Here is a 179,797-nt window from a genome sequence, read left to right on the forward strand (position 1 = left end):
GATTGCAGTGGATGAATGGCCATTGACGGCAAATGGCAAGGTGGATAGACGGGCATTGCCAAGTGCAGATGTGGGTTGTTTGCAAGGGGAATATGTAAGCCCTGAAGGTGATATTGAGCAACAGTTAGCCGGTATTTGGGCACAGCTTCTGGGTATAAAAGCCGCTGAGATCAGTGCAACGGCGAACTTCTTTACTCTGGGTGGGCATTCGTTGTTATTGGTAAAACTTTACAATCAGATCCAAGCTCAGTTAGCTGTTTCTGTGTCTTTTCCAGATTTGTATACTGCACTCTCACTGAGAGAGCAAGCCAACGCAATTCAGAGTAAAAACATAGCAGATAGAAATCACAATTCGCCTTTAGTATTTTTAAACAAAAGTGCAAGTGAAGATAAGTCTGAGTTTTTGGTTGTTGCGATTCCTGGGGTGTTGTCAACACCGAATGATTTTAGGTCTTTCGCTCAGACTCTTGATACACACGGAGTACCATGTATCAGTATTCACCATCCCGGTGTATTCGATGATTGTGAGTCAGTTACTACGATCAAGTCACATGGACAGTATATCTTTGACAGCATTAGGCCACAGTTTAAGAATAAACAGATCGTTTTAGTTGGGCATTCTTATGGTGGAGCTCTGGCCCAAGAGGTTGCAGAGTGTATGAGCAGTATTGAGAATCAAATATCGCTTGTTTTGCTGGATAGTTATTTTGCGCAGAGTTCATACAGGATGGATATGGACTCTAGATTAGAAAATATAGCAACATGGACACAATCACTTAAAGACACAGAGCTTGTTAATAAGTTGAATAGGTTGGCTAAGTGGCAGTCGGAAGCGTTTTTCTCATATAGCCCTGATCAGATCTGGGACAAAGAGGTGCTAATGATGTTCGCGGAGGACTCATCGATCGAGTCATGCAATTATATTGAACTATCAAAGCAGTGGTTTAGTGGTCCTGTAACAGTTGAAATGGTACCGGGAGGTCATAAATCCATGCTGGAAAGTCCTAACGTTGAGCAAGTCAGTCATGGCTTGTTACGTTATCTCGGTATTCAATAACTACTAGACGTAGATGAATCAGTTGTAGAAATGAGCTGGGCTCCATACTGTTATGGGGCCCATTTTTATTTATCGGTCTAACATCAATCACGCTAATTCTCCAACTAATTGGAACGAAAATACGATATCTCCACGCTTAAAAAAGTTCATTTATTTAACCTCGGGGTAAGAAGTAAGTTAATCCACTAAAATCACTAAGTTCAAAAGCGTAATATCACTCTAGCCAGAAGTTATTTCTTAAATGCAAGGCAAATTTGTGCGTCAATAGCTGGCCTATTGCAAGAAAATTTAACGCAGTAGTAAGGGATAACAGCTGCTAGAGAACAAGTTGTTATCCCAAGCTCAGGTTATTTAATGTAATCAACACTTGTACAAGCTAAAACTGGCACAGCATAATTATTCGGTGTAGGCCTAACAGCAAGGTAAAGATACTAATCAATGGCATTGATGCGAGAGGCCATCACACTGCGCTTAATTCATCAATTTTCGTATAAGTTGCTTGACTGCAAATTCTGCGTTCTGGCTAAAATTCACTTAGGTGGATTACATCTCGTAGCGTGTTAATTAATAGCTTTTTAGAATGTTTATTGAGGGAAAGCAGAACTCGGAATAATAGTTTCTCAATCCGAGTTCTGGGTGCTTAGATGGGCAGTTATTGATCTCGTAGGGAATAAATTGCCGGTCTTCTGATAATCCCCCAAACAGCAAGTGTGGATGTAAACGCAGTTACTGCAATAATAGTAACTATTGGTAATATTAATCCTGTTGTTGAAAGAGCGAATGTGAAACGGGTTGAAGTTATCCACACTGCAACGCCTGAAACTATGATTGCAGCTCCAATTAGCGCGAGTATGATGACCTTAAAGTTCTCTAAGATCACACCTTTCACAATAGTAAGTGGTGACGCTCCAATAGCCATACGAACCCCGAGTTCAAATTTTCTCATGCTAATTCCATAACTTAATACGCCATATATACCAATCACGGCGATTGAAAGTGTCACTATTGCCAAAGCTAGAGATGCCCAACTAGCGATGTAATGAAGCGCAAGAGAATTTGCTAATTGTGATTCAAGTGGTTGAATATCCGAGACTCGCCACGTGGGTGTGGTCTTCGCGATAATACTATTTATAAATTGGGGAGTAAGCTGCTGGTTTGAATCTACTTCTATGATAAAAGAAGGAGCGTAACGCTCGATATTATCTACAGCCCACATTTTGGCTGAGTTATTTTGTTCCGGTAGGTTTAGATCTTCGGTGACGGCAATAATTTCATATTGAATTGTACGGCGTCCATTTAACCAGTAATAACGCTCACCAACTACATCGCCACCCGGCTTTAACTTATTGGCAAACTCTTTATTTACAATGAGGTAAGGAGAGCGATTATACACGTCTTCTCGAGTAAAATTGCGACCTTGGAGAATGTCTAACTGTAACGTTGGTATATACGCTTCATCAATTAAGTTGCCAGAGACAGAATACTGATTCTCAAACCCAGAGTCTGGGCTTAAGAAAGTACTAATACCAAACTCGACAGGCGTACCTGTAGTTAAGCTTGCAGATACAACTCTAGGGTTGGCTCTTATCTCGCTTACAATATCAAGTAGTTGTTGTCTTCTCGTACTATAATATGAATCTCTTTCAGCGCGACTTGGCCTTGGTTCGAAAAGCTGATTCAATTCCACTTGGTAACGATCTTTACTTACGAAATTGGGAGCCTGGCTTAGCAATGACCATGAGTTTATAAAGATTTGAAAGCAAGAAATCAGTAATAAACTAGCAAGAAAGATCTGACTGAAAATTAGTGCTGAACGGGTACTTGATTTCACTTGGATGCTGGTACCTTTACCACTACTTTGTATTTGAGCGTTTAGTTTACTGAAGTTAATTTTGGCACTGATAAGCCAAGCACCTAGCCAAGCTAATAATGCTGAAAGAGTTAAACAAAATATGACTGACGGCACATTAGTTGTTAAGCGTGCAACACTAGGTAAGCTGTCTGTTGCAATTAATTTTAATAGGTAATAGCACAGCTCCGATACACCCAATGCTAAAATTGCTGATAAGAGAGTTAATGTCGCAAGCTCAATGAAAATGCCTCGAACGATCTGTTTTCGTTGAGCGCCTAAAGCCGCTTTTATGGACATAGTCCGCTGCTGATTTACTGCTCTTGCGAGCACTAAATTGGCGATATTGGCACAAGCGATTAGCGTCAAACAAAATGCACCAACTAATAACCAAATTGTTCTTGATGCACTGTCGCCATGGATTTTTTCTTTTAATGGTTTTAGCTCAAAAGTGATAGTCATATCATTAAAAAATGAACGACCTGCAGTTTCTGCTTTAAAACGCCCGTTATATTTATTTGTCAGTTGGTGATTCAGCTTCGCGATATCTTCATCCGCTAAAATTTTAGTTAAAATGTGCCTGTTTGGGCCTGTCAATCCCCATTGCTGAGCATCTCGTCGATAGGATGGAAGGTAATCCCATGGAAGCCAAATACTTGTTAGTCTGCCTGGAGTATATAGCTCTGGCTCAGGTGTATTCTCTGAAAGTACGCCAATAATTCTGAAGTTAACTTGATCTATCTGGAACGTTTTTCCCAAAACCTGTGGATCTGCGCCAAAGTACGTTTGCCAAGAGTGGTAAGAAAGCACCGCTACAGGTGATATACTATCGATACCTTCTTCATCAGAAAAACCACGACCAAGCTCGAAATTGAAACCCAAAAGGGGCATAAACTCTGGAGTGGTGTAAGCAACATTCACCCGAGGGGTATCGGCACGGCTTCGTATTACTTCTTCACCATAGGCAAAAAGTGCAGTTTGAATGTGATCTGATTTTTCGTTTTTATACGCCTCGACCAAAATTGGCATTGGGGTGTAGTCTTCAAATTCAATTTTATCTTTTATGTAGTGGTTTGTCTTAGAGACATATAATTTCTCACTATCATGGTATGGCAGGGGGGCTGCGAGAATCTGGAAGTTTAAGTTGAACATGGCAATAAGCGTGCCCAAAGTAATTCCAAGAGTTATAATTATAGTAAGGGTAAATATTTTTGCTTTGCTAAGAGAGTATAAGCATGATTGGATCTCTTGTTTCAACATGTTGAGCTCCTCACCGGCTGTGTGACGAGCAAAATTGGCAATTCGAAGTGCGGTTCGTACATTTTAAGCTTCCTTGTGTATTCTTATGGTTATTTAGCTAGCCAACGGCTCCGAATGCTTTTCAGTGCTCTGTTCTTGAGGAGTTAAAATCTTGCCATCTAATAGGTGTAGCTTTCGTGTTGCCATATCTGCATACCTAGGATCATGTGTAACCATGCACAATGTGGTGCCTTCTAAATTTAGCGCTTTGAGCATATCCATCACGGCATCACCGTTCTTTGAGTCAAGGTTACCAGTCGGCTCATCTACAAGCAGTAACGCAGGGTTGCCAACCAAAGCGCGGGCTATAGCAATACGTTGTTGCTGTCCGCCTGAAAGTTGATTAGGGCGGTGGCTAGCTCTATGGCCCATGTCTACTTTTGTAAGGCAGCTGGTAACCGCTTGTGTGATCTCAACCTCGGTCATTGGCTCTTTGCGATAACGCAATGGAAGTGCAATATTTTCAAATACGGTCAGTTCATCTATCAGATTAAATGATTGAAATATAAAGCCAACCTTTTGGTTCCGTATATGTGCAGCTTCACTCAAGCTTAATTTACTTACTTCTATTCCCTCAACCTGATAACTTCCATCTGTAGGCGTATCTAGTAACCCCAATATGGAAAGGAGAGTTGATTTACCACAACCTGATGGACCGCATATTGAGACGAAATCACCCTTATATATTTCGAGGTCTATTCCTCTCAGCGCGTGCGTTTCCATTTCCTCTGTGCTAAACACCTTAGTGATGCCTGACATTTTCAATATTGCTTCTTTCATAGTTTGTTATCCTATTAAATTACTGAATTATTCTTATTTTCTGCGCTGTTTTGAAAGAGGTGGTATCGGAGAGAATAACTTGTTGGTCTAAGCCAATACCTTCCTCTATTTGAATATAGTTGCCAGCGTCAATACCGAATGAAACAGATGTTGAGTTGGCATACTCTCCTGCACTATCTAAAACGAAAATAGATTGTTGGGTGTGGGGATGAGTATTACTAGGGCGCTCGACGTATAACACGTCCTGTAATGAATGTGTCATGATTGTTGCGTCCACGTTGAGTTCTGGTCTTGCAGATTCTGGTACGGCATCGTTGAAGGTGAGCTCGACTTCGATTGTCCCTTCCTGTACTTGAGGGCTGATCCTAGTAACAGTTGCTTGCACTTTCTCACGTCTAGTGTTTACAACCGCAGGTTGACCCACTCGTATTTGCTCGGCTTTAGATTGTGAAACACGAACAAGTGCTTGAAGATCTGCGCTACTACCTACTTGCGCTAGCTCTTGGCCAGCCACAACACTTTGTCCTAGTTCTACAGCCAATCGTTGTAAAACACCTTCAGTTCCAGCGCGAACGGTGAGCTTAGCTTCTCTTTCTATAAGTCGTGCGAGAATGGAATTAGCTTGATTTATTAATTCCTGTGAAATAGTTAAGTCTTCTTTATGCAGTAACTTTAACTGCTCTATACGCTGATGTTGTAACTTTACACGTTCAGCAAGCTGTCTTTCTTCAAGTTCTGCGGTTTTTACCTCAATTGCAGGTACAACTCCCTGATCCCTGAGCTCCTGCTGTGCTTCGCGGCGCATAGCTAGAGACTGATGCTCACTTTTTAATTCCGCTAACGTCGCAGCTTCCATGAGAAGCTCTCGTTGGTTTGCGAGTTTTTGTCGGCGGAAGTTGGCTTTTTGTCTGTTTAATTCCATTTCTGCGCTGGCTAGCTGCTGCGTCAGGTCTGGATCCTGCATCTTTAAAATAATGGTGTCAGGTAGTACTTCACCGCCGGGGCGCACTAATATTTCATTTACTGTTGCGGGGTCTTGTGCGGTAATTAGTTTTTGCTTATTTGAGCGAAGTACACCATAGCCTGTCACTTCAACGTCAAGGTTACCGCGCTGTACATTGCCAATGATAATTGAATGCCTTTCAAGCTTAGTACTGGTCTGATCTGAAAGTTTCCCCATCATGAACCAAATAGATACAAGTACCACAGGAATGCTTATGAGTATAAACAGTTTACGTAATGGCTTAGCTTGTTTCTTTTTTATTACATCCACCTTTAGTTGCCTTTTTTATCGGATTGATAACTTGATGTAAGCAAACAGTGTGCCATTTGTATCTTGTTGTTTTGTTTGTTGTTTTATTTTTATTTGGATAAGTAAAGTCCGGTTCTGGACTATGCGGATGAGTAAATCGGACCAGCAATTTGTGGAACAAGAATGGCGCTATTTATTATGAAATGAGGCATGGCATAACTGTTTTTCTGCCTTGACCTCCATACTGCGTTATCGCTTATTTATGGGGAACAACCACACTACATAGGCTCAGTCTTGCCTAAATACCACACAGGCTGCTGCAAATTTAACCTTGAAAGGCCAACAGACCCTAATTTTCCGATGTTTAGATTAACTAAGGGGTACTGGAATGAGCACTTGGCAAAGAGCTCCAGGCCTATCAGAGCGGTTGGTTAAGCTTATGGATCCGGACATATGCTCAACGAAGTAACGACTGATATAGAGCCCGATACCTTCGCCCTTTTGTTTTGTAGAATAAAATGGAACAAAAAGGTTATCGCTATTAGCTACACCGCTTCCTTCATCTAAAACTTCAAAAACAGCGGTATTGTTGGTGGTATACAACCGAAGTGTTATTTTTGAGTCTCTCGGGCTAGCTTCTATGGCATTTTTAACAATATTAATAATCACTTGTTTAAACAGGGTTGGATCAACGTGAAAGTAAACGGGAGAAAGCTCTACTTGCCACTGTTGGTCCGGAAACATACCTTGTACCATTTTTATGAGATCAGTGCCCGATAGGCGCTGGATCGTCACTGTTATTGGTTGGTTTAATTGTGTGTACTTTTGAATAAAGTCCTGTAAGTGAAAACAGCGCTCTAAGACAATATCGAAAGCTTGGCTATCTCTAGGATCGTTGATGCGTGTTTGCAACCTTTCTAATAAGGCAGTTACTGGTGTAAGTGAGTTACGTATTTCATGGCTAATGACACGAATCAAGCGTTGCCAAGCCTGTAGCTCTTGATTTCGCAATGCATGTTGTATATCTATACAAATAACGAGATGATAAGTGTGTTCTTGGTTTGTAAATGTACTGTGTCTAACTTGCCAGCGCTTGTTGAGTCCAAGGTCAACAAAGTGCCACTGTGGCGTATTACTTAGCCCAAGCGATTCAGGGCGACTATAGCGTAAAGTTTGCCATGGTTTCTGGAATAATTGGTAGCACTCTTCATTGCCAAAACAAAGTTGCATGCGTTGATCAAAGATCAGTATGGGGGTATTCAACACACTGATAAGCTCAGCGACCAAAAACGATTGGACATCTTCATCCGTTTTTTCACTTTGCAACATGTCAGAGAGCGCATTCAGTTGGTTGTGCAATTGCGCGACAACACCCGAAGAAAATGTGGGTTTAGCTCTTAGGCTAAAATCACGTTTTAACCATGCTTCGACTTGATAACCGCAGCGTTCAAAAGACAATTTACAACGATTGTAGAGCTGTCTTACCAGCAAGCCTTGACACAGAATAAAAATGACAATTATTAGTAGTGAATATAAAGTTATGGATGCCGAAATGTGCACGTCTAAGTGCCAACTCAAAACGCAAATGCCTACAATTTCAAGTACTACCAGCAGTAAAAACTTTACTACAAAATACCGAGCTAACGGTTCTTTAGTTAAGCTCATATTTCTCAAGGCGTCGGTAGAGTGCTTGTTTAGTAATACCCAGTAATTCAGCCGCTTGTTGTTTATTTCCTGCCGTATTATTCAAAGCCTGTGTGATTAATTGTTGTTCCGCTTGTTCTAATGTGATCAGAGGTAATGCTTCTGAATGATTTTGTGTAAGCTGCGATGGTGTGCTCATATGTAATTGCTCCGGCCCTATTTCATCTGTTTGAGCTAATAGAACAGCTCGCTCTAGTAAGTGCCCCAGCTCTCTAGTATTTCCTGGCCAGTCATAAAGTTTTAATTGATTGAGTGCTGCGGGAGTGAGGCTACATTCATTTTTCCCGTATCGGTTACCGTGGGTTTTGATAAAATGCTCTGCCAATAATTCAATATCCTCAGGCCGCGTTCTCAATGGAGGAATTTCTATGGTAAAAGTATTGATTCTATAGAAGAGATCTTGGCGAAACTCAGCTTGTGATATTAGCTGTTCAAGCTTTGCATTGGTGGCACTAATTAGCCTTACATTAGCCACTTCAGTAGTGCTTGAGCCAACAGGTTCATATTCTCTGGATTCTAATACCCGAAGTAACTTGCTTTGTTGCGCTAGAGGCAGGGTACCAATCTCATCTAAAAACAAAGTACCAAGATTCGCGAGTTTAAATCGTCCTGCACGGTCTGATTTAGCATCCGTAAATGCACCTTTTGTATGTCCAAAAAGCTCGCTCTCAAAGAGTTGCTCTGGGATTGTCGCCATATTGACAGAAATAAACGGATGCGTTGAACGGTGTGAGTGCTGATGGATCCACTGGGCTATAAGGCTCTTACCTACACCATTTTCCCCAGTCAGTAGAATATTAGCATCAGTAGGGGCCATCACTTCAAGCTGCTCCATGAGCTGCTTCATTGTTTTACTACGCCAAAGTACGGGTTTAGCATCTCCAGCTAGCGCGTGCTGAAGCCCTTGATTTTTATTAGTTAAATCACTGAGCTGTAGCTGATACCGGATTACTTGTTCGAAACGTTGATTTTTCCATGGCTTTTCTAAGAAATCAGCAGCGCCTAATTGCATAGCTTGCACAACAAGCTCTGTATGTGACCAGGCTGTCATTGCTACAATAGGTGTCGTATTGCCAAGCTGCTGCTGCTGTCTTAAAAACTTTAAACCCTCCTGCCCCGATGTTGAATCTAGTTCAAAGTTCATATCGAGCAAGATTAACTTAGGCTTATTCTGTGCTAGAAAAGTCAGTGCTTGTACTGGATTTTCAACTTCCTCGACAGCTAAGCCTAAATCTTCTAATACAAATCGTGCGGCCAACCTAACTTCTCTATTATCTTCTACTAGCAATATTAGTGGTTTAACGCTCACAGCAAGCTTCCTTGATTTATTATTATCATACCATCAACAGCCGCATTACTCTCCGCGAAGCGAGTGTAATGCTGGGCGGGTAATAATACTTTTTAAGGATAGTAGCGCAACACCAACGACTAGAATAACGACTAAAGTGAAAGAAACTAACCAATGGATAGCGCTATTTATTGTAACAGGTACAAGCGTATCCTGAAGCATCGAAATACTCAATAATACCAAGATTGAGGTGCATACGGCAGCTAGAATAGGTCGTAAATTATCCTTTAACACGAGTGAAAATATGGCAATCGGTGTTGCGCCTAATGACATTCTGACACCTAGCTCAAAGCGTCGTAATGCCATATTGTATTTACATACACCATAGATACCAAGCGCAGCGAGTGCAAGTGCAATCACAGAAAGTGTTAAGGTGAAGATACTGATTACACGTTCTTGCTGTAAATGTGCCGCTAGAAGCTCAGTTGTAGATTGGAAGTTGTAAACGCGCATCTGAGGGTGAATACGCGTTAATACTTGATTGATTTCCGCTCTGCTAATTGTAGAGTGAGGCTTGGTTTGAATTAAAATGAAAGGGTAACCTGTCGGTATTGCTGGTGTAAAAACTCTCGCGATGTGCAGCTGTTTAGGAAGATAGATATCATCAACGACACCCACCACTTCTAAACTCTCATGACTATTACGTGGGTATAATTTTGCACCTAGTACTTGTCCCTGTTCTTTCAGTCGTTTAGCGAGTGTTTGATTTACAATAACGACAGGATCACTATTAATGGCTTCTTTCATGGTAAAGGATCTCCCACTGGTAAGTTTAGCACCAAAGGTGTCGAAGTAAGTTGACGTACCAGTCGTGCGTTGATACTCAAAAGCATTCTTTTCTATTCCCGGTTCAAGTTGCATCTGGCGGTCAGAAAAGCCAGGCAACCAGTAGGAAATTGGCGGGTAACCCCCAATACCAGCTGTTGCGACGTGGGGTAGCTTCGCCAATGAGTCAACGGCAGATAGGAGTAATTGTTGACGCTCTTCCCGACTCATTTGTTCTAATAGAGTGCCTAAGTTAAGCGCGACTTGATAGGTATTTTGTTCCCTAATCCCTGTATCACGTTGTAAGTTTTGCCAGCTTGTTTGGAATATCCCAATGCAAATAGTGAGGAGTGAAAGACAGATAAATAACTGAAACGAGATTAGTAAAGTGCGAGTCGTTGCGGAGATTTGAACGCTGGTTCCTTTACCACTACTTTGCAGTTGCTGAACAATATGGCGGTAGTTAAGTTGCCGGCTTACTATCCAAGAAAGGAGTAAGCACACCGTAATACTGACTAAGAAGGCAAATGCAATAGTATGCATCTCTAGATTGAGTTCTTGTAGGCGTGCTAATGGGCCAGCTACTCCTGACTTTAGCAGCTCGATGATCCCTTCGGCAATGAACAGCGACAATGCTGCGGCTGTTATAAACAGCAGTCCTAGCTCTATTGCAATATGCAAAAATAGGTGATTTGGTTTTGCACCCAAAGCGGCCTGAATAGCAAAGCTCTTTTGTTGCTCTGCTGCACGTGATAGCACTAAACTACAAATATTACTCAATGCTATTAACAGCAATACAAGGCTCCCTAACAACATCATAATACTCACTTGCGATGCTTCACCGATAATACGATGTTTAACGGGGATAAATTTGAGATGTACTTTACTGTTGGCAAATGCTTGTTCACCAGCAGTTTGTTGTTGTAGTTGTTCGTTGAGCCAGTTTTCAAGAGACAGCTTTGCGCGACGTGCATGTTGCACATCATGTAACTTTAGCAATTGATATGTCTGGATATTATTCCTTTGCCATGTCGGAGCTGGTGAATCATTGTAGTCATAGCTAATCCATACATCAGTATACCAGTTGGGTGTTGATAATACGGGTTCAATAAATTGCTTATCAGTAACACCTACTATTTTAAAACTAACGCCTTTGAATACGAGCGTTTTATCTAAAATATCAGGGTTACCACCGAAGTAACGCTTCCATACTTGGTATGAAACGATTGCAACGGGTTGCTGACTACCGACCCCTTCATCAGCACTAAAGTAGCGCCCCAATGCCAGTGGCGCATTGAGTAATGGCATAAACTCAGGGGTAATAGCACCGATGTTAAATGTAGGACTGCTCGGTAAACTTTGTTCAACATCAATACTAATATTCTGAATGGCCATGATTTCGATATCAGAGAATTGTGTTTGTTTGTTATATGCCTCTAAACTCCCCGCATGAGGAATAAAGTTGCTCTGTTTCACCTCATTATGGTCATCAACTAATTCACCACGCATTAGCATTAGGCGTTCAGAATCAGGATAGGGAAGTGGAGCTGCGAGAAGTTGATAATTTAGATTATACATTGATACCAATGCGCCTAGCGTCATTGCTAGAGTGAGCGTGATTGTTAACGCATAACTAATGTGGCATTGAAGTCTTTGCCAGGCCATTTTAATAGAATGTATTACCATTTTTACCCCAAATCCGCTCACGATATCCGTCTGTATTCTGTAACAGACATGTCACTCAAATAGAACAAGGTCAGCAACGCGTATGCCAGAATTTATCTTTTTGATAAATATAGAATTTACATTTTTATTGCAATCATTTAGTCCATTATCGGACGATAAAAGACCATAAATGGACTGTGACTGCGCTTAGACTGTGGTGATCCGATACTCTGCCATTGATTTATGAGTTTCTGATGAGGATTATTGAAAAAAATGTTGGATAAACTTTCATCTGTCACATTAATAGTAGATAATACGCGACCTTTAATTCTCAATCGGGCAATCTCAACGCGCATTTTTGCGTAGATCGACTAGGATCACTGAGGGCCAACTTCACTGAGTAATAATATGAGCATCGAAAAGTTAAGAAATATCGCGATTATCGCGCACGTAGACCACGGTAAAACAACGCTTGTAGACAAGCTACTTGAGCAATCAGGTACACTACAGCAGCGCGGTGGTAATGAAGAGCGAGTGATGGACTCAAACGATCTTGAAAGAGAGCGTGGTATCACCATCCTTGCAAAAAATACCGCAATCAAGTGGAACGACTACCGTATCAATATCGTAGATACTCCAGGACACGCCGACTTCGGTGGTGAAGTAGAACGTGTTCTTTCGATGGCTGACTCAGTATTACTACTAGTTGACGCGCAAGAAGGTCCGATGCCACAAACGCGTTTCGTAACGCAAAAGGCGTTTGCTCAGGGTCTTAAGCCAATTGTTGTAATCAACAAAATTGACAAGCCGGGCGCTCGTCCTGATTGGGTAATGGACCAAGTTTTCGACCTATTTGATAATTTAGGTGCAACTGACGAACAGCTAGACTTTAAAGTGATCTACGCATCAGCAATCAACGGTTGGGCAACACTTGATCTTGATGAACCGTCTGACAACATGGAACCAATGTTCCAAGCTATCGTAGACGAAGTTGAAGCGCCTAACGCGGATCCTGAAGGTCCGTTCCAGATGCAAATTTCTCAGCTTGATTACAACTCATATGTTGGTGTTATCGGTGTTGGTCGTATCAAACGTGGTTCAGTTAAACCTAACCAACAAGTGACTATTGTCGGTGCTGATGGTAAGACACGTAATGGTAAAGTTGGCCAGGTACTTGGTTATTTAGGTCTTGACCGTCACGAAGTTGAGCAAGCAACGGCTGGTGATATTATCGCAATTACAGGTCTTGGTGAGCTGAAAATCTCTGACACTATCTGTTGTCAGAATAATGTCGAAGCACTACCACCATTGTCTGTTGATGAACCGACAGTAACAATGACTTTCTCTGTGAACACGTCTCCATTCTCAGGCCAAGAAGGTAAATACGTAACCTCACGTAACATTCTTGAGCGTCTAGAAGCTGAGCTTGTGCACAACGTTGCACTACGTGTTGAAGAAACAGATAACCCAGATAGCTTCCGTGTATCTGGTCGTGGTGAACTTCACTTAGGTATTCTTATCGAGAACATGCGTCGTGAAGGCTACGAGATTGCAGTATCTCGTCCAGAAGTAATCTTGCGCCATGTTGATGGTCAGCTGGAAGAACCGTACGAAACAGTGACTATTGACTGTCAAGAAGAACACCAAGGCTCTATCATGGAACAGCTTGGTCTGCGTAAAGCGGAAATGACTGACATGTCTCCTGACGGCAAAGGTCGTGTACGCATGGACTTCATGATGCCTGCGCGTGGTCTAATCGGATTCCAAACTGAATTTATGACGTTAACATCTGGCTCTGGTTTGATGTACCACACGTTCTCACATTACGGCCCACACAAAGGCGGTAACATCGGTCAGCGTAAAAATGGTGTACTAATCGCTAACGCAGCAGGTAAAGCGCTAACAAACGCACTATTCAACCTACAAGAGCGTGGTCGCCTATTTATTGGTCACGGTGTTGAAGTGTACGAAGGTATGGTTATTGGTATTCACAGCCGTGATAACGACCTAACGGTAAACGCGCTTAAAGGTAAGCAGTTAACAAACGTACGTGCATCTGGTACTGATGAAGCACAAAACCTTGTGCCACCTGTTGTTATGTCTTTAGAGCAAGCGCTTGAGTTCATCGATGACGACGAGCTAGTAGAAGTAACGCCTGAAAGCATCCGTATTCGTAAGAAATTATTGACTGAAAGCGAGCGTAAACGCGCTAGCCGCCAAGCTAAGTAACCTGAGCTTGGGATAACAAGTTATCTCGAAGCAGGCTACTTAGAATACAAAAAACGCCGCAATTTTGCGGCGTTTTTTTGTGCTCCATTTGCTGAATCTAAAACAAGCCGTACTCTTCTGTTTCTTCTGGCTCATAATTTTGTAAATGTTCTGGGCGGAAAATGGCGCTAGGGTCAATCAATACGCTGTGACGTTTTCCCATCTTGACCAAACCCTTCATCAACTTTTTGGTTTGCGCATCGATTTCAAAACCAATACTGGTCATTTCCTGTAGTGATTTAATATCGCTTTCGTCACAGTGAACGTTATCTTCTACCTTATCGACAAGCAAACCGATATGCGGACTTTGGCCATCTTGAGTGGTAAAGACGATGATAGGTTTATGGTCAAGCATGATCTGATCACGGGCTGATTCAAACAATCTTATGAGTTTATTAAAAGTGGTGCTCTTTTCACGAGCGAGAGTATCTATGGCTTCTTGTTTATGTCCCTGTGCGCACATCACTAATAGTTTATCCGCTAATGAATGTAGTTTTGCATGTGGTTCTTCGAAGCGACTCAGTAGTGCTTTAAGATCGTCATTTTCAGTTTTGAAGCCGTAATACCACTGTCCAAAAGCACATTGCTTTGGATCTTTGGCTTTAGTGAAGGGGACATCGTTAAAAATGCTTGCTTCGAGTGCGACAAGCCATTCTTTATGATCTTGCTCTCGCTGCTGTAGCATGCTGACCAATTCTTGATTGGTCTCATAGGAAGAGCGTTTGTTCAATATGATCCCTAAATCAAAAATAGGGGTCGGTACGCCCATGTAATCTTTGACGCCCAAGAAGCTGGGGTTGTCATTGGGTAAATCCGTTAAATTTTCTTCGTAGCGTTCAGTTAATAGAATATCGAGGATTTGCAGTGATATTGTTTTTTTCCCGACGCGAAAGTTAATTAAATCCATGTCAGCCTCGCATATGGTCAGTATCAACTAAGCATAGAACATTATTGGAAAAAGGAACGGTAAACTGGCAATTTCTTTTGCGCTGGCTGGAGCATAAATACCTCTTTAATAACGGTGTTATGCTCCAACTCGTGTTGTAATGCGTTTAGTAGGCAATTGCTGTCAATAGGCAGATCACATTGCTGGATAGCAGTCGTCAACAAGTAGGCATTGAGATAGCCTTCGAATACCTGTTCGTTTTGGGAAAGCGTGCTATTGCGAACTGCTTCGCGAAAAGTGTCACAAAGCTTACCCTTACAAATCGCTGGGTCAGGCACAACTTCGGTGACTAATACTTTGGGCTTGCCTCTGAGTCTAGCGAATAGCTCATTGGAGGAGGCAAATGAAACCGTGGCGTATTGTGTTTCTAGGCCAACTTCCATGGCACGATTGATAAACTTAGACAGTGGCGTGTAGGTGCCGACCATAGCCAAGCCTTCAATTTTATGGCGCTGTGCTTGCTCAAGTGCTCGCTCAATATCATCAGTATTTCGTCTAAAACGGGTTATCACAACAGGTTTGAATCCACGTTCAGCTAACGCTTTGGTAAGGCTTTTTTCTACGGTGAGACCAAATTCATCGGCTTGTATGAGTAGAGCGACTCGCTTGAGTTTTTGTTCATCGACGAAGTAGCGGATGATATCTTGAGCCTCTTTATTATAGCTAGTGCGGAGGTTAAACACATTAAAAGTAATAGGATCTTGGAGAAACTCAGCGCCAGTATATGGCATAAGAAAGGGAACTTTAGAGTGTTCTAAAATTGGTTTTATAGCGTAAGAGGTTGGGGTGCCCATAACGCCAAATAATGCATCGACCTTATTTTCATAAACGAGCTTACGAGCATTGGTTACAGTTTTGTGTGGCTCATAGCCATCATCTAGCACCTGCAACTCAATCTTAGCTGCGCCATCCGTTTTATGCTGGTTATAAAAGTTAAAATGTAGCTCAGCACCAGCCCTTAGTTGTTGACCAATCTCTTTTGCAGGACCTGAGAGTGCGGTGGACATACCAATTTTCACCACAGGTTGAGCGGAAGCTGCAAAGCTCAGTACAGCAGAAGCAAAAGTGAATAGTAAAAATTTAACACCGAAAATACTCATATACTTGCCGTACTGTCTCTCTTAGCGTTGTGGTGAGGGCTTTTTTACCAGATAACCCAAGCAAATTAATTACGACGTGGGTCGAATGTTGCTGTAATATTAGACGAATCACTAATGCTTTGGAAACTTTAGTTAAGTTTTTAAGCAATCGAGGATCGGTTGTGATCAACTGCCATAAAAAAGGACATACTTGTTGCTCAACCGGGTTGCTTTTACGTAAATAGCGCAAATAATCTAGCTGCTCATTAGTTATATGTTCAAAGGGTAAGGTCGCCAATAGCGCGCTCACCACCTCAGTATCGAGTTGTTGATAGTGCGAGCGCAACTGATAGAAAAAAGCTTGTTTGAATACTCGAGTATAGGCGTTGTCTAAGTCGCCTCGGATTTTTTTGAACATCAAAACTGCATACTCGCCACTGGCCTTATCTTGCTTAAATCCCAGTTTCATCGGCTGATAGTGACGTTGTGACCAAAATGAAAGCAATGGCGCTGTAAGGCCAAAACTGGTTCCTATGTAACTGATATCTTCTGGTAATGTGGTTTCAAAACATTCAAGTAATTGACTGCCAATTCCTTGCTGTTGTACATCCGGGTGCACGGCTATTCTAACAACTCTTGCGCTTTTTTCGGTGACAAAACGGCTATCACCCAAGCTTGTCGTTAGCTGCTGCGCCAAGAGATGGCCTGTGGGTCTTCGTTTTCCTACTAGAATATCTTCTGCGAGATCTGAAGCGAGTTCGCCTTCGATGACAGCAAGGCAAATACCTACTAGTTCGTTATTGCAAAACGCACCTTGTAAGCGCAGATCGGGTGCATCTAATAATTGCCGTAAATCATCGACGCTGGTTTGATAATGCGCTAAAACGAGCAGTGAAAATACTTGCTCAAGTAACTGGCTATTTTCTACCAATTCACTCTGGGAAATAGCACGCATTGTGGTTGATGAAGTGAATATGGGTGATGTCGCTTTACACTCGAGTACAAATAAATCCCTGATCTGCTGCTCCAGTGGATCATCTGACGCATAACGAATAGGAGTCGACAAGGTGAAATCAAGATAACTTGGGTAATGTGATTCTAAGTAGCGTTTAAACCGTAACGTGTAGCCTCTACCATTACCCTCATAACCAACTAAGGTGCTGGAAAAAATGCAGCGAAAACCAAGTTGAGTGATTTGTATTAAAAATGGAACTGGCAGGGCAGCTGCCTCATCTACCAAAATAATCGTATTGCTATCAAGCGTAGAGGCTTGTTGTAGTAACGCATCTGGTGCCATATAGCTGAGATTAGCCAGCTTCTTCGTTTTTACATCAACCTCGGTATTGAGTGTTTGAGCAAACATGCTAAAGCAACTATGCAGCGCATGAAAATGGCGGCTACAAATAACAAATTGTTGTGTAGGATGCTTTGATGCCAAGAGACCTAATAACGCGCTCTTCCCTCGACCTCTATCTGCACTCAGTAATACAGGTGTTTGCTGGTTTTCCAATATTGCGGAGAGTTGCGCAAGTACAATTTGTTGCTCTGCAATACCACTAACCACTGAACTTGTAGCAAGATACGCTGAGGGTAATTGAGCTCCAAAGTGTTCACTGATATGCCAAACTGTTCGTTGCTGCCAGAGCTGCTGCCACCTTTTTAAAAAGTGGCTGTGTTTGGGCGTTTGCCCCTCTGAACACCAGCGGGTAATTGCAGGGTCTAGCCAGTGGTCGAGTTCATCTAACTCGGGAAGTAACAACAGCAGTAAGCCGCCTGCTTTTACCGTGCCCGCTGCCGCTGCGATTTTGTTAGGCACAATACCGCTAAAGCCGTCGTAGACTAGGTTGCTAAATTCTTGTCCGAGTATTTGGTGTAAATGCTCAGGCCAAACGGCATTTTCTAATGTCTTATTGCTACTTAGGATAAGATTATCGTTTGAGTTTGCTAGTAGCTGCTGACACTGCGCGTAACACCAAGCTTGGCTGCCGGTGATAAGCAAGAGTTGCCGATGGCGGGCATGGGCAAGCTGAGAACGTAATTGTGAAAGACTAGAGTGCTTGAAGTCTTGCATAGGCGGTTACTAACCACTTACTACCAACATCATCAAAGCTAACCTGGATGCGTGATTGAGCACCTGCACCTTCATAGTTAAGCACTGTACCTGCACCAAATTTGGCATGGAGGACGCGCTGGCCTAAATTAAAGCCGCTATCTTCAAAGGTCGCGTGACTGATTGATGGGCTGAATCGACCCGAGTTAGCCGGACGAGAAATTTGCGTTTTGATCCGGATTTCTTCCATGCAGTCTTCAGGAATTTCACGTAAGAACCTTGAAGGGCTGTGATGTTTTTCTTGACCATACAAGCGGCGACTTTCTGCGTGGCTAATGTAAAGCTTATCCATGGCACGTGTCATACCGACGTAGCACAAGCGGCGCTCTTCTTCCAAGCGGCCTGACTCTTCATTACTTTGTTGCGATGGGAACATGCCTTCTTCCACCCCAACCATAAAGACCAATGGGAACTCGAGACCTTTGGCCGAGTGCAGCGTCATCATTTGTACCGCATCTTCGTGCTCGTCTGCCTGGCCTTCGCCTGCCTCCAAAGAGGTATAGGCTAAAAAGCCTTGTAATGGTGAAGTAAAATCTTCATCGATAGGCAGCTCATACTGACCACAAGCACTGATCAATTCTTCCAAGTTTTCCACTCGAGCGCGGCCTTTTTCGCCTTTTTCGGCTTGATACATTGCCATGAGACCTGACTGCTCAATGGCTGTCTGTGCTTGTTGTGCCAGTTCAAGCTCGGCAATTTTATCGTCTAGCTGCTCGACTAATTCAATAAATTTTGTCACCGCCGTAGCTGCTCTTCCCGCTAAATGCTTTTGCGCAAGTACGGCTTTGGCTGCATCCCAAAGTGAGAGTGATTCGTGACGTGCACAATCGCGAATATGACTTAACGTTTTATCACCAATACCACGGGTTGGGGTGTTTATCACACGCTCAAATGCCGCGTCGTCATTACGATTACTGATTATACGAAGGTAAGACAGGGCATCTTTAATCTCTTGGCGTTCGAAGAAACGCATACCGCCATAAATACGGTATTTTAGCCCTTCTTGAAGTAAGGCTTCTTCTAACACTCGGGACTGTGCGTTGTTTCTGTAGAGTACCGCGCTGTCGCTGAGCGCATTGCCAGCCTGTAACCAAGATTTAATTTTGCCAACCACAAAGCGTGCTTCATCAAGTTCATTAAAAGCGGCGTAAATTGAAATTGGCTCGCCTTGGTTACCGTCAGTCCAGAGACTTTTACCCATTCGTTCGGCGTTGTTTTCAATGAGCGCATTGGATGCTTTTAGAATGGTTGCAGTAGAACGATAATTTTGTTCAAGTCGGATCGTTTCGGCGTTAAAGTCGTCCAGAAAACGTTTGATGTTTTCAATTTTTGCACCACGCCAGCCGTAAATACTCTGGTCGTCATCCCCTACGATCATGATATTGTTGTCACTACCTGCAAGCAGGCGTAGCCACAAATATTGAATGCTGTTGGTATCTTGGAACTCGTCCACTAGCATATGGCGGAAGCGTTGTTGATAGTGACGTAGCAAGGTAGGTTGTTGCTGTAATAGCTCGTAGCAGCGCAATAGGATCTCGGCAAAATCAACAAGGCCGGCTCTATCACAGGCATCTTGGTAAGCACTATATACATTTAACATCAGCTGTTCATTGACATCGTATGCTTGAATATCTTTGGGTCTTAATCCTTCGTCTTTACGCGCGCTGATGTACCAGCTTAACTGCTTAGGTGGCCACTTTTTCTCATCAATATTCATGGCTTTGAGCAAACGGCGGATCATTCGTTGCTGATCATCGCTATCTAGAATTTGAAATGACTCTGGTAATTTAGCTTCACGGTGATGGGCGCGTAACATGCGGTGGGCAAGGCCGTGGAAAGTGCCTATCCACATGCCACCAACAGGGCCGTTGAGCGTCGCTTCAACACGAGCACGCATTTCTTTGGCTGCCTTATTGGTAAAGGTTACCGCGAAAATACTAAATGCAGAGGCGTGCTCAACTTGCATAAGCCAAGCTATACGATGAACGAGTACTCGTGTTTTACCTGACCCCGCACCTGCGAGCACTAACATGTTTTGCAGAGGTGCGGCGACTGCATCGCGCTGTTTGTCGTTGAGGCCGTCGAGTAATTCTGATACGTCCATTGCTTTGCCTATTTGCTCAAATGATGGCAAGTATACCGAGTCGCTGCCGTAAATCCCAGCATATCGCAAAGCAAACCTAACCGAATAAAGGTAACGTTATGATTTATAAAGAAACATAAACTGGTTTTTTATACAGTATTTATATTTATTTTTGCAAAACGTCCTTCAACCGATTTTGTACCTCTGTAACCAATAAATCGGGCTGGAATTTTGATAGAAACGCATTACAACCCACTTTTTCGACCATGGCATGATTAAAGCTGCCACTGAGTGAGGTATTGAGAATGACATAAAGGTCTTTCAGGCGACTGTCATTGCGAATTTCATAGGTGAGTCGATAACCATCCATAACCGGCATTTCTGCATCGGTGATCACCGCAAGTAACTCTTTTTGTACGTCGATACCTTCGTCGGCCCAGTGTTTTAACACATTGAGCGCCTCTTGGCCGTCAGTCGCTGGGATGATTTCTATGCCCAATTGTGCCAAGGTATCGGCAACTTGACGACGAGCAGTCGGCGAGTCATCGGCATGTAGAATTTTACGGCCATGAAACTCGTTGATGATATCTTTATCTAGAATGTCTTGCGGGATCTCAACTTTGTATTCGACGATTTCGGCAAGTACTTTTTCTACATCGATAATTTCAACGATGTGTTCAACGCCGTCACGTTTGATTTTGGTCAGTGCGGTGAGGTAGTGATTGCGGCCAACAGACTTAGGGGTTGGCATAATATCGGACCACGTAGTATTGACGATTTGGTCAACTTTACCAACTAAGAAAGCCTGCACTGAGCGGTTGTACTCTGTGATCACTAAGTTGCAGTCTTTGCCTCGGTCGCATGGCGGCATGCATATCGCTTGTCGTAAATCGATAACCGGAATAGACTCGCCACGGATGTTGGTTACGCCACACACTTTAGGGTGTGCATTGGGCATTTTGTTAAGATGAGGGAGCTTAACAACTTCTTTTACCTTGAAGACGTTGAGCGCAAAAAAGTGGCGGCTATGAAGATGAAACAATAGCAACTCTAGGCGGTTTTCACCCACCAGTTGTGTGCGTTGATTTACTGAGGCCAATACGCCAGCCATGTTAACCCCTCATTACTTCTTGTAACCTTTTCTAAGACTATATCAAAGAAGTCGATATGTCGTGTTGTTTTTTGGCTAAAATCTGCAGTAAGGTAGCAGTATGTATTTGATAGGGAAGCAATATGCCTATAATTTTTAAGCGCTTAGTTGTTTTGATGCGGGCTCATGTGGATAAGGCCAGCTGGCAACTGTTATTTATGGCAACGCTCATTCATATGTCGGTGACCTGGGGGTTATTATGGCTCAGCAATGAATCGGCGTTATTACCACTGAGCACGTTCTTTTATTACTACGTGGTGACGACTTCAACAGTTGGCTACGGAGACTTTAGTGCAACAACGGATTTTGGCCGTTTAGTCGTTGCCATAATACAGATCCCATTTGGCCTTGCGCTATTTGGTGTGTTATTGGGAAAAGCTGGACAATTTGTGACGTATTGGGTGAGAAGAGGCATGACAGGGGAAAAAGACTTTGCACATTTGCAAAACCACATTGTAATTTTTGGTTGGCATGATGTCAGAACAAAAAAAATGGTGGATTACATTTTAGGTGACAATAAACGCGAAGATAGAAAAATCGTATTAGCCGTCACCGAGGCCATGGAGCATCCGCTGTTGAGTTATCCGGAAGTCGCATTTGCGCGTTTAACCAGCTTTACTGATGACGAACAGCTAAGTCGGATTAACATCGAGCGGGCTGACAAAATCATCATTGATGGCGATGATGATAACCAGACATTTACCACCGCGCTAAAGCTTAGCCGGGTAGTAAAACCCGAAGCACATATTAGCGCGCACTTCTTGGACGATAGCAAAGCACTGCTTTTAAGAGAGCATTGTAAAAATGTTGAATGCTCAGCATCTATGTCTGCGGAAATCTTAGTGCGAGCCATGCAAGACCCAGGCTCAAGCCGAGTACAAGAGGAATTGCTGTCGACGCTACACGGCGATACGCAATTTAGCTTAGCCTTACCTGCAGAGGTAAGCTGTTTAACCTTTGGTGATATTTTTGGTTATTTTAAACAGCATCATGATGCGACGCTGCTCGGTGTTGCGCACGATATAAATGCGCTAAATATGGATCTAAACCCACCTCTGGATTACAACATCACAGGGGGAGATATTTTGCACTATATTGCACCGCAACGGGTGCTTGCATCAGAGGTTGACTGGTCATCACTATGTTCGAAGAACTCTTTTTGATGATTGCTGTTGTGTGCGCTTACTTACTTCCTGTCGCTTTGGTTGCAGGAAGCAAGCGCAGCAAAGGGCATGAAAAAAACGGCTGGCTGATAGGAACGCTACTGTTTTCTTGGGTCGCTTTGCTGCTATATATTAGCATAGTGCCTAAGCACGGGCGACAAAAAGGCAAAGCAAAACGTTAGCTTTGCCCCGACATCTCTAAAATAACCTGCCACTCAGGTTCGATGATGGGCATGATGGATAACCGCCCCCCTTTTTTTAGAGCCAGCTCGGTGAGCGCAGTGTTGGCTTTTATCGCTTGCAGGGTCACCGGGCGTAGGTGCCGCTCATATGCTAGAGTGACACCTACCCAGCGAGGGTTATCAGTGCTTGATTTAGCATCATAATAATCACTGCTTAAGTCAAATTGATGTGGATCTGGCTCTGCAGCTTTCACCACTTTGGCAATACCGACAACCGCAGGGACTTTACAGCTTGAGTGGTAAATAAACACTGAGTCACCCACCTTAACCTCGTCACGCAGGAAGTTTCTTGCCTGATAATTACGAATTCCCTCCCAAAAAGTTTGCTGCTCAGGCGCGTTTTTTAAGTCATCAATGGAAAATGCATCGGGTTCTGTTTTAAACAGCCAATAAGCCATATGGGTTAGTCCAATAGTTTGAGTTATGATGTATTATACTCATTTGAGCAATGTACTTGGTTTGCTACCAGTCCGAGTCTTACTTGGATTTGGTAAAAGTATTATCTCATTATAACGACTATCGCCAGTTCTACTAGACGTTCGGAGTGCAACATGAGTCAAGTGTTACAAAATCTGTTGGATTTGCTCAGCCTTGAAGAAATTGAGCAAGGGATATATCGAGGTCAAAGCCAAGACCTTGGTTTTCCTCAAGTGTTTGGAGGTCAGGTGATGGGGCAGGCGTTGTCCGCAGCAAAATACACCTTACCAGAAGGGCGCTTTGTTAACTCGCTGCACTCTTACTTTTTGCGTCCTGGTGATGCAAGCAAGCCCATCGTCTACGATGTCGAAAACATTCGTGATGGTCGCAGTTTTAGCACTCGTAGGATCAGTGCCATTCAATATGGTAAGCCGATATTTTATATGACTGCCTCTTTCCAAGGGGATGAACCCGGCGTTTCTCATCAATCTTTGATGCCGGATGTGCCAGAGCCTGAAACATTGAAGTCATCACTTCACTTTTATCAAGAACATGCGGACCTCATTCCAGAATCACTTCGAGCGAAATTTACGCAAGAAATGCCGCTGGATATGCGCCCTGTAAACTTTCAAAATCCATTCAAACCTAAAAAACAGGACCCGGTGAGAAATGTTTGGTTTAAAGCCAATGGTGACATGCCGGACGACAGAAGGATCCACAACTATTTGCTGGCTTATGCCTCTGATTTTGAATTTCTACCAACTGCACTACAACCACATGGTTTGTCGTTTATGCAGCCAAATATGCAAGTCGCGACAATAGACCATGCGATGTGGTTCCATCGTCCGTTTAGAATGGATGAATGGATTTTATATAGCGTTGATAGTCCGAGCGCGTCTAATGGCCGAGGCCTAGTACGTGGTCAATTTTTCAACCGCCAAGGTGAGTTAGTTGCGTCGACTATTCAAGAAGGCGTGATGCGCCAACGCTAATTTGTTGGAAAGTGTATGGCGCTTTTTAACAGTAATCTTGCTTGGTGCTTTGTGCAGTACTAAGCAAATTACAAACTTACAAATCCATAACTATTTGTTATAAAAATGAATTTAGGTTTGTTGATGGCCGCTTCTTAAGTCGTCTGCACTACTTTTTCCGGTGCTGTACTCGGTTTTATTTTGCACTATCTTTAAAATTCCATCTAGATGTAGCGTTATTGCATTTTTCCCAAACAAAAATTAACACTAAAGTCAGCTAAATTTATCTACATTGTTATTAACAAAACGAATCGCTGCGTCGCAGACAGGCGCATATGACTTTAGGAGAATGATAATGAATAAACCGCTTGCCACAGTAATTGCATTGACGTTTGTCGGATTAACCGCGGGTTGCGCAACGGAAGCATCAAGAACGGTAGAAGCACCTAAAGTGGCCTCATATAATCAGACATACAATGGACCAAAAAGTCAGTTAGCGGTTGGTAAATTGCAAAACCGTTCAGCTTTTCACAATGGTGTGTTTAGTTCAGGACCGGATCGCTTGGGTTCTCAGGCTAAAACTATTCTGACCACCCATTTACAGCAGAGTAATCGCTTTATTGTTTTAGATAGAGAAAACATGACAGAGATTGCCCAAGAAGCTGGATTTGCGGGCGCAAAACAAAGTATAAAAGGCGCTAACTTTGTGATCACGGGAGACGTTTCCGAGTTTGGTCGAAAAGAAGTAGGTGATAAACAATTGTTCGGCATCCTAGGTAAAGGAAAATCGCAAATTGCTTACGCTAAGGTAAATCTGAATATCGTTGATGTGACTAGTTCAGAAGTCGTCTACTCAGTGCAAGGTGCTGGAGAATACAGCTTATCTAATCGCGAAGTGGTTGGTTTTGGTGGCACTGCAGGGTATGACTCAACGCTAAACGGCAAGGTACTTGATTTAGCCATTCGTGAGGCCGTTAATAACTTGGTGAGTGGCATCGAGAAAGGCGATTGGAAGCCTTTATAGACAATCCCCACAGCTAATCTAAACCTCAGGTAAATTATGAAGCAAATGATATTTGTGGCGACTTTACTATTGATATTGTCTGGTTGTCAGAGTACGACACCACAATATTATTACGGTTCTTACGAACGTAATCTCTATGAGTTCTTTCGAGGTGATGGGCAGTCGCTTGAGCAGCAGATCAGTCAGTTAGAGTCAAGCATAGCGCGCGCCGAAGTAAAGCAGATCAGTCCAGCACCAGGCATGTATGCGCATCTCGGTTACTTACATTTGATGCAAGGGGATAACGGCAAAGGGTTTGCGTATTTTGAACAGGAAAAACAGCTGTATCCTGAGTCCAGGCAATATATCGACTTTTTACTAAAAAATGCGCAGGGAGAATAAGATGAAATGGATTAAAGCGAGCTTGGTGCTTTTGACTTTTGCCTTATTGAATGGCTGTGCGACGGCACCTAAACAGGATTATAGTGCCTTTATCCAAAGCGATCCTAAGTCGATACTGGTGTTACCGCCTATCAATAATTCCAATGAAGTTGTTGCGCCTTACGGGGTCATGGCGACAGTAGTGAAGCCACTTGCCGACTCTGGCTATTATGTTTTTCCAGTATCTTTGGTTAATGAGACTTTTAAAAATAACGGCTTAACTGTGGCTCATGATGTTCACAATGTTGCGATAGACAAGCTCTATGAAATCTTTGCTGCGGACGCCGCCTTATACATAGAGATTCAAGATTATGGTACGTCATACGTTGTATTAGATAGTGACACTACCGTAGCGCTATCGGCAAGGTTGGTTGATTTAAAAACTGGCCAAGTAATTTGGCGTGGTAAATCAAAAGCGTCAAGTAGTGAAGACAGAGATGACCGTGATAGCAGTTTGGCTGGCGCATTGATTGGCGCGGTACTAAATCAGGTGATTGAAAGCACTTCAGATAAAGGATTTGAAGTTTCACAGAAAGCATCACAGAGATTATTATCAGCGGACTCAAGCAATGGTTTGCTTTATGGCGTGCGCTCACCTAAGTATGGGCAGCCGAAGTGAGCCACTAATCCCAATAATAATTGAACTGTAATGAAAGTCGGGATGTTTCTGCATAGTCCCAACCAATTCTTACATCGGATTGAGGCGAAAGCCGGTTTGCGAGCTCAAGTTTGACATGTGCTGCGTGATGAGTGTTTTTCGAGATAGAGGTTCTGAATGCAAAAGAATTATTTAGCCTTGAAAGTAAGCCAACTTCAATACCAGGGCTGAGATAGTAATTGTTATTTATAGAAAAAGTTTCTATTGTTGCGAGAGCAAATGTGATGCTGCTAGCATTTAGCAGATGGGCGTAGCCTGCAGCAGTATTTAATCCAACAAAAGCGCAATCATTACAATAAGCCTGCTGCTTTTCATAGCCTAAGCGTAGGCGCCAAGCCCAGTTTTGGTTATCAAACCCTTTTGCATAGCTTGGATTAAAGGACTCTAAATCCAGCACGTCAAACTTGTAAATATCTATGTCGTTATCAGCTAGCGCAAGTTCTACATCCAGCATTTCTAAGTTTGAAAATTTAACTCTAGCAGTGTCTGGAGAAAGCGAATCAAAATATGTCAATCTAAAGCCAAACCTCGCAGTATACTCTGAATCGGGCTGTGACTGAATGGCTAGGCTTACTTTCGACGGTTTTGTTGCCAAGTGTGGTGCTTTGTCACTTGGTGTTATAGCCGAGAGGGATTTCGCCTTACTGATGCCTGCTGGAAGCTTTATTCGTTCTTTTAGCAATACACGTTTAAACTCGCTGTTGCGTTTCTCGTCTCTTTCTAAGGTAAGTTGCAGCTGTACAAAGCTCATCAATACTTCAAGTAATATTACTTTTTGCTCAGTTGGAAGCTGTTGATACTTTTCATTATTGAAGTCTTTTTGATGGTGATAAAGATGGATTGCCAACGATCTGAGCTCAGGACTTAATTTTTCATATAAGTTGTAGAACTCACTGCTTGTTGAAGGAATATAATGAATCGCTGACACTAAAGAATTATCTTGGTGCTTAGCTTGATTCAATCTATCAAAAATAGTGACAGGGATCACCCAAGGCGGTAGGTCAGTCGTTAATGGCTTATCAAGCACAAGTTCAATAAGTTGTGCGATATGAAATGCGCAATTTTCGTCAGCAAAGTAATAATCAAATTGAGCGTTTAGTAATTCCCAAAGGTGTTTTGTAATAAATTCGACTTCATCTGGTGTTAAATTTAATTTGTACTCCCAAAGGTCACGCAGCTCGTCCGCACTGTAGTTATGGTGATGATGAAAAAATCGCTGATCTGAAAAGCCAGCCTGATAGCCGCCAAATAACCCTCTAGCTATATAAACTAACCCATTTTCGTCCTCTGGAACGATTGCGCCATAATTGACACTCCGGTCTAACAGGATATTGTGAGCTGATTGAGAGCCGATTTTAAGTAACATATGCCCATACAGCGAGGCCGGGTTGCTCATGTATCCGGAGGCAAACACTAAGCTGATAGAATTCCAGTCACCTTCATTTTTCCATTCATCAAAAGCCACGCAAGCTGGCGCTTTTGGCAACGGAACGCCTTGGGATCTTAGCCACTTGGCTCGAGCCGGAAATTGGCACTGTGAACTAGGCTCACGTTGAAAAGCTGCAATAGTTGCATTAAGTTCGTTCGCTGGTGAAAATTGGGTGTGATCAGATAGAAAAAAAGAAGCTGATTTTATTAAACTGTGGCCATCTTTCTTTAGATGGAGAAGTTTTTGCCACGTTGTGTTTTGGGCCAGCTCGTTGGTATCAAAGCTTAATGTGGCTGTACTATAAAACAGTAAGCTGTAAGCTGAATATTTGAGAACGGTCTTCATCAAAAAAGTGAGCACAGCGCTATTAGGTGTGCTCACCTATACTATTTAGCTTGCGTTACACTGAGCTGAATAGCTAGTCGAAACGCGAGTTTCTACGATGTTGTATAGTGCTTCAGCGTTATTTGCAGGCTGCGCTGCGTAGTCATTTCTGATAGCGGTTACAATGTCAGCTGTTGCTGCTGCGTCACAGCCACGTACTGCTAACATCGCAGACACGTATTCACCTTGACCTTCTGCAATTTCTTGCTCCAGTGTAGGGAATGTTTGCTGAATAAACATTGCAGTTTTTACTTCACGACCAGCACAAGATTCTACAGATGAAATCTTTGTAGAAACAGCAGTCGTACCAAGGTCCCAAATGATATTCGAAATTGCAGCAGCTGCACCATTATCTGGGAAGATGATTGCACCGATACCACATTCTTGCCAAGGGTTTACAGAATCAGAAGCGTGTGCAGCTAGAGGGGCAGTCATTGCGCCAACGACGATTGCTGCAGCTAGAGTAGTTTTAAACATTTTACATCCTATAGTTGTTTTTATTTCGCCTAGTCTTCAAAGGCGGAACGGGATTCTATAGGTTAATTTTTAATTCCACAACAATAAACCTCCCACACTTGTAAATTTGTGTAAATGCCTCAGGCGGCTTTAGGCTACTGCTGCTATATTCAATACACTTGAATGAGTTTGGTGCTTATCATGGCAATAATTAGTGAATTTAGACCCGGTTATTTTTGTTGGATTGAATTGTGTTCAAGCGACTGGCAGTCAGCAAAACCTTTCTATAGCCAACTATTTGATTGGCAAATTCTTGACCAGCCCATTGGTGAAGATTGTTATTACACCATGTTGCAAAAAGAAGTCGATGATGTCGCAGCGATGTATCAGATGACCGCTGAGCAACAACAAGGAGGCATGCCTAGTCACTGGCTTGCTTATGTGGCGGTAGACAATGTCGATGAATGTCTAAACAAAGCCAACGAGCTCGGTGCTGAAGTGCTTGCAGGCCCTCATGATGTCCCAGGGGCAGGGCGGATGGTGATGTTAAAGGAGCCAGGTGGCGCGGTGTTTGCGTTATGGCAAGAGGGTGGCCATATTGGGACGCAACGTCATCTTGAAGCGAATACCCCTTATTGGTTTGAGCTAGTGAGTAAAAACAGCGCCAAAAGTCGTGACTTTTATTCCGCATTATTTGGGTGGCAAATCGAAGTCAAAGACATGGGAAATATGGACTACACCTTGTTCAAAGTAAATGAGCAACCCGTCGCTGGCATGTTAGAAATGACGGCTGAATGGGGTGAAGACATTCCTCCGCACTGGATGGTTTACATTGCGGTATTGGACTGCGATAGTAAAGCTGAATATGCCCAAAAGCTTGGCGGAGAAATTTGTGTACCGCCGACAGATATACCAGATGTAGGTCGCTTCAGCGTGATAACCGATCCTCAAGGGGCGGTATTCTCTATCATAGAATCTGCCATGGATGATATTTCAACTTAATGCATTTCTAATTCAATCACTTTGCCATGGCAAGTGGCAAAGTTCTCAGAGAGCCGGTTTAGAATAGTATCGCGCTCTCCACTACTATTTAGCTGCTTGATAGACGCTGTTAATTTCGGCAGTAGGTCTTGGTGTTTACGATTGATATAGTGATAAATAGGATAACTCGCATCTCGTAGCCTACGCACATAAACTGCGGCGAGTCCTGACTGACATAGCGCACCAAGCGCAAATAAGTCATCAGCTAAAATTTGTTCTACATGACCTTTTTCAAGTGCTTGAAACGCAGAAACATCGTTAGAGACCGCGTTACAGGTCAACCTTTTACTCTGACAAACTTGCTCCGTTATTAAACTGCCTTGTATTACCACATAGTCTTGCCGGGTCGACAAAGTACAACGCTCCTTCTTGAGACAAAACACCGCCATTCGCACGGTTGCAAGTGGTTCGGGTATTTGCAGTAAGTTAGGATAGGCATTTGCAATAGCGCTAGTGCGTCCTGCCTCCGCATCATAAAACCCTTGATCTACATATTCTAATCCGCGCTCACTGGGTAACACGACAAGTGTGGGCGTGATGTCCAAAGGTGCGTATATTTTTTGCATGAGTTGTGCGATTTGCTGTTGGCCAAGCTGATAAGCGACCAGCTCACTGACATTGATTTGGTAGGCGAACGTCGCCTTGTGGATAAAGAAAAGCAAGAGGGTGCTAAGTGCGAGTTTCACAACATATCCTTACGGTTGTCAGAGTTATAACTGTAGCAAAGTTGTCAGAAAGTGAAAAAGTACATCATAAAAATGAATTCAGTCAGGATTGACCTTGAGTTTAGTAAACTCATACCAATTGTAATAGTTTGAGCATAAAAATCGTGAGGAGAAGGATATGACACTACATGTTTTGGTGACCGGTGCTAATCGTGGGATTGGATTAGAGTTTTGTAAACAATACTTATCTCTAGGCTGCAAAGTAACCGCGGTTGTTCGCAAAGCATCGGCAGAACTAGAATCTCTAGGTGTGGATATCATTGAAGATATAGATGTTGCGACGGAAAATGGCGCGAAAAAGCTATTGGCGGCATTGGGCTCGGAGAAAATAGACATTCTTATTAATAACGCTGGAGTATTTCACAATGAAACGCTAGCGGAAATGGATTTTGAAAATATCGACCACCAATTTAACGTTAATGCGCTAGGACCAATTCGAGTCACTCATGCACTGCTCGATAGCCTCAAAGCCGGTAGTAAAGTTGCCATGATCACAAGTCGTATGGGTTCGATTGCAGATAATGGTTCTGGTGGTTACATTGGTTATAGAATGTCGAAAGCAGCATTAAACGCGGCGAGTGTGAGTATGGCTCACGAGCTGAAAAACCAAGATATCGCTGTTGGACTATTCCATCCTGGCTTTGTACAAACGCAGATGGTGGGATTTGCAGGTGATATTGGTCCAGATGTTGCCGCGGAACGTTTAATTAAGAGAATTGAACACCTAACTATCGAAAACAGTGGTGGTTTTTGGCACTCTAATGGAGACACGCTCCCTTGGTAATCAAGCAGGGCGCATCGTCGCCCCCTTTTCAGCCATCAGCCATCTAACTGTGCTAATATAAAGCAAATACTCAGATGGTAACCTTTGATGGAATTACAACAAGATACCCCATTATCACTGCCGCTTTTTTTGTTAGACGATAACATCGAGAATCGTGATATCGACTCTCCAGATGCTGAAGTATCAGTGATGTTGAGTGAGAACCTCCTTGCTCATTTGTGCCAAAACCCAAAAGAAGATGAGAATATTAGCTTGCATATTGATGACTATGCGCTCAACAACATTAGTACGACAGTGACTGAGTTGATAGGTGCGGAACATCAGTTGCAATTGCTCATTAATCGCGGGCCTATTCTCAGTGCTGTGCTGAGCACCAGTAGCGATGCATTATTTGTCTCGCCTCCAGTAGAAATGATGCCGACTTTTGATCTTGGGCTGGATGACGACGAGGGCGAGTAAATGTCTAAACGTGCACTGTTTTGTGCGGTGGTTGTCGCCGTGCTTTCTGGCTGTGTGGCTTTGGGTGTGTCTAAATATGATGATATGTTTGGACCAGAGCAACCCCAAGCACGAATCGAACAATATCACCAAGGCGGTGCACGTTACTTACAAAGCGTGAAGCCCATTTTGGAGTCGCGTTGTGTGGTTTGCCATGGTTGTTATGACGCACCTTGTCAGCTTAAACTGTCATCTCCAGAAGGAATAGATAGGGGATTGTCAAAGGAATTAGTGTATGACGGCACGCGGTTGTTAGCACAAACACCAACCCGGCTGTTATTCGATGCCCAAACCACGACACAGTGGCGTGAGCGTGGTTTTACCCCAGTGCTGAATGAGCGCAATCAATCTGAATACAGCAACCTAGCTGGAAGTGTGCTTTACAATAGCTTGCTGTTAAAAATGTCTCATCGTTTTCCTGAGCAAGGTATTTTGGGTAAAGAGTTTGATTTCTCTTTAGATCGAACGCAGTCTTGCCCAACCATGGATGAATTTTCTACCCTTGCGAAACAACAGCCTCATGCGGGGATGCCCTACGGCTTACCAGCGCTCACGCATGATGAATTCAAAACCTTGGAAGCATGGCTGCAAAGTGGCAGTAAAATGAGCCAGATTGCAAAGCCAAGTGTTGCAGCACAAAAAGAAGTGAAAAAGTGGGAACAATTTTTTAATCAGGACTCCAATAAACACCGCCTTGCCGCGCGTTATATTTTTGAGCATTGGTATTTAGCCCATATCCACTTCCCTCATCTGGATGACCCCGCGTTTTTTCAATTGGTACGCTCAAGCACGCCGCCGGGCCAGCCAATCGCACTGGTGAGTTCGGTGCGTCCGTTTGACGATCCTAAGATCGATAGAGTGTATTATCGATTGATGCAAGTGCGCAGTACCATTTTGTCAAAAACTCACATGCCACTGGCATTGAACGACGCTAAGCTATCACGGTTACATCGGCAATTTTATGTAGCGGATTATCACGTGGATGAACTGCCAGGTTATGAGCCAGAGCTTGCTGCAAACCCATTTAAGGTATTCAAAGATATTCCGGTCAATTCTCGTTATCAATTTATGCTGGATGAGGCCGAGTTAATTGTAAAAGGCTTTATCAAAGGCCCTGTATGTCGAGGTCAAATAGCGCTTAACGTCATTAACGACCATTTCTGGGTGGCGTTTGTTGATCCTGAAAAAAATAGCAATGAAGCGGTGAACCAGCTGCTGCTTAAACATGATGAAGATTTGGTGCTACCTGCGGCTGAGCAAAGTAATGCGTTACCGCTTTCCAGTTGGGCGAAATACGCCACTAAGCAGCAGGATTACTTACGTGCCAAAACAGAGCTTGCAGATAAGATGTTTGCCGATGGGCAGCGTCTCAATATGGACTTGATTTGGCGTGGAGAGGGGGAAAACCCGAATGCAGCATTAACTATCTTCCGTCATTTTGATAGCGCAACGGTGGTTAAAGGTTTTATCGGCCAGCCTCCCAAAACAGCTTGGGTATTAGACTATGCCTTGTTCGAGCGCATTCACTACTTGCTGGTGGCAGGTTTTGACGTGTATGGCAACATTGGTCATCAGTTGATCACACGCTTATATATGGACTTTTTGAGGCTTGAAGGTGAGCAAAACTTTTTAAATTTACTGCCACTTAGTCATCGACAGGAAATTAAACGCTATTGGTATCGTAAGTCACACTTGAGCTTAAGTGAGTTTATCAATCGTAAATCACTAATCGGTGCGCCAACGGGGATAAAATACGAAACGGACGATCCAAAGCAAGAGTTGTATGACAAACTACATGCTGTGCTTAAGCCGATTCTAAATAGGGATTATGACTATCAAGCCGTCGGCAAGCCACTGCAGGCACTCAATAGCATGTCCGTTAGGGCGATTAATTTGCTTCCTCAGGTCTCGTTTATTATTACTAAGCAAAGTGACGGTTCACATCAAGCGTTCTCGCTATTACACCATAATGCCCACTACAACATCTCCAGTTTGTTAAATGAAGAAGGGCAAAGAGCGTATACAGAAGACACGGCGACGATTGTGCCAGGCTTTATCGGAGATTACCCAGAGGCAATTTGGTATTTAGAAAGCGAGGCAGCACAAGAGGACTTCGTCTCATCATTTAGTCAAATGAATAGTGAGTCTGATTACCGAGCGCTACGAGCGCAATATGGGATCCGCAGGACTCACCCAGAGTTTTGGCGTTACAGTGATTTAATTCACGATATTGCCAAACAAACACGTGGCGTTGAATATGGTTTATTTGACTATAACCGGCTAGAAAACCGCTAAAAAATGGAGTCTTCGGACTCCATTTTTTATGTGCTTTTCCTATAGTTGACTAGCTGCTTTGACCGCAGCTAGTAGCACGCTTTCATCCAATCTCACTTTGTAATTTGGGTTTGCGTATTGAAATTGGATCAAGCCCTTCTTATCGACTACAAATACCGCCGGCACCGGCAAGGCAACTTTATCGTTCCCCTCAAAATCAACAAAATTTACGCCCAACTTGTTGCGATAAGCAAGGGCTGTTTTATCATCTAGGAAATAGGCGAGACCTAACGCTTGGCTCATACGCATTTCGCTATCAGACAACAGTTGGTAGTGAGGGGATTCAATTGTACTTTTTGCCAGCGCCTCAGGTGAGTCTGGTGCGATAGCAATAATTTGTGCCCCCATTTTAACAAGCTGTGGTTCAATTTCTTGGATCCCCGCGAGCTGTCTTGAACAGTATGGACACCAGCCACCACGATAAACCACCAGTACGGTGATATTTTCTTTATAGCGTGTCGCGAGGTCGACAGTTTTACCTGACTTATCTTTGAGTTGTAATGCAGGGGCATCAATGCCTGGAAGGAGTGGACTTACTTGTTCAGGTGCTGCGGCGATATTAGTGATTTCAGCTGCGCTGACAAAGGCTGAACAAGCTAAAGCGAGCGATAAAATAAAATGACGCATAAAAAGTTCCTAGGGTTTCAAGTTGATATCGACTCAGAAGACCTAAGCGCTGGCGAAAATCTTTCACTTCGGTATGATATCGCTCGTAATTGATTTCCATGAAGAGAGAGCACAATGTCTGCAAACATCACTAAGCTTGTGGTTATGCTAGAAATGCAACATGCCATGAACACCAAAGTACACCAACAATGGTTTGAACAAGGGTTTGAATGGTACCGCGCAATTTGGGTTGAGTGTGCAGAAATGCTAGATCACTACGGCTGGAAATGGTGGAAAAAGCAAACGCCAGATACTGAGCAAGTGATTTTAGAGCTAGTGGATATTTTTCATTTTGGCTTGTCTTTACGTATCGATGGCGAAACGTCATTTGAGCAACTAGCGATTCAATTAGAGGCTGAATTGGCAAAGCCAACTACCGCAGAAGACTTCAAGGAAACCCTTGAATTACTTGCAAGCGCGGCTGTGACCAAACGTGAGTTTGATGCCCATGCGTTTGCGGGTTGTATGCAGCAAATCGGGATGTCTATTGATGACCTATACCGTGGATATGTCGGTAAAAACACGCTTAACTTCTTCCGCCAAGATCATGGCTATAAAGATGGCTCTTACATCAAGGTATGGAATGGCCAAGAAGATAACGAACACTTAGTCGAAGTGGTGAAAAGTCTAGATACAGCGCACCCAGACTTTAAAACACACGTGTACGACGGCTTAAAAGCTCGCTACCCAGCTTAATCTATAATAGGTAGCAAGGTATGGTAATCGGAGACTGAGAGGTATTCAGTGATCTCTCGCTCTGGTTGCCGACTATCAGGATTAGCAACGGCAAGCAAATGGCCAATACCAAATTCTTTCGCAGCATTTAACACGCTAATGCTATCGTCCACAAATAAAGTGCGGGACTTATCAAAGCCCAAATCACGCTCTACCTGTTGCCACAACATCTGACTTTCTTTACTTACGCCATATTCATGGGTTGAAACCAATTTGTCGAGATACTTATCGAATTGGGTACGCTCAATTTTCAAACTTAGACTGTTTGGGTGAGCGTTGGTCAACAAGATAAGCTGTTTTCCACTCACTCTTAAGGCCTCTAAAAACGCTGGTACATCCTCACGAATTGAGATCAAGTGTTGTACTTCACGTTTAAGCTCCATAATAGGGAGCTGTAGTTGCTCTTGCCAATAATCTAGGCAATACCATTCTATCTGGCCCATTACCGCGTCATAACGGGCGAGGATGTCGGCCCTTGCAGCCTCAAGGGTTAAGCCTTGACGTTTTGCGTGTGCCTTAGGCACGACGTCGAGAAAAAAGTGATTATCAAAATGGAGGTCGAGTAATGTGCCATCCATATCTAACAAAACGGTATCTATATTTGACCAATTTAGCATAGGCATTTAACTTCAAAGGCTTTATGATTAGGTTATTCGCCATGATAGCAAATAATGATCTATGTCACATAAAAAGCATCCCACACCACCAGAAATTTTAGCTTGCGACGTCGTGGCTAAAAGCAAATTATTCACGGTAGAAGCACTTTCGTTATCTTTTTCGAATGGCGAGCAACGAGAATACGAAAGAGTCCGTGGCGGTGGCCGTGGCGCAGTAATGATCGTGCCCATAACGGCTGATAATGAGCTATTATTAGTGAGAGAATACTGTGCAGGAACACATGACTATCAACTCGGCTTTCCCAAAGGGCTAATTGACCCAGGCGAAACCCCGGTGGAAGCGGGTAATCGAGAGCTAAAAGAAGAAGTAGGTTTTGGTGCAAATGCTTTCTCTGAACTCAAAGTAGTGTCACTGGCGCCGAGTTACTTTAATGCCAAAATGCATATTTTGGTCGCTAGTGAACTTTACCCTGAACAGCTTGAAGGTGATGAGCCAGAGCCATTGGTAGTAGTGAAGTGGCCGCTAGATAAATTATATGACCTGTTACAGCAAGAGGACTTTACCGAAGCAAGAAGTGTCGCGGCACTACTGTTATTAAAAGCACATTTGAATCTGGAGGCGTAAATTGCAGTCCTATTTAGAGCCTTGCATCGCACTGGCAAAACGTGCCGGTGAAGCCATTATGGCAATTTATCAAGCCGATGATATTGGTAAAAAAGAAAAGTCTGACCACACTCCTGTCACTGCAGCTGATTTGGCATCTAATGAGATCTTAATGGCGGGTCTTGCTGAAATAGCACCTGACATTCCGGTAATGTCTGAAGAAACACCAATTCCACCATTGAGTGAGCGACAAGATTGGCAGCGCTACTGGTTACTCGATCCTATGGATGGCACTGGGGAATTTATTCTTGAAAGCGGTGACTTTGCCGTCAATATTGCGTTAATCGAAAATAATCATCCTGTGTTAGGCGTCATTTACTGGCCATCTCAAGGGCTGACATATTACGCGAGCAAAGATGAAGGTGCGTTTAAACGCAGTGACTCAGGCGAAAGTAAACGTATTTTCGTCTCGCCACGAGAAACGCTGACATTGGCAGTAAGTCGCAGACAAAAGCTTGAAGCGGTTAGTCAGTACTTAAATAGTCAGTTCGACACTGTGGCACTTGGGTCATGTTCATTAAAAGCCTGCATTATCGCAGAAGGTAAGGCGGATTGTTTTTTACGAGTAGGGCCAACGGGAGAGTGGGATACTGGCGCGTCACAAATCATCGTCGAAGAAGCCGGAGGTTGTATTACCGATGCTGAGTTTAACCCGCTGACCTACAATCGACGAGAAACTACCGAAAACCCAGACTTTATTGTTATGGGGCATCCCGATTGGCAATGGCAAAAGTTGATCAGTCCACATCATCGAACGATAGAATAAATAACGGTTTAAGTTGAAGGTTGTGGGATTTTTGCGCACTTGAATTGTTTTAAGCGTTAAATCCCTTGCAATAAAATTTTAATCCATTATTATAGCGGCCTCTTGAAAGGGAAGTCCTTTTTAAGAGTTTACAGGCGCGGGATGGAGCAGAATGATAAATCATTCATCGGACTCGCTAAACCTGGAAAGAATCGAAGGTCGTCGGTCCCCGACGAAGCATAGATTCACAAAAATATACAGGCGCGGGATGGAGCAGCCTGGTAGCTCGTCGGGCTCATAACCCGAAGGTCGTCGGTTCAAATCCGGCTCCCGCAACCAACATCTGTTGGATGTATAGAGTCTCAAGTACAAGACTAAAAATTAAGTACAAATACAGGCGTGGGATGGAGCAGAATGATAAATCATTCGTCGGACTCGCTAAACCTGGAAAGAATCGAAGGTCGTCGGTCCCCGACGAAGAGTAGGTTCAAAAATATATACAGGCGCGGGATGGAGCAGCCTGGTAGCTCGTCGGGCTCATAACCCGAAGGTCGTCGGTTCAAATCCGGCTCCCGCAACCAACATCAGTTGGATGTATAGAGTCTCAAGTACAAGACTTAAAATTAAGTACAAATACAGGCGTGGGATGGAGCAGAATGATAAATCATTCGTCGGACTCGCTAAACCTGGAAAGAATCGAAGGTCGTCGGTCCCCGACGAAGAATAGATTCACAAAAACATACAGGCGCGGGATGGAGCAGCCTGGTAGCTCGTCGGGCTCATAACCCGAAGGTCGTCGGTTCAAATCCGGCTCCCGCAACCAATTTTTAATTGGACTGCACACTCTAAAGAACTAGTACAAAAGTCGTCGGTTCACTCTTCATAAATTAATGGCTCCCGCAACCAACTCTTAATTGGACTGCAAACTCTAAAGAACTAGTACAAAAGTCGTCGGTTCACTCTTCATAAATTAATGGCTCCCGCAACCAACTCTTAATTGGACTGCACACTCTAAAGAACTACTCCAAAACTCGTCGGTTCACTCTTCATAAATTAATGGCTCCCGCAACCAACTCTTAATTGGACTGCACACTCTAAAGAACTACTCCAAAAGTCGTCGGTTCACTCTTCATAAATTAATGGCTCTCGCAACCAATTCTTAATTGGGCTGTAAAATCTAAAGAACTAGTACAAAAGTCGTCGGTTCACTCTTCATAAATTAATGGCTCCCGCAACCAATTTTTAATTGGACTGCAAACTCTAAAGAACTAGTACAAAAGTCGTCGGTTCACTCTTCATAAATTAATGGCTCCCGTAACCAATTTTTAATTGGACTGTAAAATCTAAAGAACTCCTCCGAAATTCGTCGGTTCACTCTTCATAAATTAATGGCTCCCGCAACCAATTTTTAATTGGACTGCAAACTCTAAAGAACTAGTACAAAAGTCGTCGGTTCACTCTTCATAAATTAATGGCTCCCGCAACCAATTTTTAATTGGACTGTAAAATCTAAAGAACTCCTCCGAAATTCGTCGGTTCACTCTTCATAAATTAATGGCTCCCGCAACCAATTTTTAATTGGACTGTAAAATCTAAAGAACTAGTACAAAAGTCGTCGGTTCACTCTTCATAAATTAATGGCTCTCGCAACCAATTCTTAATTGGGCTGCAAACTCTAAAGAACTAGTACAAAAGTCGTCGGTTCACTCTTCATAAATTAATGGTTCCCGCAACCAACTCTTAATTGGACTGCACACTCTAAAGAACTAGTACAAAAGTCATCGGTTCACTCTTCATAAATTAATGGCTCCCGCAATCAGCCTTTTTAGTTCAGTTACCTAAAACCCTCTCAATGGACAGTCAGTTTTCTTCGCTATATACAGAGAAATAAATCATCCACTTTTTATTATTCAAAGCCTGAGTGTTGCTGTTGTTTGATGCATTTCTTAAATTGGAATTAATCTTAATACTTACACTGTGAGCAACAACCTATACGCGGGTTATGGAAACCCGCTGTTAAAAAGTGAATAGATTTAGCAAAGGCAGGTGAATCCGATTTGACAGCTAGCAAGATCGGAGTGATTGCAACAAGCTGAGATGTCTTGGCGAGATGCACATTTCATCGTGTCCTGACATCCGTAAACTCTCGTATAATCACCTCCGGCTACTTGAGGAGTTGCTTCCTGAGGTAGTTTTTTATCTTGAGTGAGTTTTTTTAGCTGCTTTTTTTGGAGCTTTATTTTCATTTTCAATATCCTTTTTATAGATTTATTAAGTTTGTTATCACGAAACCGATAGCGTGATCTGTTTAAAAATAATACAAAGAAGTGTTGTTGTAAAACAAATAATGAAATGTAATTATTTTGTTTTCTTTTGAATGGGTGAAGATTATTTGTCTATAAATCTTTATATGGTCTAGGCTTTTACTATCTCTTGTTTGAGGTGTATGAAGATGGATTTACATAGTATTCGAGTCAAAAGTTCGTTGCCTACGGCTATGTTGACGATCGTGTTGCTATTTGTGTTTTTTGGTTTTTCGGTGTTGCTCAATAAAGTGCAATCGGCACTTGAGATCCAAACTGAAAACTATTTAAAAGCCGTGTCAGTGGTACTCAATGCGGATAGAGACTTTTATCAAGCTCAAGAAGCCTACCTCAAATTATTAGCTGGTGAAGATAAGCGGGCGGATTTTGAAGAAAACGCCGAGCAGGTGAAACAGCGCTATCAAAAGTATCTTCAGTTTATGTCACTCCACCAGAGTGAGCTGGGTAGTTTTGCAACTTTTGACGCGGACTTTCAAAGTTGGTATCGCGTGACGGTGGCGAGTATTAAAACCCCGACAGATAAAGCGCTTCAAACTGAGTCGGCTAAGTTATTTGGTGCAGTTCGTGATGTGCTTGATAAAGCCGGTGAATTAGCCGATGGAAAATCTGCTGCAAGTCGCGCGTTAGTCGTTGCTGAGGTTACTCAGATAAAGTGGGGTCTTGGTGTTGGTGCCTTGCTCCTACTTGGTATTGCTTGTTGGATTGCTTATCGAATCCCTCGTCAGCTAGCAAAGCAGATAAACTTTGTGTCAGATAGGATCTCTGAAATCGCCTCTGGAGACGGAGACTTAACTGGTCGCATTGAAATCAAAGGAAATGATGAGTTTGCAAAGCTATCGCTAAACTTTAATCATTTTCTCGAGAGTTTACAGGCGATGGTTACAGCACTTGTGAAAGATGGTGGCGAGCTGTCGAGTTTGTCGTCAAAACTCAGTCATTATGCCACACAGTGCCATGACTTAATCGACTCGCTTGGTAAGTCATCACATACCATTGTTAGCGCGGTGAATCAGCTTAGTCACTCAAGTCAAGAAGTCTCGTCGGTGGCAGAAAACTCATTGAAAGAAGCTGAAGCTTCACATCGCTACGCAGCACAAGGTAAAACGGTGTTGGCTGATTCAAAACAAAAAATCACTCATCTTGCTGATAATATGGAAGCGGCACTCTCCAGTTCGTTAGCTTTACAAAAAAACTCTGAAAACATTACGCAAGTGCTTGATGTTATTCGCGGGATCGCTGAGCAAACCAATTTATTAGCGCTCAACGCGGCAATAGAAGCGGCAAGAGCAGGCGAACAAGGTCGTGGATTTGCAGTGGTAGCTGACGAGGTTAGGTCACTGGCCACTCGAACACAAGACAGCACTAATGATATTCAGAAGATGTTGGAAGCATTCTCCCATAGCGTAGAGGACTCACAAAAGACCATTGAAGATGGTAAGCAGTATGTTGATGTTGCAGTAGAAAGTTTTACGAAGGCAACGGAGCTATTGGAGTTAATTGCACAAAGTGCGGTGAAAGTGACTGAGCTTTCAGAGCAAACCGCTCATGCGACTCAGCAGCAAAATGCAGTGTCTACTGAGGTTAGCAGTAATTTAACTGATTTAAATGACAAAACATTGGACGGCGAGCGGTTGTCTGGAGAAACGCACCAAATTTCGGATGATGTGCTGCGAGTCACCAGTAAATTGGTGAATGAATTATCTCAGTTTAAAGTCTAAGGTCTTGTAAGGTATGCCGTGCGGCACACCTTATAAATCAGTGGTTTGAACAGTTATTTAACCTGAGGTTATTTAGCGAACTTCTTTGCGTAAGCCTCAGCTTGTTTCCACACGCGCAGGGTATTGCCACCTAAAATCTTTTTGATATCAGCGTCGCTGTAACCTCTATCCAAGAGACCTTGCACAAGATTTGGATACGTTGACACGTCTTTCAGGCCAACCGGTAGTGAGTCACCCACACCATCGTAATCTGAACCAATCCCTACGTGATCTATCCCTATCAACTTAACGACGTGGTCAATGTGATCTAGCACTTGATCAAGTGTGGCAAATGGAAACGGATTTTTTGCTCTAAACGCCGCTCTAAAATCGGTGCGATCTTTGTCTTTGGCTTCTTTTTGTGCTTCGTCACGCTTGTCATACCAAGCTCCAGCTTTTGCCGTCACAAAGCTCGAGCCAAAGTTAATTTGGATCACGCCGCCATTTTTTGCCAAGGCTTTGAGCATTTTGTCATCCATATTGCGCTCGAATCCTGGGGTGTATTTGCGCAGGGATGAATGTGAAGCAACGACCGGTACTTTTGAAATGTCCATAACCTGATAAAAGGCGTCATCGGAAATATGTGATACATCAATGAGCATACCAATTTTGTTCATTTCAACCACAAGCTCTTTACCAAATGGGCTTAAGCCTTTCCATTTGCGGCGTACATCATAAGAAGAGTCAGAAATATGGTTGCTTTGTGAGTGTGCTAAGGTGATATAGCGTACGCCACGGTCATAAAAATGCTTAAGGTTTTTCATCTCACCTTCAATGGGCGAGCCATTTTCCATGCCCATCGCGATAGACATAATACCACTGTCAAATTGCGCATAAATGTCGTCGGTATTGTAAGCCATTGCAAATTTATCTGGGGCGCGATGTGCTAAGGCTTCCATACCGTCAATCAGTTGATTGGCGAGTTGATAGCTTTTACCTTTACCTTCAAATTCTAAATTAGCAGGAATATAAATAGACATAAATGGCGCATTAAGACCGCCTTTTACCGCGCGAGGGTAATCAAAATCACCGCCTTCGGTTGCTTGGCTAACATCATCCCATTTACTTTGGATGCGATATGGAACGTCGATGTGTGTATCAATTAGGATGTTATCGTGAGCGAGTTTAACTGCGCGCTCAGAGGCTTTGTATTCAGTTGCATAAGCGCTAGAAACAGCCAGCGCTAGGGCGCAAAGAGCAGTGCCGAGCTTCATAAAATTGCCTTTCCTTTATAGTTATAGAAATTTGATTGTAACAACTCCTGTCACTTCGACAACTGTTTACGATTAGCGCTAAATACAAAGAAAGCTGAAGGTTTTTTAATACTCGTAATCTTCCTGTGCTTGCATTGCTTGAAATTGTTGTTTGCTAACAATATTCACAGATTCATGTAATTCTGAGAAAACGATCAGCGCTTCTCCGGATTTTAGCTGTGCTTTCACTTGCGCGACTTTGCTCTCGGTGCTGACCTCGGTATCGCCATAGTCTGTTCCTTCTCGCAGCACATAGTGCTCAATAAGATTGTCTAGCGTCTCTTGCGGAAGTTGTTGATAGGGAATGAGCATACTACTTAGCCTTACTATAAATTTGCTGTAAATATTGTGGAATAACGCTTTCTAGCCAAAACTTAGGTTTAAGGGGGTTACTTCCCGAAATAAACCCTACGTGACCACCGTGGGGACTCACTGCGAGCGTCACCGGTGAGTTAACCTGAGCGGCTGTAGGCACGGCTTGTGATGATAGCATGGGGTCATCTTCGGCGTGGATCAGGAGTGTTGGTGTCGTGATCTGGGTTAAGTAGGGCTGCGAACTTGCTTGTGCGTAATAGTCTTCCGCGCCGTTAAAACCATGCAGCGGTGCCGTTATCTTATCGTCAAATTGCCAAAGGTCATCAATGGCATAAAGGGCAGGCTTGTCTATCCTAATTTGCGACTGGATGGTGTCTAGCTTACGTGAAAAAGATTTCTTCATCCTGTCTAGCAAGTATTTTTGATAGAGCTTAAAACAGCTCTTTCTGATCACCTGACAAGAGGAAGAAAGGTGATAAGGCGCTGAGACGACAACACCAGCTTCAAGACCGCTTTGCGATTTGGTTTCTCCCAAGTATTTGGCAAGTACATTACCGCCGAGCGAGAAGCCAACCGCAAATAATGGCCGTTTAGGAAAACGGGCTTTTAGCGTGTCTATAAAAAAGCCAAGATCTGAGGTTTCGCCGCTATGATAAGCCCTAGCTTGGCGATTCACTTCACGTGAGCAGTTGCGAAAGTGCATCAGTACGGCATCAAAACCATGGTGTACCAACGCTTTTAATAGGCCTTTTGCATAAAAGCTGTTGATATTGCCTTCTAGCCCATGTAATACCACAACCAAAGGTGCCGATTTATCGCCGTGTTTTGCCCATGCAAGTTCTAAAAAGTCATCGTCTGGTGTGTCTAGTGTTTCATAGTCGACGGGCACCTGTAATCTAGGCCTAAAGAATCGCGGAAGTATGGTTTGGGCGTGGCGGTTGCGCATCCACCAAGCGGGCTTAAATTCGTAATTATCGGCTGTTATTGTTTTCATGGCTTGATTCATAATAGAAACTGCGTCTTTTTGACGGTTGCTCGCAAAGCAAAGAAAGGAAGCTATCCAGTTGCAAAACACGTTTTAGCCAGTTTAACGTATTATCAGTTGAGGGTTAAGCAAATAAAAAGCACCCGACCAGTAAACTGATAAGGTGCTTTGTGCGTCGTGCTTAATTCTGCAAGTTGGGGAACTACGTCGAGCCGATCTTCTACTACTTATTCTTCAATCGTCCCAAGGTAATACATTTAAATCTGTTCTATTGTTCGTTAGGTACTTCAGCGTCCATGACTTTTCTAATAAAAAAATAGACGTAATAACAGCACAGCAAAATTACAATCCCTAAAAAGCCAAAAGACAGAAACAACACAGGGTCGGAAAAAAAGTCTCTAAAGAATACGTTCATGGCTGTGCCTCCTAATTTGTCGATGAGTAAATAGTAGTGGAGGTCTGAGGGGCTTGATATGATCAAGATCAAGTTTCAATCCTGAGTGAAATTAAACCTAGGCAAAGGCTTGATCTCGATCAGGTTTTATATCTAAGTTGGGTAAATATCAGGGCTTATATTGATTTAATGGCTTAGAAGTCAGCCGTATTGAATAAAGCGTCGTACTCACTCTGGCTCAAATAGAGCAGCACATTGCTACTTGATTGCAATGGCGCAAACGAAAAGCGTTTTAATGTCTCCAGCAATAGCGCTTGTTGACGCTTTTCAAGTTCAAGCTCTGCAGTAAGCATTGCAGCTCGTAACTTTTGATAGTCTTGGTAGTCTTGATGATGTGTTTTTAGGGTATGGCGGATCGCGCGTTGGGGTTGTAGCACCGCTTGGTCAAATTGCTTAGCAGTCTTTACCAGTGCGGTTAGGGTGTCGGGGGTAATCGTCAGTGCTAAAGTGTCTAGGTAACAAAGTAACAGGCACAGGTTGATATTTTTGCCTGCAGCATCTTGCAAATTCAGCAGCCGCGATTGCATTTGCGGGCGGCTGTAGAACTCACAGGCAAACTGCCAAAAGTCTTCACGACTTAGCATATCTCTCCAGTCTCATCGAAATGATTTTGCTTTTCTTCTAACTCTTCCAATGCCATTAATAAGTTTTCTTCTGTGTCATTAAGCTCTGGGGTTATCTTGGCTTGTTTTGCCAGTAAGTCACTTAATTTTGCTTTGTTCTCGTCCGTGTATAGGCTGTTGTCAGCCAAAGCTTGCTCAATTTCCTCTGCTTGCTCAGTGAGCTTGTCGAGCTGTTTCTCGAGCTTTTCAATCGACTTTTTCAACGGCTGAATGGTTTTTCTGAATTCGGCTTCAAGACGCTTTTGCTCTTTACGATTGGCATTAGAGTTTTGCTTTGGTTCAGCCTCTGAGCCACTTGGTTTCGCTTGCTCTTTATTGGCATTCATAAGCCATTGGTAATAGGCATCTAAGTCATAGCCGAACTGAGAAACGGTTCCATTATCAACTAAATAGTACTCGTCAGCGGTATTTTTCAGCATGTGGCGATCGTGGGAAACCGTGACCATTGCACCCTCAAAACCTTGCAAGGCCATCACAAGTGCGTGTCGCATTTCTAAATCTAGGTGGTTGGTCGGCTCATCGAGTAACAGCAGGTTCGGCTTTTGATACACCAGCATCGCAAGTACGAGTCGTGCTTTTTCGCCACCAGAAAACGGCGCAACGGGTTCGAGGGCCTTATCACCATGAAAAGCAAAACCGCCCAAGAAATCACGAATAAGCTGCTCTGGGACTTTAGGGTCTAGACGTTGAATATGGGTAACCGCACTGGCCTCAAGATCGAGAGACTCAAGCTGATGCTGAGCAAAATAGCCTACATTTAATCCTTGGTGTTGAAACACTTCACCAGCTTGTGGGGTTAAATCGCCGGCAAGTAACTTGATTAGGGTCGATTTACCAGCACCGTTACGGCCAAGTAACGCAATACGGCTACCTGGGACCAGATTAAGCTTGATGTCATGCAAAATGGTAACGTCACCATAGCCCGCTTTGGCTTGCTCTAGTGTCATCAATGGATTAGGCAAGCTCGTTGGATCTGCAAATTCAAAATTAAATGGTGAATCTGCATGAGCGGGCGCGAGCATTTCCATGCGTTCAAGGGCCTTCACTCGACTTTGCGCTTGTTTTGCTTTACTCGCTTTCGCTTTAAAGCGGGTAATAAACTTCTCTAAATGTGCAATCGTTTCTTGTTGCTTCTCGTAAAGCGCTTGGTGCTGTGCCATGCGCTCTGCTTTTTGACGTTCAAACTGAGAATAGTGACCTTTATAGACGTTGATCTGCTGTTGGTCGATATGCCAAATCTCGCCAACAACTGCATCTAAAAATTCGCGGTCGTGAGAAATAAGCACTAATGTACCCTGATAGGCGCGCAAAAAGCGTTCTAGCCAATAAACAGCGTCCAAGTCCAAGTGGTTGGTTGGCTCATCCAGAAGCAATAAATCGGCATCGCGGATCAGCGCTTGCGCAAGGTTCAAGCGCATGCGCCAACCACCAGAAAAGTCGCTAACGGCAAACTCAATCTGTTCATTGCTAAAGCCAAGGCCATGGAGTAGTTCACCCGCTTTGGCTTCAATACTATACCCTTTGATATTCTCTAGCTGTTGGTGTGCTTGTGCTTGTAGTTCACCATCACCGTCCCGCTCCGCTTGTTGTAGTTGCGTTCTCAAAACATAGTATTCAGGGTGTCCCTGAAGTACATACTCGAGGGCGCTAATGGAGAGTGCAGGAGTTTCTTGTTTTACCGATGCAATAGACCAATCTTTTGGAATAGAAAAATCACCAGAATCGAGTTGCAGCTCACCTTTTAGCAGCGCAAAGAGAGATGATTTACCACAGCCATTGGCACCGACAAGGCCCGCCTTATGTTGCGGATAAAGCGTTGCATTAGCTTGTTTTAGCAGTGTTTTACTGCCACGAAGTAGCTCGATATCAGAAAGTTGGATCATAATTCTAAAAGTCTGTCTAAATTGCGCGCATCATAGCATGGATCCAATCCCTTACTCCAAGCGTATCATGACAAATAAAATTAGGATAAAATGACAAACCTTAAACTCGGTGTTCATTAGAGGTGTAGAGTTGAAAGTTAAGAAGCGTTTTATTGCAGGGGCAAGTTGTCCAGAATGCCAAAAAATCGACGTAATGATGCTCTACAAAGAGCATGATGTTGAAAAAGTTGAATGTGTTGAGTGTGGCCACGTAATGTCACAGCCGAAAGACGCGGTACAGGCTTCCACACGCCAGTTTGAGCAAGTCATTGGGGTGTTCAAACCGGAGTGAGTGTTCACCCCGGTTTTCAATTTATTTGTTAGTAGTGCGGTGGTGGTGGCTCTTGATGTTGAGGCATTAAACCCGGATCGCGGCCTTCCTTCATTTTCTCTGCCAATAGCTCAATTTGTCGTTGCATTTTAGCCAAGCGCTGCTGATGTGCCTTTAGCTCTTCATTTAAGGTTTCGATTGTATCTTCTTGAAAGGCAAGCTTAGCCTCAAGCTCAGTAATTCTGTTTTCGATTTCATTCATGGCTTTTTCACCTGCGCAAATTTTTCCAGTAGTCCGCTGGAACTTTCGGTTAGCAATGCAGTGTCTTGGTCTTGAAAAGCAACGTCAAATACAACCGCAGACTTAGGGCGGCTGCCTTCTCGAGGTTGTACACGCCAAGTTTGCAATCGTTCGCCATCACTCACTTGCCATAAAATAAGCTCGCGGTTAGGTGAGCCGGTAGCCAAGAGCGTTGCGTCTTGATTAAAGCGCACTGCAACGAAAATTTTCTGGCGAGCAATATACTGTAATTGCGCTTTGAGATCACCAGAAGTTAATTGCCAAATGCTCGCTTTTTTCATGCTATCTGCGGTAAAAGCAAATCTTCCTTGGTCATCTAATGCAACTTTGGTCACACGACTTGGGTGGTTAAAGCGGTGGATCACTTGCCCCGTTCTAGTATCCCAAAAGTAGGCGGTATAGTCGTTGCCTCCGGTTAAGGCAAAGTGACCATTGGGAGACATGGCAATAGAATTGATATTTTCTTGATGTCCAAGGAACTCTATCCGCCTTCCACTCTCTAAGTCGAGGTGAACGACAACGTTATCACTGCGGGCATAGAGTAAATATCGGCCCGCATTGCTAATTGCGATATCTCGAATAGTGCCAGACTCGATCTCAAAATATCCTAGGTTTTGACCGCTTTCGATGCTCCAGATGGCGAAAGTCTTATCAGTGGCAGTGACGGCCGTGGAGTTGTCATTAGCTAAAGCCAGTGAGTGAATGAGATCATCGGGGACATCGGAGTGACGCCATTGAAATTTGAGGCCTTGCTCTTGATTATCCCAAAGTACGGCCCCATGCTCTATGGAAGAAACAAGGCTGTAGTGACCGTCCGTAGAGATTGCTGCAGAAAATGCGCCTCTGCTGGCATGTTCCACGGTCATAACGGCTTTTGAAGTGTCAGGGCCACAGCCGGTTAAGGTGAAGCAACTTAGCATCGCGCATGCAAAGAGGAGGCTTGTCCACTTAATGTTGACGAGTTTGACCATAAGTTAGGTAAATCCTCCTTAACTCCGAAGTCTATCACAGGTAGACTAAAGGCACTAAAAACAAGATATTATTTTGATATTAGCGTATTAAAAGCGTAATGTCGTTACGCGATAATGGCAAGCAAATGCATATTGGCATTCTGATTAGAGAATGTTAATGTGGCTAGCACCTTTTCTTATTAATATAAAATTAACAATGGCACCGCATATCAAGCTCTCTTGCGCGAGCATTGGTGTTTTGATAGTAGGGACTGTCGGAGAGTTGAGAATGAAACAGACGATTAAACTGTCACTCGTTGCTGCTTCAGTGTTAGCACTAGTAGCGTGTAATAAAAAAGCAGAAGAGCAGAAGCCTGCTGAAGTTAAGCTAGATACAGAAGTGCAACAGCAAGCATACGGTATCGGTGCTTCAGTTGGTAACTTTTTGCAAAAAGACTTAGCGGATAAAAAAGAGCTAGGCATTGAACTTGATCAAGAGTTATTAATGCGTGGTTTTAAAGATGCACTGGCTGGTGAAGCTAAGCTGGATGAAGCAAAAATTCGTGAAGTACTCACTTCACTAGATTCTTCTGTTCGTGAAAAGCAAGCTGCTAAGGTTGAAGCTGACGCGAAGAAGAATAAAGAGGAAGGTGATAAGTACCTAGCTGAAAACGCGAAGAAAGAAGGCGTTCAGGTGACTGAGTCAGGTCTTCAATATGAAGTGCTAAGCGAAGGCGACGGTAAAAAGCCAGTCGCAACAGACAAGGTGACAGTACATTATAAAGGTACGTTGCTAGATGGTTCTGAGTTCGATAGTTCCTACGCACGTAATGAACCTGCTACTTTCAACCTAAATCAAGTAATTGCAGGTTGGACTGAAGGTCTACAGTTAATGAACACTGGCGCTAAGTATAAGTTTACTATTCCTGCGGAGCTTGCATACGGCACTCGTAACCTTGGTAAAATTCCAGCTAACTCAACACTGGTATTTGAAGTTGAACTGCTAGGTATCGAAGACGAAGCTGAAGAAGCTGCTGAATAATTTGGCAGTGTCCGTAAAGAAAAAGGTGAGATAGCTATCTCACCTTTTTTTATATTTTGGTGCCCGCAAATTTAGACTATTCAGTGTGATTAGAATAAAGGTTATCGATCAGTTCGTCTTCCAATTGGAAGCGTAACTCAAGCGTTTCACCTAATACAGACAAGTCGTTATCGAAGTCTGCTAATTCTTGCGTTTCTTGATTTACTTCAGCGTATTTGTCGTTGAAATCAAGTGCGGTATCAGTCGTATCTGTGATCCGAGGGTACAGTGACTGAGCTAATTTTGCGCTTTCAGGGCCTTTTTCTTGGCAGGCCTCAACAATGTTGTCATAAATTTCAAAATGACCAGCTGAAAGATAGTCCATCAAAATCTGGCAGAATGACTGAATGTCAACTTGCTCAGGAAGTGCTTTACCATTTCGAGTTGGTGAGCATCCTGCAACTTTATAATATAAAACCAATAGTTCCTGACGCTCTGCTAACCATGCATCAATAACACTATGGCTACCTCCCCATTTCTGTTGGGCTTGTTCTAACTGCGAAAGCATAGTGATTCTCCTTAAGCGGGTTACCTACCTCTATGGAAAGGGAAACGGGGCAAAAGGTCAACCAATTTTTTCTGTAAAAGCGTAAAAAGATCAAAAGATTATTGGTTTGATTATCGGGAATGTTAACAAATTCAGGAGGATAAAAATAAAAAAACCACCGAGAGAAACTCAAGGTGGTTCAAAATAGCAGTTTAGCTTGTTGCGTAATGTTGTTATTTTTTTAATTGAAGGTGTTTTGTTGTTATTTTTCTAACGCGGTAATTTTATACCAACCTTTTAATCGTGTTGCAAACAGTTTAATTGCTTGTTTCGGTAACTTTTACACAAGCTTATGAATTTGTTCCTAATAAAGTGAGGTTTAATCTAGATCATGACGAGGCGCTGGCAAGGATAGTTTAGATAGTGCCCATGTGCACTTAGTGATACAATCCGCACAATTGAATTTAAGTATTGGAATAGAGACGCTATGAGCGAATTAAAAAACGATCGTTATTTACGAGCGCTATTAAAACAACCAGTTGACGTCACACCAGTATGGATGATGCGCCAAGCTGGTCGTTATCTACCAGAGTATCGTGCCACCAGAGCACAAGCTGGTGACTTTATGAGCCTTTGTAAAAATGCAGAGCTGGCATGTGAAGTGACATTACAGCCGCTTCGTCGTTATCCACTAGATGCGGCGATTCTGTTTAGCGATATTTTGACTATTCCAGATGCAATGGGACTTGGACTTTACTTTGAAACCGGTGAAGGTCCAAAGTTTGAGCGTCCTATCCAATCGTTAGGCGATGTTAAAAAGCTACCTAAATTGGATCCAACCGATGAGCTTGGTTATGTAATGAATGCGGTGAGCACAATTCGTCGTGAGCTTAAAGGTGAAGTACCACTTATTGGTTTCTCAGGCTCACCATGGACACTAGCGACTTACATGATTGAAGGCGGTAGCAGCAAAACATTCGGTAAGATTAAAAAGATGGCGTTTGCGGAGCCGCAGACACTACACCTACTGCTAGATAAAGTGGCTGATTCGGTTATCGACTACCTAAATGCGCAAGTAAAAGCGGGTGCTCAGTCGCTAATGATCTTCGACTCTTGGGGTGGAGTATTAAGCCCGCGTGACTACAAAGAGTTTTCACTACAATATATGCATAAAATTGTAGACGGTCTTATTCGTGAAAATGACGGTCGTAAAGTACCTGTGACATTATTCACGAAGAACGGCGGTCAATGGATTGAAGCGATTGCAGCCACTGGATGTGATGCAGTTGGCCTTGACTGGACGATTGATATTGCCGATGCAAAACGTCGTGTAGGCGATAAAGTTGCACTACAAGGTAATATGGATCCTTCAATGCTACACGGTACCCATGAGCGTATTCGTGAAGAAGTTCAGCATATATTAGCTGGCTTTGGCGAAGGTAATGGTCATGTGTTTAACTTAGGCCATGGTATTACGCCTGATGTTGACCCTGAAAATGCAGGTGTTTTCATCAACGCGGTTCACGAATTTAGCCGTCAATATCACAAGTAATTTAAGTTTGAACTTAAACTTAAAATGGAGAAGAGCGCTCACAGAAGCGCTCTTTTTGTTTTTGAAATGTATTATTCAAACAAAGCGTCGATGGTGCCTTGAGCAAGTGGGTGGTATCCCGGACGTGCTTGTTGGTAAACACGGTAAGCCCAGTCACGTTTACCATGCTTAATGAGTGACTTGTATAAATTCACAATAAGCTTGCGACGACCAATACTTACCAGGTGCTTTTCAAGGTCTGGGTAAATAGCTTGATAGCCGTTACCTACTGCTAGCATATACCAAGCAAATGCGCGTTCAGCGTTGGTCGATTGCGTCAGCTTAAATGCCTTGTCCAAGGCTTCCATACGCTCGATAGCGAGATCTCTTGGTAAGTTATTAATAAAGTGCAGCCACTCATGTACTGTCCAAGCGTCGGTCGGTAAATCTGCAAGTGTTTTCTCGTCTTTTAACCAAGCTTGAGTTAGCGCATCCACTTTTTCAAAGGCATCAGAAGTTGGGTTCGGTGCGTCGCTTGGCAAGCCTGGCTCATAAATCCACTCTTTGGCTTTTTCTAAGCTCACGATACCAGGATATTGCTGTAGTAAGTGTTTGTCTAAGTACGCGACGAATTCATCAGTAGTCAGAGATTTAAAAGAGAAAGTGTTAAAGTAGGTTTTAACAAACTTGTCGAACTTGTCACGACCAAACTTTTCTTCTAGATAAATAAGGAATAATTGACCTTTAGTGTAAGGTACAGAGCTGAACGCATCGTCAGGATCGCGGCCATTAAGCTCTAAATTCATGCGTGTATCAGGAGCGGCGATAGTTTTAAGTTGTGCACGCAGCCCAGCAGCGTCAAGTGCTTGCTCCATCACCGCGCGGTCACGACCAAACACTTCTTCCATAATACGGTTTTCAACGTAAGAGGTGAAACCCTCATTTAGCCATAGGTCTTCCCACGTCGCGTTGGTCACTAAGTTGCCAGACCAAGAGTGCGCTAACTCATGGGCGATTAGGTTTACTAAACTTTTGTCACCGGCAACTACGGTTGGCGTGATAAATGACAGGCGTGGATTTTCCATACCTCCAAACGGGAAGCTAGGCGGCAACATGAGCAGGTCGTATCTACCCCAAGCGTATTCACCATACATGGCATTGGTTTTGTCGATCATCGCTTGTGTATCGTTAAACTCTGCAACAGAGGCATCGAGGATTTGCGGTTCTGCAAAAATCGCAGTTTGGTGCGACATCTCTTTATATTCAAGGTTACCTGCACCAATTGCAATTAGGTACGGTGGGATAGCTTGCGGCATATCAAACCAATAATCGCCATCTTTGATCAATGCGCCGGTATTGTCCGCACTCATTACCGCACGCACATCTTTAGGCGTATGTACGCGAGCAGAGTAAGTCACACGCATTGCTGGCGTATCCTGCACAGGGATCCAACTACGAGCATGAATAGCTTGAGACTGGCTATACATAAATGGGTGAGATTTACTTGCGGTTTGCTGCGGTGTTAACCACTGTAGACCTGATGCTACTGGCAAGCTGTTGTAATAAATACGTGCTTTTTTTGCTTGCTCTTTAAAGTGAATAGTTAACTTAGCACCTTTCACATCATCGCGCTTGGCAAGATCAAACTTGGCGGTATGCCATTTATCATCTCTACCTTGATACATCACTTTGTCGATTTCGAGGTCACGCGTATCTAGTACCAGTGTTCTTGCTTGGCGGTTCTGCCAATCTAGCGTGTGTTCAACAAAACCTTCTAGCTGCTTATCTTCAAAGTCAACGTCTAGGTCTAAATGCAAGTGTGTGGTAATAACATCGTTAAGATTGGCGTAAGTGTGTTGGTCAACGGCTGCGTTTACATCAGCAGTGTGGACAAGGCCAGCCATGGCAAGGCTGAGCGTAAGTGCCGAAAGTTTCATCATAATGCTGCTCTTATAAAAAGAATATTCCCAATTAGAACGGCTAACATAACTAATTTCTAACCATTTAAACAGTATTAGCCGATGGGTTACATAAAATGATGGGTAAGATGACGTTAATGCGTAAGTCAGGGCAATGCGCTACACTAGCGCCAGTTTAGTTAATATTGGCAAGGTGCTGCAGTGACTAGTTTGCAGTCTTATCACACTTTTTCGCTGCCGTCGGGTTGCGAGTCCCTTATCGTTATCACAGATCCACATGCGCTGGTTGAGCTCGATTTCAGTCGTCCTTTCTTTTTAATTGGGGAAGGGAGTAATACCATTTTTCTGGAAGACTATGCTGGAACCGTTATTAAGCTTGCGACCTTAGGTGTCGATATCGAGCAACAAGATGATAGTTATGTTGTTACAGTCGCAGCTGGAGAAAACTGGCACCAGCTCGTTACAAAGCTGCTTGATAACGAAATTGACGGGTTAGAAAATCTCGCGCTGATCCCTGGTACTGTTGGTGCGGCGCCGGTACAAAATATCGGCGCCTACGGCGTTGAAGTATCACAATTTATCACCGCCGTTAGAGGGTTTGATATCGCTGAGCGGCGCTTCACGACATTAACAAATGCTGAGTGTGAATTTGGCTATCGAGATTCAGTCTTTAAACACCGCCTAAAAGATAAGTTTGTTATTACTGAAGTGACATTGACTTTGCCTAAACGTTGGCAGCCAACGTTAAGTTATGGCCCTCTACAAAGCTTGAGTGATACAGCAACCGCGCAAGAGATTTGTGAAGCGGTGATAGTTACTCGAAACAGTAAATTGCCCGATCCTGCGACGCTTGCAAATGCCGGGAGCTTTTTTAAAAACCCAGTAGTTGATAGGGCGTTTGCAGCTCAGTTGCAAAGTAAATTTCCAGAGATGCCAGCGTTTGATGTGGACAATGACCATGTAAAACTTGCGGCTGGCTGGTTAATTGACAAAGCGGGTCTAAAAGGCTGCCACCGTGGAGCCATTCGTGTGTATGAGAAACAAGCACTGGTACTTGTTCATACTGGTGGCAGCACCGGTGAAGATTTAACACAGTTAGTGAGCCATATTCAGCAAACCGTTTGGCAAAAATTTGCTGTGTTACTCGAGCATGAAGTGCGCCTTATAACAAAGCATGGTGAATGTCAGTTACAAAGTGTGGAATGCCATGAAAACGCCTGATCATAAAAAGCAAACGATTTTAGCGGCCTTGAATAAAGGAGAATTTATCTCAGGGCAAGAACTTGGCGAGCAATTAGGTATTAGTCGCGCGGCTATTGCGAAGCATATAGCGGCGTTGCAAGAGATGGGCGTGGATATTTTTCGAGTCAATGGCCGCGGTTATAAACTCAATTATAGCTTACCGCTTATTCATCAAAGTAAGTTGAATACTCTATGGCAACAGCAGTTTCAAAGTGAGTGTCCAATCGAATATCACGCAATTATAGACTCAACGAATAGCGAGCTAATGCGTCGTTTGCAGGACAAACAGAATATAGGCTCAGGCCATGTCTTGGTGGCTGAAATGCAGCAAGCTGGCAGAGGGCGCAGAGGTCGGGTATGGCAATCGCCCTTTGGTGCTAACCTTTATTACAGTTATTACTGGCAGTTTGACGCTGGCATGCAAGCGGCGATGGGCTTATCCATTGCTGTAGGACTTGCAGTATATGATGCGTTAAAGGTCCTTTATGGTATTTCCGTTGAACTAAAATGGCCAAACGATATATATCTCAACCAGCAAAAACTGGCGGGGATCTTGGTTGAACTAGAGGGGCAGGTGGAAGGGCCTTGCCATCTCGTGATTGGGATTGGGCTAAATATATGCATGCCAGAATCTGCCTCTAAACACATCGATCAAGCTTGGACAGATCTGCAAACGCACTTAGGCCAAATTGATAAAAATCAGTTAGTGGTGCAGCTCACTCACTCTTTGTCTGAGCGTCTTGCCCAGTATAAAGAGTCTGGACTGAGCGAAATGGTGACCGAATGGAATAGTCTAAATGCCTTTAAAGGTGACGCAGTGACCTTGAGTACAGGACAAAGAGAATGGCGTGGGATCTGTGAAGGCATCGATATGCAAGGAGGCTTATTGCTTAGGCAAGATGGTGAGCTTAAAGCTTTTTATGGCGGTGAAATTTCGTTAAGAAAGGTGATATCGTGAAACTGCTAATCGACGTAGGTAATACTGCAGTTAAATATGCGCTTGAGCATGAAGGCCGTATTAGTCCAGTAAAAGAAAGTGATATTGAATGGCAAAAGCTAACCGCAATTGTCTGCTCTCAGGTTGGTAAGGTGGCGGGATTACAGTGGGTGGAAAGTCGTGCCTCTGAGTTTGGTCTTGTGCTAGAGCAAGCACAAGTATCGGCAAGGCGAGCTGGGGTAACTTGCGCCTATCCTAGTTTTAAAAATTTGGGAATTGATAGGTGGCTTGCGGTACTCGCCGCGCATGCTCTATATCCAACACAAGATATTATCGTAATTGATTCTGGCACTGCGACCACGGTTGATGTAGTGACTGCACATGGGATACACATGGGAGGGTGGATTTTACCAGGTATCGATCTCATGATTTCCAGTATTACCGCGCGTGCAGAGCGGGTATTTTGTGATGAGAACACGCCTTTTGCCGCAGAATTTGCTAAAAATACACCAGAGGCGGTGAAAAATGGTGCGTTAGCCGCAACACTTGGGCTCGTACATAGTGCAAAACAGCAACTTAATAATGAGTCTGCGTTGGTATTGTGTGCAGGTGGATATGGCGAGTTAATAAAAAATCATGTGGCGTCAGCGGTTTTTGATGACCTTTTGGTATTCAAAGGGCTGTCAGTTTGGTGGAAAAACCCACAATAACTGTAAAAATGTCATGGGATTGGCTTAAAACTGAGCGTTTGAACAATAAATTTAAATTTTTTTGCATATTCCTGTTGCATCAAGTCAATGGTTGCTCTAATATCTCGCCCCGTACTAAAGCAGTGCCGACTTAGCTCAGTTGGTAGAGCAACTGACTTGTAATCAGTAGGTCATCCGTTCGACTCGGATAGTCGGCACCATCTTTTTACCCTATCTTGTATAGGATGCTTTAGGAAAGAATTTTACGTGGAGGGGTTCCCGAGCGGCCAAAGGGATCAGACTGTAAATCTGACGGCTCAGCCTTCGCTGGTTCGAATCCAGCTCCCTCCACCACTTTATTCTTGACGGTTAGAGGTAGTTAAGAACAGGTTCCTAAAGCGGGCATCGTATAATGGCTATTACCTCAGCCTTCCAAGCTGATGATGCGGGTTCGATTCCCGCTGCCCGCTCCAGTTCGTCTGGCGTGCTGATATAGCTCAGTTGGTAGAGCGCACCCTTGGTAAGGGTGAGGTCGGCAGTTCAAATCTGCCTATCAGCACCAGTCTCCGAAGAATCTTCTCAAATACTTCCTTTGAATTGTCGAAAAAATATTTATAATAGACTGAATAATTCTAATCCACACTCGTCGTGGATTATTTTTATATGTAATCTAGATACACAAAACTTATAGGTTTCGTCATGGCAAAAGAAAAGTTTGAACGCGTAAAACCGCACGTAAACGTAGGTACAATCGGCCACGTTGACCACGGTAAAACAACTCTAACTGCAGCAATCACTAACGTACTTGCAAAAGTATACGGTGGTGAAGCAAAAGACTTCGCATCAATCGATAACGCTCCAGAAGAGCGTGAGCGTGGTATCACAATCTCAACTTCACACGTTGAGTATGACACACCAACTCGTCACTATGCACACGTAGACTGTCCAGGACACGCTGACTATGTTAAAAACATGATCACAGGTGCTGCACAGATGGACGGCGCGATCCTAGTAGTTGCTGCTACTGACGGTCCTATGCCTCAAACACGTGAGCACATCCTACTTTCTCGTCAGGTTGGTGTACCTTACATCATCGTATTCATGAACAAATGTGACATGGTTGACGACGAAGAGCTACTAGAGCTAGTAGAGATGGAAGTTCGTGAACTACTTTCTGAGTACGACTTCCCAGGTGATGACCTACCACTAATCCAAGGTTCAGCGCTTAAAGCACTAGAAGGCGAAGAGCAGTGGGAAGCGAAGATCGTTGAGCTTGCAGAAGCACTAGATTCTTACATCCCAGAGCCAGAGCGTGACATCGATAAGCCATTCATCATGCCTATCGAAGACGTATTCTCAATCCAGGGTCGTGGTACAGTAGTAACAGGCCGTGTAGAAGCTGGTATCATCAACGTGAACGACGAAGTAGAAATCGTAGGTATTAAAGAAACTACGAAGACAACTTGTACGGGTGTTGAGATGTTCCGTAAGCTTCTAGACGAAGGTCGTGCGGGTGAGAACATCGGTGCACTACTACGTGGTACTAAGCGTGATGAAGTTGAACGTGGTCAAGTACTATGTAAGCCTGGTTCAATCAAGCCACACACAAAATTCACTTCAGAAGTATACGTACTTTCGAAAGATGAAGGTGGTCGTCACACTCCTTTCTTCAAAGGTTACCGTCCACAGTTCTACTTCCGTACAACAGACGTAACTGGTGACATCCAGCTACCAGACGGCGTAGAAATGGTAATGCCAGGCGACAACATCAAGATGACTGTTGAGCTAATCGTACCAATCGCGATGGACGAAGGTCTACGTTTCGCTATCCGTGAAGGTGGCCGTACAGTAGGTGCTGGTGTTGTAGCAACAATCGAAGAGTAATCTGTAGATTGTCGTAACACACATAAAAAAGGTCGTTCTCTGATAAAGAGTACGGCCTTTTTTAATGCCTTGTAGATGCGATTTTATATCGCGATCAATGAAAGGGTCATCCTCCAATAAGGCGTACAGACTTTTTAATGCCTCGTAGCAGCGATTTTATATCGCGACCAGTGAAAAGGGTCATTCTCAAATAAGAAATACAGATTTCTTAATACCTCGTAGCAGCGATTTTAGATCGCGATCAATGAAAAGGGTCATTCTCAAATAAGAAATACAGACTTTTTAATGCCTCGTAGCAGCGATTTTATATCGCGACCTGCGAACAGGGTCATTCTCCTATAGAAGCATCATTCCTGTCATTGTGATGTTTATAACGAACAACTCGATAATGTTCTTATATTTGCTTTCGATAGCTTAAAATCCATATTCTCACCATTTAATCTCCCTATTCTATATGCTGATATCCTGCCACCAGCCACGTAAAAATTTGGTTAATTGCGTAAAGGTGTGCACAATAAGCCCATATAAAACCTAAAATTAGGGAGTGTAAAGATGTTAGGTCTTTCGGCTCGCACAATTTCTGCTGTGCTCAGTATCACAATGTCACTATGTACTTTTGCAAGCTTTGCTAATGTAGATAAAGACAGATCCTATATTTTGGCAACAGCCTCATCTGGTGGCACTTTTTACCCAGTAGGCGTCGCGATTGCGACACTAACTAAGCTAAAAGTCACGCCGCAGCATGGCATGAGTGTCTCGGCCATTACCTCTGCTGGTTCTGGTGATAACCTCAAACTCATGCGTAATAAAGAAGCTGAACTGGCTATTCTACAGGGTCTTTACGGTGCGTGGGCGACACAGGGGACGGGGGCAATGGCATCCGTTGGCAAACAAGATTATCTGCGTTCTGTGACTATGCTGTGGCAAAACGTAGAGCACTTTGTCATTGCTAAGAAGTATGCCAAAACGGGCAACGTCTCAGATTTGAAAAACCTATATTCACAAGGGTTTGGCATTGGTAAGCGTAACTCTGGAACGGAAGGTTCTGGGAAGCACATCATGGCTGCACTGGGCGTTGATAGTGACAAATTCACTTTGGTGCATAAAGGTTACGCGGGCTCTTCTAGCGCCCTACAAAATTGTCAGATTGCGGGAATGAATATTCCAGCAGGAGTACCTGTCAGCGCTATTACAAGTGCTTATGCAGCCGATGCCAATGGTATCGCGGTGCTGGATTTTACTGATGAGCAGCTAAATAAAGTCAACGCTGAGGTAGAGCTATGGTCACGCTTCGAGATCCCAGCTAACACTTACCCCGGCCAAACTAACGCAATCAAAACGATTGCCCAGCCAAACTTTCTTGCTGCACATAAAGACATGAGTGAGGAAGATGTATATCTGCTCACCAAGGCAATTTATGAAAATTTAGTCTTTCTTCAAACCATCCATAAAGCGACTAAAGCCATGGCGATAGAAAAGGCACTCATGGGACTGCCTGCAAAACTACATCCCGGTGCGCTGAAGTATTATAAAGAAATAGGTATTGCCGTACCTGCTCATCTGCAGTAGCGCCGTCAACTAAGTAAAACGGGATAGTATCTATCAATGAGTAATAGTAGCAATGAGCAAAGCACATTAGTAGCACCAACAGCAGCTCGTGAGCGGATCGCTTTTTATTTAGCGATACTCACGAGTTTGTTGCACCTCTATTTTAACTTGGTCGCCACTTGGCCGGATAACTATATTTCAGCCATTCACTTCATGCTATTTGGTAGCATTATCTTGCTCACCTTGCCACTTAGAGTTGGCAAATTAGCAGTGCTTTCTTGCGTTATTGATATCGGGCTGTTTATCGGTTTAATCGTGAGCTGTGGCTATCTTGTTCTGTACAGTGATGCGCTGGCTGCGCGTAATTATGAATTTGCTGCGGCTGACTGGATAGCATCTTCCACCGCTGTACTCCTCGCGCTTGAGTTGGTCCGGCGCTGTATGGGCTGGTTTATCCCGATGATGATCCTACTGGCGATGAGCTATGTATTGTTTTTGGGACAGTATATCGATGGCGTGTTTCATTTTGCTGGTTTAAGCGCAGAAACTATTTTATTTCGCAATTACTTTGATGACGGCTTGTTTGGACCTATTGCTAAAATTTCTTGGACGTTTGTTTTTATGTTTATCCTGTTTGGCGCATTTCTAGTCCAAGCCGGAACAGGGGACTTTATCATTCGCTTTGCCAATGCGCTTGTCGGTCGCATGGTTGGCGGACAAGGACTTGTTGCTGTTGTGAGCTCGGGTATGATGGGCTCCGTATCGGGCTCTGCTATCGCGAATACAGCGGCGACTGGGGTGATCACCATTCCATTAATGAAGAGAGCTGGCTTTCCTGCAAAGTTTGCGGCAGCAGTTGAAGCCGGAGCATCGACTGGAGGTCAGCTGATCCCGCCGATTATGGGGGCAGGTGTATTTGTGATGGCCTCTTATACTCAAATTCCTTATCTTACGATAATTTCGGCGGCCTTTGTTCCCGCACTGCTTTATTTCGCATCTATTGCCATCTTTGTACGTATCCAAGCTAAACGTTTGAATATCCAGCCAGCATTAGAGTCAGAGCAATTAAGTGCTTGGCAAGAACTGAAGTCCGGTTGGCATCATTTATTACCTATCGTGTTGCTCGTAACATTGATGATTTATGGCTTTACGCCAACTTATGCAGTTAGTATTGCGACGCTCAGTGTGTGTCTGTTTTCTTTGTTTTCATCTTCGCCGATGAGGTGGTCAAAGATTTTGGCTGCGCTTGCGAATGCAACTGAAAACAGCGCTAAGACAGCAATATTATTGGTGGCCATTGGTATGCTGGTTAATTGTATTTCGATCAGCTCCTTAGGGGTTACTTTTTCTCTAATGATAAATGAATGGGCGGGAGCAAGCTTGATACTGTTGTTGGTATTGATTGCATTGGCCTCGTTAATTATCGGTATGGGACTGCCAGTGACGGCATCGTATATTGTGTTGGCAACGCTTTCTGCACCGGCTTTGTATGGCTTGATCAGCCAGTCAGCACTGGTAGAGATCATAGTAAATGGTCAACTCAATGACACTGCGACGATGATGATGAGTATGATGGCGCCAGCGCTAGGAGAGATATACAACCAGCCAAATATTACAGCGGCTCAAGTGTCTACTATTTTGGCAAGCTTGCCGCCAGAGGCTATTGATATTATTCGCAGTAGCCAATTTGATGCCACGCATTTGGCCATGATGCTACTTTCTGCCCACATGATTATTTTTTGGTTATCGCAAGATAGCAATGTGACACCGCCGGTATGCTTAGTCGCTTTTACCGCCGCGGGAATTGCCAAAACACCGCCGATGGCAACAGGTATAGAAGCATGGAAAACGGCCAAAGCGCTATACATCGTTCCCTTACTGTTTGCTTATACACCGTTTATTGGGGGGAGTAACTTCGAGATCATGCAGGTTTTTTTCACCGCGCTTGTGGGAATGTACGCTTTGGTAGCAGCGATATACGGTTATGCAGAGGCGAAGCTCAATAAACCAATCAGGATGGTGTTAGCGCTTTTAGGTATCGCTTTAGTTTGGCCGCATCAAATGATCTCTGTAGATATAGCGGCGGCACTATGTGTTATTGCTGTTGTTATAAAGCAAGTAGTAGATAATCGTCTAACTTAAGCTTTGCTATGCACCATAAAGTAGGCCCCTAAATTGGGGCCTTATGATATTAGACGATATGCTGAATAGACTGATGTATTCGAGCAGGTAGCAGGGTTTTTAAGTACTGCTCTAAAGTATGTAGTGATTCTGTGCCGCGAATGCCCACGGCTTCATCTTGTTCTATAAAGCCTTGCTCTTTTAGACTAGTAACAAACGCACTGAGCACTTTTTTATCAAAAAACTCTGGGCTTTTGATACCGTGTAAAGTTCCTAGTCGGTCGGCAAGAAGTGCACTTTCTTTTTCAAGCTCGCTACGACTTAATCCTTGATGACGCTTAACGAGGTTAATCGTGATTGCATAGCGTTCAAGCGTTAAGTGGATCACTTTACCTAGCATTTCTAATTGTGCCAATGCGCTACCATCTTTGTTAACTGAGGCAAGGTGACCATCAAAGGTGATCAGATCCTTAGCCGCAAAGTATTCAAAAATGGACTCTATATATCCTGTCTTAAGGTCTGTTAAGAACCACTCTTTTGCAAACAAGGGATACAACAGCGCTACCTCTTTGCGGCACTCATCAACAGTCAAGCTGTAGCGATTGAAGAGCTGCTGAGCGATTAAGCTTGGTACGGCAAACAGGTGCAGAATATTGTTACGGTAATAATTAAGCAGAGCGCGTTCTTTTTCCTTAACACTAATGATGCTGCCAAAACTGTCTTCAATAATATCGAACTTATCAAGCTTAAGCGCATGATCGAGTAGGCCCTCAGGACTCGAATCTGGCACCGTCGCATTGTCGTGATAAGGTGCATGTCTGTGTAGTCCAAGATACAAATCGAGCTGTTGTAGCAGTTGTGATTTAGGCAATGCAAATTGCTCGTTACTCAGCAAAATTGTCGCAAGCAAATTAACTGAGTTCAGTGCTGCTGAGTTATTTATCTCAGTCATGATGACATCAGCGAGATCGGCAACTCGCTTGTTCAGCCAAGCTGGCTTTTGAGTTTCGGTGGGGTGGATAGAATCACGCCAATCTGGTTGATGTTCATTTAAAAATTGGTTGACTGATATCGGATCGCCAAAATTTAAATACCCTCTACCATAGTTTTTAAGGTTCTTAATCGCCTTAAAAATACCAAAGATAGACTCATTTTTCTTACTGTTGCCAGCCAGCTCTTTGAGGTAGGTGTTGATCTCCATAACATGTTCGTAGCCGAGATAAACGGGCACTAATGATATAGGTCTATCAATGCCGCGAAGCATAGATTGCAGTGTCATTGCCAGCATCCCCGTTTTTGGTGGTAGTAGACGACCTGTACGACTGCGGCCGCCTTCGGTATAAAACTTAACGGAATACCCTTTGATAAATAACTGACTTAAATATTCCTTGAATACCGCGGAATAGAGTTTGTTGCCCGAAAAAGAGCGGCGAATAAAGAAGGCACCACTACGACGGAAAATCGGGCCCGCAGGGAAAAAGTTGAGATTAACGCCAGCTGCGATATGCGGTGGTACTAAACCCTGATGGTAAATCACATAAGTTAGAAGCAAGTAATCCATATGGCTACGATGACATGGCACGTAAATGATCTCATGTCCTTTGTCCGCAAGTGCTTGTACTTTGTCTGAGTTATTAACTTCAATACCATTATAAAGCTTGTTCCACAGCCAAGTGAGGGCCCTGTCAGCTACGCGCACCATGGCGTCTGAATAGTTTGCGGCTATTTCGTCTAATAATCTAAGTGCTTGTAATCTTGCTTCTTCCTGACTTAGACCTTTTGCCTTTGCTTCTTCTGCAATGGCCTTTTTAATGCTTTGCGACGCTAAGATAGAATTAAATAGCTGCTCACGTGATGGTAATTTGGGGCCGGTAGCAGCCAACTTTTGACGACGGAAGTGCACGCGTGCAACGCGCAGCAGCTTATGTGGCAGCTCCTCAACGTCAGCTTTATCGTTTAACAATTGATTGAGTTCAATCGGGCGGGAAAATCGAACAAAGTTATCCCTGCCTGAAAACAAGATCACAAAGCATTTGCGTAGCCAGCTCGGTGTTAATGAGTTGGATAATAAGGTTCCCACACCAGGCTTTTCTTTACCTGGATTACGACCCCACAATATAGTGACTGGAATAACTTGCGCATCGGTATTGTCGCTATCTTTTAAGGCTTCAAAAATCGCTTTGCTATGTTCAAGCGCATCACTTGGTTTATGACTATTACCAAAGACACTTGGCGGAGTCTGGATCCCAACAAAACGATTGAGCTCTTTATTGCCAATTCGCGCTTTTTGAGACGGCCTTGGTAAACCAAGCTTTTTACACATAACGTCTAGCGCGACCATGTCTGATACCGAGTCGAGTCTCGCTACATAAAATGTGGGAATGCTGGGATCTAGCTCGTAATCCTCAATGGGATGCTCTGGCAATACTTTACTTTTAACAAAAAGCCAGTTGCTACAGCGAGCGATGGTTGTTAGCAAATAAGAAAAAATCTGCATGGGAATACCGAACAATTATCATTAACCATAGAATACCAAGATTTAACTGGACTGACCATTTTCAAAGGTGTCATCCATGTTTTCCTGCCGCAATATATCTATGGAAGATTAACAGAAGCAAATGCTTGAGTAGAGTGAATTTTACTCTAAGTGCTTTTTGTGAGTGAAATATTGTGTATGTTCAATGCGCTTTATCTGCGCGACAGCACCTACGGATCCGAGCGATAAAATTACTTTGTATTAGTTGTTGCATTTATCACCAATATCACTATAATATGCAGACTTTCTTGACCATAGTGTCTAGGAAAGTAAATGAAAGGTCTGGATTTCAGGCCCTATGAACAGGAACTCCAATTGTGAGTTCAACGGTAGAAATAAATTAACAACCGACTTCTCAGGAATAATTGAGTTAGTCTCGGTCGTTTTTTTATGCTCTTTTTAAATGCTCTTTTTATTTTGAGGTTTAAGAATGTCAAATCAACGCATTCGTATTCGCCTAAAAGCTTTTGACCACCGTTTGATTGACCAATCAACGGCGGAAATCGTGGAAACAGCGAAGCGCACTGGTGCACAGGTTCGTGGTCCAATCCCACTACCTACGCGCAAAGAACGTTTCACAGTATTGATCTCTCCGCACGTAAATAAAGACGCGCGTGATCAGTATGAAATCCGCACCCACAAACGTCTGATCGACATCGTAGAACCAACTGACAAGACTGTAGACGCTCTAATGCGCCTAGACCTTGCTGCTGGTGTTGATGTTCAAATCAGCCTGGGTTAATCGGAAGATTAGAGAGGTTTTAGGAAAATGGCATTAGGTCTAGTCGGTCGTAAAGTGGGTATGACACGTATCTTCACTGAAGATGGTGTATCTATCCCTGTGACAGTTATCGAAGCGACTCCTAACCGTGTTACGCAGATCAAATCTGACGCAACTGACGGTTATAACGCGCTTCAAGTTACTGCAGGCGAGAAAAAAGCAAGCCGTGTAAACAAACCAGCAGCGGGTCACTTCGCTAAAGCTGGCGTTGAAGCGGGTCGCGGCCTGTGGGAATTCCGTCTTAACGGCGGTGAAGGTGAATTTGAAGTAGGTTCAGAGCTAACTGTTGAACTTTTCACAGAAGTGAAAAAAGTAGACGTTACTGGTACTTCAAAAGGTAAAGGTTTCCAAGGTGGTGTTAAGCGCTGGAACTTCAGCATGCAAGACGCAACTCACGGTAACTCTCTATCTCACCGTGCTCCTGGTTCAATCGGTCAAAACCAGTCTCCTGGTAAAGTTTTCAAAGGTAAGAAAATGGCCGGTCAAATGGGTAATGTTCGTTCAACGACACAGAACCTTGAACTAGTACGTGTTGACGCAGAGCGTAACTTGCTTTTAGTTAAAGGTGCAGTACCTGGCGCTATCGGCGGTGACGTTATCGTTAAACCAGCTGTTAAAGCATAAGTCCTGGAGATTTAGTGATGGAATTAGCAATTAAAGGCGCTGGCGCGCTTGAAGTTTCCGAAGCTACTTTTGGACGTGAGTTTAACGAAGCATTAGTACACCAAGTAGTTGTTGCTTATGCAGCAGGTGCTCGTCAAGGTACTAAAGCTCAACTGACACGTTCTGAAGTACGCGGTGGTGGTAAGAAACCATTCCGCCAAAAAGGTACTGGCCGTGCACGTGCTGGTACAATCCGCAGCCCAATCTGGCGCAGCGGTGGTGTGAGCTTTGCAGCTAAGCCGCAAGATCACAGCCAAAAAGTTAACCGTAAAATGTATCGCGGTGCGATCAAGAGCATTCTTTCTGAGCTTGTTCGTCAAGATCGTCTAGTAGTTGTTGAAAACTTTGGTCTAGAAGCACCAAAGACTAAAGAACTAGTAGCTAAGCTTAAAGAACTTGAGCTTAAAGACGTACTAATCGTGACTGAAGAAGTAGATGAGAATCTATTCCTTTCTGCACGTAACCTGTACAAGGTTGACACGCGTGACGTAGCTGGCATCGACCCAGTAAGCCTAATCGCTTTCGATAAGGTTCTGATTACTGCTGCTGCTGTTAAGCAACTTGAGGAGGCGCTAGCATGATCCGTGAAGAACGTCTTTTAAAAGTAATCCTTGCTCCACACATCTCTGAGAAGAGCACTGTATCTGCTGAAGAAAACAACACTATCGTTTTCAAAGTAGCTAAAGATGCAAACAAAGCAGAAATCAAAGCTGCTATTGAAAAGCTTTTCGAAGTAGAAGTAACTGGTGTTCGCACTCTAAATGTTAAGGGTAAGACAAAGCGTACTGGTATGCGTTTTGGCCGTCGTAGCGATTGGAAAAAAGCATACGTTACTCTTAAAGAAGGTAGCGAGCTAGACTTTGTCGGCGGCGCCGAGTAATAAGGGGAGTTAGAATTATGGCACTTCAAAAGTGTAAACCAACTTCTGCGGGTCGTCGTCACGTCGTTAAAGTGGTTAACCCTGATCTACACAAGGGTAAGCCTTACGCTCCGCTATTAGAGAAAAACTCTAAATCAGGTGGTCGTAACAACAACGGTCGTATCACGGTTCGTCACATCGGTGGTGGTCATAAGCAGCACTACCGTGTAATCGACTTTACACGCACAAAAGATGGCATTCCAGCTAAAGTTGAGCGTCTAGAGTACGATCCAAACCGTAGCGCAAACATCGCTCTTGTATTATATGCAGACGGTGAGCGTCGTTACATTATTGCACCTAAGGGTCTTAAAGCAGGTGATGCAATCCAATCTGGTGTTGATGCACCAATCAAGGTTGGTAACACACTACCTATGCGTAATATCCCTGTAGGTTCTACTGTACACAACGTTGAACTTAAACCTGGCAAAGGTGCACAAATTGCACGTTCTGCTGGTGCTTACGTACAGATCCTTGCTCGTGAAGGTCAATACGTAACACTACGTCTTCGCTCTGGCGAAGTTCGTAAGGTTGAGTCTGATTGTCGTGCGACTCTTGGCGAAGTAGGTAACGCAGAACACATGCTACGTTCACTAGGTAAAGCTGGTGCAAATCGTTGGCGTGGTATCCGTCCTACAGTTCGTGGTGTTGCCATGAACCCGATTGACCACCCACACGGTGGTGGTGAAGGTCGTACTTCTGGTGGTCGTCACCCTGTATCTCCATGGGGCGTACCTACTAAAGGTTACAAGACTCGTAAGAACAAGCGTACTGATAAGTTTATCGTACGTCGTCGTACTAAATAATAGTTGAGGAATTGCCATGCCACGTTCTCTCAAGAAAGGTCCATTTATTGACCTACACTTGCTGAAGAAGGTAGAGAAAGCGTTGGAAAGCGGTGACAAGAAGCCAATTAAAACTTGGAGCCGTCGTTCAATGATCATACCTAACATGATCGGATTGACCATCGCTGTCCATAATGGTCGTCAGCACGTTCCTGTGTTCATCACAGACGAAATGATCGGTCACAAACTGGGTGAATTTGCACCTACACGTACTTACCGCGGTCACGCTGCGGATAAGAAAGCTAAGAAGCGTTAATCGGAGGGTATGATGGAAGCATTAGCTAAACACAAATTCGCCTCTGGTTCGGCGCAGAAAGCACGTCTAGTGGCAGATCAGATCCGTGGACTTCCGGTTGATCGCGCGCTAGAAATCCTGGCGTACAGCCCGAAGAAAGCGGCTGTATTAGTTAAGAAAGTACTTGAGTCTGCTATCGCGAACGCGGAGCACAACGAAGGTGCTGACATTGATGAGCTTAAAGTGGCTAAAGTATTTGTAGACGAAGGTCCTACAATGAAACGTATTATGCCACGTGCTAAAGGACGCGCAGACCGCATCCTTAAGCGTACAAGCCACATCACTGTTGTGGTATCGGATAGCTAGGAGATATAAGTAATGGGACAAAAAGTTCATCCTACTGGTATTCGCCTAGGTATCTCAAAGCCTTGGGTATCTACTTGGTACGCGAATACAAAAGATTTCTCTGAACAGCTTTTTGGCGATCACAAAGTACGTCAATACCTTACTAAGGAATTGAAAAGTGCTTCTGTAGCTAAGATCGTTATCGAGCGTCCAGCTAAATCAATCCGTGTAACAATTCACACAGCTCGTCCTGGTGTTGTTATCGGTAAAAAAGGTGAAGATGTTGAAAAGCTTCGCCAAGCTGTAACTAAGCTTGCTGGTGTACCTGCGCAAATCAACATCGCAGAAGTACGCAAGCCAGAGCTAGATGCACAATTAGTTGCTGACGGTATTTCTTCTCAGCTAGAGCGTCGTGTTATGTTCCGTCGTGCTATGAAGCGCGCAGTACAGAACGCAATGCGTCTAGGTGCTAAGGGTATCAAAGTTGAAGTAAGCGGCCGTCTAGGCGGTGCTGAAATCGCACGTTCTGAGTGGTACCGTGAAGGTCGTGTACCTCTACACACTCTACGTGCTGATATCGACTACGCAACTTCAGAAGCTTTGACCACTTACGGTATCATCGGTGTTAAGGTTTGGATCTTCAAAGGCGAAGTAATTGGTGGTCTTCCACTAGTTCAAGAGCAAGAGAAGCCAGCTAAACGTGCGCCGAAGAAAGCTAAAAAAAGTGCTAAGTAAGAGGTAGCGACTAATGTTACAGCCAAAACGTACAAAATTCCGTAAGGTACACAAAGGCCGCAACCGTGGTCTGGCTACCAGCGGTAACAAAGTTAGCTTCGGTTCTTTCGGCTTGAAAGCGACTGGCCGTGGCCGTATGACTGCTCGTCAAATCGAAGCAGCTCGTCGTGCTATGACACGTCACGTCAAGCGTCAAGGTAAAATCTGGATCCGTGTATTCCCAGATAAGCCAATTACAGAAAAACCGCTTGAAGTTCGTATGGGTAAAGGTAAAGGTTCTGTTGAATACTGGGTTGCTGAAATTCAGCCTGGTAAAGTTCTTTACGAAATGGAAGGTGTTTCTGAAGAGCTTGCTCGTGAAGCATTCAACCTTGCTTCTCGTAAACTACCATTCAAGACAACTTTCGTAACTCGGACGGTAATGTAATGAAAGCTAGCGAATTAAAAGACAAAAGCGTAGAAGAGCTAAATGCTGAACTTCTAGAGCTACTTCGTGAGCAGTTTAATCTGCGCATGCAAGCGAGCACTGGTCAGCTAGCTCAAACTCACGAACTGAGAAAAGTACGTCGCAACATTGCGCGTGTTAAAACGGTTATTAACCAGAAGGCAGGTGCATAATGAGCGATAAGATCCGTACTCTTCAAGGTCGTGTAGTAAGCGATAAAATGGACAAATCAATCGTTGTTGCTATCGAGCGTCAGGTTAAACACCCGATCTACGGTAAGTTCATCAAGCGTACAACTAAGTTGCACGCACACGATGAAAACAACACGGCACTAGCAGGTGACGTCGTGACTATTCGCGAATGTGCGCCAATCTCTAAGAAAAAATCTTGGACGCTAGTTGACGTGATTGAACGTCCTAAGAAAGCTTAATTTTAGTTTTTAACTAAATTAGACTTTTATAAAGCCCCGGCATCTGCTGGGGCTTTTGCGTTTATGGATAATTTTTATAAATAGCTATCGAGCGTCAGGTTAATACCAATTGTATTAGGTAAATGAGCAATTTGAAGCGGAGAAATAGCTTTAGTAGCTAGGCAAAAATTTTGCTATTTAGTTGTTCTAAATGAGAAATTTTTAACGACGCTAATATGGTATTTCACCCTTCAAATTGATTGGAGACTTAGTGCAATTGGTATAACCACCCGATCTACGGTACTCTTTATAGAAAGAAAGCATCAAGCGTACAACTAAGTTGCACGCACACGATGAAAACAACACGGCACTAGCAGGTGACGTCGTGACTATTCGCGAATGTGCGCCAATCTCTAAGAAAAAATCTTGGACGCTAGTTGACGTGATTGAACGTCCTAAGAAAGCTTAATTTTAGTTTTTAACTAAATTAGACTTTTATAAAGCCCCGGCATCAACTGGGGCTTTTGCGTTTATGGATGTATGTTTGAGCGCAACGAAGATGGTTGGTTATTACCTCTATATACTTATTTGTTCCAGAGTAGATAGCTTTATCGCAGTGCTGGACGTAATACGCTGCTCCTTATACAACAAGATAATCATAAATATGGAGCATTAAAGGTCGTTATTTTACTTTGTTCGATTTTTAATCGGTACATTTCTTTACTAAATCAAAAAACACGACAATGATTATTGTATTAAATACAAGTTAATAGTTTTGGCATCTATGAATGCTGATGGGCTTATCTATAAATACAATGTCAGGTGCTTTTATGCTTTCTAAGTTAAGGTTAAGCCAACAATTATCTACTTCATTTGGAGTAATGATTGTACTTATGGTTGCACTCTCTAGCGTCGCTTATATTGGATTGAATGGCGGTTATAGTAATTTTGTTGAGTATCGCTCTTTGGCAAGAGCGAGCAATCTAGCAAGTACATTGGAAGCTAACTTGCTCTCACTTAGGATCAATGTGCTGAATTATTTGAAGCAGCAATCAAAAGACGATATTGAACAATTTGAACAGAAAGTGAAGCTTTTACATGATGCATTAGCAGAAGCCAAGGAGGCTCTTAATCAAAAAGAAAGCAAGCAGCTTATTGAAAAAAGTGAAACAGCTTTGGTTACATATGAAACTGCTTTTAGGGAGATTATGGCACTTTATGGTCGTAGAAATACTGTGGTTCATGACGGGCTGGATAAAATAGGCCCTCAAATGCGCAAGAATATTTCGCAATTAATAGAATCTAGCATTGATATGGGTGACTTTGAAGGACTTGCGGCTGCTACACATATGCAGGAAAAGCTGCTGCTAGGAAGACTTTTCGTAACGAAATTCTTAGTGAGTAACCAGTTAAATGACTACAACAGAGCCATGGATGAACTAAAGCAAGAGAAGATGTTTCTAACTCAGTCTAAGTCTAGGTTTATGAATGAAAATGCAAAAAATTTACTGTTTGATATAGAACAATCAGGAGAACGCTACTTAGATGGAGTGAGAGAAGTACAAGATATTATCACAGAGAGAAATCGACTGATTACCGAAGTACTAAATATTAATGGTCAAAATATCGCAGAGCATTTGGCACGTGTGAAAGAATCGATCAAGGAAAGGCAGGATGAATTAGGTCCCATAGCTCAAAGTGAGAGTAGGAAGACAGTAACAATTATTATTGCAGTATCTGTTGTGGTGATTTTGTTAGGCTGCTTTTTAAGTTGGTATATCACACGACTAATCAAAGCCCCTATTGGTGGGGAGCCAAAAGAGATCGCGGAAGTGGCATCAAGGATTGCCAGAGGTGACCTCACTATACAATTTGACAGGGGGGAATCGGTGAGCGGTATTTATTTGGCAATGCGTGATATGGCTGACAAACTAAAAGCCATCATTGCAGAAATTCAAAGCTCCACACATGCATTGTCTTCCTCGTCAGAAACACTTAGTACTATCACTGCCCAGTCTAAACAAGGGGCGGACAACCAAATGGAGCAACTCAGTCATAGTGCAGTTTCGATGAATGAAATGGCTGCCACGATTGCTGAGATAACCCAAAGTGCCCAGCTCGCAGCAGATGCTGCGACTGATGCGGACTCTCAATCTAATTCAGGTGTTCAAGTTGTCGTTGCAACACAGCAAGCAATGGAAGGCCTAGTTGGTAAAATAGAAAATGTTAGCAAAACCATTGAGAATCTTGAACAAGAAACAGAATCGGTTGGTTCTATTTTGGATGTTATCAGGGGGATAGCGGAGCAAACTAATTTGTTGGCGCTCAACGCAGCGATTGAAGCCGCAAGAGCAGGCGAACAAGGACGAGGCTTTGCCGTAGTGGCTGACGAGGTGAGAAGCCTTGCGAGTCGCACCCAGAAGAGTACAGATGAAATTCAAGAGATGATCTCTAAATTGCAAAATGAAGCGAAGCGCTCCGTTGGCATGATGCGAGATAACGTTAAAGATGCTAAAGATACAGCAGACAAATCGGCGAAAACGGATGAAGTGTTACAAGCGATTTCTTCATCTGTGAGCACAATTAAAGATATGAATCTACAAATTGCCAGTGCTTCTGAGGAGCAAAACACGGTTACACAGCAGCTTTCGCAAAGTGTGACAGAAATCAGTGAAACTGCACAAGAGACTGCTACGGGAGCCGAGCGCGCGTCAGACGAAGCATTATCGCTGTTGTCTTTATCCCGCACACTCGATAAGTCGGTGAGCAGTTTTAGGTTATAAGTGATGATACTAAGCATTGGGGGATAGCACTAAAGTGTGCTGTTTTTTTACAGTACAGCCGTTATGCTAGAGCAAACAATAAAAAATCATCACAGTTATGTTTTCTATCGGGCTGATCAGTCTTATTGCGCTGCTGTATTTAGCGCTTTTATTTACCATTGCATGGGGCGCAGATAGGGCGAGTACTAAATTTAGATCTTATCGTGCCAAGCAAGTTACCTATGCCTTGTCACTAGGGGTGTATTGCACCTCTTGGGCGTTTTTTGGTACTACCGCGCAAGCGGCAAATAATGGCTGGTGGCTTGCACCAACTTATGTTGGCACGATTTTACTGTTTATATTTGGTTGGCAAGTCTACACACGAATTGCCGAAATATGCCGCCAGCAGCAGCTCACTTCCATGGCGGACTTTATTGCCACTCGTTACGGTAATTCTTCTAGTTTGTCTGGACTCATTTCTCTGATCTCTGTCATTGCGGTTGTGCCCTATATTGCACTTCAGCTTAATGCCACCAGCGCCAGTATCGGTATGCTAACAAGCGACACTCAGCGGGTGAGTGTCGCGTTTTGGCAGGATAGTACTTTTTACATCACCTTGCTGTTAGCCCTGTTTGCTATTTTGTTTGGCACACGTAGGCTGAGACCGAGTGAGCATAACCCGGGATTGATGACTGCCATCGCCTTTGAGTCATTAGTTAAGTTACTGGCGTTTATTGCCGTTGGTGTTTATGTCTGTTTTGTGCTCTTTGAATCGCCCACTCACTTATTTAACCAGGCAGCACAGCAGGGAATTACCAAGCAAATAGAGGCATCGGCTAGCCCAACCTATGTTTATTTAGTTCATGTTCTTTTAGGGGTATTAGCAACGCTGTGTTTGCCGAGGCAGTTTCATACCTCTTTTATTGAATATGATGAACAAAATCAATTTAAGACCGCACGCTGGTTGTTTCCAGTTTATTTGTTGCTGATTAATTTATTTATTTTGCCAATCGCCTATGCCGGGCTGGTGTATTTTAATGGTCAAGATGTTGGTTACGATACGTTTGTGCTTGCCCTACCACTGGGATCTGATGCACCTTTAGTCGCTTTGACAGCCTTTTTAGGTGGGTTCTCTGCGGCGACGAGTATGGTGATAGTCTCAGCCATCGTGCTATCTATTATGATCACCAATGACTTTATCAATCAATTTTTGTTACGCCGCTCGCAGTTAAATTCGAGCCATCGGGGTTTATCTAAGTTTAATCTGCTCAATGCTCGACGGGTGGTTATTGTTGGCATTTTATTACTGAGTTATGCCAGTCATCGCGTGCTTGCTGAGGGCAACACGTTGGCCAATATGGGACTGATGTCATTTGCCTTGGTTGCGCAGTTTGCGCCCGCGATGGTGGTTGGTTTATGGTGGCGTGGGGCTTCATGCTTAGGTGCGCAATTGGGGATCGTGACGGGTTTTGCTATTTGGTTTTACACGCTATTGTTACCGAGCCTCATTAGTGGCTTTAACTTCGAAAGTCACTGGTTGAGTGCGGGGCCTTTGAATATCACATGGTTAGCACCTTTAGACTTTTTGGGTCTGGGGTTAGACAATACGAGCCAGTCCGTCCTGATTTCTTTAAGTGCAAATTTGTTGGTTTATTTGCTGGTGCCGTTTATTTCATCCGCTCGTCTTGCTGAGCGCTTACAAAGCAATAAATTTGTAATGCCGTCCAAATCTGCACAGTCCGCTAACACGGTATTGAGTTTCCAGGATTTGGCAACATTACTGCAGCGCTTTAGCGAGCAAGCGCGTGCGCAGCAGCTTGTAGAGCTTCACTTCCCTAAGGAACCTGCAAACTGGAAACTGCCAGCGCCATTGCAAGTGGAAAATATGATCGAGCGGGAGATGTCGACGCTCGTTGGTGGGGCATCTGCGAAATTGATTTTAGATGTCGCCAAAGATGAAAAACGCCAGCCTTTAGAGCAAGTTGCAGAATTTGTCGATGAAGCGTCACAGGTGCTACGTTTTAATCGCGACTTACTGCAGTCGACGATAGAAAACGTCAGTCAGGGGATAAGTGTAGTAGATAGCCAACTGCAATTGGTCGCTTGGAACCAGCGCTACGCAGAAATGTTTAATTATCCAGACAATGCGCTGTTTATTGGGCGTCCTGTGGCTGAGCTTATTCGTTACAATGCGCAGCGCGGACTATTTGGTGATGCTGATGTCGAGCAGCAAGTAGAGAAGCGTTTATCACATTTACGACGAGGCAATGCGTATCGCTACCGCCGCGAGCATCACGATGGTCGAGTGTTTGAAATGCAAGGTAACCCATTGCCTGGAGGTGGATTTGTAACGACCTATACGGATATCACCGAGTTTGTAAAACAACAATCCTTACTAGAGCAAGTTAATGTAAACCTAGAAGAAACGGTCGCGGCAAGGACCAAAGAGTTGATAGATGCCAACCGTGCTTTATCTTCTGCTAAACGCCAAGCGGAGCACGCAACGGAGAGTAAGACCCGTTTTTTCGCCGCAGCGAGTCATGATCTGTTACAGCCATTTAACGCAGCGAGCCTGTTTTGTTCATTGATGAGTGAAAAGGCTCAAGGGACCGACTTAGCTGAGCTTTCGCAAAGCATCAAAAGTTCATTGGCAAGTGCTGAAGAACTGTTGTCGAGCATTCTTGAGCTCACAAAGTTAGAGGCTGGGGCGTTTAAGGTTAATCGCTCGCGCTTTGCATTGTCGTCACTGCTGGAACCATTGGAAAATGAATATGGGGCGGTAGCGAAAGACAAAGGATTAGCGTTTATTGTGCAGGTTTGTGATGTCATGCTCTACACCGATAAAGCACTGCTAAAAAGGGTATTGGGAAACTTACTGAGTAACGCTATCCGTTACACTGAGTCTGGTACGGTAAGGCTTATTGCTGAATGTCAGGGGGAGAGTGTTTCTATCATTGTTGAAGACACAGGCGTGGGCATTGCAAAGCAAGATCAGGACGCCATATTTCAAGAGTTCAAACAGCTTCACAGTAAAGAGCTAGCGCAGGGGTTAGGACTTGGACTTGCGATCAGCAAACGAATTTGCGAAGTGTTGGAAATTCCCATCACCCTTGGCTCACAACTTAATAAAGGCACACAATTTACCTTAACACTGCCAAGTTTTGGAATGCAGACGGATCAAAAGACCGAAGTAACCGCTGACAAACCCAGCGGTGATACACAATTATCGGGGCTATCTATTTGGTTGCTAGATAATGATGCCAACGCACTTAATGCATTATCTCAAGTATTATTAAGTTGGGGGTGTCAAGTAGCTGTGGCGCGAGATGAAGCAGAGCTTAGCGCGCTGCAAGCAACGAGTCGTGCAGATATGCTGATCGCGGATTATCAGCTTGATCATGGAATCACTGGACTTGAGGTAATAGCAGCGCTTGCGCTTGATGATATGCCAATCATTATTAACACAGCTAACCATGACGAGGCCATCCGAGAGCGAGTGAGTGATGCAGGGATCCCATTACTCTATAAACCACTTAAAACGCCTGCCCTAAAGCGCATGATTAAGCGACTAATCTAGTTGTTTATGTGCTCGCTTCATCGTCGAGATGCACATCCGTAGCCAGCTGATTAAAGAGGATCCCAGCTTGGGTGCGGTTATACACATTGAGCTTTTTTAAAATAGCTGAAACATGCTGTTTGATGGTGGTCTCTTGAATCGACATTGCATACGCAATCTGCTTATTCAAAAGGCCGTCGGCAATCATGGTTAATACTCGATATTGCTGGGGAGTTAGCTTTTCTAAATTACGCGCAAATTGCGCTTGTTCGCTGTCATTTTCAGGCGCGATATCCACGATTTCGGGTAACCAAGTTTCTCCTTCAATAACGAGCTTGATGGCATCACTGATCACCTCTAGTGAGGAAGACTTGGGAATATAAGCGCTTGCCCCGAGGGCAATGCATTGGCTAATAATGGCTGCCGATTCGTTGGCTGAAACCATGATCACTAATATGTCTGGATACTGATTTCTTAACCGGGCAAGACCTTCGAGACCTTTCGCGCCAGGAATAGATAAGTCCAAAAATACTAGCTCTGTTTCAGGATGCGCGAGCAACATCTCGAATAAGCTGTCTAAGGTACTGGCTTCTTTGATAGGGTCATGACCAATCGCTTGTGCAGCGGCTTGTTTGAGTGCGCTGCGAAATAATGGGTGGTCATCAGCGATAATTGCTTGCACCTGAGGCATCCTTAACTAACTCCTAGTATCCGTTGTTATAGGGTATTTCCAAAACTACATCAAGTGATTGAGATAGCGAGGCTCCCTTGCAGCCTCGCTTTCGGTGCTAAAAACGATAACCCACGGTAAGCGAAACGGTTCTTGGGTCGCCAAAGTAGCCTATCAAAGTATTATCACCACCAAGCCCCGGCGTGTACTTACTCACATTACTCGGATCGCTCGGGTCTGGTGTCACGAACTGATAGCCTCCTATCATATATTCTTTATCGGTCAGGTTTTTCCCATGAAGACCAACACGCCAATTGCCGTCTGTGCTATACCAATTAATACTCAGGTTGACTAAACCATAGCTATCCTGCGTCAGTAGGCTATCTTCCTCAAATAAGACATAATCACCACGATGGTAGTAGCTGGCATTGAATACCCAATCGCCAATATCACTGTAGAGTTTGTATGTCGCCCCAAGGTTAAAAGTTAAATCAGGGGTGTTAGAAATACTAAAGCGGTCTGATTTGTCAAATGTCGCGCCTGTGTCTGGGTTAGTGTCGAGTACCTCTTCGAAGTCGCTGTCTATATATCCTATTGCGGCGTCAAAACTCAGCGCCTCTGTAGCGACATAGCTCAGCTCGGCTTCAATACCATTTGCTGTAGACTTACCAATGTTGCCAAGTCGTTGGTTTAGATCGGCAGAAGTTGCACCGGGCAATACGGAAATATATTGGCGGTCTTTGTGATCTAACGTGAATAGCGTGATATTGGCTCTTAGATTATCGTTCCACTCGCTTTTCATTCCGATTTCGAATGAATCTACGATTTCAGGGTCTGCAGCAGGCTCTGCGGTGCTGGCTCTGGGGTTGAAGGTGCCGGATTTAAACCCTTGAGCATAGCTGGCAAAGAACATAATATCGCGGTTGTATTGGTATTCCACTCCCACTCTTGGTGTAAACCGTGACCAATCTTCTTCATCATCAAGCACTGACGGTACGAGTTCACCAGCAGGGCGTGTATAACCTGGGATCCAATTTGATTCGGGATACACGACATCAAAGACCAAACCATTGCTGACTTGTGCCTCTTTGCTGTCTTTAGTATAACGAGCGCCCAATGTGAGCGACCACTGCGCTGCTAAATCAATGGTGCCTTGAATGTACGCGGCTTTACTATTTGAGTTGTTACAACCACTGACTTCTCGCGTAAGACCGGGAGCGCCCAAGCTTTGTCCTAACACTTCCAAAATTGCTTGGAATTGACCGCATGATTCGCCATCGTAATAATATAGACCTGAGACAAATTTATAGCCGTTACCTGCATGGCTTAGCTGTATCTCATGCGTGGTTTGCTCGTCATCATAAATGGCGGGTACATCAAAGATCCGTAATGGCGTATTATCAAAGTCGATATTGGTCGGGGAGTAACTATCTCGGCTAGCACCGATGTATTTTATCGTGGTGGCGTCAGAAAGATCCCAGCGAGCGGTCAAACTATATCCCTCAAGCTCGACTTTATTCCAAGTTGGCATACTGGTGTAAGAATCAAATACGCTGTCGGGCACGGGGGCGTCAGTCAGTAAGCTCGGCAACAAGCGATAACCCCCTTTAGAGTTGGAGTCATCGTCGGTTTTATCCCATGCTAACCGGAAGAACAAATCGTCGCTTGGACGATATTCCAAAGTTAACCGCGCAGCTTGAATTTCTTTATTGTAGTTTTCCTTGTCTTGGCCGGGTAGCGTTGAAACCTTGAACTCGCCAAAACCATCTCGATTCAAAGTAGCAAAGCCATAACCTAGATAGAGCGTGTCTTCCACGAGCGGCAATTGACCTGTGATCTTAAGATCGCGTTGATTATAACTACCAACCGTTCCCTCCACGTTAAATGTCGCATCGCCAGACATTTCCTTAGTGACATATTTTATTGCACCACCAATGGTGTTTTTGCCATATAGCGTTCCTTGCGGTCCACGTAGTACTTCAATCTGTTGTACATCAAGGAGGTCGAGTACGGCCCCTTGCGGCCTTGCTAAATAAATGTCATCGACGTAAATGCCGACACCAGGTTCATAACCCCATAATGGGTCTTGTTGCCCGACACCACGAATAAAGGCAGTGAGGGTAGAGTTAGTGCCTCGGCTAGCTTGAAGTGTGGTATTGGGTGAAAACTGCTGGACTTCAGAGAGTATCGAAATGCCATTTTCGAGTAGATCGGTTTCACCGATAGAAGTCACTGCAACTGGAACGGTTTGAAGGTTTTCTACCGTCTTACGCGCCGTGACTTCAATGCGTTCTAGCTTGCCTTCTGATTGTGTTGCTTGTTCTGCTGCCGCTGGGCTGACTTGAGTTGCGAGTGTAATAGCCAACGCGATAGCTGAATATCTAGGTTGGTAAATGTTCATCCTGTGGTCCCTATTATTGTCATTTTGGGTGCTTGTTGTCACACCAAAGCATAGGGGAGTTGTAAAGTTTTTCTATTAGTACCTTAGTACTAATGCCTTGATACGCTAGGATTAACACGGGGTGTAGGGCTTCTATAACCTTAGTACTATGGTTTTTATTGCGCCTGCACGCCACACTGATATTCATCAACAGTATGCCCAACACATCAACTTATAACGGGCATTAATAACAATAAAAGGAAGCCCTTATGCTCAGTATGCTTGGACTGGCAGGAGGACTTGGCCTGCTTATTTGGCTAACTCTCCGTGGCGTAAACTTGTTTATCGCAGCTCCACTTTGCGCTTTATTGGTCGCATTAACGAGTGGCGTTGCGCTATTTCCCACAGAAGCTGTAGAAAGCAGCTTTCTTACACTTTATATGGATGGCTTTGCTGGCTTTTTGAGTGCTTGGTTTTTCATGTTCTTGCTTGGCTCTTTGTTCGGTAAGTTCATGGAAGACAGCGGTGCTGCCGACAGCGTGGCACGCTATATTGTCGACAAGTTAGGTATGAAACATGCAGTATTAGCGGTGGTGATTGCCTGTGCTGTGTTAACGTATGGTGGTGTCAGTGTTTTTATTGTCGCTTTCTCTGTCTATCCTATGGCGCTTAGCTTATTTAAAGATGCCAATTTACCAAGGCGCTTTATTCCCGCAACTCTGGCCTTCGGCTCAGTCACCTTTACCATGACTTCGGCAGGCTCCCCTGAAATTCAAAACTGGATCCCAATAAAATATTTAGGCACTTCGCCTTATGCGGCTTGGGAAGTCAGTCTAGTGGTCGCCACGTTTATGGCTATTACGGGCTATTGGTGGTTGAAAAAGATGATAGCCAAAGCGGTGGCAAATGGTGAGCACTTTGAGGCGAAAGACGACGACCCTGAAATTCATGAACGTAACTATCCTCATCCAATCACTGGCGTACTACCTCTAATCGTGGTGTTGATTTTATCTTTTACACTTCATGATGTGCTGCAGCAAAGTGCACTTATTGTAGCTCTACTTGGCGGTGTACTCAGTATTGTTGCGATTAACTTTAAGCATTTTCACAACATGGGGGCCGCGATTAACTTAGGTACAACAGGTGCGTTAGTTGCTATCGGTAATACCAGTGCAGTAGTGGGTTTTGGTGCGGTAGCAAAAAACACCGAGGCATTTCAATTAGCGGTCGATATGATGACACAGATGCCGGGTAATGAGCTACTTGGCGCCGCTGTGGCGGTAAGTGTAATAGCCGGTTTAACTGGTTCGGCATCCGGTGGGCAAGCCATTGCGTTACCTTTAGTGGCACCGCACTACATTGATGCGGGTGTCAATCCAGAACAATTACATCGTGTTGTCGCTATTAGCTCAGGTGCTTTGGATACCTTACCGCACAACGGTTATGTGGTCACAACCATTCGTGCCATCTGTAAAGAAACACATCAACGAGCATATTGGTCCATGGCTGCGTTGACTGCGGTCGTGCCGCTGGTGGGCGTTGCCCTCGCATTAACCCTATTCATCTTATTTTAACGGAGTGATACAGCAATGAAGCAGATTTTCCTGTTACTCTTGTTCGTTGCCAGCCACATTGTCTATGGCAGTGAGACAAACAAACCTATGCTGGTTGAAAAGCGGGCATTTACACTTGCGCATTTTACTACGGAGTCTGGAGCCAGCATTCCTGACGTTAAGGTCGGCTGGGAAAGCTATGGCAAATTAAATGCCGACAAAAGCAATGCAATTTTGATCACGCATTTTTTTTCTGGCACATCTCACGCTGCGGGTAAGTATCGAGAGTCTGACGTGTTGGCAGGTTACTGGGATGCCATTATCGGCCCGGGCAAAGCGATAGATACTAATAAGTACTTTGTGATAAGCGCAGATACTTTGGTCAATGCAAACTGGCATAGTAAAGATGTGATCACGACGGGTCCGGCGTCTATTAATCCGAAAACGGGCAAACCTTACGGCTTGGACTTTCCCGTGGTGACCATCGGTGATTTTGTTGAAGTGCAAAAGCAATTATTAGATAGCTTAGGTATCGACAAACTGCATGCGGTGATGGGCGCGTCTATGGGGTCTTTCCAAGCGTTAGAATGGTCGGTGCGCTATCCCGAAAAGGTGTCACGTTTAATTCATGTGATTGGCGCGGCAAAGATGGATGCTTGGACCGTTGCGGCGTTAGAGAAATGGGCTTTACCTATCCGACTTGATCCAAATTGGCAGGGCGGGGACTACTACGACGGGGAAAGGCCGCTTGCTGGACTCACAGCCACGATGCTTAATATTACGCAAGACGCGATGCACCCCGCTATTTACAACGCCAGTTTTCCAGACTTTATTGTGCTTGATCCCAAAGCAAAACAAGATATTCGTCAGCTTCCTAAACTCAGCCAAACGCTAGCCACGCGCGCACGAGCGAGGGCTGAAACGCAAGATGCGAATTCTATCTTGTACTTAGTCCGCGCCTCGCAACTATATACCGCAGGCATGCAAGGTAATTTTGATAGCGCTATCGATAAAATCACAGCAAAGATTTTGTTGATGCCTGCAAGCAATGACTTGTTATTAAGGCCTGAGCCCATTCGTAAGTTAGCAGAAACCCTAAAAGCCAAGAATAAAGATGTGCAGATCATAGAGATAGAAGGCGTTTGGGGGCATTTAGACGGTATTTTTTCAATTCAATCACAGGCTGACACCATTGCTCAGTTCTTAGCAAAATAATCAAGGAGTGACGATGAAGACGGCGTTGATCACAGGGGCTGCAAGTGGCATTGGTCGCTATATCGCGATGGCCCTGAGCAAACAAGGTTACAGCCTATTACTGGTAGACTTGAACTTAGCGCAAGCACAGACGGTAGCCGAGTCTATCGTCAGTGACGGAGGAAATGCACGAGCGTTTGCGCTCAATATCGCTAATAAGCAAGACATCGCTGACTTTATCCGTCAGCACGATAACATTGATGTGCTTATCAATAATGCAGGCGTGCAACATGTTGAAGCACTAGAGCATTATCCAGAAGATAAATGGCAATTGCTGCAAGACGTGATGCTAACAGGCCCCGCCATGTTGTGTAAGGCGGTATTGCCGCATATGCGCAGAGGAGGCTTTGGCCGCATCGTCAATATTGGTTCTATCCACGCCTTAGTTGCTTCTAAATATAAGTCTGCTTATGTCGCTGCAAAACATGGGTTAATGGGATTTGGCAAAGTATTGGCGCTGGAAACCGCAGACTGCGATATCACCGTGAACACCATTTGCCCCGCTTATGTAAAAACCCCATTGGTAGAGCAGCAAATTACCGCGCAAGCGAAACAGCATGGGATCAGCGAAGATGAAGTGATAAACAATATTATGTTGGCGCCAATGCCGAAAAAGGCCTTTATAGGGTTGGATGAGATTGCGCATGCTGTCAATTTTTTACTCGCAAATGAGTCACGCAACATTACTGGCCAAGCCATTGTGCTGGACGGCGGCTGGACAGTGCAATAGGAGGAATGATGGCTGGATTTGATAAGGTAGTCGTAAGCTACGAAGAAGCAATGGCAGGACTGTGTGATGGCATGACCGTGATTGCCGGGGGCTTCGGTTTATGCGGGATCCCTGAAGGTTTGATAAGCCAAATACGCCACATGGGCACAAAGGACTTAACCGTGGTTTCTAATAACTGCGGAGTAGACGGGTTTGGTTTAGGGATTTTGCTTGAGGATAAGCAGATCCGTAAAATGGTGGCTTCCTACGTGGGAGAAAACGCCTTGTTTGAGCAGCAGTTATTGAGCGGTGTATTGGAAGTTGAATTAACTCCACAAGGGACACTTGCAGAAAAGATGCGCGCAGGTGGAGCTGGGATCCCCGCTTTTTATACCGCAACAGGCGTTGGTACACCCGTCGCTGAGGGCAAAGAGGTAAAAACGTTTGATGATAGAGAATATATTTTAGAGCCGAGTATTACGGGAGACTTTGCCATTGTGAAAGCGTGGAAAGCAGACCGTTTTGGCAATTGTGTTTATCGCCACACCGCGATGAACTTTAATCCAATGGCTGCAACGGCTGGAAAAATTACCGTCGTTGAAGTGGAAGAAATTGTAGAGCCCGGCGAAATCGAGCCGAGCCAAATTCATACCCCCGGAATTTATATCGACAGAGTGATTCTAGGGCAGTTTGAAAAACGCATCGAAAAACGTACTGTGAAGGAGCAAGCATAATGGCATTAACCAGAGAGCAAATGGCCATGCGAGTGGCACAGGAATTAAGAGATGGGTTTTATGTCAACCTTGGCATTGGGATCCCCACGCTGGTGGCCAATTATGTGCCACAGGGCATGGATGTGATGCTGCAATCGGAAAACGGCTTATTAGGCATGGGCGCTTATCCGACCGAGCAGGAAGTGGATGCGGATATGATCAACGCGGGTAAGGAAACCGTTACGGCCCGTACAGGAGCTGCCATTTTTAGTTCGGCAGAAAGCTTTGCAATGATCCGTGGTGGTCATGTGGACCTGACGGTGCTTGGCGCTTTTGAAGTAGATCAGCAAGGTAATCTTGCCAGCTGGATGATCCCGGGTAAGCTTATCAAGGGCATGGGTGGCGCGATGGACCTTGTCGCTGGGGCTAAAAATATAATTTGCACCATGACGCATGCGAATAAACAAGGCGAGTCCAAGCTGCTACAGCACTGCAGTTTACCGCTCACCGGCGTAAACTGTATCAATAAGATAGTAACCGATCTCGCGCTGCTTGAAGTCAAAGGTGGCGCGTTTCATTTACTTGAGCGAGCTCCAGGTGTTAGCGTCGCGGAAATTCAAGCCAAAACCGCAGGCATATTGATTTGCCCTGATGACGTACCGGAGATGGTATTTAGCTAGGATTGCACTAAAGCTGAGTTACCACACTATGCACGCAGTTGGCTGTATCGCGAGCTGCGCTACATTTGTTATTCTACGCTGCTGTCACAAGGTGGCTTGTAACCAAAATTTCTTCTCGGTTATCTAAAAGTCCTATTTTTCCCTTAATTATCCCTCAGCTGCTTAGTATGAAGAAAATGCACTTTTATCTAGTACTTTATTATTGATTGTGGTTACGATTTGTCACATAATTTGCGCCGCGTTTCAACGCGCTCTCAGCTGGGTTGTCGGGAGTTAATTATCACGTAAAGGAACTATATAATGACAAAAAATATCGTGCGTTTAGCACTAGCCTCTCTATTTACTATTTCTTTGACTGCTTGTGTTTCTACTTCTACTGAGGTTAAACAAAATACGGCATATGAATTTCCAATCACACTTTCAGCCCAACAACCTGTATTGATATTCCCGGTTTCGCTGCATGGTGTTCCAGGAAACGACCGTGAAGTGGGTTTAGCTATTACCGCTGGCGTAACGGGAAAACATGGTGCGTCCGTTGTTTCAAGCCAACAGTTATATGATGTGGTTGGTAACTTGTCTTGGACTGTGGGTGAAAACATGCGTAGGCATGTTAATCAAGGAAATTATGCGCTTACAGGTTCGGCTCAGCGCATTGCAGATGATCTTACCGGAGCAATACAAAAGCTGACTAAGACGCTAAAGTCGACAGGAGTGATCAAGGATAAAGGGTTTAACTTTAACAGAGTGATCGTACTACATGTTGATAGTTCTGGTGGGATCCCTGTACCGGGCGTAAATCGTGTAACGGCATTTGGCGGAATCATCGATTTGGAGAATCAAGCGGTGGTTTCTTACATAGAAAAAGACTTGGTATTGGCAGATGGATATGATGCTGTATTGGCGCAAATGCCAATGGAAATGAATGGCATCATTGAAGATCTTATCAATAAAGGTTAAACGTCTGGCTTTACACACAAAATTACCACGATATCAGGAAGCAACTTTCTGATATCGTGAAATCTATCTTTGCAGATGCTGTCTATTACGCGCTACGTGCACTCATCTCAGCAATAAACTTGTTCGAATCTTCAATAGAGCGGTTCATATCTGCGATTAGGGCGCTAATATCACGCTTTAACCCCGTAAACTCACCTTTAATAGCGCTTACCGCTTGTGCATTTAGGTTGTGCTTAAGGTACAGCACATTATCTTGTAGTGAGTCGAGTACGGGTTGCATTTTGGCTTCACTGCTGCGCATTGAGCGAAGTAAGCGTTCAAATTGGCGCTGTGTTTGACTTAATTGCTTAGCACTCTCACGTTTTAGGTTTGCACTCGAATATTGCTCAAGTTCATCTTGCCACTCGTCAAATAGCGCGTTTGCCACGTCTTCCACTTTGTCTATATTGCTACTTACTTCAGCAGCAGCGGCAAGGGATGATTGGTAGTCATCGTTAAGCAGGTTATAGGCTTCTTGTAATTCACCACCATTAAAATTAATTAACGTGGTGAGTCTTTCCAATGCCGATTGAAACTCTTTTTGTGATTCCTCTTGGGACTCCTTTGTTTCTTCGACACGATCAACCAATATCTCGCGTTTATGCACACCAAACTTTTCCATGGTGGCGTAATAGGCACTTTGGCAGCCAGTAACGAGTAAAAGTAACACTGCGCTTAAGGTGAGTTTCTTCATTTGCACTCCCGGGCTCTAGAAGGTCAATAATCAGTAAGTGGCCATGTGACCGTCGTTATATATTACTATTTAGCGCTATAAATTATGGCGGGGATTGTTATGATGTGTAAAGTGATCCATGAATATTAACTTGATTATGATGCAAAGAATAACCGAAATGAAGATCGTAGCACTGCGATTCTTACATTCTCAGCCTAGCTGGTGGCGCCGCTATAGTAAGCGTTGTATTGAGGACCAGATCACGGTCAACGCGGGCTATTTAGCGTATGTTACACTGTTATCGTTAGTCCCTTTAGTTGCGGTGGGTGTAGCAATTTTTTCGGCGTTTCCTGGATTTGAAGATACGCGTTTTGCAATTGAAAACTTTGTGTTCAATAACTTTGTGCCAACATCGACGGACACCATTAAAGAGCACATCAGTGCGTTTACTGGCAACGCGAATAAGATGACAGCTGTGGGGGTGAGTTTTTTGGCCGTCGTGGCTTTATTACTTATTCGTAATGTTGACACCACGCTCAACCGAATTTGGCGAGTAAAGCAAAAACGTCCATTGATGATTTCGTTTGCGATTTATTGGATGGTGCTCACGCTTGGCCCTGTGCTATTGGGCGCGAGTATTGGTATGACATCTTATATCGTTTCTTTAGTGACATTTGCCGATCAAGGGATCCCAGGGTTTAGTGGTGCACTAATTAAGATGTTGCCCTATTTAATTTCTATGGTTGGCTTCATCATGCTCTATACTTTAGTACCAAATACCAGTGTGTCATTTCGAGCCGCGGTTCCGGGTGCTTTGTTTGCAGCTTTGTTATTCGAGCTAACGAAAAAAGGCTTTGCATTATACATTAGCCATTTTCCCTCATACGAAGTTATCTATGGAGCACTCGCAACAGTACCTATTCTTTTTGTTTGGGTATATTTATCTTGGATAGTGGTGTTGTTAGGTGCTGAGTTTACCGTGTGCTTAACCCAAGATATGGAAGCTGCAGGACTAGATGCAAGCTCGGAGTTTGACCCACCAGACGCGCAGGGACTTTAGCTTTTACCGATAACGGTTAGCTTAAGCCCCCAAGGGGGAGTTATGAGCTTATTGTATCAACATGGCGATGCATTGCGTCGCTTTCATCTCGCGGTAGGTGAAGGACATCAATTGGGCATAGAGGAATATGGCTGCAGTGATGGCACACCACTTATCATGCTGCATGGTGGCCCAGGTCAGGGCCATTCTCGTAATGTGCTCGGTTATTTCAATCCACAAAAATACCGCATCATCCTGTTTAGTCAGCGAGGCTGTGGCAACTCAACGCCTGCTGACTTTGGTAATATAAATACCGCGAACCTGCTGAAAGATATTCATTCCATTCGTGCGCATTTAGGGCTGCAAAAGGTTGTACTCGCCGGGGAGTCTTTCGGTGCCATGCTGGCACTGCTTTATGCTGAGCAACATCGTGAAGATGTCTTGGGGATGGTGTTGTGGTCGAGTTTTTTGGGCAATGAGGCGGATCTTCATTGGCTTTATGGTAGCCAAGGTGCCCCCGCACAAATTTATCCAGAGCAGTATCTTGCCTTTGCACAAGGTGCACAAACTGTGGAATCCTTGCTAGACCATTATCATTCGGCACTTTTTGGCGAGGATGAGTTACTCAAAAGAAAAGCGGCGCAGCGCTGGTGTGAGTGGGATAATCTGATCACAACGGATAGCGATACGCAAGGTATTAGGCTCTGCAAAGCAGACAAGCAGCTCAGTAAAGCACAGCATATGGTGCATTTTTTTAGTCACCAGTGCTTTATCAAAACACAGCAAATTACAGCAGATGCACATCAGCTCAATCACTTACCTATCTGGTTTATTCACAGTCGGCATGATTTAATGTGTCGGTACGCACCAGTTCATCAGTTAGCACAAAGCATTAAGGCGCAGTTGCTGATTTTAAATGGGGTTGGGCATTGTTGTGCTAACTCCGTTTACGCAGAAGCAATAAGGCGAGCGGCTGATCTATTACTGTGCAAAATTCAGCATCATTAGCAGTCACAAGAGGTAGGTAGTGCAAGGACTAATTCAAAGGGTCAGCGAAGCAAAGGTAGAAGTAGAAGGTAAGATTGTAGGCCAAATCCGTCAGGGGATATTGTTACTTTTAGGCGTTGAAAAGCCGGATACAGAGCAAACGGCGGATAAGTTACTGCACAAGGTAAGTAACTACCGTATTTTTACTGACGACAAGGGAAAAATGAATTTAAGTTTAAAAGACATTGAAGGCGAACTATTAGTTGTATCGCAATTCACCTTGGCGGCAGACACCAAAAAAGGCATGAGGCCAAGTTTTTCGAGCGCAGGAACACCTGAGCAAGCGAATACACTCTACGAATACTTTGTGACTCAAGCTAAGGCTGCAGGGTTGAAAGTCGCGACGGGACAATTTGCTGCGGATATGAAAGTGAGTTTACTGAATGACGGCCCTGTGACTTTTAATTTTAGTGTTGAATAGTGATTTGACGAAAAAACTAGGGTCAGCCAGTGTTAGCGTTTAACCTCGATAATTATGTTGGCGTAGTCCGGCACTTTTTCGATAAAGGGCTTTTTACCAAAGTTGGTAATTAATAAGTGTTGAAGTTGCTTGAGCTGCGACTCATGCTCAGTTAAAAAGTTGATATACAGTCGGCCCCCATCATTAATAGCAGCTCTGAGTAGGCGATAAAACTGGTGCTGAAACAAGAAGATGGGGGGCTCAAGTTCGCTAAATAAATCGAGCACTATCCAATCGTAGCGTTTGCCTTGTTGCAACGCTTTAAATACATCAACACAATTAACATCGCACAAAGGGTCGCCGCCAAAGTAGCGTTTGTAACAATGGATCACATCTGGGTTGTTATCTATGGTGGTAATATGACAATTTGGATAAGTGGCATTGAGGTAATCACGGATTGCACCTGCGCCAAGACCCAGCTCCAGTACGCTGGTCGGCGGGGCGACTTGCTGCCAGCGACTCGCGAATGTTTTTAAATGAGGAAATAACAAGTGCTCCGGGTGGTTTAACTCCACAACGGATTGTAATGTGTTGTTTATCAGAAGCCATCTCAACGATTTCTCTTGCCGCACTTGGATGCTATTTCTGCCTTGTTTATGCCAATATAGCAAGTGTCCTAGTTGGTGGCTCCGGTCCACAAAATCGTTGCTGATAGTGCCTGAATGCGTAATAAATTCTCCCATGATAACATCATCATAGACGAGGATTTTGTGAATGCCAGCTTGTCCACCAGTTTTTACACTAAAGGATAAGTGTTTTGGCGCATTTTATTCCCTACACTGAGCTTATCTTGTAGGGTGTATCCGTACTAGATTCAAAGTCATTTAACAGGCTAATAACAAAACAGGAGTCAGTGATGTTTGAGGTAACTTCACCACAAAGCAGCGAAGATTGGCAAGCCTATTACCAGTTACGCTGGCAGGTGTTAAGAGCGCCATGGGATCAACCTCGTGGCAGCGAACAGGATGATTTAGAGCAAGAAGCTGAACATCGCTACATAAAAAATAATGATGGTGAAGTGCTAGGCGTAGCTAGGCTCCATTTTAACAATCATAAGCAAGCACAAGTACGCTATATGGCCGTTGCAGAAGGGCATCGAGGTCATCACTTAGGTAGCCGTTTGCTACACGAGCTTGAGGTTATTGCTTGGACGCAAAAAGCAGAAGAGCTGGTTTTGTATGCTCGCGAGCGCGCGTTATCATTTTACGAACGCCATGGTTATGAAGTGGTTGAAAAAGCACATTTAGCCTATGGCGATGTGCAGCACTGGAAGATGGTAAAACAACGTCCTACGGAGCCAGGCTGGTTTAGGCAGCCAGATTGGACCCATGTATTACAAAATACTTGGCGCGAGTCTATTCCAATCAGTGATGCGATGGGGATTAAAGTAGAAAGTTATACAGACTGGCAGTTTTCCACTAAGGCTGATTTAAAAGCGAACCTCAATTTACACAACTCGATGTTTGCAGGTTCTATATATAGCATGGCGACGCTAACGGGCTGGGGGGCGACTTATTTAGCACTTAAAGAGCTTGGGTTAGAGGGAGATATTGTGTTGGCTGACGCCAATATTAAATATCTAAAACCTTTAACCACGGCACCAGCGGCAACGGTTACCATTGCGGACTGTGAAGGTGAATTGCAAGCGCTAGAGACGGCTGGCAAAGCAAAATATGTGGTGCCAGTGAATGTCTATGATGGTGACATGCTAGTTGCTAAATTTGAGGGGCAGTTTGTGGTAATTAAACCGCAATAAGTAGAGAATTATTCTCAGCTTTCCAAACGAAAAAGCTCTGAGTGTTCAGAGCTTTTTTTGTATTCGAATGTGCTTAAAGAATATCTGTGAGCAGCACGCCAATACCGAGCCTTTGGGTATGTGTGTTATAGTCTATTAAGCTTTCGCCGTAGCCATTAAAGTATTGTGCGTAGCCGCGCAGCCTTCCCCAAATCGGGAATGACCAGTCTAATTGAATTGCACCGCGATTATCACTGTTTAAGTTATTGCGCCACATAAAGCCAAACTCATGCTCTTCGTGGCGATATACCCCACTAAACTCGAAGTGACCTAAGTACTCATCGATATTTGGATTGTCGTCTCCGCGTGGATCCAAGGCATCTTCTTTGTCGTCTTCGGGTAAGCGATACCAAGGTTTAAAGCTGAATACAAAGCCTCGGTTTTCCCAGATAAAATTCGCATAGATACGATTCCAAGAGCGGGAGTTTGGTTGACTGCGACCGTTAGATTGATGGGAAATCCCAAGTACAAAGGCCATCTCATCGCCCCACAGCACGTTTTCATCATCTAAAAAGTTAATCCAAAAGATTTCTGGTTCATAGTTGGTTTCACGAAATGGCGAAGACACATCTTTGTTATACAGCTGCCAATACGATTGCAGCGTAAAAGCAAAATAGATTGCCTGATCTTTATCCGAAAAGTTTTTATAAATAGGCGCTTTTAATGAGATTTGGTATTTGGCTTCAAAGTTGTCGATTGGCTCGCCGTCTTCATCGTCAATGGCTTTTAGACCGTCGAATGGTCTGCTGTTGACGTTGGTCATATAAGAAACTGGCAAAATATAGTTACGCTTATGTGGTGTTAATACATTACGGTTCTTTTCCGTTACACGTTCGCGCGCCATGCGTTTATCTAATTGGCTTAAGGTTTTATCTGCATCAGCCTCGGCACATTCGGTACGGACCTGCTCTATGGTTTTATCTTTTTCTCCAGTTAATACCGCGTTTAGCACGCACTGTTTGACTAAATCGATTTCATCTTCCTGTTGGGCTTCTTGAGCGTAAAGTGGCAAGGTAAGCAAGGCCAAAGCCGGTATTGATAAGTGTGTAAGTTTCATCCTGTGTGCGCCGAGAGTAAGTACAATTGATTACATTATTAACCAATGATAATGAAAGGGAAATGAATCTCGAAGGTCAAAAATGTCAGAAAGAAAAATACGTACGAATAAGAAAAAGGTGGCGGCTATCGCCGCCATACCTTAGTAAGCGTTAAGCTAAACAAGCAGAGCTTATTTGCTTTGACTTACTCTCACGCAATAAAAGTACTCAAGTTAAAGCGTTTCAACCTGAGTAAAAAACTTATAAAGCTCAGTACCTTGATTCACACTAGCAGAGGCAAAGTGCAAAATGGCGATGGCATCTTCGTCTAACTTGATCTCATTTAAGGGCGTTTCTGATAAATAGCGCTCCATTCTGAGAATTTTGGCGATGGTTTGACCCGCCTTGATATGCTCTCCAAGCTTTGCCGTATATTCCACCATACCACCCATTGGGGCATAAAAGGCGCGATAATTTTCTAGTCGACAGACGTAACGGGTGATGTCTTGCGGCATAAAGTGTGCATCTTGAAAGGCCTGTTTATAGTTCAGGTAGCTCAAAATGCTATTAGCGTCATTCAATGCTTCCGCTAAATCAATTTTTTCTTGAGAGCCAAGCTCAACCGTAAACGCTTCGGTTAATACTGGGATCTCTCGGCCTATAGCCTGATAGGCTTGCTGCAAGTTCCACCATGGACAAAAACTGGCTTCATCCATTGCTCCATCAAAGTCACTTGGAATAAGTAACACATGTGGAATATCAAAATATCGAGCGCTGTTTTTTGCATACTCAGGACAATACAGGTGTTTTGCTGAAATTGGTCCCGTGTGTAGGTCTAAAACAATGTCAGCCTCATGAGCTAGACGCTGTAAATTCAAGGCGATGCGCTTACCTGTCGTCAACCTATCTAAGGGCCCATCAAGTAGTGTTTGGGTGCGCTCAACTAATCGTTGGCGAAATTGCTGAGCGATTTCTGTTATTGATAGCGTCGGGTTTTGCTCCACAAACTCGGCAACCAACCCGGAATGGTTGATGTACATTCGATTCCAATTCGTGCCTGTAATTGGATCAAAACGTCCTAAGGTAAACTCACCAGATTTCTGATTACAACCAATCGGGTTTGCGTAAGGCACTAAGGTGATGTCCGCTTTTAATGACAATTGCTTCAACTGTTCCAGCAGTTGATAAATCACTGCATTACCTTGCACTTCAGCGCCATGCATATTTGCTTGGATATACACCTTTGGCCCACTGCCATTGCCTTTGATGCGATAGACTGGAATAGTCAAAGGCAAGCCGTTGGCAATTTCACCAACCTGAATATGTTGTTGTGTAATGGTATTCATGTTTACCTCAAATAACTTGAAGCGGGCTCTGCTTCACGGACACAGCTGATTTCTCCAGCTGAGATGATGTACTCAGCTGGGAGCTCATGACATAAAAAGAACGGCATACTTTCGGTGTAGCCGTAAGCGCCACACTGACTGAAAACAAGCCAATCGCCATTGGCACTGTCGCTTGGTAAGGCTAGGGTGCCTAATTTATCCAATGCTGTGCAAAGTGGACCATGAATATGAAAGTCTATGGTCTCAGCTTGAGACTGGCGTAACAATTCAGCGGGGAAAGCTTGCCCGGTAACCGCTGGACGCAGCAGGTGATTGACACCGCCTGCGACAATCAGTTGTTGTGCACCGTAGTTTTGCTTTTGTTCCACCACAGGGTTGAGATAAAAACCACATTCGCCAACCGCATAGCGGCCTAACTCCATCCATAATTCTTGCACTTGCGTGGCGGATTTTATCAATGCGAGCGTGTCTAATAATTTCTGCCAATCGAGAGAAGGGCTTTGCCTATCATAGGGAATGCCAAGGCCGCCACCTAAGTCGAGTACCTTTAGAGTAATCCCTAAATCAGCAGCGAGCTGAACTAAAGGTGCAACCATAGCCTGCCAAAGTTCAGAGAGTGTATCGCTGCAGAGCATATTGCCCCACTGGAAAATATGCAGTCCGACAAAGTCTAGGTAGGTGTAGTCACTTAAAGTTAGGGCTTGCCACTGCTCTGCGCCAAGACCAAAAGGAGTCAGCGTATTGCCACCAAGTGGATTGTGCTCTGCTTTATCAAAGCGTAACTGCACCCGCAGTAAAACTTCAAATTGAAGCTCAAACTCTTCGGCCACTTGATTTAACCAGCGTACTTGATTGTGACTTTCAGCCACGAAAATACGTACGCCTTGTGTGGCAAAATGACGGATCTGCTTTAGCGATTTGGCAGGACCTGTGTTGAGCACGCGTTCAGGTGCGATCCCTTGAGATAACACCTGATCAAGCTCGCCGCTAGATGCCACATCAAAGTTAAACCCAGCGTTATCTAGGGTTTTAATGATATGTGATAACGGATTCGCTTTTACGGCATACCAAAGCTTAACGATTTGCTGATCAACTAAGGGCTTAACATGTGCACTTAGCTTATCTAAATCGTAGCAAAAGAATGGCGTATCTTGTTGCTGGATCAATGCCTCAGCTGCGGTTCGCTGTGACGTGCTCAACCAAGTCATTAGCGTAGAACCTCTTCCAGCGCCAGTGATGCATCACTTTGTTCATCACGGTATTTTACGATAAGTGCGCATGACATACTTAGTCCTTGCTCGCGCGCCCACTCACTTGAGGCTGGACGAGAGCCTGGGATCACTATCGCGTTTTCAGGGATGGCTTCACCTTTGTCAAGCAAGCGCTCGTTCACGCAGTCATAGACAGGAATACTTGCTGAAAGGCGCACACCCGGTGCTAATACGGCACCGCGTTTAACAACAACCCCTTCAACCAATACACAGCCTGCACCAATAAAGGCATCGTCCTCAACAACAACAGGGCTTGCTCCAACTGGTTCTAATACACCACCCACTTGCACCGCTGCGCTAAGGTGGACATTTTTACCAATTTGCGCGCAAGAACCAACCAACGCATGACTATCTACCATAGTACCTGAATCAATATAGGCACCAATGTTGACATAAGCCGGTGGCATAATGATTGTGCCCGCTGCGACGTAAGCGCCACGTCTTACACTGCTTCCGCCAGGAACCATACGAACGCCATCTTGGGCAGCAAATCCGCGTGGTGCTAAGTTGTCTTTATCAACAAATCCACCTGGGAATTCTGTATTTACGCCATTTCTAAATGCCTCAAGGATCCCGTGTTTTACTTCTACGTTAGCATGCCAATGGCCTTGCTCATCCTGTGTTGCCGCACGTACTGTGCCATTTTCTAAATCGTTTAGTAGGGTTAACCAGCTCATGTTTACTGCCTTAATTCCAAGATAAAATAGTTTCGTTCGCGCGAGTGATCGCATCGGTATGGGTGAGTTCCAAATGTGTCAGTGGCGGGCGCAAGTTTGGACTTGTGAGCTTCCCTTGCAAGTGCATTAACACTTTGACTGGTATGGGATTTGCCACTGCAAATAAGCTATTTGCAGCTTCTGACCAAGTGGTAAATAAATTAGGAGAGGTGCCGCTTAACGAGCGCCTTACAAATTCTGCGGTTTGCTGTGGCCATGCGTTTGCTGCAACAGACACCAGACCCGTTGCACCTGCTTGTGCAAAGTAGGGCATAAGGCCATCGTCGCCGCTATAGATGGCGACATCAGGCGCTGCCTGACGAAATGCTTCAAAGGTGGCAATATCACCACTGGCTTCTTTTAGTGCCCACAGATTAGGGTGGCAAGCTAGTTCGCCGAGTAGGTCAGGGGCGATAGCAACGGCACTGCGACCGGGTACATTGTAGAGCATGCAAGGGTTATGGCTCTCATCGAGTAGCGTACTAAACCAATGCGCCAGACCAACTTTGCCGGGCTTTGCGTAGATTGGTGAGCCAAGTAAGAGCGCATGAATGGGCTGCGAATTACAAAAGCGCACCCATTGTGTTTGCTGCTCAAGATTACTGCCGCCAACGGCAACCATGAGCGGTACGCTTGGGGCGAGCTGGCAAACAAACTCAACGATTTGTTGCTGTTCTTGTTGGGTAAGCGCAAGGCCTTCGCCGGTACTGCCTAGTAAAAGAATACCGTTACGAGCTTGTTCTTGATCGCGTACCAGCGTCGTTAATGCGTTAAAATCAACCTGATTTTCAGCATCAAAAGGCGTTACTAAGGCCGTCCACAACGGATAGTCAGATAAGTTGAATTGTGATTTCATCTCTACCGAACTTAAATCATGTTCGGAGTTAGGAGGGTGTCCAAACTTCGAACTGTTAAAATTCGAAGAGCAATGGACTTAAAAAGGATAAGGCAGCCAATGGCCTTATTTTTCTAAGACCAGAAGCTCTCCACCAAGTATGTTGGTGACAGTCGCTGGGATTCAGCCCAGTCGCCCGAAATGAGTATTAGCAAACAATAACTCAATTTCTCGGCGTATATTCCCCTCACTAAGCTGCAACGGAGTTTGCTCTCCTTCACTTAGTTACCTGAATAACGCACCTCTTCCAGCCCTCAATTTGACGCCGTGGCATCAAACTATCTAAATAGGGTGAACGCGCATTGAAACATTTTGGCCGTCTAGGTGTCAAGCATCGGACTGTAAATAATGCGATTGTTAACTACACTTAACATTGCAGCTGAGACAATGCTATGAGATGAAAAACAAAAATATGTCGCTAATAAGTAAAGTTAAAAATCGTTATATCGGGGCATTACTTGCTATGGCTATATTGTTGTCGATGGCGATGGGGGTTATGCAATATCTACTGTATCAGCAGAGCTTAGATGCACACGTAATTAATATTGCGGGTATGCAGCGGATGTTGTCCCAACGTATCGCGCTATATAGTGCGCAAGACAATCAACGAGATAGTGAAGCGCTACGTCAAGCCATTGATAAGTTTGAAAGTAATCATGAGTTTTTAACTAAAACAGAAAGTAGTGGAGAGGCTATTTATCTGAATGAGGCGCTTGCAGCGCTTTACTACCAAGGGCCGGTGCAGTTGGATTTGCAAAGTACTACTTTTGTCACTTTATCAAGGTCTCGGTTACAGCAATCCACTCCTCAATTAATGGAGCAAATCTTTACTGCGTCTCAGCATATACTCCCAAACCTGAATGATGCCGTTTCACTATTCGAGCAGCATGCGCGAAGTAAAACAGAGATGGTGAGGAAAATAGAATTGTTAATCTGGCTACTTGGACTGTTGCTACTGTTTATAGAAGCGAAACTTGTATTTCGCCCAATGGCGCGAGAAATTGCTGAAGCACTCGATAAATTAGAGGCGGCAAGAAAGCTTGCTGACGATGCATTACACTCAAAATCACGATTTTTAGCACGCGTTAGTCACGAGCTAAGAACACCATTGCAGGCCATTCAGGGGTATTTAGATGAATATCTGAGGAGCAAAGACACGCAGCAATTACAGCATGTGAAAAGCGCAGCAAATCAATTGGATGTATTACTCTATTCGGTTCAAGACTTTAATAACCTTTCCGAGCAAGAAGTGGTTATTGAGCGTCATCAAGTCGCATTGCGAGAAGTAATAAAGTCAGCTTGTATCGCCTTTCAACTAACCGCACACAAGAAATCTCTCGCTTTTAATTTGGCATTGAGTAGTGAGTTAGATGTGGCTTGTTATTGTGATTGTAAGCGTGTTGGTTGGTTGATCAGTGAATTGGTTAATAATGCAATTAAATTTACTGAGCGTGGCAGCATTCAAGTATTTGCGGATTTGGTTATAGATGAAGATACACCATATTTAGAATTTGTCGTTGAAGATACTGGGCCTGGGTTCGACTATCAGCAGTTACGAGAAGCTGTGCATAGCGAGCATTTTCAAGGCACGCAGTTAGGGCTGAAGCGTTGCCAATTACTCACCTCAGCGCTTGGAGGACGATTAGATTTTAGTGCAAGGGAGCCAATCGGTACAAGAGCAATCCTGAGAGTCCCTATTGAAATTGACAATCAACAGGTACCGGCTCATACAATGGAGCAGGTGTCGGCTCGCATTTTACTGGTGGAAGATAATTTACTAAATGCACGCGTGATTGAAAAAATGCTTCAGCCCATAGCAAAATTGGTAACGCATGTCGAACATGGTGAAGGTGCCCTTGAAGTATATGAGGTGGGTAAGTTTGATATCGTGCTAATGGATTTGAATATGCCTGTGATGGATGGCTTTGAAGCCACTGAGCGTTTGAGAAAGCTAGATCCAGCTGTGCCTATTTTGGTCGTGACCGCAAATACCAATGCGGAGGATCTGGATAAGGTCTACGCACTTGGCGCAACGGCTCATTTGTATAAGCCGTTGCAACCGGATGTGCTGCATAGCAAAGTGGCGCTATTACTGAATAAGTGTGGAGACTTAGTCTCGTCTTAAACGAATATTTCCAACTCCGACTTCTGCATCGATGGAATACTGGCCTTGACCACGATAGTCTGTTGTCGAGCCAACCATACTCTTTTCGGAAGTTTCTACGTTGCCAAAACCTGACATTGCCGTTTTACCAACACCTGAATCTAAAGACACTTTTTTGAAATCGGTGGTGGTAGTCTCAATTTTAATTTTTCCTACGCCTACCTCTAAATCAGCAGAGTTATTAAGATCTTGAATATCAATTTTGCCAACACCAACCTCAACATCTAAAGCCAAATTTACAGGCACCTTAACTTGCCAAGATAGTTCATAATCATCCGAATTGATCTCAAGTGATAATTTATCCCCTGATGTGTTGCTGTTTAGGGTGGCCTCACTCACATCTGGCTTACCAAACCAACTGTCTGACTCTTTCGGTTCAACCAAAATTTCGACCTCTATGGTGTCGCCGTTGTAAGTTTGTAGGTCGATTTTACCTACGGCAATATCCACTTCTAACTCGGCTAGGCTATTGCTTGGGAATGATGCTGTAATGGTTTTTGAATCTTCTGCTTGTGCAGTCATTGCCGCTGCACTTAATGCTAAAACTAACGCTACCTTTTTCATTATTTTTTACCTTCAACGAGAGTGTTTGAAAGGTAAGTCGCACATAAAAATGAAAAGGTTTAAAAAGATTTTTATTTTTTTAGGGCGTGTTAATGGAAGTATCTGTTTAACACGCCTACAAAGTAAACTGCTTACCTCTTGGCAAGATAGCGCTGAGTGTTATAGTCGGGTGACTGAATAACCATTGTTTTTAAGCTGCTCAATAAGGCCATATTTTTCAACAAGATGTAATGCACCAACGGCAATAAACGTTGATTCATTGGGGAGCTGCTTTTTAAGCATTTTCACCCAGTTATTATTGCGTTCAATGATCATCAATTGCTCGGCTAATTTGCCATATTTATCATCCGAAAAACTTACCTGATAGTAATGTGATAACTTCTCTAAATCGCCGCTTCGCCATGCGGAAACTAAATCCAAGAAGTAGGTGTTCAAATCAGACATCTGTGCAAATGTTTCCTTGAGCATAGCGTCACTATGAATACTCAGCTGACTGAACATTTCAAGCTGATATTCTAAGGTTTCAAATTCACCAATTGGGATCTTCTTTTCGTTTGCGTAGGCAATTACTTGTTTATCGATGCCATTGGTATCGGTAAATCCAAGCTTTTGATATTCCAGTTGTAGCATAGTTATCATCACGGCCCATGGCGCATAGCGTTCAAATAAGGCGATATCTATCTGCTTTTTGGAAAAGTAGTCTTGTAGCTTCTGATAGACTTCTGCAGAGAGCTGATCTTTTAGTGTTTGGTTGTTTTTTAACAGCATAAATGGCATGGAGCGCTGTTGGATCGCAAATGGAGAAAGCGCCTCTAAGTTCACTTCAACCATGACTCTATCACTACTCGCAATGGCGCTTTTTACCTTGGCTGGTAAACCATGCATTTGTTCGTCACCGACGTGGACGGTACCAAATAAGTACGACGTTTTGTTGTCCTTTTCTACTTTCCACAGGCCAACTTCTGCGTTGGCGAGATTACTGAAAAGGCTTAAGCAAAGATAAATAAATAACAATGGTGAAAATACTTTAACCATAGTAATGATCCCTGTTGGTTTTAAAGGGTCAGTCTGCGATATCGAAATGTGAATGTCACTAAAAAATGAAGTACGCTTGGGCGGTAGAAAAAATTTCATATGGGCAAATCGGGAAAGTAAATTTTTCGTTATATCGAAACTGAACCAATAGAAAATTCGCATTTTAAAATGTGTGGTTGTTTTAATTCTTTAGTTTGTGGTTTTTTGGTTTTTTTATGCGTTAAAATCAGGTTTTTAATTTTAAATAGCATAGTTTTTTGTGTTGACTTCAGTGTGCAAGGCGCGGTATTAATAGAAAAAGAGGCAGCACAGTGCTTACACTGAATGATTGCCAAGTTTAAATTTACGGAATTCAAGCAATGTTACTAACAGCAACTCTACTAGTCGTGATTATCAACGTGGTGATTATTATTACCGCGGGGGCTAGTTAGTGCTGTAAGAAAAGTATCAGCATAAACGCCCCCCGCACCAAAAGGTTCGGGGGGCGTTTTCGTTTTAGGGCATAAAAAAGGCAACTGAGAGCAGATCATGAGCAATTCAACAACCGGCGCACAACTTGTTATCAAGGTGCTAGAAGAGCAAGGCGTTAAACACGTATTTGGTTATCCTGGTGGTGCCATCATGCCCATTTATGACGCTTTGTATGGCGCGCCAGTTAAGCACTACTTGACTCGCCATGAGCAAGGTGCTGGTTTTGCTGCTGTTGGGTATGCTCGTAGCACTGGCAAGCTTGGGGTTTGTTTTGCCACTTCTGGACCCGGCGCGACAAATCTTATCACCGCACTTGCTGATGCCATGATGGATTCAGTTCCGCTATTGGCTATCACTGGGCAAGTGCCGACCGCTGCTATCGGTTCGGATGCCTTTCAAGAGGTGGATGTGCTGGGCATGTCTTTGTCATGTACTAAGCACAGCTACATGGTTGAGCGAGCGGAAGACTTGGCTGAAATATTACAAGAAGCCATGTACTTAGCGCAGTCTGGGCGACCTGGTCCGGTGTTGGTCGATATTCCCAAAGATATCCAGCTAGCTAAAGTACCTTTTCATCCTTTTGCTGCGCCACAAGACGAACAGCCGAGGGTTTCGCAAACTGAAGTAGCAAAAGCCAATCAATTATTATGTGATGCTAAACGACCTGTTGCCTACATTGGCGGCGGTGTGCAAAGCGCCGATGCGCAGTCACAGCTGATGCAATTTTTAGAAAAGACCCATATGCCGGCCGTATCGACGCTAAAAGCTTTGGGTAGCGTAACGCCGGATTATGATTATGACTTAGGAATGCTAGGTATGCACGGTACTCAAGCGGCGAACCTGGCGGTTCAGCAATGCGACTTGTTGGTATGTATCGGGGCGCGATTTGATGACCGTGTAACGGGGAATTTGGCAAAGTTTGCTGCAGGGGCAAGGGTGATCCATTTAGATATCGACCCTGCAGAAGTGGGCAAACGTAAACCCGCAGCCGCTTCGCTTATTGCAGATTTAAAACAGTCATTGCCGCAACTTGAATGTGTGGTTACGAATGCCGAATGGCTAGAGACCATCGAAGCACTGCAACGTCAACATGCGTGGCGTTATGACTATCCTGGCGAAAAAGTATTTGCACCGTATTTGTTAAATCAACTGAGCCAAAAGCTACCCAATACAGCGGTAGTGTGCTGCGATGTAGGCCAACATCAAATGTGGGTGGCACAGCACATGAAATTCAGTCATCCAAGCAATCATTTAAGTAGTGGCGGTGCAGGCACGATGGGATTTGGCTTACCAGCTGCAATTGGTGCACAGATAGCACGTCCAGATAACACAGTGATCACGGTATCTGGCGACGGCTCCATCATGATGAATATTCAAGAGTTGGCAACTATCCGCCGTAATAACCTGCCAGTTAAAATATTGATATTAGACAACCAAAGGCTGGGTATGGTGAGACAGTGGCAGCAACTCTTTTTTGACGGTCGTTACAGTGAAACCGACCTGTCAGACAATCCAGACTTTGTCTCATTGGCTGCCGTATTCGGTATTCCTGGGCAGACAATTACTCATGCAAACCAAGTAGATGATGCCGTTGACGCCATAGTAAATGCGCAAGGGCCATATATTTTACATGCTTGTATCGACGATAAAGAAAACGTATGGCCGCTTGTTCCACCTGGTGCTGCCAATGATGAAATGATGACGGAGAGCCTTTCATGAAACACCATTTAACCGTTGCAGTAAAACAACAGAGCATCGCAGTGGAGCGCTTTTTACGCGTAGCCAGACATCGCGGATTTCGCTTAACGAATTTGGAATTACAAGGTCAAGATGACTTATTCCACGTCAAAATGACCGTAGATAGTGACAAACCTATCTATTTATTAACCTCACAACTGAGTAAGCTAGTAGAAGTGCAAGCGGTTGACTTGCATACACTACAGAAACAGGCAATTTAGAAGAATTAAGGTAGTTAATAATGACACAAACATCAGAAGTAATTTGGCATAACGGTGAAATGGTTCCTTATTTTCAAGCAACCACCCATGTGCTTAGTCATGCTTTACATTATGGCAGCTCAGTTTTTGAAGGGATCCGTGCTTACGATACGCCAAATGGTCCAGCTGTTTTTCGCTTAACCGATCATATTCAACGCCTCTTTGATTCCGCGAAGATCTACCGTATGGAAATTCCTTTTACCAAAGAGGAAGTAATCGCAGCGTGTAAAGAGACTATCCGCGCAAATGACTTTACCAATGCTTACCTTCGTCCATTTGCATTTTTAGGTCATGTGGGTCTTGGTTTAAATCCGAAATCGCACCGTGCAGACATGACAGTCGCTGCGATGGAATGGGGTGCATACCTTGGTGAAGAAGGCTTAGCGCAAGGTGTTGATGTGTGTGTTTCTTCTTGGAGTCGCCTCGCACCAAATACCATGCCTACTGCGGCTAAAGCGGGTGGTAACTATTTATCTTCACAGCTTATTTCAGGTGAGGCGAAGCGTAATGGTTATGTTGAAGGGATCGCGCTTGATGTTAATGGTTACCTGAGCGAAGGTGCTGGTGAGAACTTATTTGTTGTGAAAAAAGGCGTGCTTTATACCCCGCCAACCACAGCTTGTATTCTACCCGGGCTCACGCGCGACACTATCATCCATTTGGCGAGAAAACGCGGTTATGAAGTACGTGAAGAGCCGATTGCTCGTGAAGCGCTTTATCTTGCTGATGAGTTCTTTATGGTTGGTACCGCAGCGGAAGTAGTACCTGTTCGCAGCGTAGACAAAATTACCGTGGGTAATGGTGGTAGAGGTCCAATTACGGAAGAGTTACAGCAGGCCTATTTCGCTTTGGTTAAAGGTCAAGCTGATGACGAAAATGGCTGGTTAGAGTACGTAAACGAATAATTTTATTGGTATCGGGGCCAAGCGTCCCGAACAAAAGCGCATTGTAAATTGTGGGAATGAGGAACTCGGCAAAGCCGAGAAAAAGGTGAAGCATGGCTAAATTACGGAGCAAGACAACTACTGAGGGCAGACAACGCGCGGGTGCTCGTGCATTGTGGCGAGCAACGGGAATGACGGACAGTGATTTCCATAAACCGATCGTTGCGGTCGTGAATTCATATACCCAATTTGTTCCGGGTCATGTTCACCTCAATCAGCTTAGTGCATTGATGGCTGATGCGATAACAGAAGCAGGCGGCGTACCCCGCGAATTTAATACCATTGCTATTGATGATGGTATCGCCATGGGTCACGGCGGCATGCTTTACTCGCTTCCGTCTCGAGACTTAATTGCAGATTCGGTAGAGTACATGGTGAACGCTCATTGTGCTGATGCCATGGTCTGCATTTCTAACTGCGATAAAATCACCCCAGGCATGCTACTTGCTGCACTGCGGTTGAATATTCCGGTGATTTTTGTTTCCGGCGGCCCTATGGAAGCGGGAAAAACTCGCTTAGCGGATATCGATCTGAAATTGGATCTTGTCGACGCTATGGTGAAAGGCGCAGATCCAACTGTGAGTGATGAAGATTCTGAGCAAGTTGAGCGCTCAGCTTGTCCTACTTGCGGTTCGTGTTCAGGCATGTTTACTGCCAACTCCATGAACTGTCTACTAGAAGCGCTGGGCTTAGCGTTGCCTGGAAATGGTACGACACTTGCGACACACAAAGACCGCCAACAGCTGTATTTGGGCGCAGCAAATCGTATCATGGCTTTGTGCGACGAATACTATGGTAAAGATAACGAGCAAGTGCTGCCACGCAACATTGCTAACCAAGCCGCGTTTATGAACGCCATGACATTAGATATCGCGATGGGCGGTTCATCTAATACCGTGCTGCATTTATTGGCGGCAGCGCAAGAAGGCTTTGTCGAATTTGATATGAACGACATAGACCGCTTATCTCGCAGCACACCATTTTTATGTAAGGTTGCTCCGGCAACACAACAGTATCACATTGAAGACGTTCACCGTGCTGGCGGCATTATGGCCATTCTCAACGAGCTGGCCAGAGGCAATAAATTGGACTTGTCGGTGGGGCACGTTGCTGGCGGAAATCTAGGTGAAGTTATAGCGCGCTGGAATGCCGCAGACAGTGATAACGAACGGGCACAAACTTTCTATCGCGCGGGGCCTGCTGGGATCCGCACTACCCAAGCTATGAGCCAAGAGTATCGCTGGGATGAGCTTGATTTAGACCGTGAAGGCGGCTGTATTCGCTCCATCAAGCATGCCTTTAGGCAAGATGGCGGCCTTGCAGTATTGAAAGGTAACTTAGCGCCTGATGGTTGTATCGTGAAAAGTGCCGGGGTGGCCGATGAAATGCTGCGCTTTACAGGGCCGGCTGTAGTATTTGAATCTCAGGACGATGCCGTCGAGGGGATATTGGGTGGCCAAGTTAAGAAAGGTGATGTAGTGATCATTCGCTACGAAGGGCCTAAAGGTGGTCCGGGTATGCAAGAAATGCTGTACCCAACTAGCTATCTTAAATCGATGGGGCTAGATAAAGACTGCGCTTTACTTACCGATGGTCGTTTTTCCGGCGGTACTTCTGGACTTTCTATTGGCCATGCGTCTCCAGAGGCTGCCAGTGGTGGCAATTTGGCGCTGGTTGAAAACGGCGATGTTGTCGCCATCGACATCTATAACCGCAGCATTGACGTTAAATTGGACGACACCGAGTTGGCGCTGCGCCATGAAAAGCAACTCGCTCGTGGTAAAGAAGCGTACAAACCAGTTAACAGAGAACGTTATGTGAGTCCCGCGCTAAAAGCCTATGCACTGTTAGCAACGAGTGCAGACAAAGGCGCGGTACGTGACTTACAAAAACTAGAGGAGTTAGGCTAGCGATGGTTTCCCAAGAGCTTGATTACTTTAGAGCCATAATTCAGGCGAATGTGGCACCGCTCGTTGAGGTAACGCAAGTGAATCAACTAGAGCAAATGTCAGCCCAGCTTAGTAACCAAATTTGGCTGAAAAGAGAGGACCAACAGCCGGTCTATTCTTTCAAATTGCGTGGTGCGTATAACAAGCTACGTCAGTTACCGAAAGGATCGCGGGTGTATACCGCTTCTGCGGGTAATCATGCTCAAGGGGTTGCACTCAGTGCAACGCATCTAGGTCAGCACGCTACCATTGTAATGCCTGTGACTACGCCAGAGATCAAGGTCAACGCGGTTCGTAAGCTCGGTGGTGAAGTGATCTTACACGGCCATCACTTTGATGCAGCAAAACAATACGCGCTAGATCTTTGTGCAGCGCAAAATGGTGTTTTTGTCCCGCCATTTGATGATAAAGATGTGATCATCGGCCAAGGTACGGTGGCGCGAGAGTTAATTCAGCAACTTGATGAACTAGACGTCGTATTTATTCCCGTAGGCGGTGGGGGGTTGCTTGCGGGAATGGCAGTGTATTTGAAGTCACTTCGCCCTGATATCCGTATTATTGGGGTAGAAGCTGAAGACAGTGCATGCCTTAAAGCTGCACTTGAAGCGGGAGAACCCGTGGAGCTTGAGCGAGTCGGTGGCTTTGCGGACGGCGTGGCGGTAAAGCTTATTGGCACTGAAACTTTTCGATTAGCACAAAAGTTTTGTGATGAAGTCGTGACGGTTAATGCCGATGAAATCTGTGCGGCGGTTCAAGATATTTTTGTGGAGACGAGAGCAACTGCAGAGCCTTCTGGCGCGTTATCAACCGCGGGTTTGAAGAAGTGGCTCACGCAAACTGGTGAAAAGGGGCTGAGTGTTGCGGCTATCTTGTCAGGCGCTAATTTAAACTTCGATCGGTTGAGATATATCGCCGAAAGAACGGCGCTAGGTGCTAAACATGAAGCATTGCTCGGGGTGACTATCCCTGAGGAAAAAGGCAGCTTTAAGCGTTTTTGTCACTCTCTTGGTGGCCGAGCGATCACTGAGTTTAACTATCGCTATGCCGGCTGTGGCGAAGCGCAAATTTTTGTTGGTGTTGGGCTTAGAAATGGCCAGCAAGAGCTAACTGAGTTAACCGCTTCATTGCATCAAAACGGCTACCTGTTTGATGACTTATCAGATAACGAACTAGCAAAGTTACATGTCAGATATATGGTGGGCGGCAAACCACCAAGCGTTATGAATGAACGTTTATTGCGGTTTGAATTTCCTGAATATCCAGGCGCATTAGCGCGCTTTTTAGACATGCTCGGCTGTAATTGGAATATTACTTTATTTCATTATCGCAATCACGGTGCGGCACAGGGTAATGTGTTAGCCGCTTTTGAAGTTGAGCCCAGTGATTATGAGCGCTTTGATGAACATCTTGCAAAGTTAGCGTATCAGTTTCAAGAAGAAACAGATAACCCGTGTTTTACACGCTTTTTGCATGGCGAGCAGTTAGCAAAGCAAAAGGCTGGATAATAAGTACTAAATTAGGTACGCTGGTCATGAAAGTATCTAATTTTATCAGTGGATTACATGATTAGAAAAAGAAAAAACAAGGACATCTTCATAACGTTAGTTACAAGGCTTGTATTACTTGCGGGTTTGTATTTTGGTGCGAGCGCGCTTTGGCCAAATCTGATCGAACACACACTTTTCTTGCCAATTGCGTTTGCAATTACAGTGATATCGGTCGTACTCCAAGGTGATATCGGTACCAACAGACGCCCAGAGCAAATGTTATTAAAAGAGGGCGAGAAGTTAATGCTCATCTACGGGGCAAGTAAAATTATGATGCCAATAGCGCAAGTTGAGTCTGTTACTATTGATGATAATTACCTTGGGATCATCGAGAAGAATAATGGTAATGGCTATGACATTATGTGCAAAGGCAGTCAAGAGCAGATCTATCATCACCTTAAGAACATGCTAGGTACACATATAGAGAATTGCAACGTACAGCTGCTTTGAATCCTAGTCAGTTAAAGTAGTACTTAACTCACTGTTATATTCAATACTTACCCAATCTTAATGGCAGCCTGAGCACCTTAAACTATAGTTAGCTATTATCAGTTGAAAAACGCAAGGATATGATGTTTAGGTACTATGTTGCGTTATTACTTTTATTTTTGAGCACTCAAATTGCAGCCCTTGAAAAAGTCACATTACAGTTAAAGTGGACGCATCAATTTCAGTTTGCTGGTTACTATATGGCAAAGGAAAAAGGGTTTTATCATAGGGAAGGGTTAGACGTTCATATTCTTCCTGCCGATCCCAATAATCCTAACGTTGATTTTCGTGTGTTATATGGTCAAGCTCAGTTTGGTGTGTTTCACTCAGGCCTCTTAAAACAAAGACTCAATGGTAAACCCTTTGTGGCGCTTGCTGCGATACTACAGTCTTCTCCTTATTGTTGGATGGTAAGAGCCGACAGTGATATTTATGTTCCCCGTGATTTTCAGGGGAAACGCCTCAGTCATTTAGGACACACAGAAAACGGTGAGTTGCTCATGATGTTGCAACGTGCAGGCGTCAATACACAAAATATGCGCTTGTATTCAGGCAGTGAGCCACTGAAAGACTTTATCGCGGGTAAATTTGATGCGATGCAAGTTTATAGCACCAATGAGCCCTATACCGTGCAGCAAAGCGGTCTATCAACCCGTGAAATTTGCCCTAAGCAGTTTGGTTTAAACGTTTATGCTGACGTGCTCTTTACTACTGAAAGCGTACTAGAAAACCGTCCTGAGCTTGTTAAACGTTTTCGTCGTGCGAGCCTTAAAGGTTGGCGGTACGCTATGTTACATCTGGAAGAAACCTTAGCGATAACTAAACAGCAATACGCTACCCAAAAACCCCTAGAACAGCTCGCATTTGAGGCAGAGAAGTTAAGGGAGTTCATAAAGGTGGCTAATATTCCAATTGGAACAATGTCGACGGCAAAATGGCAATGGATAGCACAGCTATATCACTTAGATGTGAGTCAATTTCATGAACACAAATCGCGCTTTATTTATTCAGAAGTGAAGAATGAACAACCTAAGCTATCTTGGGTGTTGATTATTGCAGCGATTTTGACATTGGTTTGTATCCCAATGTATATCCACTTAATTTTTTCTCGTAAATATCATCAACAATTACGCTAGAATAAGGGTATTGTTTCCCTGACAACCGTGGCCATTGTGGAACTGAGCAAACGCTTTCAACTTCTAGATAAATTATTATTCGATACCCGACAATATTGGCAAGTCGTTGCTTTTGAGCACCTCACTATTCCCTGGCCACAACTGCAATCTGAATTACTGCGGTTAAGCGACGATGCAGTATCAACATTAGACAGTGACACTGATGCCCTTTTTACTTTTTTTAGTCGCTATATTCCCGAACTTGAACAACTTACGGTCTTAAGTGCTTTACCGCAAAAAGTGGGCCGTAGAGATGAGTTACCATTTTGGCTGAGTAATGGCATAAAAGGGCGTAAATTAGAGCAACTTCAAGACTTTGTTGCCGCAGTAAACGAAACCAAAGCATCGGTACTAGAGTGGTGCGCAGGTAAAGGTCATTTAGGTCGATTGCTTTCTTATCATGGCGCGCCTGAAGTGAACAGTATTGAGCTTCAAGCGGATCTGTGTCGACAAGGAGAGGAAAGCGCGAAGCGGCAAAATCTAAACTTGCATTTTCATTGTGCCGACGTGCTGAAAGATGACATACATCACCACTTCGTTGAAAATCGCCATGGTATTGCACTGCATGCATGTGGTGAATTACATCGTGTATTTATGCACCAAGCGGTGGCGAATGGCATGAAAAAGCTATCGCTCTCCCCGTGCTGCTATCACTTATTTACACCACCTGATTATCAAGCCATGAGTGTTGAAGCACAGCAGAGTCAGCTCAATTTGTCTCATCACGATATGAAGTTAGCGCTGCAAGAGACAGTTACAGCGCCCGGGAGAGTGGCACAAGTACGTAAAAAAGAGGTGAGTTGGCGCTTAGGGTTTGATGCGCTGCGCAGAGAACTTACCGCAGATAAATATTACGTGAGTGTGCCTTCGGTCAATAAGGCTATTTTTTCTGGGTCGTTTAGTGAATTCTGTTATTGGGCAGCTGAGCAGAAGCAGCTTGCCCTGCCTGATGGAATTGATTTTGACCAATATGAACGTATTGGGCGTGAACGAAAACAAGTAACGGACAGAATTGAGCTAGTACGACACGTGTTTCGTCGTGCGATTGAGATCTGGTTGGTCCTGGATAGGGTTTTATATCTGCAAGCAGCTGGGTATGATGTCACCCTTAGTACTTTTTGCGAAAAGTCACTCACCCCAAGGAATATTTTGATACAGGCTGAACGTCAGTCGGAGAACCATTAATGTGTAAAACGAGCCCAAGTCCGCTGAGTCACTTACTCGATAATAATAAACAGTGGGCAGATCGCACCAATGCCAGTGATCCTGAGTTTTTCAAAAAACTGTCGCAACAACAGAATCCAGATTATTTATGGATTGGCTGCTCTGACTCTCGTGTGCCTGCCAACGAGATTGTTGATTTAATGCCTGGAGAATTGTTTGTTCACCGCAATGTTGCCAATGTCGTGGTGCATACCGATCACAACTGTTTGTCGGTCATGCAGTATGCGGTTGAGGTGCTCAAAGTGGATCACATTATGGTGGTTGGTCACTACGGTTGCGGTGGAGTGCAAGCGGTGCTCGATAATGCTAAGTTTGGCCTTATTGATAACTGGCTGCGTCATGTCGCTGATGTGAAAGAGAAACACCAAGCGATTATTGAACAAGTGAGCAAAGAAAAGCAGTGTGCGGCGCTTTGTGAGCTAAATGTGGTTGAACAGGTGCGCAACGTGTGTCAGAGCAATATTGTTCAAGATGCTTGGCAGCGAGGTCAAACTTTGACGGTACACGGGTGGGTCTATGGTCTAGCTGATGGTCTCTTGAATGAGGTGGTGAACGCCGTAGAAGATATGGAGCAACTGTCGCTTTGCTATGAAAAGTCTCTGCTTGGCGTGAACCAGCGCTATTGCTAGGGTCAACATAGTTTAGAGATTGCGTGCGCCACAAGCGCACGCTTTACTTTCCAAAGCTTTGGTTGCTTATTCCTGCGAGTCGGATGCTTGGCTGGCAAGTTGTGCTTCTAACTGCGCCACTTTTTCTTCAAGTTCAACCAATTTTTCACGCGTGCGGATCAGCACTTTGCTTTGAATATCAAACTCTTCTCTGCTAACAAAATCCATTTCTGATAATTTGCTCTGGATCGCCTGTTTCGTTCTTGCTTCAAATGTTTCAGCAAGATTCTTTACGCCCTGTGGCATGTTACTGGAAATTTGCTTAGCAATTTCTTCAATTTTGGCTGGATTAATCATCTTCTTACCTTAGCTTGCGAGTCAGTATACACAGTCCATCTTACCTTATGCGCCGCAGACGGAAAAGGTTCGCTTCATAGTTTTACATGAATACGGTAAACTAGGGCCTGTTTATAAGAATTCCTCAACCCCTCAGCACTGACAGTTGTTGCCAACATTGTGCCAAGCGAGAAGATAACCGGATTAGTTGCATGAAGCTCAACCCAAAACAAGACGAAGCGGTAAAATATATCAGTGGTCCATGCCTTGTATTGGCAGGTGCGGGCTCAGGTAAAACCCGGGTTATTACCAATAAAATTGCCTACCTAGTGCAGCAGTGTGAATACAAAGCAAAGAATATCGCAGCGGTCACCTTTACCAACAAAGCGGCGAAAGAAATGCGTGAACGTGTGGCACAAACTTTGGGCAAGCAAGAAGCTAAGGGTTTGTGGGTGTCGACATTCCATACATTAGGGCTGGAAATCATTAAAAAAGAGGTCAAGACCTTAGGGTATAAACCTGGCTTTTCCTTGTTTGATGATCAAGACACGAATCAGTTGTTAAGTGAACTCACTGAAAAAGAGCTTGAGCGTGATAAAGACTTACTCAATTTGCTGAAAATGCAGATTGGTAACTGGAAGAATGAACTTATTTTGCCTGAGCGTGCTATTCGAGAAGCGCGAGAGCCACAAAAAGCGCTATTCGCTCAGCTTTATGCGCGTTATCAAACACAGCTGCGTGCTTACAATGCCCTAGACTTTGACGATCTTATTATGATCCCAACTTTGCTTTTGAATCAGTCAGTTGATGTGAGAGAGCGCTGGCAGCAACGTTTCCGCTATTTGCTGGTGGATGAGTATCAAGATACCAATACCAGCCAGTACCAGTTAGTGAAATTGCTGGTAGGTGAGCGCGCACGTTTTACTGTGGTTGGTGACGATGATCAGTCTATCTATTCATGGCGTGGCGCTAAACCGCAAAACTTAGTGCTACTGAGCAAAGACTTTCCAGGCCTAAGACTTATCAAGTTGGAGCAAAACTATCGTAGCGCAGGGCGGATCCTAAAGGCTGCGAATATCCTTATCGCCAACAATCCCCATGAATTTGATAAACAGCTGTTTAGTGAACTGGGGTATGGCGACCCGATCCGTGTGATAGCGACTCGTGACGAAGAACATGAAGCGGAGCGTGTGGTCGCGGAGATCATTTCACATAAGTTTATGAAACGTACCAGCTATCGCGACTATGCATTGCTCTATCGTGGAAATCACCAAGCTAGAGTGTTTGAAAAAGCACTCATGACCAACCGTATTCCATACAAAATTAGTGGCGGTATGTCGTTCTTTGCACGCAGTGAAATCAAAGACATCATGGCTTATTTGCGGTTCTTAGTGAATCAAGATGATGACAACGCATTTTTACGTATCGTCAATACCCCACGACGCGAGATTGGTCCGGTAACATTAGAAAAGCTAGGAAGCTTTGCCAACGAGCGTCATATTAGTCTATTTGCGGCGTGTTTTGAGTCAGAGCTTGCGGACCGTTTGGCGGGGCGTGGCTTAAATGCATTGATGGGATTTGCGCGCTGGGTGGTTGAGCTTTCCGACCGAGCAACCCGCGGAGATACCTTGGAAGCGGTAAAAGATATGATCCGTGAAATTAATTACGAAGCGTATCTTTACGAGTCATCTCCCAGCGCTAAAGCGGCTGAAATGCGGATGAAAAACGTATCAGAACTATACCGTTGGATAAGTGATATGCTCACGGGAGATGCTGATAACCCCGCCATGACACTGCCAGAAGTGGTAAGCAAACTCACATTAAGAGATATGCTTGAGCGCAATGAAGAGGAAGATGACTCAGATGCAGTGCAGTTATTAACGCTGCATGCGTCCAAAGGTCTTGAATATCCACACGTATTTATGGTGGGGATGGAAGAAGGGTTACTACCCCACCAAACGAGTATTGACGAAGATAATGTCGAAGAGGAAAGGCGTTTGGCCTATGTTGGTATAACTCGCGCTCAGCAAACCCTAACATTGACTTATACCAAAAGTCGTCGTCAATTTGGTGAGCAAATCACCCCAGAGCTGAGCCGCTTTGTACAAGAATTGCCGCAAGATGATTTACAAATTGAAGGAAAAAAGCCTGTAGCGACACAGGCAGAACGAATGGAAAAAGGTAAATCTAACGTTGCGAATTTACGGGCAATGCTAAGACGGGACTGATTCGTTATCAAAATTTTGGATAAAGGCTACACGTTCGTTGCCCTTATCCAACATTTGCTGTTTGCCAAAAAATAGCTGCAAGCCATGCTTTTCCAGTAAGCTTCTAAAGTTTAAAATCGCAGGACCTCGGGCGGTGACCTTAATATTCTTCACTTTAGTAACGGCTAAAATACCTTGCAATTGAACCTCATAACTCGTTTGTTGTAAGACGCGTTTACTAAACGTCGAGCTTAATAAGACATAGGTAAAGTCAACTTGGCTGATCAGGGTTAGATCGCAGCGATCTTTACCAAAATTATTCAGTCCGATAGGGATCCCCATATCGGCCAAGGCTCTGAGATTTAATACTTGCTGACTAGAAGCAAAGCGAATTTCGCTCTCTTCGAAGAGTAAACAAAGTGTTTTGTCTTGCCGCTGTAGCTGCTGCTTTAACGCGTCAAAATGTGCACTTTCTAGTAACATTGCAGAACAACCAAATAGCATATCTTCATCGCGGTTACGTGCTATTTCTTGCGCTTTGTTTAGTAGATGCAATTCAATTTCAAGCAGCTGAGTTTTTTCTGCGGCAAACTTTTTCAGAATATCAAAACTGGTGCTGCCTAATACTGGATGTTCGCCAAAGGCTTCCAAAAAGCCAATTGGCTGGGCGCTATCTGACCAGTTTACGATTTCCGTGCAGCGGAAGTGAGTAGGGAGCTTATCTAAGTGATGCTGTTCTTGTTGCTTCTGAGCGTTTGAGCTTGCGGTAAGTAATGGATGATAAAATTCATAGCGACCACGGCCAGCGTTTTTGGCATAGTACATTGCCGCATCGGCATCTCTGATAATTTCATCGGTGTTACGATACAGCTTATTACTATAGGTGATACCTATGCTGGCACCACTTTGCATGCATACTCCTTTCAAGCAGAAAGGTTGTTGCATGACTTTGATAATACGCTTGGCGACATCTTCCGCTTGCTGACGATCGGTTAGGTGATCAAGTAAGATCACGAACTCATCACCGGCAAGTCGTGCTAATAAATCGTGTTCACGAATACACTCTAAGAATGACTGTGCCACCCACACCAAAAACTGATCGCCTGCTTGGTGACCTAATTCATCATTTATGTCTTTAAACTTATCTAAATCGATAAAGAGAACGGCAAAGTTATCTTCGGGGTAACGATGATGTTTTTGCAGCGTCTTTTCGAGCTGAGTTAAAAACAAACTACGGTTTGGTAGACCCGTGAGTGAATCATGATGGGCATCATGATAAAGCTGTTGCTCAATCTTCTTGCGCTCTTCCATCTGCATTTGTAGATGTAAATTGGCTTGCTGTAGCTCTTTGGTCTTCTCCGCAACTCGATGTTCTAACTGCTGGTGACTGATCTTAAGCGCTTGGTTCGCTAGGTGCGTTTGTAGTACAGAGGCAATTTGATTAGATACAAACGAGATCAGCTCAACATCATCATAATTAAATTCGTGTTTGTGCTCGTAAGCTTGGCATGCGATCAGACCGATGACGCCAGTAGCCGTTTTTAATGGTGCACCAAGCCAACTCGTTGCAGCAAGCTTGTGGTTATAGCCTGCAGGGCGCTCTACCGTGCCCTCTAGTGCTAAGGCTTTGGCACGGGTACTGTCTATTAATTGGCTTTGCTCAGTACGAATGACCAGCTCACTATACCCTTTTGCAAATGGACGAGGGTTGTAACTGGTTTTTTCATCAACGCTATACGGGAAGGTGAGCCAATTCGTCTCTTTATCGTAAAGTGCAATATAAAGATTGTCGGCAAAAGTAATAGAACGAATAATGTCGTGAACTTGTTGGTAAACATCGTCAATATCGGAGAACTGGGTTGCTAATTCAGAGATCTTGAATAAGATTTGCTGTCTTTCTAGCGCACGCTTGCGGTTTTCTATTTCTTTATTAAGTGCTTCATTACTTTGCATTAGTGCCCGCGTGCGAATTTTCACTTCAGACTCTAGTAACTCACGCTTTTTAACGCGTTCAATCGCTGTGGCCAAATATAATGACATCACTTCAAGCAATTCAACTTGATGATCGCTATAGGATTGTTCCGCTTTGTAGCTTTGCGACACCATAACGCCAATGATTGCGCCATCGCGATAGATAGGTACACCTACCCAATGCTCTGCTTGACTACCCATTATCTTAAAATCGCCAGCATTGGCTCGCGATAGCATGTCGTCTTTGGTGAGGTAAACAGTTTCACCGGTTTTAAATACAAACCCAGTTACACCATCTTTGAAGTGATGTGCTTCATGAAGAGGGACAGAAATACCATCTTTCTCATCAACAAAATACGATAGCTCAAGCGCTTGAGTAAAGCGATTTTGCAGGACAACATAAAAGCTTTTGCTAGGTAAATATTGAGACAGAATATTGTGGATTGCGGGATACAACAAGGTAAGCTCAGCAACAGTACTAGCCTGTTCTGATAACTGAATTAGTGTGTATTGAAGTTGAGACTTTCTTTTATACTTTTTAAGTAAAGACTCTAATCTGGCGGTTCGCCGAGATAGTCTCCTAACCTGCTGTTGTGGCTCTTCCAATGACGAAACCAGTTCTTATTGTTGTTTAATTATTGAGCTTAATAGTTTCACTTTTAGCCGAAGCGGTCAAGTGTAAATTTCTCATTCCTGCTCGTTTTATAGAGCGATATCAAGCCAGCGTTAATCATGGCTTTTATGGCACTATATTGAGACGAAAATGCAGCGATAAACGCTGCACTGTCCAATAAGTCTTTTTACCCTAATATAGAGAAGTTGAAATATTTATTTGCTTGTCATGAAATCAATTGCCGCTGCAATCTCATCATCCGAGCAGTTCATACAAGTACCACGAGGAGGCATTGCATTGAAGCCATTGATCGCATGGTCTAGTAATACGTCTTTACCTTTGGCAATGCGAGGCGCCCAATCGTCAGCTGTTTTTGGTGCACCTAGTGCGCCTGTGCCGTGACAAGCAAAACATGCTGCTTGATAAACCTGCTCACCTGAACGAGGTCCTGATGGCTCGGCTTCTGCAGCACTTTCAGCACCAGCTAAATATACTGAGCCGATAGGCTGAAGACGTTTCTTAATCGCTTCTTCAGTTAAAGAATTGTCGTATGGTTGCGCAACTGCGGCTGTTGATAGCAATAAAAGTGCTGCTGAAAGTTTTTTCATTTACCTTGCTCACTTCGTTTGAACGTGTTCAATCACGATAATGGATGACGGAATTATTGGGATTATAACGTCACCTGTTCATTTATAAAACGTAAACTTGAGTATAAATGGTTAAAACCATTAATTTATTGCGTTAGGGCAAGCTTTTTCGCCTAAATTTGCAATAACGTTAGGCCGAAATGTGAGTCGATCGGCTCTAACGTTTTCCTTTACTATTACGAATGGGTAGGAGAAGCGATCGCTTTTATGCCATTTCGATTAGTTTAGTCACCGCCTTTTCGATACCTGTCGCGGCTTCAAGGATGGATGACGCCAGCATGTATGCCGGTGTACTAATCACTTTTTCATTGTCATCAACGACGATCTCGGTCACTTCACAATCCACGTGCTTTGCACCAAGCGTATTAACTGCCGCTGCGGTATCAACATCATTACCTATGGTCGCGAGTGTACCCGGTGTATGGATGTGGGCGATGAGTGCTGGCGCAATACATAAATAAGCAATAGGCTTTTGCTGATGATTGAACTCACGACATACGCGCTTTACGCTTTCAAGGATCGTAGAGTCTGCGCCTTTAAAAGCAAAATCGGAAAGGTTCTTTGCTACACCAAAACCTCCTGGTAATACCAAAGCATCGAATTCGTCAGCACTTAATGTTTCCAGATCTGCAATTTCTCCGCGTGCAATGCGGGCGGCTTCAACAAGAACATTACGACGTTCATCTTGTTCTTCACCGGTGATGTGATTGATCACATGGAATTGATCAATATTAGGTGCAAAGCACTGATAGCTTGCCCCTGCTTTTTCAAGATTGAGTAGTGTTAATACTGACTCGTGGATCTCGGCACCGTCGAATACACCACAGCCACTTAAAATTACCGCTACTTTTTTCATTCATTTCTCCCTTCAATGTCACATCATGCGCGCTATATGCATAAAAAGAATTATGCACGAATTAAAAAATTATAAAGGATCTTCTATGATCTTTGATCAATTGTGTTAGTATACTCCTCCGCTTGAGAAAATCAGGCTATTTTTTACTCACCTAGTTTGTTAAGCGTGACTAAAAAAATTCTTTATCCACAAAGCGGTAAAGATAATAACAATAAAAAAGGCACAAAAAACGCAAGTAAATCAAAGTTTTAATTTACACTCTGACTTTTAAAACAAAGTTCCGGAGCGATTTTTCGTGTTTGTCTACAAAGTTATCCACAGGTGCAGCACGATTTATCTAAATGATGAGATAACGCGAAACTCGTTTTATCTTGTGCCTTGTGGCATCCTTACATTCTACTCCACAAAAGACTAATTTAGGATCCAATATTTATGTCTCAGATCCCTCAAAATCCGTTGATCTTGGTTGATGGTTCTTCCTATTTATTTCGTGCTTATCATGCGCCACCACATTTAACAAATTCAAAAGGTGAAGCAACTGGTGCGATCTACGGTGTGATCAATATGCTTAAGAGTTTGCTTAAGCAATATCAACCAAGTCATATGGTAGTAGTCTTTGACGCTAAAGGGCCAACTTTCCGCAACGAAATGTATAGCGAGTATAAAGCGCATCGTCCGCCTATGCCGGATGATCTGAGAACGCAAATCGAGCCGATCCACGAAATAATTAAAGCAATGGGCCTGCCACTGGTAAGTATTAGTGGTGTCGAGGCCGATGACGTGATCGGTACATTCTCTAAAATAGCGTCAGAGCAAAGTCGCCATGTGCTAATCAGCACTGGTGATAAGGATATGGCGCAATTGGTCAATGAACATGTCACGTTGATCAACACAATGACGAATACGATCTTAGACCCTGAAGGGGTAGTGGATAAGTTTGGTATTGGTCCTGAGTTGATCATCGACTATCTCGCGTTAATGGGAGATAAGGTCGATAATATTCCGGGCGTACCTGGCGTTGGTGAAAAAACGGCATTGGCGATGCTGCAGGGATTAGGCTCTATTGATTCGCTTTACGAAAACTTAGACAAAATTGCTGATTTAGGTTTTCGTGGCTCAAAAACCATGGCGAAAAAACTAGAGGAACACCAAGCGCAGCTAAAACTGTCGTATGAATTAGCCACCATTAAGCTGGATTGTGAAGTAGAGCAAGACTTAGAGCAATTTAAGATAGCTGAGATGGATAAAGATCGCTTAATCGAGCTATATGGTCAGTGTGAATTTAAGCGTTGGTTAGCTGAATTGCTGGATGGTCAGTCACAAGCTGATATCGTTGATGTGGAGGCTGAAGGGTCGGCGCCTGCGGCGGCGCAGGTCGACACCCAGTACGAGACCATTTTGACAAGAGCACAGCTTGATGACTGGGTAACTAAGTTAAAAGCAGCCCAGCTCATCGCTTTTGATACTGAAACCACCAGCGTTAACTATATGCAGGCGGATCTAGTTGGAATGAGCTTTGCGGTTGCACCGGGCGAAGCGGCTTACTTACCGATCAATCACGACTATGTGGGAGCACCTGAGCAGCTTTCTCAAGATATAGTGTTCGAGATCATGGCACCGCTTCTTGCAGATCCTCAGATCAAAAAAGTGGGTCAAAATTTAAAATATGATCAAAGTGTGCTTGCTCGTGCAGGGCTTGAACTGCAGGGGATCGCTTTTGATACCATGTTAGAGTCTTACGTATTTAACAGCGTAGGAACTCGCCACGATATGGACTCCTTGGCGCTAAAATATTTAGGCCATAAAACCATTAGCTTTGAAGACATCGCAGGCAAAGGTAAGAACCAACTGACCTTTAATCAAATTGAGCTAGAAAAGGCGGCACCTTATGCAGCGGAAGACGCAGACATTACGCTGAGATTGCATCAACATCTCTGGCCGTTAATTGAAAAAGAAAATCGCCTTAAGCAGGTATTTACAGAGATTGAATTACCACTGCTGAGCGTACTTTCTCGCATTGAACGCACCGGTGTGCACATCGATGGCGATATGCTAGCGAAGCAAAGTATCGAGATTGAAAAACGCTTAGGTGAGCTTGAACAACAAGCTTTTGAAATTGCAGGTGAGGAGTTCAACCTGAGTTCAACAAAGCAACTACAAGCGATACTGTTCGACAAACTTGAGCTGCCAGTGATTAAGAAAACGCCAAAAGGCGCGCCTTCAACGGCCGAAGAAGTGCTACAAGAGTTGGCGCATGATTATCCACTGCCAAAACTTATTATTGAGCACCGTGGTTTGGCTAAGCTGAAATCAACCTATACCGACAAATTACCAAAATTGGTTAATGCGGATACCGGTCGCGTGCACACTTCTTATCATCAAGCCGTTACCGCAACGGGCCGTTTAAGCTCAAGTGATCCTAACTTGCAAAATATTCCGATCCGTAATGAAGCGGGACGTCGTATTCGTCAGGCATTTGTTGCCGACAATAATAAACAAATCGTTGCGGCGGATTACAGCCAAATCGAGCTTAGGATCATGGCACATTTGTCACAAGACAAAGGGTTGTTGAGTGCCTTTGCTGAAGGTAAAGATGTACACAGTGCAACAGCGTCTGAAGTGTTTTCCGTGCCGCTTGAGGAAGTGACTTCTGATATGCGCCGCAAAGCCAAAGCGGTTAACTTTGGTCTGATCTATGGCATGAGTGCGTTTGGTCTGTCACGTCAGTTAGATATTCCAAGAAATGAAGCGCAACATTATATGGATATGTACTTTGAACGCTTCCCTGGTGTATTAGAGTATATGGAGCGCACGCGTGAAGAGGCTGCTGATAAAGGGTATGTAGAAACCTTATTCGGTCGCCGCTTGTATCTACCGGATATCAATGCGCGTAATGGCGCTCGCAGAAAAGCAGCAGAACGTGCAGCCATCAATGCACCGATGCAGGGCACTGCGGCGGACATCATCAAAAAAGCGATGATTAAAGTGGATGAATGGCTACAAAGCTGTGATAGCAATGATATCCAGTTGCTCATGCAAGTGCACGATGAATTGGTGTTTGAAGTACACAGCGATAAAGTTGCTGAATACAGTGAAAAAATCTGTGAGTTGATGAGCGCTGCGGCAGTACTTGATGTACCGTTATTAGTTGAAGCTGACAGTGGTGACAACTGGGAACAAGCACACTAGTCGATATTAAAATCTACCCGAGTTGCACTATGCGTTTAGATTAGTGCAACTTCATTCATCTTTGTTTGCAAGTATACACTAGCAGCACAGCGTCTTAATTTTGTAGCTTCTGTTAATCCCTAGTAACAAAAAATAAATTAACGTTGAAAGTTTATCAAATTGGCTCAAGTTTTGCTTTTTGGTGTTTATTTCTGGACGTCTATTTGTTAGAGTTCGCGCCGTCCTCATCCTGTAGGACATCCTGTTGATGATGTATCTCTCGAAAGAGGATACAGTGTATTGATAGCTTCTCCCCAGATTGCTATAGCGGCTCGTAACTTTTACGGGCCGTCTTTTTCTTCTCTTATCAAAGATGATAGCAATTGATGTAACTCCCCAATCAATGTGCATATGAAACCCCTATTAACTTCGTTAAAAATTGATCGTTTAGGGTAGCTAAATCACAACGTTTTTGCTTGGCTACTAAGGCTATTTTCTCGCTATAAAGTGAATACGATGGGCGTAAAAGTATTCCAACATAACGACGAGTTTATGATTAAAGGTTTATTTAATTTGCACTGCGTTTTACACTGAGCGCTCAAATGCAATTCACTCTCATTTCATAAGGAAGTCGTCATGCTAAAGTACCTTCTTTTAGGTAGTGCACTTATTTCTTCTCAGGCGTTCGCAGCTTGGCAATTTAATCAACAACAAAGCGATGTTAGTTTTGTGTCTGTGAAACAGACTAGCGTTGCAGAAGTACATCATTTTAAAACGATAGATAGTACATTATCTGCTAAAGGCGAGCTTGAGGTTAATATTGACTTGGCAAGCGTTGAAACGATGATCCCGATCCGTAATGAACGTATGCAAAAGATGCTGTTCAATGTAGCGCAACACCCAAAGGCGAAAGTTAACGCTGATGTTTCTGAAGTGCTTGCTAAACTTAAAGCTGGTACACAAAAAATCAATGATGTAACAGCAACATTGACACTGCATGGTCAGATCCAAAAGATCAGCCTAGACTTATTGATAACGAAAAGTGCTAATGGCTTGGTGGTTACACCGGTAAATGCATTTATTCTCGATTCTAAGCAGTTTGGGTTAGATAAAGGAATTGAAGCGCTACGAGAAATTGCGGGTCTGAAGACTATCGCGACTAGCGTGCCTGTTAGCTTCAACTTGGTTTTTGATGAACAAAATTGATGCGTTAATCAAACAGTATGTTACGACTCATGCGCCGACCGAAAATTGGTCGGCGCCGTCGTGCGGTTTTTCTGACATAAAAATTGCTGCGGATGGTCGTTGGTTTCATCAAGGGCGTGAAATTAAACGGCAATCACTTGTTGCCTTGTTTGCTAGTGTTTTAACCTTTGATGGTCAACAGTATTGGTTAAAAACACCAGCAGAAAGTTGTGAGATTGAGGTGCTTGCTCATCCTTTTATTATCGAGCAATGGCGTTATTGTGATGAAGCATCGGCTTTGGAGTTATCACCTTGTATTATCGCGATAGATAATTTAGGCCGTGAGTGGCCCATTTGTGATGTGTTTCCACTAGCCCTTGAGCATGTTAATGGAGGAGATATTCCATATCTCACACTCAATTATGGTTTAACCGCTAGAATTTCACGAAATGTCTATTATCAGTGGGCTGAATTGCTCGAGGAAGATGAAAAAGGTCTTTATCTGATGTCGGCAAAGACGCGCTTTTATCTTAGCTAAGCGCGCCCTACGTTTGATTATTCGCTCGCTTCTTCTTGAGCTTCTTTCACAAACGGACCTAAGTACCAATCATCCAGTTTCCACGCCAATTCGTTCAATCCGATACCTTTCAAAGAAGAAAACGCGTGAACGGTGATATCACCGTCTATTTCAGCTAGCGCTCGACGTACTTGTAGTACTTCTGCTTTGCGCTTACCTTGTTTTAGCTTATCGGCTTTGGTCAACAACGCTAATACCGGTATATTGCTGCCAGTCGCCCAGTTGATGAGATCCATATCGAGGTCTTTAAGAGGGTGACGAATATCCATTAATACCACAATCCCTTTAAGACATTTGCGGCGTTGTAAATATTCACCTAATGCTTTTTGCCATTTCTTTTTCATCTCTAATGGGACTTTCGCAAAGCCATAGCCAGGTAAATCAATCAAACGCTGATCTTCACCTAGAGAAAAAGTATTAATAAGCTGAGTCCGGCCAGGTGTTTTACTGGTGCGTGCCAGCTTTTGGTCTGTAAGCGTATTGAGCGCGCTCGACTTACCAGCGTTAGAACGACCCGCAAAAGCAACTTCAATTCCAGTGTCTGGTGGCAGTTTACTGATATCTGGGGCACTTGTGATAAATTGTGCCTGATTGTATTTAACGCGAGATTTTAGCACGCTGACTCCTAACTGATTAAACTTTCGCGGATGGAATTGCGTATTTTATAACAGTATGACGGAAACCAAAAGCATTGTGAGATTTGTTCTAAACGCCGCTTTTGTCGCTAATTGACCAAACCGTCGTCCCAATATTAATTAATCTAGGTCAAGTCCCTATAAATTATAAGCTTAATATGGGCAGAAAACGTGCCAGAGAAAGTAATATCGTGTAGAATGTAGAAATTGCAATGTCAATCTAAAGTGTATACCTATCAGTAGTCACTACTGAGCAAGGCGTATTTAGATGGATCGGTGCTGTTTGGCGTTATATTTGCTAAGTTTGCATGTATGATTCATCTGATTAACATAACAACCTAATTAGTACTGATTGGTATTATTTGCCCGAGCAATAAAGAGAGCGACTTTGTTCGCGAGGGTACAAATTACAGGGTCGGAAACAGAGAATTTACCATGAAAAAAATAGCATTAACTTTAACAATGTTGCTTGGTACGTTGTCAGCAAGCAACGCATCGGCATTCGATGGTGACGCGGAAGCAGGTAAAGCAAAGTCTGCAACGTGTGCAGCATGTCACGGTCCAGATGGCAATGCCCCTGTGACTATGTATCCTAAAATCGCAGGTCAGCATGCAGATTATATCTATAAGCAGCTACAAGAGTTTAAGCTAGGTATGACGTCTGGTGGTAAAGAAGGGCGTATGGATCCTGTGATGAGTGGTATGGCTATGCCGCTGTCAGATCAAGATATGAAAGATTTAGCTGTATATTTCTCTTCTTTACCTATGTCTGCGGGTTCAACGCCTGAAGATGTTGTTGCTTTAGGTCAAAAGCTATACAAAGCGGGTGATGCTGAGCGTGGTATTCCAGCTTGTGCTGCGTGTCACGGTCCTCGTGGTAATGGTACTTCTTTAGCTAAGTTCCCGAAAGTGTCATTCCAGCACCCTGAGTACATCAAATCACAGCTTGAGAAGTTCCGTGATGGCACTCGCAACAATGACATGAATGGTATGATGCGTGATATCGCGAAGAAGCTTACGGATAAAGACATCGAAGTATTATCTAAGTACTTAGGTGGTCTACACTAAAGTCGTATAGTGAGTTTACCTCTCTCAGTGTAAACTCCTACTATTGAAAAAAGGGCAGCATAGGCTGCCTTTTTTTGTTGTTGAAGTTGTGAGATATATCTCACTTTTAATGTGAGATATTTGCTCGTGCAACATGTGAGTTTTAGCTTATTTTTAAGCTGTTGTTCAGTGTAAGTTTATGTAATTCATCTTTTTTCTGTTTAATTAAAAAAATTAAGGTAAGAAATTTGTTATTAAACAGTTGTAACTCAAGCTCAGGAGCGTAGATTATTCGTTGTCGCCAAGCAATACAAAAAAAGGGACAATTCGATACGGAAGCGTAGGTGGCAAAGTTATGTATCTAGTTGGATACGAAGGACTATCAAGAAAGCGTCAGGAAGGCCGAGAATAAGAAAATCACGGAAGTCTCATAATAAAAACAATATGGAAAGTGTCACGGAAGTCTAAAATAAAAACAATACGGACGACAATAAAATAAAAAGAATAATAATAAGACTTAAAAGTCGAAGGGAGAAGTGTCCAGTTGTGACGCTCAGATTAGTAGGCGGTAGAGAGTGATCTCTGCCGCCTTTTTATTTGGTTGCCTCTATTATACCTGATACAATAGCCGCCTTATTAAGCAATCACTGTTGACCATTGCAAGATTCAACTCTATTCAGTTGTGGCCTGTGCCAAGGTAATCAGCTTGAAGCCTACCATCAAGACAAGTATCGACTGTACTGGCAATGTCAAACCTGCCAGTTGGTGATGGTTGATCCCAAGTCGAGATTAACACCAGCTCAAGAAAAGGCCATTTATGATAGCCATGAAAACGATCTGGCTGATGAAGGCTATCGTCGCTTTCTAGCACGAGTGGCGGATCCACTGTTGGCACGTTTGGTGATACCAAGCCAAGGCTTAGATTTTGGCTGTGGGCCAGGGCCGCTGCTTGCGAAAATGCTTGAAGAAGCTGGGCATCAAGTTGCTTTGTTTGACCTGTACTATGCTAATGATGCCAGTGTACTGACTCGTCAGTACGACTTTATCGTCAGTACAGAAGTGGTGGAACATTTAGCAGAACCGGCAAAAGTATTAACGCAATTGTTAGCATGCTTAAAAGTGGGAAAGCCGCTAGCCTTGATGACCAAGCTCGTCATTGATAAAGCACGCTTTGCGAATTGGCACTATAAAAATGACCTGACACATATTTCATTTTTTAGCCAAGAAAGCTTTGCGTATTTTGCCGCGCAGCAGGATTGTGAATTAGAATTTATTGGGAATGATGTCATCATTCTCACCAAGCGTAGTTAACGCGAGAATTTTGGATAACCAATTATGACCAGAAAGAAAAAGACACGTAAAGTTGCAGCCAATGGAACACCAAGGCTGAGTAAAGAAAAGCTACAAGCGTTACGTGCACTCAAAGAGCAGCGTAGCAAAAAAACCAAAGGTAAAAAGCCGGGTTCTAGAAATGCACCAGAGATCCTAGTGAAAGAGCAATCAAACACGACGACCAATAAAGATCCGCGTGTTGGTAGCAAAAAGCCCATTTCTTTGGTTGCAGAGCCACAACCGACTAAGTCGAATACACAACCAGAGATGAAGCGCCATCTACAGCCGCAAGTTAAGTTAACTACAGCGGTAGAGACGTTAACTCCAGAGCAAGAACTTGAGCAGTTAGAAAATGATGAACGCTTGATGGCGCTACTTGAACGCCATGAGCGCGGTGAACTGCTAACAGGTAAAGATGCGAAATACTTCAATCGCGGCATTGCACGTCATCAGGAGCTATGTGAGATCTTAGGAATTGATGATGAGTTTGAAGAAGGCGATATGCTAGAAGATGATCCAATGGATCAGTTTATGAGTAATGATCTAGCAAATGAATGGTTAGATGACGACTTTGAGGAAGATGATAAGTAATGAATACTGCATGGATCATCGCAATCATTATTGGTGCCCTGATTATTGCTGGACTGGCGTTTTACGCGGGTAAATTACTATGGCAACTGAAGGTGCAAAAAGAGCAGATTGCCAAACATCGCGAGCAAAAGGCTGCTGAGCTTGAAAAGTCACGGCAGCAGCGCAATGGAAAAATTGCGGATAGCGTTAACTTGATCGCGCGTGCGATGAAGGAAAAACAATGTGAATATTCTGAAGGGTGCTTACGAGTTTGGGTACTCATCTCGCAATATAGCTTTGACGAGGAAGTTGACTTACAACAAAGTTATCCTGGTGTTTATCAGATGTATGATGAAGTCAAAGAAATGCCAACTCATGACGCGCGTAAGAAGTATTCTAAAAAAGAGATTTTCAAAATGGATAGCCAGCGTTGGCGTGCTGAAGAGCGCCTAGAAGCGGAGATCTTACAGGACTGTGAAAAGCTGATAGCGCGCTTTAAAGCGGCTGCTGGCAGTGAAAATGTTGTGTTTCAGTAAGTTGGCTTTGGAAAACGGCTAAGTGAATCTTTATCCAAACTTCAGATTAAACGCCCCAAGTGGGCGTTTTTAGTTCTAAATGAGAAATTTTTAACGCAGCTAGGGTTAGGTTTACTCTTTCAACAAGTTGAGTAAGTATTAAGTCAAATAGATATGACTTTACTGTGCGATGTATTCACACTCGGTTAGCACTAAGGCGTCTTTGCATTGGTAATATACTTCCACTTGTTGTCCTTTGCTTAAATCCTTGTGTAGTGTTTCCATCAAAGTGAAAATAAGTTTCTTGTCATCAAACTGAGTCAGCTTGACAGCATCAAAACCAAAGAACTTTTGCACCGTGCTATAAAGTGCCTTAAATATGCTCTCTTTGGCCGAGAAAATAACAGTCAACGGGCAGTGCACTTGCTCGCCGAACAGTGTAAAAATTTCAGCTTCTTCAGGATGTAGAATTTGTCGTTGTAGTTCGACTTCTTGCTTCGGTTTCATATCTCTTTCGATATCAATGCCTAAGCCTTTCACGGCGATATCATCTGTAGCAATCGCAGCCGCGATCCCTCGAGTATGCGTGATACTGGCAACAATATTAGCAGGCCAGATAGGCGCCCGATCAGAGCCGTTAAGCAGTGTAAAGTCACCTTGTCCAAAATGCGCTAGGCAAGTTTTGGCACATATTCGTCCCGCTAAAAACTCGGCTCGCCTTTTCGCTACCGCTTTATCAAGTGAAGCGGGCAGGAGTATATTTTGCTGTTCAAAGGAATGCGCGTCAAAGCTGTCAGGATCAAACTGAATGCAATGAAAATGGTGTGAGAGATAGGGGGTAAATAGGTGACTCTGAGTGCTTTGCAAAGCTGACTCCCGTTATTCGTATCCATTATTACAAGGCTGATATTGCGCCTCTAATTCGCTTTGGACGCTTAGTGTGCATGAGCTAAGCGTCCATAGCAAGATATGAACGAGAGATTGAAAGTTATTTTAGCTTACTTGCAACTGACACCAGTTGCAGGGCGAGGCTTGATACTTTTTCAGCAAGCTCTGGGTCTTTAATTTTACCTTGGTCATCAAATACATTAAATGCGCTAGGTACAGCCAATTGGTCTGCGAGTACTAAACTGCCAATGCCAGATAACACATCGCGGACATGGTTTAGACCGCGTAATCCACCTAAGCCGCCTGGTGAGGCCGCATAGAGTGCCACTACTTTGTTTCTAAATGCTGGCACTGCACCTTGTTCTGTTCTAGAGGCCCAGTCTATTGCGTTCTTGAGCACCGCAGTGAAAGAACCATTGTATTCTGGGCTTGCCAATAGAATACCATCGGCATCGCGCAGCTTGTCTTTTAAAAGTTGAGCACCTTTTGGTGTGCCTTGCGCTTCAAGATCTTCATCGAACATTGGAATATCTAAATCTTGTAACTTGATCACTTCTACTTCTGCGCCACTTTCTAGTGCAAAGTTTGCCGCGGCTTGGATGAGTAATTGGTTGTAGCTGTCTTTTCTTAAACTGCCTGCGAGTGCGATAATTTTTGCTGTAGTCATCTTGCTGATACCTTATTTTGTTTCGTTAAAGTGATAGTAGCAAAATTTTACTTGCACAAAACCGAAATAAACGCAAAGCTTGTGTGCATATATGCACAGAGGTGGTTATGGATAAATTCACAGATTGGCAGGATCTTAAGGTCGCTTATACGGTTGCCAAGCTTGGTACCTTATCAGCGGCGGCAGAGCATTTAGAGATCCACCACAGTACGGTACTGAGGCGAATAAATAGCTTAGAAGAAGCACTGGGAACGCGGTTATTTCACCGTCATGCCCGAGGTTATCAGGTAACACAGGCAGGAGAAAAGTTACTTGCGACGGCGAGTCAAATAGACGAGCGCTTGATGGAGTTGAGTACTTCTATTGTTGCTTCGGACAGCCAGCTTAGAGGTAAGCTTTTGGTGACAACGGTCAGTGGTTTTATGGATATGCTGTCGGAGCCTTGTTTGACTTTTCAGCAATTACACCCACAGGTACAACTTGAAGTCATTCTCGACCAAAAGCGTTTACGCTTAGATCATGGACAGGCGCATGTTGCGGTGAGGGCAGGACCAAAGCCCGATGAGCCCGACTACATAGTGCAGCATCTAAATACTTTAGGAGCAGGCTTGTATGCGTCTTCAAGCTATATCAAGCGTATGGGGATCCCCAAAACACTTGAAGCGTTACAGACGCATTACTTTGTCTCTGGTGTGGCCGGGTTTAATGCAAGAGTGCCATATTTCGCTTGGGTAGATGAACATATCCCTGAGACACAAGTGACACTTAGGGTATCTGAAACGTCAGACGCGTCGCGTGCCATTGTTAACGGTTTAGGTATTGGTGGGCTACAGCATGATGTGGCAAAACGTTATCCAGATTTACAGCCGGTGTTGCATGATGAGTTAAAATGGTTAAGCCAAGTTTGGCTAGTTACCCATGTACTGGTTCACCGAACTGCAAAAGTACAGGCATTGTGTGACGTGTTAAAGCGCTATTTTGCTAATTTGAGTTGAGGCTAATAGATTGAGATCAGGCGCTATTTTTCCAGCTTTTTGCAGCTAACTTTACTGAGCACGACATAAGTATCCTTTTTCGGATAGTAGAGTACACACTGGGTGTCACGAAGCTGCAAGATGAAACTCTCATAAGCGAGATTATGGGCACCTAAAATTGGACTGCCATTGCCATCTAGGCTTTGGCCATGCTCAAGCAGTAGTGTTGGACTACGTTGAAAAACGGTGCTTGCGAGCGTCGGTGGTACGCCGCCTTTGAGTTTTACTATAGCTTGCTTGAGTTGTGATAACACCTCGGGCGTAGAAGCCGAGAGTACAGCCTCATTAACCGAAGTTGATGCAGGCGCGCTATTGCATGCTTGCATCAATAAAGCCAAAGCGATGATTTTCACCGCTTTTAGCGGCGCCATTATTGCGGATCCTTAGGCTTCATTAAAATTGCATTTTCCCGCAGTGGATAGACTGGAAGCGTAACCGCATGCTCCTTATTTTGATACTGTGGCAGAGCAGTAGGCGCAAATTGCGCTACATTTGGGCAACGACCGGTATCTATATGTGTCAGTGCTGCGGCGAAAAGATCTTCCTCTTGACTGCCTAGCGGTGCAGAGAAGTCATCTGCGACAATACAGCCTGGCACTTGTGCGCTTAGGCCAATTTCACCACTGCTTGACGCTCCTGAAGGGGTAAAGCCATCGGCATAAGCATCAAAGCCCTTCGCATTTTCCGAACCAAACTGAATGGTATAGTAAACCGTGCCGCAGTTTTGCGCGGGCACAAAGCCATAGGGCTTACCTCGAGTGGTACCACCGATCAAAAAGACTTCAACATCAATGCCGCGCAGGCCATTAATTACATTTTCACTGGCAGAGGCCGTGCCTCGTGTCGAGAGGATATAAACTCTAGGTAAAGTTACGGTGGGTAAAGAGGTGGTTGTAAACTTGTTTTCAGCCCAGTTAATTGCTCTAGACTCAAAAGCGGTGCGCTCTTCTTCAGCAGTACGCTTGTCATTTAAGGTGCTATAAGTGAAGGTTTTGTTTAGGCTGCTGTTGCCCGCAACCATATAGCCTAGTTGCGCTGCCATAATGACGCGACCACCACCGTTGTAACGCATGTCGAGTACCAGGTCGTCTATTTGCCGTGTTTTAAATAGATTAAAGGCTTCAATTAATCCTTCTTGGGCTGTTGGAATAAATTGATTGAACTGCACATACCCAACCTGCTTGTCGCCATAGCTAATGACTTTAGCGTTTTGCACCGGTGAGGTTTCAATATCGACTGAAATCAGGGTGACGGATTTTTCGTTGCCTGATTTATCTTCAAATACAAAGTTATGAGGCTCGCTTTGCTCTGGTGACAGGCCTGCATTCAGCGCAGCGGTATTATCACTTGAAATAAAGTCGACGCCATCTATCGAGAGGATCTTATCTCCACGTACGATCCCTGCATTCGCGGCTGGTGAATTAGGCTCTACTGCGGCGACAGTAAAGTTACGTGGTGGTGATGTGGATATGGCCGCCCAACGAATGCCATAACCGGTTGCAACACCCGATTGCGCTTCTTTTTGGAAGCTTTCATAAGATTCGTAGAAATGAAATTGATCTTTGGCATTGCCCGACGCCGTCGTTTGGTTTGTCTTTAATTGCTCGAAGTAATCAATAACAGTATCGAATTGTGTTGGGTCGTTATCTAGTACTTCGTCGTACCAAAGGTAGGTTTCGTTGGTAAAAGAGCGGAGCCACATTTTTTCATGCATCGCCGTACCAACCTTATCGGGATAAGGTTGGTTGTTGTTATATTTGTCAGTACCCGTTCTTGGGGAGGCGCAATAGTTAATAAACTGACTGGACGCAGGAAATTGATTAAACGTCCAAGTTGGCGGCTCGGTTTGTCCCGTGTTATTACCAGGGTTATCGGTGCCTAATGAATCGCTGCCACCGCCACCACAAGCGGCTAATAACAAGCTCATTGCTGTTGATGCGAAAACTAGAGTAATACGTTGCATCGTATTCACGTTCCTGTTTTAGTTGTATGACTAAAAACTAGCACCGCTTGGGTTATCTCGCAATCACTGTTTCTGCCAAGCCGTGAATAATTTCCGCTGTTGTGGAGAGATTTTTAACCCGTAGGTTTTTTCCATGTAAAAGTACGCCTCAGCAATGCGTTTTCTAGCGTACTCTGGTGGTTCAATTCGGCGTAACTTAAAGTCAATCTTTACTGGACACGCGCCATAGTTTGCTTCAGTACTTGGTAACATGCCAAAACGAAAATTAGACCGATCCCCATTGATTTCACCAATCGCTGGAGCAAGGTTGTGAATATCTGCTTCCATCTTCCTGAATTGCTCACTGACTTTACGGCAGTGCTTTCTGCCGCCATCTTGCCAGCACTGCAACTGATGTCCAAATTCCCACGCGGGCACGATATGCTCCCACTCAATGCGCTGAGCACGGGCGTTTTCTTTGCCATTGCGAGTGTAAGGTAACCTCGGGGTATAACCACAACTTGCGGGATCAGGCACCAGCTTTTTGCCTTGCTTTTTGATATTACAATTACAATAAAGCGTGCGGGTATTGTCGGTAACTTGTTGTGATAAATGTTTCTTTGCTTTTGAGAAAGACGTGAACTCTTGAGCGTTAGCTGTTAATACAAATAAGCTAAGCGCTAAGATATAGCAATATCGTGACATAACCTCTCACCAAATGGTGGAATACAGGGAATGTCACTATATCAAAAAAATCATCAATACCAACAAGAGTGTACAGTAAGTCCCTTTATTTATTCAGTGCAGGGCGACGTTTTCGCCAAGGTGGAGATTGCAATAATAACAATATCCCTGTTAGACAAAAGAGTACACTCGTAGCGGCGAAGGAAATGAGCAAGGGGTTATTAAAATCCTCTCGTTCGTCGTAATCCATAATGTGTAGCATCCAAAAAAAATCAAAGATGCGCCACAACGTGCTACGCACCGTCACAACTTCACCGCTAGTTGCACTTAGATACAGCGTGGTGGAGAGGATATCGTTATATTCGACTCGCCAAACATCTTCCTTGTAACCTGCTTCTCTGGGGGCTGTGGCAAGTCGTTCAATATGGCTCACATCCGCTGCAATTAATAGGTGTTGCTTGGCCTGTTGTATTATTTGCTGTTGATTTGGAGTGGTAAAAGGTGCGCCTGTTATTCCGTTGAAAATGAGCTTTTCATCTTGGTTTAGCTTGATGATGGGAGTATCGAGAAAATGGCCGAACTGGATTTGGCGCACTTGCACCGTGCTTTGTACTAACTGATTGAGATCAGCTTGGTACGCGGCGGTGGGAAAGGGGTTGTCTAAGCTTCTATGCGCTAAGTGTTTACCATGGATCTTTGCCAATGGGATCGCGCTCATGACCAGCCCGCCTAATAGCCAAGCAAAGATCTGTAAAAACAATAAATAGCCAAGGTACTTGTGGAGTTTACGTGCGGGTTTTAGCAGTTTTTTAATCATCACAATATGTTATTCTAGTTGCTCGTGAGTATGATAACTATAATGCACGGTGCTTAGAATGTGACAAATTGTCGCATTGTCCAATAAGTAATGTCCTTATCACACTGATAAATAAGTCATTACTAGATTTAGCTTTACAAGGTAGCTTTTAATACATGTCTGAAATTCAATTTTTAAATGTCGATTTGGAACTGGAGTCAAAGCAGGATATCAGTGCGCTAGTTTCGGATTTAAAGAAAAATGCTATCGTGCTGCATTACGATCAAGATGACTATCGTCAATTGGCTCGCATCGAAGCAAATACCAATGAATTAACCCCTGATAAAGCGATTAACCAACTGTGTGAGTTAATTGAGTCTTGCTCTAAAGCGGCACTTAAGCAATGGCTAGGTTGTACCAAGCGAACTTTTGACATTGGCTTTAACTCAGGCAAGTCGCCAAAGTGCTTTTCGCAAGCACTACAGGCAGATACGTTGCTTAGGATCTCTGCAATAGGTGCCGGTATAGAAATTACTATCTACCCAGTAGAAGAATAAAAACTCTAAAAGCTAGATTAAATTGTTTTATATGTTAACTATGTTAACGTGTTGATAATTTACTTTTGTTGTTTTATCTTGTTTATTCCATAACACGGATTATTTCTAGGAACGCAAGATGAAACAACATGTAACCCTCTCTACACTAATGATAGCCATGCTCGGCGGAATGTCTTTCGCAAGTTCTGCGGCAGACAAGGTTAATCTTAATACCTACAGTTCACTTAAGCAGCTTGATAAATTTAACGCTGCACCAGTTCAAGTTGCTGATATAAAAAAGCAAATTGCGAAAAAATTAGCGCTATCACTTAATCACTTAGGTCCCCAAGTTCAAACTCAACTTAGCCAGTATCAGGATGCAGTTTCACTGGAGCAGCTACAAGTTCAGGGGTCAACTAAGCAGCTCATGACAGAAGCGAGCCAGTACACTCGCTCATTAAAAGGCCTGACTGACTATAGCTCTAATCTATACCAGCTGCGTATTGCTTCTAGCGAAATGCTAACAAAGTGGCAACAAGGTGAAGCGCCATTAATTGCTTTTGCGCCTAAAGGTGATGATAAGCACTGGCAATATGTAGAGGCTTTTGATGAGCACGGTCAATTGCATTTACTTGACGCACATACAATGCCAGAGCGACCTGTGCTAATCGTTGAACTTGATAGTGATAAGGTAAAACAAGAAGGCATTCAGGTAATGAAGCAAGTGTTTGCCAAGCAAGGCTTGGCAATGCCACCAACAGCTGTGCAGAGCAACGATGATGCTGAGCCGATTTCAACCAGTGTATTGAAGAAAATCAGACTAAATGACGATGAAGAGCCTTGGGTATCTGGGGCTGCGGAAGTTTACGGCATTGTAACAGGCGTCAACCCATCCCGAGATGAGCCTGTTCTAGATATTGTGGATATGCCATATTTGGACCACGATGGTACGGACTATACGCCTAACCAAATTATCATTCATTGGGAGCGATATCGTTGGCAAGCGGCAGATTTATTGCTGATGGAGCAAGACGACAATACTAACTATCAAGACTTAGCAACAACACTTTTGGATATTGTGACGCAAGTGATGCGCGCTATTCCTGATCCTAATGTTCAAGGCTATGCGATTATCCCGCAACTGACGAATCAATTGATCAAAGCGATGCCAAGCCATTGGTTTACTAACGATGATGACTATGTTGATGTGTTTTACACCTTGTTTGAAGGACAAACTTACAACGGGCATATGGGCGCAAGTGGTAATGCGAAAGTGACGATTGAGCCACTTACAATTAACCCTCGCTAAATATTAGCCAAATATGTTATTGAAAAAAGGCCAGTTACTGGCCTTTTTTATTTATAGTTACCAAATTGCTTCGACAAACTCTGGATGGTCTACAAATGGATTTCGGTTACCCTGAAATTCATAAGCCGCTTGGTTGCGCGCTTGCTCTAGGGCATCGACAGGATCTTCGTTATGCCATCTTTTTAGCATGTTGACGACCCAAGTTTCGAATACCTGGTGTTGTGTGCCATTGAGTACTGCATTGCTGTAGCTGGTATTATTTTGCCAGTTTGCAATCACATCTTGATAACGTGTTGCCATATAAAAGTAGACACGAGCAAAATCGCCTTTGAAATTGTCAATTGGCTCAAATACAGTGCCACTGTAATTAATACCAGATGCTGAACCTAGACGACTCCCGTTACTAGAGGTATAAGAAGCGCTTCCTACTTCACCAAATGGATAGTTACTGCGCTTTGAATTTACATAGCCATCAGAAGCAAAAATATGATGGATATCCGAATTCATCGGTTCTACTTGACCGCCAAACCAAGATTTGGGGAAGGAGTGTTCTCGGTTATAGCAATCGCCTTCGCTGCTGTAACTGCCGCACTGGGATCCTGTAGAAACATAGCTAACACTATCATTTGCCGTTGGCTTCTCAGAGTAGCGATCTAAGATGCTGTTATCTTTTTCAAAATGGCGATCGCGCTCGTTCTGATCGATAAAGCCCCAAATAGCAGAATAACCTTGTGATTGGTGGTTACGAATAATCTGGTGTAACTCTGTTTTCAGTGCATAACCGCTCAGTCCAGTAGTAGAGGCATAGTAACCATCGCCTGAAGGAGGAGGCGTGGTTGTGCCAAGCGTAAAGGTATGATCTTGACGATTGCTGAACTGGCCGCCGGAAGCGAGCGTTGTACCCGCGTGCGTTAAGGTATACTGGCCATTACCATTGGTGCAACAAATTCCGTCGCCATAGCTGTCTAAAATCGTAAAGGTATAACTACCGCCGTTAAGGCATAAGTTTTCATTTACTGATTGATTATTGCTATAGCCACTACCACTAGCAACGGTTGTGTTTGCTGTATTAGTGATTTGCCAGCTTGTTTCGCTACCATAATTATCGGTCATCAAAGCGAGAGTGACACTATTATTTTGACAGCTCTGAGGCGGCTCTGGTGTGGTAGAAGTTGGACCAAAGCCGTCAACGTAGACAGTTTCATTACCGTCAAAACCACTGCCATCGTAAAAACGTAAACCAACATTAATCGCAGTGGTTGCAGTTGCAGTGTAGGTATAGCTAAGTTGTTGCCACTGCCCGACATTGAACTGATCTGAATAGCCATGATAGCCGTCCACCACTAATCGTGCTTTGACACCACCTTCCGTGTGATAGACCCAAGTGCTAAATTGATAGCTTTTACCTGCTTCAACGTTTACTTGCTGTTGTAAGTCTGTGCTACTTTGCGTTGCTGTGGTTACCTGCACCGCTGCGGCAAGATTACCGTCTTTTATTGGTGTCGTAACCGAGCTAAGTGTGATGCCCGAGTCTATCGTCGTCCATCCACTAGGGACTTGACCGCTCCAGCTCTCGAAACTGCCATTTGTAACTTCTGCAGCAGCGCTTAAGCTGAGTATTGAGCAATAAGAACTGAGTATTAGGTTTATATATTTCCCGTGTTTCATTTTTAGTCTCATTATTATGATTATCTGTATTATTGATTTGTCTGTGTATGACAGTTTGATTTTGCATCAAAACTGTTACGGCAATGTTAAACTTTTTAACGGTTAAATATCGAACTTCTTTTAATCTGTTTTCTTTGGACTTTTCAATCTTCAATAACTAAAAGGAATATAAAAGCAGATTCTATTCTTTTTGATCTCTCAATTTGCCACGTATGCTTCACGCTAATAAAAGTAGGCTACGCTGCGTGCGAGCCAGTTATGCAATGAGCAAGCAAACCTTTTGGGTACGGGGATCCATGATGTTGTTAAGTCAACTTAATGCTGCAGCAAGTCCGCTGACACATGAACAACTGCAAAAACTACAAGGCTTAGTTGGAGAGTTAAATCCAATCCAACAGGCATGGGTAAGTGGCTATTTAGCTGCAACCGCAAATTCAGCTGCATTATCAGGTATTGCTGGACAAGCAACAGCGGGCGCTGACGAGTCTGCACCTCTGACTATTTTATTTGGTTCACAAACTGGTAACGCAAAAGGGGTTGCAAACCAAATTAAAGCTCAGGCGGAAGCGCGTGGCTTGACGACTAAGTTGGTCAATATGGCTGACTACAAACCTGCCAACCTGAAGAAAGAGAAGTTCTTAGTGATTGCTGTCTCTACTTACGGTGAGGGTGAGCCACCAGAAGATGCAGAAGCATTGCATGAATTCTTAGCTGGTAAGAAGGCGCCTAAACTGGAAGGTGTAAAGCAAGCTGTGATTGGCCTTGGTGATTCAAGTTATGAATTCTTCTGCCAAACGGCAAAGGATTTTGAAGCGCGCTTGGCTGCCCTTGGTGCTGAAATTGTTGTGCCGCGAGCTGACTTAGATGTGGATTATGAAGCTGAAGCCGAGGCGTGGATCGCACAGGCGCTAGATGCATTAGAGCCTGCGCTTAAAGCTCAGCAGCAAGCAGGTGGTGGTAACGTTATCAGCATGCCGTTTGGCGTTCCTCAGGCAGCAGTAAGTCAATATACAAAGCAAAACCCATTTGCGGCTGAGCTGAGTGTGGTACAAAAGATCACTGGCAGAAACTCAAGCAAAGATGTGCGTCACATTGAAATTTCCCTTGAAGGTTCCGATATCACTTATCAGCCGGGTGATTCACTTGGCGTGTATTTCTTAAATGACCCACAAGAAGTGGCGGCGGTGATCGATGCCTTAAAACTCGACAAAGCACAAACCGTAAAAATAGGTGAACTCACCGTTTCATTAGAAACGGCGTTAATTGAACATCTTGAGCTAACACAGTCGTATCCTGGCTTTGTTGAAAAGTATGCGATTGCGACTGGGAATGAGGAGCTAAGCGCACTTGCAAACGATAAAGCGGCATTGCGTGCTTATATTGAAGAACGCCAAATCTTTGATGTGATAAAGCAAAACCCTGCCAACATTGAGGCGCAAGCGCTAGTTGATTGCTGTCGAAAATTACAAGCGCGCCTGTACTCTATCGCGTCAAGCCAAGCTGAGGTGGAAGAAGAGGTGCATTTAACCGTAGGTTTAGTTGAATTTGATACCTTTGGTGAAAAGCATTTTGGCGGCTGCTCAGGTTATTTAGCGAATCGTGCTGAAGAAGGCACGAAAGTGAAAGTATTCAGTGAGCACAACGATAACTTTAGATTACCTGTCGACAATGCCACACCTGTGATCATGGTTGGCCCAGGTACAGGTATTGCACCGTTCAGAGCCTTCTTGCAAGAACGTGAGGCGCGTGACGCTGAGGGTGAAAACTGGCTGTTCTTTGGTAATCCACACTTTACGGAAGATTTCCTTTATCAAGTAGAAATTCAAAAGTATGTAAAGTCGGGTTTATTAACACATGTAGATTTGGCATTTAGCCGTGATCAGGCAGAAAAGATTTACGTGCAAGATAGACTGCGCGAGAAGGGCGAAGCTGTATTTGCATGGCTTGAAAAGGGCGCTCATTTTTATGTCTGTGGTGACGCTAGCAGAATGGCCAAAGATGTACACCAAGCACTTATCGACATCATTAAAACCCATGGAGGGAAAGATGATGAACAAGCTGAGCAATATCTTAAAGCATTGCGTAGCGCAAACCGTTATCAGAAAGACGTTTACTAACGCGTCTTGTTATACCGTCAGCCAATTTTAATGTAGGAAAGACAATGAGCAACTCTGAAATCAAACCGAATAGTAAGCTCGATGTAAACGCAAAGTTTTCTGATAATGAGCGTTTGAAGTCACAAAGTGCCCACTTACGTGGCACAATTTCAACGGATCTGACCGATCAACTAACCGGCGGCTTTACTGCGGATAACTTCCAATTGATCCGTTTCCACGGTATGTATCAGCAAGACGACCGCGATATCCGCCCAGAGCGCACTAAGCAACGGCTTGAGCCACTGCATAACGTGATGCTTCGTGCTCGTATGCCTGGTGGTATCATTAAACCACATCAGTGGTTGGCGATTGACGAGTTTGCAGCGGATAAAACCATGTATGGCAGCATTCGTCTGACAACACGTCAAACTTTCCAGTTCCACGGTGTACTGAAGCCAAACATCAAAGGGATGCATCAGCTGCTGAATAGCGTAGGTATCGATTCTATTGCGACGGCGGGGGATGTAAACCGCAACGTGTTATGTACAACTAACCCGGTCGAGTCTGAGTTACACCAAGAAGCGTACGAGTGGGCGGCTAAAATTTCAGAGCACTTGCTGCCAAAAACTAAAGCTTACGCTGAGATCTGGCTGAACGGTGAAAAAACCGAGACAACGGCAGAGCCGATTTTGGGTGATACGTATTTACCACGTAAGTTCAAAACTACTGTGACTATCCCTCCGAACAATGAAGTCGATGTGCATGCCAATGACCTCAACTTTGTTGCTATTGCAGATGAGGGCAAGCTAGTTGGCTTTAATGTGCTAGTGGGTGGTGGTTTGGCGATGACCCATGGTGACGTTAATACCTATCCACGTAAAGCAGATGAGCTTGGCTTTATTCCGCTTGAGCATACACTTGCCGTTGCTGAGCATGTGGTTTCTGTGCAACGTGACTGGGGTAACCGAGTAAACCGTAAAAATGCAAAAACCAAATATACGCTAGATACATTTGGTACTGAGGTGTTTAAAGCGGAAGTTGAAAACCGTGCCGGTATGACGTTTGAGCCAAGCCGTCCTTATGAATTCACTCACCGTGGCGACCGCTTTGGTTGGGTTGAAGGTATTGATGGTAAGCATCACTTAACAGTGTTTATCGAAAATGGCCGTATTTTAGATTTCCCAGATAAACTACTTAAAACAGGTTGTCGCAAAATTGCAGAAATCCACAAAGGGGATTTCCGCATGACTGCAAACCAAAACTTAATTATTGCTGGAGTTGCAGCTGAGGATAAAGCGCAAATCGAACAAATTGCCCGCGAGCATGGTTTGATAGATAGCGAGCATTCAGAGCAGCGTAAAAACTCGATGGCGTGTGTATCGCTACCGACGTGTCCACTTGCGATGGCAGAGGCGGAGCGTTATTTACCTGAGCTTGTGACAAAGGTAGAAGGGTTGCTCGCCAAGCATGAGGTTGCTGAAGAGAATATTATCCTTCGTGTGGTTGGCTGCCCTAACGGCTGTGGTCGAGCGATGCTAGCCGAGGTTGGATTCGTGGGTAAAGGACCTGGTAAATACAATATGTATTTAGGTGGTAATCGTGCTGGTACTCGCATTCCTAAGCTGTACTTGGAGAATGTTGGCGAAGACGTCTTCCTGCCAGCGCTAGATGAGTTGATTGGTCAGTGGGTCAGTGAGCGCAACGAAGATGAATGTTTTGGTGACTATGTCATCCGCAAAGAAATCGTTGCGGAAGTCAAAGTGTCAAAAACTGATTTCCACGCTTGATTTAGAACGGGCAGCTAGGCTGCCCATTGGATGAGAAAATGAGTGATTTTAAGCAAATATTGACTCTGGACAGTGCAACTCAGCGGATGCTACTCGCGGATGCTAATGCCCTACTGAGTGATAAAACTGCCGAGCAGAGAGTGGCTTGGGCACTGGAAAACTTACCGGATACTCACTTTTTGTCTTCTAGTTTCGGTATTCAAGCTGCGGTTATGTTACATCTTTTGACTCAGCAGCAGCCTGATATCCCCGTGGTACTTACCGATACGGGCTATTTGTTTCCTGAGACGTATCAATTTATTGAATCACTGTCAGAGCGTTTGGCACTCAATCTTAAGATATACCGTGCTAAGCAGAGTCCTGCTTGGCAAGAGGCGGTGTATGGTAAGTTATGGGAGCAAGGCGAAGAAGGGATTAAAAAATACAATACCCTAAACAAAGTTGAGCCGATGACTCAAGCGTTACGGGAACTTGGCGCAGGCACTTGGTTCAGTGGCTTACGTCGTCAGCAGTCTTCAACGCGTGCGGATAAGCCAATCGTTGAGCTCAGTCGCGGCACGGTCAAGTTTTACCCTATTATTGACTGGCATAATCGTGATGTGTATCAATATCTTACAAAGTTTGATTTGCCTTATCACCCGCTCTGGGAACAAGGTTATGTTTCTATGGGGGATGTTCACACCACCCGTAAGCTTGAACCCGGAATGACTGAGGAAGAAACACGTTTCTTCGGTCTGAATCGTGAGTGTGGGTTGCATATTGATGGTGATGGTATTTAGATCCGTAATATTCATTTAGTAGATTTGAGTGTGGCTGGCTTTTTGACTTGGAAATTCCCAGCGATCGGTCATACTTAGTCTATTATTCGTTCAAGGTCTTGGAGGTGGCTTTGATCTACTTTCCAAAGACGATATTATTGCTATTTAGTTGTACTCTATCTTTTGTCGGACATGCCAAGACTGCGGAAGAAAGTAAAACGTTTGTCAACTTTGCAGTACAGTATTATCCTCCGTTCATTATCGAACATGCCCAAGAACGGGGGGTGCTCATTGATATTTTTGAGCTGTTTGCAGCACAATATCATTACCAACCAAACTACCCTGTTTATCCCGAAAAACGTTCGACTGTAGAAATCGAACGAGGAAATGTCGATGTGCGGATGGAGTCAGAGCATTGGTATCGTGGCACTATGCAAATGTGTTGGAGTGCGCCAATTTACACAATTGAAGACGTATTTGTTACACACAAGCAGGCTGAGCAATTTGATGTAAATGGCTTAAACGAGCATTTATTTTTAGGTCGATTTGGTTATACCTATCCTCAGCTAGAGCCGTATTTTGATAGTAATATGCTGCAGCGCAAAGACTATTACTCAGAATTTGATATTTTGTCCGTGCTTGCGGGCGGAAGTGACAAAAGTCTCGCTTTTTCTATTGTTGGCGAACCAACACTGCGTTGGCTACAGCTGAAATATCCAGTATTAAAAAGTACTATCAGCGTGCGCGGCGTTTCGGATGTCGCGCCGTTGCAATTGCAGTTTGGCCGCACTCAAAGAGCGAAAAAATTGTGTGATGACTTTAATCACTTTTATGCTGACTTTAAAAAAACGGAGCAATTTAAGCAGATACTGTTAAAGTATGGGCTCTAAGGAAAGTCAGAGTATGAAGATGAAAGCCGCAAGTTACTTAATGATTATGATAATGCTGGTGGCGTTAGCCAGTTTGTTTGTATTGAAGCGCCCTGATGGCAAGCCATGGTTAAATGTAAATTCGTTGACCAACAAGGTTGAGCAGCAGGTAACAGAATTAACGGATCAAGGTGTGACAGCGTTTGATAAAGTGAAAACACACACGAAGGAATTTGTGAGTGACGACACTCAGCAACCTACATCTGGGGTACAAGTGTATCGTTGGCAGGATGCTAAAGGACAATGGCATTACTCTGATAAACCCAATCCAAACGGCGAGTCGCAGTACTATCAATTAGATGAGCGTAAAATTACCGTGATAGCAGCTGAAGACACAAGTATTCTGAATAAACAACCAGCGCAAGCCGTAAGTAAAGAAACCGCTTCGGCATTACCAACTGCATTAAATCCAAAAGCGGTAAAACAGGTGATGGAAGATGCGAAAAACATCCAACAGCTGATGGACGATAGAACGAAACAGCTTGAAAAGGCGCTGGAGGAAAACCAGCGCTAAAGTCGTTGTTCAATATATTCTGCAATGGCGAGACTTGCGGTCAATCCCGGTGACTCAATCGCCATTAAGTTAACAAAGCCTGATATTCCATGTGTTGCCTCGAACTGAATTACAAAGTCACTTTGCTTTTCTTTGCTTAGTTTGGGTCTTATCCCAGTGTAATCCGCTGTAAGCCTACTCTCATCCAGACTTGGCCAGTACCGCTTTATTGCGGCGACAAAGCGCGCTTTTTGGGAGTCATCAAACTGGTAATCAATATTTTCAATATATTCGGTATCAGGGCCAAACTTGAGTTGCCCAGCTAAATCTACTGTCGCGTGTACGCCTAATCCATGCGTGTTAGGGAGAGGGTAGATGAGCTGTTGAAATGGGTGCTTACCATGATAGCGATAGTAACGGCCACGACAATAATAGGCGATGGCTTTGTCGCTATCGCCGGTAATTTTATTGAGCACATCGGGGGCATTCAGCCCCGCGCTGTTTATCAGCTGGTCACAGCCCATTTCGAACTGCTCGCCATCGCAGCGCATCGCAACAATAAAATCACTGCCTAATTGCTGCGCGTGAATAAACTCACTTTGCATTGCGACAATCCCCCCATTACTTTCAATCTCAGCGATGAGTGACAGTATAAATTGGTGGCTGTCTAAAATACCGGTGGAGGGAGAGAATAGTGCGCTATGTATTTTCAAATAGTTGAGCTGTTGCTCGATGGTCTTGGATGAAGCAAAGTCAATATCCGTGACAGAGTTAGCATGGGCACGCGTCTTAATTTGTTCTAGGCTTTTCGCTTCCTCTGCGTTTGTCGCAACAATGAATTTACCGAGTCGCTGAAAGGGAATGTTTAGCTGCTCACAGTGCGTGTAAAGGAGTGCTTTTCCTCGAACACAGAGCTGGTGCTTTAAGCTACCATAAGGATAGTAAATGCCCGCATGGATCACTTCACTATTACGGCTACTCGTATGCTCACCAATACGAGATTCTTTATCGATAACAATAACGCTGCGGCTCTGGCTGAGCTTTGCTGCTATCGCTAAGCCTACAACGCCTGCGCCAATAATTAGGGTGTCGACCTTTTCCACAAACTGAGTACCTTCATAAACGTAGACGCTCAGGGTGCAGTAAAACCAACCCAATATCAAGCTGGTATACGCTAATCTCGGTGCTCTCGACGCATTAGCAAAATGGTCAGATATATTTTAGTCGGTAAAGAACAAATGAGACCGAGCGCGACACAGCTCGCACCAATTATAAAACCGCTCGGACCAAGATCATTCAGCCAGTCGGTCGTTAACATGGTGTGGCCCGTGAAAATTAAAATCAATCCCGCTACGATGAGCATATGCAGAGGCCAAAGCTTTTGAGTTGACACAGTACCACCTCACTATTTTGTGTGTTGCAATAATAATGAGGTGGATTTGGTTTTTTGTAGTTGTGATAGATCAAGTTTTAGCGTGATACTACTGCGGCGGTCATTCTGGAAATGCAGCATAGTTCATTGCGACTGTTAGTGATGCGGATCTCCCATACAGATGAACGTTTTCCTAGGTGCACTGGCTTAGCTATAGCTGTGAGCATGCCTGTTCTCGATGCTTTTAAGTGATTAGCATTGATCTCTTGCCCTACACAGTAGAATTGTTCGGTATCTACAACAAAGTTTGCTGCGTAACTTGCAACGGTTTCCGCTAAAGCAACGTTTGCGCCGCCATGGACCATACCCATGGGGTTATGATGTTCAGGAATCGCAGGCATAGTAGCAACTAAGTAGTCGTCACCCACCTCGCTGATTTCTATCCCTAACGTTTTCATAAGCGTACCTTTACCTGTCATGCCATCTTCCAGCTTTTTGCATAACTCTACACTTACGGGTTTAAACCAGATTGCCATACTTGTCTCTCTTTTGAATACATATGCTTACATTTTTTTACTATGGCGATTTTTTTTCGTAGTTACAATCGTTTCATTAACATAAAGGGGAAAGTATGAAAGCATTATCACTGATAGGACTGTTAATTTATTCAGGTTTCAGTATGGCCAACTCTCACGAAGTAAGTGTTGGTTTCGGAGAGTTTTTAGAGATTGAGGATGGATTCTTAGGTGTTCAGTATCGACACTACCTTACTGAGTTAGAGAATGATGGTACACCCTATGGTTTACAGGGGTATCTGCAAAAGAGTAATAACTTCTCTGTAGGTGGTTTTAAAAATGATGATTGGCATCTTTATCAAGCTGATGCTGAGTTCTTTATTGGACGAGACTGGCGAGTTGCCGTTGATGTAACTCAATTTAGAGATGACTCTGCACTTTTTACTGCGACGCGAGATACGATAGCGCTGGTACAAGTGGGACGTTTTGTTAGTGAGAATATGCAGCTTGGTGTTACGCTCATTGGCGAGCGCTCAGAATTTGATAACTACGGAGTGGATGAACGAGATACAGAAACGGCAATAGCGCCATTTTTTCGTTATACAGAGATTGATAATGGCGTTGGATGGGATGTAAAAATGCAAAAAGTCGCAGCCGACATCGACTTTTGGCAGATCCATGCTGGCTATTATTTGGCTAAGAATTGGCAGATCTCTGCATCAGCTCGATTACGTGAAGATGATTTTGATCAATCCGTAGTGGAGTTACAGACTGATTATTGGTTTAGTTCACAATCGGCGCTGAAGTTTGGAATTGGCAGTGCGCTTGATGATGGTGGCATCAATACAATTACGCTGATTTACACTCAAAGGTTTTAAAAAAGACGGCCGGTGCCGTCTTTTCCATTAAAGTATTGCCAAATGAGGCCTATAGCATTTGTCTTAAGACGTACTGTAAAATCCCGCCATGTTGGTAGTACTCCCACTCTTTAGGGGTATCGATCCGGATATCCGCCGAAAACTTGATTTCTTTGCCATCCGCATTTGTTGCCGTGACTACCACTTCGGTTGATGTGTCGTATATCCCTTCAATTTCAAACTCTTCTTCGCCAGTTAGTCCCAGTTCTTCGTGGCCATCATCTGGTTTAAATTGTAGCGGTAATACCCCCATACCAATGAGGTTAGAACGGTGAATACGCTCGTAGCTTTTAGCAAGTACGGCTTTAATCCCAAGTAGTAAAGACCCTTTAGCAGCCCAGTCTCGTGATGAACCCGTGCCGTACTCACTGCCCGCGAGCACAACGAGTGGCGTATTACGCTGCTGATAATGCTCCGCAGCATCGAAAATACTCATAAGTTCGCCCTCAGGTAATAGGCGAGTAATACCACCTTCGGTACCCGGAGCCAATTGATTGCGTAAACGTACGTTTGCAAACGTACCTCGCATCATAACTTCGTGGTTACCACGACGCGAACCATAAGAGTTAAAATCAGCTTGTTTCACTCCTTGCGCTTGTAAATACTCCCCAGCTGGTGCCGAAGCTTTAATATTACCTGCTGGAGAAATATGGTCAGTCGTCACTGAGTCGCCCAGTTTAGCGAGACAGCGTGCGCCTTTGATACTTGGGATCCCAGGTGGCTCTTTACTCATATTATCAAAGAAAGGGGCTTTTCGAATATAAGTAGAGCTATCTTGCCAATCATAGCGCTCACTCTGATTTACCGCGATTTGTTGCCAATGTTGGTCGCCTTGGTAAACGTCTGCATAGTTCTTCTCAAACATGGCTTGTGTGACTGTCTGAGACACAAGTTCACTGACTTCTGAGACCGATGGCCAAATGTCTTTTAAGAACACATCCTGGCCATCATCGGTTTGGCACAATGGCTCATTGTAGACATCGATATCAGTGCGGCCTGCAAGTGCATAGGCAACAACAAGTGGCGGCGAGGCGAGAAAGTTCATTTTTACATCTTGGTGGATCCGCCCCTCAAAGTTGCGGTTTCCTGATAAGATGGAACTGACAACCAGCTGATGTTTAACGATGGCTTCGTTAATTTCTTTCGGTAAGGGACCTGAGTTGCCGATACAAGTCGTACAACCATAGCCAACTAAATCAAAACCTAGTTCAGCAAGCGGTTCCAATAGCTCGGCTTGTTTTAGGTAATCGGTAACTACTTTTGAGCCAGGAGCCAATGAGGTTTTTACCCAAGGCTTAGGCTTTAAGCCAAGTGTCTTTGCTTTTTGTGCAACAAGGCCTGCGGCAAGAATAACACTTGGATTAGAGGTGTTTGTGCAACTTGTGATGGCGGCAATTACGCAGGCGCCATCGACTAATTCAAACTCTTGCTCTTTAAATGTAACCTTACCGACGCCAAGCGTCGCGGGCTCATCTTGATCAACTCGAGAAGTCCCGCCTTCACCAACAGTGCGAGCTTCATCTTGATCTGACACGGCATTTTTTTCACTGCGCTCATGTTGGAATTCACCTAAATGGGCTTGAATTGTTTTGCCTGCGTCATTGAGAGGAATTCTATCTTGTGGGCGCTTTGGACCTGCAAGGCTTGGAACCACTGTCGCTAAGTCTAGTGTCAGTACGTCGGTGTAAAGTGGTTCATCTCCTGGTTCTCGCCACATGCCTTGATGTTTGGCATAACCTTCGATTAATGCAATTTTTTCTTCATCACGATTGGTTAGTCGTAGATACTCCAAGGTTTCGTTATCAATGGGGAAAATACCGCAGGTTGCCCCATATTCAGGTGCCATGTTGGCGATGGTGGCACGATCGGCAAGTGGTAAGTCTGCTAAGCCATCACCAAAGAATTCGACAAACTTACCCACTACGCCGTGTTCACGTAGCATTTGTGTCACGGTGAGTACCAAATCAGTTGCGGTTGTGCCTTCAGGCAACTGTCCTTCCAGTTTAAAACCAACGACCTGAGGAATGAGCAGCGAAATTGGCTGACCAAGCATGGCGGCTTCGGCCTCAATGCCGCCTACGCCCCAACCTAAAATGCCAAGACCGTTGATCATTGTGGTATGAGAGTCAGTTCCCACTAATGTATCAGGGTAGGCGAATGGCATACCATCGATTTCTTTTTCGAATACGACACGTGCTAAATACTCTAGGTTAACTTGGTGCACGATCCCGGTTGCGGGTGGCACCACTTTTAGATTGTCAAACGCGCCTTGCCCCCAGCGCAAAAATTCATAGCGCTCTTTGTTGCGTTGGTACTCTAACTTTGCATTAAGATCAAAGGCGCCATCGTGGCCATATTCGTCTACTTGTACAGAGTGGTCTATGACCATTTCAGCGGGTGATAAGGGATTGATTTTATTTGGATCGCCACCGAGTTTTGCCATAGCGTCACGCATTGCTGCAAGATCCACGATGGCTGGTACGCCTGTAAAATCTTGCATCACGACGCGCGCGGGCGTAAAAGCAACTTCTTTACTGGGTTTATCTTCCGGCTTCCAGTTGAGTAAGGCATCGATGTCTTGTGCAGTCACGTTTTTGCCATCTTCATGACGCAGTAAATTTTCTAATAAAATTTTAAGCGAAAACGGTAATCTTCTTGCCCTATCGCTTAAAGCTGGAAGTGAGTGAATATGGACCTGACGCTCGCCGACGGTAAGCTGAGTCAGGGTGTTATATGAATTATTCATGCTTGACCCTTTCCTTATACCAACTGCACTTAAGATTTGCTCTATATAAGAGGGAAGTAGAGCATCCAATTAAATGAATTGGTTTTGTTCTAAAAATGCATAACAAGGTGCATAGAATGTACCAGTTGCAGACTTGCCGTTTTTTTGTACTGCTATAGTCCTAGTGTTGATTGGACACTTTTTCAAGGGGGAAGTGCACTTTCGCGAAGCATCGGTGCACTAAAAAGGTGAGCATTTTTGTAATTAAATACGTCAGCGTGTGAGATTGCTAGCCAAAGGAAATGGGTTTTCGGCCTGTATTTTTGTCCACTTGTGTGTAAGATTTTCCTGACTTTTGTCGTTTTTTCTTACTCGGCGTTGGTGCCGTTTCGGCGCGTGGAGTGGCAACTGCACGCGGTTGCGGCGTTGCATCAGGTGCTAAGGTTAAATGAAATTCATCACCATTAAAATGCAGAATATCGCCTGAATAAATCTTTTTACGTTTTTGCGTACATATTTCATCGTTGACTGCTACATAACCTTCAGTGATCAATAACTTAGCATGTCCACCAGTTTCTGCTAAGTCGAGCACTTTCAAAAGGTTACACAATTCTATCGGCTCTTCTTCGAGCTCAATTCCAATAAACCCATCTTGCATTTTCATAACCTCAACATGCCGTATTTACCTAACACAGCCAGTGTCTTATTGCCTTGTACGACAGTATATAAAATTACTGCGGTGAATGACGAAACTTTTTCGTTAAATCCGGGGTCTTTAACATTACTGAAGCATTTGGTGTGTATCTTGCACGCCGTCCACGCGATTTGTTTTTATCAGTATTTTATGGAGGCAACGATGGGTATTCGCACAGCATTAAGAAAAGAGCTTATGAATGTAGATAAGACAGATCTAATGACCGCGGATGATGTACGTCACTATGTCAATGAGTCTCTCACACAAGCCAAGGATAAGCTTTCTGTCATCTCCCGATTTAATGAGCATCATAGTCAGGTGCAAGCAGGGCTGCCAAGTCAGGAACTGCACTTACGTCATCAACAGCATCGATTGTTTAAAGATATTCTTTACCCTAAATCTTCTGTTGAAAATTGGTTGTCTAGGTGTTAATTTGAAGCATTAATAAGACTGAGGTTGAAGCATACTTCCCTAGGAAGGTGCATTTCAAACCGAGGCGTAACACCAAGGATGACAATGCAACGTATCTTCGCAATTGCTACTTTATTATTGGGTGGCTGTAGCACCCAAACTTTACATATCTTTGAATCCGGCCTCGATGAAGGTACTAGAGCTAACTTAGTTCAAGCATTAGAAAAGCGAGATATTCATTATCGTTTTACCGAGCTTCCCGTACCGCTACAATATGAGAGTGCACAATTAAATATTCCACCGATGACTTCAGGCGACAATTGGCTTAGGGATATTGAATATGTAGTGAAAGAGATTGGTTTTGATACGCTGACAATTTCAGAATTTAATATGGAAGGGCACCGTTATACACCGAATAACGCGGGGTTGTATCTGGTGCAAAACAGAGCTGCTCAAGCATTGCCAGATCTATTGTTTGCCCACCAATGTAAAGATGATTCTATCCAATTGCAGCTGAAACCCAATGGTCATTGGCAGCAGGTTGGCACTGAGTATCGGGGGCGTTGGATCTATAAAAGTAATTCTCTTACGCTCACGTGGCATGAGAAATCCGAGCAGCACCCCTACCAGCAAGTGTATGCCGAGCGTGAACATACAGTGCAGACATTACAGGGACCCAAGCCTGCAAAAACATTTACCCGCCAGCAGCTTTTCGATGGGCCTGTGCCTGTATTTAACTGTGACTTACAAGTGATCTTTGCTGAGTGAGTTAATAACTCGTTGGGCTCGTGACACTTGCTGCAGGCCGAGTTTCACCTGTTTCGTGGCGGGGACAAATGGAGTAGGAGCCGTTTGCGAGCTCTGAATCACAGGATATTCATGAAGCAAATTAGCATACATGGATTGAGTACTCGGTTTCAGCAAGAAATCAATAAATAGCTCGGCATTGTGTGCATTGGGTGAATGCTTTGCTATCGCAACCGTGGTGGTAGAAATAGGCGTTTTTCCCGAGTGCATTTTCAGAAAGTGGATCTCTAGCTGTTCGGCAAGTGCCTTATCGCGCTTATTCTCGGAGTGCTGCATCATGCTCCAGTAATAGTGATTCGCCAGCGCAAATTCACATTGGCCTTGTGCAAGCGCTCGCAGTTGATCTCTATCTCCTCCAGCAGGACGCTTTGCTAATAGCGTATTAGCGTGGTTGAGCCATGAGGAGTCATTGCTATTTGAAGAAGCGTAGAGGCTCGATGCTAACGTCAAGTTATAACTATGAGACCACTGGCGAATGCAAAACTTACCCTGGTAAAGCGATTTATCTAAATCCGAAAAGTGCTCGGGCAAGGGTGTAGAAACACCTTTTTTACGGAATAATGCGCGTGTCCTTATCGAAACACTGAGCCAACGCTTATCATCATCCTTGAGTTCAGGATTTACTGCTTGCCAATTTGTGATCTTGTCGATAGGACGCAGTAGTGCTTTGTAATCATGCAGCTGAATTAGATCAGAGGTGAGCAACACATCGGCCTTTGAGTCCGCGCCATCGCTTTTGAGACGCTCAAGCAGTTGTGCTGATTTACCATTTACGAGGTTTACGGTGATCCCAGTCTCTTTTTCAAATGCCTGGAGGACAGGTTGAATTAATTCATATTTTCTAAATGAATAGACGTTTACTTGCGAGGTGTGGGGTTGCTTCGCAACCGCTTGACCAAAATGTACCCAAAAGAGCAAAAAAAGAAAAAGTTTACTTTTATTCATTGCAAATAAGAATTATTATCGAATAGGTGTAGCATACAATGTTCGATGAAGATGTCCAGATTTAAACGACGCGTTTTTACAAATGCCATTCTCCATAGTGCTCAGCAGGTTTTTAAGCGAAGGCTTCCTGTGTTGGGGTTCATATTGTTGTTCGCCTGTTTGATATATGTTGGCTTGATAGCGAATGTTTACTACCAAAACCAATCAGAAAGCAAAAGCGCGCAGGAGTTGACGCGGTTAGAGTACTTACTGGATAGTAAGTTGCAACACGTTGCCCACCTACTGTATTCGATAGACGCCTACCTCAATACCCATCAAGATGCTGACTTTTATGAGATAGCGCAATCACAGCTTACCACGGCGAATTTAGGGTTGAGTATGGAAACATACGCAGTGGTTTCACCTGAACAATTCTCCATATTAGAGAAAGTGCAGCGAGAAAGAGGGTATTTTGACTTTAAAGTTAGAGGCAATGTAGATGATCAGGCTAACCAATGGCTGGTGGTTACCCGTGCCGCACCTGTGTCTGAAGTTGGCCAGACAGTCGGGCAGGCGGAGGTACTTGAGAGAGATATTTTTGCAGAGCGGGATGAGAATGACTTAACGACCTATGTCCAGCCAAATAGGCAAAAACTCAGTGTATTGATAGAGCAACCGCGTTTTGGAGAGTTTAAAACGCTACTGGGATTAAGTTTTGAGTTACCTTTTTTATTGGATTCACTATTTGGCCAATTATATCAGCAGCGTAAGCAACACTTATTGGTCTCTTCAAAAAAAGAAATTATTTATAGCTCCGATTGGCAGACACGTTTCGACCTTCAGAATTTAACGCCAAGTGCGGTACACACCATTAATTTTTATGGTTTGCCCATTACCATGCAGTTGTATGATGAGGCGTGTTTACATCCAAGTTGGTTAAATAACCATAGCGTACTGATTGTACTCTTTTTAGGTATTCTGGCCGCCTGTATTTTATTGGTGTGGCTCCAGCTAAGACAACTGAAAAACCGCAATGACACCGTCAATAATTTAGTTGTTGAAAGAACTAAAAGCTTAGAGGTGTCTAACCACAGGTTACAAGTCGAATCTAATAAGCGCTTAGGGGCTTTGCAGCAACAGGTCGCTGCAGAGCGTAAGTATAAAAGTTTATTCGTTAATAGCCATGAAGGTTTATTTGTACTAGACCGCCTGGGCTACATTATTGACTCCAACCCCGCTTTCAATGCGTTACTTTTTGGTGGGCGTATTCCTTCGCCAAATACAGACTTTAGTGCGCTTATGCGAGACTCTGAGTGTCATGAGCAGTGGAACCAGATTGTTGCCACGAAGCAAGCTCACCAAGAAATGGAGTGGTTAGCAAAAGCGGAATCGGGAGAGCATATCTGGCTTAGACATTCAGGGCATTGGCTGCATCAACCGGATAGTTGCCAGTATGAGGGGAGAGTGACGGATATTACTCAGGCTAAACTGTTCCAAGAACAATTGCGATATAAAGCGCAACATGACAGCTTGACCGATCTGCTAAATCGTCAGAGCTTTGTGTCTTTGGTTGATAAGCTCCGTGAGCGTAAATGCGCCAAGTTTACTTTGCTATATATTGACTTAGACCGCTTTAAGCTAATAAACGATACCTTAGGCCATCAAGCCGGCGATAGGCTGCTTATCGAGTTTGCAACAAGAATGCGTATGCTGCTTAGTAGCTATGCCGATATTGCTCGGCTTGGCGGTGATGAATTCGCCGTCCTTATTTACGATGAGCATCTACATGAACCAATTGAGGGGGTGCTTGAAGATATTCTTGCACGGATCCGAGCGCCATTTCTGTACCATGGTAACAGCCACTGTGTAAGTGGTAGCGTTGGCGTACGTCACTTTACCGTTCCGTGTCTACATTGCGATGCTGAGAAGCTACTGCATGATGCCGATATTGCAATGTATGAGGCAAAGAAGCGAGGCAAGAACACTTATCATATATTCACTAATGCTATCGCTTGCGAAGCAGGTCGAAAGATCCAGATTGAGCAAGCGTTACAGGCAATAGTTATGTCTCGCGAACTAAACCTGAATTTGCAACCCGTTTATTGTCAAAAAGGGCAGAATTTAAAAGGGTTCGAAGCGCTACTACGCTGGAATAGCCCAACGCTCGGAGAAGTAAGTCCTGCGGAATTTATTCCCATCGCAGAACAATGCGCGAAGATTTCAGAGCTTGGTCGCTGGGTATTTGATCAGGCGATTAAGTTTATCAATGCCATAGGAGACAGCACCCTTTTTGTCGCGGTTAATGTTTCTCCGTTGCAACTCCAGTCGCAGGAATTTATCGATTGGTTAGTGTCTCGCTGTGAGGATGAAAATGTTGCGATGAAACAAATTAAGCTTGAATTGACAGAATCCGCCATGATGGCAGAGGAAAACATGCTTATAGGGCCGCTGGAGCAACTTCATCAGGCGGGATTTGGCATCTATATTGATGACTTTGGCACAGGTTATAGCAGCCTTGCCCGGCTCAATCATCTTCCTGTGGATGGCATTAAAATAGATAGGGCTTTTATGTCCGGCATTGAGCTGGGCGGTAAGGCGACGCAACTCATTGAAGCAATTTGTGCGATTGCGCACAGCTTTAACCTTGTCGTGACAGCCGAGGGCATTGAAACGGCAGCGCAGCTTGATACGTTATCAAGGCTTTATTGTCATCAAACGCAAGGCTATTTTATGTCGAAGCCGCTGGTTGTGGCAGAAGCTAAACGCCTCGCTTTGCCGAGCAAAAAAGTGCATCAGTTATTTGCCTAGTTAACCTGAGGTTTGGATAACAAAGTGACATCTTATGAGGTAATAGAAACAATGGTTGAAAAAGTAAAAATACCTATTGACCTTAACATGGGTTGAGGTTTTAACCTGCCTTCATCAACTTTTGGAGTCAGTCATGGAATTAGAAGCGAATATCAATCAATATCTTAGCAGCTTATCGTTACAGCACTTTGCTGGGATTGAGCTGGTCACCGAGTTACAACAAAAACACTTCTCTCGTTACGCCTTCTCAAGTATTAATGCCATGTATGGTGAGCGTATGTTGCTTGACCCATTACCACTATTTAACCGCTTAGTGATCAACAAACAAGGAGGCTACTGCTTTGAGCATAACAAGGTGGCATTTTTAGCGTTGCAACAGCTTGGGTTTACGGTAAGGCCGATTCTTGCGAGAGTAATGCTAAATGGTAGCCTCTCCAATCCTCGTTCTCATCGGATGACATTGTTAAATTTGGACGGCGAGCAGTATTTGGTTGATGTGGGGTTTGGAGTGAAGTCTCCTCGTGTACCGATTAACATCAATCAGGCCTTAACTATCCAAGGTCGGCAGACTTATCAGGTACAAAAAACAGCAGACACAGTTAAAGTTACTTTGTTAGAGGAAGGAGAAGCACCGCTCACTTTATATCATGTCGACCTTGCTGAAGTGTTCGAATCCGATTGTGAAGTGGCACACTTTTATTCCCATCAACATCCTGAAGCGGCGTTTGTGAATAACTTAGTGGTTTCTCGAATTACAGATTGCCATCGTTATTTACTGCGTAATCAGAGTTATTTTGAATGGCATGAATGTGATGGCAGTGTTACTGAAACTGCAGTTGAGAGCTTTGCTCAGCTGGAGCAGTTGGTAAAAGAGACATTTTTGCTTGAAACGCCAAGAGCAGTTTTAAAAAGCGTATACGATAAAGTCCTAACTCGCGCCGCAAATAAACCAGTCGAACGTTAATTCGACTGGTTTTATGTGAATTAGTTTACGGTATCATCACCTTCTAGCTTAGTCTTCCAACCTAGAAACCACAAAATAGGGGTTAAGATACTCGGCTTTTTGATTATAGCGCAGAGGCTCGCCATTCACTTGGCTGACCTTTGCCCCTGCGATACTCGCCACCGCGTGTCCGGCCCCGGTATCCCACTCTGAAGTTGGGCCAAGACGAGGGTAAACATCGGCTTTACTTTCTGCCACTAAGCATAACTTAAGTGAACTGCCTTTAGGCACCATGTCGACTTGCTCGAAGCGGGTAAGGTACTCAGCTAAATCTGGTGAAGGATGTGAGCGCGAGCCAACTACTTTGATTAAACCTTGATTGGGCTTGGAGGTGACTTTGAGCTCTATGCGAGCTTCACCCGTTTGCTTGAACGCGCCAATACTTTTTTCTGCAAGGTAGCTTTCATTAAGTGCTGGAGCATGAACAACACCAAGAATGGGTTCACCGTTATTGATAAGTGCAATATTTACCGTAAATTCGCCATTTTTCTTGATGAATTCCTTGGTGCCATCAATGGGGTCAACCAGCCAATATTCTTGCCATTGTTGGCGTTCTTGCCAATCTATTCTCGCGCTTTCTTCGCTTAATATCGGCATTTCGGGAGTGAGGGTTTTTAGGCCTGCAACAATAATTTGATGTGCAGCGAGATCTGCCTCAGTGACGGGACTTTCATCTTCTTTATATTCAACATTAAAGTCCTTGGCATAAATCTCCATAATCGCTTCACCAGCGCGAATACTCAGATTTAATACTTCTTCCAGCAGATCCGTATGATTCATGACTTACCCTATTAAATTTTTTGACAGTAGATAGTGTATTAGCTGCTGGACAGATTCTTCCAGCGACTGCTCGGAAGTATTTAAACATATTTCTGGACTAATTGGGGGCTCATACGCCGAATCTATGCCAGTAAAATGTTTTATTTCTCCAGCACGCGCTTTTTTATACAAACCTTTAGGGTCTCGTTGCTCGCAAACTGCAAGCGGCGTATCTAGATATACTTCAATAAACTCGCCGCTTGCGACTAAGTTACGCACCATGTCTCGTTCAGCTTGAAAAGGTGAGATAAAAGCGGTGAGTACCATTAGTCCCGCATCGACCATGAGTTTGCTGAGTTCACCCACTCGACGAATGTTTTCGACGCGGTCTTCATCACTGAACCCTAAGTCTTTACACAGTCCATGTCTGACATTATCCCCATCAAGGAGGTAGGTATGTATGCCTTTAGCTTGCAGTGCATGCTCAAGTGCATTGGCCACGGTGCTTTTACCTGAGCCAGAAAAGCCTGTAAACCACAGCACGCAAGGCTTATGACCTTTTAACTCGCTACGTTTTGTTTTATCTACGGCATAGTTATGCCAAACAATATTTTCGTCCATACTTTGCTCTATTAAAATGGAAAGACAAATGGAATAACAGTCAGTACCGTCGCTGAATAAATCAACGACAAGGGCAGTCCCATGGTGACGTAATCACGAATTCGATAGTTGCCTGCGCTATACACCATGAGGTTAGTTTGATAGCCAAAAGGTGAGATAAAGCTCGCGGATGCGCCAAAGGCTACCGCCATTACAAATGGCAGTGGGTTTACACCAAAACCACTTGCCAGCGCATAGGCTACTGGGAATGAAAGTGCTGCCGCGGCATTGTTAGTGATGAGCTCGGTAAATATCACAGTCATCACAAAAATGGCGATAAATGCGCCGTAAGGACCAAAATCCCCTAACAACCACAATAAGCTCGAGGAAATCTCTGCTGCCAGTCCGGTTTCAATCATTAACTTAGCCAGTCCTATCGCACTGCCAACAATAGCGACAAGCTCAATAGGAAAGCGGCGTTTCATCTCTGGGACTTTAATTGTGCCGAGCACCACAAGTGCGGCGAGTAACACAATCAACCCTTTTACCAGCGGCACAACCCCAAAGATACTAAGGCCAACCACTGTCGCAAAACTCGCAAGTACGGTGTTGGACTTATTGCGAGATAGATGTGTTTGTAAATCTAGGCCCGAGATATACACAAATTCGCGTTTGAGATTGGGGAGTGCATAAAAATCGCTGCTTGGTGCTAGTATTAAAGAGTCACCCGCTTGTAATTCGACCTGACCGATTCCACCTTGTAGGCGATCATGACCACGACGTATCGCAATAATAGCAGCATGAAACTGCTCTCTAAAGCGGATCTCTTTAATGGTTTTTCCAAGAAAGCGTGAAGACTGACTGACGACCACTTCCACCAAGTGCTCAACGTCTTTCTCGTGTTTATCATGGACTATCTTTAATCCATCGAAACGCTGTAACAGTGGCACTGAGTTGATGTCGCCCACAAATAGCAGAACATCACCAGCAAGAATTTCTTGTTGTGGCGTAACGGCGCAGATCCGTCGTTCACCACGAATGATTTCAGCAAGAAATAAGTCTTTGAGGTCGCGCAGGCCGTTTTCTTCAACCGTGCGGCCAACTAGCTTGGAGCTTGGCTCAACTTTCCCTTCTAAATAAAACGGCACGACCTCATCATTATTTTTGCCGTTGTCGGGCAAATATTTGAGCATAATCGTGATGGTCAATAAACCAACACTCAGGACGGCAAGACCAACTAAGGTAAAGTCAAAAAAGCCCAGCGGTGCCATCCCTGCTTCTACGGCAAAGCCATTAACAATAAGGTTGGTAGAAGTACCTATTAGCGTTAACGTACCACCTAAAATAGCGGTATAAGAAAGCGGTAATAGCAGCTTAGAAGGCGCGTGTGTTTTGCTCTCTTTAACGGTGGTGATCAGCGAAGCAACCACCGCAGTGTTATTGGTAAAAGAAGACAAAAAGGCGGTGGATAAACCCAGTTTAATCACCGCTTTTGCGAGACTACCTTGTGCCATTGAGTGGGCGAGTTTTTTGACTAAGGTTGTTTTTTCAATCGCAATAGAAACTAGGATAAGTAGCACAAGCGTGATTAAAGACGGGTTCGCATAATTCACCAACATCGATTCAAGATCGATGAGGCCAGTCAAATAACTAGTGGCGATTGCGCCTGTGAATAGCCATGCAGCGTTAATGCGTGTGGCAAAAAGACACACGACTAACGCTAGCATAATGCCTGTTAAAATGACTTGTTCCATAATGACGTCATACCTCGTCTAACAGGCTAAATTGCATTATTTTAGCTTCGAAATATCAAGCGCTTGCCAATGAGGGAAGTGCTTGCGAACTAATGCATTAAACTCAATCTCAAATCCACTAAACTGACTTGAGGACGTTGCTGTTGCGGCTTGAACCGTTTCCACCATACCTGCACCTATGGTTAGGTTAGATAGGCGATCAATTAAGATAAACGAGCCGGTTTCACGATTATTTAAATACTCATCCGCAACGACATTTTCTGTCAGCTCGATGGTTACGATAGCAATTTCATTTAATGACAATGAATCGGCTTGGCCGTGCTCAAGTGTATTCACATCGATAGTGTGCTCGATATTTTTCACGATTGCCGCGGTTTTCTTGCTACCCAATTTAAGGTTATAACTTTTACCCAATTGTAGTGGTGTTTCGTGCATCCATACCAGCTTAGCAGTGATCTGATTCGTCACCTGAGCAGTCGACTCTACAGGCACTATCACGTCGCCACGACTCACATCGACTTCATCTGCTAGGGTGATAGTGAATGCTTGTCCGGTTTCCACTTGAGTTAGATTGCCATCAAAAGTCACGAGTTCTTTAATGGTTGAAGTCTTACCTGATGGCAATACTTTAACCGCTTGGCCAACGCTTAAGCTACCAGAGGTTAATGTGCCTTGGAAACCACGAAAGTCTAGATTAGGACGCACAACATATTGCACCGGGAAGCGCGCTTCAAAACCATGATTAGGCTCTGCGGCAGGAGAGTCTTCCAGCAGTTCCAGCAATGGTTTGTCTTGATAATAAGGCGTTTTTTCTGAGCGATTTACAACATTGTCGCCTTTAAGTGCTGACATTGGCACAAAGCGAATATCTCGTACGTTCAGTTGTTCAGCAAATTTCAAATAGTCGGCCTTTATGCGCTCAAATACGGCCTCATCAAAATCAACAATATCCATCTTGTTTATCGCGACAACGAACTGTTTGATACCCAGTGAATCACAAATAAAGCTATGGCGTTTAGTCTGAACTTGGACACCATAACGGGCATCGACAAGAATAATGGCCAAATCACTGGTCGAAGCACCCGTAACCATATTACGGGTGTACTGCTCGTGTCCTGGCGTATCGGCAATAATAAATTTACGCTTCGCAGTTGAGAAATAGCGGTAAGCCACATCAATGGTAATACCTTGCTCACGCTCTGCTTGTAAGCCATCAACAAGTAACGCTAAATCTAGATCTTCACCCGCATTGCCGACTTTTTCATTGTCTTTGTGTAGCGCAGCTAATTGGTCTTCATAGATTTGATGGCTATCGTGTAGCAAACGGCCGATCAGCGTTGATTTACCGTCATCTACGCTGCCGCAGGTCATCATGCGCAACAAGCTCTTGTCTTGCTGACGCGCTAAGTAGGTTTCAATGCCTAATTCTTTCACTTCATTTGCTGTTGACATTAGAAATACCCCTCGCGCTTTTTCTTCTCCATTGATCCTGATGAATCATGATCAATCACTCGTCCTTCACGTTCTGATGACGTAGATAACAACATTTCTTCGATAATTCCAGTGAGCGTATCGGCCTCTGATTCAACTGCCCCCGTTAGTGGGTAACAGCCAAGTGTTCTGAAGCGTACTGATTTCATTTCAGGCACTTCACCTTCTGCAAGTGGCATACGGTCATCATCGACCATAATTAACGTTCCGTTACGCTCGACAACCGGTCTTGGCTTAGATAGGTAAAGTGGCACTATCTCAATACCTTCTTGGTAGATATATTGCCAAATATCGAGCTCTGTCCAGTTTGATAATGGGAAAACTCGAATGCTTTCGCCAGGGTTCACTTGGCCGTTATACGTATTCCATAACTCCGGACGTTGGTTTTTAGGATCCCAGCGATGGTGTTTATCTCTAAATGAGTAAACTCTTTCTTTTGCGCGAGATTTTTCTTCATCACGGCGCGCACCACCAAAAGCCGCATCAAAGCCATATTGATCTAGCGCTTGCTTAAGGCCTTGTGTTTTCATGATATCGGTATGCTTAGATGAACCATGAACAAATGGACTTATATTCATCTCTAGCCCTTCTGGGTTTTTGTGCACAAGCAGTTCAAATCCATACTCTTTTGCTAATCTATCGCGAAACTCGATCATTTCTCTAAATTTCCAATTGGTATCAACGTGGAGTAGAGGAAAAGGGATCTTCGCAGGGTAGAAAGCCTTACGAGCAAGATGAAGCAGTACCGACGAGTCTTTACCAATCGAGTACAGCATTACTGGGTTTTCAAACTCTGCGGCAACCTCTCGGATGATCTTTATGCTCTCAGCTTCGAGTTGCTGGAGATGGGTTAAAGCCATGATTAATGTCCTACTTATAAATTTAACTATCTGTTACGGTTATTACGCGACTTGCGTAATGGGTTGAGCAAAGCTACTGATTTGATTGTTCTTATTAAACCAAGCTAATTGCTCATGTAATGCTGCTACTTCACCAATAATCAATAGTGCTGGCGACTGAATATCATGCGCAGTAATAGTCTGTGCAAGTTGATCTAATTGTGTTTTTACTACACGCTGAGATTTACGCGTGCCATTCTCAACAATTGCTACAGGTGTATTCGGCGAGCGACCATGAGCGAGTAATTGCGCCTGAATATGCGGCGATTTAATCACTCCCATGTATACGGCAAGCGTTTGATTCGCCTTAGCTAAGCCTTCCCAGTCGAGTTCTTGTCCATCTTGCTTGCAATGCCCAGTCACAAATTGAATAGCTTGAGCATGATCTCTATGAGTTAATGGAATACCAGCGTATGCGCTACATCCTGCTGCAGCAGTAATGCCCGGAACAATTTGATATTTAACGTTATTTTCTGCCAACACCTGCACTTCTTCGCCACCGCGACCGTAAATAAATGGGTCGCCGCCTTTTATCCTACAAACCTTTTTACCTTGTTTGGCTAAATCAACCAAAATCTCGTTGGTGTGTTCTTGTTTAACACTATGATTACCGGCTTTTTTGCCCACGCAGATTAAATCAGCGTCACGACGTACAAGATCCATGATTTCGTCAGATACCAGATAATCATACACTACCACATCGGCTTGTTGCATTAGTTGTAATGCCTTAAGCGTCAGTAGCTCAGGGTCGCCAGGACCCGCACCGACGACATAAACCTCGCCTTCTGGGGAGGGAGTGCTTTCTAGCATGGCTTCAAGTTGAATTTGTGCATTTTCATTGTTACCAGCTTGTACTTCACTTACCACATTTGAATCAAAGACAGATTCCCAAAACTGACGGCGGTCAGCAAAGTGTTTAAAGCGCGCTTTCACTTTATGTCTGAATTGACCGACAAGCGTTGCCAGCGGACCTATATGCTGTGGAATAAGGGTTTCTAACTTCTCTCGTAATCGTCTTGCAAGGACGGGCGCAGTTCCAGCACTGGATATGGCAATCGTTATAGGGTTTCTATCCACGATTGACGGAAAAATAAAATTACACTTTGGTTGGTCGTCGACTACGTTAACGAAAAGGTTTCGCGCTTCAGCAAGCTCTGCCACCTCTGCATTTACGGCTTCAATATCCGTTGCCGCAACGACTAACATGGCATTATCTAGGTCTGATGCATCAAATGGCTTATGTCGAAGTGCAACGCTTGCATCCGCTGCTAGTGATAAAAGCTCAGTGCAAAACTCAGGTGAAACCAAAGTGACTGCTGCATTGGCTTTCAAAAAGGCGCGACACTTCCTCAGCGCAACCTCACCACCACCTACAATCAATACAGGTTTATTTTCTAGTTTGGTAAAAATTGGCAAGTATTGCACGATAACCTCTGCTAAACATCACGACGGTTGATATCAATATTGATTGATATCAGTAATAGAGCGCAGCATATAGAGTTGCAAATGTGGGAAAAAATAATTTAAACCGACTCCATATAACTAAAAGTTATAAAAAAAGTGATTAAATGTAATTTTCTTTTTGTTTCATTAGGTTAACTTAAGTTTTTGCTGTGATTTGACGATTATAGTGTTTGGTTATGAGATATTCATTTAATGAACAATAGTAAAAACCGCGTCCGACAGCTAATTGTATGCGGACATTTGTCCTATTGTTGGTCCTGTTGTATGCATTTAACTAGGCTTATTACATAGAATGAAAAGGAACACGGTAATGACTTTACAATCTGATGCTCGGTTGTCGCTGAGTTTAATGGATTTAACCTCTTTGAAAGAGGACGATACGCCGGCAAGTATTCTCGCATTATTGAATAGCATTAACCCTGATATCGGACTACCAGCGGCGATTTGTGTGTATCCGCAGTTTGTGATGTTAGTAAAAGAAGAGTTGGAAAAGCGTGAGTGGCTGCAGATAAAAGTGGCAACGGTGACCAACTTCCCATCTGGAGAACAAAAGCTCCAGCAGGTCGTTGCACAAACTCATTCAGCAATCGCAGATGGTGCCGACGAAATTGATCTTGTGCTTCCTTATCAGCAGCTGATGGCGGGTGACCCAGATACACCTTGGCAATATGTGCATTCAAGCAAGCTTGCTTGTCAAGGTAAAGCAAAGCTCAAGGTCATCATCGAAAGTGGCGTATTGGCTAAACCAAAGCTCATTGCGGAAGCCGCGCAGCTTGCCATTATGGCGGGCGCGGACTTTGTTAAAACAAGTACAGGAAAGGTTGCTGTCAATGCTACACCTGAAGCGGCTGAAGTTATCCTTAAGACAATCAAAAGCAGCGGTAAATCGGTTGGATTTAAAGCGGCCGGTGGAGTAAAGTCAGTAGTTGAAGCACAGCGATATTTACGATTGGCTGAAGAAATTATGGGGGCCGAGTGGCTCAATGCCAAGAATTTTAGATTCGGTGCTTCAAGCTTATTGAGTGATGTAGCAGTGGTTGTGAATGGACAGAGCGAGTGAAGCAGAAAAAATAAAACTTGAGCATGACGCTGCTAAACTGTTTTTACGCAGTTATGAAAAGCAGTTTGCAGTGCATATGCGCCATATTTGGCACAATGAGCCCAATAAGCCGGACGTCAGTTGTTATCAAGGAAAAATACAGCTTGATATAGAAATAGCCCATTTTTATGCAAGTGAGAAAGAAGCGATGGCTGTGCTTGGGCGTCAGTTGTCTCTCTCCACGCAAAGAGAGCTGGCAGCAATGAGTCAAGCTGCTGACTCCGAACAACTGAGTATCGGCTTACAGCGGCTGCTCAATCAAAAAGCCAAAAAATACTATGATTCACAACGTGTTTGGTTGTTAATTCGAAATGCTAGCCCCATCTATCATCTTGACGATTTTAAGCGCTTAAAAGCCACTTGGGAGATCCCTGATTGTCATCCATTTGAGCAAGTTTGGGTGCTTTGTGATTTTTATCACGGAGATTTATTGCGTCTTTTCTGAAGACGTCGTAAAACCAAGTTTAGATTAAATGTTACTTTGCATATCTTTTACACTTGTTTTCGTTTGCTTCGTCAGTATAATGGGCATCCACTTTGCAGGGGCGTAGTTCCAATTGGTAGAACAGCGGTCTCCAAAACCGATGGTTGCGGGTTCGAGTCCTGCCGCCCCTGCCAATTCAGCAACAAGTCCACATTTAAAATAACGTGACCCAAAACCACTTAAGTCGCTTATTTGTAAATTTGGATTGAATGGATTTACCCTGTTCTATGCAGGGTTGTTGTGTCTGTATTTAAGGTAAAATTGATTATGAGCACTAATGTTGAAAACTCGTCAAGCTCGATGGACACGGTAAAGTGGCTAGCTGCTATTGCACTTCTAACTGGTGCTGTAGTTGGTAATTATCTATATGCCGATTTATCTGTTTTAGTACGCGCTGTTGGCGTAGTTGCAGCTATTGCTGCGGCTTTGGGCATTTTGGTAACGACTGAAAAAGGCCGTACCTTTATCGCTTTTGCTAAAGAATCACGTATTGAAGTACGTAAAGTTATCTGGCCAACGCGTCAGGAAGCGACTCACACTACTTTCATCGTGATCATTGCAACGGTGATTATGGCATTAATCCTATGGGGATTAGATGGTATACTTTTCCGTGCAGTAGGCTTTTTAACTGGATTGGAGATCTGATCCCATGTCGGATGAGAACAAAGAAAAGAAATTACGTTGGTACGTGATCCAAGCGTTTTCGGGTTTTGAAAAACGCGTAGCACAAACCATTATCGAGCATATTAAAATCGAAGGGTTAGAAGACCTATTCGGTGAGATCCTTGTGCCGACTGAAGAAGTGGTTGAAATGCGTGCAGGTCAGAAACGTAAATCTGAGCGTAAATTCTTCCCTGGCTATGTATTAGTTCAAATGGTAATGGACGATGCTTCTTGGCACTTGGTGAATAGTACACCGCGTGTAATGGGCTTTGTTGGTGGTACGTCAGACCGTCCTGCACCAATCAGTCAAAAAGAAGCGGATCGTATTCTTAACCGTCTACAAGAAAATGCTGAAGCACCGAAACCTGCTACTTTATTTGAGCCGGGTGAAGTGGTTCGTGTTACAGATGGTCCATTTGCTGACTTCAACGGTGTGGTTGAAGAAGTGGATTACGAAAAGAGTCGCCTGAAAGTTTCGGTACTTATTTTCGGTCGTTCAACGCCTGTAGACCTAGAATTTGGTCAGGTTGAGAAAGACAAATAAATTCTAACTTGAAAAAGTTGTCAAAGGCCGCTGATTAATCTATAATCAGCGGCCTTTTTGTTGTACGCAAAAATATGCGGCAAAAAGACTGAATTTTTTAACTGGGAAGCCGTTTGAGTACGCGTCCTCGCGCGCACGAGGCAAAGACCCACAATTGAGGTATTATCATGGCTAAGAAAGTTGAAGCTCTAATCAAGCTACAAGTTGCTGCTGGTATGGCTAACCCTAGTCCTCCAGTAGGTCCTGCACTAGGTCAACACGGTGTAAACATCATGGAATTCTGTAAAGCGTTCAACGCACGTACAGAGTCTATCGAAAAAGGCGCACCTGTTCCTGTTGTTATTTCTGTTTACAGTGACCGTTCTTTCACTTTTGAAATGAAGACTCCACCTGCGGCATACCTTCTTAAGAAGGCTGCTGGTATCAAGTCTGGTTCTGGTCGTCCTAACACTGAAAAAGTTGGTACAGTTACTCGTGCTCAACTTGAAGAGATCGTTGAGACGAAACGTCCAGATCTTACTGCTGCTGATATGGACGCAGCTGTACGCACGATTGCAGGTTCTGCACGTGCAATGGGCTTGAACGTAGAGGAGTAATTGAGAATGGCTAAATTAACTAAGCGTATGCGTACTATCCGCGAGAAAGTGGATGCGACTAAAGAGTACGAAATCAACGAAGCTGTTGCTCTTCTAAAAGAACTTGCTACTGCTAAGTTCGTTGAAAGTGTTGACGTTGCTGTAAACCTAGGTATCGATGCTCGTAAATCTGACCAAAACGTACGTGGTGCAACTGTACTACCTCACGGTACTGGTCGTGATGTACGCGTAGCGGTATTCACTCAAGGTGCAAATGCTGAAGCTGCTAAAGAAGCTGGTGCTGATTTAGTAGGTATGGAAGACCTTGCAGAGCAAGTTAAGAAAGGCGAAATGAACTTTGACGTTGTTGTTGCTTCTCCAGATGCAATGCGCGTTGTTGGTCAGCTAGGTCAAATCCTAGGTCCACGTGGTCTTATGCCTAACCCTAAGACAGGTACTGTAACGCCTAACGTTGCAGAAGCTGTTAAGAACGCTAAAGCTGGTCAGGTTCGTTACCGTAACGATAAGAACGGTATCATCCACACTACTATCGGTAAAGTAGACTTTGACGCTAACCAACTTCAAGAAAACCTTGAAGCGCTAATCATCGCGCTTAAGAAGGCTAAGCCTTCTACTGCAAAAGGTACTTTCGTGAAGAAAGTAAGCATCTCTACTACGATGGGTGCTGGTGTTGCTTTAGACCAAGCTACTCTAAATACTCAAGTAGTATAATTTAGAGTTTAGCGTTTACATGGCGTAAAAATTAGACTATAATTTTGCGCCATTTTGTAGAGAAGTGTACTTCTTTACAAAGCAAAGAATTCGGGTTGAAGCGCATAATTTCGAAAATTGTTTCCATCATGGTCTACAATGAATCGATAAATTGCGCTTCCGTCCAAGACCGTAGGTGGCTTCGGCCTTAATCGTCCTACGTAGACGGTGTGAATCCCAGCTAGATTTTCCTAATCTTCTGGCTCTCGCCGTAAAAAGCATCTCTGCTAAAGTTTTTAGCAGGGTAGAGTAGAACTGAAAAACATGTTTGTTTTTCTATAAACCAGGAGTAACACCCATGGCTTTAAATCTTCAAGACAAAAAAGCAATTGTTGCTGAAGTCAACGAAGCTGCCAAAGGTGCTCTTTCAGCAGTTGTTGCTGATTCTCGTGGTGTAACAGTAGGTGCAATCACTGCTCTTCGTAAAGAAGCTCGTGAAGCTGGTGTATGGATGAAAGTTGTTCGTAACACCCTAGCTAGACGTGCGGTTGAAGGCACTGATTACGAATGCCTTAATGAATCACTAGTTGGTCCAAGCCTAATCGCTTTCTCTTCAGAGCACCCTGGTGCTGCTGCGCGTATCTTTGCAGATTTCGCGAAAAAGAACGAAGCATTTGAGCTTAAAACTGCTGCATTCGAAGGCAAAATCGTTGACGTAGATATGCTTGCTAAGCTACCTACTTACGACGAAGCTGTTGCACGCTTAATGAGCGCTATGAAAGAAGCGTCTGCTGGCAAATTGTGTAAAACAATTGAAGCGGTACGTGTACAGAAAGCTGAGCAAGCTGCTTAATCTAAGCAACGCTCCTTTCTTTAATAAATTTTTTGAACCGCATGGGTTCGTAAATAATTAGGAAATTTGAAATGTCTGTAACTAAAGACCAAATCCTTGACGCTATTGCTGAAATGTCAGTAATGGAAGTTGTTGAACTAGTTGAAGCTATGGAAGAGAAGTTCGGTGTAACTGCAGCTGCTGCTGTTGTTGCTGCTGGTCCTGCTGAAGCTGCTGAAGAAAAGACTGAGTTCGACGTAATCCTAGCTGCTGCTGGCGGTAACAAAGTTGCTGCAATCAAAGCGGTACGTGGCGCAACAGGTCTAGGCCTTAAAGAAGCTAAAGCGCTAGTTGAGTCTGCTCCTGCACCTATCAAAGAAGGTGTATCTAAGGAAGAAGCTGAAGCGCTTAAGAAAGATCTTGAAGAAGCTGGTGCTGAAGTTGAGATCAAGTAATCTAGCTCCCGCTAGGTTCGCTGCCTGAGAAATCAGGCAAGGGCTGGTGATTATTTAATCACCGGCCCTTTTGCGCTATAGAGATATGCATTTCTATCGTGCATAAATCTTCGAATTTCACTGTAATTTTCAATAACTTAGAAGTTTTTGTTGAAAATCGCAATGGCATTTGAAGTAACACTAATTTGGTAACATTAACGATTTGAATATAGCCTGAATTGTGCTCATATAAGCCGTTAGTTAAGCAAGTTAGTGTGACAATTTAGATGTTGTTATCATGGCTTAGATGCCAGTGAAGTCTGTTCAATTTTGGACAGGTTGGGTCAAAGATCAGCAAGCTGAGGAACCCCATGGCTTACTCTTATTCTGAAAAGAAACGTATCCGTAAGGATTTTGGTAAACGTCCACAGGTTTTGGACATACCTTTCCTACTGCAAATGCAGTTGGAATCGTTCGATAAGTTCATTGCGCCTGATGCCGATGGTGATACTGGATTGGAAGCTGCTTTCCGTTCTGTATTCCCTATCAAGAGCTACTCGGGCAATTCTGAACTTCAATACGTCAGTTATCGTATTGGCGAGCCAGTATTTGACGTTAAAGAATGTCAAATTCGCGGTGTGACATATTCTGCTCCACTTCGCGTTAAACTACGTCTTGTGCTAATGGACAAAGATGCACCTGGCACAGTCAAAGACATAAAAGAGCAAGAAGTTTACATGGGCGAAATCCCGCTCATGACAGACACCGGTACTTTTGTAATCAATGGTACTGAGCGTGTTATCGTTTCTCAGCTACACCGTTCACCTGGTGTATTCTTTGATAACGACCGTGGTAAATCACACTCATCTGGTAAAGTGTTATATAACGCACGTGTGATCCCTTACCGTGGTTCATGGCTTGACTTTGAATTCGACGTTAAAGATAACCTTTACGTTCGTATTGACCGTCGCCGTAAACTACCAGCATCTATCATCTTACGTGCGCTAGAGTTCACTTCAGACGAAATCTTGGCACTATTTTTTGAAACGACAAGTTTCGAAGTAAAAGATGGCAAAGTGTTGATGGAACTTGTGCCTTCACGCCTACGTGGTGAAACCGCTGCATTTGATATTAAAGATGCAAACGGTGACGTATTGGTTGAAAAAGGCCGTCGTATTACTGCACGCCACATTAAGAGCATCGAAAAGCAAGGCATCGACACTCTTGAAGTACCGCATGAGTACATCATCGGTCGTGTTGTTGCTAAAAACTATATCGACGAATCAACAGGCGAAGTGATTGCAGAAGCGAACTCTGAACTATCACTAGAGCTTATGGCTGAATTGGTGAAAGCGGGTCACTCAAAGATCGATACGCTTTACATCAACGAAGTAGACAGCGGTGCGTACATGTCAGAGACATTACGTGTTGATTCTACTAACAATCGCCTAGAAGCATTGGTAGAAATCTATCGCATGATGCGCCCTGGTGAGCCACCAACAAAAGAAGCTGCAGAAGCGTTATTTGATAACCTATTCTTCTCTGAAGAGCGCTACGACCTTTCAACTGTTGGTCGTATGAAGTTCAATAGCCGTGTTGGTTATGATTCAGACGAAGGTGACGGTACGCTATCTAAAGAAGATATCGTGAGCGTGATGAAGGTATTGATCGACATCCGTAACGGTAAAGGCGATGTTGATGACATCGACCACTTAGGTAACCGTCGTATCCGTTCTGTAGGTGAAATGGCTGAAAACCAATTCCGTGTAGGTCTTGTACGTGTTGAGCGTGCGGTACGTGAGCGTCTAAGTCTTGGTGACCTAGATAACGTTATGCCACAGGATTTGATCAACGCTAAGCCAATCTCTGCAGCAGTAAAAGAATTCTTTGGTTCTTCACAGCTTTCACAGTTTATGGACCAGAACAACCCGCTTTCAGAAGTAACGCACAAGCGTCGTATTTCTGCATTAGGTCCGGGTGGTCTAACTCGTGAGCGTGCTGGCTTCGAAGTACGTGACGTACACGTAACGCACTACGGTCGTGTTTGTCCTATCGAAACGCCTGAAGGTCCAAACATCGGTCTAATCAACTCGCTATCTACTTACGCGCGTACAAACGACTATGGTTTCTTAGAGACTCCATACCGCAAAGTAGTAGACGGTATCGTTACTGACGATGTTGATTACCTATCAGCAATTGAAGAAGGTCAGTTCGTTATCGCACAGGCGAATACAACGCTAACCGATGACAACCAATTTGCTGAAGAATTGATTCCATGTCGTTTTAAAGGTGAATCAACCTTTATGCCAAGCGACAGCATCCAGTATATGGACGTATCTCCACAGCAGGTAATCTCTGTGGCTGCAGCGCTTATCCCATTCCTAGAACACGATGACGCGAACCGCGCATTGATGGGATCGAACATGCAACGTCAAGCTGTACCTACACTACGTGCTGATAAGCCGCTAGTTGGTACTGGTATTGAGCGTACACTAGCGAAAGACTCTGGTGTAACAATCGTTGCTAAGCGTGGCGGTATCGTTAAGTATGCTGATGCAAGCCGTATTGTTGTTAACGTTAATGAAGATGAGCGCATCCAAGGTGAAGCGGGCATCGACATCTATAACTTAACTAAGTACACACGTTCAAACCAAAACACTTGTATCAACCAGAAACCAACTTGTATGGTTGGTGAGCCGGTGGTACGTGGTGACGTGCTTGCTGATGGTCCTTCAACAGACCTAGGTGACTTAGCACTTGGTCAGAACCTACGTGTAGCGTTCATGCCTTGGAATGGTTACAACTTCGAGGATTCAATCCTACTTTCAGAGAATGTTGTAAAAGAAGATCGTCTAACGACTATCCACATTCAAGAGCTTCAGTGTATTGCTCGTGATACTAAGCTTGGTCCAGAAGAAATCACTGCGGATATTCCAAACGTAGGTGAATCTGCACTAGGTAAGCTTGACGAATCAGGCGTTGTATATATCGGTGCTGAAGTGAAAGGCGGCGACATCCTTGTAGGTAAAGTAACGCCTAAAGGTGAAACGCAGCTAACACCTGAAGAAAAGCTACTACGCGCTATCTTCGGTGAAAAAGCGTCTGACGTTAAAGACAGCTCACTACGTGTACCAAACTCTGTATCTGGTACGGTTATCGACGTACAAGTGTTTACGCGTGACGGTGTTGAAAAAGACAAACGTGCACTAGAAGTTGAAGATATGCAGCTTCGCGAAGCGAAGAAAGACTTCAACGAAGAGTTCAGAATCCTTGAAGGCGGTATCCTGACTCACGCTCGTAACCTACTGATTAAATCAGGTATGAGTGAAGAGCAGCTTGCTGGCTTTAACACTGAGAAGCTACTAACGCAAAGTCTTGCTGATGAAGAGCACCAAGCAGAGCTTGAGCAACTAGCTGCACAGTATGACGAGCTTAAAGCTGACTACGATAAGCGTTTCGAGAACAAGCGTCGTAAGATCACTCAAGGTGATGACCTAGCGCCTGGCGTACTTAAGATTGTTAAAGTATACCTAGCTGTTAAACGTCGTATCCAACCTGGTGATAAGATGGCGGGTCGTCACGGTAACAAGGGTGTAATCTCAACTATCGTTCCTGTTGAAGACATGCCTTACGATGATAAAGGTCGTACTGTAGATATCGTACTTAACCCGCTGGGTGTACCATCTCGTATGAACATCGGTCAGATCCTAGAAACTCACATGGGTCTAGCTGCTCGTGGTATCGGCGAACGTCTTGAAGAAATGATGAAAGAGCAACGCGAAATTCACGAGCTACGCGAATTCATCAAGAAAGCTTACGAAATCGGTGACTGCCGTCAGAAAGTAGATATTGCTAACTTCTCTGATGATGAAATCCGTCGCTTGGCAGATAACCTTAAAGGTGGTCTTCCAATCGCAACACCAGCATTTGATGGTGCACGTGAAGCTGAAATCAAAGACATGCTAGAGCTTGGTGGTTATCCAAGAAGTGGTCAGGTAACGTTATATGATGGTCGTACTGGTGATGCATTTGAGCGTCAAGTAACAGTAGGCTACATGTACATGCTGAAACTGAACCACCTTGTTGATGACAAGATGCACGCGCGTTCAACAGGTTCTTACAGCCTAGTTACTCAGCAGCCGCTGGGTGGTAAGGCACAGTTCGGTGGTCAGCGTTTCGGTGAGATGGAGGTATGGGCACTAGAAGCATACGGTGCTGCCTACACGCTACAAGAAATGTTGACAGTGAAGTCGGATGACGTTAACGGTCGTACTAAGATGTATAAGAACATCGTAGACGGTAACCACAAGATGGAACCGGGTATGCCTGAGTCGTTCAACGTACTGTTGAAAGAAATCCGCTCGCTAGGTATCAACATCGAGTTGGAAGAAATTTAATCCGACCGCCGCAGTGCGCTGCGGCGTTGCATAACTGCAACCGGACTGAAAAGAATGTAGGGGTGAGCGTGGCTTGCCCTCAAGATTAACCTCCGACAGGAGAGCTAAGGTGAAAGACTTACTTAAGTTTCTGAAGCAACAAAATAAGACCGAAGAATTCGATGCAATTCGCATTGGTCTTGCTTCGCCAGACATGGTGCGTTCATGGTCTTACGGTGAAGTAAAGAAACCTGAGACAATCAACTACCGTACTTTCAAGCCTGAGCGTGATGGCTTATTCTGTGCCCGTATCTTCGGCCCAGTAAAAGATTACGAGTGTTTGTGTGGTAAATACAAGCGCTTGAAGCACCGTGGTGTTATCTGTGAAAAGTGTGGCGTTGAAGTAACGCTAACAAAAGTACGTCGTGACCGTATGGGTCACATCGAGCTGGCTAGCCCAGTTGCGCATATTTGGTTCTTGAAATCACTTCCGTCACGTATCGGCCTAATGCTAGATATGACGCTTCGTGATATCGAGCGCGTACTTTATTTTGAATCATTCGTGGTAACTGAGCCAGGTATGACTACGCTTGAGCGCGGTCAACTACTAGGTGAAGAAGAATACCTAGATGCACTTGAAGAGCACGGTGATGAGTTTGAAGCGAAGATGGGTGCAGAAGCTGTACTTGATCTACTTCGTGACCTAGACCTTGGTCAGTTAATCGCTGAAATGCGTGAAGAGTTGCCAACAATCAACTCTGAAACTAAGCGTAAGAAAATCACTAAGCGTCTTAAACTAATGGAAGCGTTCCACCAATCAGGTAACAACCCTGAGTGGATGGTAATGAGCGTGCTACCGGTTCTTCCACCAGATCTACGTCCTCTAGTACCACTAGACGGCGGTCGTTTTGCGACTTCAGATCTGAACGACCTTTACCGTCGTGTAATCAACCGTAACAACCGTTTGAAGCGTCTTCTAGACCTAGCTGCACCAGACATCATCGTACGTAACGAAAAGCGTATGCTTCAAGAAGCGGTTGATGCGCTACTTGATAATGGTCGTCGTGGCCGTGCAATTACGGGTTCTAACAAGCGTCCACTGAAGTCGCTTGCTGACATGATCAAAGGTAAGCAAGGTCGTTTCCGTCAAAACCTTCTAGGTAAGCGTGTTGACTACTCAGGCCGTTCTGTTATCACCGTTGGTCCTACGCTGAAACTACATCAGTGTGGTCTACCTAAGAAGATGGCACTTGAGCTATTCAAGCCATTTATCTACGGTAAACTAGAGCGCCGTGGTATGGCGACAACCATCAAAGCTGCGAAGAAGATGGTTGAGCGTGAAGTACCAGAAGTTTGGGACGTACTAGACGAAGTTATCCGTGAGCACCCGGTTTTACTTAACCGTGCGCCAACACTTCACCGTCTAGGTATCCAAGCATTCGAACCTGTACTTATCGAAGGTAAAGCGATTCACCTGCACCCGCTAGTGTGTGCGGCGTATAACGCTGACTTCGATGGTGACCAAATGGCTGTTCACGTACCACTGACGCTTGAAGCGCAGTTGGAAGCGCGTGCATTGATGATGTCTACCAACAACATTCTAGCGCCAGCTAACGGTGAACCAATCATCGTTCCTTCACAGGACGTTGTACTAGGTCTTTACTACATGACTCGCGATCGTATCAACGGTAAAGGTGAAGGCACTGTATTTAAAGATGCTAAAGAAGCTGAAAAAGCATACCGTGTAGGTGCAGCTGAGCTTCACGCTCGTGTTAAAGTGCGTATCACAGAAGTGACTATCGACGAAGAAACACGTGAGCGCGGCACGTTAACTCACCTAGTAGATACGACAGTAGGTCGTGCAATCCTTTCATTGAATATCCCTGAAGGCTTGCCGTTTGAACTGATCAACAAACCACTAGGTAAGAAACAAATTTCTGGTCTTCTTAACGAGTGTTACCGTCGTCTAGGTCTTAAAGATACAGTTATCTTTGCTGACCAAGTGATGTATACCGGTTTCCACTACGCGATGAAGTCAGGTGTTTCTATCGGTATCAATGACATGGTAATCCCACCAACTAAAGGTGAGATCATCGATCGTGCGGAAGCTGAAGTTGCAGAAATCAACCAACAGTTCCAATCAGGTCTTGTAACTGCCGGTGAGAAATACAACAAAGTTATCGATATCTGGTCACGTGTAAACGAAAACCTTTCTCGCGAGATGATGGCTAACCTTTCAAAAGAAACGGTTATCAACGCTGAAGGCAACGAAGAAGAGCAACCGTCATTTAACTCAGTGTTTATGATGGCAGACTCAGGCGCTCGTGGTAGTGCTGCTCAGATCCGTCAGCTAGCGGGTATGCGTGGTCTAATGGCACGTCCAGATGGTTCAATCATCGAAACGCCGATTACAGCGAACTTCCGTGAAGGTCTAAACGTACTACAGTACTTTATCTCGACGCACGGTGCGCGTAAGGGTCTAGCGGATACGGCACTTAAGACAGCGAACTCGGGTTACCTAACTCGTCGTCTAGTAGACGTAGCACAAGATTTGGTTATCAATGAATCAGACTGTGGTACCGAAGAAGGTCTAGTAATGAAGCCGCTAATTGAAGGTGGTGACGTTGTAGAGCCGCTTCGTGAGCGCGTACTAGGTCGTGTTGTTGCTGAAGACGTGGTTAAGCCTGGTACAACAGAAGTACTGGTTGAACGTAACGTAATGATTGACGAAAAACTGTGTGACCTTCTAGAAGAGCACTCAGTAGACGAAGTTAAAGTACGTTCTGTAATCACCTGTCAAAACGACTTTGGTGTGTGTGCACACTGTTATGGTCGTGACTTGGCACGTGGCCACATCATCAACCCTGGTGAAGCAGTTGGTGTAATCGCGGCACAGTCAATCGGTGAGCCGGGTACACAGCTTACGATGCGTACATTCCACATCGGTGGTGCGGCATCACGAGCTTCTGCAGAGAACAGTGTTCAAGTTAAGAACAATGGTAATCTGAAACTTCACAATGCTAAGTTTGTAATCAATGCTGATGGCAAAATCGTTATCACGTCTCGTTCAACTGAGATCACGATAATCGATGAGCACGGTCGTGAGAAAGAGCGTTATAAAGTTCCTTACGGTGCAGTATTAACTGTACAAGATGGTGCTGACGTTAAAGGTAACGATATCGTTGCTACTTGGGACCCGCATAGTCACCCAATCATCATTGAACATGAGTCAAAAGTATCGTTCAGCGATATTGATGATTCAAACACTGAAGCACAGACTGATGAATTAACTGGTCTAACACGTGTGGTTGTTAAGGATCTTGCGAAAGTAAACGCGAAAGAGCCTAAACTAATCATTGAGAACGAAGAACGTGGTCTTCAAGAGATCCGTCTACCTTCATTCACAACGATTGAAATCACAGATGGTGCAACAGTACTACCTGGTTCGGTACTGGCTCGTATTCCACAAGAAGGTTCGAAGACTCGTGACATCACGGGTGGTCTACCTCGAGTTGCTGACCTATTCGAAGCGCGTAAGCCAAAAGATCCTGCAATTCTTGCAGAAATCACAGGTACCGTTAGCTTCGGTAAAGAGACTAAAGGTAAGAAACGTCTTGTGATCACACCGGAAGAGGGTGATGCATACGAAGAGATGATCCCGAAATGGCGTCAGCTTAACGTGTTCGAAGGTGAGCAAGTGGCTAAAGGTGAAGTAATCGCCGATGGTCCAGAGTCTCCGCACGACATCCTACGTCTACGTGGTGTTACTGATGTATCTAACTACATCACTAACGAAGTACAAGAAGTATACCGCCTACAGGGCGTAAAGATTAACGATAAGCACATTGAGACTATCGTTCGTCAGATGCTTCGTAAGTGTATCATCCTTGACGGTGGTGACAGTGAGTTCCTAGTAGGCGAGCAAGCTGAAGTTGCACGTGTAAACATCGCTAACCGTGAACTAGAAATGCAAGGTAAGATCCCAGCTAAGTTTGAAATCCAACTAATGGGTATTACTAAAGCGTCACTTGCGACTGAATCGTTTATTTCTGCGGCATCGTTCCAGGAAACAACACGTGTTCTAACCGAAGCTGCGGTTAACGGTAAGAGCGATGAGCTACGTGGTCTGAAAGAAAACGTAATCGTGGGTCGTTTGATCCCTGCGGGTACAGGTTTCGCATACCATGAAGAGCGCATCAACCGTCGTAAGCAAGGAGAAGCAGCTGTTGAAGAGCAAACAGTAAGTGCTGAAGAGGCAACTCAAGCGCTAACAGATGCACTAAACGCTGATTTACTAGGTGGCAACGAGTAATCCTCGCCATTTAGCTAATTAATTGAAAAACCGCTGTGTGAATGCAGCGGTTTTTTTATGCCTTTTCAACTCGCTGGTCGAATTGCCATCAAAGCGTCACATCAATATGTATACTGCAACAAAGGTTTTTCAATGCAATCGTCAACTTTTGTTAACTTTCAATAGCTTCGCAGACAAAACCATCCGAATTGCATGCATTTACTTAGCGCTGATGACGACTTTTGGTTGACAGGTTAAACTTTGGTCATTAAAATTCGGCCACCCATTTTAGTCGTTCAAGAAAATTGGATTTGGCCTAAATGGTAAGATTTTATTTTTCAGTAGTAATTTATTAATTCAGGAGCTATTTAATGGCAACTATTAACCAGCTAGTGCGTAAGCCACGTCGTAGCAAGGTTACAAAGAGCAACTCAGCTGCTCTTAAAGCTTGTCCACAAAAGCGTGGTGTATGTACTCGCGTATATACAACAACACCTAAGAAACCAAACTCTGCATTACGTAAAGTAGCGCGTGTACGTTTAACTAACGGTTTCGAAGTAACTTCATACATTGGTGGTGAAGGTCACAACCTACAAGAGCACAGTGTAATCCTAATCCGTGGTGGTCGTGTTAAAGACTTACCAGGTGTGCGTTTCCACACTGTTCGTGGTGCACTTGACTGTGCAGGCGTAAACGACCGTAGACAGGCTCGTTCTAAGTACGGTGCAAAACGTCCTAAGGGCTAATGGTTCTCCGTTAGTAAGGCCAAGCACTTAAGTTTTAAATTTTTATATATTGTTTTGGGAATCCGTGTTTAGCACGGACCTGAAGATACCGGAGAAAGAAAATGCCTAGAAGACGCGTAATAGGTCAACGTAAAATTCTTCCAGATCCGAAGTTCGGATCAGAGCTTCTTGCTAAATTCGTTAACGTAGTAATGCTTGACGGCAAGAAATCTACTGCTGAAAAAATCGTATATGGTGCGCTAGACGTGGCTGCTGAAAAATCAGGCAAGTCGCACCTAGAAATCTTTGAATCTGCACTTGATAACGTTCGCCCACAGGTAGAGGTTAAATCTCGCCGTGTTGGTGGTTCAACGTACCAAGTACCAGTTGAAGTACGTCCAGTGCGTCGTAACGCACTAGGTATGCGTTGGTTGGTTGAAGCTGCACGTAAGCGTGGCGAAAAATCAATGGGTCTTCGTCTTGCTCAAGAGATGATCGACGCTGCTGAAAACAAAGGCACTGCGGTTAAGAAACGTGAAGACGTTCACCGTATGGCTGAAGCGAACAAAGCATTCGCTCACTACCGTTGGTAATCTGCTAACACCCTTTAAGAGGATATTATGGCACGGACAACTCCGATTGAGCGCTACCGTAACATTGGTATATGTGCTCACGTAGATGCGGGTAAAACAACTACGACCGAGCGCGTACTTTTCTATACTGGTCTTTCTCATAAGATTGGTGAGGTACACGACGGTGCCGCAACTATGGACTGGATGGAGCAGGAGCAAGAGCGTGGTATCACGATCACTTCTGCTGCAACGACGTGTTTCTGGAAAGGGATGGATGCTCAGTTTGATGAGCATCGTGTAAACATCATCGATACTCCAGGACACGTAGATTTTACTATCGAAGTAGAGCGTTCATTGCGCGTACTTGATGGTGCTGTTGTTGTGTTATGTGCTTCATCAGGTGTGCAACCGCAAACTGAGACCGTTTGGCGTCAGGCAAACAAATACGAAGTACCACGTATGATTTTCGTCAATAAGATGGATCGTACGGGGGCTAATTTCTTGTCTGTTGTTGAACAAGTTAAAAAACGTCTCGGTGCTACACCTGTGCCTATTCAGCTACCAATTGGTGCTGAAGATGAATTTAAAGGTGTTATTGACCTTATCAAGATGAAAGCGATTAACTGGAATGAAGAAGACCAGGGAATGACTTTCAACTATGAAGAGGTCCCTGCAGATCTTCTTGAGCTTGCTGAAGAATGGCGTTCTCATCTAATTGAGAGCGCTGCAGAAGCTTCTGAAGAGCTAATGGAAAAATATCTTGAAGATGGTGAGTTGAGCGAAGAAGAGATTAAATCAGCCCTTCGTCAACGCACATTGGCCAATGAAATTGTGCCAATGACGACAGGTAGTGCATTCAAGAACAAAGGTGTTCAGGCTGTGCTTGACGCTGTGATTGAATTCATGCCTTCGCCTACTGAAGTAAAAGCTATCCAAGGTGTCTTAGAAGACGAATCCGAAGATACGCGTGAAGCTGACGATAATGCACCGTTTGCGGCGCTTGCATTTAAGATCGCAACCGATCCATTCGTTGGCACACTTACTTTCTTCCGAGTTTACTCTGGTAAAGTTAGCCAAGGTGATTCGGTACTAAATCCTGTTAAAGGTAAAAAAGAGCGTTTTGGACGTATTGTTCAAATGCACTCAAACTCGCGTGAAGAGATTAAAGAAGTTCATGCGGGTGACATCGCGGCTGCTATCGGCCTAAAAGATGTAACTACTGGTGATACACTTTGTGCTCAAGAAGCGCCAATTACGTTAGAGCGTATGGAGTTTCCTGAGCCTGTAATCTCGGTCGCAGTAGAACCTAAAACAGTAGCTGACCAAGAAAAAATGGGCGTTGCGCTTGGTAAACTTGCAGCAGAAGATCCTTCATTCCGTGTAGAAACGGACGAAGAATCGGGTCAGACGATTATCTCTGGTATGGGTGAACTTCACTTAGATATCATTGTCGATCGGATGAAGCGTGAGTTTAACGTTGTGTGTAACGTTGGTAAGCCTCAGGTTGCATACCGCGAAACTATCCGAGCTTCTGTTGAAGCTGAAGGTAAGTTTGTGCGCCAATCTGGTGGTCGTGGTCAATATGGTCACGTTTGGTTGAAGCTAGAACCAATGGATGTCTCTGATGATGATGCGCCAATATACGAATTCGTTAACGAAATCGTAGGTGGTACAGTACCAAAAGAGTATATCCCAGCGGTTGATAAAGGTATTCAAGAGCAGATGAAGCAAGGTGTTCTTGCCGGTTATCCGCTATTGGGTGTTAAAGCTACTCTGTTTGATGGCTCGTTCCACGATGTTGACTCAAACGAGATGGCGTTTAAGATCGCAGGTTCGATGGGCTTTAGAAAGGGCGCGCTTGAAGCAAGTCCAGTTCTACTTGAGCCTGTCATGAAAGTAGAAGTAATCACCCCTGAAGAAAACATGGGTGATGTAGTAGGCGACTTAAACCGTCGTCGTGGCATAATTGAAGGCATGGAAGAAGCATTTGGTGGCTCGAAGCAAATTAATGCTCAGGTACCGCTTTCTGAAATGTTTGGTTATGCAACAGACTTACGCTCCGCTACACAAGGGCGCGCATCATACTCTATGGAATTCCTAAAGTATGCTGAAGCGGCTAAAAACGTAGCTGATGCAATAATTGCAGCTCGCGCTGTTAAGTAATTTTAGTTCGGTCCGGTCTTAGGGCTGGACTTTAATTTCTTTATAGGAAATTTGAAAATGGCAAAAGAAAAGTTTGAACGCGTAAAACCGCACGTAAACGTAGGTACAATCGGCCACGTTGACCACGGTAAAACAACTCTAACTGCAGCAATCACTAACGTACTTGCAAAAGTATACGGTGGTGAAGCAAAAGACTTCGCATCAATCGATAACGCTCCAGAAGAGCGTGAGCGTGGTATCACAATCTCAACTTCACACGTTGAGTATGACACACCAACTCGTCACTATGCACACGTAGACTGTCCAGGACACGCTGACTATGTTAAAAACATGATCACAGGTGCTGCACAGATGGACGGCGCGATCCTAGTAGTTGCAGCTACTGACGGTCCTATGCCTCAAACACGTGAGCACATCCTACTTTCTCGTCAGGTTGGTGTACCTTACATCATCGTATTCATGAACAAATGTGACATGGTTGACGACGAAGAGCTACTAGAGCTAGTAGAGATGGAAGTTCGTGAACTACTTTCTGAGTACGACTTCCCAGGTGATGACCTACCACTAATCCAAGGTTCAGCGCTTAAAGCACTAGAAGGCGAAGAGCAGTGGGAAGCGAAGATCGTTGAGCTTGCAGAAGCACTAGATTCTTACATCCCAGAGCCAGAGCGTGACATCGATAAGCCATTCATCATGCCTATCGAAGACGTATTCTCAATCCAGGGTCGTGGTACAGTAGTAACAGGCCGTGTAGAAGCTGGTATCATCAACGTGAACGACGAAGTAGAAATCGTAGGTATCAAAGAAACTACGAAGACAACTTGTACGGGTGTTGAGATGTTCCGTAAGCTTCTAGACGAAGGTCGTGCGGGTGAGAACATTGGTGCACTACTACGTGGTACTAAGCGTGATGAAGTTGAACGTGGTCAAGTACTATGTAAGCCTGGTTCAATCAAGCCACACACAAAATTCACTTCAGAAGTATACGTACTTTCGAAAGATGAAGGTGGTCGTCACACTCCTTTCTTCAAAGGTTACCGTCCACAGTTCTACTTCCGTACAACAGACGTAACTGGTGACATCCAGCTACCAGACGGCGTAGAAATGGTAATGCCAGGCGACAACATCAAGATGACTGTTGAGCTAATCGTACCAATCGCGATGGACGAAGGTCTACGTTTCGCTATCCGTGAAGGTGGCCGTACAGTAGGTGCTGGTGTTGTAGCAACAATCGAAGAGTAATCTCTAGATTGTCGTAACACACATAAAAAAAGGTCGCTTTGGCGGCCTTTTTTAATACCTTGTAGCAGCGATTTTATATCGCGACCAGTGAAAAGGGTCATTCTCCAATAAGGCGTACAGACTTTTTAACACCTAGTAGCAGCGATTTTATATCGCGACCAGTGAAAACGGTCATTCTCCAATAAGGCGTACAGACTTTTTAATACCTCGTAGCAGCGATTTTATATCGCGACCAGTGAAAACGGTCATTCTCCAATAAGGCGTACAGACTTTTTAACACCTAGTAGCAGCGATTTTATATCGCGACCAGTGAAAACGGTCATTCTCCAATAGGGCGTACAGACTTTTTAATACCTCGTAGCAGCGATTTTATATCGCGATCAATGAAAAGGGTCATTCTCCAATAAGGCGTACAGACTTTTTAATACCTTGTAGCAGCGATTTTGTATCGCGACCAGCAAAAGGGTCGTTCTCCAATAAGGAGTTCAGACTTTTTAATACCTCGTAGCAGCGATTTTATATCGCGACCAGCAAAAAGAGTCATTCCTAGCAATTCAATAACTGTTCTCGAACCTTCTTAAGTAATATCCCACTTATAGAATAGTGTCTCAATCGTGTTGATAACACGCAGTCCTACACATAAACGGCATACAACACCTCTTTTTTTGTTCTCTTTTTATACTGTTAAGTGTCAAAAATAAGCGTTTCGCTTGATTTTTACTCGAACAAACGTTTTTTCGCAATTTTCTTTAAAAAAAGGGTTGCACTAAAATCGGATCGCCCTATAATGCGACCCCACTGACACGGGGCGCTACGCTGAAAAGCAAAGCAACAACGAGTTAGCGTCAAGTAAAACTTAAGTTCGAAACTTCTTCTCAAGAAATTCAAAATTAAGTATTGACAAAAAATCGGGAATGCTTAAAATGCACATCCCTCGAAACAACGAAATGTTTCGAAACGTTCTTTAAAAATATGAAGCAATCATCTGTGTGGGCACTCGTACAGATTGAGTTCTAACGGCAGATTCTAGTTCGCTAGATGACGCAAACAAATTTAGAGTCTCAATTGTAACTGAGTGACTATATAGTCAATTCGTTTTGATTTTACTTTTTTGAAAAGTAGAAACAAACAATCAGAATTCAATGA

General features: G+C 44.1%; 156 protein-coding genes, 8 tRNA genes, 1 pseudogene and 1 riboswitch. Of the genes and pseudogenes, 102 read left to right on the forward strand and 63 right to left on the reverse strand.

Annotated elements, in window-relative coordinates:
- A partial coding sequence (locus ABMY45_RS18430; protein WP_349289324.1) for an alpha/beta fold hydrolase occupies nt 1-1,057 on the forward strand: 1,057 nt, incomplete at its 5' end.
- Between the two features lie 652 nt (nt 1,058-1,709).
- On the opposite strand, the gene ABMY45_RS18435 is transcribed toward ABMY45_RS18430, so the two are convergent.
- From ABMY45_RS18435 to ABMY45_RS18460, 6 genes are all read right to left on the reverse strand, one after another.
- Nucleotides 1,710-4,166 carry an ABC transporter permease gene (locus ABMY45_RS18435; RefSeq protein WP_010607882.1) on the reverse strand — a complete coding sequence of 819 codons (2,457 nt, stop codon included), beginning with the start codon at nt 4,164-4,166 and terminating at the stop codon, nt 1,710-1,712.
- A gap of 93 nt (nt 4,167-4,259) precedes the next feature.
- A complete protein-coding gene (locus ABMY45_RS18440; RefSeq protein ID WP_010607883.1) occupies nt 4,260-4,985 on the reverse strand; it encodes an ABC transporter ATP-binding protein in 726 nt (241 codons plus the stop codon).
- A gap of 19 nt (nt 4,986-5,004) precedes the next feature.
- On the reverse strand, nt 5,005-6,258 hold the full coding sequence (locus tag ABMY45_RS18445; RefSeq protein ID WP_010607884.1) for an HlyD family efflux transporter periplasmic adaptor subunit: 1,254 nt from the start codon (nt 6,256-6,258) through the stop codon (nt 5,005-5,007).
- A 348-nt stretch (nt 6,259-6,606) separates the two neighbouring features.
- Nucleotides 6,607-7,902: an ATP-binding protein gene (locus ABMY45_RS18450; RefSeq protein WP_010607885.1), complete on the reverse strand. Its 1,296-nt coding sequence runs from the start codon at nt 7,900-7,902 to the stop codon at nt 6,607-6,609.
- Nucleotides 7,889-9,250: a sigma-54 dependent transcriptional regulator gene (locus ABMY45_RS18455; protein WP_102055873.1), complete on the reverse strand. Its 1,362-nt coding sequence runs from the start codon at nt 9,248-9,250 to the stop codon at nt 7,889-7,891. The genes ABMY45_RS18450 and ABMY45_RS18455 overlap by 14 nt, the downstream gene beginning before the upstream one ends.
- Nucleotides 9,251-9,295: 45 nt before the next feature.
- Nucleotides 9,296-11,740 carry an ABC transporter permease gene (locus ABMY45_RS18460; RefSeq protein WP_227387609.1) on the reverse strand — a complete coding sequence of 815 codons (2,445 nt, stop codon included), beginning with the start codon at nt 11,738-11,740 and terminating at the stop codon, nt 9,296-9,298.
- 387 nt (nt 11,741-12,127) lie between these two features.
- Between ABMY45_RS18460 and typA the strand changes: the two genes are divergently transcribed.
- A complete protein-coding gene (gene typA / locus ABMY45_RS18465) occupies nt 12,128-13,948 on the forward strand; it encodes a translational GTPase TypA (RefSeq protein ID WP_095728606.1) in 1,821 nt (606 codons plus the stop codon).
- A 97-nt stretch (nt 13,949-14,045) separates the two neighbouring features.
- Here typA and ABMY45_RS18470 read toward each other — a convergent pair whose 3' ends face one another.
- From ABMY45_RS18470 to ABMY45_RS18490, 5 genes are all read right to left on the reverse strand, one after another.
- Complete coding sequence (locus tag ABMY45_RS18470) at nt 14,046-14,894, reverse strand: CZB domain-containing protein (RefSeq protein WP_010607888.1); 849 nt, start codon at nt 14,892-14,894, stop codon at nt 14,046-14,048.
- A 41-nt stretch (nt 14,895-14,935) separates the two neighbouring features.
- Nucleotides 14,936-16,033, reverse strand: a complete 1,098-nt coding sequence (locus ABMY45_RS18475; RefSeq protein WP_010607889.1) for an ABC transporter substrate-binding protein — start codon at nt 16,031-16,033, stop codon at nt 14,936-14,938.
- Nucleotides 16,014-18,083: a GNAT family N-acetyltransferase gene (locus ABMY45_RS18480; RefSeq protein ID WP_349289325.1), complete on the reverse strand. Its 2,070-nt coding sequence runs from the start codon at nt 18,081-18,083 to the stop codon at nt 16,014-16,016. Before ABMY45_RS18480 ends, ABMY45_RS18475 begins: the two co-directional genes overlap by 20 nt.
- Nucleotides 18,061-20,226, reverse strand: coding sequence for a DNA helicase II (uvrD, locus tag ABMY45_RS18485; protein ID WP_010607891.1), 2,166 nt, complete (start codon nt 20,224-20,226; stop codon nt 18,061-18,063). Before uvrD ends, ABMY45_RS18480 begins: the two co-directional genes overlap by 23 nt.
- A 145-nt stretch (nt 20,227-20,371) precedes the next feature.
- Entirely contained in the window at nt 20,372-21,316 is a 945-nt protein-coding gene (locus ABMY45_RS18490; RefSeq protein WP_206472656.1) for a chemotaxis protein CheV, read from the reverse strand.
- A 122-nt stretch (nt 21,317-21,438) separates the two neighbouring features.
- Between ABMY45_RS18490 and ABMY45_RS18495 the strand changes: the two genes are divergently transcribed.
- A complete protein-coding gene (locus ABMY45_RS18495; protein WP_010607893.1) occupies nt 21,439-22,518 on the forward strand; it encodes a potassium channel family protein in 1,080 nt (359 codons plus the stop codon).
- Nucleotides 22,518-22,700, forward strand: coding sequence for a hypothetical protein (locus ABMY45_RS18500; protein ID WP_010374482.1), 183 nt, complete (start codon nt 22,518-22,520; stop codon nt 22,698-22,700). Before ABMY45_RS18495 ends, ABMY45_RS18500 begins: the two co-directional genes overlap by 1 nt.
- Here the strand turns inward: ABMY45_RS18500 and ABMY45_RS18505 are convergent.
- Nucleotides 22,697-23,158 (reverse strand): EVE domain-containing protein, encoded by a 462-nt coding sequence (locus tag ABMY45_RS18505; RefSeq protein ID WP_102055875.1) that lies wholly within the window; start codon nt 23,156-23,158, stop codon nt 22,697-22,699. The genes ABMY45_RS18500 and ABMY45_RS18505 overlap by 4 nt on opposite strands.
- A gap of 153 nt (nt 23,159-23,311) precedes the next feature.
- On the opposite strand from ABMY45_RS18505, the gene tesB reads away from it, so the two are divergent.
- The 4 genes from tesB to ABMY45_RS18525 all read left to right on the forward strand — a co-directional run bounded on the left by tesB (nt 23,312) and on the right by ABMY45_RS18525 (nt 26,211).
- A complete protein-coding gene (gene tesB, locus ABMY45_RS18510; RefSeq protein WP_095728597.1) occupies nt 23,312-24,169 on the forward strand; it encodes an acyl-CoA thioesterase II in 858 nt (285 codons plus the stop codon).
- A 334-nt stretch (nt 24,170-24,503) separates the two neighbouring features.
- On the forward strand, nt 24,504-25,172 hold the full coding sequence (locus ABMY45_RS18515) for a CsgG/HfaB family protein (RefSeq protein ID WP_102055876.1): 669 nt from the start codon (nt 24,504-24,506) through the stop codon (nt 25,170-25,172).
- Between the two features lie 36 nt (nt 25,173-25,208).
- Entirely contained in the window at nt 25,209-25,553 is a 345-nt protein-coding gene (locus ABMY45_RS18520) for a DUF4810 domain-containing protein (RefSeq protein WP_010607897.1), read from the forward strand.
- Between the two features lies 1 nt (nt 25,554).
- A complete protein-coding gene (locus ABMY45_RS18525) occupies nt 25,555-26,211 on the forward strand; it encodes a DUF799 domain-containing protein (RefSeq protein ID WP_010607898.1) in 657 nt (218 codons plus the stop codon).
- A 4-nt stretch (nt 26,212-26,215) separates the two neighbouring features.
- On the opposite strand, the gene ABMY45_RS18530 is transcribed toward ABMY45_RS18525, so the two are convergent.
- Nucleotides 26,216-27,736: a DUF4105 domain-containing protein gene (locus ABMY45_RS18530; protein ID WP_248298718.1), complete on the reverse strand. Its 1,521-nt coding sequence runs from the start codon at nt 27,734-27,736 to the stop codon at nt 26,216-26,218.
- 333 nt (nt 27,737-28,069) lie between these two features.
- Complete coding sequence (locus ABMY45_RS18535) at nt 28,070-28,540, reverse strand: DUF3015 family protein (protein WP_069023445.1); 471 nt, start codon at nt 28,538-28,540, stop codon at nt 28,070-28,072.
- A 180-nt stretch (nt 28,541-28,720) separates the two neighbouring features.
- Between ABMY45_RS18535 and ABMY45_RS18540 the strand changes: the two genes are divergently transcribed.
- Nucleotides 28,721-29,521 carry a VOC family protein gene (locus ABMY45_RS18540; RefSeq protein ID WP_010607902.1) on the forward strand — a complete coding sequence of 267 codons (801 nt, stop codon included), beginning with the start codon at nt 28,721-28,723 and terminating at the stop codon, nt 29,519-29,521.
- Here the strand turns inward: ABMY45_RS18540 and ABMY45_RS18545 are convergent.
- A complete protein-coding gene (locus ABMY45_RS18545; RefSeq protein WP_349289326.1) occupies nt 29,518-30,246 on the reverse strand; it encodes a transporter substrate-binding domain-containing protein in 729 nt (242 codons plus the stop codon). The genes ABMY45_RS18540 and ABMY45_RS18545 overlap by 4 nt on opposite strands.
- Nucleotides 30,247-30,403: 157 nt before the next feature.
- On the opposite strand from ABMY45_RS18545, the gene ABMY45_RS18550 reads away from it, so the two are divergent.
- The 3 genes from ABMY45_RS18550 to ABMY45_RS18560 all read left to right on the forward strand — a co-directional run bounded on the left by ABMY45_RS18550 (nt 30,404) and on the right by ABMY45_RS18560 (nt 33,862).
- Nucleotides 30,404-31,069: an SDR family oxidoreductase gene (locus ABMY45_RS18550; RefSeq protein ID WP_227387606.1), complete on the forward strand. Its 666-nt coding sequence runs from the start codon at nt 30,404-30,406 to the stop codon at nt 31,067-31,069.
- An 87-nt stretch (nt 31,070-31,156) separates the two neighbouring features.
- Complete coding sequence (locus tag ABMY45_RS18555; protein ID WP_010374501.1) at nt 31,157-31,528, forward strand: hypothetical protein; 372 nt, start codon at nt 31,157-31,159, stop codon at nt 31,526-31,528.
- Entirely contained in the window at nt 31,529-33,862 is a 2,334-nt protein-coding gene (locus tag ABMY45_RS18560) for a fatty acid cis/trans isomerase (RefSeq protein WP_206472664.1), read from the forward strand. It begins immediately after the preceding gene.
- A 39-nt stretch (nt 33,863-33,901) separates the two neighbouring features.
- Here the strand turns inward: ABMY45_RS18560 and ABMY45_RS18565 are convergent, their stop codons facing one another.
- Nucleotides 33,902-34,528, reverse strand: a complete 627-nt coding sequence (locus ABMY45_RS18565; RefSeq protein WP_130163319.1) for a peroxiredoxin-like family protein — start codon at nt 34,526-34,528, stop codon at nt 33,902-33,904.
- 114 nt (nt 34,529-34,642) lie between these two features.
- On the opposite strand from ABMY45_RS18565, the gene ABMY45_RS18570 reads away from it, so the two are divergent.
- The gene (locus tag ABMY45_RS18570) at nt 34,643-35,263 is read left to right on the forward strand and encodes a dUTP diphosphatase (RefSeq protein WP_174170923.1); all 621 of its coding nucleotides are present in this window, start codon (nt 34,643-34,645) and stop codon (nt 35,261-35,263) included.
- On the opposite strand, the gene yrfG is transcribed toward ABMY45_RS18570, so the two are convergent.
- Nucleotides 35,260-35,919: a GMP/IMP nucleotidase gene (gene yrfG, locus ABMY45_RS18575; protein ID WP_174170922.1), complete on the reverse strand. Its 660-nt coding sequence runs from the start codon at nt 35,917-35,919 to the stop codon at nt 35,260-35,262. The two genes, ABMY45_RS18570 and yrfG, sit on opposite strands and share 4 nt — an antisense overlap.
- Before the next feature lie 61 nt (nt 35,920-35,980).
- On the opposite strand from yrfG, the gene nudE reads away from it, so the two are divergent.
- The 6 genes from nudE to ABMY45_RS18605 all read left to right on the forward strand — a co-directional run bounded on the left by nudE (nt 35,981) and on the right by ABMY45_RS18605 (nt 41,370).
- Nucleotides 35,981-36,544 carry an ADP compounds hydrolase NudE gene (gene nudE / locus ABMY45_RS18580; protein WP_010607909.1) on the forward strand — a complete coding sequence of 188 codons (564 nt, stop codon included), beginning with the start codon at nt 35,981-35,983 and terminating at the stop codon, nt 36,542-36,544.
- 1 nt (nt 36,545) lies between these two features.
- Nucleotides 36,546-37,349, forward strand: coding sequence for a 3'(2'),5'-bisphosphate nucleotidase CysQ (gene cysQ, locus ABMY45_RS18585; RefSeq protein WP_138580560.1), 804 nt, complete (start codon nt 36,546-36,548; stop codon nt 37,347-37,349).
- Nucleotides 37,350-37,590: 241 nt separating this feature from the next.
- Nucleotides 37,591-37,667: transfer RNA gene (locus tag ABMY45_RS18590), tRNA-Met, on the forward strand.
- A gap of 165 nt (nt 37,668-37,832) precedes the next feature.
- A tRNA-Met gene (locus ABMY45_RS18595) sits at nt 37,833-37,909 on the forward strand.
- Between the two features lie 165 nt (nt 37,910-38,074).
- Nucleotides 38,075-38,151, forward strand: a tRNA-Met gene (locus ABMY45_RS18600).
- Nucleotides 38,152-39,780: 1,629 nt separating this feature from the next.
- Nucleotides 39,781-41,370, forward strand: coding sequence for a methyl-accepting chemotaxis protein (locus tag ABMY45_RS18605; RefSeq protein ID WP_102055883.1), 1,590 nt, complete (start codon nt 39,781-39,783; stop codon nt 41,368-41,370).
- Nucleotides 41,371-41,438: 68 nt separating this feature from the next.
- On the opposite strand, the gene ABMY45_RS18610 is transcribed toward ABMY45_RS18605, so the two are convergent.
- The 6 genes from ABMY45_RS18610 to ABMY45_RS18635 all read right to left on the reverse strand — a co-directional run bounded on the left by ABMY45_RS18610 (nt 41,439) and on the right by ABMY45_RS18635 (nt 46,922).
- Nucleotides 41,439-42,623, reverse strand: a complete 1,185-nt coding sequence (locus ABMY45_RS18610; RefSeq protein ID WP_174170921.1) for a dipeptidase — start codon at nt 42,621-42,623, stop codon at nt 41,439-41,441.
- A gap of 105 nt (nt 42,624-42,728) precedes the next feature.
- A complete protein-coding gene (locus ABMY45_RS18615) occupies nt 42,729-42,974 on the reverse strand; it encodes a YheU family protein (RefSeq protein ID WP_010607914.1) in 246 nt (81 codons plus the stop codon).
- Between the two features lies 1 nt (nt 42,975).
- Nucleotides 42,976-43,983 (reverse strand): hydrolase, encoded by a 1,008-nt coding sequence (locus ABMY45_RS18620; protein WP_130163322.1) that lies wholly within the window; start codon nt 43,981-43,983, stop codon nt 42,976-42,978.
- Between the two features lie 247 nt (nt 43,984-44,230).
- Nucleotides 44,231-44,377 (reverse strand): hypothetical protein, encoded by a 147-nt coding sequence (locus ABMY45_RS18625; protein ID WP_206471655.1) that lies wholly within the window; start codon nt 44,375-44,377, stop codon nt 44,231-44,233.
- 173 nt (nt 44,378-44,550) lie between these two features.
- Nucleotides 44,551-45,000: a TIGR02444 family protein gene (locus ABMY45_RS18630; RefSeq protein ID WP_206471656.1), complete on the reverse strand. Its 450-nt coding sequence runs from the start codon at nt 44,998-45,000 to the stop codon at nt 44,551-44,553.
- Entirely contained in the window at nt 44,994-46,922 is a 1,929-nt protein-coding gene (locus ABMY45_RS18635; RefSeq protein ID WP_174170917.1) for an ATP-binding cassette domain-containing protein, read from the reverse strand. Before ABMY45_RS18635 ends, ABMY45_RS18630 begins: the two co-directional genes overlap by 7 nt.
- Nucleotides 46,923-47,052: 130 nt before the next feature.
- On the opposite strand from ABMY45_RS18635, the gene ABMY45_RS18640 reads away from it, so the two are divergent.
- Nucleotides 47,053-47,253 (forward strand): YheV family putative zinc ribbon protein, encoded by a 201-nt coding sequence (locus ABMY45_RS18640; protein ID WP_010374531.1) that lies wholly within the window; start codon nt 47,053-47,055, stop codon nt 47,251-47,253.
- Nucleotides 47,254-47,281: 28 nt separating this feature from the next.
- Here the strand turns inward: ABMY45_RS18640 and ABMY45_RS18645 are convergent, their stop codons facing one another.
- Nucleotides 47,282-47,494 carry a SlyX family protein gene (locus tag ABMY45_RS18645; RefSeq protein ID WP_010374533.1) on the reverse strand — a complete coding sequence of 71 codons (213 nt, stop codon included), beginning with the start codon at nt 47,492-47,494 and terminating at the stop codon, nt 47,282-47,284.
- A complete protein-coding gene (locus ABMY45_RS18650; RefSeq protein WP_349289327.1) occupies nt 47,491-48,504 on the reverse strand; it encodes a hypothetical protein in 1,014 nt (337 codons plus the stop codon). Before ABMY45_RS18650 ends, ABMY45_RS18645 begins: the two co-directional genes overlap by 4 nt.
- A gap of 268 nt (nt 48,505-48,772) precedes the next feature.
- On the opposite strand from ABMY45_RS18650, the gene fkpA reads away from it, so the two are divergent.
- On the forward strand, nt 48,773-49,525 hold the full coding sequence (fkpA, locus tag ABMY45_RS18655; protein WP_026001096.1) for an FKBP-type peptidyl-prolyl cis-trans isomerase: 753 nt from the start codon (nt 48,773-48,775) through the stop codon (nt 49,523-49,525).
- Between the two features lie 76 nt (nt 49,526-49,601).
- Here fkpA and ABMY45_RS18660 read toward each other — a convergent pair whose 3' ends face one another.
- Entirely contained in the window at nt 49,602-50,072 is a 471-nt protein-coding gene (locus tag ABMY45_RS18660) for an Rsd/AlgQ family anti-sigma factor (protein ID WP_010607921.1), read from the reverse strand.
- Between the two features lie 466 nt (nt 50,073-50,538).
- Between ABMY45_RS18660 and hemE the strand changes: the two genes are divergently transcribed.
- Complete coding sequence (gene hemE, locus ABMY45_RS18665; protein ID WP_227387604.1) at nt 50,539-51,603, forward strand: uroporphyrinogen decarboxylase; 1,065 nt, start codon at nt 50,539-50,541, stop codon at nt 51,601-51,603.
- A gap of 71 nt (nt 51,604-51,674) precedes the next feature.
- On the opposite strand, the gene ABMY45_RS18670 is transcribed toward hemE, so the two are convergent.
- On the reverse strand, nt 51,675-53,519 hold the full coding sequence (locus ABMY45_RS18670) for a M1 family metallopeptidase (protein WP_211868959.1): 1,845 nt from the start codon (nt 53,517-53,519) through the stop codon (nt 51,675-51,677).
- Between the two features lie 183 nt (nt 53,520-53,702).
- Here ABMY45_RS18670 and murB point away from each other — a divergent pair, with 183 nt between their 5' ends.
- From murB to ABMY45_RS18720, 10 genes are all read left to right on the forward strand, one after another.
- Nucleotides 53,703-54,722: a UDP-N-acetylmuramate dehydrogenase gene (murB, locus tag ABMY45_RS18675; RefSeq protein ID WP_211867521.1), complete on the forward strand. Its 1,020-nt coding sequence runs from the start codon at nt 53,703-53,705 to the stop codon at nt 54,720-54,722.
- Nucleotides 54,709-55,701, forward strand: coding sequence for a bifunctional biotin--[acetyl-CoA-carboxylase] ligase/biotin operon repressor BirA (birA, locus tag ABMY45_RS18680; protein ID WP_174170915.1), 993 nt, complete (start codon nt 54,709-54,711; stop codon nt 55,699-55,701). The genes murB and birA overlap by 14 nt, the downstream gene beginning before the upstream one ends.
- Complete coding sequence (locus ABMY45_RS18685) at nt 55,698-56,390, forward strand: type III pantothenate kinase (protein ID WP_010607927.1); 693 nt, start codon at nt 55,698-55,700, stop codon at nt 56,388-56,390. The genes birA and ABMY45_RS18685 overlap by 4 nt, the downstream gene beginning before the upstream one ends.
- 124 nt (nt 56,391-56,514) lie before the next feature.
- Nucleotides 56,515-56,590: transfer RNA gene (locus ABMY45_RS18690), tRNA-Thr, on the forward strand.
- Between the two features lie 48 nt (nt 56,591-56,638).
- Nucleotides 56,639-56,723: transfer RNA gene (locus ABMY45_RS18695), tRNA-Tyr, on the forward strand.
- A 44-nt stretch (nt 56,724-56,767) separates the two neighbouring features.
- Nucleotides 56,768-56,842: transfer RNA gene (locus ABMY45_RS18700), tRNA-Gly, on the forward strand.
- A gap of 13 nt (nt 56,843-56,855) precedes the next feature.
- A tRNA-Thr gene (locus ABMY45_RS18705) sits at nt 56,856-56,931 on the forward strand.
- A gap of 137 nt (nt 56,932-57,068) precedes the next feature.
- A complete protein-coding gene (tuf, locus tag ABMY45_RS18710) occupies nt 57,069-58,253 on the forward strand; it encodes an elongation factor Tu (RefSeq protein ID WP_119230648.1) in 1,185 nt (394 codons plus the stop codon).
- Between the two features lie 552 nt (nt 58,254-58,805).
- Nucleotides 58,806-59,822: a TAXI family TRAP transporter solute-binding subunit gene (locus ABMY45_RS18715; RefSeq protein WP_349289328.1), complete on the forward strand. Its 1,017-nt coding sequence runs from the start codon at nt 58,806-58,808 to the stop codon at nt 59,820-59,822.
- A 36-nt stretch (nt 59,823-59,858) separates the two neighbouring features.
- Nucleotides 59,859-61,943 (forward strand): TRAP transporter fused permease subunit, encoded by a 2,085-nt coding sequence (locus ABMY45_RS18720; RefSeq protein ID WP_174170914.1) that lies wholly within the window; start codon nt 59,859-59,861, stop codon nt 61,941-61,943.
- Between the two features lie 49 nt (nt 61,944-61,992).
- Here the strand turns inward: ABMY45_RS18720 and plsB are convergent, their stop codons facing one another.
- Nucleotides 61,993-64,419, reverse strand: a complete 2,427-nt coding sequence (gene plsB / locus ABMY45_RS18725; RefSeq protein WP_349289329.1) for a glycerol-3-phosphate 1-O-acyltransferase PlsB — start codon at nt 64,417-64,419, stop codon at nt 61,993-61,995.
- 469 nt (nt 64,420-64,888) lie between these two features.
- Here plsB and rpsJ point away from each other — a divergent pair, with 469 nt between their 5' ends.
- From rpsJ to ABMY45_RS18795, 14 genes and pseudogenes are all read left to right on the forward strand, one after another.
- Nucleotides 64,889-65,200, forward strand: a complete 312-nt coding sequence (gene rpsJ, locus ABMY45_RS18730; RefSeq protein WP_010376390.1) for a 30S ribosomal protein S10 — start codon at nt 64,889-64,891, stop codon at nt 65,198-65,200.
- Between the two features lie 27 nt (nt 65,201-65,227).
- Nucleotides 65,228-65,863, forward strand: a complete 636-nt coding sequence (rplC, locus tag ABMY45_RS18735; RefSeq protein WP_010376387.1) for a 50S ribosomal protein L3 — start codon at nt 65,228-65,230, stop codon at nt 65,861-65,863.
- A 17-nt stretch (nt 65,864-65,880) separates the two neighbouring features.
- Nucleotides 65,881-66,483 carry a 50S ribosomal protein L4 gene (gene rplD / locus ABMY45_RS18740; RefSeq protein ID WP_088529602.1) on the forward strand — a complete coding sequence of 201 codons (603 nt, stop codon included), beginning with the start codon at nt 65,881-65,883 and terminating at the stop codon, nt 66,481-66,483.
- A complete protein-coding gene (gene rplW / locus ABMY45_RS18745; RefSeq protein ID WP_095728987.1) occupies nt 66,480-66,782 on the forward strand; it encodes a 50S ribosomal protein L23 in 303 nt (100 codons plus the stop codon). Before rplD ends, rplW begins: the two co-directional genes overlap by 4 nt.
- 17 nt (nt 66,783-66,799) lie before the next feature.
- Nucleotides 66,800-67,624, forward strand: coding sequence for a 50S ribosomal protein L2 (rplB, locus tag ABMY45_RS18750; protein ID WP_010607737.1), 825 nt, complete (start codon nt 66,800-66,802; stop codon nt 67,622-67,624).
- A 16-nt stretch (nt 67,625-67,640) separates the two neighbouring features.
- Nucleotides 67,641-67,919, forward strand: a complete 279-nt coding sequence (gene rpsS, locus ABMY45_RS18755; RefSeq protein WP_010376377.1) for a 30S ribosomal protein S19 — start codon at nt 67,641-67,643, stop codon at nt 67,917-67,919.
- Nucleotides 67,920-67,931: 12 nt separating this feature from the next.
- The gene (rplV, locus tag ABMY45_RS18760; protein WP_010376375.1) at nt 67,932-68,264 is read left to right on the forward strand and encodes a 50S ribosomal protein L22; all 333 of its coding nucleotides are present in this window, start codon (nt 67,932-67,934) and stop codon (nt 68,262-68,264) included.
- A gap of 12 nt (nt 68,265-68,276) precedes the next feature.
- Nucleotides 68,277-68,978: a 30S ribosomal protein S3 gene (rpsC, locus tag ABMY45_RS18765; protein ID WP_010376374.1), complete on the forward strand. Its 702-nt coding sequence runs from the start codon at nt 68,277-68,279 to the stop codon at nt 68,976-68,978.
- A gap of 13 nt (nt 68,979-68,991) precedes the next feature.
- Nucleotides 68,992-69,405, forward strand: a complete 414-nt coding sequence (rplP, locus tag ABMY45_RS18770) for a 50S ribosomal protein L16 (protein ID WP_095728988.1) — start codon at nt 68,992-68,994, stop codon at nt 69,403-69,405.
- The gene (rpmC, locus tag ABMY45_RS18775) at nt 69,405-69,596 is read left to right on the forward strand and encodes a 50S ribosomal protein L29 (RefSeq protein WP_058031280.1); all 192 of its coding nucleotides are present in this window, start codon (nt 69,405-69,407) and stop codon (nt 69,594-69,596) included. The genes rplP and rpmC overlap by 1 nt, the downstream gene beginning before the upstream one ends.
- Nucleotides 69,596-69,853 (forward strand): 30S ribosomal protein S17, encoded by a 258-nt coding sequence (rpsQ, locus tag ABMY45_RS18780; protein ID WP_023398452.1) that lies wholly within the window; start codon nt 69,596-69,598, stop codon nt 69,851-69,853. The genes rpmC and rpsQ overlap by 1 nt, the downstream gene beginning before the upstream one ends.
- 274 nt (nt 69,854-70,127) lie before the next feature.
- Nucleotides 70,128-70,301, forward strand: a pseudogene (locus ABMY45_RS18785) (30S ribosomal protein S17); the annotation flags it as partial.
- A 361-nt stretch (nt 70,302-70,662) separates the two neighbouring features.
- Nucleotides 70,663-72,615, forward strand: a complete 1,953-nt coding sequence (locus ABMY45_RS18790) for a methyl-accepting chemotaxis protein (RefSeq protein ID WP_349289330.1) — start codon at nt 70,663-70,665, stop codon at nt 72,613-72,615.
- Nucleotides 72,616-72,712: 97 nt separating this feature from the next.
- Nucleotides 72,713-76,171, forward strand: coding sequence for a PAS-domain containing protein (locus tag ABMY45_RS18795; protein ID WP_349289331.1), 3,459 nt, complete (start codon nt 72,713-72,715; stop codon nt 76,169-76,171).
- 4 nt (nt 76,172-76,175) lie between these two features.
- Here ABMY45_RS18795 and ABMY45_RS18800 read toward each other — a convergent pair whose 3' ends face one another.
- Together ABMY45_RS18800 and ABMY45_RS18805 are read right to left on the reverse strand one after the other, a co-directional pair.
- A complete protein-coding gene (locus tag ABMY45_RS18800) occupies nt 76,176-76,841 on the reverse strand; it encodes a response regulator transcription factor (protein WP_102055898.1) in 666 nt (221 codons plus the stop codon).
- Nucleotides 76,842-76,938: 97 nt separating this feature from the next.
- Nucleotides 76,939-79,221, reverse strand: coding sequence for a TonB-dependent receptor (locus ABMY45_RS18805; protein ID WP_349289332.1), 2,283 nt, complete (start codon nt 79,219-79,221; stop codon nt 76,939-76,941).
- A 248-nt stretch (nt 79,222-79,469) separates the two neighbouring features.
- On the opposite strand from ABMY45_RS18805, the gene ABMY45_RS18810 reads away from it, so the two are divergent.
- The 6 genes from ABMY45_RS18810 to ABMY45_RS18835 all read left to right on the forward strand — a co-directional run bounded on the left by ABMY45_RS18810 (nt 79,470) and on the right by ABMY45_RS18835 (nt 85,066).
- Nucleotides 79,470-80,774: an SLC13 family permease gene (locus tag ABMY45_RS18810; protein WP_138580435.1), complete on the forward strand. Its 1,305-nt coding sequence runs from the start codon at nt 79,470-79,472 to the stop codon at nt 80,772-80,774.
- A gap of 15 nt (nt 80,775-80,789) precedes the next feature.
- On the forward strand, nt 80,790-81,968 hold the full coding sequence (locus ABMY45_RS18815; RefSeq protein WP_349289333.1) for a homoserine O-acetyltransferase: 1,179 nt from the start codon (nt 80,790-80,792) through the stop codon (nt 81,966-81,968).
- A gap of 13 nt (nt 81,969-81,981) precedes the next feature.
- Entirely contained in the window at nt 81,982-82,737 is a 756-nt protein-coding gene (locus tag ABMY45_RS18820; protein WP_206471665.1) for a 3-hydroxybutyrate dehydrogenase, read from the forward strand.
- 8 nt (nt 82,738-82,745) lie between these two features.
- A complete protein-coding gene (locus ABMY45_RS18825) occupies nt 82,746-83,450 on the forward strand; it encodes a CoA transferase subunit A (protein WP_349289354.1) in 705 nt (234 codons plus the stop codon).
- The gene (locus ABMY45_RS18830) at nt 83,450-84,109 is read left to right on the forward strand and encodes a 3-oxoacid CoA-transferase subunit B (RefSeq protein ID WP_045990408.1); all 660 of its coding nucleotides are present in this window, start codon (nt 83,450-83,452) and stop codon (nt 84,107-84,109) included. Before ABMY45_RS18825 ends, ABMY45_RS18830 begins: the two co-directional genes overlap by 1 nt.
- A gap of 300 nt (nt 84,110-84,409) precedes the next feature.
- On the forward strand, nt 84,410-85,066 hold the full coding sequence (locus ABMY45_RS18835) for a hypothetical protein (RefSeq protein ID WP_099031124.1): 657 nt from the start codon (nt 84,410-84,412) through the stop codon (nt 85,064-85,066).
- An 85-nt stretch (nt 85,067-85,151) separates the two neighbouring features.
- On the opposite strand, the gene ABMY45_RS18840 is transcribed toward ABMY45_RS18835, so the two are convergent.
- Complete coding sequence (locus ABMY45_RS18840; RefSeq protein WP_237117205.1) at nt 85,152-85,799, reverse strand: DUF2959 domain-containing protein; 648 nt, start codon at nt 85,797-85,799, stop codon at nt 85,152-85,154.
- A 157-nt stretch (nt 85,800-85,956) separates the two neighbouring features.
- Here ABMY45_RS18840 and ABMY45_RS18845 point away from each other — a divergent pair, with 157 nt between their 5' ends.
- Genes ABMY45_RS18845 through dtd form a run of 3 tightly spaced genes read left to right on the forward strand, consistent with a single transcriptional unit; the run spans nt 85,957 to nt 88,285 of the window.
- Entirely contained in the window at nt 85,957-86,838 is an 882-nt protein-coding gene (locus ABMY45_RS18845) for a virulence factor BrkB family protein (protein ID WP_349289334.1), read from the forward strand.
- Nucleotides 86,839-86,880: 42 nt separating this feature from the next.
- Complete coding sequence (locus tag ABMY45_RS18850; RefSeq protein ID WP_349289335.1) at nt 86,881-87,825, forward strand: alpha/beta fold hydrolase; 945 nt, start codon at nt 86,881-86,883, stop codon at nt 87,823-87,825.
- Between the two features lie 19 nt (nt 87,826-87,844).
- Nucleotides 87,845-88,285, forward strand: coding sequence for a D-aminoacyl-tRNA deacylase (dtd, locus tag ABMY45_RS18855; protein WP_349289336.1), 441 nt, complete (start codon nt 87,845-87,847; stop codon nt 88,283-88,285).
- 32 nt (nt 88,286-88,317) lie between these two features.
- Here dtd and ABMY45_RS18860 read toward each other — a convergent pair whose 3' ends face one another.
- Entirely contained in the window at nt 88,318-89,007 is a 690-nt protein-coding gene (locus ABMY45_RS18860; protein ID WP_010607755.1) for an SAM-dependent methyltransferase, read from the reverse strand.
- Between the two features lie 173 nt (nt 89,008-89,180).
- Between ABMY45_RS18860 and ABMY45_RS18865 the strand changes: the two genes are divergently transcribed.
- Nucleotides 89,181-90,080: a bifunctional GNAT family N-acetyltransferase/hotdog fold thioesterase gene (locus tag ABMY45_RS18865; protein WP_206471666.1), complete on the forward strand. Its 900-nt coding sequence runs from the start codon at nt 89,181-89,183 to the stop codon at nt 90,078-90,080.
- Nucleotides 90,081-90,153: 73 nt separating this feature from the next.
- Here ABMY45_RS18865 and ABMY45_RS18870 read toward each other — a convergent pair whose 3' ends face one another.
- From ABMY45_RS18870 to dapA, 5 genes are all read right to left on the reverse strand, one after another.
- Nucleotides 90,154-91,176, reverse strand: a complete 1,023-nt coding sequence (locus tag ABMY45_RS18870) for a phospholipase A (protein WP_010607757.1) — start codon at nt 91,174-91,176, stop codon at nt 90,154-90,156.
- Between the two features lie 213 nt (nt 91,177-91,389).
- A complete protein-coding gene (locus ABMY45_RS18875) occupies nt 91,390-92,502 on the reverse strand; it encodes a M14 family metallopeptidase (RefSeq protein WP_174170903.1) in 1,113 nt (370 codons plus the stop codon).
- Nucleotides 92,503-92,504: 2 nt separating this feature from the next.
- Entirely contained in the window at nt 92,505-93,710 is a 1,206-nt protein-coding gene (locus ABMY45_RS18880; RefSeq protein ID WP_349289337.1) for a PLP-dependent decarboxylase, read from the reverse strand.
- Nucleotides 93,710-94,450 (reverse strand): 2,3,4,5-tetrahydropyridine-2,6-dicarboxylate N-succinyltransferase, encoded by a 741-nt coding sequence (locus ABMY45_RS18885; RefSeq protein ID WP_206471668.1) that lies wholly within the window; start codon nt 94,448-94,450, stop codon nt 93,710-93,712. The genes ABMY45_RS18880 and ABMY45_RS18885 overlap by 1 nt, the downstream gene beginning before the upstream one ends.
- A gap of 10 nt (nt 94,451-94,460) precedes the next feature.
- Nucleotides 94,461-95,345: a 4-hydroxy-tetrahydrodipicolinate synthase gene (gene dapA, locus ABMY45_RS18890; RefSeq protein ID WP_206471669.1), complete on the reverse strand. Its 885-nt coding sequence runs from the start codon at nt 95,343-95,345 to the stop codon at nt 94,461-94,463.
- Nucleotides 95,346-95,460: 115 nt separating this feature from the next.
- Nucleotides 95,461-95,639: riboswitch (Lysine riboswitch) on the reverse strand.
- 142 nt (nt 95,640-95,781) lie between these two features.
- Between dapA and ABMY45_RS18895 the strand changes: the two genes are divergently transcribed.
- Entirely contained in the window at nt 95,782-97,509 is a 1,728-nt protein-coding gene (locus ABMY45_RS18895) for a response regulator (RefSeq protein WP_206471670.1), read from the forward strand.
- Here the strand turns inward: ABMY45_RS18895 and ABMY45_RS18900 are convergent.
- Nucleotides 97,495-98,112, reverse strand: coding sequence for a hypothetical protein (locus tag ABMY45_RS18900; protein WP_010607762.1), 618 nt, complete (start codon nt 98,110-98,112; stop codon nt 97,495-97,497). The two genes, ABMY45_RS18895 and ABMY45_RS18900, sit on opposite strands and share 15 nt — an antisense overlap.
- A gap of 159 nt (nt 98,113-98,271) precedes the next feature.
- Nucleotides 98,272-99,147, reverse strand: coding sequence for a TraB/GumN family protein (locus ABMY45_RS18905; protein WP_349289338.1), 876 nt, complete (start codon nt 99,145-99,147; stop codon nt 98,272-98,274).
- Between the two features lie 528 nt (nt 99,148-99,675).
- On the opposite strand from ABMY45_RS18905, the gene ilvG reads away from it, so the two are divergent.
- The 9 genes from ilvG (at nt 99,676) to can (ending at nt 109,572) form a co-directional block, all read left to right on the forward strand.
- Nucleotides 99,676-101,337, forward strand: a complete 1,662-nt coding sequence (gene ilvG / locus ABMY45_RS18910; protein WP_349289339.1) for an acetolactate synthase 2 catalytic subunit — start codon at nt 99,676-99,678, stop codon at nt 101,335-101,337.
- Nucleotides 101,334-101,576 carry an acetolactate synthase 2 small subunit gene (ilvM, locus tag ABMY45_RS18915; RefSeq protein WP_010376329.1) on the forward strand — a complete coding sequence of 81 codons (243 nt, stop codon included), beginning with the start codon at nt 101,334-101,336 and terminating at the stop codon, nt 101,574-101,576. Before ilvG ends, ilvM begins: the two co-directional genes overlap by 4 nt.
- Nucleotides 101,577-101,596: 20 nt before the next feature.
- The gene (locus tag ABMY45_RS18920; protein WP_349289340.1) at nt 101,597-102,520 is read left to right on the forward strand and encodes a branched-chain amino acid transaminase; all 924 of its coding nucleotides are present in this window, start codon (nt 101,597-101,599) and stop codon (nt 102,518-102,520) included.
- Between the two features lie 92 nt (nt 102,521-102,612).
- Nucleotides 102,613-104,469, forward strand: a complete 1,857-nt coding sequence (ilvD, locus tag ABMY45_RS18925; protein ID WP_045962244.1) for a dihydroxy-acid dehydratase — start codon at nt 102,613-102,615, stop codon at nt 104,467-104,469.
- Between the two features lie 2 nt (nt 104,470-104,471).
- The gene (ilvA, locus tag ABMY45_RS18930; RefSeq protein ID WP_045962243.1) at nt 104,472-106,013 is read left to right on the forward strand and encodes a threonine ammonia-lyase, biosynthetic; all 1,542 of its coding nucleotides are present in this window, start codon (nt 104,472-104,474) and stop codon (nt 106,011-106,013) included.
- A gap of 57 nt (nt 106,014-106,070) precedes the next feature.
- Complete coding sequence (locus ABMY45_RS18935) at nt 106,071-106,505, forward strand: hypothetical protein (protein WP_349289341.1); 435 nt, start codon at nt 106,071-106,073, stop codon at nt 106,503-106,505.
- A gap of 122 nt (nt 106,506-106,627) precedes the next feature.
- Nucleotides 106,628-107,680 carry an ABC transporter substrate-binding protein gene (locus ABMY45_RS18940; protein WP_349289355.1) on the forward strand — a complete coding sequence of 351 codons (1,053 nt, stop codon included), beginning with the start codon at nt 106,628-106,630 and terminating at the stop codon, nt 107,678-107,680.
- 27 nt (nt 107,681-107,707) lie between these two features.
- Nucleotides 107,708-108,904 carry a methyltransferase gene (locus ABMY45_RS18945; protein WP_349289342.1) on the forward strand — a complete coding sequence of 399 codons (1,197 nt, stop codon included), beginning with the start codon at nt 107,708-107,710 and terminating at the stop codon, nt 108,902-108,904.
- Nucleotides 108,904-109,572: a carbonate dehydratase gene (can, locus tag ABMY45_RS18950; RefSeq protein WP_010376314.1), complete on the forward strand. Its 669-nt coding sequence runs from the start codon at nt 108,904-108,906 to the stop codon at nt 109,570-109,572. The genes ABMY45_RS18945 and can overlap by 1 nt, the downstream gene beginning before the upstream one ends.
- A gap of 66 nt (nt 109,573-109,638) precedes the next feature.
- Here can and ABMY45_RS18955 read toward each other — a convergent pair whose 3' ends face one another.
- Nucleotides 109,639-109,908 carry an accessory factor UbiK family protein gene (locus ABMY45_RS18955; RefSeq protein WP_010376312.1) on the reverse strand — a complete coding sequence of 90 codons (270 nt, stop codon included), beginning with the start codon at nt 109,906-109,908 and terminating at the stop codon, nt 109,639-109,641.
- A gap of 191 nt (nt 109,909-110,099) precedes the next feature.
- Between ABMY45_RS18955 and rep the strand changes: the two genes are divergently transcribed.
- Entirely contained in the window at nt 110,100-112,115 is a 2,016-nt protein-coding gene (gene rep / locus ABMY45_RS18960; protein WP_010607774.1) for a DNA helicase Rep, read from the forward strand.
- Here the strand turns inward: rep and ABMY45_RS18965 are convergent.
- The 3 genes from ABMY45_RS18965 to elbB form a co-directional block, all read right to left on the reverse strand.
- Nucleotides 112,101-114,671, reverse strand: coding sequence for a diguanylate cyclase (locus ABMY45_RS18965; RefSeq protein ID WP_349289343.1), 2,571 nt, complete (start codon nt 114,669-114,671; stop codon nt 112,101-112,103). The genes rep and ABMY45_RS18965 overlap by 15 nt on opposite strands.
- Before the next feature lie 222 nt (nt 114,672-114,893).
- Nucleotides 114,894-115,286, reverse strand: a complete 393-nt coding sequence (locus ABMY45_RS18970; protein WP_010607776.1) for a cytochrome c5 family protein — start codon at nt 115,284-115,286, stop codon at nt 114,894-114,896.
- Nucleotides 115,287-115,530: 244 nt separating this feature from the next.
- Nucleotides 115,531-116,181: an isoprenoid biosynthesis glyoxalase ElbB gene (gene elbB, locus ABMY45_RS18975; RefSeq protein ID WP_039494621.1), complete on the reverse strand. Its 651-nt coding sequence runs from the start codon at nt 116,179-116,181 to the stop codon at nt 115,531-115,533.
- Nucleotides 116,182-116,613: 432 nt separating this feature from the next.
- On the opposite strand from elbB, the gene polA reads away from it, so the two are divergent.
- From polA to ABMY45_RS18990, 3 genes are all read left to right on the forward strand, one after another.
- A complete protein-coding gene (gene polA / locus ABMY45_RS18980; protein WP_349289344.1) occupies nt 116,614-119,370 on the forward strand; it encodes a DNA polymerase I in 2,757 nt (918 codons plus the stop codon).
- A gap of 615 nt (nt 119,371-119,985) precedes the next feature.
- On the forward strand, nt 119,986-120,555 hold the full coding sequence (locus ABMY45_RS18985) for a YceI family protein (RefSeq protein ID WP_102055922.1): 570 nt from the start codon (nt 119,986-119,988) through the stop codon (nt 120,553-120,555).
- Nucleotides 120,542-121,072: a DUF1285 domain-containing protein gene (locus ABMY45_RS18990; RefSeq protein ID WP_206471677.1), complete on the forward strand. Its 531-nt coding sequence runs from the start codon at nt 120,542-120,544 to the stop codon at nt 121,070-121,072. The genes ABMY45_RS18985 and ABMY45_RS18990 overlap by 14 nt, the downstream gene beginning before the upstream one ends.
- A 17-nt stretch (nt 121,073-121,089) precedes the next feature.
- Here ABMY45_RS18990 and yihA read toward each other — a convergent pair whose 3' ends face one another.
- Nucleotides 121,090-121,728 (reverse strand): ribosome biogenesis GTP-binding protein YihA/YsxC, encoded by a 639-nt coding sequence (yihA, locus tag ABMY45_RS18995; protein ID WP_010607781.1) that lies wholly within the window; start codon nt 121,726-121,728, stop codon nt 121,090-121,092.
- 453 nt (nt 121,729-122,181) lie between these two features.
- On the opposite strand from yihA, the gene ABMY45_RS19000 reads away from it, so the two are divergent.
- The 4 genes from ABMY45_RS19000 to ABMY45_RS19015 all read left to right on the forward strand — a co-directional run bounded on the left by ABMY45_RS19000 (nt 122,182) and on the right by ABMY45_RS19015 (nt 125,231).
- Nucleotides 122,182-122,814: a c-type cytochrome gene (locus ABMY45_RS19000; protein ID WP_010607782.1), complete on the forward strand. Its 633-nt coding sequence runs from the start codon at nt 122,182-122,184 to the stop codon at nt 122,812-122,814.
- A 636-nt stretch (nt 122,815-123,450) separates the two neighbouring features.
- Nucleotides 123,451-124,104, forward strand: coding sequence for a class I SAM-dependent methyltransferase (locus ABMY45_RS19005; RefSeq protein WP_010607783.1), 654 nt, complete (start codon nt 123,451-123,453; stop codon nt 124,102-124,104).
- A 24-nt stretch (nt 124,105-124,128) separates the two neighbouring features.
- On the forward strand, nt 124,129-124,716 hold the full coding sequence (gene yihI, locus ABMY45_RS19010; protein WP_010607784.1) for a Der GTPase-activating protein YihI: 588 nt from the start codon (nt 124,129-124,131) through the stop codon (nt 124,714-124,716).
- A complete protein-coding gene (locus tag ABMY45_RS19015) occupies nt 124,716-125,231 on the forward strand; it encodes a DUF2489 domain-containing protein (protein WP_010376294.1) in 516 nt (171 codons plus the stop codon). Before yihI ends, ABMY45_RS19015 begins: the two co-directional genes overlap by 1 nt.
- Before the next feature lie 159 nt (nt 125,232-125,390).
- Here the strand turns inward: ABMY45_RS19015 and ABMY45_RS19020 are convergent, their stop codons facing one another.
- Both ABMY45_RS19020 and ABMY45_RS19025 read right to left on the reverse strand, forming a co-directional pair.
- Entirely contained in the window at nt 125,391-126,077 is a 687-nt protein-coding gene (locus ABMY45_RS19020) for a 4'-phosphopantetheinyl transferase superfamily protein (protein WP_174170893.1), read from the reverse strand.
- Nucleotides 126,078-126,198: 121 nt separating this feature from the next.
- Nucleotides 126,199-126,765, reverse strand: coding sequence for an NAD(P)H-dependent oxidoreductase (locus tag ABMY45_RS19025; RefSeq protein ID WP_010607787.1), 567 nt, complete (start codon nt 126,763-126,765; stop codon nt 126,199-126,201).
- 107 nt (nt 126,766-126,872) lie between these two features.
- On the opposite strand from ABMY45_RS19025, the gene ABMY45_RS19030 reads away from it, so the two are divergent.
- A complete protein-coding gene (locus tag ABMY45_RS19030; RefSeq protein WP_206471678.1) occupies nt 126,873-127,760 on the forward strand; it encodes a LysR family transcriptional regulator in 888 nt (295 codons plus the stop codon).
- Between the two features lie 23 nt (nt 127,761-127,783).
- Here ABMY45_RS19030 and ABMY45_RS19035 read toward each other — a convergent pair whose 3' ends face one another.
- The 4 genes from ABMY45_RS19035 to ABMY45_RS19050 all read right to left on the reverse strand — a co-directional run bounded on the left by ABMY45_RS19035 (nt 127,784) and on the right by ABMY45_RS19050 (nt 131,242).
- Complete coding sequence (locus tag ABMY45_RS19035) at nt 127,784-128,170, reverse strand: hypothetical protein (protein WP_010607789.1); 387 nt, start codon at nt 128,168-128,170, stop codon at nt 127,784-127,786.
- Nucleotides 128,170-129,762, reverse strand: coding sequence for a S41 family peptidase (locus ABMY45_RS19040; RefSeq protein WP_349289345.1), 1,593 nt, complete (start codon nt 129,760-129,762; stop codon nt 128,170-128,172). Before ABMY45_RS19040 ends, ABMY45_RS19035 begins: the two co-directional genes overlap by 1 nt.
- 63 nt (nt 129,763-129,825) lie before the next feature.
- Entirely contained in the window at nt 129,826-130,446 is a 621-nt protein-coding gene (locus ABMY45_RS19045) for an endonuclease (RefSeq protein ID WP_227387585.1), read from the reverse strand.
- An 85-nt stretch (nt 130,447-130,531) separates the two neighbouring features.
- A complete protein-coding gene (locus ABMY45_RS19050; RefSeq protein ID WP_227387656.1) occupies nt 130,532-131,242 on the reverse strand; it encodes a hypothetical protein in 711 nt (236 codons plus the stop codon).
- A 155-nt stretch (nt 131,243-131,397) separates the two neighbouring features.
- Between ABMY45_RS19050 and ABMY45_RS19055 the strand changes: the two genes are divergently transcribed.
- Together ABMY45_RS19055 and ABMY45_RS19060 are read left to right on the forward strand one after the other, a co-directional pair.
- On the forward strand, nt 131,398-131,778 hold the full coding sequence (locus tag ABMY45_RS19055; protein ID WP_010376275.1) for a hypothetical protein: 381 nt from the start codon (nt 131,398-131,400) through the stop codon (nt 131,776-131,778).
- A gap of 118 nt (nt 131,779-131,896) precedes the next feature.
- Nucleotides 131,897-133,066 (forward strand): DUF3103 family protein, encoded by a 1,170-nt coding sequence (locus ABMY45_RS19060; RefSeq protein WP_095729038.1) that lies wholly within the window; start codon nt 131,897-131,899, stop codon nt 133,064-133,066.
- 57 nt (nt 133,067-133,123) lie between these two features.
- On the opposite strand, the gene ABMY45_RS19065 is transcribed toward ABMY45_RS19060, so the two are convergent.
- Nucleotides 133,124-134,734: an endonuclease gene (locus ABMY45_RS19065; protein ID WP_349289346.1), complete on the reverse strand. Its 1,611-nt coding sequence runs from the start codon at nt 134,732-134,734 to the stop codon at nt 133,124-133,126.
- A gap of 299 nt (nt 134,735-135,033) precedes the next feature.
- On the opposite strand from ABMY45_RS19065, the gene ABMY45_RS19070 reads away from it, so the two are divergent.
- The 5 genes from ABMY45_RS19070 to ABMY45_RS19090 all read left to right on the forward strand — a co-directional run bounded on the left by ABMY45_RS19070 (nt 135,034) and on the right by ABMY45_RS19090 (nt 140,818).
- Nucleotides 135,034-136,851, forward strand: coding sequence for an assimilatory sulfite reductase (NADPH) flavoprotein subunit (locus ABMY45_RS19070; protein WP_174170934.1), 1,818 nt, complete (start codon nt 135,034-135,036; stop codon nt 136,849-136,851).
- A 44-nt stretch (nt 136,852-136,895) separates the two neighbouring features.
- A complete protein-coding gene (gene cysI, locus ABMY45_RS19075; protein WP_349289347.1) occupies nt 136,896-138,617 on the forward strand; it encodes an assimilatory sulfite reductase (NADPH) hemoprotein subunit in 1,722 nt (573 codons plus the stop codon).
- Between the two features lie 38 nt (nt 138,618-138,655).
- Nucleotides 138,656-139,396 carry a phosphoadenylyl-sulfate reductase gene (locus ABMY45_RS19080; RefSeq protein WP_010607797.1) on the forward strand — a complete coding sequence of 247 codons (741 nt, stop codon included), beginning with the start codon at nt 138,656-138,658 and terminating at the stop codon, nt 139,394-139,396.
- Between the two features lie 104 nt (nt 139,397-139,500).
- Nucleotides 139,501-140,265, forward strand: coding sequence for an amino acid ABC transporter substrate-binding protein (locus ABMY45_RS19085; protein WP_102055933.1), 765 nt, complete (start codon nt 139,501-139,503; stop codon nt 140,263-140,265).
- Between the two features lie 13 nt (nt 140,266-140,278).
- Nucleotides 140,279-140,818 (forward strand): DUF4124 domain-containing protein, encoded by a 540-nt coding sequence (locus ABMY45_RS19090; protein WP_237117221.1) that lies wholly within the window; start codon nt 140,279-140,281, stop codon nt 140,816-140,818.
- On the opposite strand, the gene ABMY45_RS19095 is transcribed toward ABMY45_RS19090, so the two are convergent.
- The 3 genes from ABMY45_RS19095 to ABMY45_RS19105 all read right to left on the reverse strand — a co-directional run bounded on the left by ABMY45_RS19095 (nt 140,815) and on the right by ABMY45_RS19105 (nt 142,705).
- Complete coding sequence (locus ABMY45_RS19095) at nt 140,815-141,900, reverse strand: NAD(P)/FAD-dependent oxidoreductase (protein WP_349289348.1); 1,086 nt, start codon at nt 141,898-141,900, stop codon at nt 140,815-140,817. The two genes, ABMY45_RS19090 and ABMY45_RS19095, sit on opposite strands and share 4 nt — an antisense overlap.
- 71 nt (nt 141,901-141,971) lie before the next feature.
- Nucleotides 141,972-142,190: a hypothetical protein gene (locus tag ABMY45_RS19100; RefSeq protein ID WP_102055937.1), complete on the reverse strand. Its 219-nt coding sequence runs from the start codon at nt 142,188-142,190 to the stop codon at nt 141,972-141,974.
- Nucleotides 142,191-142,267: 77 nt separating this feature from the next.
- Nucleotides 142,268-142,705 (reverse strand): hotdog fold thioesterase, encoded by a 438-nt coding sequence (locus ABMY45_RS19105; protein ID WP_010607802.1) that lies wholly within the window; start codon nt 142,703-142,705, stop codon nt 142,268-142,270.
- Between the two features lie 95 nt (nt 142,706-142,800).
- On the opposite strand from ABMY45_RS19105, the gene ABMY45_RS19110 reads away from it, so the two are divergent.
- The gene (locus ABMY45_RS19110; RefSeq protein WP_174170883.1) at nt 142,801-143,562 is read left to right on the forward strand and encodes a hypothetical protein; all 762 of its coding nucleotides are present in this window, start codon (nt 142,801-142,803) and stop codon (nt 143,560-143,562) included.
- Between the two features lie 49 nt (nt 143,563-143,611).
- Here ABMY45_RS19110 and acnA read toward each other — a convergent pair whose 3' ends face one another.
- Entirely contained in the window at nt 143,612-146,347 is a 2,736-nt protein-coding gene (acnA, locus tag ABMY45_RS19115) for an aconitate hydratase AcnA (protein ID WP_174170882.1), read from the reverse strand.
- A 268-nt stretch (nt 146,348-146,615) separates the two neighbouring features.
- Nucleotides 146,616-146,984: an RNA-binding S4 domain-containing protein gene (locus ABMY45_RS19120; RefSeq protein ID WP_349289349.1), complete on the reverse strand. Its 369-nt coding sequence runs from the start codon at nt 146,982-146,984 to the stop codon at nt 146,616-146,618.
- Nucleotides 146,985-147,182: 198 nt separating this feature from the next.
- On the opposite strand from ABMY45_RS19120, the gene ABMY45_RS19125 reads away from it, so the two are divergent.
- Together ABMY45_RS19125 and ABMY45_RS19130 are read left to right on the forward strand one after the other, a co-directional pair.
- A complete protein-coding gene (locus tag ABMY45_RS19125; protein WP_010607806.1) occupies nt 147,183-147,452 on the forward strand; it encodes a hypothetical protein in 270 nt (89 codons plus the stop codon).
- A gap of 84 nt (nt 147,453-147,536) precedes the next feature.
- Complete coding sequence (locus ABMY45_RS19130; protein ID WP_174170881.1) at nt 147,537-148,199, forward strand: hypothetical protein; 663 nt, start codon at nt 147,537-147,539, stop codon at nt 148,197-148,199.
- Here ABMY45_RS19130 and ABMY45_RS19135 read toward each other — a convergent pair.
- Entirely contained in the window at nt 148,176-149,156 is a 981-nt protein-coding gene (locus tag ABMY45_RS19135; protein ID WP_227387582.1) for an extracellular solute-binding protein, read from the reverse strand. The genes ABMY45_RS19130 and ABMY45_RS19135 overlap by 24 nt on opposite strands.
- 156 nt (nt 149,157-149,312) lie before the next feature.
- Between ABMY45_RS19135 and ABMY45_RS19140 the strand changes: the two genes are divergently transcribed.
- Nucleotides 149,313-151,970, forward strand: a complete 2,658-nt coding sequence (locus ABMY45_RS19140; protein ID WP_227387581.1) for an EAL domain-containing protein — start codon at nt 149,313-149,315, stop codon at nt 151,968-151,970.
- A 133-nt stretch (nt 151,971-152,103) separates the two neighbouring features.
- On the forward strand, nt 152,104-152,934 hold the full coding sequence (locus ABMY45_RS19145) for an arylamine N-acetyltransferase (protein ID WP_349289350.1): 831 nt from the start codon (nt 152,104-152,106) through the stop codon (nt 152,932-152,934).
- A 48-nt stretch (nt 152,935-152,982) separates the two neighbouring features.
- Here ABMY45_RS19145 and cysQ (ABMY45_RS19150) read toward each other — a convergent pair whose 3' ends face one another.
- The 6 genes from cysQ (ABMY45_RS19150) to cysG are packed head-to-tail and all read right to left on the reverse strand — an operon-like array spanning nt 152,983 to nt 159,901.
- A complete protein-coding gene (gene cysQ, locus ABMY45_RS19150; RefSeq protein WP_349289351.1) occupies nt 152,983-153,753 on the reverse strand; it encodes a 3'(2'),5'-bisphosphate nucleotidase CysQ in 771 nt (256 codons plus the stop codon).
- 3 nt (nt 153,754-153,756) lie between these two features.
- A complete protein-coding gene (gene cysC / locus ABMY45_RS19155) occupies nt 153,757-154,353 on the reverse strand; it encodes an adenylyl-sulfate kinase (RefSeq protein ID WP_010607813.1) in 597 nt (198 codons plus the stop codon).
- An 11-nt stretch (nt 154,354-154,364) separates the two neighbouring features.
- A complete protein-coding gene (locus tag ABMY45_RS19160) occupies nt 154,365-156,089 on the reverse strand; it encodes an SLC13 family permease (RefSeq protein WP_026001080.1) in 1,725 nt (574 codons plus the stop codon).
- Nucleotides 156,090-156,122: 33 nt separating this feature from the next.
- Nucleotides 156,123-157,538: a sulfate adenylyltransferase subunit CysN gene (gene cysN / locus ABMY45_RS19165; protein ID WP_349289352.1), complete on the reverse strand. Its 1,416-nt coding sequence runs from the start codon at nt 157,536-157,538 to the stop codon at nt 156,123-156,125.
- Nucleotides 157,538-158,437, reverse strand: a complete 900-nt coding sequence (gene cysD, locus ABMY45_RS19170) for a sulfate adenylyltransferase subunit CysD (protein WP_010376235.1) — start codon at nt 158,435-158,437, stop codon at nt 157,538-157,540. The genes cysN and cysD overlap by 1 nt, the downstream gene beginning before the upstream one ends.
- Nucleotides 158,438-158,479: 42 nt before the next feature.
- Nucleotides 158,480-159,901: a siroheme synthase CysG gene (gene cysG / locus ABMY45_RS19175; protein ID WP_349289353.1), complete on the reverse strand. Its 1,422-nt coding sequence runs from the start codon at nt 159,899-159,901 to the stop codon at nt 158,480-158,482.
- Nucleotides 159,902-160,250: 349 nt separating this feature from the next.
- Here cysG and deoC point away from each other — a divergent pair, with 349 nt between their 5' ends.
- The 15 genes from deoC to tuf (ABMY45_RS19250) all read left to right on the forward strand — a co-directional run bounded on the left by deoC (nt 160,251) and on the right by tuf (ABMY45_RS19250) (nt 178,651).
- Nucleotides 160,251-161,000, forward strand: a complete 750-nt coding sequence (deoC, locus tag ABMY45_RS19180; RefSeq protein ID WP_206471692.1) for a deoxyribose-phosphate aldolase — start codon at nt 160,251-160,253, stop codon at nt 160,998-161,000.
- Entirely contained in the window at nt 160,984-161,484 is a 501-nt protein-coding gene (locus tag ABMY45_RS19185; protein WP_174170875.1) for a hypothetical protein, read from the forward strand. The genes deoC and ABMY45_RS19185 overlap by 17 nt, the downstream gene beginning before the upstream one ends.
- Before the next feature lie 96 nt (nt 161,485-161,580).
- Nucleotides 161,581-161,657 (forward strand) — tRNA-Trp (locus ABMY45_RS19190).
- 133 nt (nt 161,658-161,790) lie between these two features.
- Nucleotides 161,791-162,168: a preprotein translocase subunit SecE gene (gene secE / locus ABMY45_RS19195; RefSeq protein ID WP_010376231.1), complete on the forward strand. Its 378-nt coding sequence runs from the start codon at nt 161,791-161,793 to the stop codon at nt 162,166-162,168.
- A gap of 4 nt (nt 162,169-162,172) precedes the next feature.
- On the forward strand, nt 162,173-162,730 hold the full coding sequence (nusG, locus tag ABMY45_RS19200) for a transcription termination/antitermination protein NusG (RefSeq protein ID WP_010376230.1): 558 nt from the start codon (nt 162,173-162,175) through the stop codon (nt 162,728-162,730).
- A 167-nt stretch (nt 162,731-162,897) separates the two neighbouring features.
- The gene (gene rplK, locus ABMY45_RS19205) at nt 162,898-163,326 is read left to right on the forward strand and encodes a 50S ribosomal protein L11 (protein ID WP_010376229.1); all 429 of its coding nucleotides are present in this window, start codon (nt 162,898-162,900) and stop codon (nt 163,324-163,326) included.
- 6 nt (nt 163,327-163,332) lie between these two features.
- A complete protein-coding gene (gene rplA / locus ABMY45_RS19210) occupies nt 163,333-164,037 on the forward strand; it encodes a 50S ribosomal protein L1 (RefSeq protein WP_010376228.1) in 705 nt (234 codons plus the stop codon).
- A gap of 337 nt (nt 164,038-164,374) precedes the next feature.
- Nucleotides 164,375-164,869 (forward strand): 50S ribosomal protein L10, encoded by a 495-nt coding sequence (rplJ, locus tag ABMY45_RS19215; RefSeq protein WP_010376227.1) that lies wholly within the window; start codon nt 164,375-164,377, stop codon nt 164,867-164,869.
- Nucleotides 164,870-164,940: 71 nt separating this feature from the next.
- The gene (gene rplL / locus ABMY45_RS19220; RefSeq protein WP_070982798.1) at nt 164,941-165,303 is read left to right on the forward strand and encodes a 50S ribosomal protein L7/L12; all 363 of its coding nucleotides are present in this window, start codon (nt 164,941-164,943) and stop codon (nt 165,301-165,303) included.
- 350 nt (nt 165,304-165,653) lie between these two features.
- A complete protein-coding gene (gene rpoB / locus ABMY45_RS19225) occupies nt 165,654-169,679 on the forward strand; it encodes a DNA-directed RNA polymerase subunit beta (protein WP_102055954.1) in 4,026 nt (1,341 codons plus the stop codon).
- Nucleotides 169,680-169,788: 109 nt separating this feature from the next.
- Nucleotides 169,789-173,970 (forward strand): DNA-directed RNA polymerase subunit beta', encoded by a 4,182-nt coding sequence (gene rpoC, locus ABMY45_RS19230; protein WP_039494556.1) that lies wholly within the window; start codon nt 169,789-169,791, stop codon nt 173,968-173,970.
- Between the two features lie 350 nt (nt 173,971-174,320).
- Nucleotides 174,321-174,695, forward strand: a complete 375-nt coding sequence (gene rpsL / locus ABMY45_RS19235) for a 30S ribosomal protein S12 (protein ID WP_010367657.1) — start codon at nt 174,321-174,323, stop codon at nt 174,693-174,695.
- 101 nt (nt 174,696-174,796) lie between these two features.
- Nucleotides 174,797-175,267 carry a 30S ribosomal protein S7 gene (gene rpsG, locus ABMY45_RS19240; RefSeq protein WP_010376219.1) on the forward strand — a complete coding sequence of 157 codons (471 nt, stop codon included), beginning with the start codon at nt 174,797-174,799 and terminating at the stop codon, nt 175,265-175,267.
- Between the two features lie 27 nt (nt 175,268-175,294).
- Complete coding sequence (fusA, locus tag ABMY45_RS19245) at nt 175,295-177,409, forward strand: elongation factor G (protein ID WP_102055956.1); 2,115 nt, start codon at nt 175,295-175,297, stop codon at nt 177,407-177,409.
- A 57-nt stretch (nt 177,410-177,466) separates the two neighbouring features.
- A complete protein-coding gene (gene tuf, locus ABMY45_RS19250; protein WP_119230648.1) occupies nt 177,467-178,651 on the forward strand; it encodes an elongation factor Tu in 1,185 nt (394 codons plus the stop codon).
- Nucleotides 178,652-179,797 lie beyond the last annotated feature (1,146 nt).

Source organism: Pseudoalteromonas sp. XMcav11-Q (genome assembly GCF_040104525.1).
Classification (GTDB): domain Bacteria; phylum Pseudomonadota; class Gammaproteobacteria; order Enterobacterales; family Alteromonadaceae; genus Pseudoalteromonas.

Excerpts from the sequence above, each read along its gene's own strand:
- ABMY45_RS18435 (WP_010607882.1), bottom strand. The coding sequence starts at position 4,166 with ATGTTGAAACAAGAGATCCAATCATGCTTATACTCTCTTAGCAAAGCA.
- ABMY45_RS18440 (WP_010607883.1), bottom strand. The coding sequence starts at position 4,985 with ATGAAAGAAGCAATATTGAAAATGTCAGGCATCACTAAGGTGTTTAGC.
- ABMY45_RS18450 (WP_010607885.1), bottom strand. The coding sequence starts at position 7,902 with ATGAGCTTAACTAAAGAACCGTTAGCTCGGTATTTTGTAGTAAAGTTT.
- ABMY45_RS18460 (WP_227387609.1), bottom strand. The coding sequence starts at position 11,740 with ATGGTAATACATTCTATTAAAATGGCCTGGCAAAGACTTCAATGCCAC.
- typA (WP_095728606.1), top strand. The coding sequence starts at position 12,128 with ATGAGCATCGAAAAGTTAAGAAATATCGCGATTATCGCGCACGTAGAC.
- ABMY45_RS18470 (WP_010607888.1), bottom strand. The coding sequence starts at position 14,894 with ATGGATTTAATTAACTTTCGCGTCGGGAAAAAAACAATATCACTGCAA.
- ABMY45_RS18475 (WP_010607889.1), bottom strand. The coding sequence starts at position 16,033 with ATGAGTATTTTCGGTGTTAAATTTTTACTATTCACTTTTGCTTCTGCT.
- ABMY45_RS18480 (WP_349289325.1), bottom strand. The coding sequence starts at position 18,083 with ATGCAAGACTTCAAGCACTCTAGTCTTTCACAATTACGTTCTCAGCTT.
- uvrD (WP_010607891.1), bottom strand. The coding sequence starts at position 20,226 with ATGGACGTATCAGAATTACTCGACGGCCTCAACGACAAACAGCGCGAT.
- ABMY45_RS18490 (WP_206472656.1), bottom strand. The coding sequence starts at position 21,316 with ATGGCTGGCGTATTGGCCTCAGTAAATCAACGCACACAACTGGTGGGT.
- ABMY45_RS18495 (WP_010607893.1), top strand. The coding sequence starts at position 21,439 with ATGCCTATAATTTTTAAGCGCTTAGTTGTTTTGATGCGGGCTCATGTG.
- ABMY45_RS18500 (WP_010374482.1), top strand. The coding sequence starts at position 22,518 with ATGATTGCTGTTGTGTGCGCTTACTTACTTCCTGTCGCTTTGGTTGCA.
- ABMY45_RS18505 (WP_102055875.1), bottom strand. The coding sequence starts at position 23,158 with ATGGCTTATTGGCTGTTTAAAACAGAACCCGATGCATTTTCCATTGAT.
- tesB (WP_095728597.1), top strand. The coding sequence starts at position 23,312 with ATGAGTCAAGTGTTACAAAATCTGTTGGATTTGCTCAGCCTTGAAGAA.
- ABMY45_RS18515 (WP_102055876.1), top strand. The coding sequence starts at position 24,504 with ATGAATAAACCGCTTGCCACAGTAATTGCATTGACGTTTGTCGGATTA.
- ABMY45_RS18520 (WP_010607897.1), top strand. The coding sequence starts at position 25,209 with ATGAAGCAAATGATATTTGTGGCGACTTTACTATTGATATTGTCTGGT.
- ABMY45_RS18525 (WP_010607898.1), top strand. The coding sequence starts at position 25,555 with ATGAAATGGATTAAAGCGAGCTTGGTGCTTTTGACTTTTGCCTTATTG.
- ABMY45_RS18535 (WP_069023445.1), bottom strand. The coding sequence starts at position 28,540 with ATGTTTAAAACTACTCTAGCTGCAGCAATCGTCGTTGGCGCAATGACT.
- ABMY45_RS18540 (WP_010607902.1), top strand. The coding sequence starts at position 28,721 with ATGGCAATAATTAGTGAATTTAGACCCGGTTATTTTTGTTGGATTGAA.
- ABMY45_RS18550 (WP_227387606.1), top strand. The coding sequence starts at position 30,404 with ATGACACTACATGTTTTGGTGACCGGTGCTAATCGTGGGATTGGATTA.
- ABMY45_RS18555 (WP_010374501.1), top strand. The coding sequence starts at position 31,157 with ATGGAATTACAACAAGATACCCCATTATCACTGCCGCTTTTTTTGTTA.
- ABMY45_RS18560 (WP_206472664.1), top strand. The coding sequence starts at position 31,529 with ATGTCTAAACGTGCACTGTTTTGTGCGGTGGTTGTCGCCGTGCTTTCT.
- ABMY45_RS18565 (WP_130163319.1), bottom strand. The coding sequence starts at position 34,528 with ATGCGTCATTTTATTTTATCGCTCGCTTTAGCTTGTTCAGCCTTTGTC.
- ABMY45_RS18570 (WP_174170923.1), top strand. The coding sequence starts at position 34,643 with ATGTCTGCAAACATCACTAAGCTTGTGGTTATGCTAGAAATGCAACAT.
- yrfG (WP_174170922.1), bottom strand. The coding sequence starts at position 35,919 with ATGCTAAATTGGTCAAATATAGATACCGTTTTGTTAGATATGGATGGC.
- nudE (WP_010607909.1), top strand. The coding sequence starts at position 35,981 with ATGTCACATAAAAAGCATCCCACACCACCAGAAATTTTAGCTTGCGAC.
- ABMY45_RS18605 (WP_102055883.1), top strand. The coding sequence starts at position 39,781 with ATGGATTTACATAGTATTCGAGTCAAAAGTTCGTTGCCTACGGCTATG.
- ABMY45_RS18610 (WP_174170921.1), bottom strand. The coding sequence starts at position 42,623 with ATGAAGCTCGGCACTGCTCTTTGCGCCCTAGCGCTGGCTGTTTCTAGC.
- ABMY45_RS18615 (WP_010607914.1), bottom strand. The coding sequence starts at position 42,974 with ATGCTCATTCCCTATCAACAACTTCCGCAAGAGACGCTAGACAATCTT.
- ABMY45_RS18620 (WP_130163322.1), bottom strand. The coding sequence starts at position 43,983 with ATGAATCAAGCCATGAAAACAATAACAGCCGATAATTACGAATTTAAG.
- ABMY45_RS18625 (WP_206471655.1), bottom strand. The coding sequence starts at position 44,377 with ATGAACGTATTCTTTAGAGACTTTTTTTCCGACCCTGTGTTGTTTCTG.
- ABMY45_RS18630 (WP_206471656.1), bottom strand. The coding sequence starts at position 45,000 with ATGCTAAGTCGTGAAGACTTTTGGCAGTTTGCCTGTGAGTTCTACAGC.
- ABMY45_RS18635 (WP_174170917.1), bottom strand. The coding sequence starts at position 46,922 with ATGATCCAACTTTCTGATATCGAGCTACTTCGTGGCAGTAAAACACTG.
- ABMY45_RS18645 (WP_010374533.1), bottom strand. The coding sequence starts at position 47,494 with ATGAATGAAATCGAAAACAGAATTACTGAGCTTGAGGCTAAGCTTGCC.
- ABMY45_RS18650 (WP_349289327.1), bottom strand. The coding sequence starts at position 48,504 with ATGGTCAAACTCGTCAACATTAAGTGGACAAGCCTCCTCTTTGCATGC.
- fkpA (WP_026001096.1), top strand. The coding sequence starts at position 48,773 with ATGAAACAGACGATTAAACTGTCACTCGTTGCTGCTTCAGTGTTAGCA.
- ABMY45_RS18660 (WP_010607921.1), bottom strand. The coding sequence starts at position 50,072 with ATGCTTTCGCAGTTAGAACAAGCCCAACAGAAATGGGGAGGTAGCCAT.
- hemE (WP_227387604.1), top strand. The coding sequence starts at position 50,539 with ATGAGCGAATTAAAAAACGATCGTTATTTACGAGCGCTATTAAAACAA.
- ABMY45_RS18670 (WP_211868959.1), bottom strand. The coding sequence starts at position 53,519 with ATGAAACTTTCGGCACTTACGCTCAGCCTTGCCATGGCTGGCCTTGTC.
- birA (WP_174170915.1), top strand. The coding sequence starts at position 54,709 with ATGAAAACGCCTGATCATAAAAAGCAAACGATTTTAGCGGCCTTGAAT.
- tuf (WP_119230648.1), top strand. The coding sequence starts at position 57,069 with ATGGCAAAAGAAAAGTTTGAACGCGTAAAACCGCACGTAAACGTAGGT.
- ABMY45_RS18715 (WP_349289328.1), top strand. The coding sequence starts at position 58,806 with ATGTTAGGTCTTTCGGCTCGCACAATTTCTGCTGTGCTCAGTATCACA.
- ABMY45_RS18720 (WP_174170914.1), top strand. The coding sequence starts at position 59,859 with ATGAGTAATAGTAGCAATGAGCAAAGCACATTAGTAGCACCAACAGCA.
- plsB (WP_349289329.1), bottom strand. The coding sequence starts at position 64,419 with ATGCAGATTTTTTCTTATTTGCTAACAACCATCGCTCGCTGTAGCAAC.
- rpsJ (WP_010376390.1), top strand. The coding sequence starts at position 64,889 with ATGTCAAATCAACGCATTCGTATTCGCCTAAAAGCTTTTGACCACCGT.
- rplC (WP_010376387.1), top strand. The coding sequence starts at position 65,228 with ATGGCATTAGGTCTAGTCGGTCGTAAAGTGGGTATGACACGTATCTTC.
- rplD (WP_088529602.1), top strand. The coding sequence starts at position 65,881 with ATGGAATTAGCAATTAAAGGCGCTGGCGCGCTTGAAGTTTCCGAAGCT.
- rplW (WP_095728987.1), top strand. The coding sequence starts at position 66,480 with ATGATCCGTGAAGAACGTCTTTTAAAAGTAATCCTTGCTCCACACATC.
- rplB (WP_010607737.1), top strand. The coding sequence starts at position 66,800 with ATGGCACTTCAAAAGTGTAAACCAACTTCTGCGGGTCGTCGTCACGTC.
- rpsS (WP_010376377.1), top strand. The coding sequence starts at position 67,641 with ATGCCACGTTCTCTCAAGAAAGGTCCATTTATTGACCTACACTTGCTG.
- rplV (WP_010376375.1), top strand. The coding sequence starts at position 67,932 with ATGGAAGCATTAGCTAAACACAAATTCGCCTCTGGTTCGGCGCAGAAA.
- rpsC (WP_010376374.1), top strand. The coding sequence starts at position 68,277 with ATGGGACAAAAAGTTCATCCTACTGGTATTCGCCTAGGTATCTCAAAG.
- rplP (WP_095728988.1), top strand. The coding sequence starts at position 68,992 with ATGTTACAGCCAAAACGTACAAAATTCCGTAAGGTACACAAAGGCCGC.
- rpmC (WP_058031280.1), top strand. The coding sequence starts at position 69,405 with ATGAAAGCTAGCGAATTAAAAGACAAAAGCGTAGAAGAGCTAAATGCT.
- rpsQ (WP_023398452.1), top strand. The coding sequence starts at position 69,596 with ATGAGCGATAAGATCCGTACTCTTCAAGGTCGTGTAGTAAGCGATAAA.
- ABMY45_RS18790 (WP_349289330.1), top strand. The coding sequence starts at position 70,663 with ATGCTTTCTAAGTTAAGGTTAAGCCAACAATTATCTACTTCATTTGGA.
- ABMY45_RS18795 (WP_349289331.1), top strand. The coding sequence starts at position 72,713 with ATGTTTTCTATCGGGCTGATCAGTCTTATTGCGCTGCTGTATTTAGCG.
- ABMY45_RS18800 (WP_102055898.1), bottom strand. The coding sequence starts at position 76,841 with ATGCCTCAGGTGCAAGCAATTATCGCTGATGACCACCCATTATTTCGC.
- ABMY45_RS18805 (WP_349289332.1), bottom strand. The coding sequence starts at position 79,221 with ATGAACATTTACCAACCTAGATATTCAGCTATCGCGTTGGCTATTACA.
- ABMY45_RS18810 (WP_138580435.1), top strand. The coding sequence starts at position 79,470 with ATGCTCAGTATGCTTGGACTGGCAGGAGGACTTGGCCTGCTTATTTGG.
- ABMY45_RS18815 (WP_349289333.1), top strand. The coding sequence starts at position 80,790 with ATGAAGCAGATTTTCCTGTTACTCTTGTTCGTTGCCAGCCACATTGTC.
- ABMY45_RS18820 (WP_206471665.1), top strand. The coding sequence starts at position 81,982 with ATGAAGACGGCGTTGATCACAGGGGCTGCAAGTGGCATTGGTCGCTAT.
- ABMY45_RS18825 (WP_349289354.1), top strand. The coding sequence starts at position 82,746 with ATGGCTGGATTTGATAAGGTAGTCGTAAGCTACGAAGAAGCAATGGCA.
- ABMY45_RS18830 (WP_045990408.1), top strand. The coding sequence starts at position 83,450 with ATGGCATTAACCAGAGAGCAAATGGCCATGCGAGTGGCACAGGAATTA.
- ABMY45_RS18835 (WP_099031124.1), top strand. The coding sequence starts at position 84,410 with ATGACAAAAAATATCGTGCGTTTAGCACTAGCCTCTCTATTTACTATT.
- ABMY45_RS18840 (WP_237117205.1), bottom strand. The coding sequence starts at position 85,799 with ATGAAGAAACTCACCTTAAGCGCAGTGTTACTTTTACTCGTTACTGGC.
- ABMY45_RS18845 (WP_349289334.1), top strand. The coding sequence starts at position 85,957 with ATGAAGATCGTAGCACTGCGATTCTTACATTCTCAGCCTAGCTGGTGG.
- ABMY45_RS18850 (WP_349289335.1), top strand. The coding sequence starts at position 86,881 with ATGAGCTTATTGTATCAACATGGCGATGCATTGCGTCGCTTTCATCTC.
- ABMY45_RS18860 (WP_010607755.1), bottom strand. The coding sequence starts at position 89,007 with ATGGGAGAATTTATTACGCATTCAGGCACTATCAGCAACGATTTTGTG.
- ABMY45_RS18865 (WP_206471666.1), top strand. The coding sequence starts at position 89,181 with ATGTTTGAGGTAACTTCACCACAAAGCAGCGAAGATTGGCAAGCCTAT.
- ABMY45_RS18870 (WP_010607757.1), bottom strand. The coding sequence starts at position 91,176 with ATGAAACTTACACACTTATCAATACCGGCTTTGGCCTTGCTTACCTTG.
- ABMY45_RS18875 (WP_174170903.1), bottom strand. The coding sequence starts at position 92,502 with ATGAATACCATTACACAACAACATATTCAGGTTGGTGAAATTGCCAAC.
- ABMY45_RS18880 (WP_349289337.1), bottom strand. The coding sequence starts at position 93,710 with ATGACTTGGTTGAGCACGTCACAGCGAACCGCAGCTGAGGCATTGATC.
- ABMY45_RS18885 (WP_206471668.1), bottom strand. The coding sequence starts at position 94,450 with ATGAGCTGGTTAACCCTACTAAACGATTTAGAAAATGGCACAGTACGT.
- dapA (WP_206471669.1), bottom strand. The coding sequence starts at position 95,345 with ATGAAATCACAATTCAACTTATCTGACTATCCGTTGTGGACGGCCTTA.
- ABMY45_RS18895 (WP_206471670.1), top strand. The coding sequence starts at position 95,782 with ATGAAAAACAAAAATATGTCGCTAATAAGTAAAGTTAAAAATCGTTAT.
- ABMY45_RS18900 (WP_010607762.1), bottom strand. The coding sequence starts at position 98,112 with ATGAAAAAGGTAGCGTTAGTTTTAGCATTAAGTGCAGCGGCAATGACT.
- ABMY45_RS18905 (WP_349289338.1), bottom strand. The coding sequence starts at position 99,147 with ATGGTTAAAGTATTTTCACCATTGTTATTTATTTATCTTTGCTTAAGC.
- ilvG (WP_349289339.1), top strand. The coding sequence starts at position 99,676 with ATGAGCAATTCAACAACCGGCGCACAACTTGTTATCAAGGTGCTAGAA.
- ilvM (WP_010376329.1), top strand. The coding sequence starts at position 101,334 with ATGAAACACCATTTAACCGTTGCAGTAAAACAACAGAGCATCGCAGTG.
- ABMY45_RS18920 (WP_349289340.1), top strand. The coding sequence starts at position 101,597 with ATGACACAAACATCAGAAGTAATTTGGCATAACGGTGAAATGGTTCCT.
- ilvD (WP_045962244.1), top strand. The coding sequence starts at position 102,613 with ATGGCTAAATTACGGAGCAAGACAACTACTGAGGGCAGACAACGCGCG.
- ilvA (WP_045962243.1), top strand. The coding sequence starts at position 104,472 with ATGGTTTCCCAAGAGCTTGATTACTTTAGAGCCATAATTCAGGCGAAT.
- ABMY45_RS18935 (WP_349289341.1), top strand. The coding sequence starts at position 106,071 with ATGATTAGAAAAAGAAAAAACAAGGACATCTTCATAACGTTAGTTACA.
- ABMY45_RS18940 (WP_349289355.1), top strand. The coding sequence starts at position 106,628 with ATGTTTAGGTACTATGTTGCGTTATTACTTTTATTTTTGAGCACTCAA.
- can (WP_010376314.1), top strand. The coding sequence starts at position 108,904 with ATGTGTAAAACGAGCCCAAGTCCGCTGAGTCACTTACTCGATAATAAT.
- ABMY45_RS18955 (WP_010376312.1), bottom strand. The coding sequence starts at position 109,908 with ATGATTAATCCAGCCAAAATTGAAGAAATTGCTAAGCAAATTTCCAGT.
- rep (WP_010607774.1), top strand. The coding sequence starts at position 110,100 with ATGAAGCTCAACCCAAAACAAGACGAAGCGGTAAAATATATCAGTGGT.
- ABMY45_RS18970 (WP_010607776.1), bottom strand. The coding sequence starts at position 115,286 with ATGAAAAAACTTTCAGCAGCACTTTTATTGCTATCAACAGCCGCAGTT.
- elbB (WP_039494621.1), bottom strand. The coding sequence starts at position 116,181 with ATGAAAAAAGTAGCGGTAATTTTAAGTGGCTGTGGTGTATTCGACGGT.
- polA (WP_349289344.1), top strand. The coding sequence starts at position 116,614 with ATGTCTCAGATCCCTCAAAATCCGTTGATCTTGGTTGATGGTTCTTCC.
- ABMY45_RS18985 (WP_102055922.1), top strand. The coding sequence starts at position 119,986 with ATGCTAAAGTACCTTCTTTTAGGTAGTGCACTTATTTCTTCTCAGGCG.
- ABMY45_RS18990 (WP_206471677.1), top strand. The coding sequence starts at position 120,542 with ATGAACAAAATTGATGCGTTAATCAAACAGTATGTTACGACTCATGCG.
- ABMY45_RS19000 (WP_010607782.1), top strand. The coding sequence starts at position 122,182 with ATGAAAAAAATAGCATTAACTTTAACAATGTTGCTTGGTACGTTGTCA.
- yihI (WP_010607784.1), top strand. The coding sequence starts at position 124,129 with ATGACCAGAAAGAAAAAGACACGTAAAGTTGCAGCCAATGGAACACCA.
- ABMY45_RS19015 (WP_010376294.1), top strand. The coding sequence starts at position 124,716 with ATGAATACTGCATGGATCATCGCAATCATTATTGGTGCCCTGATTATT.
- ABMY45_RS19025 (WP_010607787.1), bottom strand. The coding sequence starts at position 126,765 with ATGACTACAGCAAAAATTATCGCACTCGCAGGCAGTTTAAGAAAAGAC.
- ABMY45_RS19030 (WP_206471678.1), top strand. The coding sequence starts at position 126,873 with ATGGATAAATTCACAGATTGGCAGGATCTTAAGGTCGCTTATACGGTT.
- ABMY45_RS19035 (WP_010607789.1), bottom strand. The coding sequence starts at position 128,170 with ATGGCGCCGCTAAAAGCGGTGAAAATCATCGCTTTGGCTTTATTGATG.
- ABMY45_RS19040 (WP_349289345.1), bottom strand. The coding sequence starts at position 129,762 with ATGCAACGTATTACTCTAGTTTTCGCATCAACAGCAATGAGCTTGTTA.
- ABMY45_RS19045 (WP_227387585.1), bottom strand. The coding sequence starts at position 130,446 with ATGTCACGATATTGCTATATCTTAGCGCTTAGCTTATTTGTATTAACA.
- ABMY45_RS19050 (WP_227387656.1), bottom strand. The coding sequence starts at position 131,242 with ATGATTAAAAAACTGCTAAAACCCGCACGTAAACTCCACAAGTACCTT.
- ABMY45_RS19055 (WP_010376275.1), top strand. The coding sequence starts at position 131,398 with ATGTCTGAAATTCAATTTTTAAATGTCGATTTGGAACTGGAGTCAAAG.
- ABMY45_RS19060 (WP_095729038.1), top strand. The coding sequence starts at position 131,897 with ATGAAACAACATGTAACCCTCTCTACACTAATGATAGCCATGCTCGGC.
- ABMY45_RS19065 (WP_349289346.1), bottom strand. The coding sequence starts at position 134,734 with ATGAAACACGGGAAATATATAAACCTAATACTCAGTTCTTATTGCTCA.
- ABMY45_RS19070 (WP_174170934.1), top strand. The coding sequence starts at position 135,034 with ATGTTGTTAAGTCAACTTAATGCTGCAGCAAGTCCGCTGACACATGAA.
- cysI (WP_349289347.1), top strand. The coding sequence starts at position 136,896 with ATGAGCAACTCTGAAATCAAACCGAATAGTAAGCTCGATGTAAACGCA.
- ABMY45_RS19080 (WP_010607797.1), top strand. The coding sequence starts at position 138,656 with ATGAGTGATTTTAAGCAAATATTGACTCTGGACAGTGCAACTCAGCGG.
- ABMY45_RS19090 (WP_237117221.1), top strand. The coding sequence starts at position 140,279 with ATGAAGATGAAAGCCGCAAGTTACTTAATGATTATGATAATGCTGGTG.
- ABMY45_RS19105 (WP_010607802.1), bottom strand. The coding sequence starts at position 142,705 with ATGGCAATCTGGTTTAAACCCGTAAGTGTAGAGTTATGCAAAAAGCTG.
- ABMY45_RS19110 (WP_174170883.1), top strand. The coding sequence starts at position 142,801 with ATGAAAGCATTATCACTGATAGGACTGTTAATTTATTCAGGTTTCAGT.
- acnA (WP_174170882.1), bottom strand. The coding sequence starts at position 146,347 with ATGAATAATTCATATAACACCCTGACTCAGCTTACCGTCGGCGAGCGT.
- ABMY45_RS19120 (WP_349289349.1), bottom strand. The coding sequence starts at position 146,984 with ATGCAAGATGGGTTTATTGGAATTGAGCTCGAAGAAGAGCCGATAGAA.
- ABMY45_RS19125 (WP_010607806.1), top strand. The coding sequence starts at position 147,183 with ATGGGTATTCGCACAGCATTAAGAAAAGAGCTTATGAATGTAGATAAG.
- ABMY45_RS19130 (WP_174170881.1), top strand. The coding sequence starts at position 147,537 with ATGCAACGTATCTTCGCAATTGCTACTTTATTATTGGGTGGCTGTAGC.
- ABMY45_RS19145 (WP_349289350.1), top strand. The coding sequence starts at position 152,104 with ATGGAATTAGAAGCGAATATCAATCAATATCTTAGCAGCTTATCGTTA.
- cysQ (WP_349289351.1), bottom strand. The coding sequence starts at position 153,753 with ATGAATCATACGGATCTGCTGGAAGAAGTATTAAATCTGAGTATTCGC.
- cysC (WP_010607813.1), bottom strand. The coding sequence starts at position 154,353 with ATGGACGAAAATATTGTTTGGCATAACTATGCCGTAGATAAAACAAAA.
- cysN (WP_349289352.1), bottom strand. The coding sequence starts at position 157,538 with ATGTCAACAGCAAATGAAGTGAAAGAATTAGGCATTGAAACCTACTTA.
- cysD (WP_010376235.1), bottom strand. The coding sequence starts at position 158,437 with ATGGCTTTAACCCATCTCCAGCAACTCGAAGCTGAGAGCATAAAGATC.
- deoC (WP_206471692.1), top strand. The coding sequence starts at position 160,251 with ATGACTTTACAATCTGATGCTCGGTTGTCGCTGAGTTTAATGGATTTA.
- ABMY45_RS19185 (WP_174170875.1), top strand. The coding sequence starts at position 160,984 with ATGGACAGAGCGAGTGAAGCAGAAAAAATAAAACTTGAGCATGACGCT.
- secE (WP_010376231.1), top strand. The coding sequence starts at position 161,791 with ATGAGCACTAATGTTGAAAACTCGTCAAGCTCGATGGACACGGTAAAG.
- nusG (WP_010376230.1), top strand. The coding sequence starts at position 162,173 with ATGTCGGATGAGAACAAAGAAAAGAAATTACGTTGGTACGTGATCCAA.
- rplK (WP_010376229.1), top strand. The coding sequence starts at position 162,898 with ATGGCTAAGAAAGTTGAAGCTCTAATCAAGCTACAAGTTGCTGCTGGT.
- rplA (WP_010376228.1), top strand. The coding sequence starts at position 163,333 with ATGGCTAAATTAACTAAGCGTATGCGTACTATCCGCGAGAAAGTGGAT.
- rplJ (WP_010376227.1), top strand. The coding sequence starts at position 164,375 with ATGGCTTTAAATCTTCAAGACAAAAAAGCAATTGTTGCTGAAGTCAAC.
- rplL (WP_070982798.1), top strand. The coding sequence starts at position 164,941 with ATGTCTGTAACTAAAGACCAAATCCTTGACGCTATTGCTGAAATGTCA.
- rpoB (WP_102055954.1), top strand. The coding sequence starts at position 165,654 with ATGGCTTACTCTTATTCTGAAAAGAAACGTATCCGTAAGGATTTTGGT.
- rpsL (WP_010367657.1), top strand. The coding sequence starts at position 174,321 with ATGGCAACTATTAACCAGCTAGTGCGTAAGCCACGTCGTAGCAAGGTT.
- rpsG (WP_010376219.1), top strand. The coding sequence starts at position 174,797 with ATGCCTAGAAGACGCGTAATAGGTCAACGTAAAATTCTTCCAGATCCG.
- fusA (WP_102055956.1), top strand. The coding sequence starts at position 175,295 with ATGGCACGGACAACTCCGATTGAGCGCTACCGTAACATTGGTATATGT.
- tuf (WP_119230648.1), top strand. The coding sequence starts at position 177,467 with ATGGCAAAAGAAAAGTTTGAACGCGTAAAACCGCACGTAAACGTAGGT.